The following is a 230,686-nucleotide window of genomic DNA, read 5'->3' as shown; positions in this document are numbered from 1 at the left end:
TTGTACGTGAAAGATTATGGAGAAGGAAAACCCGTAATTCTAATTCATGGCTGGCCATTATCCAATGAAATGTGGGAATACCAAATGGAGGCTTTGATTCAAAACAACTTTAGAGTGATTGCCTATGACCGTCGTGGTTTTGGTAAATCCTCACAGCCTTGGGATGGTTATGATTATGATACTTTGGCTGACGATTTGAAAGCCATTATTGAGTATTTGAATCTGGAAGATGTGGCTCTTGTAGGTTTTTCAATGGGTGGTGGCGAAGTAGTGCGCTATTTTAGCCGTCACGGCGGAAAAGGAGTTACAAAAGCTGTCCTTATTGCATCTATAACCCCATTTCAATTGCAAACCGATTCAAATCCCAATGGTGTACCACAAGAAAAATACGATGCAATGGCAAGCCAGATTAAGGAAGATCGCATTAGTTTTCTAGATAATTTTGGAAAAACATTTTTTGGTGTAAGTTTTATCAGTAAACCTATAAGCTCTGCTTTGCTGCACTACTATCGCATGCTATGTTCTTTTGCTTCGCCACAGGCAACTTTGGCATGTGCCAAATCATTTTCGTCAACAGATTTCCGAAACGAGATGAAAACCGTGACAGTACCAACCCTTATCATTCACGGAGATGAGGACAAAACCGTTCCCATAGAAATAACCTCAGAAATTGCGGCTAAACTTATCCCTGACAACACCTTTCTTATATATGAAGGAGCGCCTCATGGATTGTTTTATATAGAAAAAGACAAACTAAATGCTGATTTGATTCAGTTTTTAAATACGTAAATTTTCTTTGTTATACCTAAAAAAAATCCCATTAGCCGCTAAGGCCAATGGGATAAATTAAATATGCAAGTTAAGCTAAAGCTTATTTTACATCCATTAATTCTACATCAAAAATAAGAGTAGCATTTGGTGGAATTACTCCTCCAGCTCCTCTCGGACCGTATCCTAAATCAGATGGAATTACAAAACGAGCTTTGTCACCTACTTTTAAAAGTGCAATACCTTCGTCCCATCCTTCGATTACTTGACCTTGACCCAATCTAAATTCGATTGGTTTTTTTCTTGGGTATGATGAATCAAAAACTTTTCCGTTTTCAAGTGAACCTTCATAGTGTACCGAAACAGTTTTACCGCTTTCTGCTTTTTTACCTTCACCTCTTTGAATGAATTGGTAACGTAAACCGCTTTCTGTTTTTTCAAATCCAGCTGCTAATTTTTCCATAGCTGCTTCTGCTTCTGCTTTTAAGGCAGCGTCACGCTTGTTTCTAGCCCCTTTAAAAGTGATAAAAGCCTCAATTGCGTTCCAGTTTTTAGCCTCTTCACCTTCTCTTATGATTTCTAAAGATTCTAATACATCACCTTGAGCTACAGCATCAACAATATCTTGTCCTTCAACAACGTGTCCAAATACGGTGTGTTTGTTATCCAACCAATCTGTAGGAACGTGTGTAATGTAAAACTGAGAACCATTTGTACCTGGTCCAGAATTAGCCATTGCCAAAACTCCCGGACGGTTGTGTTTTAAGCTTGGGTGAAATTCATCATCAAATTTGTACCCTGGATCTCCCGTTCCTGTTCCTTGTGGACAACCACCTTGAATCATAAAATCAGGAATTACTCTATGAAATTTCAATCCGTCATAGAACTTAACTCCTTGTGGTTTTACTTTGTTTTCAAGGTTTCCTTCGGCTAAAGCTACAAAGTTACCTACTGTTCCTGGTGTTAAATCGTGTGTGAGTTTTACTAAAATAGCACCTTTTGTAGTGTTGAATTTAGCATATATTCCGTTTTCCATTGTTGTTTAATTTTTATTGAATCGCAAATTTACGAAAATAATTTTAAAAAGGGAATTTGGAGATTCGTTGATTTAGAAATGAAGAAAATGAGATGTTGGCAATAATGGATGAACTATAATTTTACACTAAAAATATCTCAAGTAACTTACATCTTCTCTTACTTTTGGACGATAAGGGATACCTATAATTAGTTTGCTATCCACTGGAACTTTATCTCTCAACCCTTTAATGGAACTATTCCATTCGCTTTTTTTCATAAGCTCTTATTTGTTAATGAAAAGTAACTTGCTTCAAGTGCCTTTTTTGAAAATTTTATAGACTTCCAGCCAATAAAAAACAATGATTGAAAAAATTAGCAACAATAAATTTACTTGAAATTCAAGCAATTGATGCAAATAAATCCAATTGTATTTGATTGTTTTCTCGTTTTCATTACAAATATACCCAATCCCCTTTTGTTTATGAATCCAAGCGTAATAAAAATATTGATTACTGTTTAATGGATTTTCAAATGCTTCTACATGCATCTTTTTTTCTACTACTGCGCTCCCATCTGGCACGTTTAAGTCGAAAACAGTTTTATAATTATCATAAGTTTTAGACAATCCGTAATAATAAACATACTCGTTGCTACTTTTAGAGCCACTTTTGACTACAGTAAATGTTGAATCAATTAATACATACTTTTTAATATAATTCTGCTCCTGGTGGTATATGTCTTTATTTTCAAAGTAGAAACATACATTTCGACCAAGCCAAGCTATTGATGTGAAGAAGGTGAAAACTGAAAATAAAAGTAATATTAATTTGAGACGAGCCATGACTATGATTTCTTTTTGCTTGTTTGTTTATTAGCTACAGTTTGCTTCCATAAAATATAAGAATGTTGTTTTAAGAAAATAGTACCATTTTATACCATTATAATTTATTAAAACGCTGCATTGTTTTACCATCATAGCGAAAAACGCCATCAAAGGTAGCCAACCATATGTTCCCATCTCTTGATGCACTGAGTCCAAAAATCATTGGTAAATTGGGAATTGTGACTCCTTTAAAATATTCACTACGGACATCATTTGAACGCAATTGAGAAAGATCCCACTTGGGTGTCATTCCATTTTTTGCAGAGCCTATCCATATAGCACCGTTTTCATCTTCGACTATGCTAGACACGATAGTTTTAGAAAAATTACTAAAAGCATTGTTCTGGCAACGCCATAAACCGTGGATACCAGCCAGCCATATAGATCCGTTTGTATCTTTCATAAGGAGACGAACGTTATAAAAAGGTGTTTGATCATGAGTCATTACAGTTGCTTTCTCTTGATTGTATTGGTATGTTTTGTCTCCTGTTGCAATCCATAAAACACCTTTATCATCTTTCAAAATGGAATTGACGGTATACTTAAAAGATTGCCTTTTTTCGAATGTTTTTCCAGTTTTGTCTTCATGAATTCCGTTTTCGTCTATGATAAAATTTTGAAAAGAGCTTCCATCAAAAAAACTAAACCCACCCGAAACGCCAAACCAGAACGTACCGTTTTCATCCTCATAAATACTACTCACTTCATTATTAAGAAGTCCTTGCGCAGTTGTAAAATTTTCGAAAAATTTTCCGTCATACCGATACACTCCCGAAGCATCTGCACCAACGGTACCAAACCACAAATTGCCTTTCGTATCTTCGATAATAGAATAGAAGCGTGATGTTGTTAAGGACTTAGTGATGTTAGTAAAAAACGTTCCATCATATTTAAAAACTCCGCGAAACGATGCCATCCACATCATCCCTTTTTTATCCTGAATGATATTTCTAGTAATACCTACAGGTCCGTGTGTAGTAGCACCTTTAAGATCATTTATATTGACTTTTGTTATTTTTCCTTCTAATTGATGTTGTGTACACGAAACATGACAAACAAAAAGCAGGTAGAGAACGATTATTTTTATGGACTTTGTCATGTTGTTTTTTGTTTACTAAAAAATAAAATCACCTCAAATACAAAACTAATTTCAGATTAAGCTAAGCTCCAAATGTACTGTATTGGGTAATCGCTGATACTTTTAACTTATCCATGTTCTCCGTTTGTTTATTATTTTCCACTGACCGTTAATTTTAATCAGAAATATTGATAAACCAACGCCGCATAATCTGCCACAATAATAATTTAGCTCTAAATAAGCTTTCTCATTGTCAGAAGAAAAAATTGGTATTGTCATTTCATAAAATTTATAAGGCTTACCTATTTTACTTGTATTTTTTTCTTTATCAATAGTTGTTAAATTAATTTTTTCGACAACTTCTTTTTCAATTTTAAGTTTTGGAGGATTTATATTTTGTTGAAGTAAATACAATGAATCATTAGAATTAAAAAACAATTCATTCTCTATTTTATAATGTAATAAAGTTTCTAATGAGATGACATTAAAAAATGATGGAAGTGGAGGAGGAATTGGATTGTTATTTTTTCTTTTTTCAGGAATATAAATATCAAGTTTAATTAAATCTTCGCAAAACATTTTGGCCTCTTTTTCATTTTTTAAAACGTTTAAACTGTCTTCTAAAATTACCGTTTTAAGAATTTCACTAACGTCTTTAATTTTTAAAGAATCAAAATTGGTTTCACTATTATTCTTACATGATGTAAAAAACAAAGTAATCAGAAAAATTAACAATACCTTTTTCATTATTTAAACTTATCATTTGTTTACAATTTCCAGCAAAATATGTACTCCCACCTTAAAACACTGATTGTCAATCCAAGCTTAGACTTAAGAAATAAAATTTTACATAACCGAGCAATAGGTTTCTTTTTATTTCTATTTTCAATGAAACAATTTTGAGACTAAATTTTAATTGAAAGCCAATGAGGCGAGCATAAATATTCCTAAAAGAACAAGAAATTTTATAAATCTATTTTTTAAGAAAGGAAAATTTCTTCTCCAAAACTCTGTCATTGGCGGGAACAAAAGCAATCCAACCATTGAGTAAGAAAAAATTACGAGCCAAATTTGATCTCTAACTAAAACCATAAAAGATGCAGTTAGAAATAATAAGGAAAAAATCCATTTAATAATTGTCAAAAAAACCGATTCTTTTGTTTTGCTTACTTCTTCCATTGTATTTTTATGAATTGTTACGATTATGGACTAACGGATAATCATTTAGTAATACTGTAAATTTAAATAAAGGTACATTTTCAGATTTGCCAGTCATACCAAATAAAAAAATATTTTTCCATTTCACCTATTGCCCATATCCGTTGTAATAACCTTTATCTACTGGCTCTACAATTTCATTGTTATAAAGTATTCTGCTATTCTCAGTATTACAAAACAAATAAAAGCAATTACTAATTTGATTATAAATTTAAATCTTGGTTGCTGAGATGTACTAAAATTGATTAAACTCTTGATGCTTTGAATAACTTTATCTTTATTCAACCATAGAATTATTAAAATTAATAATTGGTATAGAATCGCTGCTTTTAGAGCTCCATTATGCACTTGAAAATATATGTCTTGTAAAATCACATTTACAAGTATGGTAGATATGAACAAACAACCAATAATTCTGGTTCTTTTTATCAAAATCAATGTTCCTCCAATTATTTCAAAAAATCCTAAAGTTATTGCATATGCTTTTGAGTAACCATAAAAAGCCCACATCAATTCCATACCAGTCATTTCTGAAACAGTTTTGTCAATTTCAGCAGCTCCATCAAATTGAACTATTTTACCTCCCCCATAAACAAACATTGCAAATACTACAATCCAACTAATTGCATTTTCAAAAATTTCTATTTTATCATTTCTGTCGAATTTCATTCTTTTGTTTTTCTTTTAGATTGTTGCCTGGGTTAGACTGCTTTGAGATGTGGCGGATTAAGGAAGCCTAATTTTTCGGTTAAATACTGACTTTGCAAGTACTAAACCAACTTCAAATTAAACCCAAAACCCGCCATATATCCATACTGATATGATTAAATCAGTTGTATTTTATCTTAAAGCTTTCAACTTTGATTTGAAATACTATTTGCTATTAGTTTTGATCCAATCAATATATTTATTGAAAACAGGATTAAATAAAGGTCTGTCTAAACCTCCCCAGTTAAAAGCATTATGTTTTATATGCAATAAAATTTCAGCATTTGTTGGATTAATAACTTTATATTCAAAGGCAAAATCATACCCTCCTTTATACTCAACGTTACTTTCACAAATAAGAAATTTACCTGCACTTTTACTTAAATTTAACAAACCTATATTATCAGAAATACTGGTAACTTTGTCCGTCAAATTATTTTGAATAACATATTGTTCTAAATCGTTTTGCGTATAATACTTTTCAAATCCTCCAATAGTCTTTAACGTTCCTAAAATATAGTTTTCATATTTTTCCATATTCAAGCCGCTTTTTTTAACAAATAAAAACTGAGAATATTCTTTTAGATTCACACTTTTTTCCACGAGAATTTCTTCTTGGTTTAAAACCGTTTCAGTTGGTAATTTTCCAGTTTTTGCATTTAATTCTTTAACTTTTAAAGTTGGACTGCACGAAAATAGGACAACCGATAAACCAATAATTAATAAACTTTTTTTCATTTTTTCAATTTGCTTAAGTTAATTGTATTTTGTTTATAATTCTTATATTTATAGATCTTCTAAAATATTCAGCTAACTCCTGAATTTGAATATTAAAATTGCTAAAAACCAATTTTTCAAGCAGTTACGATCTATAACTTTCAGATTTTATTATTCTTCAAATATATAAATAATTAGTTACAAAGCAGTAAACACACTTTGCAAAAAAGAATAGTTTTCGTACTTGTATAAACGGAAACTATCTTGAAATACGCACGCCCTAGCCCAGATAGCAGGGGAAATCCTTATGCGCCGGTCCCGAAACCTCGGGATGGCGTATAAGATTGTAACGTATAGCTGGATCAAGCTCCTAAAGAAAAGTTAATTGATTGAATTGGGTATTTGATTATTAGAAAATATCTAAGTGCACTTAAAATATATATCTTGTAAAATTACATTTGCATGTACTTGGCTGAGAACAAACAATCAATAATTCTAGTCCTTTTCATCATTGTTTACCTTGTTTAATTATTTTTTATTTTTCTTCTGTTTCGTTTTCTTCTTCTTCAGCTGGATAAAAGGAAATCCAAACTTCTACTAAATAGTCGTGAAAGCCCCAGCCAATTCCTCTTGTATCGTCAACAACTTTATCAACACGTTCTTCAAATTTCTCCAAAAGATTTTCATTTTCCATTAAGGTTAAACTTTCATAGAAGGTTGTTGCCAAACTCTTGTAAAACGGCTCGTTTATATCACCATAGTTATTTGTAAAACGTACTCCAGTTTCCACATAAAAAAGCATTAGGTCAGCGAGTAAATCAGCTGAAGATCCCATTTTTTTGAAGTCGCTGATTGCTTGTTTTCCGTCTTTGAGTTTGTAGATGTTACCACGTTTTGGATAAAACGCTTCAAAAATTTTGTCACGGTATTTCTCAAAAAGTTCTCTTTCGTTTGGATTTACATAAAAGTCAAAAAACTCCTTAACGGACTTGTTCTTTTTATACAGGTCAGCAATAAGGTCAATGAGTTTGTCCTTGTCGAGTTTTTTTAATTCCTTTTTTACATCTGTTAGTCCCATATTTCTTTATTGTTACAGTTGTCGTCCATTGGCAATAAGGCTTTGTAGGTTGCAGAAGTGGCAGATTAAGGAAGACTGAATTTTAGACTAAAGACTGAATTTTTAACTACAAAACCAACTTCAAATTAAGTCCAAAATACGCCATTTTTGCAAACTACTGTTAACGGCTGGCAAAATTTTCCGTTTGTTTTTTAAGATTATTTTTTACATTTTCATTCCATTCTGTTTTGATGATACTCAATCTTGTTGCATCAATTCTTTCTCCTTTTGCATCAGTACTACAATTCCTCAAAACTCCTTCAACTACACAACCAATACTTTTCATTGCATTTAGACTTCTTTCATTTTTTGAGTTTGCAGCAAACGCAACTCGTTCCATTTCTAATTTGTAAAATGCAAATTCTAACATTAGGTACTTACAATTTTTATTTATGCCACTTCCTTGATATTTTTTTCCGTACCAAGTGTAACCAATTTCAATGGTTTTCATTTCTAAGAATATGCCATAAAATCTTGTGCTTCCCACAAATTTTCCACTTTTTTTGTCAAAAACAATAAATGGATACTCCTTTTCACTTTCTCTATTTTTAATTGCGTTTGCAATATATTTTTTAAGATTTTCTTTTCCGTTTGCTCCACCCGAATTAAATTCCCAAATCTCAGGTTCATTTTCAGAATACTCTAATAAATTATCAAAATCTATATTTTCTAGTGGTTGCAATTTTACATATTCGTTTTCTAAAATGTATTTTTCTTTAAAATCAAATTTCATTTTTCTGTTTTTAGTTCTGTTTTAGATTGCTTGCCGTTAAAATTCTAGTAATACAGCGGGTTTGGGTTTTAAATTAAGATTTATTTTTCGGTTATCACTAAACTGCCAAATACAAAACATTTTTCCATTAAGCCTGATTCCCTAACATATAAAAACTTGTTTGCTCGTGGTTTTTTAAATTTTATTTTCCAACAAGTCCTTAGCCAAACTTGCAATTTTAAGTTTTCGGTTTCTAATTACATAGTTTAAATCAGATGTGTTGTCTATCATTAATTGTCTATTATAATAATTGATGTGTTCCAGAATGCCAAAAACGTTTGCTATGATTGCCCACAACATCAAATTCTCTGTTTTTACTTCCCAATTAGAAAAATAAAGCTGGATAATAAATACTAACGGGATTAAACCTATCATAAAAAGATTGTTTTTTTTTGATTTTCTAAAAAACATTAGATTCTTGTTTTGGTCAAATGCCTTTCCTGTAAGCCTATCAAGTTTTAGTTTCCAGTAAAGTTGCCCTTGAAACAATATGCAAATACACAAAACTAAGCCATATAAAATAAATAGTATATCAAGAAATGAATTAGTAAAGAGCAAATAAATCCCAATTAACGGAAAAGTAATAAATGCGTGCGACCGTTCCAATGGCTGATACCACTTCAACCGTTTTATTAAATCTTTTTTTGTCATTTTTCTGTTTTTAATTATAGTCAGTTTGAACACGTGCAGCTAGTGTATTGGGACTTCAGCAAGTTTGGTAATAAATAAAACCCAATATTCGGGTATGCAAAATCTTTTAAATGCAAAGCCTCTTTTAAATAAAGCTTAAAGCTCAAAATGCGCGCGGCGTAAGTTTGTAGCTGACCTTTTCATTAATTTTGTTTAAATCTATCAAAGCATTGCCAGTACTTATCTTTAAAAATATCGTACTCTATTTCAAAAACATTTGAATAGCTTTGTTGAATTTGGTAAAATACTTTTGATGGTTTACGGAAATCTTTACAAGCAAAATAAATTTCTCTTTCTCCATTTGCAGTTTCTCTACCTATGTTTAAGTAACCGTCAGAATCTTTTAACACTTGCATTATTTCTTCTTCAATAGCTGTTAACTTTTCATAGTCAATATTATTCGGCATTCCATTGTTTTTACTACCATCATATTTTATTTTCAATGCAGAAATCCATGGATGTGAAGCTTTTCTATCCCAATTCAATAATTCAGAATTAACAACAGCAATCAAAACATTACCACTTTCAAGTTTTGCCTCAAGAATTTTGTACTCATCATTTTCTGTGTTATAGCGAACACCTTCATATTTTTCGATAAATTCCTTTTGTCTCCAAGTTAAAAAATCTTTTAGTTTCTCTATCGGGATTAGTTCTTTTTGTGCTTCTTGTTTGCCAACGATTGTTAAGTTATCGATATTGTTTAAAAAGTCAAGTTCTCCCAAATAGTTATCCAAAAAGATATAGGTTCCATTTCCAACTTCAGACCTGTTATTTTCGGTTAAGTCATTGTGAATAATAGTAATATCAATTTCGTCTGGAAAATCAGTAAATTCGTTTGAATAAAAATTAATATTTTCAGAATTAAATTGATAACCTGCCATTTCTATACTTATATTTTTAATATCTGTAGCAGGTTTAAGTGCGGTAAATCTCCAACGTTCAAGATTTGGAGAATGACTTATAAGTTCTTCAATAAATACAATGTTTTTTGTATTTCCATCAGCCGTTAAAATTAATTCTACAGTATCTGAATTATACATTCCACACAAATAGTAAAAACCATCTTTGAGTTCATCTAATTTAGGCGAGATTTTATTTAAAAAACCTTTTTCAATGTTACTATTATTTTTAACTACTTCAAAAAAGATTTTTTCGTTTTTTTCAAACCAAGCCCAGAAGTCTTCGTTTGATTTAATTGGGTCGGTTTTCTTTCCAAAGAGATTTTTAAAGAAGTTCATTTGTTTATATTTTTTTTGTTTAAATGTAGTATTTATTTCCCTTGCCAATAATGTTGTGCAGCTTCTCAACAGAAGTGAAATTCGGAAATGCTTATTTGCTCTTGAAGATGATTTTTTCGCGAGAAATAAATATAAATCTACAAAGAAATTTATAATCTTGCCAACGCCTGTTACGCAACGTTTTTTTAATATTCGTAAGCGTAAAATTCGTCTTTTATGTTTTTTCTTTTTAGTACAACATATTCTTTTCGCAATTCAATTTTATCATAAATAGGCTCTTTAGCTACAGTTCCATCAACATTTATCAATCCAAATTTGTTATTCTTCTTGATTATAAAATATCGCCAATTTTGTGAAGATTTAATTTCATCATAAATGATTGGTATTATTGTTTCATTTTTTGAGTTTATAACACCAAATTTATTTTCCTTTTTTATAATTTGAAATAAAGTTTCACCCATTGAATAATGTCTAAAAGTTTCAATTAATTCAATATTATCGCATAAAAAAATGTTGTTTTTAGAATTCTGTAAGTCTATGATTTGTGGATTATTGTTTTTTGTTGCAAATATTCTATACTTGTCAATGGTGTAAAATTGATACTCTTCTGGAATTATAATTTTTCCGTTATAATTAAAAACGCTATTCAAGTTATTTTCGTTTTCTGTTATATAAAAATCGTCGTTTTCTGTTGAAGAAACTCCCTTATATTGTAGTGGAATTATGATTTTCCCATTAATATCCGACAATCCGAATATTGATTTCTTTGTCCAAAGAATAAATCTTTCATTGTTCCGAGGTAATATAAATTCAAACTCTATAGGAAGAAGTTCTTTATTATCAAGTGAAAAAAGGCCATTTAAGTTATTCTTCCGAATGATCAGTCTATGATTTTTAAACTCAATAAAATCATATATAAATGGAACTATCACATTTTTCAAACTGTCCGTAACTCCGAATTTGTCTTCTCTTCTTTCAATAAATCTATTCTCCTCAATCTTTGTTTTAGAATTCTGAGAATAAATAAATGTTGTTAAAAGAAGCAATAATATAATTGAAATAGTTATCTTCATTGATGTAGTTTTAATATGTTGCAAAACACATACAGTTCCGACAAAATCAGACCTTTTATTCTACAATTAGGTAAAGGTGTCTGACAAACGCCTTACTATAATTATCCTCAAATATATAAATAATTAGTTACAAATCACGAAACTATGTTTATATCAAAAGAATAATTTTCGAACTTGTACAAACGAAAACTATCATAAAATACGCACGCCCTAGCCCAGATAGCAGTGAAAATCCTTATACGCCAGTCCCGAAACCTCGGGATGGCGTATAAGATTGTAACGTATAGCTGGATCAAGCTCCTAAAGAAAAGTTTAATGGTTGAAATAGGTATTTGATTATTAGAAAACCTTAGCATCTTTGTATCTTTGTCGCTTAGAACCTTTTTAAGAAAAATTATGCGCATTGATATTGTTACCGTTTTGCCTGAGTTGTTGAGAAGCCCGTTTGAAGCTTCGATTATGAAACGTGCTATTGACAAAGGATTGGTGGAAGTTCATTTTCATAACCTGCGCGATTACACGACTAACAAACAAAAAAGCGTTGACGATTATCCCTATGGTGGCGGCGCTGGAATGGTAATGACGGTACAACCTATTGATGCTTGCATTACACACTTAAAAAGCGAACGTACCTACGACGAAGTGATTTACATGTCGCCCGATGGAGAAACGCTCAACCAGAAAATGGCCAACACGATGTCCTTATATGAAAACATTATTATTTTGTGTGGGCATTACAAAGGTGTAGACCAGCGTGTGCGCGATCATTTTATAACCAAAGAAATTTCTATAGGCGATTATGTTTTATCGGGTGGTGAACTTGGTGCTTTGGTATTATCGGATGCTTTAATTCGGTTGATTCCTGGTGTTTTGAGTGATGAAACTTCGGCTTTGACTGATAGTTTTCAAGATGGGTTGTTGTCAGGACCTATTTACACACGACCTGCAGACTACAAAGGATGGAAAGTTCCGGAAGTTTTAACGAGTGGTAACTTTGCCAAAATTGACCAATGGCGCGAGGATATGGCCTATGAACATACTAAAAATAGAAGACCAGATTTATTGGAGGATTAAAAATTAGTTTAAAGTTTCAGGTTTAAAGTTGTGATTCAAGAACTTCGAAACTTTAAACAAGAAAAACTTTAAACTTTAAACATTTTTCTTTACTTTTGCGCCCACATTAAGTTAACCTCTGGCGAGATCCGTGAATGTTGACCTAAATTAAACCATAATAAAATACAATCATGGCAGATTTAATGAAATTCGTTCAAGACGAGTTTGTAACAAGAAAAGATTTCCCAGTTTTTGCAGCTGGAGATACTATCACTGTTTTCTACGAAATTAGAGAGGGTGAAAAAACAAGAACTCAGTTCTTTAAAGGAGTTGTAATTCAAAGAAGAGGTTCAGCTAATACTGAAACTTTTACAATTCGTAAAATGTCTGGTGCAATTGGAGTAGAGCGTATTTTCCCAGTGAACTTACCTGCATTACAAAAAATTGAAATCAACAAAAAAGGTGCAGTTCGTAGAGCTAGAATTTTCTACTTCAGAGAACTTACTGGTAAAAAAGCTAAGATCAAAGACAAAAGAAGATAGTCAAATATCTCTTTATAATAAAAGTCCCAACATGTTTGGGACTTTTTTTTTGTTTATAACTTCCTTATAAATTTAGAATTCAGTAGGATTGTAACCTGAAATATAACAATTTGAGAATAACACGTTAGTAATCCTTAAATTCAAGTTTTTCTCTCTCAAATCGTCCCTCAATTACATCTGATTTTCATATATTTGTACGTCTTATTTCAAGAAAATTCCTTGAATAAGCTACATTTAACGTGATTCGATTATAAAAATAAAAAAATGACACAGAAATCAAAAATTTTTTACACGCTTACTGATGAAGCGCCATTACTGGCCACTTATTCATTTTTACCTATTGTACAAGCATTTACAAGAACTTCTGACATTGAAATTGAAACTAGAGACATTTCATTAGCGGGTAGAATCTTATCTAACTTTCCGGAGTTTTTGACTGAGGATCAAAAAACAGCTGATTCCTTACTTGAACTTGGACAACTAGCCACCACTCCAGAAGCTAATATTATAAAATTACCAAACGTATCTGCATCTGTTCCGCAATTGAAAGCAGCTATTGCTGAACTACAATCTCATGGATACCAATTACCAAACTTTCCTGAAGAGCCACAAAACGAAGCTGAGACTGCTATCAAAGCAAAATACTCTAAAATATTAGGATCTGCTGTAAATCCTGTTTTACGTGAAGGAAATTCAGATAGAAGAGCACCAAAAGCGGTTAAAAATTATGCTAAAGCCAATCCACATTCAATGGGAGCTTGGACTGCAGACTCTAAAACATACGTTGCCTCTATGGAAAGTGGCGATTTTTACGGTAGTGAAAAGTCAGTTAGCTTAACTGAAGCTACAGATGTAAAAATTGAATTAGTAGCCAAAGACGGAACAACAACTGTTTTAAAAGCAAGCACTCCGCTAAAAGCTGGAGAAATCATTGATAGCGCCGTATTGAACTTACATGCACTAAAAACATTTGTAGCGAAGACTATTACCGAAGCAAAAGAATTAAACGTTTTACTTTCGGTTCACTTGAAAGCTACGATGATGAAAGTATCGGATCCCATCATTTTTGGCGCTATCGTAGAAGTATATTTTGCATCAGTATTCGAAAAATACGCTACTTTATTCCAAGAGTTAAACATTGACACCCGCAATGGTTTAGGTGATATTTATGCTAAAATAGCTGGAAATCCATTACAAGCCGAAGTTGAAGCCGCATTAAACGCAGCTATCGAAAATGGTCCTGCATTGGCAATGGTAAATTCTGACAAAGGAATTACAAACTTACACGTTCCATCTGACGTAATTGTAGATGCATCTATGCCTGCAATGATTCGTACTTCGGGTCAGATGTACAACAAAGAAGGCAAGCAACAAGATACTGTTGCCATGATACCAGACCGCAGTTATGCAGGTGTGTACACAGCAACTATTGATTTTTGTAAAAAACACGGCGCTTTTGACCCTACTACCATGGGAAGTGTTCCAAACGTAGGTTTGATGGCACAAAAAGCCGAAGAATACGGATCTCACGACAAGACTTTTCAAATTGCAACGGATGGTGTAGTTCGAGTAGTAGACACTAATGGAACTGTTTTAATGGAGCAAACTGTTGAAACAAATGATATTTTTAGAATGTGTCAAGCCAAAGACGCTCCTATTCAAGACTGGGTAAAACTAGCTGTAAACAGAGCTCGTTTGTCTAATACTCCAGCGATATTCTGGTTAGATAACAACAGAGCACACGATAGAGAATTGATCATAAAAGTAAATCATTACTTGAAAGATTTTGATACTACTGGTTTAGATATTCAGATTTTAAACCCTATCGAGGCTACTAACTTTACCTTAGAAAGAATTGTTCAAGGTTTAGATACTATTTCAGTAACAGGAAATGTATTACGTGATTACTTAACTGATTTATTCCCAATTTTAGAAGTAGGAACATCTGCAAAAATGCTTTCTATCGTTCCATTGATGAATGGTGGTGGATTGTTTGAAACTGGCGCAGGCGGATCAGCTCCTAAGCACGTTGAGCAATTTACAGAAGAAGGATACTTGCGTTGGGACTCTCTTGGAGAATTCCTAGCACTTGGAGCTTCTTTAGAACATTTAGGACAAACTTTACACAACAACAAAGCAATTGTTCTTGCTGAAACATTAGATGTAGCTACTGAAAAATTCTTAGCAAATGACAAATCGCCTGCACGTAAAGTAGGTGGAATTGACAACAGAGGGTCACAATTTTACTTGGCTATGTACTGGGCAGAAGCTCTTGCAGCTCAAGATAAAGAACCGTCATTAAAAGCGATTTTTACTCCTATTGCATCTGAGTTGTTAGCTAATGAAGCAAGCATTAATACTGAACTTATTGCAGCTCAAGGCCAACCTCAACATATTAATGGACATTATCAACCTAATCCAGAGTTGACAAGCAAAGCCATGCGTCCTAGTGCAACATTCAATGCCATTTTAGCAAAAATTGCATAAGTAGAATAACAATAGTGTGTCTAGTCCTGAAAAAGTGATACAGGATTAATAAAAAATAAAAGTACAATTTTAGACAGTAGCAAGCTCTGGTTTGCTACTGTTTTTTGTTTTATAGGTTCTCATTTTAATTTTGTTTTGGTGATGCATCTGATTTGGAGTAAGCATGTAATTAGAATAATGAGGTCTGATTTCATTATAGATATCAATAGCTTCTTTTACAATTTTTTGCATGATTTCTGCTTTTTGATTGTATTTGTCAATCCTAAATTCCTGTTTTAAAATACCATTGATCCTTTCTGCCACTGCATTTTCATAAGGGTCAGAGTTTTGTGTCATACTGCATAGAATTTTATTTTTATTAAGTTGCATTTGGTAGTCATTAGCACAATATTGAATCCCTCTGTCTGAATGATGTATCAATGGTAAGTTTTTGTTGTTTCTGTGTTTAAGAGCCATTTTAAAAGCCTTCAAACTGCTTTCTGTGTTCATGTTATCGGCAACATAATATCCCATAATCTTTTTAGAATAAGCATCTGTGACTAAGCTTAAATAGCAAGGATTATCTCTTTTTCCTATATAGGTTATATCAGAGACCCAAACTTGCTCTGGTCTGTTAATTTCTAAATCTAGAATTCGATTTTGATGTTTATTAAATCGATGATGTGAGTTAGTCGTTACATGATAACTTCGTTTAGGATGTATCAATAAATGATTGGCTCTGAGTATATCAAAGAACTTATCTCTTCCAATTTTCATTAATTGAAGTTTATCAAACAAAAGATAATATAGTTTTCGAGTACCTATTCTAGGCATTGTCTTCCTGATATTATTCACCATCAAAATCACTTCTTTGGCTTTGTTTTGTTTGGATGCTATTCTTCTAGTCTTTCGATAATAAACCTGTCTGTCTATCCCGAACAAATAACAGGTAAACGCTACTGTTTTTTGTTCTTTTGCTCTAAAGCGGGCGATTGTTCGGGTGCAGAGTTTTTTCGGATATCTATATGATATTCTTTCTCAGCTAAATCAATCATCATGTCAAACAAGATTGCTTTTTTATCTGCAACGTAAGCTTGTCGTTCTAAAAGAGCCTTTTGTTTTTCTAATAGCTTGACTTGGACTTCAAGTTCCATAATTTTTTGTTCGGGTGACTTTGCCATATTCAAAGGGGGTTGGTTTTCCCAATCAAAGTTACCAAATTTTCGTAACCAGCCCAGAACTGTAGCATGGCTTTGAATGCCATATTGTTTTCTAATTTGGGTAATTGATGAACTACCTTGCTCAACTTCTCTAACGATTTGAAGTTTTAAGGACATGCTGTTATCTCGCTGGGTGCGCTTTACATAATTCGTGTATTCTTCCATAACGATTGTTTTTGTGTATCGCTATTTCAGGACGGGACAGTGATACAAAAAAAGAAGACAACTGTAAAAAGTTGTCTTTTTTTTATCTTAGCAATACCTTAACATGTGTTATATGCAAATTACCAAACTATTTGAGGTAATTTGTACTTTCATTCTGATAAAAACAAAACAATGAACTCAAAAAAATACATTCTGTACTTTATAGTTGTACTAACGTCATTTTGCTCTTTTGCTCAGGAAAAATTCACCCTTAGTGGGACTATAATCGATGCAAGCAGTAACGAGTCTTTAATAGGTGTAAATGTTGTTTTACCAAGTTTAAAAACAGGTGTTACAACTAATGAATATGGATTTTTTTCAATTACAGTTCCTAAGGGAATTTACACCATACAGGTAAGTTACTTGGGTTTTCAAACGCTTGAAGAATCTATTGATCTGAACCAAAATACGATTCGAAATTTCAAACTAGTGGGTAATGAAACCATTTTAAAGGAAGTAATTATCACCGATAATAAAACCAAAATTGACATCAAAAAACCAGAGATGAGCGTGAATAAACTCTCCATTTCTGCAATCAAAAAAATGCCCGTTGTATTGGGAGAAGTTGATGTTTTAAAATCTATTTTACTATTGCCTGGTGTTACCAATGCTGGCGAAGGTGCCTCTGGATTTAATGTTCGAGGTGGTGGAGCTGATCAAAACTTAATTTTATTAGATGAAGCAACGATTTTCAATTCTTCACATGTTTTTGGATTTTTCTCTGTTTTTAATCCTGATGCTATCAAAGATTTAAAATTGTATAAAGGTGGAATTCCAGCGCGATATGGCGGAAGAGCTTCATCAGTTTTGGATATTTATCAAAAAGATGGTAACAGTAAAGAATTTCATGTAAACGGTGGAATTGGGTTAATATCCAGTAGAATTTTGGCCGAAGGACCATTAGTAAAAGACAAAGGATCTTTCTTAATAGGCGGTCGCAGCTCTTATGCACATTTGTTCTTGAAACTTTCTGAAGAGCAAAAAGACAACTCTGCTTATTTTTATGACTTGAATACCAAATTAAGCTATAAATTAAACCCAAATAACAGTTTATATTTATCGGGGTATTTTGGCCGAGATGTTTTCAGTCTTAGCGACAGTTTTACCAATATTTATGGGAATGCTACTTTAAACCTTAGATGGAATCACTTATTTTCAGAAAAATTATTTTCAAACTTATCACTAATCTACAGTGACTATTATTATGGTTTGGATTTGGATTTTGTAGGTTTCAAATGGGATTCTGGTATTAAAAACTACAATGTCAAATACGACTTTAAAAACTACATTTCAAATAAGTTCAAATTAAATTATGGACTGAACGCCATTTACTATGAATTCAATCCCGGCACCATAAAACCTAGCAATGAAAATTCTGGAATTAACTTTGACCAGCTAGATAAAAAATACGCTTTTGAACCAGCGCTTTACTTAAATGCAGATCATGAAATATCTAATAAAATAGCGCTTTCTTACGGACTTCGTTACAGTATGTTTTATAGATTAGGGCAATCTACAGTAAATATTTATGAGAACAACAATCCAGTCCTTTTTGATCCTGAGTTGCAAATTTATGAAAAAGCTACACCCATAAGTTCTCAATTTTATGGTAAAAACAAGGTCATTAAGAACTATAATTATCTTGAGCCACGCTTGTCCATTGCGTACCAAATTAATGACGAACAATCTGTAAAAGCCAGTTACAACAGGATGGTACAGTATTTACAATTAATATCAAACACCTCATCTCCTACTCCGCTAGACGTGTGGACACCGAGTGACAATTTTATCAAACCTCAAATTGCAGATCAAGTTGCGTTGGGCTATTTTAAAAATTTCAAAGATGACATGTATTCTCTTGAGGTAGAAACTTATTACAAAGAGGTTCAAAACCGATTGGACTATATTGACGGAGCCGATTTAATTGCAAATAAAGCTATTGAACAAATTATTTTAAATGGTCAATTACGATCCTACGGTTTGGAAATACTTTTCCGTAAAAACGAAGGTCGATTAAACGGTTGGATTTCGTACACATTGTCAAGATCAGAGCAACAAACACCAGGAAGAACTCCGCTAGAAACAGGAATAAACAATGGTCAGTGGTACAACTCTGTATATGACAAGTTGCATAATATTGCTGTAACCTCATCCTATAATTTAAATGACAAATGGTCTTTTGGCGCTAACTTTGCACTTCAAACAGGGCAACCAGTAACCTACCCAACTGGGCAATACGAGTATTTGGGCATAGTTGTTCCTAGCTATGGATTGCGCAATGAAAATAGATTACCAGCCTACCACCACTTAGATCTAGCAGCTACCTTAACTCCTACAAAAAATAAAAATAGACAATGGAAAGGCGAATGGGTTTTTAGTATCTACAATATATACAACCGTCGTAATGCTGCGTCAATCAATTTTAGACAAAACGCAGACACAGGCAATAATGAAGCCGTAAGAACCTCTATTTTTGGGATGGTTCCAGCAGTGAGTTACAACTTTAAATTTTAGTACTTAAAATATTTTTAAAATTTCAGATGATGAAAAAAATAATCCTTCTCTTAATCCTAATTAGCACTTGCATTACCACTGGTTGTGAAGATGTAATAAATGTTGACTTGAATAATGCTGCGCCAAAACTAGTGATTGAAGCGGCAATAAACTGGAAAAAAGGAACAAGTGGTACAGTACAAACCATTAAACTATCAACAACTACTGGTTTTTATGACACTAAAATTCCAAAAGTTTCAGGAGCTACTGTGACTATAAAAAATAGTGCCAACACAATTTTTGTTTTTACTGAAACAGGAACGCCTGGAGAATATGTTTGCACCAATTTCAATCCAGTTCTTAATGAGACATACACGCTAAATATCATTAACAAAGGCGCCACCTATACAGCCACAGAAACATTAAAACCTGTTGCTTCTATTACCAAAATTGTTCAAAATGACAAAGGTGGCTTTACCGGAAACAATAAAGAAATAAAAACTTTTTACCAAGATCCTTCAGGAATTGCCAATTATTACCTCTACAAATACAGCTATTCTAATCAAGTAAAAGCAGATTATTATGTGGATCAAGATGAGTTTTTCAACGGCAATGAATTTTTTAGTATTTCTCAAAACGACGAACTTAAGAAAGGAGATCTTATTGCGGTAACGCATATCGGAATTTCAAAAGCCTATTACAATTATATGAGTGTTCTAGTAAGTATTGCTGGTAACAATGGAGGTGGGCCATTTCAAGCACCGCCAGCAACTGTAAGAGGAAATATCATCAACTCGACCACACCAGAAAACTATCCGCTTGGGTATTTTTCATTAAGCGAGACGGAGGTAAGAAATTATACAGTTGAATAAGTATATTTGTACTCCAAACCAAAATTAGTAAACATGTCATCACATCATATCGTTCGGGACGATCAAGAACCTGCCTTAATAATTGCTAATGGCGCATCCTGTAATCCTGAACTTTTAGGTCAATTGCTGGAGTGGTCTCCTCTTGTAATTGTACTAGACTCTGCTATGGTGAGGGTTATGGAACTAGACATAAAAGTAGATGTACTTTTGGGTGATTTTGACCGTGGTTTTGATCCTGAAATCTATAAAACTTCTCAATATCCGCTCGAAATTGTTCATACACCTGACCAAAACAAAACAGACCTTGAGAAAGCTTTTGATTATTTAATTAATAGAAAAATACCTGCTGTAAATGTGGTTTGGGCAACAGGAAAAAGAGCCGATCACACGATTACAAACCTAACCAACATTCCAAAATACCGAAACCTACTGAAAATTGTGATTCTGGACGATCACTCTAAAGTATTTTTGTTGCCTAGAAAATTCGAAAAATGGTATACGGCACAAACTCCTATTTCCTTAATCCCAATAGGACAAGTAACAGGAATACACTCTGATAATTTATTTTATCCGCTTCAAAACGATACTTTAACTATAGGATATCGAACTGGTAGTAGTAATCACGTGACTCAAGACGGCTTAGTTACCATACTTCATGAAGAAGGTGATTTGCTACTCATGGAATGTATGGATTAATTCATAGTTTCTTCGTCTAAAATTACGTTTTTAACAATATCGTAATGACTCCATGGAATAAAATGATTGGCTTCGGGAATGGTTTTTACAGTCAATTTCTTAGCGTTTACAAACTTCTTTTTCATGTAATCCACATTGCTGTAAGGTACTAAAACATCCTTAGTGCCATGTACAATGGTCACTTCGCAATCAATTTTATAAAGTTGGTTTTCTAAGGTTACCAAGTCTTTTTTTAACCACCACAATTCATCGTTTGAGGGTCTCAACGCTCCTGGAATTAAATATCGCAACGGAATTGTCTTAATTACCGTGCGCCATTTTTCTGGTTTTTCAGCTTTTGGATCAAGAGATCCCGCTAAAATTACCAGCCTGTGATACCACTCGGGATGATCAACCGCAAGTTGTGCAACAAGCGGACCACCTAATGAATGACCCACCAACGTAACTGGTTTTTTAAAATGTTGAGATTTTATAAATGCGGATATGAATTGTGATTGTGTTGCTAAATTTTGAGCATCGCCAAAATCACTGTACCCAAATCCAGGACGATCAATAGCAATCATTCGGTATTTCTTTAGTAAGTCTGGATCTACTAAATACTCTTTGAAAGCATTCCAACTTCCTGGCGAACCATGAACAAAAAGCAATACCGGATTTAATACTGATCCAGTGGCTACATAATGCAACTTAAAACCACCGCTTTGAAAGGTCGTGTCTTGATACGTCGTTTGAGATTTTGAAAAAAATGAAGTCGCTTCTTTAGGAGTAAACCGCATAGTCATGCAAGCTTGACACAAAAACAAGTAGAGTACTATTCCTAAAATTACTAAATAACGCTTCTTAAAAACGAATCGAGCTGCTATAAAATTCATTTTTTTCATAAAAGTAGCCGTTTTTAAGCTTCAAAAAAAGTCTCAATTAAATTTTATGATTTCTTTTCCAGCTGTTTAATCACATTAACTTTACATTAGCAAACTACTTATGATTATCTTTGCACCCAAAATAAGAACGAACGATTTAAAATGAGTACTGAAAAAACAAATTTACACCCAAGGAATCTGGACAGGACAGGGTATGATTTTAAAGAATTAATTACTACATATCCATCCCTAAGTGAATTTGTTAAAACCAATGAGCACGGAACTGAAACCATCGATTTCAGTGATCCTGAAGCGGTAAAAGCTTTGAATAAAGCGCTTTTGATGCAGCACTTTGACATTCAAAATTGGGATATTCCTAACAATTATTTGTGCCCACCTATTCCTGGTAGAGCTGATTATATTCATTATTTAGCAGATTTATTAGCCTCTAGCAACAACGGAGTCATTCCTGAGGGCGAAACTGTTCAAGGGTTAGATATTGGTGTGGGTGCCAATTGCATCTATCCGCTTATAGGTTGTTCTGTTTACGGCTGGAGTTTTGTAGGAACTGATATTGATACAAAAGCAATTCAAAACTGCAGTACTATCATCGAAAACAACCCAAAACTCATTGATTTAATTAGCTTGCAACAACAAACGGAATCACGTTTTATATTTAAAAATATTATAACGCCTGAGGATAAATTCACCTTTACAATTTGCAATCCTCCTTTTCACGCATCACAAGATGAAGCTACTAAAAGTACCTTAAGAAAAATAAACAATTTACAATCTAATAGCGGTACAAGTAAAACTACAAAGCCTATATTGAACTTTGGAGGTCACAATGCTGAATTATTTTGCGAAGGCGGAGAACTAGGGTTTGTTACACAAATGATTTACGAAAGTGCAAAATATCCGATGCAGTGTCTTTGGTTCACGACTTTAGTGTCCAAAAAAGAAAATCTTTCTAGTTTATACAAAACACTAAACAAAGTAAGCGCTGTCGAAATCAAAACTATTGATATGGCTCAAGGCCAAAAAACAAGCCGCATCTTAGCTTGGACATTCTTGAGTTCAGCACAACAAAAAGCGTGGAAGTTTTAAGTTTTTAAAAACATATTTTCTTGAATTGAGTCGTATCTTTGTATGAAGTAATTCCAAGACATGAATTTTCAAGTAGTATCCGATTACCAGCCCAAAGGTGACCAACCCCAAGCCATTGCAAAATTAGCGCAGGGTATTGTGGATGGAGATCAATTCCAAACGCTTTTAGGAGTTACCGGCTCTGGTAAAACGTTTACTGTGGCCAATGTCATTCAAGAAGTGCAACGCCCTACCCTGGTTTTAGCACACAACAAAACATTAGCGGCTCAGTTGTACTCGGAATTCAAACAATTTTTCCCGAATAACGCCGTAGAATATTTTGTTTCCTACTACGATTATTACCAGCCTGAAGCTTTCATGCCTGTTACCGGCGTTTTCATTGAGAAGGATTTATCCATCAATGAAGAGCTGGAAAAAATGCGAATGTCAACCACTGCTTCGTTGCTTTCTGGACGTAGAGATATTTTGGTTGTCGCATCTGTTTCGTGTTTGTATGGTATTGGTAACCCTATTGAATTTCAAAAAAACCTAATCCCAATAGAGAAAGGACAAGTTATTTCTCGGACCAAATTATTACATCAATTGGTGCAAAGTTTGTATTCTAGAACCGAAGCTGATTTTAATCCCGGAAGTTTCAGGATAAAAGGTGATACCGTTGATGTATACCCTAGTTATGCCGATGAAGCCTATAGAATTCATTTCTTTGGGGATGAAATTGAAGAAATAGAAAGCTTTGACACTAAAAATTCTCAAGTTCTTGAAAAATTTGACAGACTAACCATTTATCCTGCTAATATGTTTGTGACTTCGCCAGATGTATTGCAAAATGCCATTTGGGAAATCCAACAAGACTTGGTAAAACAAGTTGATTATTTTAAAGAAATAGGTAAACATCTTGAAGCTAAAAGACTGGAAGAACGAACCAATTTCGACTTAGAAATGATTCGGGAACTGGGATATTGTTCCGGTATCGAAAATTACTCTCGTTACTTAGATGGGCGTTTGCCGGGTACTAGACCTTTTTGCTTGCTAGACTATTTCCCAAAAGATTACTTGATGGTCGTAGATGAAAGTCACGTAACACTCTCCCAAGTGAGTGCAATGTATGGCGGTGATCGCAGCCGTAAAGAGAACTTGGTTGAATACGGATTTAGACTTCCTGCCGCAATGGACAACCGTCCTTTGAAATTTGAGGAATTCGAAGCCATGCAAAATCAAGTTATTTACGTTTCGGCAACACCTGCTGATTATGAGTTACAAAAAACAGATGGTGTTGTGGTAGAGCAAGTGATTCGCCCCACAGGACTATTGGATCCTATTATTGAAATAAGACCTAGCTTGAACCAAATTGATGATTTAATCGAAGAAATTCAAGTTCGATCCGAAATTGACGAGCGTGTTTTAGTCACTACTTTGACCAAAAGAATGGCCGAAGAACTGGCTAAATATTTAACCAAAGTTCATATCCGTTGTCGTTATATCCATTCTGAAGTGGATACTTTGGAACGAATTGAAATCATGCAAGACCTCAGGAAAGGAATTTTCGATGTTCTAATAGGTGTCAACTTACTTCGTGAAGGATTAGATTTACCTGAAGTTTCTCTTGTAGCAATCTTAGATGCTGACAAAGAAGGCTTTTTAAGAAGCCATCGATCGCTTACGCAAACAATTGGTCGTGCAGCAAGAAACCTAAATGGAAAAGCAATCATGTATGCCGATAAAATTACGGCCAGCATGCAAAAAACCATCGACGAAACTTCATACCGAAGAACCAAACAAATCAATTACAATACGGAACACAATGTAGTTCCTATGGCGTTGAACAAAAAAATAGAAAGCGCCTTTACCAAAAATCCTCTTGTAGATTATGAATTAGGTGCTACTTTAAACACTGCAGCAGAGCCAGAAAATCTTTATCTGTCTAAACCTGAACTGGAAAAACTCATTCGAGAGAAAAGAAAATCAATGGAAAAAGCGGCAAAAGAATTAGATTTTATGCAAGCCGCAAAACTTAGAGATGAGATCAAAGCGTTGCAAGGTCAATTGTCCTAGTTATGTTGCTCCTGAAAAACATTCAATAAAACCGCCCCGTCAATTATAGCGTTGGGTGATTCACTCATTAATTTTAATATACGTTTGGTAGCATTAGGATTCAATCCCATGTCAATAGCTATTTGCTGGATAGACGCTAATTCTTTTTCATGTATCACACCATCACAATACATTAACAAAGCCAATCTATAAAATTGTTGAATTCTCAGAAACTCTGTTTTTATAGTCAATTGAGGAACTTCTTGATGAAATAAATCTTTGAAAACATCTTTTTCTATTCCTAAAGCTTGTGCTACTATTGACAGAAATTCATATTCGCGTTTATGTAATTTTCCATCAACGGTTGAAAAAGCTATCATTTCAAGCAACAAACTGCGTCTTTCCTCAAATTCGTTCATAATCTATATTTTGTGCTAAAATATTATTTTATTTTAAATTATCAAGTAGAAATGCGATCGCAAACCAATTCTAAATTGAAAATTGTATTCTAAATGCTTTTAAAACGTACCTTTGTATAAAATTAGAATATGATGACAAATAACGATATCTTTAAAAAACTTCGCGTGGCACTTATGCTTCGTGACGACCAAATAGTTGAAATATTAGAATTAGTAGATTTTAGAATTACAAAATCGGAGTTGGGTGCTTTTTTTCGTGATGAAAAACATGAAAATTACATGGAATGTGGTGACCAAGTATTGCGTAATTTCTTGAACGGACTAGTGATTCACTTGCGTGGAACTAAGGAAAATCCAAAAAATCCAAATGATGTTTTGGCCAAACACAAAGCACAAATTCCAGTAAAAGAAGGCGCCGGGGAAAGAACAGAATTCAAAGCAAAAGCAAAAGATTCTGAAAGAGCAAGAGGTGACGAAGCTCCATCAAAAACAAAACCTGCCGCTAAAAAGCCTTTCAAGAAAACATTTGCTAAAGGAACACCAAAAGTGCAAGTGGTGGAGAAAGTGAAATATAATTTCGGGAAAAATAAAAAATCATAATTGTGAAAACAGCCTTGATTATTGGCAGCACAGGTCTTATTGGATCTGAATTACTCCAAATACTTTTAGACAATCCTGAATATACAAGCGTTGTAACCTTTGTAAAAAGAGATACGGGAATACAAAACCCCAAATTAACCCAACACGTCATTGACTTTGACAAGCCCGAAAGCTATAAAGAATGGGTTGTGGGCGATGATTTCTTTTGCACTATTGGCACTACCATAAAAAAAGCTGGTAGCCAAAAAGCATTTAAAAAAGTAGACTTTGAATATCCTAAACAATTCGCCCTTTTTGCGCAAGAGAATAAAGTGAAAAATTATTTGTTGATCTCTTCACTGGATGCCAATGCCACGTCTTCAAATTTTTATTTAAAGACAAAAGGCGAAATTCAAGATTTTCTTAAAACTTGTAATTTTGAAAGCGTTTCCATTCTGCAACCTTCCCTACTATTGGGTGATCGAAATGAATTTAGATTTGCAGAAAAAGCTGGTGCTTTTGTGATGAAATTAGTATCATTTGTATTCGTTGGAAAACTAAAAAAATACAAAGCCATACACAGAAATACAGTTGCGAAAGCACTTTATCGCATAGCGCAAAAGAATACGAAAGGTTTTCATATTTACGAATCGGATGTGATTCAAGAAATAGGAAATTAATACCTAACTAAATCCTGAATGAGAGTTCGGGATTTAGTTAGGTATTTTTAATTTTCCTGAAAAATAAAAACAAAATCTTAATTAAAAGAGAAGATATTATTGCTATTAAATAATTCTAAATTCACTTTTAAGAACTACAGCTTAACATACTACAGCCTACTTTATCTCTAGCCCAATCCGGTCTTTTGGCAAACCATTTTTGAAAATTAGGTTGCTCATCATAAGGTTTTTGGAGCATCTCAAATAATTCATTTAGCAAACCGTAATCTCCTTTATCCGCATCATCAATGCACAATTGCGCCATGTAATTTCGCAATACATACTTGGGATTTACTTTATCCATTTGATCTTTTCTTTCCAAATCAGAAATAACCTCTTCATTAATTCGAATACTGTACTTTTCAAACCAATCGTACCATTCACTCAAGATGGTTTCATCTAAATCCTTTTCATTGTAAAAAGCAGCTTTAACAGTATTAAAAGCGGCTATCGAAGTAGCTACTTTGGTAACATCGCTTAGATTCCTAAAGAAAATAGTCATATCGGTTTCTACTAGTTGAAGTAATTCAACCAAACTATGAATCAAGACAACATCCTCTTCTTTTTTGATTTGGAGACCAATCTTATTTTGCATCATTTTCAAATACTCCTTTTCGTAATTGGTACTGAATGCCTCAAGAATAGCTTCCAGCGGCTTGGCATCTTGAATTAAAGGATATAATGCATTTGCTAATTGGTATAAATTCCACAATGCCATTTCAGGTTGATTGCCATAACGGTACCTTTTATGCTGCCTGTCAGTGGTATTAGGAGTCCACCCTGGATTAAAATCTTCTAACCAACCGTAAGGACCATAATCAATTGTAATCCCGTGAATAGACATATTATCCGTATTCATTACACCATGCACAAAACCAACGCGCTGCCAGTTGACAATCATATTGAGCGTGGTTTGAGTAACTTCTTGAAAAAAGGCTAAGTATTTTTCGATTCCTTCTTTTTGAATTTGTGGAAAATGATGTTTAATAGTAAAATCTGTCAGTAATTTTAAATTTTCGTGATCTTCACGCGCGGCAAAAATTTCGAAACTTCCAAAACGAATAAAAGATGGAGCCACTCTTGCTACAATTGCGCCTTTCTCATAAGCAGGATTTCCATTGTACAAAACATCGCGTAGAACGGGATCTCCAGATAACATTAACGAAAGCGAACGAGTTGTGGGAACTCCTAAATAATGCATGGCCTCGGCACATAAGTATTCTCTAATGGAAGAGCGCAAAACCGCAAATCCATCTGCATTTCTAGAATATGGTGTAGGCCCAGCACCTTTCAGTTGCAACGTATACGATTCATTGTTATGTAGAACTTCAGTTAAATTTATGGCACGCCCATCACCCAGTTGTCCAGCCCAATTCCCAAACTGGTGACCTGCATAACACAAGGCATAAGGCTTAGTTTCAGGATAAATGGTAGTACCTGAAAACGTATTTAAAAATGCAGTTGATGCAATATCTTCTTCACTAAGTCCGATAGTATTAGCTACTTCAGCAGAAGCATGAATTAATTCAGGATTACTCGGTTTTAATGGTGTTACATAGGAGAAGCACGCTTGTTCAACTTGCCTTGGAGTATTTTCAAGGTCAAGATCAGCCGGTAATTCAGATGTGAAGTTATTTTTTATATGAAGTTTCATGATATCAAATTTAAAAAAACAAAGGTAATTGATCCGTGCTATACTGTTTTGTACTTTCCAATAATATTATGAATTGTTTACTTTCCACTAATTATTTGGCATAAAAAAACCTGTTTACTAAAGCAAACAGGTTTCTAATATATAACAATTTTCTAATTAAGAAAGTGCCGCTTGTACTTGATCAGCTGCTTCTTGAAATTCAACAGCAGATAAAATTGGCATTCCTGAATTATCAATTAATTCTTTTGCAATAGCTGCATTGGTACCTTGTAAACGAACAATGATTGGCACTTTAATAGCATCACCCATATTTTTGTAAGCGTCAACAACTCCTTGTGCCACACGGTCACAACGAACAATTCCACCAAAAATATTAATCAAAATAGCTTTTACGTTTTGATCTTTTAAGATAATACGGAAAGCAGTTTCAACACGTTTTGCATCAGCAGTTCCACCTACGTCAAGGAAGTTTGCAGGCTCAAAACCAGCATACTTAATTAAATCCATAGTTGCCATTGCAAGACCTGCTCCGTTTACCATACATCCTACAGTTCCGTCAAGATCTACATAGTTCAAGCCAACTTCTTTTGCTTCAACTTCGATTGGGTTTTCCTCACGAACGTCACGCATGTCAGCATATGCTTTTTGTCTGTATAATGCATTGTCATCAATGTTAACTTTTGCATCAACAGCCATAATTTTATCATCAGATGTTTTTAAAACTGGGTTGATTTCAAACATTGAAGCATCAGATCCGATGTATGCATTGTATAAAGAATCGATGAATTTCACCATTTCTTTGAACGCATTTCCTGAAAGTCCTAAGTTAAAAGCAATTCTTCTTGCTTGAAAACCTTGTAAACCTACAGAAGGATCAATTTCTTCAGTAAAGATTAAATGTGGTGTGTGCTCAGCAACTTCTTCAATATCCATTCCACCTTCGGTAGAATACATGATCATGTTACGACCAGTAGCTCTATTTAATAATACAGATACATAAAACTCTGATGTTTCACTTTCTCCAGGATAGTACACATCTTCAGCAACTAATATAGTACTTACTTTTTTTCCTTCAGCTGTTGTTTGAGGTGTAATTAATTGCATCCCTATGATTTGACCTGCAATTTCTTCTACTTGTTGTAAATTTTTGGCAAGTTTTACTCCTCCACCTTTTCCACGTCCACCTGCATGAACTTGTGCTTTAATAACATGCCATCCTGTACCCGTTTCGGCAGTTAATTGTTTCGCAGCTTCAACAGCTTCAGCTGGACTATTTGCTACAATTCCGCGTTGAATGCGTACTCCGTAACTTGCTAGAATTTCTTTTCCTTGATATTCGTGTATGTTCATAATATAGAATTTGACTGGCTTCTGAATTTCTTCCAGAAATAAAGTGCCACAAAAATAGCAAAATTTAATGTAACTGTTATTTTTTTTAAATAAATTATTATCCAATTTTTCAACAGATATCTACGTCCATTTCACATTGGTACGATTCTAAAAAATATCAATTTTTCAAACAATTTTGTTAGAATTTCATTTCAATGTTAAAAACAAACCTATTTAGGCTGTTTCAGACCCAATTTTAAAAATAAATCCTTTTACTTTTTATTAAAAAAAACAAAACAGCTCGTTCAAAATATCAATATTGATTTTTATTCAATACTTTTCTATTACAACTGTAAAAAACACTCTGTTTTAACTCATATACCTTTTATATTATAACGATTGTTTAATTTTACATAAAAAAATTCAAAAATGATAGTTAAAGAACAAGGACTTTATTTACCCGAATTTGAACACGACAATTGTGGAGCGGGATTCATTTGCAATCTAAACGGAATTAAGTCAAATGATATTATACACAAAGCATTAGATATTCTTATAAAACTAGAGCATCGAGGCGCTGTAAGTTCTGATGGTAGAACTGGAGATGGAGCTGGTATCTTATTTGATATCCCGCATGATTTTTTTAAAAAAGTATGTGATTTTGAACTTCCAAATGCTAAAGAATATGCTGTTGGAATGGTTTTTATGCCAAAGAGCAACAATCAAGTTGTTTTTTGTAAAACTGCGTTTGAAAATGCTATTCATGATCAAAATCTAGAAATTTTAGGATGGAGAGACGTTCCCGTTGACGCATCAAATTTAGGCCAAATAGCTGGAGAAAAAGAACCTACTGTAAAGCAAGTCTTTGTAGGTAAAAAAGGTTTGGATTTGACAGAGCACCAATTTAATGCTAAAATGTTTGCCGTCAGAAAAATAGCAGAGCACACAATTCGGAACTCAAGAATTTCCGAAAGTCACATGTTTTATTTCTCAAGTTTTTCTACCACTACAATAATATATAAAGGTTTGCTAATGCCAGAAGATATTAGCAGATATTACACCGATTTACTCGATGATGATTTAGTAACCCGATTGGCATTGGTTCACCAACGATTTTCGACCAATACTTTTCCATCTTGGGAACTCGCTCAACCCTTTCGTTACATGTGTCACAATGGAGAAATCAATACGTTACGTGGTAACATAAGCCGCATGCGTGCCCGTGAGGAGTTAATGAAAAGTGATGTTTTTGGCGAAGACATCAAAAAGCTTTTCCCAATTATTCTGGAAGGAAAATCAGATTCTGCCTCGATGGACATGGTTATTGAATTGTTACTGATGACAGGACGTTCCTTGCCAGAAGCCATGATGATGGTGGTTCCTGAAGCTTGGGAAAAACACCAAACGATGTCAGAAGATAAGAAAGCCTTTTACGAATACAACGCTTGTATTATGGAACCTTGGGATGGTCCAGCCTCTATTCCTTTTACAGATGGTAACGTTATTGGGGCGCTATTGGATAGAAATGGATTGCGTCCCTCTCGATACACTTTAACCAAAAGTGGTTTCGTAATCATGTCTTCTGAAATTGGGGTTTTAGATATTAAACCAGAAGATGTGATTCAACACGGTCGATTAGAACCTGGGAAAATGTTTTTGGTTGACATGAACGAAGGCCGAATTATAGAAGATGACGAAATCAAAAATGCAATTGTCACCAAGCGCCCTTATAAACAATGGCTTGACGAAAATTTACTTTCGCTAGCTCAAATTCCGTACACTGATAATCTCATTCCAATTGAAAATATTGATTTTGAAACCAGACAGCGCTTATTTGGATATACGATTGAAGATTTAAAAACCATCATCAACCCAATGGGTACTGAAGGAGCCGAAGCACTAAGTTCAATGGGGAATGACACTCCGCTTGCTGTATTGTCTGATCAGCCTCAATTGTTGTATAATTATTTCAAACAACTTTTTGCACAAGTAACTAACCCTCCACTCGATGGTATTCGCGAGGAAATCATTACGGATATTAGCTTGGCAATTGGTGGCGATTATAATATTTTTGACATTGTTCCCAAACATTGTAAAAAACTAAAAATCCAAAATCCTGTTATCTCCAACGAAGATTTAGACAAAATAAGAAACATCGATCATGCCGATTTCAAGTCGGTCACTATTTCGATGTTGTACGAAATCAAAAAAGGAGTAAACGGCTTAGAACGCGCACTTGAAAAAGCAGTCCAAGCCACCTACAAAGCAGTTACAGAAGGCTGTAATATTGTGATTTTGTCAGACAGAGGTGTTAGCGAAAAAATGGCACCTATTCCAATGTTATTGGCCTGTTCGTACATTCATCATTCTTCGAATATTTTAAAAGTCCGTTCGAAATTTGGTATTCTTATCGAATCGGCGGAACCACGCGAGCCGCATCATTTTGCGCTATTATTTGGTTATGGAGCAAGTGCCATAAATCCATATATGGTCAACGAAATCATCCACAATCAAGTAAATGCAGGATTTATCACTGGCGTAAAAGCGGATTATGCCATCAAAAATTACAACAAAGCCATTGCAAAAGGAATTCTGAAAATCATGAATAAAATCGGAATTTCTACTTTGCATTCGTACCGAGCGGCACAAATTTTCGAAATCTTAGGATTAAATAAAACCTTCACTTCCAAATATTTCCCATACACGCCATCTCGTATTGAAGGAATTGGATTGATGGAAATTGAAAAAGAAGTCAAAAAAAGATACCAAAAAGCCTTTCCAAATTCCAAAGTCAGTAATTTACTTCCACTCGAAATTGGTGGTGTTTACAGATGGAGAAGATCAGGAGAAAAGCACATGTTTAATCCAACAACAATCTCTAAATTACAACAAGCAGTTCGCTTAAACAGTCCTGAAAGTTATAAAGAATACTCTAAAATGGTCAATGACCAAAGTGAAAATTTGATGACCATAAGAGGTTTATTTGAATTCAATAACTTAGATCCTATTCCTTTAGATGAAATAGAACCTTGGACTGAAATTGTAAAAAAATTCAAAACAGGCGCCATGTCTTATGGATCCATCAGTCAAGAAGCACATGAAAACCTGGCGATTGCCATGAATAGAATTGGTGGAAAAAGCAATTCGGGAGAAGGCGGAGAAGATCCAAAACGTTTTCAAAAAGACTTAAATGGAGACTCAAGAAATAGTGCCATCAAGCAAGTTGCTTCTGGACGTTTTGGGGTTTCGATCAACTATTTGACCAACGCTCGTGAGATACAAATCAAAATGGCACAAGGAGCAAAACCTGGTGAAGGTGGTCAATTACCTGGTGAAAAAGTAGTGCCTTGGATTGCCGAAACTCGAAACTCAACACCGTATGTTGGATTGATTTCGCCACCACCTCACCATGATATTTATTCGATTGAGGATTTATCGCAGTTGATTTTTGACTTAAAAAATGCCAATCGAGAAGCTAGAATTAATGTCAAATTAGTTTCTGAAGTTGGTGTAGGTACAATAGCAGCTGGAGTCGCAAAGGCAAAAGCAGACGTGATTTTAATTTCAGGATACGACGGAGGAACTGGAGCTGCTCCATTGACCTCATTGACTCATACCGGAATTCCTTGGGAACTTGGACTTGCGGAAGCACAACAGACATTGATTTTGAACGATTTGAGAAGCCGTATCGTTTTAGAATGTGATGGCCAATTAAAAACGGGTCGCGATGTGGCTATTGCAGCCTTACTTGGAGCAGAGGAATTTGGTTTTGCAACAGCGCCATTAGTAGCTTCAGGTTGTATCATGATGCGAGCGTGTCACTTGAATACGTGTCCGGTTGGAATTGCAACACAAGATCCTGAATTGAGAAAAAATTTCAAAGGAACGCCAGAGCACATTATCAACTTCATGTATTTTATTGCCGAAGAATTGCGAGAAATCATGGCTCAATTAGGCTTTAGAACCTTGAAAGAAATGGTTGGACAATCACAAAAACTGAATGTAAACAAAGCCATCAAGCATTACAAAGCAAGTGGATTAGATTTGTCTTCCATTTTATACAAGCCTGAAAAAGCAAAAGAAGTTCCCAATCACAATACAACTACTCAAGATCATGCTTTGGAGCACGTTTTGGATTTTGATATTATTAAAGCGGCGATTCCATCAATTTACAGAAAAGAAAAAACAAGAGTCACTTTCGATATCAAAAACACCGATCGTTCTGTAGGAGCCATATTGAGTAACGAAATCTCAAAAATTTATGGCGCACAAGGATTACCTGAAGATACTATTTTAGTTGATTTTACAGGATCCGCTGGACAAAGTTTTGGAGCTTTTGCAACAAATGGTTTATCTTTTAAAATTCACGGCAACTGTAATGATTATCTTGGCAAAGGGCTTTCTGGCGGAAAACTAATTATTAAAGTTCCTCCTACTGCAACTTTTAAACCCGAAGAAAACATCATTATTGGTAACGTGGCGCTATACGGTGCTATTACTGGCGAAGCCTACATCAATGGTATGGCGGGAGAACGTTTTTGTGTTCGAAATTCCGGAGCGACAGCCGTTGTAGAAGGAATTGGAGATCATGGCTGCGAATATATGACTGGAGGAACTGTAGTAGTTTTAGGAAAAACTGGAAGGAATTTTGCAGCCGGTATGAGCGGTGGAATTGCGTATGTTTTCGATCCCAACAAAAAATTTGATGCACGAGTTTGTAACATGGAAATGGTTGGCTTGGAATCTTTAGAAGAGGACGACTTCACTAAACTACGTCGTTTGATTAAAAATCATTCGCTGTATACGAGTAGTCCTTTAGCAAAAAGGATTCTGGAAGATTGGGAAAATCAACAGCAACATTTTGTAAAAGTAATGCCTACAGATTACAAAAAAGCGTTGCAGCGCTTAGCCGAAGAAAAAGAAATTAAAGAACTTATAGCATCATAGTCATGGGAAAAATAGGAGGATTTAAAGAATATTCTAGAACCGACGAAAGTAATGTTGCAGTTCCAGAAAGAGTAACAAATTATAATGAATTTACAATTCCGTTAACCAAAGATAAAATCAAGGAACAAGGTTCCAGATGCATGGATTGCGGCATTCCCTTTTGTCACAGCTCGTGTCCGTTAGGAAATTTAATTCCTGATTTTAACGATATGGTGCATCAGGAGGAATGGGAAAGTGCACTGAAAATATTACAATCTACTAATAATTTTCCTGAGTTTACAGGAAGACTTTGTCCAGCTCCTTGCGAAAAATCATGTGTTCTAGGAATCATTAGCGAGCCAGTTGCTATCGAAAATATTGAAAAAAATATTATTGAAAGAGGCTTTGCCGAAGGTTGGATCAAACCACAACCTCCAGGGGTTAGAACCGGTAAAACAGTCGCCGTAATTGGCTCTGGGCCAGCTGGTCTGGCAGCAGCACAACAATTGAACCGCGCCGGACATACCGTTACCGTCTTTGAAAGAGACAACGCCATTGGTGGATTATTGCGTTATGGAATTCCAAATTTTAAACTAGAAAAGGGAATTATTGATAGACGTATAAAAGTTTTAGAAGCGGAGGGAATTACTTTTAAAACCAATGTCAATGTGGGGGTAAATTATGAAATTTCAGAACTCAATAATTTCGATTCTGTTGTATTATGCGGTGGTGCTACAGAGCGTCGCAGTTTACCAACAAAAGGAATTGAAAGCAAAGGTGTGGTGCAGGCAATGGACTTTTTAACACAGCAAACCAAAGCATTATACGGTGAGTCAATTCCTGATCAAATCAAAGCAACGGATAAAAATGTTATCGTTATTGGTGGTGGAGATACAGGCTCGGACTGCGTAGGAACCTCAAACCGTCATGGTGCCAAATCAGTTACAAATTTTGAAATTTTACCAAAACCTCCGGTAAGCCGAAGCGAGTCCACTCCATGGCCTTTTTGGCCTTTGCAATTAAAAACTTCAAGCTCTCATGAAGAAGGTTGCGATAGAAACTGGCTCATCAATACGAAGGAATTTATAGCCAATGAAGCCGGAGAGTTGGTTGGCTTAAAAACCGTTGAAGTAGCTTGGAAAATTATCCCTGGTCAGCGACCTGAATTAATTGAAAAAGAAGGTTCCGAAAAAATCTGGCCTTGTGACTTAGCTTTGTTAGCACTCGGTTTTACTGGCCCTGAGAAAACATTAAGTGAGCAGTTAGGCATCAAAATTGACACTCGTAACAACTATCAAGCTACTAATTACCAGACCAATATTCCGCATATTTTCACTGCAGGCGACATGCGTCGAGGCCAATCCTTAATTGTTTGGGCAATTTCTGAAGGTCGTGAAGCCGCCAGAGAAGTAGATAAATACTTGATGGGTTATACCAACTTACCTACCAAAGGAAATGGCGATTTACCTAGCCTATAAATAGTTTTTAAACAATCAAAAAATGACTGCCAATTTAATTAATGGCAGTCATTTGATTTTTTAGGAGGTGCCCCTACCTCCACTATCGTTTCGGTAGCGTCGGGCTGTTCGCTTCAAGTCCTCGCCGCTTTCGTAAAAACTACAGCGTCTGTGGGCTATCCGCTACCATCCCTCACCCAAATAAAAAATTCGCATCTAAAACACTTCTTTGTTTAAAATATAACTTTTTGTTACAATTTGTTAGAATTCATATCTTCCCTTGTGGGACTAAATAAAGAGTAATAAATTTGCTCAAAATTAATAAATATGCAATCAAAAGACTTAGTACAATTAGCAGAACAATTTGGTAGTCCATTATACGTATATGATGCCGAAAAAATACAATCTCAATACAACAGATTATCCAAAGCTTTTTCTAAGGTAAAACAGTTGCGCATCAATTATGCTATGAAAGCCTTATCAAACGTGGCGATACTTCAATTGTTACGAGAAATGGGTTCAGGTTTGGATACAGTTTCTATCCAAGAAGTACAATTAGGCTTGCACGCAGGCTACGAACCGGAAAAAATATTTTATACTCCAAACGGTGTTTCGCTTGAAGAGATAGAAGAGGTTGCAGCAATGGGAGTTCAAGTAAACATTGATAATTTATCAATTTTGGAACAATTTGGAACAAAATATCCAAATGTACCAGTTTGCATCCGAATCAATCCTCACGTTATGGCAGGCGGAAACGCCAATATATCTGTAGGTCATATTGATAGTAAATTTGGAATTTCAGTTCACCAATTACCACATTTAGTTCGAATTGTCGAAAACACAAAAATGAACATTGTGGGTATACACATGCACACTGGTTCCGATATTTTAGATATTGAAGTATTTTTATATGCAGCTGAAATATTATTTGATGCAGCTAGAAATTTCAAAAACTTAGAATTCTTAGATTTCGGAAGTGGATTTAAAGTACCTTACAAAAAAGACGATATCGAAACAGACATTGAAGAGTTGGGTAAAAAATTATCGAAACGATTCAACGCCTTCTGTGATGAGTACGGAAAAGAATTAACATTGATTTTCGAACCTGGAAAATTCCTTGTAAGTGAAGCTGGATATTTCTTAGCAAAAGTTAATGTCGTTAAACAAACAACATCAACTGTATTCGCAGGAATCGACAGTGGTTTCAATCATTTAATTCGTCCAATGTTTTACGGTTCACAGCACCATATAGAAAACATCTCAAACCCAAAAGGGAAAGAGCGTTTTTACTCTGTAGTAGGATATATTTGTGAAACAGACACATTTGCAAACAACAGAAGAATTGCCGAAATCAAAGAAGGCGATATACTCTCATTTAGAAATGCTGGAGCCTATTGTTTCTCTATGGCCTCAAACTATAACTCCAGATACAAGCCCGCAGAAGTTTTATGGATGAATGGCGAAGGACATTTAATCAGAGCACATGAAACCTTTGAAGATTTATTGAAAAATCAAATTCCATTACCACAAGCAATAGCAGCGGTTTAAAATAGAAAATCCCATTTACACTATCAATCAGTTGTAAATGGGATTTTTCAATTCAAAAAACTATTATTTATCAAGTAAAGTTTCTAAAACTTCTGACTCAGTGCCATTCGTAAACGGAATTTTCAACATCTGAGACAGCGTAGGTGCAATTTGAGTAATATATTTTTTAGCGTGTAATTCTCCTTTAGGTACATGCCATCCATAAAAAAGAAGCGGTACATGAGTATCATAACTATTTGGAGATCCATGTGTTGTTCCTGTAGCTTGATATTCCATATAGCCCGTTTTATCTAAAATCACTAACTCACCATTCTGTTTAGGATCATAACCTTTAGCTATAAAAATCAAAAAATAATCATCACCTGATGAAGCTAAAATTTCTTCCTCAGTATAAACTCTTTTGATATGCTCTTGTGTCATCAAAAATCCTTTAAAGCTCTCTTTTACTTTTGTCAATTCTAAACCTTTTTGTTTTACCAAGTCCAAATTGAAAAACACATTGAAATTAGAATAGTCCAAAATAAGATCTGCTCCAAAAGTTTCATTTGAAAATTTCTTTAAGGATTCCACAAAACCTTTAGTAGGAACATTTTTTACATTGTATTTATTATCCTTTAAATAATTCGGATTTTCTGCCCCAGCATGATCAGCAGTTAAAAAAACCAAATAATTATCCTTTCCAACTGTCTTATCTAAGTAATTTAAAAATTGATCTAGATTTTGATCAAGGCGTAAATAGGTATCTTGTAATTCTATAGAACGAGGTCCAAAAGTATGACCAACATAATCTGTTGAAGAAAAACTAACCGTTAAAAAATCCGTTATATCATCTTTTCCTAACTCCTCCTTTTCAATAGCTTTCATCGCTATATCGACCAAAATATCATTACCAAAAGGTGTAGTGCGTAAAACATCAGCACCTTTTTCTTTGTAGATTTTAGCTAAATCATAAGGAAAAACAGGACCATTTGCTTTATCCAATTTCCCCTCGTATGGATTATCATCTGCTAAACTTTCATTATACGTAGATATAGGCTTTAATAAATTCCAACCTTTATTTATGTAATTCATATACCTTTTTTCCTGATTGAATTCCGCTATCCAATTTGGCAAATTTGCACCATAAAAAGTACTTGAAATAAAGGAACCTGTTGAACTATACCAAAATGCCCAATTTGCAAAGTGTCCTGCTGGTAAAATAGCACCACGATCTTTAATACTCAATCCGATTACTTTACCTCTAAAATTGGTTGCCATACGCAACTCATCTGTAATAGTAGTACTTAGAAGATTTCTTGGTGACATTGCACCCTCTTTATCTGTACCGTCTCCTAGAGTCCTAACAGATGCATCGTCAGTACAATAGAGATCTTTTCCTGTAGCTTTGTTAAACCAATCATTACCAACAATACCATGAGTTGACGGAGTAGCTCCAGTATAAATACTTGCGTGACCTGGAGCAGTATAAGTTGGCATATAGTTATAATGCATATTATGAAAAGTATATCCATTATTCATCAATCTTTTAAATCCATTGGCAGAAAAATCATCTGAAAAACGGTATAAATACTCCATTTTCATTTGATCGACTACTATTCCCACTACCAATTTGGGGCGTTGCTGCGCTTGTGAGTTTAAAGACAAAATAATTGTCAAAAACAAAATAATTCTCTTCATATTATATATTTATATTTTAGGCAAAAATACAACATAAAGTTCAAACCTACTCTTCACAACATCCTCATGGTACTAAATTAATAAATTATTAACCTAATTATAAAACATCAAATAAATTCAATAATACATAGAGTAAACATATAAGATATAAAATCGTTTAGAAGTGAATTTAGAACGAGATAAAAAATAGATTTCGAAATTTTAAGAATACCAAAAAATTTTAAAGTTCTCAAAATTTAAACGCAAAAAACCCTCCAACTTTTAAAGTTGCAGGGTTTATTAAAGTACTCAGAGCGGGACTTGAACCCGCACGAACATTGCTGTTCACTGGATTTTAAGTCCAGCGTGTCTACCAATTTCACCATCCGAGCTGGTTGTGGTACCTCCAGGGATCGAACCAGGGACACATGGATTTTCAGTCCATTGCTCTACCATCTGAGCTAAGGTACCTTACTTAAATAAGTAAATTAAAAAAAAAGCCCATCTTTTCAGATAGGCTTTTCAAAGAAAGGCGACGACATACTCTCCCACATAACTGCAGTACCATCTGCGCTGGCGGGCTTAACTACTCTGTTCGGGATGGGAAGAGGTGAGCCCCGCCGCAATAACCACCTTAAGGTTGTTAGTCTAAAGTCGAAGGTCTTAAAGTCTAAAGTTACCTTTTGGACTTGTGACTTTCGTCTTTTGACTGCTCTTGCGTCGAGCAAATATCTTAACATACTGAGATAAAGAATATAAAAAGTGTATTAGAAAGTTTCTCCCTCCCGATTACTCGGGAGGAAAAGGGTGTACATAAGCTTACGGGTTATTAGTACTACTCGACTATGACATTACTGCCTTTACATCTATAGCCTATCAACGTGGTCATCTCCCACGACCCTTAAAAGAAATCTCATCTTGTGGTGGGTTTCGCGCTTATATGCTTTCAGCGCTTATCCCTTCCAAACGTAGCTACTCTGCGGTGCCACTGGCGTGACAACAGATACACTAGAGGTTTGTCCAATTCGGTCCTCTCGTACTAGAATCAGATCCACTCAAATTTCTTGCGCCCACAGTAGATAGAGACCGAACTGTCTCACGACGTTCTGAACCCAGCTCGCGTGCCACTTTAATGGGCGAACAGCCCAACCCTTGGGACCTTCTCCAGCCCCAGGATGTGACGAGCCGACATCGAGGTGCCAAACCCCCCCGTCGATATGAGCTCTTGGGGGAGATCAGCCTGTTATCCCCGGCGTACCTTTTATCCTTTGAGCGATGGCCCTTCCATGCGGAACCACCGGATCACTATGCTCTACTTTCGTACCTGATCGACCTGTATGTCTCTCAGTCAAGCTCCCTTATGCCATTGCACTCTACGCACGGTTACCAAGCGTACTGAGGGAACCTTTAGAAGCCTCCGTTACTCTTTTGGAGGCGACCACCCCAGTCAAACTACCCACCAAGCAATGTCCCCCACATTATGGGGTTAGGCCTCAGATAAACAAAGGGTTGTATTTCAACAATGACTCCACAACGCCTAGCGACGCCACTTCACAGTCTCCAACCTATCCTACACATCATTTATCCAAGGTCAATACTAAGCTATAGTAAAGGTGCACAGGGTCTTTTCGTCCCACTGCGGGTAAGCGGCATCTTCACCGCTACTACAATTTCACCGAGCTCATGGCTGAGACAGTGTCCAGATCGTTACACCATTCGTGCAGGTCGGAACTTACCCGACAAGGAATTTCGCTACCTTAGGACCGTTATAGTTACGGCCGCCGTTTACTGGGGCTTCATTTCAATGCTTCTCCGAAGATAACATCTCCACTTAACCTTCCAGCACCGGGCAGGTGTCAGGCCCTATACTTCATCTTACGATTTTGCAGAGCCCTGTGTTTTTGATAAACAGTCGCCTGGACCTCTTCACTGCGGCCCCGATTGCTCGGGGCGACCCTTCTCCCGAAGTTACGGGTCTATTTTGCCTAATTCCTTAGCCATGAATCTCTCGAGCACCTTAGGATTCTCTCCTCGACTACCTGTGTCGGTTTGCGGTACGGGTACTTATTACCTGAAGTTTAGAGGTTTTTCTTGGAAGCCCTTAGGCGCACTATCTCTTCTACCGAAGTATCCGAGTACTATCGTATTTCCCCAAAACCCGTGGATTTGCCTGCGGGTCTTATAGGTAGGTACTTCAACGAACTATTCCGTCAGTTCGCGGCGCTTTCATCACTCCGTCACCCCATCACAGTAATAACTAGTACGGGAATATTAACCCGTTGTCCATCGACTGTCCCTTTCGGGTTCGCCTTAGGTCCCGACTAACCCACAGCTGATTAGCATAGCTGTGGAAACCTTAGTCTTTCGGTGTGCGGGTTTCTCGCCCGCATTATCGTTACTTATGCCTACATTTTCTTTTCTAACCAGTCCAGCATACCTTACGATACACCTTCAACCCTGTTAGAATGCTCCCCTACCACTTGTAATAAATTACAAATCCATAGCTTCGGTAATACGCTTATGCCCGATTATTATCCATGCTCGTCCGCTCGACTAGTGAGCTGTTACGCACTCTTTAAATGAATGGCTGCTTCCAAGCCAACATCCTAGCTGTCTGGGCAGACAAACCTCGTTCTTTCAACTTAGCGTATATTTGGGGACCTTAGCTGATGGTCTGGGTTCTTTCCCTCTCGGACTTGGACCTTAGCACCCAAGCCCTCACTGCACGGAAACATTATATAGCATTCGGAGTTTGTCAGGAATTGGTAGGCGGTGAAGCCCCCGCATCCAATCAGTAGCTCTACCTCTATATAACTTTACGCCGTGCGCTGCACCTAAATGCATTTCGGGGAGTACGAGCTATTTCCGAGTTTGATTGGCCTTTCACCCCTACCCACAGGTCATCCGAAGACTTTTCAACGTCAACCGGTTCGGACCTCCACACTGTGTTACCAGCGCTTCATCCTGCCCATGGGTAGATCACACGGTTTCGCGTCTAACACTACTGACTAAAGCGCCCTATTCAGACTCGCTTTCGCTACGGATCCGTGGCTTAACCACTTATCCTTGCCAGCAACGTTAACTCGTAGGCTCATTATGCAAAAGGCACGCCGTCACCCCACTAAAGGGCTCCGACCGCTTGTAAGCGTATGGTTTCAGGATCTATTTCACTCCGTTATTCACGGTTCTTTTCACCTTTCCCTCACGGTACTGGTTCACTATCGGTCTCTCAGGAGTATTTAGCCTTAGCGGATGGTCCCGCCAAATTCAGACAGGGTTTCACGTGCCCCGCCCTACTCAGGATACCACTATTTATTATACTCGTTACCCATACGGGACTATCACCCTCTATGGTGTCACTTTCCAGTAACTTCCGGTTCCTTGTACATAAAATGTCGTGGTCCTACAACCCCAACATTGCCGTAACAACATTGGTTTGGGCTAATCCGCGTTCGCTCGCCACTACTTACGGAATCACTTTTGTTTTCTTCTCCTCCGCCTACTTAGATGTTTCAGTTCAGCGGGTTTGCCCACCTATCGGTGTACTATGTCTTCAACATAGTGGGTTGCCCCATTCAGGTATCTACGGATCGTACGATGTGTGCTCGTCCCCGTAGCTTTTCGCAGCTTATCACGCCTTTCATCGCCTCTGAGAGCCTAGGCATCCCCCATACGCCCTTAGTTTGCTTATTGTACAGACACGATTAATCGTGTCTCTACGTTTATGATAAATCACAAACGTGTTCTTTCTACTTTTTATTATTTCTTATCTCAATATGTCAATGAACTTTATTTAGGTCGAAAGTTATAAAGTCTAAGGTCATAAAGTCATACTTTTGACTTTCAGACTTTAGTCTTTCGACTAAATTTGTGGAGAATAACGGAGTCGAACCGTTGACCTCCTGCGTGCAAGGCAGGCGCTCTAGCCAGCTGAGCTAATCCCCCAATTTAATTATGAATTGTGAATTATGAATTATGAATTATTTGTAATTCGTAATCTTTCAACCCTAGAATTTCCTTTCAATCTGTTTATATGAACGTGTTGTATTAATACTTACTACTAAGTACTTAATACTTTTTTTGTTGTCTCGGACAGACTCGAACTGTCGACCCCTACATTATCAGTGTAGTACTCTAACCAGCTGAGCTACGAGACACTCTTTATTTTGAGTAAAGAATAAAGATTTAAGATTATAGACTACATCTATACTCCATTTTCTATCTTCTTTCCTCTCTTTTTTTTTAAATTAACAGCAAGAGTAATAAAATGTTGGTATCTGTTTCCAACTTGAACTTTCGTCTTCTTTCCCTAGCGTGTATTACTACTAACACTAAGGCTCTAGAAAGGAGGTGTTCCAGCCGCACCTTCCGGTACGGCTACCTTGTTACGACTTAGCCCTAGTTACCAGTTTTACCCTAGGCAGCTCCTTGCGGTCACCGACTTCAGGCACCCCCAGCTTCCATGGCTTGACGGGCGGTGTGTACAAGGCCCGGGAACGTATTCACCGGATCATGGCTGATATCCGATTACTAGCGATTCCAGCTTCACGGAGTCGAGTTGCAGACTCCGATCCGAACTGTGACCGGTTTTATAGATTCGCTCCTGGTCGCCCAGTGGCTGCTCTCTGTACCGGCCATTGTAGCACGTGTGTAGCCCAAGGCGTAAGGGCCGTGATGATTTGACGTCATCCCCACCTTCCTCACAGTTTGCACTGGCAGTCTTGTTAGAGTTCCCGACTTGACTCGCTGGCAACTAACAACAGGGGTTGCGCTCGTTATAGGACTTAACCTGACACCTCACGGCACGAGCTGACGACAACCATGCAGCACCTTGTAAATTGTCTTGCGAAAAGTCTGTTTCCAAACCGGTCAATCTACATTTAAGCCTTGGTAAGGTTCCTCGCGTATCATCGAATTAAACCACATGCTCCACCGCTTGTGCGGGCCCCCGTCAATTCCTTTGAGTTTCATTCTTGCGAACGTACTCCCCAGGTGGGATACTTATCACTTTCGCTTAGCCACTGAAATTGCTCCCAACAGCTAGTATCCATCGTTTACGGCGTGGACTACCAGGGTATCTAATCCTGTTCGCTACCCACGCTTTCGTCCATCAGCGTCAATCCATTAGTAGTAACCTGCCTTCGCAATTGGTATTCCATGTAATCTCTAAGCATTTCACCGCTACACTACATATTCTAGTTACTTCCTAATAATTCAAGTTTAGCAGTATCAATGGCCGTTCCACCGTTGAGCGATGGGCTTTCACCACTGACTTACTAAACCGCCTACGGACCCTTTAAACCCAATGATTCCGGATAACGCTTGGATCCTCCGTATTACCGCGGCTGCTGGCACGGAGTTAGCCGATCCTTATTCTTACAGTACCGTCAAGCTCCCTCACGAGGGAGTGTTTCTTCCTGTACAAAAGCAGTTTACAATCCATAGGACCGTCATCCTGCACGCGGCATGGCTGGATCAGGCTTGCGCCCATTGTCCAATATTCCTCACTGCTGCCTCCCGTAGGAGTCTGGTCCGTGTCTCAGTACCAGTGTGGGGGATCTCCCTCTCAGGACCCCTACCCATCGTTGCCTTGGTAAGCCGTTACCTTACCAACTAGCTAATGGGACGCATGCTCATCTTTCACCGTTGTGACTTTAATAGTGGTTTCATGCGAAACTGCTATACTATGAGGTATTAATCCAAATTTCTCTGGGCTATCCCTCTGTGAAAGGTAGATTGCATACGCGTTACGCACCCGTGCGCCGGTCTCTAGATCCGAAAACCTATACCCCTCGACTTGCATGTGTTAAGCCTGCCGCTAGCGTTCATCCTGAGCCAGGATCAAACTCTTCATCGTATATTGTTTGTTCGCCGTGGCGAACTATTGTTATTCGACTCTGTTCTAGTGGTTTTTTCAAATCTTCCGATTCTATTACTCTTATTCTTTATGTTCTGTTCTTGCGAACAAAACGGCTGTCAATTCAATATGTCTAGGAACGTATTCTTACTATTTTTTCGCCTTTCGTTTGTTTCTCAAAGCGGGTGCAAAAGTAGTTATTCTTTTTTTAACTGGCAAGAAAATTTTAAAGTTTTTTTGAGATAATTTTTATCTCGTTTACTTCTCTTTTTCTCATCAATCTTTCAAGGAACTTCCAGCGTTTTGCGGGGTGCAAAGATAACTTTCGTTTTTAAATCTCACAAGCTTTTTTTAAAGTTTTTTTAAAGAATAAATCTCTAATCACTTTGTTTTTCTTGCCAATCATTTAAAGAACGTCTGCGTCATTGCGGGTGCAAAACTACAACCTTTATTCGCTTTTACAAGCTTTTTTTGAACCTTTTTTTATTCTTTTCTTAACTTTTAAACTAAAACCCTGATTAAACGACTCTTAAAACCTAAACTTTTTTTTAGCTTATTTGAATTTTGATTGCCAAACAGTGAAATCAAGCTTTTGGAGGGTATTTGATAGTTTTATTACTATATATAGGTAGGTAGACTTTCTATACTATATATAAGGTACAACTCAAATCAACTCTTATTCCATTCTCGCTATTGACTCCTCTCTATTAAAGAGACACATACATTATAAGGAAAAACAACAATTCTTTAATTGTGCTTTTTTAAGGTATACTAAAGTGGAACGGAGATCTATTCTAGAAAAAATCAAATAGCACTAACACTTATTAAAACTCTAATTTAATAGAAAGAAATATAGACGATCATTTTTTTAAATTCTCAGCTCGTTTCACCCAGGAATCGTTTAAAGTATCATAATCTATAACAATTGCTGGTTTTTGGTTTTGAAGTCTTCCAGCTTCAAACGCTCTAAATAATATAGTTTCTATTAAATAGTCTTCGTTTACGGTATATGGAGCATATTTTGTTTTAAGATTGATATCAAATAAACTTGCTGCGGTATTTGACCAAAATGCTTTCCAACCGCTCTTGAGGGTTTTTACAAGCTCATAAGTAGTAGTACCTGTTTGCCTGTGAATAAGCTTTACTAATATTTGGCCTTGCTTGCGGGATAGTTTTTTGAGTTTTGCTTCGAATTCATTGCTCAAATAACCCTCAACGATTTTAAAATATTTTTTCTTTTCTTTATTCGTTTTCAAATTCGCCATGCCTTTGTTAAGATTAGTCAATCGCTCCGATGCTATTTTTGCATAAGGATACACTTTATATACTCTACTTTGTAGCAATAAGAATTGTTTTCTAGCTTCTGGATCTAGTTTCTCTTTTGAAATTAAAATTTCTGGCAGTTGTATGGTGTCATTTATTTCATATTCATCTTCACCAAGTTCATAACCTATTTTTGTAGTGTCTTGAGGTGTTGTCTGTGCATTTGAGAAGTGAACACAAAAAATAATTAATAACGCTATAAGCAATGGTTTCATGTTTCGAATTTTTAAAATCAAAATTATACAATATATGTACAAGTGTGATGCCAAATTTTTAATTTAGCAAAAAAAATATTTTATGAGTACAACAACACTATTAAATACAACTTCCTTAGCCTTTTTAGAAAAATACTTAAACAACGCCTCTCCTACGGGCTACGAAAGCGAAGGTCAGAAAATATGGATGGATTATTTACGCCCATATGTAGATACCTTTATTACGGATACCTATGGAACTGCTGTAGGAGTTATAAACCCTGATGCTCCATATAAAGTAGTTATTGAAGGACATGCCGATGAAATTTCATGGTATGTAAATTACATTACTGAAGATGGATTACTGTATGTGATACGCAACGGCGGATCTGACCATCAAATTGCTCCATCAAAGAGAGTGGATATTCATACTAAAAAAGGTATTGTAAAAGGGGTATTTGGCTTGCCAGCCATACATACAAGAAGCAGAGGAAAAGAAGAGACTGCCAAAGTTGAGAATATTTTTATTGATATAGGTTGTGAAACCAAAGAGCAGGTGGAAGCTATGGGTGTTCATGTAGGCTGTGTAATTACGTATCCAGACGAATTCATGATTTTAAATGAAAACAAATTTGTTTGCAGAGCCATTGACAATCGTATGGGTGGTTTTATGATTGCCGAGGTAGCCAGAATGTTGCACGAAAATAAAATCACACTACCGTTTGGTCTTTATATTACCAATTCGGTGCAAGAGGAAGTGGGCTTGCGTGGCGCAGAAATGATTACCAAAACCATACGACCGAATGTTGCTATTGTAACCGATGTATGTCATGACTCAACCACGCCGATGATTGATAAAAAAATAGAAGGCGACACCAAAATAGGTAAAGGACCAGTGATTACCTATGCTCCAGCTGTACACAATACACTACGCGAAATAATTCTTGATACAGCCATTGAAAATGAAATTCCCTTTCAAAGATTAGCTTCGTCAAGAGTAACAGGCACAGATACTGATGCATTTGCCTACAGTAACGGAGGTGTAGCATCGGCTTTGATCTCTTTACCGCTACGTTACATGCACACTACAGTGGAAATGGTTGATCGCTCGGATGTAGAAAATGTGATACAGCTTATTTATAAAACCTTGCTTCAATTAAAAAACAACGATACGTATTCTTATTTTAGTAAGTAACCGTATATATTTAAAAACAACTCAAAACCTTCCTTGAGTTGTTTTTAAATTTTTCTTCGCTATCTAGATTATTCCCTGGTAGCGAAGAAAAAATTTTCTATTTGGTTTGTCAAAAACTTTAGAGTTCCATTTTATTTTTGAATCTAATGCTTGACAAATGCCGTAAATAAGACTACTCGACCATTTTTATGACAACTATTTGAATCTGTTATAGGATTATATATGCGCTAGAGTTTCCCTAAAAATTTAAGTTTAGCATTCTTGTGTTACACTTTACTCCTATTGAAAAAGAATATATTCTATTTAGCCCTGATAGCAGCGGCATCCTTTTATCCCGATTTTTTCGGGATGAAAGATATAGCGGATAGCAGGAGGAGTTTTACTTACTAAGAAAGAAGTACTGCTCCTTAAAAAAAGCTTTTGAAAACTCAGTGTGAATTGTTTTTTGATATCCTTTCTAAATTGCTAATTTGCGCCCTTAAATGTATATGAAGATGAAGGTATGTATTGCAGAAAAACCTAGTGTGGCAAGAGAAATTGCAACAGTACTGGGTGCCAACACTAAACGAGATGGATATTATGAAGGGAATGGTTATGCGGTTACCTACACTTTTGGACATTTGTGCACGCTTAAAGAGCCTAATGATTACAAACCACACTGGAAAAGTTGGGATTTAAATAACTTACCCATGCTTCCTGAGAAATTTGAAACCAAAGTGGTGGAAAATTCAGGAATCCAAAAACAGTTTAAAATTGTAAAACAATTGTTTGACCAAGCAGAAATGGTTATTAATTGTGGTGATGCCGGCCAAGAAGGAGAACTCATTCAGCGCTGGGTTATGAACCAAGCACACTATAAAGGAGTGGTGATGCGACTTTGGATTTCCTCTTTGACAACCGAAGCTATTAGAGAAGGTTTTCAAAACTTAAAACCCTCCAGTCAATACGACAACTTGTTCTATGCTGGTTTCTCTAGAGCTATTGGTGACTGGTTGCTGGGTATGAATGCCACTCGACTGTACACTGTAAAACATGGTGGATACAAGCAAGTGTTATCTATAGGTAGGGTACAAACCCCTACTCTTGCTATGGTTGTAGAACGGTATAAAGAAATTATGAATTTCAAGCCACAACCTTACTGGGAATTACAAACCATGTACCGTGAAACTCTTTTTAATTATGAAGAAGGTAGGTTTTTAAAGAAAGAAGAAGGTGCAATTCTGGCTCAAAAAGTAAAAGAAAGCCCGTTTGAAATTATTGCTGTTGACAAGAAAAACGGCAATGAGTATGCTCCAAAATTATTTGACCTTACTGGATTACAAGTGTATTGCAACACTAAATTTGGTTTCTCAGCAGATGAAACTTTAAAAATAGCACAGCTGTTATACGAACAAAAAGTAATTACCTACCCTAGAGTAGACACCACTTTTTTACCTAATGATGTGTACCCAAAAGTGCCTGGTATTTTACAAAAATTAACGGCTTACACACAATTGACCGCGCCCTTACTGAATAAAAAAATTAAAAAATCAAGTAAGGTTTTTAATGACAGTAAGGTAACAGATCACCATGCAATCATTCCCACGGGTGTACAAAATAACTTGTCCTACAACAACCAGCAGGTTTACGATATTATAACCAAACGCTTTATTGCTGTTTTTTATGACGATTGTCTTGTGGCCAATACTACGGTGCTGGGTAAAGCTGCCGATGTAGTTTTTAAAACAACCGGTAAAATAATTTTAAAAAAAGGATGGAGAGTTGTTTTTGAAGATCCAAATGCCAAGGAAAAAGAAACCGATCTTTTACCCTTATTCACCATTGGCGAAAGCGGCCCTCATGAACCTTCTTTTTTAGAAAAAGAAACGAAAGCGCCCAACCAGTTTACCGAGGCTACCTTATTAAGAGCCATGGAAACCGCCGGAAAACAAGTTGAAGATGATGACCTGCGCGAACTTATGAAAGAAAATGGTATTGGCAGACCATCAACCCGAGCTAACATTATTGAAACCTTATTCAAGAGGCAATATATTATTCGTAATAAGAAACAGGTATTACCCACTGCAACCGGCATTCAACTGATTGACACCATTCAAAATGATATGGTAAAATCAGCAGAACTCACGGGTTCTTGGGAAAAACAACTTCGGGATATTGAAAAAGGAACGTATTCTGCTGCTTCATTCATTAATAATATGAAACAAATGGTAGGAGTACTTGTTGATGAAGTTCGTCTAGAAACCCGTCGAGCCATACATGCAACACCACTGCATGAGGAAAAGAAAATTGCAAAACCCGTAAAAAAATCACCTGCCGGAATTGCACAACAAAAATGCCCAAAATGCAAACAAGGATCGCTACTAAAAGGAAAAACAGCCTACGGTTGTAGTGCCTATCAATCTGGATGTACTTTTTTATTACCTTATGTTTATGCCGAAAAAAAGATTTCAGAAAATCAATACTTGCGCTTATTGCATAAAGGATCTACCGTAAACTTGAAAGATTTTAAAACACAATCCGGTACAGTAGAAGGATTATTGCGTTTAGACGAAAATTTCCAACTTATACTTGAACAAAAGAAGACTTTGGCGAAAGCCGTTCCCGACGAATTAACTTGCCCAAAATGCAAAAAAGGAACCGTATTAAAAGGAAAACTAGCCTATGGATGCAGCCAGTATAAAGTAGGCTGTACCTTTAACGTTAGTTTTATTAAGGTTCGGGAGCAGTTAAACGGAGTCGCTGCCACAAAAGATCTTGTACACCAAATTCTTAAAAGCAATAGTTAGTTTTCTGGAGCTTAATCCAGCTATCCGCTATATCTTTTTATGATTTAAAAAAATCATAAAAAGGATGCCGCTTCTATCTGGGCTAGGAACAACATGTAAACTATAATTGAAGAATAAATATTTCAACAGAAATCACATCTTTTTTATAAATTTGTAAGGCACAAAATATTCATCCTTAAATACATTCCATGAAAAAATCAGCCCTAATTATCTTGTCCGTAATATGTATTTTTAGTTGTAACAAAAACAAAACTAGCGAAAAAGAAAAAATTAAAGCAGCCCAATGGATCATTGGGAACTGGAAATACAAAACAGCAACCGGAACTCTTACTGAGAACTGGACAAAAGGCAATGATAGTACTTTACTAGGTACCTCATTTTACATACAAGATAAGGATACTATACACCATGAAACAATTGTACTGCAACAAAAGGGTGATAATCTAACTTACACGGCTACAATAAAAGGACAACATAATGATCAACCTGTTGTTTTTACTTTAAATAGCGCAACAGAAAAATCAATGGTTTTTGAAAACCCGAAAAACGATTATCCTAGAACTATTACCTACCAGCAAGTGTCATCCCAATCTATAATTGCCAAAATAAGCGGAATCCAGCAAGGAAAACCTTTGTCTGAACAGTTTGTTTTGAAAAAGTAGTTAGAATCTAATTTCAGTTAAAAGTCTGTAAATTAATTTTTTATATGATACAGCCCTAAGAAATTTGATAATTTTTTACTTTACTATTCATATTTATTCTAAATAATTTTAATTCTTCAAAAAGGGTTTCTATATTTGCAACATATTATTTTTATTTAATCTAAATAAGTAGCTAAAAATAGAAATTCAAATACTATTGACATGAAAAATAAACTTTTTGTTTCGTTGGCCTTTGTAACAACAATGTTAGTAAGCGCACAGCAAAAAAATACCTTATTAGAATCCACTTTTTGGAAAACAAAACCAGATGTGAATATTGTAAAAGCTGAAATTGACAAAGGCAATAGCCCATCAGCATCCACAGCAAATGCTTTTGATGTTACCGTAATGGCAATTAATAATGATGCGCCAGAAGCGACTATAAAATACCTTTTAGAACAACCCGGCAATGAAGTGAGTAAATTGACACATGACAATCGTATTTACTTACATTGGGCAGCAAACAAAGGGAATACGGCAATTGTAGAGCTTTTAATTGCAAAAGGGTCTGACATTAATCTGGAAGATAGTAAAGGCGAAACCCCACTTACTTTTGCCGCAATTGGAGCCCAAAGCAACACGGCACTTTACGAAGCTTTTTTTAAAGCAGGGACAGATCCTAAGAAAAAATATAGAGATGGAGTAAACTTGATGCACATGGCTATTGCTGGTGATAAAAGTTTAGCACTTACAAATTATTTCACTTCAAAAGGAATGTCTTTAAAAGATACTGATGCTGATGGAAACACCGCTTTTGATTATGCTGCAAGATCAGGAAATATAGCCTTGCTAAAATCACTTATTGAAAAAGGAGTAAAATATACCAACAACGCATTACTTTTTGCTGCTCAAGGATCAAGAAGAGAGGTAACTTCAATAGAGACCTATAAATATTTAGTAGAAGATTTAAAACTTAAACCTACTACTGCCAATAAAAACGGAGAAACGGTTTTGCATTTTTTAGCAGGAAAGCCAAACCAAATTGAAGTAATCAATTATTTTCTGGCAAAAGGTGTTCCTGTAAACACTAGTAATAATGAAGGAAATACTCCGCTCATGGTGGCGGCAGCAGCCCGAGACATAGCTGCATTAGAATTATTGTTACCACTTGTTTCAAATATCAATGCTCAAAATGAAAAAGGAGAATCGGCTTTGACGCTTGCTGTGAAATCGGGAACTCCCGAAGCAGTTACAGCACTACTAAACAAAGGTGCAAATCCAAAAGTATTAGACAAAGATCAAAACAATTTAGGGTACTATTTAATTCAATCCTACAGACCAATGAACGGTAAACTAGACAACGCAAACGGTGCCGTTCAAGACCCATTTGATCTGAAAATGAAATTTTTACAAGAAAAAGGTCTTGATATGGTTGCGCCACAAAAAGACGGCAGTACTTTAATCCATTTTGCAGTTGCAAAAAATGATTTGGGTTTGGTAAAAAAATTGTCTTCTTTGCCAATAGACTTAAATTCAAAAAACAAAGACGGATTAACAGCACTTCACAAAGCCGCCATGATTGCAAAGGATGATGTTATGTTAAAATATTTATTAAGTATAGGAGTAAAAAAAGATATTACTACTGAATTTGATGAAACGGCATACTCTTTGGCTAAAGAAAATGAGACGCTTACCACAAACAAAATTGATCTAGAATTTTTAAAATAAAAATATGAAATCCATACTTAAAATATCGTTAACCCTATTATTATTGTGTTTTACAACAAATCAAGCAACTGCTCAAAGTAGTAAATACAAATGCATGTTACAAATGTCAAACTATATGGGCGAAGGAGCGTACATTGTAGTTTCACTAGTGAATGCAAAAGGAGAATACGTAAAAACGCTTTATGTAATGGGCGATGATAAAAAATGGTACAAAACATTAAAGGAATGGCATAAATTTTATGCTAAAAAACCTGAAAATTTAAGTGCTAAAACAGGCGCATCTGTAACAGGAGGCGACCGTAGCATCACGACTATTGAAATTGAAGATGCTAAAATCAATAAAGGATTTAAATTGCGTTTTGAAACCGCTGTAGAAGATCACAAATACCACACCACCGATATTGAAATTCCACTTACTACTGAAGGAATTGCCGCTAAAACTGAAGGTAATAATTACATCAGATATGTGCGTTTAAATAAAATTTAGTACTCCTATAGTACTTCAATTCAAACTAATTGACCCTTGCTTTTTAAATGAATGCAAGGGTCATTTTTAAATAAATCATCTACTTTGATCCACTTTCAATTTTATAGTTAGAACGGATAAGTAATTATTTTAATATTATGACTCTTTCTTTTTGGCGATTATCACATTTAGCTCTAGCTTTATTCTCAGCGTTGTTTTTAATATTAGCATCAGTTACAGGAGTGATTCTTGCTGTTGATGCTATTCAGGAAAAAACTCCACCTTACAAAGTTGCTAATTTTGATACCCTCACGTTAGACAAAACTATTACAGCAGTTAGAAACGTTTACCCAGAAATAACTTCGGTACGTGTAGATCACAATCAATTTGTAATTTTAGAAGGAATAGACGGTCAAGATCAAGATGTCAACGCATACATAGATCCTAAAACTGGGGAAATCCTTGGGGAACCCGAGAAAAAAAACGAATTTATCTTGTGGACTACTGCCCTTCATAGGTCTTTATTTTTAAAAGAAACAGGAAGATTCATAGTTGGTTTTATCTCTTTTTTGTTGGTTTTAATCAGTATTTCTGGATTGGTACTGCTGATCAAAAGACAGAAAAATTTCCGTGGTTTATTTTCAAAAATTGTCAAGGAAAACTTTGCTCAGTACTACCACATTGTTTTAGGAAGATGGTCTTTGATTCCGATTCTAATACTTGCCATTACAGGAACTTTTTTGACACTAGAGAAGTTCAATTTTTTTATGGATTCTGCTGAAACAGAAACTAAAAATACAACTACTATAACTCATACTCCAACAAAAAAAACAGCTCAATCATTTTATAAAAACACCTTACTGAGCGAAATTCAAAAAATTGAATTTCCGTTTTCTGATGATCCTGAGGAAAATTATATTATAACTTTAGGTGACAAAGAAATTGAAGTAAATCAATTAACTGGAGCGGTAGTGCGCGAAACACCTTTCCCATTGCAAACGCTTATTTCAAGCTGGAGTCTCAATTTACATACCGGGAGAACAAGTATTTTATGGGCATTAATACTGGGTTTTGCAAGTATTAACATATTGTTTTTTATCTATTCTGGGTTTGCCATGACACTCAAACGTAGATCAAGCAGATTAAAAAACAAATTCAAAAAAGACGAAAGCAACATCATTATTTTAGTAGGATCAGAGAATGGTAGCACACTCGTTTTTGCAAATGCGATTCAAAAACAACTTATTGCGGCAGGAAATAAAGTCTTTATAACGGAACTCAACTCATATCAAACCTATCCTCAAACAGAACATATCTTAGTTTTTACTGCAACGCATGGCTTAGGTGATGCACCTGCAAATGCTGCTAAGTTTACATCACTAGTAAATCAAAACAGTCAAAACCAAAAGATAAATTTTTCAGTATTGGGTTTTGGATCTCGTGCTTATCCTGACTTTTGTGAATTTGCATCTACAGTTGATCGTATTTTAGAGGAGCAAGACTGGGCTGTACGATTACTCGATTTACAAACTGTTAATGACAAGTCAGTTACTGAATTTATAGAATGGGTACGCTTGTGGAATGCCAAAACAGGAATCCCGCTGGCTACTACCCCATCTTTATACAATGCTGTACCAAAGGGATTAAAAAAACTTATTGTACTTGATAAAACAGAAGTCACTCCTAAAGACCAAACTTTTATTATGAATCTAGGATATGCCAAAAGAAACAAAATAAAATCAGGTGATTTGCTTGCCATTTATCCTGCAAACGACAATCAAGAACGACTGTACTCAATAGGTATACTACAAGACACTATGCAACTTGTAGTGAAATTACATCCGTATGGTTTGGGTTCTCGATATTTGTATCACTTAAAAAAAGGAGATGTTTTTGAGGGTAGAATATTACCTAATCCGTCATTTTATTTTCCTGAGCAAGCTACAAAAATTGCAATGATCTCAAATGGAACAGGAATTGCTCCGTTTTTAGGAATGATTGACCAAAATAAAACAAAAGTTTCTACCTCTATATACTGTGGTTTTAGGAAAAAAACCGAAACCGTACAAGGGTATGAATTTTTCCTAAATGAAATGATAGAAAAAAAGAGGCTAACAGAATTTCATGTAGCGCTATCTCGTGAAGAAAATGCTATGTATGTCATGGATTTAATTCAGCGTGATGCTTCCTTTTTTATAGATTTACTAGTTTCTGGCGGCGTAATCATGATTTGTGGTTCACTAGCCATGCAGCAAGATGTAGAGCGTGTTTTAGAAAATATTTGTCTTGAGCATACCAGAGTTGGAATTGACTTGTACAAAAATAAAAATCAAATTCTGTCTGACTGCTATTAAAAAAAATACCTTACTGTACGCATGTTTTTGCGTGAGTGATGGCAGTGGAGCTCTTTATAGGAAAGCCTTTTTCAGGGTTTTTCTATAAAAGCGGGAACGAACAGCACGACCCACAGTTTCGTCCTTTGGAAAGAAACTGAGGGTCACGCCCTAAAAAATTAATAAGTAATGATCCAATTTCGTATATTTTTATCGCTAGTAACCTTCTTATTGGTCCAAAACCTAGAAGCTCAAGTTTTAAAAAAAAGAACCACATTATTGATGGGTGGTCGCTTTGACATTTCTATAGTGGCTCAAGATACTACAACAGCTGTACAAAGTATTGATGAAGTTGTTGCCGAAATTACACGTATAGAGAATTTGATTTCGGACTGGAAGCCTACTTCTCAAGTTTCGGAAGTGAATCAAAATGCAGGTATTCGCCCCGTAAAAGTTGACAAAGAAGTATTTGAATTGACGCAAAGAGCGCTTGAATTATCAAAGATTACTAAGGGCGCGTTTGACATTAGCTTTGCGGCTATGGATAGGATTTGGAAATTTGACGGGTCGATGACCGAGATGCCCACAGCAGAAGCTATTCAAAAATCAGTAGAAAAGGTGGGTTATGAAAATATCATTTTAGACAGTTTAGAGTCTACCATTTACCTCAAAGTAAAAGGGATGAAAATAGGTTTTGGCGCCTTAGGCGAAGGATACGCAACCGATAAATGCCGTGCTATGATGCTGTCCAAAGGCATTCCTGCTGGAATCATTAATGGCTCTGGCGATATGAGTACGTGGGGAACGCAGCCTAATGGCAAACCTTGGAATATTGGTATTACGAACCCTTTTCGACCTGAAAAAATTATGTCGATCGTTCCATTAAGGCAAGAAGCCGTAACCACTTCTGGGAGTTATGAAAAATATGTCGTTTTTGATGGTAAACGCTATTCTCATATTATAAACCCTTTGACGGGATATCCTGCAACAGGTTTGTGTAGCGTAACAATTATAGGTCCAAATGCTGAAACGGCTAATGGATTAAGTACCTCTATAATGGTACTTGGTCAAAAGGATGGATTGCAGTTGTTAAAAAGATATCCGTACTATTCGGGTATTTTGATATTAGATACCGGAACAACAATTAAGACGAGTAATTTTAAAAAAATGAGAAAGAGTTCATTTTTACAATTGAAGTAATATATGCCTCCCTTTGTATTATTCTAGACAAGAAACTTCATTAACACTCTTTATCCGTATTTAAAATAAATAGCTATTTATATCACAATCTTAAAATCTTTTTTGCTGATTGCCATACCCCCTATTTTCCAGGCGCGTCATTTAAAAGACTAAGCTTGCCGTTTTTCATTTCCTTTTTTACAATTTAATTGGTTTAATTGAGACATAGAAAGTTAAGTTAGACTTTCATTCTTCAAAAAATACTATTTTAATTCACTACAAATCAATGCACTAAATTTTTATTAGTTTTTTATTAGTATTTAATCTAAATAAGCTTTGTAATTCAAAAGATGGGTTTTATATTTGCAAAGTTATTTTTAATTATTCTAAATAAATGCAAATGAAATATATTTTTTTACCCGTAGCTGCTTTTTTTATGAGTCTTTCTAGTTTTTCACAAACTGGATTAAACACTACAGAGACCAAAGAAATTGAAGCTTACATGGAAACAGCAGTAGACACTGTAAAAAATAAAAAAGGACAAATATTAAAAGAAGTTGTGGTTTCAAGCAACAAAGACAAAAAAACAATATCTGCTTTGCGTTCTGGTTTAAAACCAATGGATACTCCACAAAGTTTACAAGTTATAGGATCTGAAATTATTGGTCAACAGCAATCTATTAGGTTGAGCGATGTAATTAAAAATGCCAACGGTATTTATGTGGGTTCAGCAAGAGGTGGTGCACAGGAATCATTCTTCTCAAGAGGTTATGACATGTCAGGTAACAATATGTTTAAAAATGGGTTTAGATACAACGGGGGTTCTATTCCTGAGGTTTCTGGTTTAGAAAAAGTAGAATTTTTAAAAGGTGGATCGGCATTATTATATGGAAATGTGGCTCCAGGAGGTATTTTGAACTTGGTAACAAAAACTCCAAAGTTTACGGCTGGAGGCGAACTATCCATGCAAATGGGAAGTTTTTCGTATTACAAACCATCTATTGATTTTTATGGCCCTTTGAGTAAAACCATTGCTTATCGCGTAAATGCTTCTTACGAAAAATCAGAAAGCTTTAGAGACTTTGTAAAAAACGATAGAATTTACATTAATCCATCTTTATTAATTCATGTTACAGACAAAACTCAAATCACCGTACAAGGGGATTATTTAAGCGCTGATTGGACACCTGATTTTGGGACAGGAATTGTTGGAAAAGAAATATTAGATTTACCAAGAAATCAGTTTTTTGGAGCAAAATGGTCTAATGGAAACACCAAGTCTTCAAGTGCATCGGTTCAATTACACCACGATTTTAATATCAATTGGAATTTGAATTTTAATTCATCATTTCAAAATTATGATCGAAGCCAAAAATCTACAGCGCAACTTTCCAATTTAAACACTTATTCGGTGCCTGGAACGTGGAACAGAGGATTGGTTCAAAATAAAAATTTAGAGAAAATATTTGGTGACCAGTTAAGTATTCAAGGTACTTTTTATTCTGGAAAAGTAAAACATCAAATCTTTACTGGGGTAGATTATGAATTGTCTATTGCTGATAACTACACCTATGTTTTTAACGAAAAAGCGGTTATGGTAAATGGAAAATACGATCCGAGTTTATACGACACAATCAATCTTTTTAGTTTCATTCCTAACTCACAAAGAAACGACATTCCAAATGCAGCCAATACACAAATTGCAATTACAGAAACTAGTCGTTTTGGTGGATTTGCACAAGACTTGATATCGATTACAGATAAAATTAAAGTTTTGGCAGGTATACGTTGGTCTTGGCAAGAAGCTCAAGTAGTAACCACAGATTTTACAAAAAACACAGTTACTGAAGGAGCCAAAAATTTAAATAAAGCGTTTTCTCCAAAAGCAGGCTTAGTATACCAACCTAATAAAACCACAACCGTGTTTAGTAGTTATTCTAATTCTTTCACGCCAAATACAGGAACGACAGTTGATTACAAACCACTTGATCCTTCTATTATTGACCAATATGAAGTAGGAATCAAAAAAGATTTTATGAAAGGTTTGTTTACAACAAACATTACCGCCTATATTATTGAAAATAATAATCTTGCACAAACAGCTCCTTTTGCAGCTGATGGAGTTACCCCAAATGTAAATACGAACTTGAGAGAATTAGTAGGAGGAACGAAAGGAAAAGGGATTGAAATTGACATCAATGCTAACCCAGTTAAAGGTTTAAACGTTTTGGCAGGGTATAGTTTTAATGAAACCAAAATCACTAAAACTTCTGGTACAAGTGGAAGTTTAATTGAAGGTGATTTATTAACCAGAACACCTAAACACACTGCCAACTTTAGTGTTTTTTACAAAATTCCAGAAGGTTTTTTCAAAGGAATAACACTTGGTGGTATCGCTAGCTATGTAGGTGACCGAGTGGGAGGTTGGAACGACCGTTATGTGTGGACTGAAAACAAGCCTTCAACTACGCCAAAAACCTACACTATTACTATAGAAGACCGAGACATCCCATTAAAAGGTTATACAACTGTAGATGCATCTCTTGGCTACGAATGGAATAAAATTTCACTTTTATGTAAACTTTCTAACATAACAAATGAATTGAATTATACGGTGCACGAAAATTACAGTACAAATCCTATTGCTCCAAGGCAAGTAATGGCTATTTTAAAGTATAAATTGTAATTCTGAATCAATATTTAATACTTTAACTGGATAAAAAAACACCTCCAAAGCAATAGCTTTGGAGGTGTTTTTTTATATTTAATTGCTCTAGCTTATCCCATCTCTATACCTATACTGTCTAAAACATTTAGTAAGGAAACGCTATAATCTGGTTCATATTTCTCAGTACCACTTTGGTACCATTCTGCAATAATTCCAAGTTGATAAGAAGTATATCCTGAATCATCTATGGGTAATCCTAATAATCCCGCAATTAAAAAATCTTCTAAAACTTTTTCGGTAACAATTCTACTAGGAATACCGTCTCTTATAAAACCATTCATTCGCTCATAATCTGACCTTCCTGCATTAAATCCTGCTATACAAGCATCGTTTTGCATGTTGCTATTGTATTCTAAAAAAGGATTTAGTCCAATAGCGTATCCTTTATTATAATCTTGCTTATAAGCAATACTAAATATTTTTCTCATGTATTTGTAAATGTGGTATTTATACAATTATCCCCCAAAATTACACACAAAAAACAGCAACTCAATTTAATATCGATTAAAGGATAAAATACTCTTTAAATAGCAGCCAGCATGTCTTTCATCGATGTTTTACAAGTATTTTAATTTAAAAATAATACTTAAAATAAAAAACCCATTTCAATTTGTCATTGAAATGGGTTTGAAATAAATAAAAATTAAAAATTTATTGAAGTCCTGCTAAACTGTGCTCAATGGTTTCGATTTTTGATAGAGCATCCGCTTCTTTTTTTCGCTCGTTTTCAATTACCTCCGGTTTAGCATTGGCAACAAATTTTTCATTTGACAATTTAACTTGAACTGATTTCAAGAAACCTTTAATGTAATTGAGCTCCTCTGTTAATTTTGCAATTTCGGCAGCTACATCGATTTTTCCAGTAATTGGAATAAAATATTCGTTAGAATTAACACGGAAAGAAAGTGCTCCCTCTACTTTATCTGAAACGTATTCTAAATCATTAATATTTCCTAATTTAACAACAACGCTATCAAAATAAGTTGACGCATTTTCATTATTTAGTACTCTAAAGTCAATAGCATCCTTAAAGGGTATGTTTTTATCCTTACGAATTGTTCTAATTCCTGAAATTACTTCTATTGTAGATTCAAAATTTGTAATTAATTGTGAATCAAATGATTTTAATTCTGGCCATGTTGCAACTATTAAAGCTTCTTCAGCCGTTCTCTCTGCAATTAAATGCCAAATTTCCTCAGTCAAGAAAGGCATAAACGGATGCAATAATTTCAGGTTATTTTCAAGCATTTCAATCGCTTTCGCAAAAGTTATACTGTCAATTGGTTGCTGATATGCTGGTTTAATCATTTCTAAAAACCAAGAACAGAAGTCGTCCCAAACCAATTTATAAATAGCCATTAAGGCATCAGAAATTCTATATTTTTCGAAATTATCTTCAATTTCAGCTAGAGTTTGCTGCAATTTAGCTTCGTACCATTCAATTGCTACTTTTGATGATTCGGGTTGCTCAATTGTATCTGAAACTTCCCAACCTTTTATCAATTTGAAGGCATTCCAAATTTTATTAGTAAACGCTTTCCCTTGGTTGCACAACTCTTCATCAAACATAATATCATTTCCAGCAGAAGCACTCAAAAGCAATCCTACACGAACTCCATCAGCACCAAATTTTTCAATCAATTCTAAAGGCTCAGGAGAATTCCCTAAAGATTTAGACATTTTTCGGCGTTGTTTATCTCTTACTAAACCAGTCAGATATACGTTCGTAAAAGGTTTCTGCCCCGTGTATTCATACCCTGCAATGATCATTCTGGCTACCCAGAAAAACAAAATATCTGGACCTGTAACCAAATCATTCGTTGGATAATAATATTTAAAATCTTCGCTTTCAGGATCCATAATTCCTCCAAAAACAGACATTGGCCACAGCCAAGAAGAAAACCAAGTGTCTAAGGCGTCCACATCTTGTTTTAAATCTTTTGTTTCAAGTTCAAGGTTTAAAGTTTTCTCTCTTGCTAACTTTAAGGCATCATCAATATTCTCTGCAACTACAAAATCCTCTTTTCCATCACCGTAAAAATAAGCTGGAATTTGTTGTCCCCACCACAATTGACGGGAGATATTCCAGTCTCTAATATTGTTTAACCAATGTGCATAGGTATTATTGAAACGCGCTGGATGCAATTTAATGTCACCATCCTCAAGCACTGATTTGATTGCTGGTTTAACTAATTCTTCCATTTTTAAAAACCACTGATCAGACAAGCGTGGCTCGATAACAGCTTTGGTTCTTTCTGAAGTTCCTACTTTATTAAGATGCGTTTCTGTTTTTGCTAAAGCACCTATTGTTTGCAATTCTATAGCAATAGGTTCCCGAACCGCAAAACGATCTTGCCCTTGATAGTGCAGTCCAAAACTATTTAAAGTTGCATCCTCGTTAAAAATATCAATAATCTCAAGATTATGCTTTTCTCCAAGAGTTTTGTCATTCATATCGTGAGCAGGAGTCACTTTTAAACAACCTGTTCCAAATTCGATATCAACATACTCATCTTCAATGATTGGAATTACTCTTCCGCAAATTGGGACAATTGCTTTTTTACCTTTCAAATGAGCAAAACGTTCATCGTTAGGGTTGATGCAAATTGCAGTATCTCCAAAAATTGTTTCTGGACGTGTTGTAGCAATGGTTAGAAATTCTTCTGTACCCTCAATTTTATATCTAAGAAAAAAGAGCTTTCCTTGTTGTTCTTCATATATAACTTCTTCGTCAGACAAAGTTGTTTTAGCTTCAGGATCCCAATTTACCATTCGGTATCCTCTATAAATCAAACCTTTGTTGTATAAATCAACAAAAGATTTAATTACCGAAGCTGACATATCAGGGTCCATTGTAAATTTTGTTCGTTCCCAGTCGCAAGAAGCACCAAGTTTTTTTAATTGATCCAAAATTACTCCGCCATATTTATCTGTCCATTCCCACGCATGCGCTAAGAATTCCTCACGAGTTAGATCATTTTTATTGATTCCCTCTGCCTTCAACTTTGCTACAACCTTCGCCTCTGTTGCTATAGATGCGTGATCAGTACCAGGAACCCAGCACGCATTAAAACCTTTTAATCGAGCTCTTCTTATCAATACATCTTGTATGGTATTGTTAAGCATATGCCCCATATGCAAAACTCCGGTTACATTTGGTGGAGGAATTACTATGGTATATGGTGTTCTATGATCTGGCTCTGAGTGAAAATAATTATTCTTCATCCAGTAGTCATACCACTTATTTTCAATAGTTTTAGCGTCGAATTGTGCAGGAATTGTCATTTTATTTAGAGTTTTAAAACCGTTGTAGCATTCCTAAAAATGCAGCTCTTGTTTTTGGTCTGATATTTGTAATTCAATAAGTGAACAAAAGTAAATAATTAAGTAGACTATAAAAAGAGAAATAAAATTTTGTTCTATAATTATAAACAAGGTATATTTACCTAACCGAATCTAACAATTATAATGAAAAAAACGATTACATTACTTACATTAATTTTGTTTTCAAGTATTGGCCTGGCTCAAAACGGACCTAAAATTAATTTTGAAGCTCCTGACAATACCATTGATTATGGAAGAGTGAAAAATACTGAAAGTGGAGTTCGAGATTTTGTTTTTACAAATACAGGTAACGCTCCGCTAATTATTACAAATGTGTTATCTACAAACGGATGTACTTTCCCGTACAAACCTACAGAACCCGTGATGCCTGGTAAAACTGGTAAAATAAGTGTAAAATACAACATGACTCTTGGACCTATAAGAAAAACAATTACAGTGGAATCTAACGCTGTAAATTATGAGGGTGGAAGAATTGCTCTAAAAATAAAAGGAGAAGTCGTTACAGACTAAAATAGTTTCTAGCTGGATGACACATTATAAAATGTTATCCAGTTGAAATTGAAATTTTAGCGGTATACTATTACGTTGTACTTCAATCGTAATCCATTTATTATCCTCATCTTTAAATATAGCTCTAATCTCTTGTAAGGTCATTTCATAAGGATTGAGTCTATTAATCTTAACAATTACATCACCACTTTTCAAACCTGATCTTGCTGCTGCTGATTTTTTTCTTACATGTGATATTTGAAAATTTGGTTTTAACTGAAACTTGTATTTAAAATCATTGGGATAAACTGTTACTCCTCCCCCACCTTCACTATAACCTAAACTTGAAGATACAGCCTCCATTTTTACTGTTTCTTGTACCCATACAAGACCATAATGTTCTACCTCTATGCCGCTTCTATTGTAAGTAAAAGAGCTTTTAAAATTATTATTTTTTTTCAAAAAAAGTTCATTATTTTTATAATCAAAAATTACTTTAAATCTACGCATAATTTCACCTCCAACCGATCCCATTCTACCAGGAACCATTTCAACATTCTTTACAGACACACTATCAGGAAAGGCTGCTAATGGACTATCAAAATGAAAAGTCCCCAACTCAAAACGAGCTATTCTAGCTCTTTTCCCTTCAATATCTCCACTAAAACCTTTTCCAAGAAAATCATCGAAATTTTTAGAGGGAATTTGCAAATCATTTCTATTGTTATTAAACAACCATAACGCATCACTGTTGCCGATATCAATTAACAATTTAACAGGAATGATACCAGTATCAATAATTACATTACTAAATATATAAGGTTTAGATTTTTCTACTATTATAGGCAGAACAGCTGATTTTTTAGATACCTTTAATCGATTCTTTTCATCATGCTTATAAACAATAATTTTCTTATGCTGATAATCAATTTCTACTAAATTATTTCTGAAAAACTGGTAACCAATGATTCCATTTACTGGAATACCCACATGAGAAGAAAAATTAAATTCTGGATCTAATACAATATACAACAAATGATTTCTACTAATCATATGACTAAAGGCAAGTGTATTATTAGTTGATTTTAATCCTTCTACAGATTTTTGACTTCCCAAACCTCTTAGGGTTATTTTCTTTGTATTTAGAAAACGGAACTCTTTTTTTTCTTCCAGACTAAAAAGAATGGTTTCGGCAACACCTGTGTCCAATAAAAAATTAAGCTCAACACCATTTACTTTTATGGGTACAAAAACTAAATTATTAATCAACTGAAAAGGAACAACCGTTTTAGTCGCTTTACCTTGAAACTGAAAACCATCTTGAGAATAAACAGGAAAAATTACACACAGTAAGAAGAAAAGTAGAATTGATTTCATTAAATTTATTTATTATAAAGTTAGTAAATAAATAGTTTAAAAATAAAGATTTAACAATTGATAAACCTTTTTATTGCATTTACTTTCAAAAAAAAATCGCAATTTTGTGCATCTATAATTCAAAAATATGCCAACTATATCTAACAAAGGCAAACAAATGCCTGAATCACCAATACGTAAATTGGTCCCATTCTCTGAAATTGCAAAAAAGAAAGGTCATAAAGTATACCACCTAAACATTGGACAACCAGACATAAAAACTCCTGAAGTTGCAATGCAAGCTGTAAAAAATATTGACTTAACCATCTTAGAATACAGTCATTCTGCTGGAAATGAATCGTATCGTAAAAAATTATCGAATTATTACACCCAACAAGGTATTGATGTATCTACAGAAAATATTATAATTACCACTGGAGGTTCTGAAGCATTACTTTTTGCAATGGGAAGCACCATGGATCAAGGGGATGAAATTATTATTCCAGAACCTTTTTATGCAAACTACAATGGTTTTTCAACTGCTTCAGGTGTTACCGTTGTTCCAGTAATATCGACTATTGAAAATGGGTTTGCACTGCCAGCAGTAGCCGATTTTGAAAAGTTAATTACAGCAAAAACAAAAGCAATCTTGATTTGTAATCCTGGAAATCCAACAGGTTATTTATACTCAAAAGAAGAAATTCTGCAACTGGCAGAACTTGTAAAAAAGCATGATTTGTTTTTAATCTCAGATGAAGTGTACCGTGAGTTTACTTATGATGGTGATGTACATTATTCTGTAATGAGTATTCCTGGACTTGAGGAGCACGCAATTATGATTGATTCTGTATCAAAACGTTACAGCATGTGTGGCGCAAGAATAGGCTGTATCACATCAAAAAATAAAGAAGTGATGGCAGCGGCTATGAAATTTGCACAAGCACGTTTGAGTCCACCTACCATAGAACAAATTGCTAGCGAAGCAGCTTTAGATACACCTCAATCTTATTTTGACGAAGTTATATCAGAATATAGAGAAAGACGTGATACCTTAATTGAAGAGTTAAACAAAATTGATGGTGTTGTTATCAGTAAGCCAAAAGGTGCTTTTTACTGTATCGCACAATTACCAATAGATAACGCTGATGCTTTTGCACAATGGTTACTAGAAAGTTTTGACTTGAATGGTGAAACTGTTATGGTAGCACCAGCTGCTGGCTTTTACTCTTCTCCAGGAATGGGTTTAAACCAAGTACGTATAGCGTATGTCTTAAAGAAAGAAGATTTAATTAAAGCCGTTGCCATTTTAAAAGCTGCAATTCCAGCTTACAACGCGTTATAAAAACAATTTTTATCCATGAAATGAAAGGCAAATCTACTGTAGTTTTGCCTTTCTTTTTTTTAGAAAAAAAACGATAAAAAACAACATGCAAAGCCATAAAGTACTCTTAAATAGTAAGCGCCATTGAAAAACTTTGTTATTTATTATTATCTTTACCGCTTGAATAAATATACCCACTATAATAGTTTCTTTTAATGATAAAAAACGAAGAATTTCAAGACGAAATAGGTGACAATCACGTGAGTTTGTCCGCAAATAATCCAATTAGAAAAGATGCATTTGACATCTCTGATGATGATAAAATTGAAAAAATAAAAAAAGATGTTGAAAACATTCTACTAACCCTAGGAATGGATTTAACGGATGATAGTCTTAAAGGAACCCCAAATAGAGTAGCAAAAATGTTTGTTAAAGAAATTTTTGGTGGATTAAATCCTAATAGAAAACCAAAAGCATCAACGTTTGACAACAATTACAAATATGGAGAAATGTTGGTGGAGAAGAATATTATCGTGTATTCTACTTGTGAACATCATTTATTACCTATAATAGGTAGAGCTCATGTAGCCTATATTTCAAACGGAACTGTTATTGGTTTATCCAAAATGAATCGTATCGTAGAATATTATGCTAAAAGACCTCAAGTTCAAGAGCGTTTAACCATGCAAATTGTTCAAGAATTACAAATAGCGCTTGGGACTGAAGATGTAGCTTGTGTGATAGATGCAAAACACTTATGCGTTAACTCAAGAGGAATAAGCGATATTGAAAGTAGTACCGTAACATCTGAGTTTGGTGGAAAATTCAAAGATACTGTAACAAGAAGAGAGTTTTTAGATTACATTAAATTAGAAACAAAGTTCTAGTCTAAATCTCCTATTATCAAAAAAATTCGAAAAGTTAATCTTTTCAAATAGAAAAAGATAAAAAAACACAATAACACATTCACAACTCAACTCCCCTTTTCATGGGGATTTGTTGAGTAAAATATACAGCCAAAATGCCATTATACAGTAACCAAAAACTCAGAATTTACAATTCATTATCTGGAGAAAAGGAACTTTTTGAACCCATAATTGAGGGAAATGTAGGCATGTACGTTTGTGGACCTACAGTTTATAGCAATGTTCATTTAGGAAACGTAAGAACATTCATGTCATTTGATATGATTTTTAGGTATTTTTTACATCTTGATTATAAAGTGCGCTACGTTCGTAACATTACTGATGTTGGTCATATTGTAGACGATGTAGACGAAGGAGAAGATAAAATTGCAAAAAAAGCGCGTCTGGAACAATTAGAACCTATGGAGGTTGTACAACGCTATACCGTAGATTTTCATGATATTTTAAGTGCTTTCAATTTTTTACCTCCAAGTATTGAACCTACTGCAACAGGTCATATCATTGAACAAATTGAAATTGTAAAAAAAATTATTGCATCAGGAATAGGCTATGAAGCAAATGGATCTGTTTATTTTGATGTTGTTAAGTTTAACGAAACCAATCATTACGGAAAATTAAGCGGTCGAAACATTGAAGACATGCTTGCCAATACACGTGATCTTGATGGACAAAGTGATAAAAGGAATTCTCAAGATTTTGCACTTTGGAAAAAAGCAGAAACGCAACATATCATGCGCTGGCCTTCACCATGGAGCGATGGCTTCCCAGGATGGCATTTAGAGTGTACTGCCATGAGCACTAAGTATTTAGGAAATCATTTTGACATTCACGGCGGAGGGATGGATTTAAAATTTCCGCATCACGAATGTGAAATTGCACAAAATGAAGCTTGCACAGGACAAACTCCTGTAAACTATTGGATGCATGCAAATATGCTAACTCTAAATGGTAAAAAAATGGCCAAATCTACCGGTAATAATATTTTACCACGAGAGATTTTGACTGGTGAAAACACTATCTTAAGTAAGGCATTTTCAGCATCTGTGGCACGTTTTTTTATGCTACAAGCACATTACAGAAGTATTCTTGATTTCTCTGATGATGCAATTGTAGCAGCCGAAAAAGGGTTTAAAAGACTTATGGAAGCGATGAATTCATTATCTGAAATTCCTGTTTCAAATGCAAGTACGCTAGACATTGCTTCCTGGAGACAATCATGCTACGATGCAATGAACGATGATTTTAATACACCTATATTAATTGCTCAACTATTTGAAGGTGTTCGCTTCATAAATCTTTTAAAAGACAATAAAGAAACACTACATCAAGAGGATTTACAGATTTTCACTGCAACAATGCAGGGTTTTGTATTTGATGTTTTAGGATTAGAAGATGAAAAACTTTCGGATACCACTAATAATAAATTAGAAGGCACAGTAAACATGCTTATTGAAATGAGAAAACAAGCAAGAGAGAATAAAAACTTTGCTTTGTCTGATCAAATTCGAGATCAATTAATTGCACTAGGAATTCAATTAAAGGACGGTAAAGAGGGAACTACGTTCAGCATTAACTAGTTTATAAATGACAAGCAGAAAATATGATCAAAAAAGTTTTAATTTTTCCGCTTGTCTTTTTAGTACGATTTTATCAAGTCGCAATTTCTCCATTTACACCTGCAGCATGCCGTTTTGAACCAACTTGTTCACATTATATGATTGAATCTTTGCAAGTACATGGTTTATTTTACGGAACTTTTCTTGGTGTAAAACGTATTTTGAGCTGTCATCCTTGGGGAAAAACGGGATATGATCCAGTACCCAAAAAAACAACAAAGAGTTAATACCTTCTCTTATAATAATCACTATTTTTACTATTCAAAAATAAAAACACACACATGACACACGCATTAAACTTAGTTTGGAACCCATCAGAAGGAATTGATTTAGGTTTTTTCATGATTAGATTTTACAGTTTAATGTTTGTTGTAGCCTTTGGTTTAGGCTGGTATATCATGAAACACATATTCGAAAGAGAAGGAGAATCTATTGAAAAACTAGATTCTTTGTTCATTTGGACTGTCCTTGCTACCTTAGCAGGAGCACGTTTAGGACATGTCTTTTTTTATGATTGGGAATATTATCGCAACCATTTACCTGAAATTTTATTACCATTTCGTTTTAGTCCAAGTTTTGAATTTACAGGTTATCAAGGATTGGCAAGTCATGGTGCTGCTATTTCTATCATCATTGCCATGTATTTTTACAGCAAAAATATTTTAAAAAGACCTCAATTATGGATATTAGATCGGGTTGTAATACCGGTTGCTAGTGGCGCTATTTTTGTACGTTTAGGAAACTTTTTTAACTCCGAAATTATTGGAAACGAAACTACTTCTACTTTTGGCATCAAGTTTTTAAGAGATCATTTTAGCCCACAAGATGCCGTTAATGCAACACAAATCTCAAATCCAAAAGATGCCTATTATGCTATTGCAAATGACCCAAAGTTTGCAACACTACTAGAACAAGTACCCGTTAAACACCCAACTCAGCTGTACGAAGCTTTTGCTTATATTTTTGTATTTACTGCATTATTTTTCTTGTATTGGAAGACCGATAAAAGAAATTACAGTGGTTATATATTCGGGATGTTCTTAGTGCTTTTATTCACAGTTCGATTCATCGTTGAATCTGTTAAGGAAAGCCAAGGAGGTTTTGAAAATGCACTTGGTTTATTTTCAACAGGACAATGGCTTAGTATACCCTTTGTACTAATTGGATTGTATTTTGTTATCAGAGCTAAAAAAAATTAGACAAACATTTTTCTTATACAAAAAGCGTTAATTCAATATAGATTTAACGCTTTTTTTTGGAGTATAAAGAATTCCAAATTCAATGTTTTTAGTATTGAAACCCGCATTACTATTTTGCAAACCTGCATTAGAAGTATGTCTAAAATTAGGTCTTATATCCAGTATAAACTGGCCCACTTTATAATTAAAACCTAAAGCTAAAACATCTGCAAATGCAAAACCTTTTGATAATCGCTCTGTTGCTGTATCAATATACATAGGACCTACACTTCCTAAAACATATATACTTGACTTTTTTGATAAAGAATAGCGCATTAATAGCCCAATATTCAATATGTATTCATTACACGTTTTTAGCTTTGTGTACCGCTCCCTTTTTTCAATATAATTTTCCTCTTCAGGCTTAACAAAGTAAAGATTTAAAAGCTGATGTGCGCCACTATTATACTCAGGTTGCAAAACCAAATCATAGCTAAATCTGTTGGTCGATTTAACAGTTTTCATAAACTGAAACTTAAAATATTGATTTGAATACGTGTAGTTTCTATTTCTAAACTCACTACCAAAACCTACGGAAAAACCAAACTTTATATCGTTCGGAGTTTGTTGCGCATTGCATGTAAAAGACAAAGCATACGCACAAAAAAGGAAACCAGTAATCTTGTTATACATCATATAAAACAATTCATCATTAAATTACAATTTAAACAAAAAAAATAGGTACAACTTACGTCAAACCTATTTTTATTACGTGCATACAAACTTTAATTATTCTGCAGCATGTTCTTTTTCAATTGTGCTTTTATCCTCTTTAGTAAAAGTATCTACTACAACAGGAGTAGCAATAAATAAAGATGAATATGTACCCACAATAATACCTACTAACATAGCAAAGATAAATCCTCTGATTGACTCACCTCCAAAAAGGAACATGGTCAATAATACAATAATCATTGTCAAAGAGGTATTTAAAGTTCTAGATAAAGTTGTGTTAATAGATGCATTTACTATGCTTTCAAAACTTCCTTTTCTTTTTCCTAAAATAAATTCTCTAATTCTATCAAATACAATTACAGTATCGTTCATAGAATATCCAATTACAGTAAGAATAGCAGCTATAAAGTGTTGGTCCATTTCCATGTGGAAAGGCATAAATTTATAACATAAAGAGTAAATTCCTAATACAAAGATAACGTCATGTGCAACGGCTGCAATAGCTCCTAATGAATACTGCCACTTACGGAACGAAATCATAAGGTATAAAAAGATTACTGCAAGAGCACCTAAAACAGCCCAGTAAGAGTTTGTTTTGATGTCCTCAGAAATAGAAGCACCAACTTTTGAAGCTTGTAATACTCCTACTTTTTTACCGTCAAAAGTGTTTGTAAATTTATCATAAGACGTATTTGGAAAATACTTAGCCAAAGCGTTGTATAATTTTTCATTCACCTCTTTGTCTACTGCAATACCATCCTCTTTGATTTTGTATTTAGTGGTAATTTTCAATTGGTCATCATCACCTAAAACTTTTGCTTCTACTGGTGTACCAAATGCTGTAGATAATTCTTCTGAAACTACAGAAGCATCTATTGGTTTTTCAAATTTAACTTGGAAAGTTCTACCTCCCACAAAATCGACACCTTGATCTAAACCATTAACAAAGAAAATAGAAATCAAACTTACAATTACAACAACTGAAGAGAAGATGTAAGTAAACTTTTTGATTTTGATAAAGTCATAGTTAAAGTTTGTAAACCAGTTTTTGGTCAAATTAGTACAGAAAGTTAAATCTGCCTTACCTGCAATATTTCTATCAATAAAGATTCTTGCTATGAAAATTGATGTAAATAATGATGTTGCTATACCAATAAGTAATGTTAATGCAAAACCTTTAATTGGACCTGTTCCAAAAATAAACAAGATTGCTCCAGTTAAAACGTGTGTAACGTTAGCATCAATTATTGAACGCATAGCACCATGCCATCCGTAAGCTGAAACTACTGCATCAGATAATGTTTTACCGTCGCGCAACTCCTCTTTTGCTCTTTCATATATAATAATGTTTGCATCTACCGCTGTTCCTAATGTCAATACAATACCTGCAATACCTGGCAATGTTAATACAAAACCAAAACTTGCCATAATACCAAACAAAAACAACAAGTTTAATAGCAAGGCTAAATTAGCATACCAACCCGCTTTTCCGTAATAAAATACCATCCAGAAACAAACTAGTAAAAAACCAATGATTGATGAAATCAATCCAGCATCAATAGAAGCCTGACCTAATGAAGGACCTACAACAGTTGACTGAATAATATCTGCCGAAGCTGGTAATTTACCCGCATTAAGCACGTTAGCTAAATCTTTAGTTTCAGTTACGTCAAATGCACCTGAGATTTCAGATCTTCCACCTGAAATAGGTCCGCTTGATACACCTGGAGCTGAATACACTACATTATCTAAAACAATGGCAATATTACTTTTTTGTGTAAAGGCTCTTCCAGTCAATTCTTCCCAACCTTTTGCGCCTTGTGAATTCATCTGCATAGAAACAGCAGGCTTACCTAACTGATCAAATGTATCTTTAGCATCAGTAACAACAGCACCTAACATGGCTGGATTATTATCTCTGTTCCCACGTAAAGCATATAATTCTACTACTTCAATTTGCTTTTGCTTATCATCAGTAATATTAAGTGGTTTACCCCAAACAAATTTAGCGTAAGTTAATGCTGCAGGTAATAAGATTTTTATGTCTTGTCTCTTGAAATATGCGTTAATTGTAGCAGTATCTTTAGGAGAAAACAAACCTAAAACTGGTCCGCCTCCTTGACTCACTATTTTATCAAACAAAGGATTTTGTCCTTTTTTTGCAGCTGTAGAATCTTTTGTATCAGTTAATAATGCGCTTAACGAGTCTTTAACAACTGGTTTCACAACATTTGTTTTGATTTCAGTTTTTTTCAATGCTTCATTAGCAGCCATTAAGAAATTACCAACTTCTTCAATTTTGTACGTTTCCCAAAATTCAAGTTGTGCTTTACCTCCTAATAATTTTTTTATTCTATCAACATCCTTAGCACCAGGAAGTTCAACAAGAATTCTTCCTGTTTCTCCTAATTTTTGAATGTTAGGTTGTGTTACTCCAAACTTATCAATACGCTCTCTTAGTACTTTAAAAGCACTTTCAATAGATTCGTCTACTTTTCTTTTGATTACTTTTTGCACTTCAGCGTCAGTCATTTGAAAACTAACACCACCTTCACCTTGTAAAGATCTGTTTGCAAAAATATCTGGAGAAGCTAATTTTACAGAACCTTTTGAATTTGCATCAAAAGCCTCATAAAATTTATCTAAATATGTTTTGTTTCCTTCAAAATTAGCAGAAGCATCAGCTAACGACTTATTAAAAACTGGATTTTTAGAGTTGTTTGATAAACCTCTCAAAACATCTTTAATAGAAATTTGAAGAATTACGTTAATCCCTCCTTCTAAGTCAAGACCTTTATTGATTTGTTTGTTTTTTACTTCATCGTAAGTAAAATCAGTAAATCCAAGGTTTAATATTTTTTCTTTACCAATAGAATCTAAGTATTTCAGTTCTTTATCAGGATTACCTCCTGCAAAAACTTTAGCATCACTCTTGATGTTATTGGCCACAAAAGTGAAAGAAAGTTGGTAAATACTTACCAATGCAAATAGAATTGCGAAAAATTTAATAAGTCCTTTATTCTGCATTATTACTAAAAATTAATTATTTTATATTTTAATTTGAACTTAAGTATTGACAATCAGTTTTTTAAATTTATTCAATTAGAAAAAAAATAGATTTTATACTACAGCATTTTTTTTAAACCGAGCAAATATATAATTAAGGATATGATTAACCAATTTATTTATTGATTAATATCAAGAAAAAGACTGCTATGCAACTAGCAGTCTTTGATTTCTTATATATTTGATATTTCTATAAAATGTCCTTTAAGGCATCGTTCATTTGTCTTACAGCATCAGCGCTTTTGGCAAACAAAGCTTTTTCAGCATCATTTAATTCGATATTTAATATTTCCTCTACACCATTTTTACCAATAATACATGGCACTCCAATACAAATATCATCTTGCCCATATTCTCCTTCAACAAATACTGAACATGCAATCATTTTCTTTTGATCATTCAAAATACTATCTACTAAAAAAGCAACAGATGCTCCTGGGGCATACCAAGCAGATGTGCCTAGTAAACCTGTCAGCGTAGCGCCACCCACCATTGTATCGGCAGCCACTTTTTGCAACTCTTCTTCTGATAAAAATTGAGAAACTGGTATGCCATTATAAGAAGCCAATCTTGTTAATGGAATCATGGTTGTATCTCCGTGTCCACCTATAACCATTGCTGAAATATCATTTGCTGGCTTGTCTAATGCTAGAGACAAATACGTTCTAAAACGAGAACTATCTAAAGCACCTCCCATTCCTATAATTCTATTTTTTGGCAATCCTGTAGATTTCAATGCTAAATAAGTCATTGTATCCATAGGATTTGAAACTACAACTATTATGGTATCCGGAGAATATTTCAATACATTTTCAGCAACCGTTTTCACGATTCCTGCATTTATGCCTATTAACTCCTCGCGTGTCATACCTGGTTTTCTTGGTATTCCAGATGTAATTACCACTACATCACTTCCGGCAGTTTTTGCATAATCATTTGTAACACCAGACACTTTGGTATTGAAACCTGTATTAGTTGCACATTGCATAATATCAAGGGCTTTACCTTCGGCAAAACCTTCTTTTATATCCAGCAAAACTACTTCGCTAGCAATTCCTCTGTAAGAAATCACATCAGCACATGTCGCACCTACATTTCCTGCACCTACAATGGTAACTTTCATATTATTAAGTTTATTCGGTTAATTGTTATTTTGGTTATTTAGTTTTATTTATTCAGTAGTTATGCATCTATGTTAGCATAGACTGCATTTTTCTCTATAAATTCTCTTCTTGGCGGCACCTCATCACCCATTAACATAGAAAAAACTCTATCAGCCTCAGCTAAACTATCGATGGTTACTTGACGTAGTGTTCTAAAATTAGGGTCCATTGTAGTTTCCCACAATTGCTCTGCATTCATCTCCCCAAGACCTTTATAACGTTGAATTCCTGCGCTTCCACCCATTCTTTCATTCGCCTGATCGCGTTGTACATCGTTCCAAGCATATTCCTTTTTATTTCCTTTTTTAACTAAATATAAAGGTGGTGCTGCAATGTATACGTGACCTTCCTCTATTAACTCTTTCATAAAACGGAAGAAAAACGTTAAGATTAGCGTAGAAATGTGACTACCATCGACATCGGCATCACACATAATAATTACTTTGTGGTAACGTAACTTTGATATATTTAATGCTTTACTGTCTTCTTCAGTTCCAATTGTAACACCAAGTGCTGTAAAGATATTTCGGATCTCTTCGTTTTCAAAAACTTTGTGATGCATTGCTTTTTCTACGTTCAAAATTTTACCACGTAATGGCAAAATTGCTTGAAAGGCGCGATCACGTCCTTGTTTGGCAGTTCCACCTGCCGAATCTCCCTCGACAAGATATACCTCACATTTTGCAGGATCTTGCTCAGAACAGTCAGAAAGTTTCCCAGGCAATCCTCCACCACCCATTACGGTTTTACGTTGAACCATTTCACGAGCTTTCTTAGCAGCATGACGTGCTTGCGCTGCAAGAATTACTTTTTGAACAATTACTCTGGCGTCATTTGGATTTTCTTCCAAATAATTTTCGATCATTTCACTTACTGCCTGACTCACTGGAGAAACAACTTCTCTGTTTCCAAGTTTGGTTTTAGTCTGACCCTCAAACTGTGGTTCAGCAACCTTAACAGAAATAATTGCTGTAAGACCTTCACGGAAATCATCACCAGAAATATCAAACTTTAATTTATCTAACATTCCAGATGCATCAGCATATTTTTTCAAAGATCGAGTTAAACCCGTTCTAAAACCTTGCAAGTGCGTTCCTCCTTCATGCGTATTGATATTATTTACGTATGAAAAAATATTTTCGGTATAACTAGTGTTATAAATCAAAGCCACCTCAACTGGAATTTCTCCCTTTTCGTGGTCCATTGATATTACATGCGCAATAATAGGCTCTCTATTACCATCTAAATAACGGATATATTCTTTCAATCCTTCATCTGAATGAAAAACTTCAGAAACAAAATTACCATCTTTATCTTTTTCTCTTTTATCAGTAAAAGTGATTGTAATTCCTTTATTCAAGAAAGACAATTCACGCATACGTGCTGAAAGTGTATCGTAAGAATACTCAATAGTTTGAGTAAAAATAGTTGGATCAGGGTAAAAAGTTACAATAGTACCTCTCTTAGTCGTTTCACCAATTTGTTTTACTGGATATAATGCTTTCCCTTTTTCGTATTCTTGCTCGTATATTTTACCATCACTGCTATGAACAGTGGCTCTTAAATGGTTTGATAATGCATTTACTACAGATACACCCACACCGTGTAAACCTCCAGATACTTTATAAGAATCTTTATCGAATTTTCCTCCTGCACCAATTTTTGTCATTACAACTTCAAGCGCAGATACACCTTCTTTTTTGTGAATACCAACAGGAATTCCACGACCATTATCTTCAACAGAAATCGAACCATCTTCGTTGATATCTACCCTAATGGTATCGCAATGGCCACCCATAGCCTCATCAATAGAGTTATCTACTACTTCATATACCAAGTGGTGCAAACCTCTTACACCTACATCACCTATATACATTGATGGACGCATCCTTACGTGCTCCATTCCTTCTAATGCTTGAATACTATCCGCTGAATAATTGTCCTTCTTGATTTCTTCGCTCATATCTTTATTCTAAAAATGTAATTTTTGTATAACACGCAAATATATAAAAACGCAAATTATATTACCGTTAAAATCAGTTTTAAAGGCTTTAAGTTATTAACATTTGTTTACAAAAACAGATAAAAAAAGAATCGTATCACTGATTCAGTATGAATCACAAAATAAAAAATTAGGAAGCACAAAAAAAGACTTTCAAAAACCACTGTTTACAGGTGGTTTTGAAAATCTTTCAAGATAAAATAATGAATATCGTATTTAAAATTTACGCTTTTCCGGCGTATGCTGATTCTTCGTGAGCAGCATTAGCCCTTCCACTAGGATCTAAATTTTCTTGCCACTTTGGAATCCACTTTCTTACTGTTTGCGCAGCGCTCAATTGAGGGAAATGCTTTTGAAAAATAGAACGATAAAGATAAGCTTCTTTTGTTGTAGGCGAATTATACGGAAAAGTTGTTGAAGCTGTTGCCAATTGTTCATCAGATACTTGAGTTGCACAATAAGCAATTAATTCATCGACCCAACTGTAGCCTACTCCATCTGAAAATTGTTCTTTTTGCCTCCACAAGATTTCATCTGGTAAATAGGGATCATCAGGAGTATCAAATGCTTTTCGTAAAATATATTTTTCTTTACCACCATACGTTTTAGGTAGTTTCTGCTCTGGGTTAATCCTAATGGCAAGATCCAAAAAGGCTTGATCTAAAAACGGTAATCTGGCTTCAAGACCGTTAGCCATTGTTGCTTTATCAGCTCTCAACAAATCGGCAGTAAATATTTTTTGTACTCTCTCTATTGTTTCACGTTGAAAATCTGCCACTGAAGGCGCATTTGCAAAATATAAATATCCTCCAAAAATTTCATCGGCACCTTCGCCAGATAAAACAACTTTAATCCCTTTTTCAACAATGACTTTCGATAAAAAATACATTGGAACACTAGCTCTCACTGAGATTACATCATATGTTTCTATTTGGTAAATTATTTGTTCAAGTACTTCAATACCCTGCTCCACTGTAAAAAAAACCTCATGATGTTGTGTTCCTAAAAAATTAGCCACTTTCCTAGCAGCAACAATATCTGGAGCATTTTCATCTATTCCTATTGCAAAGGAGTGCAAGGGCTCTGATTGATTTTTAAGTAAACGGGAAGCAATTGCTGTTGTTAATGATGAATCTAAACCACCTGATAACAAAACCCCTAATGGAACATCTGCCATTAACCTTTTTTGAGTAGCAATAGTCAGATATTCACGGATTAATTGATAATCTACATCTTGGTATTCATTTACAAAATACTCGTATTCTGGCTTGTAATATTTTACAAAACCTGTTTTTGCGGTATAATAATGTCCTGGCGGAAAAGTTGAAAAGGTTTTGCATTGATCTGCAATAGCTTTCATTTCTGATGCAAAGTACATCCTACCTCTTTCATCTAATCCATAATACAAAGGCTTTACTCCTAGAGGATCTCTTGCTGCCATGTAATCATCACCATCAATGATTACAAAAGCAAAATCTCCGTCTAATTTATGACAAAAATTATATCCAAACTCTTCATAAAGATGCACAATTACTTCCGAATCTGATTGGGTACGAAATACATGGTTACTCAAATATTCTTGCTTTAATTCTAAGTAATTGTATATTTCACCATTATGAACCATGTAAGCTGTAGTTGTGCCTTGAATAGGTTGTTTTCCTGAATGCAAGTCAATTATAGAAAGTCGCTCATGGCTTAAATAATGACCATTAGGCATGGCATACAAATCCCGTTCATCAGGTCCACGATGTGACATTCGACTAGAGAGATCTCTAACCAATTGCTCTTCTTTTCCTTTACCAATGATGGCCAATATTCCACACATACTTATTCTATTTAATTGTTAAACAAACGGGAACTGCAAATATGCATTGCCGACTAATCATACAAAAGACAAAGATCATTTTTAATATATATTTAAAAGTAAAAACATGGTATTAGATTAAATATGAAACTTAAATCCTTGAATTCATCGCTTTTTAAACTGAACTGACAGCTATAAGTACTTTATTTTACTTTTTGTCCTTTTATAAAAGTACTAATTGGTTTCATTTTGACCATCATGTTTTCTTTCACTTTCATTAAATCTTCGTCATAAATTACAAAATCAGCCCATTTACCAACTTCTAAACTTCCTTTTTCTTTTTCTTCAAAATTTGAATAAGCGGCCCAGAGCGTCATTCCTCTCAAGGTTTCAGCACGTGTAAGTGCATTTTCCATTTGAAAACCACCTTTAGGATAATCCTTAACATCTTTACGAGTTACGGCAGCATGAAAAGTAAGCATTGGGTTCACTTCCTCCACAGGAAAATCTGTTCCTAGCGCTACTGTTCCTGCTTTTTGAAGGAGTTTTTTAAAGGCGTACGCATTTTTTATTCTCTGTTTTCCTAGACGTTCTTCGGCCCAATACATATCTGATGTAGCGTGTGTGGGTTGAACAGATGGAATAATACCAAATTTGAAATAATCAAAATCAGCCTCTCGCAACACTTGAGCATGTTCTATTTTCCATCGTCTGTCTTTGGTTCCAGCCAATACCTCTTTGTAAATTTTTAAAATTACTGTATTTGCAGAATCGCCAATAGCGTGTGTATTCAATTGAAAATTTGAATTCGCAATTTGTTTCGCAACCGATTTTAGCCCTACAACCGGCGCTAGTAAGGCTCCATATTGACCTGGCTTATCCGAATACGGTTTGTGCATACACGCGCCGCGCGAACCTAAAGCTCCGTCACCATACATTTTAAAAGATCTTACATTAAGTTGATCTGTTTTGTAAATTCCTTTTTTAAGGTACATATCAATATTTTTTTGATTGGCCGTAACCATAGCATACACATTAAGCTTCATCAATTTTGCTTTTTGTAAACTATCCATCAAGTGAATAATATCTGGATCAAGTCCAGCATCATTTACAGTTGTTAAACCATAATCAAACATTACTTTTTCAGCGTCTAATAAAGCTGCTATTTGAATTTTACGAGTTGGTTTAGGTATAATTTTAAAAATCAATTCCATCGGATTGTCTACTAAAATTCCTGTAGGCTCACCGTTTACAATTTCTATTTGACCACCTTCGGCATTCGTATCTTTTGTAATTCCTGCCAGTGCAAGAGCTTTACTGTTTACAATAATGGCGTGACTGTCAACTCGGTTTAAAACCACTGGGATATCAGGAAATGCAACATCAAGATCAGCCTTTGTTGGATATTTTTTTACGTCCCAATCGTTTTGGTCCCAACCATTACCAACAATAAACGCAGGATTTTTTTCTTTTTGAAAAGCTTTTAAACGACTTATGATGTCTGCCATACTCGTTGTTCCACGCAAATCGACCTCTTGCAAACTCAAACCGTACGTGTAAAAATGACAGTGCGCATCTATTAATCCTGGATAAATGAACTTCCCATCAGCTTTTGTAGAGTTATTAGACTGGTATTTTTTTTCAATATCAGTATCTGTCCCAATTGCAACAATTTTACCTTTATCAATTGCCATAGCGGTAGCTTTCTCAAAGGTGTTGTTTACGGTATAAATGGTAGCATCAGTAATGATGGCATCCACCATAATTTTTTCGTTTTGGTTGCATGAAATTAAAAATAGTGTAAAAAAAAGTAAAGCAAAAGCTCTCATAAGTTATGATTTAGTTATGCTAATATAAAAAACTGTCCTGAAATAGAGCGCATTAATTTAGAATTAAAACCATTTTAAAGTTTAATGTTATTTTTATTCATAAAAAAACGCACTCCTTTCGGGTGCGTTTCTTATCGTAATTAGTAAGCTATTCTACTACACTTTTGCGTAAGCATCATCATGAACACTTGCTACAGCCCTACCCGATGGATCGTTCATGTTCTTGAAAGCTTCATCCCACTCCAAAGCAATTTTTGTACTACAAGCCACACTAGCTTCTTGAGGCACACACAAGGCGGCAGCGTCACTAGGAAAATGGTCGTGAAAGATAGAACGGTAATAATATTCCTCTTTTGACGTAGGTGTTTGCAACGGAAACTTATATTTGGCATTTGCCAATTGTTCGTCAGAAACCTCAATAGCAACAACTTCTTTTAAAGTATCAATCCAGCTGTACCCCACACCATCACTAAATTGCTCTTTTTGTCTCCATGCCACACTTGGAGGCAACATATCTTCGAATGCTTTACGAACCACCCATTTTTCCATAGGATGTTCTTTGTTGATCATTTTATCTTGCGGGTTGATGCGCATGGCCACATCCATGAACTCTTTGTCAAGGAAAGGTACACGACCTTCGATTCCCCAGGCCGCTAAACTTTTATTGGCACGCAAACAATCGTACATGTGCAGCTTACTTAGTTTTCGTACATTCTCTTCGTGAAATTCTCTTGCATTTGGCGCTTTGTGAAAGTACAAGTACCCACCAAAAAGTTCGTCAGCTCCTTCACCAGAAAGTACCATTTTTATACCCATTGACTTAATAACTCTCGCCATCAACCACATAGGTGTTGATGCTCTAATGGTAGTAACATCATAAGTTTCTAAGTTGTAAATGACATCTTTGACCGCATCTAAACCTTCTTGAATCGTGAATTTAATTTCGTGATGAATGGTTCCTATGTGGTCTGCTACAATTTGCGCTGCTGCAAGATCCGGAGAACCTTCTAATCCTACTGAAAATGAGTGCAATTGCGGGTACCAAGCATCGGTAGTATCACCAGACTCAATTCGTTTTTGTGCAAATTTTTTGGCTACAGCCGAAGTTATAGAGGAATCTAACCCGCCAGAAAGTAAAACACCATAAGGGACATCACTCATTAATTGTCTGTGAACGGCTGCTTCTAATGCTACTTTTATATTCTGAATGTTTGTTTCGTTATCTTTTACAGCATCATAATCAGTCCAATCTCTTTTATACCATTGTACAAATTCGCCATCAGTACTCGTCATGTAGTGTCCAGGAGGAAACAATTGAATTTTTGTACAATAACCTTCTAAAGCTTTCAATTCAGAAGCAACATAAAACGTACCGCGCTCATCCCAACCGATGTATAATGGAATAATTCCCATGTGATCCCTTGCAATGAAGTACTCATCTTTCTTGACATCATAAATGGCAAAGCCAAAAATTCCGTTCATTTCATCAATAAAATGAGGTCCTTTTTCTTTGTAAAGTGCCAAAATAACTTCGCAATCACTTTCTGTTTGAAAGTTGTATTTACCTTCAAATTGTTTGCGCAATGCTCTATGATTGTAAATCTCACCATTGGCAGCTAAGATAAGTTGTTTGTCTTCGCTAAATAAAGGTTGTTTTCCCGATGCTGGATCCACAATTGCTAAACGTTCATGTGATAAAATGGCTTTTTCGTTGCTAAAGATTCCGCTCCAGTCTGGTCCACGATGACGAATTATTTTTGACATTTCTAAAACCTTAGGTCTTAAAACTTCTGCTTTTTGTTTCAGGTCGAAGGCACATACTATTCCACACATAATGCTATATTTTATAAATGAATTTATTTATTTTGATAAAGCAAAGATGCAGTTATAGTTTCATATGTAAAACATAAAACCAATATTCAGTTACATATTTAAACTAAAAATAACTAAAAACTATAAAAAACTAATTAAAACCTAAATAAAAAACAGAGTCTACTTGTAAAGTGTAAATAGCATAAAATTTTATTGAATTGATTGAATTACATAGTTTGAACCATTAATATCAAAAGTAAATCCTTCTTGGCTCCCCATTAACTTCGCTCCCAATGGTGATTGCGGAGAAAGTGCAATCACATTGATACCATCAACAGCAATTTTAGGAAGTGCTGCACTTAGATACAAATAAATCCCATTGGCTTTGACCAAACTTCCCACAATAATAGTTTTAGCACTTGTAGTGGAGTCAATTTTATCTAAAATTGATTTTTGACCCAATACTTCTTTCAGTTTATGATTGAGTTTTTCTTGCTCAAGGTGCATCATCGATAAAGCCGTTTCGTGTTTATCGCCTGCGGAACCTTTGGCATCATTTTTTGAATCCTCAGTAAGTGCCGTGATCATGTCTTTAAAAACATCTATTCGGTCTTGAACCAATTGTAAATAATGAGTGTGGATTTTTTGTTTGAAAGTCATAATTTAAAATTTAACCACAAAGTTCACAAAGAAAGCGCAATGTTCAAGAAGTATTATAATTATATTTTCTGTGGTCTCTGTGCATTCTTTATGAACCGTGTGCTTCGGTAAAAAAATTAAAAATCAAACTTATAATTGGCTCCCACTAAAAATTGAAAACCTTGCACTGGGAAATTCAACCATTTTTGATAGTTGTTATTCGTTAGATTGTTTAATTTTATAAAACCTGTTAATTGATCATTGTATTTGTAACCCACATTTGCATTCACATCAAAATATCCTTCTAATATAATCGGAGTAGTTGATGGTAAAAAAGTAGTACTGTTTTGAAGATCTTTGCGTTCTCCTACATAAAATACATTCGCGCCAGCATACCATTTCTCTGTGATATCCACGTCAAGATTTGCTTTAAACTGAATTGCTGGTAAGTTCCAAGCCTCTTGTTGAAAATCATTTGTAAAACTGCTAAAGCTGCCGTTTATTCCAAAAGAAATATCCTTTGAAAAATCAGCTTTAAGTTCTCCGAAAAAACAAAGGGTACGCATATCATCATACACCACTTGAAATGAGTTCCCAAAACCATAGTTCATATTAGTAGCGGTCTCACTATAATCATTGCTTTTAAACAAAGCCTTGTTGCGCTCATTGTTATACGAACCTCTCAAGGTATAACTCACAGTATTGCTCAACTTTCCTTTAAGACCTGCATAGATTTCATATTGATTATCGGTTGGATTAATCAATAAGGTTGGAGACAAAAATGGGTTTTCGGTCACAAAATCTTGATAGGAATTTTGGTTTAAATTACCTTCAGCACCAGCATAAAATATCATCAAATCGCCCACCACTTTGTAGGAGGCAGTAAATTTTGGATAGATATATAAAGAGCTATTGCTGTTTTTGGTATCCAAACTATAATAAAGAGTGGCACCAAGGTTTAAAGTCCAATCTTTCTCTTGCATCACAAAACTTGGCGAGAGACCAAAATTTGTAAAACCATAATCAATGGCTGCTGTATTGCTGTTATTAGTGACAAAATTTCCGCCTACATAATCCACAATAACATCTGTTTTTACAGCATAATCCATTACTTTAAGTTCTAGCGTGGGCTTTACTACAAAACGATTTTCGGCCGATTTATAAAGATCGGTAAATCTATTGAACTTGACAGTTGCCTTTTCCAATATTCCCTCGGCAAGTACTACATTTCCTGAGAAAGACAACGTATTGTAAGATTGTTTAGGATCAATACTGGCAAGCAAACTTGCTTTATCAGAATTGGTTAATGAACTTCCAAAATTCATTGGCAAACCATACCAATTATTTATTTGGTTATTGTAACCCAAATCCAGATTGTACGAAAGTGTTTTTTGATTTGAACCGTACATAATATCGAATGCCGTATCATAAAAACTGTTATCTAAATCTATGGCATTAATTCCGCCTTGCGAGGAGTGATGCCTGAACATTCCTCCCACATAATCAGTAGTATTTAAATCATGATTCACAAACAGTTCTCCTACCAATGTTCCATAATTACCAGCACCAAATGTGGCATAATTTTTAAAAATATGAGGTTGTTTTTCCTTTTCAACCCCTTGTGCTTTTCCCTTTGAAGGAGTAAAAGTTGATGCTACAGGGAATGAAAAAATAGCATACTTAACCGTTTCTTTTTTCGAATTGGCCTCTTCCTCAAGTTCTGGAACTTCTTTGACTTTAAAGGCATCTGAAATTTTAGGAGTAAATGGCTTGACTACGTTTACCGTTTCTGTCCCTATTTGCTCTTTTTTTTGTGACCAAGAAATTGGAATTATACCCATAAACAAAAAGCCTAATAGAAACGGCTTTAAAATTCCTGTTTTGCTATAATTCTGTACGTTTATAATGGATGGATTCAATGTCATTTCTGTTGTGTTTACTTCTTGTTTTTTAAATGCTTTTTTACGCAAGCTTATACTTCCCAAACTCCTTTTGCAAGAAACTGAGACTTCCCTCCTATTTTAATTTCATAATTTTCACCACTTTTTGTTCCATCAAAATAAATTTGAGAAGGCCTTTGTATAAAATGCCCTTGGTGATTGACAAGCTTTATTTTTGGATTGTGATATTGTAATAAAAATGCTTGCAAGCATGTACTGGCACTACCTGTAGCTGCATCTTCAATCAATTGATTGTTTTCAATACACATCATTCTGCTAGATAATTTTTCATTTTCTAAACAAAAAAAGTAAAAAGCTCTATGTGGTGTTTTACAATTTTGGCGCAACCATTGTTCTGCTTTATTTTTATCCAAAACAATCTTGCCCAGCACCTCTTCATTTTTTACGGGTACCATAACAAATGCACTACCAGTAGTCACCTCTTGAATAGGGAAATTTTTATCAAAATCACCTTGTGACAAAGTACTAAATGAGGAAAAATCATCTTTTAAATAAACATCTAAAAAAGTAGGTTGCGCGGCTTGAAGCCAAATAAATCCATCTTTTTCATGAACAGGAATTGCTCCCACAGGAACCTGCATTGTAATCGTTGATGGATTATTATTGAAAATTTTATTCATTAAAACCCATGATGTCCCAATGATGGGATGCCCTGCAAACTGCATTTCATGTTCAGGTGTGAAAATTTTAATTTCGGCAGTATTTGTTTCCGTATTGATGTGAGTGATAAAAGTACTCTCGGCAAAGTTTATTTCCTTTGCAATTTGTTGCATTTTATCTTTGCTCAAATTTTCGGCACCCAAAAAAACAGCAAGTTGATTGCCTGCATACTTCGCATCCGTAAAAACATCTACTATATAAAAATCTAAATTCATTTTTCTATTTTATTAAAAATCAAACAACATTTCCAAACAATTCTGTGAAGCAATTATTTAGTTACGGATGAGTTTGTTTTGGCCTCTTCTATTTTGATTATATCTAATTCTTTTTGAGCATCAGCAACAACATCTGGGAAATCAGTAAAATTCTGAATTACATTCTCTAGAATATAAGTGGCTTGAAAACTATCTTTCAGTCCATAAAAATTCTTAGCCATTAGCACCAATCCTTTAGCACCAAAATATTTATAACTAGAATAACTTTTAGCTAATTTTTGTACCGCTGCATTCGAAGCTTCATAATTAGCCTCTTTGTTTTTAAAATAGGCATCATAATACAAGGCCTCTGCTGCCAGTTCTCCTTTGGCCGTAGCCATTAATTTTGCATAAGCGCTTTTCGCTTTTACTTCGTCTCCGTTAACGATTGCAGCGCGGGCAATGATAATTTGAGCATCACTTTTTACTCCATTATCCGTTTTAGGATTTAGCAGTACTTTTTCGGCATAAACACCAGAATTAGGATAATCTTTTTTGTCGTAATACAATTTCATCAAATTAGACTGAGCAAAAGTTTTGTTTTGAGACGTTTCTGCTTCGTTTTCTAATCTAGTTAGCATTGCAATTGCTTTCTCTGAATCTTTATTTTTAAGATAAATTTGAGCCAAGCGAGATAAAGACTGCTCTGTAAATTCATTTCGAGGCTGAGCCACTACATACTCATAATGCGGAATGGTTTTGTTTTCGGCACCATCTGTAAAATACAGTTGCGCTAAATAATAGTTAGCTGGTAAAGCATGAAGACCGTGTGGAAACTGACTCACATAACTTGCAAATCCATCAATAGCTTGCTTTGTATTGTTTTGCTGAAATTGTTTTTCGGCTGCCTCATAACTGTCATTGTCTAATTCTGCATCAGTAACCGCAACAAAGTCAAGTGTTTTGACCCACGTTGCATATTCATTTACTCGTCCTGTGTCTACATAAATCAATCTTGCTGTTGCTACAGCCTCTAGTGCCTCAGGAGTTCTAGGGAAATCAGCAGCAACTTTTTTAAATTTGACTAATGCTTGATCGTCTTTATCCGTGTTGTAAAAAATTAAACCTTGACGCAAAATTGATCTAGAAGTAAATGTTCCGTTTTTAAACTCGGTATTCAATCTGTCGTAGGTCTTAATTCCTTTGTCATTTTCGTTCTCAGCAACATAGGTATTTGCTAGTTCAAACAAGGCATCATCTCTAAAATCAGATTTTTGATAAGCCTCTAAAAATGAATTCAAATCATTTATTTTTTTGTCATTCTTACCCATAAAGCCATACGAAATAGCTCTTTGAAAATAAGCATAATCAGCATCTACACTTTTTGAGTCTACCACTTTTGAATACGCTTGTAAGGCCTCCGCATATTTTGAAGTTACAAATCGACAATCAGCAAGTCTTAAATAAGAATCTTGAAAACGAACTTTATCCGCAGTAGCGTTATCAATTTGTTTTTGAAAATAATTCCCAGCTTGTTCGTATTCTTTCAACTTAAAGTACGTGTATGCTATATTGTAATTGTGATTTTTAAACTCAGGAACCGTGTTTGCCTGAGCCGCATTTGTAAACTGTTTGAAAGTGAGTAAAGCCTCTTTAAAATCATTTAAAACATATTCTGTTTCTGCTTTCCAAAAAATTGTTCTCGCCGTAAAAACAGGATCTTTTTGTTCGGTTAAAGCCTTGGTAAACATTTTCAAAGCTTCATTAAAATTTGCGTCGGTGTACAATTCTAATCCTCGGTAAAAAAGAACTTTTTGGTACGCTACTTTATTTTCGGGTGACTTATTTTTTTCTAATAATACGAGCGCTTCCTTGTAATTTTTAGAAGAAATATAAGAGTCTATCAATAATTTCTCAATCTCATTTTTATTCGCATTCTCTGGATATTTCTTTAAAAAAGCTTGTAAAACGGCGGGTACACTTTGATAGGAATTGCCTAATTCATAACTCAATTTAGCGTAATTTAAACTTGCATCTTCTTGAATGGCGAGATCAAAATCCATTTCAGAGGCATTCTTGAAAGCGTTTAATGCTTGTTGTTTCTTGTCCGTGTCCAAGTAACTTTCGCCCAAGTGATAGTAGGCATTTTGTGCCACAAAATCTTTCCCTCCTATTATTTTATTAAACTGACTTATTGCATTTTCAAAATCTTTTTGCTTGTAATGCGCATAACCTAATTGGTAAAAATCTGTATTTGTCCACTTTCCTTTTTTACCTTTGTAAGCCTCTAAAAAAGGGATTGCGTTGCTGTATTGTTTTAAATTAAAATGGCTTTCGCCAATAATTTTATTCAGTTCTGATTTTTCTATAGCATTTGAACCAGCCATTGCTTTTTGCCCTAAATCGATAGCTTTTTGAAAATTACCAAGCTTAAAATTCATATCGGCTTGGTAATACGACAATTTCTCTTTGTACTTCTCCTCACCCGAAACTTCATCAAAATACTTAGTTGCTTGCTTGTAATCATCGCCTTCATAAGCCATAAATCCTAAATAGTATTTGGCCTGAGATCCATATTCTTGTGAGTTAATTACTTTGTTAAAATACGTTGTTGCCTCCTTGCGTTTCTTAGCATTGAAATTCCCATACCCTTTTTGAAAATTAAACTTATCTTGATCATTTCTACTCAAACTAGACTCGTCTACTTTATCAAACCATTGCAAAGCTTGAGGATAATTTCCTTGCTTAAAGTGAAATTGCGCTACCTCTATATATGCTTGATTTTGTTTTACACTCGTGGGATAATCTGTAACAAACTTTTCCATCAACTCATCTGCATTAGACTGGTTGGTTCTAATGGCACAGTTTGCAGCATAATAAGTACAATCTGATTTTAGCTCCTCGGTAGTGGCTGATTCTTTTACTTTATCAAAAATCAATTGAGCAGATGTGTATTGAGCATCTTTGAACAACGAAACTGCTTTGTCAAATTCCCTGGAATCATGTGTATATATTGCTGTTTTTTGTGCACTAAGACTAGTGGCGTAGATAAAAAGGCTACCTATAAAACATTGAGAAAGTTTGCGCATTGTACTTTTATTTTAATAATTCAAATGTATTATATTCTGAGTCTATAACGAATTGATTACGGGATTTATTATGATTTTTTTACAATTGCTGTGTGTTCGCATACTGTTCTAGGATTATTATTAAAAAACAGTGGGGTTGATTTTGTTCTTTGATTTTTTTATCGAATTCTAAGCATTAGAATAGAATTTATTTTGAATCGTTGCGTTTACTTATTACTTTTACCCCATAAACAAATGTAAAACATGTCACAATCCGTACTATCCTTAAAAAATGTAACTATTTATCAAGAAAATAAATCAATTTTATCTGATGTAAACTTGGAGGTAAAGCATGGCGAATTTCTTTACATCATAGGTAAAACAGGTTCTGGTAAAAGTAGTTTGATGAAAACACTTTACGCTGATTTGCCTTTGACTGAAGGAGAAGGAACAATTGTTGACTTTGATTTGGCAACCTTAAAAGAAGATGACATTCCGTTTTTGAGACGAAAAATAGGAATTGTATTTCAAGATTTTAAATTACTACCAGATCGCACCGTAAATGACAACATGTTATTTGTGCTTAAAGCTACAGGCTGGAAAGATAACGGTGAAATGGAAGCTAAAATTGAGGAAGTTTTAAATAAAGTAGGGATGGGTGAATTTGGCAAAAAAATGCCACATCAATTATCTGGTGGAGAACAACAGCGAGTGGCTATTGCTCGTGCATTACTTAATGACCCTGAGCTAATCCTTGCCGATGAGCCTACTGGAAATCTTGATCCTCAAACCAGTGCCGAAGTTCTTGAAGTACTAAAAAAGATTAACGCAATAGGAAAAACAATCATTATGGCTACCCATGATTATGCTTTATTGATGAAATTCCCATCCAAAACATTAAAATGTGAGGATTCTAAAATATTCGAAGTGATACAGCAACGCAATTCTTAATGCTTTCTATTCTTGTTCCTATTTACAATTTCAATGCATTTCCTACCGTTCAAGAACTGCATAGACAATGCGTAGAACAAGAAATACCATTCGAAATTATTTGTCAAGATGATGCTTCACAATCTGATTTGAATTGTTTTAATGAAAAAATAAACGACTTATCTAATTGTAGCTTTGTTTCCTTAAAAAATAACATTAGCCACCGAGAAAATAGAAATAATCTAGCAGCACAATCAAAATACGACTGGCTGCTGTTTTTAGATGGCGATTCGATTATAACCAACAAAAACTTTATTCACCACTACATTAAAGAAGTAAACACTTTCGATATCGTATATGGTGGCCGATTACATCCTGTAAAGTGTCCTTCAAATAATCAAAAACTGCGGTGGAAATACGGTCGCTATATGGAAGACCAAAGTGCCCCTGAACGAGAAAAAAAAGGGTATTCGGCTCTGCTTTTTAACAATACCCTCATCAAAAAAAAGTGTTTTGTTACGGTGAAATTTGACACGAACACTACAAAATACGGTCATGACGATACACAACTTTCCTATCGCTTAAGTCTCAAACTTTTTTCTTTAAAGCATCTTGAAAATCCTATAGAACATGGTGATATTGACACAAACTATGATTATTTAAGTAAAACCAAACAATCTCTGGAAAACTTACAGCAATTGTATCAAACAAAAACAATTGATCCTAAGTTTGTCAAATTGCTTTCACTATATGATTTTTTAGTTCGTACTAAACTTCAATACGGTATAGCGCTATTTTTCAAAATATTTTCAAAAGCATTAGAGCAAAATTTAAAAAGCAACAATCCAAAATTATTCTTTTTTAATTGTTTTAGATTGGGCTATTTATGTTCTATTTCAAACCCAAAGTCTTTACGTTAAGGACTTGATTAATTTTTGCCATTCAGGCATTACTTGCTCTATCTGGTAAACATTACTTGTAGCTTGCGCTTTTTTGCCCATTTCTAAACGAAGCGTTTCACTGCTCATCAACAACTGCAATTGTTTTATAAATTCATCTTGATTACCATCTTCAACGAGCAATCCATCAACACCATGATTGATAATTGCTCTTGGACCACAAGGACAATCATAAGCAACACAAGGAACTCCAGCAGCCATTGCCTCCAGTAAAACCATAGGAAAGCACTCGTACCGAGACGTCATAACATAAATAGCTGCTTGTAAATACACCTCTTGAATCGTTTTGGTTGGGTCTAAAAAAACTACCGAATCTTGTATTCCTAACTCTCGTGCTAACAGTTCAAGATCTTGGTAGTTGCCACAATGTAATTCTAATTTCCAGGATGGATACGATGCTACGACTACTTTCCAAATAGGCAACAACCTGTCAAGCCCTTTTTCATAAGTATTTCTAGCTACAGCAATCACCTTTCTCGATGAAAGCGGCGCAACAGAATTTACGGCAAACCATAATGGATTAGGAATTATTGCTTTCTTCCTAACATTCCATTCAAGAGCACTTTCATTGGATAAAAATACAACTTTAGTATACTTTTGAGCAGCATACTTTTTGAAGTGATATTGCAAATTCTGTTTCAAAGAATTGAATACAGCATGCGACGAAGGATGTTCCTGTACATAAATTGAACTGTGAATTTCTAACAAAAGTGGAATTTTGCAGCGAACTAAAAAAGGAAGTAAAAAAGCTTTTAATCCATTATCGCAAACCAGAATACAATTTGGTTTAATGAGAGAAATATATTGATTTAACGCCTTATAATATTGAAAAGCAAACAAAGGAGCAGCACCTTTTAATTGCATGTCATGAAACACAACATCCTCATGAAAAGAGTAAAACAAGGGCATATTCCCATTATTCTGAGTTAAAATATGAACTTCATAACCGCATTGTGTAATAAAATAATTCGTTTTCAAAGATAAGATTCTTGCAACCCCTCCTTCATTATTGATATTTGGAACTATATAAAGTAGTTTCATTTTTTTGAGTTGATGAAAGTATCAAAATCCCTAATATAATCCTCCTCATCAAAAGTGGCTGATGCCAAGACAAGACAAACGGCACCTGATGAAAAATTTTCAAGTTCGCGCCACGTATCATTTTTAATCAATAATCCCTTGTCAGGTTTATTTAAGGTAATGGTTTTTTCTGTAATTCCATCTTTTAAAACTACATCAAAACTTCCTGAAATGGCAATTAAAACTTGCTGTAGCTTTTTATGAGAATGTCCGCCTCTTTTTGAAGAACTAGGAATATCAAACAAGTAATACACCCGCTTAATTTCAAACGGAATCACCGCATTTTCTATGACTGCAATATTCCCAAGCACATTTTCAATCTTGGGTATGTCTATAATTTCTATTTGCATCTTAACTCTTCGTATTTAAATAATCAAGCCATTCATTTCCAATTTTTTCTACTGAAAACCGAAGCGCACTTGGTACACTATTCGCTTTGCAAAATACTCTCAATTCAGCATCCGTATAAAGTAAATCTATAGCTTCAATCAGTTTCTGCTTATTTTGATTTTCAACTAGTAAACCATTGAATCGGTCTGTAATAATTTCACTTGGCCCAGCAAAACAATCATAGGAAATAGCAGGAGTTCCTACTAACAAACTTTCTATAATCACATTTGAAAGTCCTTCATATTCACTGGTAACTACTGTAAAAAGAGCGTTTTTTTGGTAACAAAAAGGATTTTTTTGATAACCCACAAACTCTACTAAATCACCTAAATTTTTCTCAGCAACAAGCCGTTTTAAATCCTCAAGATAGATGCCAGAACCAATGATTTTTAATTTTATTCCATTTTGTGGCAATACCGTTTTGGAATACGCCTCTATCAAAACATCAAATTGTTTTACCTTTTCGTTCATTCGACCCACAGCAATAATATAGGTATCATCCATTGGCATACGAACCTGAGCGAGTTCTTGAATCTTTTCGACTTCAAAAGGATTGTAAATGGTTTGCGCTTTAATTTTGTACTGTTGGAGCAACGCCTTTTCCAGTGCTTTACTTACGGATACAAAATTATGTTTTCCATAAATAAAACGGGCAATCCAAGGTCTTTTCGAAATGTAATTGTGTAAAATCCCGCTATGAATGGTATAAATAACACTCGATTGATAAACATAATGTGCCATCAAAAATTCATTTATCGTATTCACCCGATAGCGAAAATCAAGAACAAAATCAAAATGATGTTTTTTAAAATAACTTCGTAATTCGTATAATCGTTGTAGCTTTTTGAAGGTTGTCGCGGTATTTTTTTTACCTAAATTCAGCACAACTCCTTTGTAATCATAAACGATATCGTCAACAAAAATAATATTGTGAACTTCAATTCCTTTGCTTTCAAAAAAAACAGACAACACGGCATGCACACGTTCTGCACCACCGCCACCCAGTGAATCGCCCACGAGAGCAATTGTTGTTTTTTTCGGAATCATTTTTAATTTACTAATTTAGCTTCAAATATAAACACTTCTTTGTTCAAATGAATTACAATCCACTAGTTTCCGTTATCTGCCTTTGTTACAATCATGAAAAATTTGTTCAAGAAGGACTGGAATCAATTGTAAATCAAACACATAAAAATATTGAAATTATTATTGTAGATGACTGCAGCACAGATAATTCTGTGGCAGAGATTGAAAAATGGCTCGTTAACTACCCCAATGTTATTTTTATTGCCAATCGTGTAAACCAAGGGAATACAAAATCTTTTAATACCGCCTTCAAGCGCTCTACTGGCTCCTATATTATTGATTTTGCAACTGATGATTTACTCCATCCCGATTGTGTAGCCACGCAACTAGAGCAGTTTAAAAACAGCACTTACCCTAATCTTGGAATTGTATATGGTAATGCCGAAATGATCTTTGAAGACAACACGCATTTTAGATATTTTTTTGAGGTAGACCAAAATAAAAAAAGAATTCAAAGCCAGCCGACAGGCGACATTTATTTAGGATTATTGCGTTTAGACAACAATGTTTGTTCCGTTTCGGCAATGGCAAAAAGAGAAGTTTATGAAAAGCTAAATGGCTATAATGAAAACTTACATTATGAAGATTATGATTTCTGGATACGAGCAGCGCGCAGCTACAACTTTGATTACATAGACCAAATTCTGTTACAAAAAAGAGAATTAAAAAATTCCTTGAGTACCTACCGTTTTCGAAGATTGAATTCAAAAACGCGAAAATACAATCGGTCTACTTATACAATTGTAATCCATGCTTTAAAAATGAATATCACTACCGAGGAAAACAAGGCCATTTTAAACATGATTCATCATGAAATGGAAATAGCATTGCGAACAATCGACCCAATTTTACTTCTCAAATATATCGTATTAGAAGCCAAAGTATTAACTTTAATCGCACTAAAAAAAAGATACCGATAATTCTTAGTTGGGTTTTATAAAAAATCTTTAGTCGTAAAAAAACATCTAAATTAAATACTAGTCTTACAAAAAAACGGTGTTCACAACACTTTTTTTGCAATAACTTCACACTCGTTTAGGCAAGAATATAGCCGTAGAACCTTATTTTTGTTATCATGAGATATTTTAAATCGGTTACAATGCCATTTGGAATTCTTTATTTTTTACATCATCTAAATCGAATACAATGGAAACCGATACATTTATTTTCTGTCTTGAGGCTGTAGCCGATGTGGAGGAAAATCTAGATACCGAAGTTGTCAAACATCTAGAAAAACTAGCATCAGATCAAGGATTGACAAGCATTTATAAAACATGTGACACCATAGAAGGACTAGAAGAAAGCTTGAACACACTCCTATACGACGATCATAATTTCACCAATTACGAAATCATTTATCTGGTAATGCCTGGCGAAGCCAATACGATTTGCATCAACGAATATTTTTACAGCCTTGAAGAAATAGCCGAATTATTTGAAGGGAAAATGAGAGGGAAAATTGTTCATTTTGCGAATTCAAAAATTCTTGATTTATCACCAGATGAGGCACAATATTTTATTGATGTTACTGGTGCAAAAGCTGTATCGGGCTATGGCGCATTCCTTCCTAATGTGAGTAGTACTGCCCTAGACCGTTTGTTTTTTGGACTGTTTGAAGAGCAAGATGATATTTTTGAAATTGTTGAAGAACTGCATCAAAAACAATATGCATTGTGCAAATTACTTGATTTTAGAATGTATTATTAATTCGTTCATAGCATTTTAGATATTGAAACGAGTTCAAACAAAAAGTGACTATAATAGCTTCTTAAACTATTTTTATATGTTAAAATGACGGCATAAAGACTAATTTTTTCACAATAAGAGATTCAACATTGCATAAAATCTTTATATTTGAAATACAAAATTCAAAAATCAAAACTCATGAAAAAAATAGTATCCCTAGCTGTAATTGCTTTTTTTACACTTCAAATGAATGCACAAGAAGTTAAAGCAGTAGCCAAAGAAAAATCAAAAAAAGAGGCTTGTTGTTCTAAAAAAGGTGGAAAAGCAGCCATGTCAGCAGCTGAAATTGAAAAATGTATGGCAGCATGCAAAGCCAAAGGAAAAAAATGCGATGCATCAAGTGCCGGTAAAAAATGCTAAAAACCGATATGTATTATACAAAAAACGCCTCTTTCTAGAGGCGTTTTACTTTTATATAAGTAGGTAATTATTTTACTCTCACACTCCACTCAAAGTCCATTTCTGAAACTTGCACTCCTTTTTCATCCGTGCCAATGGATTTCATCCAAAAGGTCTGCCCCTCTCCTGTAGCAATAGTTTCCTGAATTGCTTTCTCGATTAAATGTCCGTCATTACACGTAAAAGTAATGCGACCCGTGGCTTTTTTGGTGAAATTTCCTTTGTTGTTTGCAACTAACATTGATATTTTACGACCACTTTTTTGAATTTGAAACATCACAAGTGCTCCCGTGGTTAATTCTGCTGCCATAGCTTGAACGGCAAAATACATGGAGTTAAACGGATTTTGATTGATCCAACGGTGTTTTACAGATACAACACATTTTTTTTCGTCAATGTTTTTTACGCGAACTCCGCAAATAAAAGCCGATGGTAATTTGAAAAATAAAAATTTATTAAGTTTTGATGCAGTAAGTAACATAGGCTTTCTAGTTTATGAATTTTAATTACAAATGGTAATACATGGGCTGTCAGGGGTATTGCCATTTGATATTTTGCTAAAATACAAAAAAATACTATGCACGCCTATTAAATTTATTTGTTAATTTTATGTTAATGTTTGGTACTATGCGAAACAAGATACTGTTTTTTAAACATATATTTGCATAAGAAATTACTAGGTAGCCTAATTAATCTAAAAATCAAATCAGTTTCAATCATCATCAAAAATCAAAAAAAATGGAATCATCTACAGAAAAAAACATTGCCACATTTACACACTTGAGTACACTGACTCAATATTTTATTCCTTTTGGGAATTACATATTCCCAATTGTATTGTGGAGCACTAAAAAAGGAGAATCGGAATTTGTGAATCACCACGGGAAACAAGCTATTAATTTTCAGTTGAGTTTATTACTCTATTCCTTAGTATTGTTAATGATAGCAATTCCTTGTTTTTTAATCACTGTTTTTAAAAACATCCCGTTGAATAGCTTGCATGAAAATCACAATTTTATCTTGTCTGATTTTAATTTTAGTGACAATGCTGGATTTTTGACCGTAGGAATTGTGAGTCTTTTACTTTTTTTAATTTTAAAAGTTGTTGAGTTCTTTTATATTATTTACGCTTCGATGCAAACATCTAATGGCATAGCATATAAATACCCGCTTACCATTCCGTTTTTAAAATAGACATGAAAGTACTAGAAGTTCTGTATAGCCCTGATTGCAACGGCATCCTTTTATGGTCTCGTTTTTTAGAGAACAGAAAAGATAGAGTGAAAAGCAGGAATAAAAGTTCTTAAAAAAACGGGAGTTGACTGCTCCTAAAAAATCATCATAATAATCAATCAAGCTGGAGTAAAATCCAGAAAATTAATCAAAGAATGAACAGTTTTAATCACACAAAATCAAAAAAATGAAATTATGAACATTGAAAACACAAAAGCACAAATGCGCAAAGGTGTTCTTGAATTTTGCATCCTATCGGTACTAAAAGAGAAAGACGCATACACATCAGAAATATTAGACACTTTAAAAAACGCAAAATTACTAGTTGTTGAGGGCACTATTTACCCTTTATTGACTCGATTAAAAAATGACGGTTTGCTCAATTATCGTTGGGAAGAGTCTACATCAGGACCACCAAGAAAGTATTATGGCTTGACCGAAATAGGACAAACTTTTTTAAAAGAACTTAGTGGCACCTGGACTGAATTATCAGATGCTGTAAACCTTATAACCAACCAAAAATAATAATCATGAACAAGACTGTAAATATAAACCTAGGCGGAATGGTTTTTCATATAGATGAAAATGCATACCAAAAATTAACTCGATACTTTGATGCTATTAAGCGCTCATTATCAAACTCATCTGGACACGATGAAATATTAAAAGACATTGAAATGCGCGTGTCTGAATTATTGAATGAAAAACAAATAAGCGACAAGCATGTTATAGGATTGAAAGAAGTTGATGAAATGATTGCTGTTATGGGACAACCAGAAGACTATATCATTGAAGACGAAAATGCCGAAGCAAAACCATACCAAAACACGAGCAGAAGAACTAAAAAACTGTATCGTGATAAAGAAAAAGGGATGCTAGGTGGTGTAGCACAGGGATTGGGTTACTATTTTGGGGTTGATTCTGTGTGGATCAGAATAGTACTAGTATTGCTGGTTTTTGCTGGTTTTGGAACTGGTATTTTAGCGTATATTATTTTATGGATTGTAACACCAGAGGCCGTAACAACCTCTGAAAAACTTGAAATGACTGGAGAACCTGTTAATATATCAAACATTGAAAAAAAAGTTAGAGAAGAGTTTGAGAACGTTTCTGGAAAGCTAAAAAATGTAGATTATGACAAATACGGTGTCCATATTAAAACTGGAGCAAACAAATTAGGAAGCTCGTTTGGAGATTTTATCATGACCGTTTTTAAAGTTTTTGCAAAATTCTTAGGCATATTATTGATCTTGTCTGGAATCACCGTTTTGTTTTTCTTGTTGATTGGTATTTTTACATTGGGTTCTGGATTGTTTATCGATTTCCCTTGGCAAAATTTTATTGAAGCAGGCAATTTTACTGATTATCCTGTTTGGTCTTTTGGATTACTTATGTTTTTTGCAGTTGGGATTCCGTTCTTTTTCTTAACGTTGCTAGGGTTTAAATTACTAGCACCAAACATGAAATCAATAGGGAATATTGTAAAGTATACCTTGCTTGCTATTTGGATTATTGCAGTTTCTATTGCTATCTCAATTGGAATTAAACAAGCTAGTGCATTTGCAGTAGATGGTAGAGATGTAAAAAAAGAAACCATTAATTTAAAACCTACAGATACATTGTACATCAAATTTAGATACAACGATTATTTTGCCAAGAACGTAGATGACAATAGAAATTTTGAGGTAACTCAAGACTCCATTGGAACTAACATTATTTACTCTAATGATGTGCGTTTTAAAATTGAAAAAACAGATGAAAAACTACCTTACCTTCAAATAGAAAAAGAAGCTAGAGGTATATCATTATCTGAGGCTAAAAAAAGAGCTCAGAAAATTAAATATGCGTATACCATCAATGGGAATCAAATTGTTTTAGATAATTACATGATTACTGAATTAAAAAATAAATACCGTGATCAAAGTGTAGATATCACCCTATTTGTTCCAGTAGGCACTTATATTAAGCCTGATTCATCTGTACAAAACTACGACAGATCTGACGATGAATTCTTTAATTTACACTACAGCTCAGATAATTACGTTTACAAAGTTACATCAGATAAAATAAAATGTTTAAATTGCCCTGCTGATGAAAATGAATATAATGATTCAGAAACTCAAGAGGAAGAGGTATACAATTCTGAATATTCAAGTGAAGTTGATAGTACTTCAATAGAGAGCAATGTAGAAAACTCAAACGAAACTAAAAAAGGCTCTGGAAAAGGGTTATCAATAAACAAAGACGGAATAATTGTAAAAAATAAATAATCATGCTAAAAATTATCACACTCATTACTAAGTTTATTGTAGGTGTACTTATTGCCTTATTTTGCACCTCTTGCCATTTCAATTTTGACGCTGTTGAAGGAAACGGAAATGTAACCACAGAAAACCGAAAAATTACAGAGCGTTTTAAAAGTATCGAAGTAAATAGCGGCATTGATGTTGAAATAGAACAATCAGACAAGGTTGAAGTCATTGTAGAAACGGACGAAAACTTACAAGAATATTTGACTACTGAAGTTGAAAATGGTACCCTTGTAATCACTTTTGACAAAAATTTAATGAATGATGCAGATGTTAAAAAAGTAATCGTAAGAATGCCAGTTATTGATGAACTCGAGGCCACAAGCGGAGCAACAATTGTGAGTAAGAACACCTTAAAAGGAGAAAACATTAGACTTAATACCTCAAGTGCAGCAACCATGGACCTTAGCATAGAAGCTGATGTTGTAAGCTGTGACACTAGTAGTGGTAGTGAAATAAAAGTAAACGGAAAAGCGCTAGAGACTAAAAATTCTGCGTCAAGCGGAAGCGAAATCAACGCTTATGACTTGTTAACAAATGTAGTTAGAGCTGATGTTTCAAGCGGTGCTAGTATTAATGTGCATCCCATTGTGAGTTTAAATGCAGAAGCTTCTAGCGGTGGTGTAATTCATTATGACATACAACCCAAGTCAATCCAAAAAAATACTAGTTCGGGCGGTAGCATTAGCGCAGAATAAAAGACTTTTTCAAACAAAAAAATCATCCCTAACTAGTGGATGATTTTTTTTATATTTGTAAGTAATAAATATCAAGACATGAAAAAAAATTTCCTCTTAGTGCTACTTATAGCCACAGCAAATGTAGCATTTGCTCAAAAATCTGACAAAGTAAAAGGTTCCAAAATTGTTACAATTGTAGAGCGAAAAATTGCAGACTTTGAAACCTTACAAATTGAAAACAATCTAGAAGTACATCTAGAAAGAGGAGAAAAAGCAGGCATAAAAGTTGAAACGGACGATAATTTACAGGACGTAGTGGCACTTGACGAAAACGAAAAAACATTACGCATTTATACCCTAAAAAAAGTAACTGCATATAAAAAATTGATTGTAAGAGTAACCTATACCGAGAATTTAAAAACAATTCAAGCCAAAGACGAGACTACCTTAAATGCCATCCAAGAATTATTATTAGATAGCGTAATCCTAAAAGCAAGCGGCACGTCTAAATTATTTTTAAACATCAATTCTAAATCAGTAGTTTACCAAGCCGATGACAAAGCAAAAGGCGAGCTTAATATCAAATCAGAAAAAACTACTATTGAAATGAGTAAAAATTCTAGTTTAAAAGCGCTGATTACAACCGTTGATTTAAAAACAGATTTGTACCAAAAATCGGATGCAACTATTGAAGGTGATGCCTCGAATGCTATCTTGCGTTTAGACAACAACTCTAGCTTAACAGCCAATAAATTAACCCTGAAAAATACGGAACTAACTATTGAAGGATATGCTAGTTGCATCATAAATTCAAGCACAACATTAAGTATTGATGCAGCCAATAAAACTGAAATCCAGCTCGTAGGAAACCCTAAAATAACCATCAAAAAGTTTGCTGACGAGACTAAATTAATCAAGAAGTTAAAGTAACAGTAACTTTACTAAAAACAAGAAAACAGGCAATTGCCTGTTTTTTTTGTGCTTTTGTTTTTTGTGGATGCCCAATCGGGAAGTTTACCGGTTTACAAGTTGCTTTATCTTAATTCCCCGTGTGGCAAATACTCTGTTCTATTTTCTAAGGAATAGCTTTACTATTCAAAATTATTATCAGTCAATATATTCAGGAAGAATAAATTTAGTCAATTAAAAACGTTGTAGATGGATTAAATAATAAAAGAAAAAATATATTTGCAAACCCATATTCTAAAACCTAACCTATGAAACAAGTTCTAAAAAATGCAATGCATTGTTTTTTACTATTGACTGTTTTGTCCTTATTCACAAATTGTGAAACCGAAGTAAACTACAAAAATTACCAGCCCAATTATTTATCAAGTATTGATGCTACCAATTTACCTGCTGGTAATAAACCCATGACACTTTTTGAAGACAATGAAGACCCAGCAAGTATGTATGACAAAAAAGATCGTTGGTTTCGAGTTAACCAGCCTCTTCAAGTCATACTAAAAGGAAAGGATTTTGTACAAGTTTCCTTGTATTCACCTGTTGCCTTAACAGATGTAAATATATATGCTAAACTCCCAAATTACGAAAACAAATTCGTACTCTTTCACTTTAGTAAAATTCCTGCGTTTCATCGCTCGGTACATCAAATCCCTTTAGTAGTTGGCAAAAATGATTACTTGTTAGAAAATGGTAAAACTGTAACGATTGATAAAATAGAAGGATTTTCATCGGGATCTATTGAATTTTCTGTTACATCAACAGATCCATTATTTGCCAAATTTAAAAAAATAAAATCCAATCATTTAGTGCAATTTCACGATGGTTACCATATCAATGAACCAGGAAAATTTCTTCCAATGAATCCTGTTTTGGCCAAAGAAGCTATCACAATGATCATCAATTACTCCTATGCTTTAAGTCACCCACTGTATTATCAAACCTTTTCCAATTTTGATAAATACAAACAAGAACAAGCAACATTAGCAGGAACAGCAATAAATGGCGCTTTAAATTGGCATGGTAACACTGATGATGTGAATGGCGTTTATGATTATTACACGAAGGAAGAAATAGAAAAAATTTATTTGAATTACTTAGACTCTAGAGCCGTTTACCTAGCAATGGTAGGAGGCGGAAGTGCTTGGGGAGGAGGCGCGCTGGCTTCGCAATGGGAGTCAGACTACATCACTGGACATTGGTTAGGTGAAATGTCTATTTGGTCTCATGAATATTCTCATCATATTGGATTTAGCCATAGTAGTAATTTAGCTAATAGTGGTGAAGGTGGAGGACAACAAGAAATGCTCACTTATTTTTATAAATATTTGATTTACCTAAACGACCTTCCGTTTATAGATCCTGAAATACTAAAAGGATGGACAAAAACAGCTTATCTAAACAAAAAAGACTACAAAAAACCCGTTTTCAAAATCAGCCCTAACAACCCCTTCTTACTTAAATACAAAGGAGAAGGAAAATGGAATTAATACCACTTACTACTATGAAAAAGATTATATATATAGCTATCTTATTTATTTTAGCTTGTTGCACTAAAGATTCTGATATGGTTTATGAGCCTACCAATTATCAATCTTATTACTTGAGTAACGAAACGACTATCAAAGCCAATCAAATTACTGGAGGAAAAGGTACTTTAGAAGCTAACGCTATCACTATTGCAAATAACAAATTATACATCTGCAATGGTGATATTCTTGAAATATTTGATGCCACAACTTTATCTTATCTTTCGAGTGTCAAAAGCTATACAAAAGGATCTACCACAATTCCGTTCACAAAACTATCCTCTATTTCTATTGACAATGACCGTATTTACCTTGGTAGCATTGACTCAAGAATTTTTGTTTTGGACGAAAAAACATTATCAGGCATCAACACGATTGGAAATGGACAATGGTGGCAAACTTTTGTTCACGTATTTGGACTAAAAGCAAAAGATGGTTTTCTTTTTGTCAAAGAAAAAGAAAATTCAATTAAGGTATTCCAAACTGCACAAATTACTGAAACCAGCAATTGGAACTTAGCTCCAATAGCTAAATTAAACACCCTGAAAGGCTACACCGAAATCTATTCGATGGATATCTCCAATGGAAATTTAATAGTAGCTGGACAAAATGCTAACGGGTTTTTGAATTACAATTTAAAAGATATTGAGAAAAACGCAACTAGCTCGTTGACAGTTCCTATTTTACCTAATACTAAAACACTAACCGACAACCTTCCAGTATCTGTAGTATTTAGCGAGGACTGGGCTATAACAACTGAAAAATTAAAAGGCACTAACTATATTCGACTGTATCCCAAAAACATTTTTTTAGATCAAAATTACACCCCAACTATAAACAATTCGGATATAATGGGAGAAAATGCGTTTAACTCAATTACTAATTGTGCATTGCTAAAAGACCGTTTGTTTGTAGTAGATAACACCAATCAAGTAATAAGAGTTTTAAAATTAAACAAAGTAACTATTGCGGAACAAAAATAAAATATATTGATTTTCAGTTACAGCATGACTCTATTAAGTATATTAGCTCTTGGCTAAACATGAGCAGCCAGTTCTAACATATTAGTAATGCCCACAAATCCAAAATCAATTAAACTCAATCTCTACTGATATATGGGCATCGTTGGTATACTTTGATATGTAACTACATTTGAGGTCTTTGAGCTTATTATCGAATGCAACTGTACTAAAACCGCTTTACAAAAAGGAGTTCTATCGAGACCTAACAGGTTTTTAAACCTGTTAAGTCTGTAACACCTTGTACAAGTTAACGATAGACTGAATAGCCAAAATGATACAGATTTTAAGCGGAAGAATTGATTCAAAAAAAAAGTCTCTTTTGAAATAAAAGAGACTTTTTTTGAGTGATAGATAGTTGTTACTCCCTAGCTGCCAAATATCTTTCAGCATCCAATGCAGCCATACAACCAGTTCCCGCTGCCGTAATAGCTTGACGGTATACATGATCAGCAGCGTCACCAGCTACAAAAACACCTGCAACATTTGTAAGTGAAGAACCTGGCGTGTTAACAATATATCCTGTTTCATCAAGAGTAATAAACTCTTTAAAAATATCTGTATTCGGCTTGTGACCAATGGCAACGAAAAATCCTGTTGCCGGAATTTCAAAAGTTTCACCTGTAGTTTTGTTTAACGCTTTTACACCTGTAACTACTTGTTCATCCCCAAGTACTTCTACAGTATCGTGGTTCATCAAAATGGTGATATTTTCTGTTTTGCGTACGCGCTCCTCCATAATTTTTGAAGCTCTAAATTTCTCGCTACGTACTAGCATGGTAACTTTTTTACAAAGTTTAGACAAATAGTGTGCCTCTTCACAAGCTGAATCTCCTGCACCTACTATGACCACCTCTTGGTTTCTATAAAAGAAACCATCACAAACAGCACATGCAGAAACACCACCACCCATTTTTAAGTAATGTTGCTCTGATGGTAAGCCTAAATATTTAGCCGAAGCACCAGTTGAAATGATTACTGTTTCACAGTGTAATTCTTTAGTTTCATTAATCCAAACTTTGTGAATATCTCCAGAGAAATCAACTCTTGTAGCCCAACCGTCACGCACATCGGTTCCAAAACGTTGCGCTTGAGCTTGTAAACCTACCATCATTTCTGGCCCTGTAATTCCTTCTGGATTCCCTGGCCAGTTCTCTACTTCGTTTGTAGTTGTTAACTGTCCGCCTGGTTGCATTCCTTGGTACAATACCGGATTCATATTAGCTCTTGCTGCATAAATTGCTGCAGTATATCCTGCAGGTCCAGAACCTATAATAAGGCATTTAATTTTTTCGATCGTATCTGACATGGTGTGATTATTAAAATTTTTTGGTACAAAAATAAGCTTTTATTACAGTACGTAATAAAGTACTACATCAGTTTTAATTATTTGGTAATAAAAAAATCCTTCTTGAATGAACAAGAAGGATTAAGTCGGGGTGGCAGTGTTTTTTCCGAAAACGGAAATTTGAACCTGCGGCCTTCCCGATTTGCAATCGGGACGCGATAACTGCTACTTATTTTGTAATTAATTCGACAATTTTTGTTTTACTTTTCCATTTTTTAATTTCCTGCTCTCGTGAAATTGCTAAAGATTTTTGGTCAAATAACTCCGAATAAACTATTACCCAATCTTTGGCTCTTGCTGTAAATCCTTTGTGTGTACTTAAATGTCGTCGCAGTCTCTATTCTAAAACCATAGAAGTAACCCCTACATAATACTTGTCTTGTGATCTAGAAAAAAGAATGTAAACGTGAAACATAATTTTTTTTATATAAAAAAAAGCCGAACGATCTCGTTCGGCTTTTGTCGGGGTGGCAGTGTTTATTCCGAAAACGGAAATTCGAACCTGCGGCCTTCCCGATTTGCAATCGGGACGCGATAACTGCTACTTATTTTGTAATTAATTCGACAATTTTTGTTTTACTTTTCCATTTTTTAATTTCCTGCTCTCGTGAAATTGCTAAAGATTTTTGGTCAAATAACTCCGAATAAACTATTGCCCAATCTTTGGCTCTTGCTGTAAATCCTTTGTGTGCACTTAAATGTCGTCGCAGTCTCTCTTCTAAAACCATAGAAGTATGCCCTACATAATACTTGTCTTGTGATCTAGAAAAAAGAATGTAAACGTGAAACATAATTTTTTTTATATAAAAAAGATTAGTAAAAAGCAAAAGTAAGCAAAATGGCGAACATCATTATTATACAGAGGTTTATAAAACAGTAGTACAAAGTTGGAAGTCGGTGTACGATAGGTTTTGGGCTTAAAAAGACAAGGTTAGGTTACTAAATCATTACCAGTTCAGCTTGGTAATGATTGTGATAAATAGCTATAATTCAATCTTTTGCATTCCTTTTCATAGTTCCTTGTAACTCATTGATAGTTAATTTTAAACATTAAACAATTGAGTTATGGAGACAGTGAAAAGATCCACCTTCAAGTTATTGCTTTACTTGAAGAAGAATGAACCAAAAAAGAACGGTAATGTACCAGTTATGGGGCGGATTACCATCGACGGAACGCCTAAAACATTTGGAACTAAACTAGAAATTGATCCCAATAGTTGGGATTTAAAACACGGCCGTGTATTGGGCAAGAGTAGCCTGGCATTAAGCACCAACCAGAAATTGGATAAAATCCGGGTACGCATCAATAAGATTTATGATGAGATGCTCAAAGATGAAGGCTTTGCAACTTCACAAAAAGTAAAACTTTCTTTTTTGGGGGTTGGTGTCATGGAAGACTCTCTGCTAAAAGTCTTCAAGAAAAATAATGAAGATTTCGAAAAAATGGTTTCTAAAGGAGAACGCTCACAAAGCACGTATTACAAGTATAAAATTGTCTTTAATCACCTCAAGGAATTTATCACTTGCCGGTATTATAGAGATGATATGGCATTTAGAGAATTGACGTGTGACTTTATTAGAGAATTTGATTTGTTTTTGCGGGTGGATAAAGGCTGTACGCATAATACTGTTTGGGTTTATACAATGCCCTTATATCGCGTGGCAGAAATTGCAATCAAGAATGGACTTATCAGAAGAAATCCATTTGAAGACTATGAGATTTCTATGAAAGAAAATGATCGAAGCTATTTATTAAAAGAACATGTAGAAACCCTTCTTTTCCATACACCTACAAAAGAAAAATATGAGCTTATTAAAGATCTTTTCATTTTTAGTTGCTTCACTGGATTAGCTTATATTGATATCAAAAAACTAAAGAAGAGCAATATCCAATCTTTCTTTGATGGCCATGAATGGATTATAAGCCGTAGGCAAAAATCTGATGTTGCTTCAAATGTGAGATTAATGGAAATTCCTAAGCGATTAATCGGAAAATATGCAGGTATTACCCGAAACGATTTTATTTTCCCTGTCCCAACCAATAAGATTTGCAATAGTTATATTGATAAATTAATTCAGGAAGTTGAGATTATTACAGAGCAAAAAGTAACTTTTCATACAGCAAGGCATACTTTTGGCACTATGTTTTTAACTGAAGGTGTACCTCTTGAAAGTCTCAGCAAGATGATGGGTCATAAAAATATTTCAACTACACAGATTTATGCCAAGATAACCAGTCAGAAGATTAGTAAAGAAATGGATTTAATATCGCATAAATTTAAGGCAATGGAAGAAGCCTTTATTGAAACCATTTGATATTTAGAATAACGATAATAGTAAGCAGGATTTAACGATCCTGCTTTTTTATGCCCCACACTTTTTATCCCCAAAGCACATTTATTTCCTTTCCCCAACCTCTTCGCATAAAAGAGCTTTGATTGGATATACTGAAAAAAATATCGGAAAATCCAGGGCAAATCCCAAGCAATATTTTCCAATATCCTTTTGGTGGCTTTCATAGCCACAAATAACTTAAAAATGGTTAAAATTCTGCCAGATAAATGCTGGTTTTGTAATCACATAGACCATTTCTTAATGCCTTTTCCATTGGCTTCCACACAGGTTTTTATCCAAGAGCCAGTATGCTGTTTTGTCCCATTTCAAGAGCAAAGGTATTTCCGTGTTCTTAACGCAACATCAAGGTCAAGCCCTGCGGGTTTGTCAAAAAATCTCCACCCATTCGGGTCGTATTTTTTGTCAAAACCTTGTTGTTGCTAAACACGAACCTTTTATGCTCGTGAAACGAAACAAAGCATACTCCGGCTCTTTAGACGAATAAAAAAAATGTCAGAAATGAAAAAATACAGCATTAGAAATGGGAAAAGAGAAACGAAACTTCAGCACCTCCTCTCATTACCGAATAAATTAAAAAAAAAATAATAACTCAAAAAAGTAGAAATCATGAACATCACAGGACGATTGACGAGAGATGCGGAAGTACGCACAACGTCACATCAAAAACAAGTAGTAAACTTTTCAGTAGCAATCAACGACAGCTACCGTAACAAACAGGGCGAACGCATAGAACAGACGACCTATTTCGACTGCTCCTATTGGATAAGCCCAAACGTAGCTTTGCTACTCACAAAAGGCACTTTGGTAGAACTATCGGGAAGAGTAAGTACAAGAGCGTGGACAGGGAATGACGGAGAATTAAGAGCAGGACTGAATTTTCATACCTCACAAATCAAATTACACGGAGGCAGTAGAAAAACTGATACCGTACAAGCTACTGCGCAAACTGAAAGTAACAAAACTACAAAACAAGGTACGGAAGACGACCTCCCATTTTAACAACGAGTATTTAATCATTTTTCAAACTATAAATTTTAAGCATTATGGCACATAATATCAATTTCAACGAGAGAACAGGACGTTATTCATTCTTTAGCGTTCAACAAAAAGCGTGGCACGGTTTAGGGCAAATCGTAGAGCAATACCCAACAAGCGAGGAAGCTATAAAACACGCAGGATTAGATTACGAAGTCGTAAAATCCCCACTATTTACAAAAGGTTCGGGTATTATCGAAACGGCAAACGGCATAGAGATAGGCAGTAGTGAATTGGAAGTACCAAACTATTTCGCCAACATACGCACCGATAACAATACAGTATTGGGCGTGGTGGGGAAAGATTACCACATAGTACAAAATCGTGAAGCCTTTAATTTCTTTGATGCGATTGTGGGCGGTGGCGAGGGTATTTTGTACGAAACCGCAGGAGCGTTAGGCAACGGAGAGCGCATATTTATCACAGCTAAATTGCCCGACTATATCCGTGTTGGAAACGGCGATGACATAACAGAAAAGTACATTTTCTTAACTACTTCGCACGATGGTAGCGGTAGTATCACAGCCGCATTTACACCTGTCAGAATTGTTTGCCAAAATACGCTGAACGCTTCGCTACGCAGTATGACCAATGTAGTTCGTATTAAACATACTTCGGGAGCAAAACAACGTATCGAAAACGCCCATAAAATTATGGGACTGGCGAACACTTTGAGCAACCAATTAGAGAATATTTTTAATGAGTGGGCAAGCGTAAGAGTAACAGACCGAGAAGTAAGAAAGCTAATCCAATTGGCACTTTGCCCGAATAAAGAAACGCTTGAGTTAATTAAAAAAGGTGCAGAAGATGAAATTTCAACCTTATTTAAAAACACCGTTGACGATGCTTTTTCTTATGCGATGATAAGCGACACGCAACAAATGGACACCACAAAAGGCACATTGTTCGGAGCATACAATGCCGTTACAGGCTACTATCAGAATGTACGCAATTACAAAAATGATGAAGCCAAGTTGCAGAGCATTGTATTGGGTGGAACAGCTCAACTCAAATCACAGAAAGCATTTGAATTGTGTACTGCCTTTGCAATGGACGGTGCGGAAATCTTAAACCTTAATTAAATAACCATAGGCTACCGTCTTAATCGGTGGTAGCCTACTATAAAACAACTATGAAAATAACAGATATAAATGGTTGCCAAATCGAAATAACAGATTTAAAGGAAGCTATAAAAATAACAAGGCGATACAAAGAATATAACCACGAGGACAGCAATTTTTCGGAGTTTGACAAAAGACAAAAAACCTATTGGTCAGATATGTACGAAAAACTAAGAGCAATCAAAACGCAGTTAATAACATCTTAAATTTTACAGCAATGAATACTAATTTTTTCAATCAGATAGCACAGTTGGACTTTACAGGAGTATTAAAACTGAACATTTCAAAAGGAGCAGAAAATAACCTAATTGTTTCGGTTATCCTCAACAACGAACAATGCGGAGATAAAGCCAAAAACCTAATTCCTCCACTAACATTTAATGCAACGCCCCAAGAGTTTGACGATGGATTTTTTGAGCAGATAACCGCACCTATCCAAACCGTTTCGGGTTTAATGGTGGATATGGAAAAATTTCTAAAACAATTAGAAGAAGTTAAAAAACAATCGGCTATGGAGAAAGAAAAAGCCGACAAACAGAAGAAAGAACAGGAAGCCAAAGACAAGAAATTTAAAGACGGAATGGCAAAGGCGGACGAACTCGAAAAAGAGGGCAAATTCCGTGAAGCGTGGATGAAAGTACCCGAGATAACAGAGTTTCCCGAAAAAGCGGACGAGATACGTAAACGTAAAAACGCATTGTCTGACAAGTTTGCAACACCGAGCCTTTTTGGAGCAATGGAAGAAAAATCCAAACTACAACAAGAGGAAGAAGTTACACTAGATTATCCTGCTGATGAAACGGACGAAGAAGAACAAGAGTATTAACCCAAAAAATCAGATTTATGTTATTAGCAACGCAATTAGAGCGAGTTTTTATACTCAAAGATAAAGGACAGGAAATTAGACTGACCGACCCAAAACCACATTGGAGCGTGGAAGCCGTAATGAACTTTTACGCTAATATGTACCCTATTTTGACAACGGCAAAAATATCTGCACCGCAAATAAAAGACGATGCAGTTGAGTACAAATTTGAAAGCGTAATGGGTACAAAAGGGTAAACCAAAATTGTAAAAAAATGAATTATGCAACCAAATATCATATCGGGAATTATCAGCATACCCGAACAGAAAAGACAAAAGCAATTGCATCGACAATTGGGCGAGTTCGCACAATGGATGCAAAGACCAAAAGATGCAAGCGAAGTGCAGAAAGACAAGAGGAAAGCCGTACCAATAGCGATGTTGCCAATGGTTTTCTAAAGTCGGTATTCCTGCCTAAACTGAAAACGCAACAATGCGTACAGGCTTGTAAGGAAACAGCAAAAACGGAGAGGTATTTTTATCAATCCCTTTCCAAACTTGCAGAACATTACAGTATTGAACCAATGCAAACAAAAATTTATGGCTATCCCTACAATATATCTTTGGCGATGTGGGATATAGAAACCAAGTTAAAACGCAGCAATTTAAATTGGGATAGTTTGCAATTGGTACAAGATAGTAAGAAAACCTTTTTTGTTAGCGAGGAACGGTACGATACAAGAACAACCCTGTATTTTATTCCTATTGTTCCGCTCTTTAAAATGCTCAACGACAAAAGACGTAAAAAGACCGCTCAATTATTGATTTCCGTATGCAGTTATCTGTATCACATTGCTGATATTCCGTATTACAGACAAGAAAATAGCTACCTATTTTGGATGTATGAAATGATGACCGATTGGGTGGAACAAGACGATGAAACGGACGAAACGGAAAGCTACAAAAGTGAGTTAAGGCAAGCCGAACAAATTGGCGACAAAATAGAAAAGAAACTATTCAACCGTATCAATTTAGAATTATTTGAACAGCGTTTGAACAACTTCAAAAGCCTTGATGAATTTGACCAAGAATGTTGTCAAGTAGCTTGTAAAGTTTTTGAACTTTTTACGGAATATCCAACAATAAGTATTTTTAGAAACGCACCCCTTTCCGAACAAAAACTTTATGATGATGATTACGACAATGAAGTGATTGGAATGGAAAAGTACATTTCATTTGTAGCAGATGCCAAAGGTTGGTTATATGAAAGTCTTTCGGATTGCATTAACAATGAATTTAATGAGTACGGAGCAATGGCAGAGCCCACCATTAGCAAACACTTTGACGGAAGCGAAATAATAGCGAGTAATCTTGATTTTGAGAACCGCTTGTTTCCGATACTGAACGATTTATGCGGTTTATTAGATGAATATAAAATGACAGCAAAATGAACAATTTAAACGACATCACAGAAAATTTCGGAACCTTATATTATCCAAAATCTGCTTTGGTTTACTATGAAACCAAAGGGACAAATTCAGATGTGTATGTAGAGCATTTTGATATGGACAGGAACGGCAACCCTATCAATGCACATCCTTTGACGGTAAAAGAAGCCAATGTATTGGCGAAGTCATTACAGACGGATGAAGAAATTAAAAAAGCTTTTTTAAAACCTAAAGGAATTTTGCCGACCAACATTTTACAAATCAATCCGAGCGAAAAAGGCACGGTACTTTGGTACACGAAAGCACAGCACAGGCAACTGTATTTTGTAGATGGTTTGGGCATTCCAAGTGGAAAAGCGCAAGTACCGCCAATGCTTTGGTTTGCCAATAAAAACAGCCTTTCAGTATTTGCTTTGTCAAGCGATAGAAGACCCACAGAAAAAACGCTTTTGCATTATGCACCATTTTTCAATGTGTATGAAAACGGCAACGTTTGTATGGGAACGGTAAATATTGATATTCAAAATTCGGCTTCCGTGGAAGAATTTATAAAAGCGTGGGAAAGTTATTTTTTTAATAGCTATTTCAGTCACTTATTAGGCGAATACAATACAATCAATGGAAATTGTGTAACCATCTGGAAAGACCTCATTGGTACAGATAAAGCCTTCCCGAAAGAGGTACTGAAACCAAATAACAAAACACTCAAAAATCTATTGTGATGAAAACGAATGTACATTTTACAGATAGTGATTTAATCAATCCGACCAATCCGATTTTAGTAAATTTAATTGGTGCAGGAGGCACAGGTTCAAAGGTTTTAACAGCCTTGATGGAAATGAACCACAGTTTAATTGAGTTGGGACACGCAGGTTTACAAATCCGCCTTTGGGATGATGATGTAATTACGAATGCCAATTTAGGAAGACAGCGTTTCGCAGAATGTGAAATTGGACTGTACAAATCCGTTGCATTGATAAACCGAGCCAACCGATTTTCGGGTACAAATTGGAAAGCTGAAACAGTAAAACTTGAAAAAGACCGTTTAGATAAATTGCCCGAAAATGCAGGAGCAAGTATTTATATTTCTTGTGTGGACAGCGTAAAAGCAAGATTTGAGATTGCAGACATTTTAAAAATTTTAAACAACGGTAAAGCCTATTCAAATCGCCCACGGTATTGGTTAGATTTTGGCAATAGCCAACATACAGGACAAGTTGTACTATCTACAATAGGAACTATCCAACAGCCCAATTCAGAGAGATTCGAAACGGTGGCAAGCCTGCCATTGGTTACTGATGAATTTGGCGAACTTTTAAAACAGTCTGAAGAGCAGGACGACACACCAAGTTGCAGTTTAGCTGAAGCATTGGAAAAACAGGATTTATTTATTAATTCGTCATTGGCACAAATAGGTTGTTCTTTGCTTTGGAACTTGTTCCGTTATGGAATGACACAATACAGAGGATTTTTTCATAATCTGAAAGACTTCCGCACCCACCCGATAAAAGTCGCCTGACCCGAAAAATCGGGTGGCAAAAATGCAATTCCTCGCTACGGTCGGAAACGCATTTTTGCATCTAATAAGGTGCAACCACTTTGGCAAAAATCTTCCATTTCATTCTTCCATTTCCCTATTTTCGCCAAACAAGTTGCGAGAAATTTTCGTGGGATATTCATTATCCCATTTTTGCTTTTAGCAAACTTCTTTTCTTTTCACATCTGCGACCAAAGAAAAGAAGCAAAAGAACGTCGCTTTGTTAATGATAGCTTTTGATTTGTTGTCGATCAAAAAACTTCGAACTGACAAAAAGTCTTGTTTCGATAATTGGGCAACTGTTTGATATATAAAGATGTATCGAAACTAAAATTATGAAGTTATCAAATAAAGATTTACAAAGCTTTATTGAGAAGATCAAACTGCAGCCTGAAAATATGGGTAAATACAGAGATCAAATCAATAATTTAAAACAAAAATTAGAAAAAAAAATTGCAGAGGATGAGAGCCACGGGTTAAAAGTTCAAAAGTATATTATTGCTGGTTCTTGGAAGAAGCATACAATTTTAAAAGCTACTGGAGAAAACCCTATTGATATAGATTTGGTACTCTTTATTGCTGGAGATAAAGAAATTCATAATGATCTACCCAAATTATATGATTACATCGTTTCTTATTTGGAAAGTATATATCCACAGAAGGATATTCAGAGAGATGTTGATGCTAAAGGTAATACAAAATCAATAACAATTTCCTTTAGTGGAACAGGGTTACAAGTTGACATTGTTCCTGTAGTTTCATTAGAAGATTTAGCCGAATATGTTTGGCAACCAAGTCGACGCGGTGGAAAAAAATACATAACTAGTATCAGTAAACAATTAAGCTTTTCACTAGAAAAAAGGCAAAAAAATCCGTCTTACACCTCCATTGTTAGAGCAATAAAATGGTGGAAAAATTATAAAGAATTACAGCCTACAGACAACGAACCAGGTTTATCATCATTTTCAATTGAATTAATTGTTGCTTATTTAGATGAGAACTATGGTATAGAAGAAAGTATTGAAGAGGGTGTAATTCGATTCTTTCAATTCGTAAGTAATCCGTCATTTCCCATAATTGAATTTAAAGATTCAATTAAATCAATTCCTGGCAATTATGACTCACCTATTTACATTGCAGATAATACAAACAAAGAGAACAATATTGTGAAACGTCTCGACAAAAACAAATGGAATGAAATTATTGAAGAAGCTGAAGATGCCTTTGATACCTTAAATATTGCCGAATCAAAAAATAGTAAAGGAGACACTATTCAAGAATGGAAACGTGTTTTCGGACCAACTTTTAATTTAGATTAATGCCTATGTACGGAACAACTACAAAAACCAGCACTTATACAGTTTTAGATATAAGAAAAACCTTTGAAGGCTGTGAAGCTGATATTAGAACAATTGCACGAAGAACTGGAAAATGGACAATGGAATATGTTGATAAACTATTCTATGACATACTTTTATTGGCTGAAAATGAATATTTATATTCAGTTGATGTTGTATTACTAAACAGCGAGACAGAAAGAGTAATTCGAGCTTCAAAATTTATTGTGAATTCTCTTGGAACATCTACAGAAAGTGAAAGAGCAGGTAAGAATAATGATTGGATTGACATTCCAAATACAAGATTATCAGTCATTTTGGCATATACTCAAAAATGGAAAAATTTAAATGCTTCAGAAAAAGAAAATTTTTCAAAAGGTTTTAAATTATCATGGACGGCATCCTCTATTGATAATTCATTCCCCAGTCTTCAAAGTTCAAATGCTCAATTATATGCTAGCAAAGGATATGAATTAAAAAAAACTAATTACAAATAGCTATGAATAATATTTTTGACAATATAGTTGAATTACCTAACAAGGGTATACAAGAAAGAGCAAAGAACTTAGTTGGTTTTGATTCAAAATTCGATAGAATTTTTTCTAACTTAAAATTATTACTTGATCAAGAAGGATTAAGTGAATGGAGTAAAAAGTTTCACAAAATAGAATTACCAATAATTTCTCAACTTCAAGATAAATATCCGCTAATTATACTGTCTGGAGACGCAGGTACCGGAAAAACAATTTCCGCTGAAGCAATTGCAGATAGAATGTTACGAGAACTTAAAAAAGACGGTTTTTTTCTCAAACTTAGTACAAGAGTAAGAGGAGAAGGTTTACATGGTCAAATGGGTAACTTAGTAAATGATGCGTTCAGTGAATTAAAAAATCAAGCGGGAAAAAGAAGAATTGCATTTTTATTGATTGATGAGGCTGATGCCATAGCCTCAACTAGGTCAACTATGCAAATGCATCAAGAAGAAAAGGCTGCTGTTAATACATTAATTCAAAAAATTGACGAATTAAGAGAATTAAATGGTAGAGCTATTTTATTCATGTCAACAAATAGACTTCATTTTCTGGATGAAGCAATTATTCGAAGAGCTGCAATAATATTAGAATTTGAGAGACCTACTTTTGATGAGAGAAAGCAATTGTTTGAAAAATCAATTGGAGAAATTGGATTAAACGATAAAGAATTAGAAACTTTAGCAGATTTAACTGGTGAAAAACATAATAATGGTTTAGCTTTTTCTTTTTCAGACATTAGATTGAGAGTCTTACCTGAAGCAGTATCTAAATGTTTTCCTTCAAAAGCATTGGACTTTGAATCGGTAAAAGAAACAATCATTCAATTAAATCCAAGTCCAAAAATAATATGAAAGATAATCTCATAAAATATTCCATACCTATTTTACTTATTATTATTGGATTATTTGACAATGATTTTTGGCATTCTCCATTTACAAGAGCAGGTATAATTTCTTTAATAACATTGATTTTAGGTTGGTTAATAGATAATTATAAACAACTAATATTAATTATTAATACTCAAATTTTGCACCGCAAAAAAGATTTTCGTTTATCAATTGCGTATCTGTACAGAATTAAAGTTGACAATGAGTATTTACTAGTAAAAAGTAGAACCAGAAATTATTACCAGCCAGTAGGTGGATGTTATAAAACATTACCTAGTAGTAGTGCTATTTTTGAAAAATTAGAAGTAAAACCTGATAGAAAGTTTGAAACAGAAAAAGGAATAGCTAAAAATGATTTGAGAGTTTATGTTAAGGGAAAAAATGTAATCTCTTTTCTTAAATGGTTCGATTCAAAAAAGGATAGGGAAATTTCTCCATGGAGAGAGTTTTGTGAAGAATTAATTTCAGAAGACATTTTACCCTGGAGACAGTTTCGCTTCATAGATTATGAATTTAAAAAAAAGATTCAATCTCCTATTATCAAATTAGATAGCGGGGGTAAAGGGATATTTATTTTTGAAATTTTTGATTTGGTTATTAATAATGAACAATTACCAATTCTAGAAAAACTAAAATTAGAAAAAGAATCAGACAAATTTATCTGGGTAACTGACGATTTGATACAGACACTTGGACATAGTTTAAATAGTAAGGAGTATATGTTTGAAATCGCACCCCATACAAAATATGCTCAAAACTTAAAATGGGAATAATATATGAATATTGATAAAAACAAATCAAACGAACAAATTACAATTAAACTTTTAGACCAAAAAGATTGGAAAATTGTTAAAGAAATAAGTGTTGTTTCAACAAACCAATTTGGTGTTGAAATTATTATTGGTGTTATTATTTATGATCGTCAAATTACGAGTGATTATAAGCTTAACGATGATCCAGAGCCAAATCAGATAAAAAGATTATTAGATTATCCTAAACAAGAACTATTTACAAATGATGAACTTGATGAATTAATCTTAAATGCAGTAAAAAGTAAATTTCCAAAATCATTTATAAGAAGTCACCAAGTTCTATGGGATTGTGATAAAAAAAGATATGATTATTTACTAAAAAGGCCAAGTGAAAAAGCATTTTTAGAAATTAGACCCGACTTTTCTAATATCGATATTTACAGTTTAATCGGTAAAACCTATCCTTTGTTCAATAAGGAAATAAATATTTATCAAGACTTTACCCTGGAAAGTATAAGATCTCTTTTTTTTACAACTAACTGTGATTTCGAAAGAAGAGAAAGTTTAATCGCTGAACTCCATAAAGTGGTATTCAAGTAAAAATTCAACTATAACATCCATATTAATTGTTAAAGCCATTGACTGACTCGTCAATGGCATTTCTAAAATCATTAACATCACTACCAACCAATAAATAACTCGAGAAACCAATATCAAACAAATCTTTACCGACTTTCTGATCATCAATATCACTATGAGCAATCAGTTTAATAGTTGGATATTGTGTTTTCAATTCTTGAAGTTGTGCCAGCACATTTCTGTTGTAAAAATTAAGGTCAATAATACAAACTATGGGGAGTGTTTTTAATGCTGATAATTGAGATAATCCGTCCTCAATGTTTTCTGAGCGGAATAAAACGTCCATTCCTGAAGCACTGAGGTCGTTGCAGGTTATATCCAAAATTGGACTTTTATCATTAATAAAAGCTAGGGTAATTTTTTCTTGTGTTGTACCAGTTTCCATATCATCATACTTTTTGAAGTTGATGTAGTCCTGCACAAAAAATAAGGCGCAGGCCACTACACTTACCGCACATTGAGGTACTGGTATACCCGACAACGAATAAGCGAGCACCTACGCCTATGGCATAGGTGTTCTTTCTTATTGTCCCGTTGTCTAAAAATTACCAGTTTTCAATGTGGGACTTAAAGTAAAAACACTTTAAGATTTTCTATATTTCGTTACAAAGATACTAAACTGCTTTAGATACTCATCATATCTTTAAAACCAGTTGAGGCAAAAAATTCATTAATTAGTGGCTTTATTGGTTACATAATTCTGCTCTAGTGCAGTGAGTATATCCGATTGTTTAAAAATAATTTTACCTCCTATTTGGATAAAGGGAAGTATTCTATCATCTCTATATTGCTGTAATGTACGTTTGCTGATATGCAACATTTCACATACATCGTGACCAGTCAAATATATCTCACCGTTCATCACAGGGCGGTAATGTTTCAATATTTCCTCAATGTAATTTCTTAATAAGAGTATCATTTCGTGATGGTCTATAATCTCTTCGTCTTCATTAGTCATTAAATCCATCGGTGTCGGTATTATATGGCTGCCCAGCTTCGAGTAAAGTCTTTACATCCGAGAGTTTATAATAATTTTTGCGGTTCAATCTGGTGTAAGACAATATGCCCTTATCCTTATAAGTCTGTAAAGTTCGTTTGGTAATATTCATCATCAAACACAGTTCCTGGTTATCTAACCACTTCTCTTTATTAAAAATAGAGACATATTTTTCGGTAGCATCTTTGGTCATTTCCAAAAGATCCTTCAGTTCATTTTTCATTCCATCCAATGCGGATTTCTGTATTGCGATTACTTCCATTTCTGCTCAATTTTTCTGTGAAAGTTAAATTTATAAAAGCTTTTAAAGAGATTGGTGAAGTTGGAACTGGTTGGCATTTAAAGGAAGTATTTGTCGTTACACTATAAATTATGAAAGCGTTTATTTTGTAAATTTGAAAAATAATAAGTCCTGCTGAAGAATACAGCGTAGATAACTACATCACAGAAACCGATGAAGTACAAAATAATAAAACCTTGTAAAGAATTAAATTCCTTTATAGATTTCTATTGGGAACTGAAAGGAAATGAGCTAGAAAAACAGTGGGAACGGGTTTTTCCCGATGGCTGTGCTGGAGTAGTAATGAATTTGGGAAATACTTGTGTGACTGATAACGGATTGGTTTCTATGGACTTCGGCAAAACTTACGTAGTAGGTGCAATGAATTCTTTTAAAGATAGTTTTATTGACAGAGAAACACACCTATTAGGTGTATGCCTGAAACCTGCAACTTTTGCTAATTTCTATAATTATGCTTCACAAAATGAGTTGACTAATAATACAGTTGAATTTGAAAAATCCTATTCATTTAATGTTGATAAAATGATTGAGAATCCCTTTAACCATTTTGACCATTTTTTTTCAGAAAGAATAAAAATTAAAAACAATCAGCTACAATCAGTTATCAATGATATATACTTAACAAACGGACAAATTAGCATTTACGAACTATCAAAAAGAAATTTCACGACTGTAAGGCAACTGGAACGAAGTTTTAAAAAGTATATTGGATTATCACCAAAAGAATATTCAAATATTATCCGCTTTCAGAATGCTTTGAGTGTAATCAGAAAAACAAATCACGACCGGAGTTTATTAGATATTGCATTTGAATGTGGCTACTATGACCATTCGCATCTTAGTAACGAAATCAAACGAATTACTGGACTTTCACCATCGCTATTATAATTTGTCGCATTTTTACAAAGTACATCTAATTGACAAAAAGTAATTTTGTCGAAACATTAAAATTTAAGACAAATGCGAAAAATATCACTTTTCATTGCAATGAGTTTAGACGGTTACATTGCAAAACCAAATGATGATCTAAGCTTTTTGAAACTTGTAGATAAAGAAGGAGAAGATTATGGTTATGCAGAATTTACGTCAAAAATAGACACTATAATTATTGGTAGAAGAACCTACGACTATGTAGTTAATGAAATCGGAGCATCTCATTACGATAACGGTAAGCGAGATGTTTATGTCATTACAAGAACTGAAAGACAAAAAGTAGGAAGAACCACTTTTTATACAGGAAACATAAACGAATTAGTCAAACAATTAAAGTCTGAAAACGGCAAAAACATCTATTGTGATGGTGGAGCTGAAGTAATAAATGAACTACTGAAACACGATTTAATAGATGAGTTTATAATTTCAGTTATCCCAATTTTATTAGGTAATGGAACAAGACTTTTTAAAGATGGAAGACCTGAACAAGTAATTGAATTTATCGAAGTCAAAACATTTGGAACCGGTTTAACGCAACTGCACTATAAGCGAAAAAGTAAACTGTAGTTTACTTTTATAATTAATCAAAAATCGGATAACCCAAAATGTTATCCGATTTTCTTAGAACCGTATTTTAAAAATGATTATCTGCGTTGGTCGATTTGTTCAGTTTTTATCTCCACTTTCGGTTTTTTCTTATCATTTTTTTCACGGGAATAAACCCATAATGACAATAATCCGAAGATAATCAAGGCATAAGCTACCCATTTGCCAACTCGTTCAATGAATTTAATGCCAACCGATTTTTCGTAAGAAGAAAAACTTTCTGCACCCATAGGACTTCGCCTATAAAACTTTCGGCGGTTAATCCAGTAGCGAAGCGCCAAGCCTAAAACCAAAAACAGGATCCCTATAACTAATGATGCAACCATAATAATAGCTATTACATTTCTACATATAAATTTACAAATATATTTATTTCGCTACATCACAAAAATATAAAATGTGAGCGTGGTAGTATAAAAAAATCCTGCCTTGTGGACAGGATTTTATTTATTAATCGCTACTATTGAATTGGAAAGTGAATTTCTTTTCATTTCCAAAACTATCAGAAATCCATACATCAAATGATTGCGACACAGTGGACGTAGAAGTATAATACAATCGAAACTGCTCTGTTGGTAAAGGATATAAATCGTTTGGTAGATACGCAGGTTCATTATAATATCTTAAAGTTCCCTGTCCATCAAACTGAAAGTAACGGATAAAATATTGTGTATTGCTGTAATTACCGCTTCGTTTTATTGTCATCCTTATTTCTACGGTTTGCCCATTCGATACGTCTTTGGGAACAGGCATAACCTGTACTTCAAAAGGAAAATCGTTCCGTATTTCGAGTTCGTCATCTTTGCTACAAGATACCAAAGTAACCGAACTTGTGAGGATTGCCAACAATACATATAGTGGCAGTAATCCTATTTTGAATTGATTGAAAAATGCTGTCATTATTATACGTTTTTAAAAGTTAAATCTTAATGCCACACCTGCGGACGGACGGAATTGTTTCATATCTGTACCCCATAAAACCTTTGTACGTCCTTGCAGGACTAACACAAATCGGTCGGATAGATACGTTTCAAAAGTCAGCCGACCACCAGCTCCGTAAATGAAATTGTCCTCACTCACTATTTTCGCTCCATCATCCAACATTGCTTCGCCACGGTTGATGGCTTCATAACCGATTACGCCAGTTATTCCGGCATTTAGCGTTATGTTTTTTCGGGCATCACCCAAGAGGAATAAACTGTAACCGCCTTCGGCTGTGTAAGTTTCTTGCGGAATATGCAAGTCTTTATAAGAATGGTATTGGTGCGTATATTCCAATGCCCAAAATTGGTAATTGCCGTTTTTGCCATTTATAGTCATTGCTAAATTGATATAATAATCGTTTCCGATTTTATCGCCAGATAATACACCGGCACTTACTTCCAAGCCTTTTTGCTTAGGTAACATTCGTTGTGCTTGTGCAATCGTAATGCCCATTAATACGAACATTACGGTATAGATATACTTTCTCATATTATTACTTTAAAAGGGTTATTAAAATTTCAGGTGCATATCATTAATTAGTCGAGCCTTGATTAAATCTGAATTCTCTACCTGAAGCGTTTGGTGTCTGCCACCGTTTTTCTCAAAGATTTCAATCAGCAAAACCTTGTCATCGGCAATGGTAAACTGGTCTAAAAGGAATACGTTTTGTTCGATTGCTTTCCCGCCAATCTCATTCAATGGCTTATAAGTACGTAATGGTATCATTGGTCTTTCCTGCACTACGGTACGCTTGGCTACTTTTTTATCTACTACTTTGAAATTGATAAAATCAATTCCGAAAGGCACATTGGTACGGTTTCTCAATTCTGTATGGAAATAGTATTTGCCATTGTGTATGTAAATTCCTTTTAGGATAAACTGAATACCGAAACTTTTAGCACCGATATGCTTTACAATTCGCTGGTCTTTTTTGTAAATCGTTTCCAAAAGCAAACCTGACAATGATGGCGAATTGTTACCCAATTCTTCAAAAAGCACATCATTTCCATTTTCCTTATCCACTGCTTTTTGCATTGTCAGCAGATCGTAACTCAACGCTTCCGGATAAGCACTATAATATACATTGAAGCTGTAAAATCGACCGTCATTGGTAATTACCGAAAAATTGGTTTCCGTTTCGAAATCTTTTACCGATGCTTTTACACGAAGTACGTTTTCCGCATCTTCTGCTTTTCCTGCAATCAGGTATTCGCTTCCCAAATCCACATAACGTATGGCGGTTGGGAAAATCAAATGAGTAGTCTTGTCATAAGTTACTTGCATTTGGTACGGTTCTATCTTGCCTAAATTTAGCGGTGCTTTTATACTGTCTTGTGCAAAAGTGTTTACGGCAAAGCCGATGATAAGGGCAAAAGCCCAAAAAGTTTTTATATGATTTTTCATTTTCTTAATTATTTGAGTTCAATATTATTTTTTAGAAACAAGGAAAACTTGATGTCCTGCTTTTAGCGTAACTTTTGGTGTTCGTATTTTTTTGGCGAAATAACCCGAAATACCTTGTACGGCACTTTTACTGAGGTCGGAACCAATCTGTTGTCCTGTTGACGAGTTCATACTGAAGCTTGAACCTGTGGCATTTCCCATATTGGCTACGATGTCGGTAACTGCATTACGTTCTGGCGAATAGGGAACGTACAAACCCTGCTGACCATCGAGGTCGTAGATGGTTATATCTACTGGGATAATATTGCCCTCAAGCTCAATAGATGTAACTTTTAACTGTAACCTGCCACCTTGAAACTTTCCGATTGCCGTTAAAATTGTTCCCTGCGGAATAGTACGGTTTGGCGTTTGTGCAGGTTCTAACAAACGCAGTCGTACACCGCTTTCGCCAATAATGGTCTGTGTTTCCTGTATGCTGGCTTTTACGCTATTTTTTGGTTGAGCGACTTGCTCTACTGTTCCAGCAGTATAGAAACCTCGGTTTTTTTTTTCGCTCCAGTCGGCTAAAAAAGCACTATCCGTAGGTTCTCTGTACAAAGCCGATACAGCTTTCTTTCTTGTAGGTGTGAATGCTACAAAATATTCTTTCTGAGAATTTGAAGAAGAACCTCGGCTAGCACTGTCGGTGCTTACAGGTTTTTCGGTATTTCCTCCCGAAGGCAGATACTTTGAAGCCATCTGATACGATTTTTCCATCAACGTCAATTGGTCATTTACAGTTACACCGACAGGTATATCTTTTTCAGCCAATTTTTCTTTTAGTTCGTCCAATTGCCTGCGTAGTTCTTGTGTTTCGCTGTTATTATCCTGATAAAATGAACCTAATGTGCTTTGTGCATTTCGGTAACTGTTTAGTGTAGAAGTGCCCGATTTTCCAGTCATCATACCATTGTTTTGGTCTTCTTCGGGCAATTCTTCTTTAGTCTGCTGTGTGCTATCGGTATTCCAATAATCCGATAGCGTAGTTAGGGCATTTCGGCTTTCCTGGTCTTTCTGTTCCAGCATATCTTGCTCATAAGCTTTTTGTTTATCATCCTGCATTCCTGCTTCGGTAGCCTGTGGAAAAGCATCGTTTAGTCCGATGTTTTCCATTTCTTTTTTATCTGCCGAGGGTTTAAATATCAGGTATAAACAACCCATAAAAACAATCCCCATTAAACCAAAAATGAGTGGTTTTTTAAATCGTTCAATGGCACTCTTTTTATCCTCCGTAAGGTTGGATACTTTGTTTTGGTCGCCTTCCTCAACCAGAATGCTGACCCTTTTTTCATTTTCTTTCATAAAATTTATTTTTAAAAATTGTTGTCAATGTGTCCTTCAGCTTTTCAGGACTTTCTTTCTTTTTGAGAACAGGATTTTCGATATGCTCAATGACCAAATTGTTATCGGCTTTGCCTGCATCATACCATACTTTTAAAATAACTCCTGCGGTAAGCAGTAGATAGCCTATAAAAAAGTATAAGGTGTATTTATGCTGTTTTCCAACGGGTAATGCCCGCCATCGTTCGTCCAACTTGTTAAAATACCTATCCATATTTGCTCTTAATTTTTTCATGTCTTAAATTATTATTGGCTATCACATTTTAAACCCTCTTTTTTGGGAAGAAATGTGTTGTTTAGGATCTTCAGATACTTGGGCTACGGCTTCCTTTAATGTAGGAACCGAACCTGTTGAAAGATTTGTTAGTTCTGATTTCTTCAATAGTTGTCCGTAGCGGTCTGTCCTTTCAATGTCCATCTTTTGTACATCGAAAATGCCGTTTTTATGTCTTATCCACATATTACATTCAATCCTCGGCTTGTCATCTCCATTCCATTGGAGGTAAGTCGATAATAAAAAAAGTTCATGTCTATTCGGTTTTTTCGTACCGTTGTGAGAGGCTTCCAAGTATTCACTGATGCTGTCTTTTAGTTTGCCAGGATAAGCCGATTGAGTGTGGAAATAACCGTTATAGCCTTTATCCGAAAGGTCTTTTGAGAACGTGTCTAAATCGAGTAATTGTTTCATAATCTTGGGTTTTAGCGTTGAATAACTTCAAGGTCCTTATTCTCTAACACGGCAAATTTTTCAATGTTGAAACCTTGCGGATTATTGTCTGAACGAACAGAGTTTACAAGGAAACAGGACGTTATCAAGCTTCGCCTTGTCACATTGCTGGAACGGATGATGAATTGCTTAGCGTAAGTACGCACTGCATAAGGATGATTATCGAAATTGCAGACTACACTATCCACCTCGATACGTTGCTGTACATTTCCCGATATGATACGGTTGTAGTAGCCTTTTTCCGAAAGGTCTTTGTAATAATCAAAGGCACTTTTATCCGCAAGATTGAATGCCCGTTTCATATTGCTTTCAATAGCATTTTTATCGGGTGCAAGTGTAAAAAAGAGTTCGTGAAAACGTCTGACGTGTTCCCTAGCCTCAACTGGTCGGTTGATAGACGCATCTTGCGACAGCGCCAACATCAATGATTTTCCATTGTCCAGTACATAAATTTTTTGGCGTTGTTCTGTTGCAAAGCTGTAGGATTTCCATACAGCATACCCGACAACGCTAATGCAGAGAACGGCAAATACAATGGCGTACAGCCTTATCTGTTTAAAGCTGTTTTCTATATTTCTGAGTGTTTTAAATTCCATTTCTTAAGTGATTAATGTTGTTTACTTATTGATTAGCCTGCCACCAATATTACCTGCAACAGATCCAGCTCCTGCACCAGCAAGATTTCCTGATTTCATTGCCGTTTGGTTAACATTACGGGTAAAATTTCCTGCACCGCCAGCCTGAATAATCCAGCCTGTTACTGTTGGGATAGTGAAATATCCTACGATTCCGATAATCATAAAGATGATATACACGGTATTTGAGGTATCAGGTATATAGGTTGGGTCATTCAGCATTTCGATGTCCCGTTCCAATATCAGCGATTGTATTCTTGCCAACATCGAACTGAACAAATCGGATACGGGAAGCCAGAGGTAAACACTTATATATCTTGTAAACCATTGCGAGAGCGTAGATTGAAATCCATCCCAAACAGATATAGCAAAAGCAATTGGCCCGAGTATGGACAAAACGATTAAAAAAAATGTTCTTATGGTATCAATAACCAGTGCTGACGCCTGAAAAAGTATTTCTAGTAAATTGCGAAACCATTCTTTTATTGCCTTCTCAATCTTGTAAGATTGCCTATCCATATACATTCCTGCCATTGTTCCTACATCAGATGGCGACCAACCCAATTCATCCAATTTCTTGTCGAATTCCTCATCCGATGCCATATAAGCAGTTTCAGGATTTCTTACCATTGCCTCATATTCCAGCTGGTCTTTCTGCTGTTGCAACTTATTCAGGTCAAGTACCTGGTCTTCGAGAATAGAATGGGTTCCCGTTACTATCGGATTGAGTACCGCATTGATGGTTCCCAACACGATTGTTGGGAAAAACATAATGCAAAGTCCCAAGGCAAACGGACGTAATAACGGAAACATATCGATTGGTTCGGCTCGGCTTAAAGCCTGCCAAACCTTCAATGCCACATAGAACAAAGCGCCTAATCCAGCTACACCTTTGGCAACTCCTGCCATATCCCCAGCAAGTGGCATCATATCATCGTACAGCGAACGCAGTACTTCGTGAAGATTATTCCATTCCATTTTCACCAGTATTTTTGGTTAGAAGTTCCATACAAGTCAAGCACTCTCTTGGCATCGTTTTTCTTTTTCGCTCTCAGGTAGCTTACAGAGATATTCTTGTTGGTGTAATAGCGAACAAGGCTGTGATAGTCTTTTACTTCCTTGTACACACGGTCGATAACATCCATTCGCTCTTTGTCATTTAGCGAAAGACTTGATGAGGTGATGATCTGCTTCAATTCTTTCAGCAGTTCCGTACTTTCATTTAGCAATGCTGAATAACCGTTGCCGATGGCTACCAATTCCTGTGGCGAAAAATTGGGGTCATTCATCATTTTGCCAAAATTTTTTACATACATTTCCGAAACATCGCCTACCAACAAAACAGTCAGTTGCACTTTACGAGCATCTTTTACAAGGTTGTTTATAGCCTGTAGTTTGTCGTAATATTCTTTGCCTTGCTTATATACTTTTTCTACTTCTTTGAAATTCTTAATCACATTACTCACAGTGGAAGAAGTCTGTATGATTTCGTTGGCACTGTTAAGAATACCTGAAGCTAGGTTCGTGGGGTCTGTAACTACCCATTGGGCTTTTGCAGACGGTGCTACTGCAAGTGTTAATACAGTACATACCATAAAAAATATTTTTTTCATTTTCTTGAATTTTAAATTATTAATGAACTATTGATTTGCACTATCACGCCGTTGCATAGCGATGTGTTTTATAGCGAGTTCTACATTGCCGTCCAGTTCGGATGCGAGTTGCATCACTTCCAGTTTTTCGGTTTCTTCGGTGGTGTATGCGAGATATTCCTCCAAACTAACTTCTGTGACATATACCGCAGAATGCGTTCCGCCCAAGCCAATCCATACTTCCTTATAAAGCCGTGATGGGTCGTTATTCATATTGATAGAAAGTACCTGCGCTTTTTCTTTATCAGTCAAACCTAACATTGCCTGTATATCATCGAACTTGTTCATATACTTACGTTGGTCGAGCAGGATTTTACAATCGGAATTATTGATGATACTTTCTTTGACAATGGGCGACTGAATAATATCATCCACCTCCTGCGTTACAACAATCGCTTCTCCGAAGAATTTGCGGACGGTTTTAAACAAATATTTTATGTATTCCGCCATACCTTCTTTGGCAATTGCCTTCCACGCTTCTTCAATTAGAATGAGTTTTCGGATACCTTTCAGCCTTCTCATTTTGTTGATGAAGACCTCCATAATGATGATGGTCACGATTGGAAAGAGGATTTTGTGGTCTTTGATGGCATCAATTTCAAACACAATAAAGCGTTTGGAAAGTAGGTCTAATTGTTTGTCAGAATTCAACAGATAATCATATTCGCCACCTTTATAATAAGGTTCTAAAACATTGAGGAAATTGGCAATATCAAAGTCTTTTTCCCTTACCTGTTTTTCTTCCAAGACCTTACGATAATCGCCTTTTACGTATTCGTAGAAACCATTGAATGATGGAAAAATAGCATCTTGTTTAATGCGATCGATGTAACCGCTTACGGCATTGGACAATGCCACTTCTTCCGAACGAGTTGGTGGTTCATCATCACGTTTCCAAAGGGTAAGTATCAAGGTTTTGACACTTTCTCTTTTTTCAATATCAAACACGCCATCATCGGTGTAGAAAGGATTAAAAGCAATCGGATTATCTTCGGTATAAGTGAAGTAAACACCGTCTTCGCCTTTGGTTTTGCCTTTAATGAGTTCGCATAAACCCTGATAAGAATTACCAGTATCAACCAAAAGTACGTGAGCACCCTGTTCATAATATTGGCGAACCATATGGTTGGTGAAAAACGATTTTCCACTTCCCGAAGGGCCAAGTATAAACTTGTTCCGGTTCGTGATGATACCCCGTTTCATCGGTAAATCCGAGATATCCAAATGGATGGGCTTTCCGGTCAATCGATCAGCCATCTTGATACCAAAGGGTGATGGCGAATTGTGGTAATTGGTTTCTTCTGTGAAAAAACACAAAGCAGGTTCAATGAACGTGTAAAAACTTTCCTCACTCGGAAAATCGCCTGCATTGCCTGGCATTCCTGCCCAATACAGTGTTGCTACATCTGTAGTGTTGTGGCGTGGTTTGCATTCCATTAATGCCAAAGCACTGCCGCAATCATTCTTTAATTGCTTAAGTTCGTTTGCATCATCTGACCAAGCCATAATATTGAAATGCGCTCTTATGGATGACAGTCCAAAACTATGTGCCTCGTTCAAATACTTTTCTATCCACTCTTTGTTGATTTGATTTGCCCGACTGTAACGAGCCAATGAGTGCATATTCCTTGCTGACTTTTCAAACTTTTGCAGGTTGGCTTCGCTGTTATCCAAAAACAAATACTGGTTGTAGATGTGATTGCAGCTTAACAGCAATCCCACAGGTGCAGCGAACGACAAACGGCAGTCGCTTCGGTCGGTAGAAAGTTTTTCGAAACGGGTATCAGCAGATACCGTTCCAGGCAAATCGTCAGTATCAGATAAAGTGTGTAGGCACAATCTTTTGTTACCGATACGGACTTCTTCACCACCCAATGCAATGTCTTGCATCGGTGTTCCAGCTTCCTTTGATAATGTTAGGTATTGTTCCAATAAACCCTGTTTCTCATCCGTACCGATAATTTCGTCTTCTGTAAGGCGTTGCATTTTGATAAATCCGCTATCGTTTACGATACGTTCAAATTGTGCAATGGCTTCCATAAAGCGATGTATCACTTCCTTATCCCTGATTTCCTTCGGTATCAGTGTTCCTTTGCAAAGCGAACTGAAATTACTCTGCATTCGCATACGTTCTTTGCTCGTTTTAGTTAGAAACAGATAACAATAATGGTTCAGAAAAGGACGTTCATTGAAATGGCGTTGGTAGGACTTTGCTAGAAAACTTTGGTCATCTTTTGCCAAATCTGGCGCATAATTTTCTTTGATGTACCAATCCTGTTTATGTACTATCGTAAAATCAGGTAAGGTTTTAATCGCCTTATGCCAAGCGGAATGAATAGCTTCATATTCAGCAGAACCTACCGTAAATAGTTCTGGTAGACGCACTTCAAAGCAGGCAGTAATGTCCGCATCCTTTGACAAAATACAATTGTTTTCTACCGCCAATAAAGGAAACTTGCTTTCCAATGTTGTGGATTTTGCTGTGTTTATCATCGTACATCAGGTTTAGTAGTAAACTTTAAATAGCGATGTACAGCCTTGCGACAAATGATATATCGGGGATGTCTTTTTCTTGCGCCCACTTTCATTAGTCCGTGTTCGCCGTACCTTCTATTCAGTGAAAAGGTCTGCCACACTATCAGCGAAGCACCACCTGTTAAGAGTAATAGGCAGATATAGGAATTAACCCCGATCACATATAGTAACATCACGAGGATTAATGTGCCGAGCAATCCACCTGCGAAAAGTAACAGGTATTGTGCTTTCAATCCTTTAAATTCAACCGTTTTTCCAATACCCTTATTGATGTTATAATTACTCATAAGTCAAAAGATTAAAGGAAGAATGAACGTAGAACAGTGGCCGCAACGATCAAGAAGATACACGCACCGAACCACGAAGCCGCCGTTTTGCTTGTATCAGGATCACCTGAACTAAATTTGTTGTACACTTTAACACCTCCAATAAGACCTACTACAGCGCCAATGGCGTAAATGAGTTGGGTTGCTGGGTCGAAATAAGAGGTTACCATTTGGGTTGCTTCGGTAATTCCAGCAGTACCATTTCCCTGTGCGAAAACACCCATTCCTGATAGCAATGCAATGACTGCCACCAATACTTTTTTACTTTGTTTTTTCATAATTGAAACACATTAAATTGTTGTTCTTTCCCACACCTTGTGGGCTTTCGTGACAAAGGTGTTTCAGAAATTGAGGCGAGATAACAATTTGGCAGTGAGTGGAATTACTTGGCGGTGGGTGGCATTTACTTTAGGATTATAATATCACTAAATTTCAGGAATCACATATTTGTATATCGAAAATCGCAATATGCAATATGAAGAATTAAAAAAATTTGCTTATACTATATTTTATAGTTAATATTGCATATCGCAATATGAAATATTAGAATGGCACAAGCAAAAAATAATCTCAAACCGCAAGACATTGTAATTTTGTTGAAAATAATTGCACTAGGTGAAAAATCTTGGTTTCATCATACTATTGCTCAGGAATTAGGCATGAGTCAATCGGAAGTAAGCCAGTCGTTAAATCGTTCCAAATATGCAGGACTAATTGATGATGCCCGAAAAAAAGTGAATAAAATTGCTTTTAACGAATTTTTAATTCATGGTGTAGCCTATACATTTCCGCAACAACCAGGAGCTTTGGTTAGGGGAATGCTAACAGCTCATTCAGCGGAACCTTTAAATAAAATCATTCAAGCAACGGATAACTATGTTTGGCCATATGCAAAAGGATTAGACCGTGGTCAAGCAATAGAACCTTTATATCCCACTATGGTGGAAGCTTCATTAAAAGACACTGATTTATACGAATTGTTAACTTTAGTGGATGCCATTAGAGTGGGAAGAGTAAGAGAAAAAGAAATGGCAAAACGAGAATTAGAAAAAAGGATACTGAATGCATAATAAAATAATCAATCTGGCATTAGTAGCTCAAGTGGCGAAAGGTTTAAAGCAATTAAATGAAAAGATGGTCTTCATTGGAGGAGCAGTAATTAGCTTATATACAGATGATCCTGCTGCAGAAGAAATTCGTCCCACTTCTGATATAGACATGACCATTAACTTAGCTAATTATTATGAATGGACTCAAATGCAAGAACGATTAGCGGAACTTAATTTCTATCCAGATCCTCAAGGACAATCCATCTGTTCTTATCAGTTTGAAAATATTGCAATAGACATTATGCCTGCTGACGACAGTAGTATTGGCATATCTAATAAATGGTACAAGCCTGGATTCAAATACTTGCAACAAATAGAATTGCCCGAAGGAATTACAATCAACGTATTGCCATCTCCTTATTTTCTAGCTACTAAATTAGAAGCATTCAAAGACCGAGGGCAAAATGACTTTTATGGAAGCCATGACTACGAAGATATCATCTATCTTATTGACAATAGAACAACAATAGTAGAAGAAATCCTAGCGAGTGAAGATGACTTGAAACAATACATCAAGCAAGAACTTACAGCCATTAAAAAACATCCACAAGCTAACGAAATTTTAGCCATGCACATCCATCCGTTAATTAGAGAGGAACGATTTCAGATGTTGATGGAGAAAATAGAAATAATTACACTTTGAAAGTCAATGAAGAATAATACTTTTTTAAGATAGAATAGTTAAAAATAAAGATTTACAAAAATAAAAAGAATGACAAGCACAGCACAAAGAGCAGAATTACTAGCCAAAATTTGGAAAATAGCCAACGAGGTTCGTGGGGCTGTAGATGGATGGGATTTCAAACAATTTGTATTGGGAACACTTTTCTATCGCTACATTAGTGAGAACTTTACGAATTATATAGAGGCTGGTGATGATAGCATTGATTACGCCAGCTTATCGGATGATGTAATTACACCAGAAATAAAAGATGATGCAATTAAAACAAAAGGATATTTTATCTATCCTAGTCAACTTTATGTAAATATTGCTAAAACGGCTAATACTAATCCAAACCTAAATACAGATTTAAAAGCCATTTTTACAGCAATTGAAAGTTCCGCAAATGGGTATCCGTCAGAAGAGGATATAAAAGGTTTATTTGCCGATTTTGATACTACAAGTTCACGACTAGGGAATACAGTTGAAAATAAAAATAGCCGTTTAGCATCGGTTTTAAAAGGAGTTGAAGAACTAAATTTCGGTAAGTTTGAAGACAATCAAATTGATCTTTTTGGAGATGCTTACGAAATTCTTATTGGTAATTATGCTGCCAATGCGGGTAAATCAGGTGGTGAGTTTTTTACACCAGTGCACGTGTCTAAGCTTATTGCGCAATTGGCAATGCACAAACAAGAAAAAGTAAACAAAATTTATGATCCTGCGGCTGGTTCCGGCTCTTTACTGCTGCAAGCAAAAAAGCACTTTGATGCTCATATCATTGAAGAAGGATTTTTTGGACAAGAAATAAATCATACAACGTATAATTTGGCTCGTATGAACATGTTTTTACACAATGTCAACTACGACAAATTTAATATAGCCTTAGGCGATACACTTCACAACCCTCACTTTATTGACGACAAACCTTTTGATGCCATTGTATCAAACCCTCCTTATTCGGTAAAATGGGTTGGAGATGATGACCCAACACTTATAAATGATGACCGCTTTGCTCCAGCTGGAGTGCTGGCTCCTAAATCAAAAGCAGATTTTGCATTTGTACTGCATGCACTGAGTTATCTTTCCAGTAAAGGACGAGCAGCGTTAGTTTGTTTTCCAGGTATTTTTTACCGTGGTGGTGCCGAACAAAAAATTAGAAAGTATTTAGTGGATAATAACTTTGTAGAAACCATCATCTCTGTAGCTCCTAATTTGTTTTATGGAACATCTATAGCGGTAACCATTTTGGTACTTTCAAAACATAAGACCGATACTACAACGCAGTTTATTGATGCCAGTGGTGAAGATTTCTTCAAGAAGGTGACCAATAACAATCTGATGACTGATAGGCATATTGAAAAAATAATGGAGTTATTTGATAGTAAAGTTGATGTAGAACATGTTGCAAAATCTATCGAAAACACTAAAATTGCTGAAAATGATTATAATTTATCGGTAAGTTCCTATGTAGCTCCCAAAGACAATCGAGAGCAAATTAACATTGAGAAATTAAACAACGAAGTTGAACAAACAGTAAAAAAAATTGACAAACTTCGTACATATATTAATGCCATTATAAAAGAAATTGAAGCATGAGTTATCTAGAAAAAATATTGGATGGTGAAGTCGTAAAATGGAAAACTCTAGGACAAGTTGTGGAAATAATTAGAGGTGTTAGAATAACAAAAAATGATTTACTTTCAGATGGACAATATCCAGTTGTTAGCGGTGGTGTAGGTTATATGGGTTACACTAACAGTTATAATAGGGAGTCAAATACAATTACAATTGCACAATATGGGTCTGCAGGTTATGTAAAATGGCAAACTAAAAAATTTTGGGCTAATGATGTGTGTTTTTGCGTAATACCAAATACATCAATTATTTTAAATCGATATTTATATTTTTATCTTATCAATAAACAACAACACATTTATGACATATCAAACCGTACTGCAACACCTTATAGTATTGAGAGAGATAAAATATTAAAACTACAAATTCCAATTCCATGCCCTAGCAATCCCAAAAAATCGCTTGAAATTCAACAAAAAATAGTTGGAATTCTCGATGCCTTTTCAGTGCTTACAGCGGAGCTTACAGCGGAGCTTACAGCACGAAAAATGCAATATAGTTATTATAGAGAGAAGTTGTATTCTTTAGATAAAAATAAAGTACAACATTTACCTTTGGGGGATGAAAATATAGGCAAATTTATTCGTGGAGGTGGTTTACAGAAAAAAGACTTTTCTGAAACAGGGGTTGGTTGTATTCACTACGGACAAATCTATACTTACTATGGAACATACACAGATAAAACCAAGTCTTTTGTTTCAGAAGAATTTGCGAAGAAAGCGAGAATGGCAAAATATGGAGATTTGGTAATAGCAACCACTAGTGAAACCGATGAAGATGTATGTAAAGCAGTTGCGTGGCTTGGAGATGAAGAAATAGCAATAAGCAGTGATGCTTGTTTTTATAGTCATAATTTGAATCCAAAATATGTGGCTTATTTTTTTCAAACAGAACAATTTCAAAAACAAAAAAGGCCTTTGATTACAGGAACAAAAGTCAGACGTGTAAACGCTGATGATTTGGCTAAAATTAAAATGCCTATTCCTTCCAAAGAAGAACAAGAACGCATAGCTACAATTTTAGATAATTTCGACATTCTTACCAACTCATTAAGCGAAGGTTTACCAAAAGAAATAGCGTTAAGAAAAAAACAATATGAGTATTACAGAGATTTGTTATTAACATTTCCTCAAGATAATTTATAATAAAAAAATATGGCACAGTCATTATCTGAAATAGCACAAACTCTTAAAGATGCCAATAAAAAAGTGCAACTAATTTATGCTTTTAATGGCAGTGGAAAAACACGGTTGTCACGTGAATTTAAAGAATTGATAGCACCCAAAAATCAGGAAGCGCAAGAAGAAGATGTAGAAGCAAAAATCAAGATAATGTACTACAATGCATTTACCGAAGATTTATTTTATTGGGATAACGATTTGGATAACGATTCCGATAGGAAGTTGAAAATTCAACCCAATAGTTATACCAATTGGGTACTTGTAGAACAAGGACAAGAGCCTAATATAACAACTCATTTTCAACGGTACACCAGTGATAAATTAACACCTAGTTTTAATGAAGATTTTTCGGAAGTTCGTTTCTCATTTGAACGGGGAAATGAAGAACCCTCTGAGTTCGTTAAGATTTCTAAAGGAGAAGAAAGTTGTTTTATATGGAGTGTTTTTTACAGTTTTTTAGAACAGGCTATTACTGTTTTAAATGTAGCTGAAGAAGCTGACCGTGAAACCGATCGATTTAATGATTTAAAATATATATTTATTGATGACCCGGTAAGTTCGTTAGATGACACACATCTAATCGAATTGGCTGTTAATATTGCTGAATTAATAAAGTCAAGCCAATCAGACTTGGAGTTCATAATTACAACTCACAATCCTTTATTCTATAATGTCCTTTTTAATGAATTTAGTAGAGTAAAAAAAACTAAAGAATGGCGACTTGAAAGATTGATAGATGGTACATTTAACCTAGAAGAGCAAATAAAAGATTCTCCTTTTTCATATCATTTATTTCTTCTATCAGAACTGGAAAAAGCTTTGCAATCAGAAGATATTCAAAAATATCACTTTAATTTTATTCGTAATATATTTGAAAAGACTTCAACTTTTCTAGGATTTAATAATTGGGAGCAGCTACTACCTCAAGATTCTCGGGAAGCTTATCACAAGCGAATAATCAATTTGTCTAGTCACTCTAAACATCATGGTGAGGAAATATCCATTCTTGATGATAATGATAAGCGAATGTTGCGCTTCTTGGTTCGGGAAATAATAATAAAAATATACAATTTTAAATCAAACAATAACCAACTAGTTACTGAAGAAGATGTCACAGTATAAAACCATAGCAGAATCAAACAATTTTATTGTTTTAGACAAATACACCAAGTATTCAGAGGTTAATGAGCCACCTACTGTTTATCAAACGGAAGCCGCTTTGGAGAAAGAATTTATCCAAGACTTAATCAATCAAGGGTATGAAAATCCCAACCTAAACACTATCGAGGCCATGATGGCTAATGTACGAGTACAATTGCAAGCGCTGAACAATATGGAATTTTTAGATAGCGAATGGGCTCGTTTTTTGGAAGAGTATTTAGATAAACCAAGTGATAATCTTGTTGAAAAAACAAAAAAAATTCATGAAAATTACATCTACGATTTTGTTTTTGATGATGGGCATATCCAAAACATTTACTTAATAGATAAAAATAACATTGCGCGTAATAAAGTTCAGGTAATTAAGCAATTTGAGCAAAAAGGTACACATGCTAATCGCTATGATGTTACCATTTTAGTCAACGGTTTACCATTGGTTCAAATAGAATTAAAAAAACGCGGTGTAGCTATTCGGGAGGCATTTAACCAAGTGCATCGTTATACTAAAGAGAGTCTTAACAGCACTAATTCTCTTTTTAAATACTTACAGATTTTTGTAATCTCAAACGGAACAGACAGTCGCTATTTTGCAAACACTGTAGAGCGTAATAAAAACAGCTTTGACTTTACCATGAACTGGGCAAAAGCCGATAATACATTGATTAAAGACCTTAAAGATTTTACGACAACCTTTTTTGAAAAACGCACCTTGTTAAATGTGTTGCTAACGTATTCAGTTTTTGACACAAGTGATACCTTGCTTATTATGCGACCGTATCAAATAGCAGCTACAGAAAGAATGTTATGGAAAATTTCAAGTTCGTATCAAGCTAAAAATTGGTCTAAAGTAGAAAGCGGTGGTTATATTTGGCATACTACAGGTTCAGGGAAAACATTGACCAGTTTTAAAGCAGCTCGTTTAGCTACTGAATTAGAATTCATTGATAAAGTGTTCTTTGTGGTTGATCGAAAAGATTTAGACTTTCAAACCATGAAAGAGTACCAACGATTTTCACCAGATAGTGTAAACGGTTCAGATAGTACAGCTGGTTTAAAAAGAAATATTGAAAAGGAGGACAATAAAATTATAGTCACAACTATTCAAAAGTTGAACAACTTAATGAAAACGGAAAGTGATTTAGCCATATACCAAAAACAAGTGGTATTCATCTTTGATGAAGCACATCGTTCTCAATTTGGTGAAGCGCAAAAGAACTTGAACAAAAAATTTAAAAAGTTTTATCAATTTGGTTTTACAGGAACTCCAATCTTTCCTGAAAATGCTTTGGGTGCAGAAACTACGGCATCTGTATTTGGTCGTGAATTGCATTCGTATGTTATTACAGATGCTATTAGAGACGAAAAAGTACTGAAATTCAAAGTAGATTACAACAACGTACGTCCGCAGTTTAAAGCGATGGAAACAGAAGTGGATGAGAAAAAATTATCTGCTGCGGAAAACACTAAGGCATTGCTTCATCCTGCTCGTATCAAAGAGGTTTCGCAATACATTCTAAATAATTACAGAATAAAAACACATAGAAATCAGGCAGGAAATAGTGGTTTTAATGCCATGTTTGCAGTCAGTAGCGTAATAGCAGCTAAGTGTTATTATGAAGAGTTAATGAAACTTCAAAAAGACAATGAAAAACCTTTAAAAATTGCAACAATATTTTCTTTTGCAGCCAATGAAGAGCAAAGTGCCATTGGTGAAATACCTGACGAAAACTTTGAGCCTTCTGCTATGGATAGCACCGCCAAAGAATTTTTGACCAAAGCGATTAACGACTATAATGCACTATTTAAAACAAGTTTTGGTGTAGAAAGCAAAGAATTTCAGAACTACTATCGTGACCTTGCCAAACGTGTAAAAAGTAAAGAAGTCGACTTAATTATAGTTGTCGGAATGTTTCTTACAGGGTTTGATGCGCCGACATTAAACACATTATTTGTTGATAAGAATTTACGTTATCACGGATTAATGCAAGCCTTTTCCCGTACCAACAGGATTTATGATGCCACAAAAACTTTCGGAAACATTATCACTTTCAGAGATTTAGAAAAGGCTACTGTGGATGCCATAACTTTATTTGGGGATAAAAACACTAAAAACGTAGTACTCGAAAAGAGCTACAAAGAATATTTAGAAGGTTTTACAGATATTGCTTCAGGAGAAGCGCGAAGAGGTTTTATCGATGTTGTAAAAGAGTTAAATGAAAAGTTCCCATCCCCTGATGAAATAGAAACAGAAAAAGACAAAAAAGATTTCTCAAAACTATTCGGAGAGTACTTGCGTGTAGAAAACATATTGCAAAATTACGATGAGTTCAACAATCTTAAAGCACTTCAAACAATAGATATTAAGGATGTTGAAGCTCTGGAAGCGTTCAAAGAATCTAATTTTGTAACAGACGAAGAATTAGCAATCATGCAAGAGATTAGCTTGCTTCCAGAAAGAACAATCCAAGATTACCGTTCTACGTATAATGACATACGTGATTGGTTAAGACGTGAAAAAAACGGCAAAGAATCAGAAGAATCAACTATCGATTGGGATGAAGTAGTTTTTGAAATAGACTTGCTTAAATCTCAAGAAATAAATTTGGATTATATCCTTGAATTGATTTTTGAGCATAAGAAAAAGAACAAAGACAAAGCCACTTTGATAGAAGAAATCCGAAGAGTAATTAGAGCAAGTATTGGAAACAGAGCAAAAGAAAGTTTAGTGGTAGATTTTATTAATGAAACAGACCTTGAGGTTATTCAAGATAAAGCCAATGTTATAGATTCTTTCTTCAAATATGCACAGGAAAAACAGAAAAAAGAGGTTTACGAATTAATTGTAGAGGAAAATTTAAATGAAGCAGCAGCAAAACGATACATTACAGCATCTTTAAAGCGAGAATTTGCCAATGAAAATGGAACAGAACTCAATACCGTATTACCTAAAATGAGTCCTTTAAATCCTCAATATTTGACTAAAAAGCAAAGTGTTTTTCAAAAAATAGCCACTTTCGTAGAAAAATTTAAAGGTGTTGGTGGTCAGTTATAATCAAATTTTTGAAAGAACAGATTGAACGAAACATTTTGACAAGTATGTGTGTTCTAACTGAATTTAATACTGATTGAATGTTTACAGTTATAATTAGGTACTTTTTGATTTTGAAAAGTGGGTAGAGAAAATGATATTGGGTTGCTTACACAAACTCCCCAATGTCAAAATCCTCGAAATCATTTTTCCGCAAAATGGAAGAACCAGTTTCCGTTTCAGAAGAAAAGCTATTGTCCAATAAATCAGTTATTTTACGAGAAGCACCTTCGATAGAATTCTCCAGTAGGTTGAACAATTCGGTTCCATGTATTTTCTGTACAATGGCAACCGCTGTTTCCTTTTGGATTGGCTCCCATTTGTCTTTCTGAAGCAGCTCCCCCACAGAATTTAGTTCTTCAAAAGTAACACCTTGGGCAAAACCGTTACCACCATCGGATAATTTATACATGTTCCATTCTTCTTCCTCTTCTTCAAAATCAGGCCTATTTCTGAAAATTTTGTCCAGCTCTTCCTGCGGAATTTGAATGCCGACGTTTTCATTTTCGTCGTATTCTATGTCAAAAGTATCAGGATTAATTTCCAGTTCTTCAACTTGGCTTTCAGTGGCATTGTTTGGCATCGAAAGGCTTCTCTTAGGTCTAGGTTGTCCCATAATATCGAGCAGTTTAGGGTTGCCTTTTTTCTGTATTGGTTTTCTTTCTGAACTTTTTTTGATTACAATCTTGTCCTGCAGAAGCAGGGCAATCACAATCAGCAGGCATATCACAATTACTATTTCCATAACTTATAAAATGGGTTTGTATTTATCATTAAAACTCTTGGTAATCTGCTCGCCAAATTCCTGAAAATGGTAGTCCAGCAAATTATCTAAATAGCCGTAAATGGTTATTTTGTCTTCACCGATTACTTGTGCAATTCGTGACAATTTTTCGTGAAAATCTGGTCGGATATATACCGTTTTTCCATCTCGGGCATTCGTGTCTGTTCTTTTGAAAAAGAGGCTTTCGTAATCTGTTTCGTTTGTTTTTTTAATTTTGGTCTTTTCCTTCACAGCAGGTTTCTCCAATGGTAGTTTTTCTGGCTGAATGTCTTCCTTTTCGGGTCTTTCAACAATCGGCTCCACAGGTAATTGTAATCCCTCTTTTTTTACACCATCTACCATCAGGCTCATCATCAGTTCCTCGTTAATATCGGGCGTACTTTTTTTCTTATTTTCTTTTTCCATTAGACTATAATTGAATGATTTTTAAAAACTCGTTTATAAATTGATCTAACTGACTGGCTTTCATCAAGCGTTCGTCGGGTGGCATTACCGTAGAGCGGAAAACGGCTTTGCTATTGACTTCACTTTCTTTGCGAAAACGGGTGCTGTTTTTGATTTGGCTCTGCATCAGGCTTAAACCCAATTGTTCGATCAGTTGGTTATAAACCTCGTATAAAGGTGTACTTTCTCTACCATCAACCTGATTCCAAAACAGGTTAATGGTTTCTATGTAAGTTTCGCCTTTTTTCATAATCACATCCTGCAAAAGCTGTGTAAAAATCAGTGTGCTTTCCATTACCACTCGGTCTGCCGTGATAGGTGTAAAAATGTGGTGCATTCCTGCCAGTGCATTCAAAATGCCAGGCGTGTTAACCGTTCCGGGCAGGTCAAAAAAGACCACATCAATAGGTACTGAAGAACTACTTAAAAATTCGTGAGCGGTTTCCAATACGCTATCAGCTTTGGATTGCATAATCGGATAGGCTTTTTTGTTGATGGTGGTAAATTGTTTGTAAGCCAGCTTTTTTAAAGCTTCGTTTTCCATTACCATCGCCAAATCACGTACCTTCATTTTCATCAGGCTGTGCTGGGGGAAATCGGCATCAAATACGGCTACATTATAGCCTAACCGATAGTGCATCGTACTTGCTACCAATGTTGTAAATGTACTTTTTCCCACACCGCCTTTTTGAGATGAAAAGGCGATAAATACTGTTTTGTGTTTTGTATTCATATTTCAACTGTTTTTAAAATTTATATCCTCAATTACTTAGGTGCGCATATAGGTTTGTAGCTCTATACAGAATTATAGAAATAAGCAGGTAATTACGTAGTAGGCTATTTATTCACTTGAATACATTTTTATGGTTGTAGGCAAATAGATTTGTACAACCATAATTACTTATTTATGTACCTGCTTTTTTGCGTACACAATTGCATATTCAAGTATTTCAATAGGTGCTTTTTTACATCTGCACATTTGTATTTATTTACATCGGTAATGAAGTACTTACGTTGTTACCTGCATAGCTAACTACGTCCCTATATGTGTTTATAAGTACAAATAAATGCAGATAAATAGGTATTTACATTATCGTGGTAGTGTTTGGCTTCCAAAGGCAGAGTTTGTCCTAGTATCACATTGCAATACTCTTATCAACAGTTGGTTACTTTGTAAAATGAATTTTACTAACGGATTTATGCAAAGCATCTTGATATAATGGACACGAAGCAGAACGGCATCGAGCCGATTTTCCCTGCTACATTTAATCCGTCCCGCAGGGCGGATTTTTGTGTTCATCAGAACACGGCAAGTTGTGTTTTGAGCATCTCGAAACGATTTCGGATGCTCAAAACAACTTGCCCTGCCAGGGGCTGAAAAACACCTTCCGAAGTCAGGGTTTTGTGTAAATTATAAATGGATTTGTGATGAACGAAAACAACAGAAAACAATTAAAAAAGACCGGACGCCGACCTAAAGAAGACCCGGCGAAGATTAGATATACAATTTCCTTTAATGAAGAAGAGCACAGCCGATTTCTTTCGCTCTTTGACCAATCGGGAATGCTGGTAAAGGCACATTTTATAACGTCCTGCATCTTTGAAAAAACGATAAAGACCATTCAAATTGATAAAGGAACAGTTGATTTCTATATGCGATTGACCTCGTTTCACAGTCAATTTCGCTCGGTCGGTGTAAATTATAACCAAGTTGTAAAGCTATTGTACAAGAATTTTTCAGAGAAAAAAGGATCTGCCTACCTCTATAAATTGGAAAAACAGACGATTGAAATGGTATTGTTATGCCAAAAAATCATTCAACTAATCGAAGAATTTGAAGCTAAACATCTAAAAAAATAGGTCTAAAAATGATAGCAAAAATTGGAAGAAGCAGTAATTTATATGGTGCTTTGGCGTACAATAATATTAAAGTGGAAAAGGAAAACGGACAAATTCTGTTTGCCAATAAGATAATTGAAACACCAAGCGGGCATTATTCTGTAGCACAATTGAGCCAATCTTTTACGCCTTATCTTATTGCAAATCGAAATACCGAAAAGCATACGTTGCATATTTCGCTCAATCCCGACCCGAAAGATAATGTTAGTGATGAAAAATTTAGGGAGTTGGCAGAGCAGTATATGCGTGAAATGGGTTATGGCGAACAGCCTTTTGTCGTGTTCAAGCATACTGATATCGACAGAACTCACATACATATTGTTTCGGTTTGTGTGAATGAAGAAGGCAAAAAAATTTCAGATAAATTTGAGAAAATGCGGTCTATGAATGTGTGCCGAGAACTCGAAAGGCAACACGGATTGGTATCTGCAACAGATAAGGAACACAAGCAGAACGATAAGATTTTTAGCCCTGTGAATTACCAGAAAGGTGATGTAAAAAGTCAGATAGCTTCGGTAGTTCGCCATTTGCCGAACTATTACCAATACCAGACATTGGGCGAATACAACGCATTGCTTTCGTTATTCAATATTACCACTGAAAAAGTTGAGGGCGAATTGCAGGGAAAATCTCAGCAGGGTTTATTATATATTCCGTTAAATGAAGAAGGCGAAAGAGCCGGACATCCATTCAAGGCTTCTATGTTCGGAAAGAACGCAGGACTTCTGGCTCTGGAATTGCAATTTGAGAAAAGTAAAACCAGATTAAAAGACCACCCAACTAAACAGACTTTAAAATCAGCTGTCAATATTGCTCTGCAATCTACATCTGATGAACTGAACTTTAAAAAGCAGTTGGCAGACCAAGGTATTAATGTAGTGATAAGAAGAAATGATACAAAGCGTATTTATGGAATTACTTTTATAGACCATAATTCCAAAATGGTCTGGAATGGTTCCCGTTTAGCAAAAGAACTTTCTGCCAATACCTTTAATGATTATTGGAAAAATAACATCAAACCCGAAATCAAGGAAACTGATGAGCCACCAACTAAATTATCTCAATCAAACAACATAGAGGATTTACCTGCTGAAAAACCTCATCATTTATTCGACTTCCTGAATACTAATGAAAAACACGAAGATGGTTTGATTGAAGCATTAGGCGGATTGTTACCCGAAGCGCAGGGCGAAGATTATGAGGAACTGGATTTTGCCAATAAAATGAAGAAGAAGCGGAAACGTAAAAAGGGTCAATAAAAGCCAAAGACCGCCAATGAGTTCCATATTATTATAACCACCCTTTAGACCTTTTAAATTCACGCCCGAACATTAAAAATTAAAATAATGCAGGGAGAAGATGATTTAAGAGGACTTGCCAAGATTATGGCTTTTATGCGGGCAGTCAGTATTCTTTTGGTACTGATGCACCTTTATTGGTTTTGTTATGGTTTCTTTATAGAACGTGGCTGGACACTGGAACTCATCAACAAAATATTAGGCAATTTTCAACGGACCGCTGGATTGTTTTCGCATACCTTATATACCAAAGTATTTGCTTTGGTATTGCTGGCTTTGAGTTGTTTGGGAACCAAAGGTGTTAAAAATGAAAAAATAACTTGGACTAAAATTTATGTGGCTTGGGGAATTGGCTTTGTCCTGTTTTTTCTGAACACACCTTTACTAAAGTTATCATTAAACACAGCTACATTCCTTTATGTCCTTACCACAAGTTTAGGCTACATCGCTTTGATGGTAGCTGGCGTTTGGATGAGCCGTTTACTTCGCACCAACCTGATGGACGATGTTTTCAATAATGAAAACGAAAGCTTTCAGCAGGAAACCAAATTGATGGAAAATGAATATTCTGTCAATCTTCCCACAAAATTTTATTACAAAAACAAATGGAATAAAGGCTGGATAAACATCGTCAATCCTTTTCGCGCAACCATTGTTTTAGGAACGCCAGGTTCAGGAAAATCCTACGCCATTGTAAACAACTATATCAAGCAACAGATTGAGAAAGGGTTCTCAATGTACATCTACGATTTCAAGTTTGACGACCTTTCTACTATTGCCTACAATCATTTATTAAAGCACAGAGATAAGTATAAAGTACAACCCAAATTCTACATCATTAATTTTGACGACCCGAGAAAGAGCCACCGATGTAATCCACTCAATCCAGATTTTATGACGGACATCTCTGACGCTTACGAAGCAGCATATACTATAATGCTGAACCTCAACCGAAGCTGGATACAAAAGCAGGGCGATTTTTTTGTGGAAAGCCCAATTATTTTGTTAGCAGCAATTATCTGGTATCTCAAAATCTATGATAATGGGAAATACTGCACCTTTCCACACGCCATTGAATTACTGAACAAAAAGTATTCGGATGTATTCACTATCCTTACTTCATATCCTGATCTGGAAAATTATCTTTCGCCGTTTATGGATGCGTGGCAAAGTGGCGCACAAGACCAATTACAGGGGCAGATTGCATCCGCAAAAATCCCTTTATCAAGAATGATTTCGCCACAATTGTATTGGGTAATGACTGGCGATGATTTTTCACTGGACATCAACAATCCCAAAGAACCGAAAATCCTTTGTGTTGGAAACAATCCCGACCGTCAAAATATTTATTCGGCAGCTTTGGGATTGTACAATTCAAGGATTGTCAAACTCATTAATAAAAAAGGACAATTAAAGAGTTCTGTTATTATTGATGAGTTGCCCACTATTTACTTTCGTGGATTAGATAATCTCATTGCAACTGCCCGAAGTAATAAGGTGGCAGTTTGTTTGGGTTTTCAAGATTTTTCGCAATTGATAAGGGATTATGGCGATAAAGAAGCAAAGGTTATCCAAAACACTGTGGGCAATATATTTTCGGGTCAGGTAGTTGGCGAAACTGCAAAGAGCCTTTCGGAAAGGTTCGGGAAAGTATTGCAAAAGCGTCAAAGTATATCAATCAACCGAAATGATACGTCAACTTCCATTTCTACACAATTAGATAGTCTTATTCCAGCTTCCAAAATTTCAACACTAACACAAGGTATGTTTGTGGGTGCTGTTTCGGATAATTTTGAAGAACGCATCGAACAAAAAATATTCCACGCCGAAATTGTAGTGGACAATGAAAAAGTTGCAGCAGAAACTAAAGTATATCAGAGGATACCAGAAATTCTATCCTTTGTTGATGAACAGGGAGAAGATAAAATGAAGCAGGAAATAGAAACGAATTATAAACAAATCAAACAAGATATTGTTCAAGTCATTAAAACGGAATTGGAGCGCATTAAGAATGATCCTGATTTACAGCATTTGATGCAGGAATAAAAAACAATATTCAACATAATATTTATGCTTTAATTTAAATCGTAAATTTGGCTATTCTGCTTAATATGAATAGGTAATAAATATGACGACACTCTTTATTAAAAACATGGTTTGCAACCGCTGTATTATGGTAGTACAAAATGAATTGGATAAATTCGATTTAGAGGTAAAAAATATAAGGTTGGGAGAAGTCATATTGGATAAAGAGCCTACTACTGAGGAAAAAGATAAATTGGAAAAAGCTCTAATTTTGTTAGGTTTTGAGGTAATAGATGATAGAAAAAGCCTCATCATTGAATAGATAAAGAATATAATTATTGACCTTGTGCATCATCAGGACAACGACACCAAAAAAAATCTTTCAGATGTATTAAGCAGCAAACTGCATCATGATTATAATTATCTGTCCAACCTGTTTTCTGATATAGAAGGTACTACGATTGAAAAGTATTTTATTGCCCAAAAAATAGAGAAGGTAAAAGAATTATTGGTATATGATGAACTGTCTTTGAGTGAAATTGCTTTCCGTTTAAATTACTCAAGTGTAGCCTATTTAAGCAACCAATTCAAAAAGGTAACAGGACTAACGCCAAGTCATTTCAAGCAAATACGGGAAGATAAAAGGAAGTCTTTGGATAAGGTCTAAGTAAATCTTACAAATCATTCCCAAAATTCCACAACGAAAAAATGGAAACAATATGGAACTTTGTATCACAATAAAACTCATACAAAATGGTACACAAATTTCAAGTAACAGGTATGACCTGTGGAGGTTGCGAAGCAAAGGTAAAATCGGCTTTATTAAAGGTTGAAAATGTGACAAATGTTGAAGTTTCAAAAGATGAAAACTCAGCTACCCTGACAATGGATAAACACATTTCAACTACACAATTGCAAAAAGCATTAACCGCTGTTGGAAAATATACCATAGAAATGAGCAATAACAAAAGCCCACAACATACCACGACAAATGAACCAGTTGCAAAATCCTGCTGCTCCGCTCATTCTCACGATGATAAAAAAATAATCGAAGTGACTAGCAATATAAAAGGCAAATACTATTGCCCAATGCATTGTGAAGGCGATAAAACCTATGATAAAGCTGGCGATTGCCCTGTTTGTGGAATGCATTTGGTAAAAGAAGCAGAATTGAATGTAAAGAAAACGATGTACACCTGCCCAATGCATCCCGAAGTTATTCAAGATAGTCCGGGTTCATGTCCTATATGCGGAATGGATTTAGTACCCATGGAACCAAGCGATTCCGAAGAAAAAAAAACCTATCTGGATTTGCTTAAAAAAATGAAAATTGCAACCCTCTTTACGGTGCCAATTTTCATTATTGCCATGATGGAAATGGTGCATAACAATCCGTTATTTCAAATAATGGACAGCAACATGTGGAACTGGGTGCAATTTCTGTTTTCAATTCCTGTTATTTTCTATGCTGGTTGGATGTTTTTTGTACGAGCTTGGAAATCCATAATCACTTGGAATCTAAATATGTTTACCCTTATCGGAATAGGAACTGGAGTTGCATTTTTGTTTAGTATTGTAGGAATGCTGTTTCCGAATATCTTTCCCGAAGAATTTAAAACCGAACACGGAACCATTCATCTTTATTTTGAAGCAGCAACAGTAATCATTACACTGGTCTTGTTGGGACAATTGTTAGAAGCAAGAGCACATAGCCAAACCAGTGGAGCTATAAAAGCGTTATTACAATTAGCGCCAACAGAAGCTACTTTGATTGGTGAAGGAGGCGATAAAGTGATTTCCATTCATGATATTAAGAAAGGTGATTTATTACGCGTAAAACCAGGAGATAAAATTCCAGTTGACGGAAAAATAACCGATGGTGAAAGCAGTATTGATGAAGCAATGATTACAGGAGAACCAATTCCCGTTGACAAAAAGAAAGACGATAATGTAATTTCGGGAACAATCAACGGGAACAAATCATTTATAATGATGGCCGAAAAAGTAGGTTCTGAAACATTACTTTCTCAAATTGTACAAATGGTTAACGATGCTTCTCGTTCAAGAGCACCCATTCAAAAATTAGCCGATAGTATTTCTAAATATTTTGTACCCATTGTAGTAATCATTTCAGTAATTACCTTTTTTGTTTGGGCACTATTTGGTCCAGAACCAGCGAAGGTTTATGGATTTATAAATGCCATTGCAGTTTTAATCATAGCTTGTCCTTGTGCTTTAGGTTTAGCCACGCCGATGTCTGTGATGGTGGGTGTGGGCAAAGGAGCACAATCTGGAGTATTAATTAAAAATGCCGAAGCCTTAGAAAATATGAATAAGGTAGATGTTTTAATAACAGATAAAACAGGAACGCTAACAGAGGGAAAACCTTCGGTAGAAAAAATTTACGCATCAACTAATAACGAGGATGATTTAATGCAAAATATAGCTTCCTTAAACCAATACAGTGAACATCCATTGGCACAAGCAGTAGTCAATTATGCCAAAACAAAATCTATTTCATTAATTGAAGTCAAAGATTTTGAAAATGTTACAGGAAAAGGAGTTACAGGAACGGTTACCAATAGAAAAGTAGCATTAGGCAATAAAAAACTAATGGAACAGGTTAAGGCAACTATTTCTGACGATTTAGAAAACAAAATTATTGCAGAACAAAAACTTGGTAAAACGGTTTCTTACATTGCTGTTGATGGTGTTACAGTTGGCTTTGTTTCAATTGCCGATGCGATAAAAACTTCGAGTGCATCAGCGATAAAAGAACTAATGCTCCAAGGTGTAGAAGTAATTATGCTTACTGGCGACAATGTTAATACAGCCAAAGCAGTAGCGGATGAATTAGGTTTATCTTCCTATAAAGCAGGATGCTTACCCGAAGATAAACTCAACGAAATTAAACGTTTACAAGCAGAAGGGAAAATTGTAGCTATGGCTGGTGATGGTATAAATGATGCTCCAGCATTAGCACAAGCCAATATCGGAATAGCTATGGGAACTGGAACCGATGTAGCCATAGAAAGTGCCAAAATAACTTTAGTAAAAGGCGATTTATTAGGTATCGTTAAAGCAAAAAATTTGAGCCATGCTGTTATGAAAAACATCAAGCAAAACTTATTCTTTGCCTTTTTCTACAATGTGCTTGGTGTTCCAATTGCAGCAGGTATTTTATATCCGTTTTTCGGAATTTTATTATCACCAATGATTGCAGCTTTAGCAATGTCTTTAAGTTCTGTATCGGTAATCGTAAATGCATTGCGATTACGCAGTTTTAAACTTTAAGTGAATTATTCAATAAACAAAATGGAAAAGAATAATCAAGACTTACGATTCAAAACAAATATTAACTGTGGTGGATGTGTACATCTGTAAAACCTTATTTGGATAATGCCGATGGTATATGCCATTGGGAAGTAGATACAACTAAAGACAAGGTGCTTACCGTAAAATCACAAGGAATTACACAAGAACAGGTAATTGAAACTGTACAGAAAGCAGGTTTTAAGATAGAACCATTAAGCAAAGATTAATTTCCTTATCCTACTAATACCTGCTTAGTTATTTAGCTTATAACAAACACTTTAGGGAATTAACTAGATATTTATTTTAATAAGCATAAAAAGGACTATGCAGACTAGTGATTTAGACATTTTATCTATAATTCTGTGTTTGCAGTTCACGAATGTGCAAAATATAGCAATTAAAAGAAATAATTTCATAATTTTGTAGTGTTGAAAAATTTGAGTAAACATATCAGCTTTGTCATCTTATTGTGTTTGGGCTTTTTCCTAATGCCAAGCATAAGCTATGCTTGTGCCAAAAAAACAGCCAATACAGAACAAAAAAGTTGCTCAAAAGACCAATCTGCAAAAGCAGAACATAAAAGCAGTTGCAAGGACAAGTCCTGTAAAAAATGTAAAGATGGTCACGACTGCGACGGCAATTGTAAGCACAGTTCTTGCGGATGTAGCACTTCTTCATCTTCGGTAAGTTTACAAATCCCCATCGATTTAAAAATAACACACCCTTTTGGCGAAACTAAAAAGCAAAAATTCGGTTTCAAACAAGCCTATTATTCTTCAGGTTACTCTTCCATTTGGCAACCGCCTAAAATAAGCTAAAACGATGGCTTGTTAGCCATACGTGTGCCTTGTCGAAAGCTAAATCCAGTTTTCGCAAATTCTTCGTATATCTTATTAAATTAAAAAAAATCAAAATGAAATCAATTTCAAAAATATTGATGGTAATCACTGTATTACTATCAGCCGTAAACAGTTTTGCACAAATCAAAAATGCAAAAACAGAAACCGTAAAAATATATGGCAACTGCGAAATGTGCAAAACTACCATTGAAAAAGCAGGAAATGTAAAAAATGTTGCCACAGTAGAATGGAATAAAGATACCAAAATGGCTATTCTCAACTATGATGATAAAAAAACAAGCCAGGATGAAATTCTGAAACGTATTGCTTTAGTAGGGTACGACAGTGAAAAATTTTTAGCACCTGATGATGTTTATGCTAAACTATCCGGATGCTGCCAATACAATAGAGAATTAAAACCAGTTGCAAAAACTAAAGATGCCGGTATGGATATGAAAAACGAACACAGCAACCACGGCGAAATGGCTCAAACAAATACCGCTGCAACCCAAAATGCACCACAACTGAAAGCCGTTTTCGATAATTATTTTTCTGTGAAAGATGCTTTGGTGAAAACCGATGCAGGTACTTCATCTGCAAAAGCTTCTGAACTGGTAAAAGCAATTAAAGCAGTAGAAATGACGAAACTTTCTAATGAAGAACATACCGTTTGGATGAAAGTAATGAAGGATTTAACTGCTAATGCAGAAAAAATTGCTGTAGCAAAAGATGTTACCAAACAAAGAGAAATTTTCGCTTTACTGGCTAATAATATGTACGAATTAGCCAAAGTTTCAAAACAAGAAACACCTGTTTATTATCAGCATTGCCCAATGTACAATAATGGTAAAGGAGCAAATTGGCTAAGCAAAGAAGAAGCAATTAAAAACCCGTATTACGGCTCCAAAATGCTTACTTGCGGAAGCGTACAGGAAACTATTAATAACAAATAAAACGCTATTGTTATGGAAAGTATGGAAAACCAACACGAAATGCAACATAACCATAAGAATGAAAAGCATAATACTAATCACTCTTTAGCAATGTACAAACGCTTTGCTGTAATGGCTGTTGCTATGTTCATAGCTATGTACTTCATTATGTATGCTATGATTGACGGCTTACAGAACCTTATCCTGAACATCAATAATTTGTATATGACATTGCTGATGGTTTCTGCAATGTTGATTATAGAACTATTGATAATGAAAGGAATGTATGAAAACAAAAAAATCAACTGGGCAATCATAACGGTTTCCTTTGCGATTGGCATCTTTTCTTGGTTTGGTATTCGGGAGCAATTATTTGTGGGCGATAAGGAGTTTGTAAAAGGTATGATACCACATCACGCAGCAGCAGTATTGATGTCTGAAAAAGCTAAGCTTACCGACCCCGAATTGATACAGTTACAAAAAAACATACTGGAAACACAGGCACAAGAAATCGAATTTATGAAGCGTAAGCTAAATGAATTTGAAAACAAATAAATAAGATAAATTTCTTCAATAATATCAAAAATAAATAAAATGAAAAATATAATTTTCTCAATCATTACATTAGTAACAGTTGCAGTGGCAACAATTTCCTGCAACCAATCGTCAAATAAAAATAGCGACCAGCAAACTAATGATAGCACCATGGTATCAGAAACTAAAGATTTATCATCAGCGGTACAAAATGATACTGTAGTTGCTGTTACTTCAACAGATATGCCTTCTCAGAAAGCGGAAAAGTCCACTGTAAAGGAGCAAGCACAAAACTTTACAATCACACCGATAATCAAAGATTATTTGGCTTTAAAAAATGCACTTGTCGCAGATAATGACAAAGCAGCTGCTAATGCAGGAAAACAATTGTTTACTACCTTAAAAAATGTGGATATGAACGCTATCCCAGCGAATAAACATAAAGAATATATGGAAATAGCGGAAAATGCCAAAGAAAATGCAGAGCATATTAGTGACAATGCTGGTAAAATAGACCACCAGAGAGAGCATTTAGCATCGTTAAGTAAAGACGTTTCTGACCTTATCACATTATTTGGAACTACCCAAAAATTATATCAGGATTATTGCCCAATGTACAATGATGGAAAAGGTGCGGTTTGGATTAGCGAAGCTAAGACTATCAAAAATCCTTATTATGGCAGCAAGATGCTTACCTGTGGCTCTGTAAAAAAAGAGTTCTAAAAATGAAGAGAGTATTAAAGATAATGTTGACAATAGTGCTGTTTATTTTTATTGCTATTCAATTTTATCAGCCTGCCCTTAATGTAGATAAAGGGCAGGTTTACACAACTGATTTTACCCAAGTATATAAAATGCCTATTGAAGTAAAAGCGATGCTTCAAACCTCTTGCTACGATTGTCATAGCAACAATACTAATTATGTTTGGTACGACTATGTACAACCTGCAAGAACATTGGTAGAAAATCACATCAAAAACGCAAAGCAGGATTTGAATTTTAATGAATGGGGTACTTACTCAAATCGGAAACAGGAAAGATTATTAAACTCAATTAAAGAACAAATCGAAACCAAGCAAATGCCTTTATCATCATATACAATAATGCATGAAAATGCAAAACTAAATGATGAGCAAATCAAAGTATTAACCAATTGGTTAAAAAAGCAGGAATAAGTTTCATTAATAAAAATATTAAAATGAATATACCCAGAAATATTACTATCAGATTGCTACAGGCAGTTTTCATACTGTTGTGTTCGCAATCTCTTTTTGCACAAAAGGTAGTCCGTTATGACCTTTATGTAAAAGACACACTTGTAAACTATGCAGACAAAGAAAAAAGAGCCATTGCTGTAAATGGTCAAATACCAATGCCTACCCTAACATTTACGGAGGGAGATACTGCCGAAATTGTAGTACACAACCAATTAAAAGAAAGTACATCATTGCATTGGCACGGTGTGTTCTTGCCCAATAAGGAAGATGGAGTGCCCTGGCTTACACAAAAACCGATTGAGGCAGGTACAACATATACCTATCGTTTTCCTATTATCCAACACGGAACGCACTGGTATCACTCCCATTCTGGTTTGCAGGAGCAAATTGGGATGTATGGAAGTTTCGTAATGAAGAAAAAGGATGATGATAAATCTTTTAGAAAAGGAATTGATGATCTACCTACCATTCCTATTATTTTAAGTGAATGGACAAACCTTAATCCCGATAACATCAACCGTATGTTGCATAATGCCAATGATTGGGCAGCGATTAAAAAAAATGCGACACAATCTTATGCAGAAGCTATCAAAGAAGGTCATTTCAAAACAAAAATTAAGAACGAATGGAAGCGTATGTTGGCAATGGATGTAAGCGATGTTTATTATGACAAAATTTTAATCAACGGAAATCATTCTACTGATTTAAAAACGGTTGATGGCAAAACGTTAAAAGCAGGCGATAAAGTACGGTTACGAGTATCAAACGGTGGTGCTTCTTCTTATTTTTGGTTGAGGTATGCAGGCGGAAAAATCACCGTAGTAGCCAATGATGGTAATGATGTAGAGCCTGTAGAAGTTGATAGATTAATTATTGCAGTTTCTGAAACTTATGATGTGGTGGTAACCATTCCTGAAGATGGTGTTGCCTATGAATTTTTAGCAACTACCGAAGACAGAACACAGTCAGCAAGCTATTTTGTAGGTAATGGCATCAAACAGCTCATTTCACCACTTCCAAAATTGAAATATTTTGAAGGGATGAAAATGATGAATGATATGATGAAGATGAACGGCGATTTGGACGATATGGGAATGAAAATGAGCTTGAACCAAATGGATATGAATGTGGTAATGTATCCCGAAATCACAGGAGATAGTAAGCAGAAAGAAGACCACAGCCAACACAATATGAATATGGAAAATGATCCCAACCGTTACAATGCAAATGCTTTGGGAGAAATCAAAACGCTGAATTATGCAATGCTACAATCTCCTTCCAATACCTCACTTCCTAAAGATGCGCCAGTAAAAGAATTGAAATTTACTCTTACCGGAAATATGAACCGTTATGTGTGGAGTATGGATAATAAAATACTTTCAGAAGTTGATAAAATACCTGTAAAAAAAGGAGAAATTCTACGAATTACCATTCATAATAACTCAATGATGCGCCACCCAATGCATTTGCATGGTTTTGATTTCAGGGTAATCAACGGCAAAGGCGAAAAATCACCACTTAAAAATGTCTTAGATATAATGCCAATGGAAACGGATACCATTGAGTTTTTAGCAAACGAAGAAGGAGATTGGTTTTTCCACTGTCATATCTTATATCATATGATGTCGGGAATGAACAGGGTTTTTGCAGTAGATGATTATCAAAATCCGAATTTACCCAACAAAAAACAAGCCTATAACAAGTTGCAGAGAGAAAGCAATATGCCGCACTTTATGGCGCAGAATGATTTTGCAACTAATGGTAATGATGGTGATGCAATGCTCCAGAACTCAAGATGGTCTTTAGGTACAGAATGGCGTTTAGGCTATAATGATATGCATGGTTATGAAGTAGAAACTCATTTAGGAAGATACATTGGGAAAATGCAATGGTTTATGCCGTTTATTGGTTTTGATTGGCGATACCGAAAAATGGGAATGGATGAACACGAAACAAATTTATTCGGACAGAAAAACGAAAAGGATACCCGCAGAGCCTTTAGTTTAGGTTTTATGTATACTTTGCCAATGTTGGTAAACTTTCAGGCAGAAGTATATCATGATGGAATTGTTCGTTTGTCATTAATGCGGGAAGATATTCCAATTTCCAAAAGAATAAGAGCAGGATTTATGGTTAATACTGATATGGAATATATGGCAGACCTAAAGTACATCATCAACAAAAACATTGGCATCCGTACACATTACGATAGCGATATGGGTTTTGGAGTGGGGCTCGCACTGAATTATTAGTAAACAGTGTATATAATACGAATTAAGGGTTAAAACCATCAATTAATTTGCGGTTTATTACAAAAAATTAAATATTGCAAAACCATAACTATTAAGACCCAACCCTTAATTCGTATTAATAAGAAATTATATTGTAGATTAAATAGCAAAACCGTTAGTTTGAACACCCATTTTAACATAGCCTCTCGATTTTGGAGTAAATGGTAATAGGAATTGATCATTATGAAAAATGAAGAAAATATTTTACAACAAAGAAATATTAAACCCACAGCAATGCGTTTGTTGGTAATAGAAAAATTGTTGAAACTGCAATATGCCATCAGTCATAAGGAATTAGCAGAACAGTTTGAAAATGCAGATAATGTTACGCTATTCAGAACGCTGAAAACTTTTTTAGAGCACAAACTTATCCATACTATTGACGACGGAACAGGAGTTGTAAAATATGCACTTTGTCAATCGGGTTGCAATTGCAAACCTTCAGAACAGCATACGCATTTTCATTGCTCCCAGTGCCAGCGAACTTTTTGTCTTACCGATACCGAAATTCCAAACATCAATATTCCACTAAATTTTAAATTAGAAGGCATCAATTTGGTACTCAAAGGACGGTGTGACAGATGCAACTAAAATACTATGAAACTTTGCAATCCGATTGCAAAGTTTATTTTTCTATATTTGCACTATAAATGAGATGGATAATCACAATATGGACTTTTTACCTAATGGTACTTTTTTCATTGCCTTGTAGCGATGGAAGTAATCAGTGTGAAGATACCATTCCTAAAATTGAAACCGTTCAATCTCACGACCACAACAAAGATAGCGATGACAATTGCGGTCCTTTTTGTTATTGCAATTGTTGTAGTATAAGTATTACTACTTACCATTTCAAACCTTTTGAAATCAAGCAACCTAAACCCACTCTTATTGTTAAAAAAATTACACTTCGTGATTTTACTTTAATTTCCTTCTACTCAGGAAGTATTTGGCATCCTCCCAAATTTACTGTTTAATTTTTTCAGATTTTCTTAATGCTATTGATGGTTTGTTGCAAGCCTCAGTAATTGTATGCCTTTTATTGGCTTTACGGTACTGTTAGCGTGTTCGTGTTATGTGTTTTCTATGAATGTTTGTTTATAGAAATAATTACAGGCATTATCCACTTCATCCAATAGTTATTTGATTATCTGTTGGCTTCTTATGGCAAGAGGCAATAATTTATTTATCAAAAAATTAAACAGATACACGTGTTAGATAACATTATAAAATTTAGTATTCAGAACAAGCTCGTCATTGGGATAATGACCTTGTTACTCATCATTTGGGGAGTGTGGAGTGCCACAAAACTACCCATTGATGCCGTACCCGATATTACTAATAATCAGGTGCAAATAATTACGGTTTGCCCTACATTGGCAGGGCAAGAAGTAGAACAATTAGTAACCTTCCCTATTGAGCAAAGCATTGCCAATATTCCAGATATAGAAGAAACAAGGAGTATTTCAAGATTTGGCTTATCGGTAATTACAGTAGTATTTAAAGATAAAGTAGACATTTATTTTGCCCGTCAGCTTATCAATGAAAAACTAAAAGAAGCAGAGGAAAATATACCTAAAGGTATTGGCAAGCCAGAACTTGCACCAGTAAGTACCGGATTGGGAGAAGTCTATCAATACATCATCCATCCCCAAAAAGGCAGTGAAAATAAATACAATGCAAAGGATCTTCGCACCATGCAGGATTGGATTGTAGCAAGACAATTGTATGGTACACCCGGGATTGCCGAAATAAACAGTTTTGGTGGTGAGCTAAAACAATATGAAGTATCAGTAAACCCAAATCGTTTAAAAGCAATGGGGGTAAGTGTTACCGATATTTTTACTGCATTAGAAAAAAACAATCAGAATACCGGCGGTGCTTACATCGATAAAAAGCCAAATGCGTACTTCATCCGTGGTATTGGCTTGGTAACTTCGTTAGAAGATGTAAAGAATATCAGCATTAAAGATGACACAGGAAGTATTCCTATTTTTATAAAAGATGTTGCAGAGGTAAGGTTCGGGAGTGCGGTAAGGTATGGAGCTATGACCTACAACGGAAAGATCGATGCTGTTGGTGGAGTGGTAATGATGTTAAAAGGCGAAAACAGCAACGAAGTGGTAAACCGAATCAAAGAGAAATTGCCGGTTATTCAAAAATCATTACCCGAAGATATTATTATTGAACCCTATTTAGACCGTACAGATTTGGTTGACAGAGCTATGAGTACCGTTGAAAAGAACCTGATAGAAGGCGCACTGATTGTCATTTTTGTATTGGTGATTTTCTTAGGAAATTTTAGGGCAGGATTGATTGTAGCATCCGCTATTCCTTTGGCGATGTTGTTTGCATTGGCTTTAATGAATGTGTTTGGCGTAAGTGCCAATTTAATGAGTTTGGGAGCAATAGATTTTGGATTAATTGTAGATGGTGCGGTAATTATTGTAGAAGCAACCTTGCATCATCTGGGGCTTCGTAAATCAGTCCATAAACTCACCCAACAGGAAATGGATAATGAAGTATTTGCATCTGCTTCTAAAATTCGTAGCAGTGCCGCTTTCGGAGAAATTATTATCTTGATTGTTTACATTCCTATACTTACATTGGTAGGTGTTGAAGGTAAAATGTTCCGTCCAATGGCTCAAACTGTGGGCTTTGCGATTTTCGGTGCTTTAATATTGTCCCTAACCTATATTCCGATGATGTGCGCTTTATTTCTTTCAAAAAAAGCGTCACACAAAGAAACATTCTCGGACAGAATGATGAATTGGCTGCAAAGAAAATATCAGCCATTATTAGAAAAAGCCATCAATATTAAATATTGGTTAGTTGGCATTACAGTTGCCGTATTTGGCTTTAGTCTTTTCCTGTTTAGCAGAATGGGCGGCGAGTTTATACCACAATTACAGGAAGGCGATTTTGCTTTTCACTGCATTTTACCACAAGGCAGTTCGCTAAGCCAAAGTATTGAAACCTCTATGCAGGCGTCAAGAATAGTAAAACAATTTGACGAAGTAAAAATGGTAGTAGGAAAGACAGGGGCAGCAGAAGTACCTACCGACCCGATGCCACCGGAAGCTACCGATATGATGATATTGCTGAAGCCTCAAAGTGAATGGAAAAGCGGCAGAACTTATAATGAATTGGCAGATGCCATCAATGAAAAATTAGAAGCAATACCGGGCGTGTTTTTTGAGAAAAACCAACCTATACAAATGCGTTTTAATGAACTAATGACAGGTATCAGGCAAGATGTGGCAGTAAAAATATTTGGAGAAAATTTAGACACCCTTGCGCTAAATGCTGAAAAGGTGAGCAAAGTAATCCAAAGTGTAAATGGTGCTACTGCCCCACAGGTGGAACGTGTGAGTGGCTTACCTCAAATTAATATAGAATATGATCGTTTACGTATTGCCAATTACGGGCTTAATGTAGAAGATGTAAACAATGTGGTAAGCACCGCATTTGCGGGTAAAAGTGCAGGGGTAGTTTTTGAAAACGAAAGAAGATTCGATTTGGTAGTACGGCTGGACAGCACCTATCGCAGCAGTATCGATGATGTAAAGAATCTGATGATAGCCACACCAACCGGAAACCAAATTCCGTTATCGCAATTAGCCACAATTGATTACAAATTAGGCCCGGCACAAATAAGCCGTGAAGCAGGAAAACGCAGAATTGTAATCGGGTTCAATGTTTCGGGACGTGATGTGCAAAGTGTAGTGCAGGAAATCCAGCAAAAATTAAGCAAAGAGATTAAACTACCTTCAGGCTACTATTTTACTTACGGCGGACAGTTCGAAAACCTACAGAAAGCTAGTAGCAGGTTAATGATAGCGGTCCCGGTTTCATTGCTTTTGATTTTTGTATTGCTCTATTTTACTTTCCATTCCTTCAAACAGGCAGGCCTTATATTTACAGCCATCCCAATGAGTGCCATTGGTGGCGTATTGGCACTTTTGCTTCGTGGCATGCCCTTTAGCATCAGTGCGGGTATCGGCTTTATTGCCTTATTTGGTGTTGCCGTTTTAAACGGAATAGTCTTGATAGGCACTTTCAACCAGTTGGAAAAAGAAGGTTGGACAGATGTAATAAAACGTGTAATTGAAGGCACTAAAATTCGCTTACGGCCGGTTTTAATGACGGCAACTGTAGCAAGTTTAGGATTTTTACCAATGGCATTAAGTAGCAGTGCCGGTGCAGAAGTGCAAAAACCTTTAGCAACCGTTGTAATTGGTGGTTTGGTTACGGCAACATTCCTTACATTATTTGTATTGCCATTATTGTATATCATTTTCAATTCGAAAATTGATTTAAAAATAAAACCCCAAATGAAACCCGTCGCTATAATTATTTTCTTGTTCCTGTCATCAATAGGCTTTACATCAAATGCCCAGACAAAAAGAACCTTATCTGTAGATGAAGCCATACAAATAGCTCTTGAAAACAATTCACAGGTAAAAGCCGGAGATTTTGAGATCAAGGCAAGCCAGGCTTTGAAAAAAACCGCGGGGGAATTACCCAAACTTGATGTTAATGCACAGTTAGGTCAATACAATAGCATCCAATTCGACCAGTCTTTTCAGGTGGCACAGACCATCCCTTTCCCAAGCCTGTTCGGATCAAAAAAGCAATTGATCAATGCTGAAATAAAAGGAAAGGAAATACAGAAAAATCTTACTGTGCTGGAGTTGAAAACCCAGGTCAGGACCTATTATTATCAAATACTGTACTTACAGCAAAATCAAAAACAATTGCAGCAATTGGATAGCCTTTATAATGATTTCATCAGGATAGCACAGCTACGTTATCAAACAGGCGATATCAAAAAAGTGGAGATCAGCACTGCCGAAGTCAAACAAGGTGAAATTAATTTATTGCTGAAGCAAAATGAGGTGTATTTAACCAACGCCTACACAAATATGCAAACGCTGATGAACACCAAAGAAGATTTTACAATCACAGAAAGCGGAGCATTCCAACCATTACAAATAAGTAATTTAATGGATAGCTCCGTAGTATCTAGTCATCCTGCCATTCGTTCTTTGTATCAGGATGCGCTTATCGCGGAAAAAAGCAAGAAAGTAGAACGTTCACAAGGCCTGCCCGATTTTACCTTTGGCTATACAAATCAGTCTTTAATTGGTTTTCAGAATGTAAATGGGACAGAGAAATATTTTAATGCAGGCAACCGCTTTAGTGCTATAAATATTGGAATTGCAATTCCGATAACATTCGGCGCTACCAAAGCGAGGATACAATCATTAGATTATAAAAAACAGGCAGCAGAAGCCATTGCACGACAGCAGCAGATATCATTAACCACACAAATGCAAAATGCTTTACTACAGTATCAACAGGATAAGCAGCAGTATAATTATTTTCAGCAGAAGGCATTGCCTAATGCCAAACAAATTGTATCAGCGGCACAGTTAGGCTATAAGACAGGCGACATCAGCTATGTAGAATATCTATTTGCATTGCAAACTGCATCCGACATACAATTGAATTACCTGAAAAGCATTCAGCAGGTAAACCAGTCAGTTATCACCATTTATTCATTCATCAATCAATAAGCAAAAATGAAAATCAGTATAAATAAAATCAAGTCTATTGCAGGGATAGTTGTTTTAACGCTTCTGTTTTCCGCCTGCAACAATAATAAACAAGCCGATGAAAAAACGTCTGAAACCAAAGCAGAAGAACAGCATGAGGAAGGACCTTCTAACATCGCTACGCTTACAGCAGAACAAATAAAAACTGTAGGTATACAATTAGGGGCTGTAGAGCATAAGGAATTGACCGCAACCATCAAAGCAAATGGAAATTTACGAGTTCCTAATAATTACAAAGCCAATGCTACCTCTTTGTATGGTGGGGTAATAAAAACGCTTAAAGTGCAAATTGGCGATTATGTAAGAAAAGGTCAGGTCATCGCCACTATTGCCAATCCGCAATTCATACAATTACAGGAAGAATACTTGAGTACAGCCAGTAAAATGACTTTTGCCGATCAGGAATACCGCAGGCAAAAAGAATTGTTTGAAGGAAATGCAGGTGCAAAGAAGAACCTGCAAAATGCGGAAGCTGAATTGAACAATCTACGGACCCGAAGAGCTTCCTTACAACAGCAGATACAATTAATGGGCATCAATCCCGGGTCGGTATCGAATAATAATCTGAAATCGGCATTAGTAGTAACAAGTCCGTTAAACGGAACAGTCAGTAATGTCTTCGCTACAATAGGAAGCTATGTGGACGTTTCTTCTCCTGTAATTGAAGTCGTTGACAACAGTTCATTGCATTTAGATTTACAGGTTTTTGAAAAAGATTTGCCGCAGGTAAAAGTGGGGCAAATCATTCATTTTACATTAACCAATAATCCCACTACAGAGTATGATGCTATGGTTTTCAGTATTGGTTCATCGTTTGAAAACGAGAGTAAAACCATTGCGGTACACTGCCGTGTAAATGGAAATAAAAATGGCTTAATTGATGGAATGAATATCACTGGTATTGTAAGCCTAAACAAGGTAACTACTCCGGCTGTTCCCAATGATGCTATTGTAAACGCTGATGGCAAATACTATGTTTTTGTACAAACCGACAAAGAAGCAGAAGAACACCACCAAGAAGGCGAAGAAGCACACGAGCATAAAGAGGGAGAAGAAACGGAACATAAAAACGGTATGAATTTTGAAAAAGTAGAAGTACTCAAAGGCGTATCTGATATGGGTTACACAGCGGTAACCTTTGTAAACGAAATTCCTGCCGATGCAAAAATTGTGGTAAAAGGAGCATTTTTTGTAAACGCAAAACTGAGCAATACGGGTGGGCACGAACATTAACCATATGTTTACAACTATTTTTTTTCTATAAATATTATGACACCAATTATTAAAACTATTGTATTTTTTGTATTGGCTGGTCTTTGCGAAATTGGCGGAGGCTACCTTGTTTGGATTTGGCTCAAAGAGGGGAAGCCAATCTGGTATGGCATTTTAGGAGCAATAATTCTTGCTCTCTACGGATACGTGATGACTTTGCAATCTGCTACTTTTGGAAAAGCCTACGTTGTATATGGGGGTATTTTTATTGTGATGGCATTATTATGGGCGTGGAAAGTTGACAATTTTAAACCAGATAAGTTTGATATAATAGGTGCAATAATTATATCTATAGGCATAGCGATAATGCTATTTATGCCAAGGAAATTTTAAATATAAGTGCTATAAAAGTTAACAAAATGATGCCGCACAAAGTTGCCTGCATCATCTCCAGAAACTAATGAAAAGGAAAATAAATGCAGTTCCAATTACAAAAAATGTTCTTATAAAAAAATCATTTTTTGTAAACGCAAAACTGAGTAATACAGGCTTTCACAAACATTAAAAAAATAGAAACTATGATTTGGCTAAAATTTTATTTGCCTTTGTATTTGGTGTTGTATATAGCGGTGGCTTTTGTGCTACCGTCATACCGCACCTATAAGCAAACTAGTATCAATCCGATAACATTTGGCAAAACAGACAATGCCCACGATTACATCGGTTTTGTGATGAAAGTATTGATAGCATTACTTTTTATGACAGTATTTATTTATGCATTGGGTGATAGAGCATATCAATATTTAGTGCCAATTTCTTATTTAATGAAAGAGGTATTTTTGATAATAGGGTTAACTCTAATACACCTTTCACTACTCTGGATTTCGGTAGCCCAATATCAAATGAGTAATAGTTGGCGTATCGGTATAGATGAAAATAATAAAACAGAACTGGTAACCAAAGGCTTGTTTTCTTATAGCAGAAACCCGATTTTTTTAGGAATGATAATCAGCGTTACAGGTATATTTTTCATACTGCCAAATGCTGTTACATTTTTCCTGATGCTATCCACTTACTTCGTTATCCAAATTCAGATAAGATTGGAAGAAGAATTTTTAGAAAAACAACACGGAGAAGAATATTTATCTTACAAAAAGACTACTAAAAGATTACTATAATGGAACACAAACATAAATATGATGCACAAGGCAAACAACTTTGCTGCACACCCCAGGAAGAAAAAATATATACCGATGCCAATGCTGTAAAGCTATTGGAAAAACATCACGATGATGATGGGCACAACCACGAACATACCGACGATGATGGTCACAACCACGGAAGTACTGATAAATCTACCTTTCAAATGTTTTTACCCGCCATCATCAGTTTCGCATTATTAATAATCGCTATTGCTTTAGATAATTGGTTTCCTCAATCTTGGTTCACAGGTTTGGTAAGAATTGTTTGGTATGTGGTTGCGTATGCACCTGTTGGACTACCGGTAATCAAAGAAGCCTTCGAAAGCATCCGAAAAGGTGATGTATTTTCAGAGTTTTTATTGATGAGCATTGCCACCATTGGAGCTTTTGCCATTGGCGAATATCCCGAAGGTGTTGCTGTAATGTTGTTTTATGCCGTTGGCGAAGTATTTCAGACATTGGCAGTAACAAGAGCTAAGGCAAATATTAAATCCTTGCTAGACCAAAGACCTGATGAAGTAACTGTTTTAGAAAATAATCAGGCAAAAACGGTAAAAGCAGAAACTGTAAACATTGGCGATATTATCCAGTTAAAACCCGGAGAAAAATTAGGCTTGGATGGAGAATTATTATCCGAAACTTCTTCATTTAACACCGCTGCACTTACCGGAGAAAGCAAGCCCGACACCAAAAATAAAGGCGAAACCGTATTGGCAGGAATGATTAACTTAAATACTGTTGCCCAGGTAAAAGTTACTACGGCTTATACAGATAGCAAGCTTTCTAAAATTCTAGAATTGGTACAAAATGCCACAGCACAAAAAGCACCAACAGAATTATTCATCCGCAAATTTGCTAAAATCTACACACCGATTGTCGTGTTGTTGGCTGTGCTAATTACAATAGTTCCATATTTTTTTGTGAGCGATTATGTATTTAGTCAATGGTTGTACAGAGCATTGGTATTTTTGGTTATTTCTTGTCCCTGTGCTTTGGTCATCAGTATTCCCTTAGGTTATTTTGGAGGAATTGGTGCCGCTTCAAAAAATGGAATTTTGTTTAAAGGAAGCAACTTTTTAGATGTAATTGCCAGTATTCAAAATGTAGTAATGGACAAAACCGGTACAATGACCGAAGGTGTTTTTAAAGTACAGGAAGTTGTAATAAAATCTGAATTTAATAAAGATGAAATTCTTAAAATAGTCAGTGCTTTAGAAAGTCAAAGCACACATCCTGTTGCTACTGCTATTCAACAATATGTGGGCGAAATTGATAATTCCATAAAATTAGAAAATACAGAAGAAATTGCTGGTCATGGCTTAAAAGCTACTGTAAACGGAAAGGAATTATTGGCAGGAAATTTTAAGTTGATGGATAAGTTTGATATTGATTATGATTTAGATCCATCCACAATTGTTTACACTTTAATTGCCATTGCTTACGATGGAAAATTTGCAGGCTATATTACCATAGCTGACAGTATAAAAGAAGATGCACAACTAACCATTGACAAACTACATGCATTAGGCGTAAAAACTACAATGTTAAGCGGGGATAAAAGCACAGTAGTAAAATTTGTTGCCGATAAATTAAGGATTAAAAATTACTTTGGCGACTTATTGCCCGAAGACAAGGTTAATAAAGTAAAAGAGATAAAAGCTAAAAATGAAACAGTAGCATTTGTTGGAGATGGCGTAAATGACGCACCTGTGGTAGCATTAAGTGATGTAGGTATAGCAATGGGTGGTTTGGGTAGCGATGCCACAATTGAAACAGCTGATGTGGTTATACAAGATGACAATCCCAGTAAAATACCAATGGCAATAAATATAGGCAAGCAGACTAAAAAAATTGTTTGGCAAAATATTGCATTGTCATTCGGTGTAAAAGGAATTGTTTTAGTTCTTGGAGCAGGTGGTTTAGCCACAATGTGGGAAGCCGTTTTTGCTGATGTGGGAGTTGCATTATTGGCAATTTTAAACGCTGTACGCATACAACGGATGAAATTTTAAAGAATAGTATGAACAATAAAACCTAACAAATTTAGGTATTTTTATTAGTAACCAAATTTTAAGACTTCAAAATAAAACGAATGAATAAATTTTATACCGAAATCCTTTTAAAATTGGAAACAACAATCAATCAGCTGGAGATTGAAGCTGATTCTTCGATACAGGGGATAGAAACCATTATACATCTTATCGTTGAATGCTTATCTGAAGTAAAGGAACATATTTTAAAAAGTGGATTTCAAAATATTGACGAAGAAATCCACTTTTTCAAACATAAGAAGCCTATTATTGTTTCAAAACTTATTTACTACAATGCCATATATAAAATTGAGGCGAAAAAGCCTTATGGAGCAAAACCAATCAGAAAATATCTTAACAAAGAACTAAAAAAACTCAAAGGGTTCTTTGACAATAACATTGATTTTTATAAATATTACCGCAGTAATAACTCCTTTCTTGACGAAAGATTTTTTGTTCGTGGCAAACACGATATAAAACTATGGTTGGACACAATTTATTTTGAAACGGACCAAAGCTTCTCTACATCTCACGATTATAAAGTAGCTAAAATCATCGCTAATGATTTGATACAAGTTTACATTGAAAACCAATTGAATACTAAAAACTATAATAAGATTTCTCATGAATCTCCTTTAAACTGGACTGGTAACAAAACAGCATTAACCGAATTGATTTACGCATTATATTCATTAGGCGTATTTGAAAACGGAAATGTTGACATAAAGCTTATCTCCAAAACTTTTGAAAGAACCTTTAATATTGACTTAGGTGATTTCTATCATACGTTCATGGAACTTAAATCCCGGAAGATAAACCGAACAAAGTTCCTTGACAGCCTCCGAGATGCATTGATTAAAAAAATGGATGAACAGGACGAAATATAAGCAACGCAGTTACAATATACCTCGTTGTAAATGAATGCCTTTTGTCCGTACAATACTCTCCGAAACTATTGAAGTTTCTTTCCTTTTTTCAATTTGTTCCGCAGGTTCATTTTTAGGTTCTGGAGCAATAGATAACTGTATTTTTCTATCAATAGAAGCCAATTCTGTTTTCAATTCGCTTAATCTATTTTCCTTTGTCCACGTACCTTTAACTATTTCCTGAAGTATAGGTACATCTTTTTTCAGTTCCGTAACTTTCTTTTGTTCTTGCTCGATATAGCCAGGGATTTTTTCCAATGCATTGAGAAAGTTCATTGTTGCCAATTTTGCATCGCTGGCAATGATTCCATTGTTATAAGTGTATTTGATATTGCCTTCGCCCTGCACCAAAAAGCGATTTACTCTTATGTCCACGCCTTCTTTTTCGGATATTTCGGTTTTAACCAACAACGTAAATCCATATAAAGCACCTATTTCTTCATACTGACCTCCTGTACGGGATTTGTCTGCAATCTGATTGAGTTTTGCACCAATCTGTTTTATATCCGCATTGAGCGATAAACCATCCAATAAAACAGGGTTTGCAATTGTATCGTCCGAATTTTTCTGTATGCGTTGTTGCAGATTATTCCAATCGAGACTCATCCGTTCCAAACGAGATTGGGCACTTTCCAACGTAGAAGTAACATCTTCCAGTTTATATTTAGAACTGACTTTGGAACGGTTGAAAGCTTGCTTTTCGCTTTCCAGTCCTGCAACTTGTTTTTCAATTTTCGCTTTATCCAAAAGGTCGGTATTTCCCGAAAGGATAGCTACATATTCCGAAAAGTTCATTCCCGATTTTTCGTCCATACTTCCTTCATCAATAGTACGTTTGCCAAGGTTATTAGTTTTAAGTTGGTCTATAAAAAGTTGTTTGTTGTACAAAAGATTGAACTTATAGCTATCCAACGATTTTTCTGTAGCATAAATAATTACATCCACTTTATTGTTTGCGAAATACTTGGCAATTTCATTACCCTTTCGTATTGCTCTTCCATCCCTTTGGGTAAGGTCGCTTGGTCGCCAAGGCGTATCTAAATGATGAACGGCAACTGCTTTTTTCTGTGCATTTACACCAGTTCCAAGCATACTTGTAGAACCAAAAATCACACGAATTTTACCCTCATTCATATCCTTGATAAGTCCTTTACGCTGGTTATCGTTTTTGGCTTCCTGTATAAAACGGACTTCGTGTGCCGGAATACCGTGATTTTCCACAAGTTTGCGTTTTATTTCAGAATATACATTCCATTCGCCAGGCTTGTAGGTGCCGAGGTCGGAAAAGATAAACTGTGTACCTTTCTGTGCATTGAATTTGTTGTAATATTTCGCAATGTTTGTCGCACAATGGGATGCTTTATTGTCGGGATGGTCATCATATCTACCGCCAACCATTCGCATATCTAAAGACATTTTTCGGGCATAGTCGGTAGCGATAAGCATTTTTGCTTTTTCTTCTCGTTGCGATAAAGGTGCTCTTCCCAGCAAAGTCGCATTACCCGATTTTGCAAAATCCATCAGATTTTGGATAAATGCTGTCTGGTCGGGTGTTGGTGGAATGTTATACAGTATTTCGTTCTTTTCAGGGCGGTCAATACCAATATCTTTTGCCGTTCTGTAATCTGTAATTTCAGAGTAGAATTGTGCCAATTCTGGCACTTTAATAAAGTATCGGAAACGTTCTTTTGCTACAATATTGTTGGCAACCGAGAATTCATAATCCGTAGTTTTTCTTGCATAAATAGCAGACCACGCATCGAAGCAGTTAATTCCTTGCTTTTCCAACGCTCTTGGTCTCAGGTATTTGAACAAAAGGTACAATTCTGTAAGTGAATTACTGATTGTTGTTCCGGAAAGGAAAGTCGCACCCATATCCGCTTGTATTTTGTCTTGAATGGTTCGAATTGCAAAAAGCATGTTCATTGCTTTTTGGCTTCCATCTACATTTCCCAATCCTGCAACCCTTGTGTGGCGTGTGTTGAACATCAAATTTTTGAATTGATGGCTTTCGTCCACAAACAAATGGTCGATGCCCATCATTTTGAAGTCCACTACATCATCCTTTCTGTTATCAATATCGTGTTGCAGGGTTTTCAGTTTTACCTCAAGATTTTCTTTCCGTTTGATAGCACCCGCAAGCATCCCTCGTGTAACTTCACTGCCTTCTGATTTTAGAGCATCGAGATTTCGCTCTACACTGTCTAATTCAATTTCGAGAATTTCCTTTTGCATTTCGGGCGATTGCGGTATCATGCCAAACTGGTCGTGGGTTAATATCACACAATCCCAATCGTTGTTTTTAATATCCCCGAAAATCCGCAAGCGTTTTTTGGGCGTAAAATCTTCTTTGCCAGGGTAGAGAATTTTTGCGTGTGGATAGGCGGATCTGTAAGCTTCTGCAATTTCGTGAACGTTACTTTTTAGCCCGATAATCATCGGTTTGTGTGCCAAACCTAAACGCTTCATTTCTTGTGAAGCCGTACACATTACCAATGTTTTTCCAGCACCAACTTCGTGGTCGCAAATAGCACCGTTGTTCAGCTTTATCATCCAAACAGTATCTTTCTGGCTCGAATACAAGTCTTCAATACCTAATGATTTTCTATCCAAACCCGGAAATTCCTGATGGCTTCCATCATAATTCGGTCGTACAAAACAGTTGAATGTGTTGTTATACTGGTCAGTCAACCTATTTTTAAATTCATCACTTTGGGCGTAAAGCCAATCAGAAAAGGCAGTGCGGATTTCGTCAATCTTGGTATTCGCCACCTGTACGGCTTCCATATCCCTGACCTTGACTTCTTGGTCACCAACCTTGATTTTTTTGGTAATGTCTGGTGTGGTATTTACGAGTGCGTGTTTGAGCAAAGCAATCCCATCAAAGTTTCTACTCTCTGATTTTACGGCATATTTATCCCATATATGCACATTCTTTTGGTTGCACTTTACCGAAAAATCATCCGAACTTTCGGAATAATGGATATTGACTTCCGTATCAAACAAGTGCGAAGCAAAACGGGCATAAATCCCTGTGGGTATCCAGCGTTCGCCGAGATTGAAATCCAGTTCTTCAAACTCAATGCGTCTTGGTTTGGCTTCTTCCAAAACCGTAAGACTTACTTTGGCTTCTGCATCATTGGGACTACTTTCAAGATAGGCTTTGACCTCTTCAGATTTCTCTACTATATTTCCAGCAATCCATCGTTCGGCTATATCATATTCCTTTTGTAAAGGATTATAGAAAATACGCCCGTGTAGAGCTTCTTTCAAAGCATCGGCAGGCATACTGCTGATTTCGGACATATAATACAAATCCACCTTGCCGTATTTGTTCAGTGATGATGCTAAAGCCTCATCGGGATTGTCTGTTGCTAAAATGGTAGTAGAAAAAGTAACGGGACGACTGAATATATCCGCCTTATGCACCACACCACCAACTACACGTTCCAGATAAGGAATTTCTTTCCCTGCACTGTCTGTTTTAATCAATTTGATATTTTCGGCACTGTTCAGATTGCCATATCTTTTTACAAAAACATCATACAAATTATTCAGCGTTTCCCTTTCTACTATATGTTCGTTTTGCTTTTCGGCTTCCTTTTGATACAAATCGAGATAGCTATCTCTTACTGAAATGTAGGCTTCGGCTCTTACTTTCTGCAATGATGGTAATTGCAAGGGATGGAACATTGCCGTTGCTCCATTTTTATCAACATCTTGCAAATGACCAACCCAACCATTATCTATAACAAGACAATCACTTCGATGAAATGATTGTAATCCTTTGCTGTATAGAGCAGGTTCGGGAATGGTACTGACAACGGTTTGCTTTTGAGCCTGACCATTTCCGTTTAAGCCCGAAAACAGGTCGCCGATAACTTCCTCTTTTTTGCTGACAGTTGAAGTATTTCCATTGGTATTTCCATTTGAAATTGGAGGGATATAAGGTGGTTGTATCGCCGAACTGAACAAGTCTGCTTGGCGAACAATATTGGCTCTTCGCTTCTTGGAAGTTTGCCTTTGAGTTTGAGTACCTTTTTTTGGTGGAGCAATAACCGCTACTGGTTCGTCCACATTTTCAAACAAGTCGAAAATGCTTAATTGTTTTAATTCATTTGGATTTTCCTGAATGGTTACAGGTGTTGGTTTAATCGTTATAGGCTCTACAATGGGAGCTGTAACAGTTGTTGTAATTGGAATTTGTATGTTCGGCTCGCCTTTGTATAAACTCAAATTCAGATGATTTTCAAAATCTTCTGAAAGCATTTTTTTAAGGTCTTTGGTAATGCCGGTAACGCCTTCTTTATGCGTATAAATTAAGGCTGGTTTTCCATAAGGGTCGGTGTCTAATTTTCTATCTGTATGAACAATTCTTGTGCTATCCTGAAAAAAAGCATTGTTTGGTGTATTATATTCTGTTGTATTACTTTGGCAAAACAGTTCTTCCACTTCGGTCAAACTTTGTTTTGCCGTATTTTTTTGCAGGATAATCAGGTCGCTTCCAACGTCTGTACCTGCATATTCAGTAAACAGATTATTTGGCAATCTAACAACCGAAACCAGATTACTATTCTGCATCAACCCCCTGCGTATCGGTTCGTTTTTTGGGCTATTTAGAATACCCTGCGAGGTAACAAATGCCAACAAGCCACCATCACGTAGCATATCCGTTCCTTTTAAAAAAAAATAATTGTGGATGCTTCGGGATGCCTGTATTTTTGCTTCGTCCTTACTTCGGGAATACGAAAGATCAAATATGGAAGTATCGCCAAAAGGGATATTACTTGCAATTACATCATAAGTGTTTTGTTCCTTTTCGGGTATTTCCTCAAAACCACTTACACGGATATTGCTTTGTGGATAAAGCTGTTTTAAAATCTTTCCTGTAAGCAAATCCTTTTCATAAGCAGTTACATTGGGTTGCTGGTTTTCGGAAAAGGATTGTATGAAAGAGCCGATACCTGCGGAAGGTTCAAGGAATTTTTGAATGTTCAAACCGCTATCACTCAATGTTGAAGAAATTGCATCTATAACCTGTGGCGGTGTATAAAAAGCCGTCAGCACCGAACTTTTCATACTGTCCACATACCTGCGGTATTGCTTTTCGTCTTCGGAATTTTCTTTTAATAGTTGGTGGAGCTCCTGTGTAAGTGGAAATAAATCATGTTCAGTTTTTCGCCAATTATTGATGTCTATTTCATTTTCTATGGGGTTCAATACGAATTTAAGACCGCCAAATCCGCTGTATTGCATCATTAGCAGTCTTTCGCCTACGGTGGCTTGTTGTTTCTCCTTTTCCAGTTTAAAAGCAATTCGCAGGGCATCAATGTTTTGTTGGAGATGTTGCTTTTTACTGAAGCCCATTTTCCGCTATCCATATTGCGATGGTTCCGGTTATTTCGGTGTAGAGCTGGTCATACTCATAACCATAAGCGAAGTCATCAGTTAGTTCATAGTTGGAGAAAATAGGTTCACAAACACGGAACATTTTTAAAGCAAATGGTCGCAATTCTTCATCTGCCATTATGGTGTCGAACTCATTACAAACCACCTGAAATACGGTATCGAACTTGGAAAAATGTAAACCATCGAAAAGAATATAATTGGCTATTTCGTTACATTTTTCAATATCATTTCCCGATTGAAAAGCACCTTCATAGGCATTGGTAGCCCAAGAGGAACGCTGGTTTATGAATTTTTGGTCGTTTGCTTTTTCGGGGAAACTGGTGTTTAATAATTCTTGTAATCGTAATCTGAAATACGAAAGGTCTTTTTGTGTATCCATACTTTAATTTTGTTTAGAATTTTGCTTGATGTCTAAAATTAAAGAAGGAAGTAAAAGCCATTAAAAAAGTGGTAGGGTTTGGCTTTAGAAGGTAGGATTTGTCGTAATGGACAATAAAAAAACCTCTGAATATTCAGATGTTCGTTCTATGGTTTTTTTAAGATTTGAAGCATCCTGCCGACTTCAATATCCATTCTCGAAAAGGCAAACCATTTTTTGCCCAGGTCTTTTAGTGATGCTCCAATATGGTAAAGCTCCGTATCGTCAATAATTAAAAAGCGGTCGTGGGCATCGGAGAAAATCTCAATTTCAATGGGAGGATATTGGCTGTTGTACCGTTGTAAATCCAGACGTAACTGATTGCTGATGCTTTTGGTATAGATTGTTGCGGTTACATTATTATTCCGTTTGCCCAATAAGATCAATATCGTGTCATCCACATAATTATCAAGCAGGATAATAGAACTTTTGGCACTTCGGATAATATCCGATACAAAAGTATAAGCATCGAAAATTTGACCATCATAGAAAACACCTCTTTCACTTTGCAGTTTGTCGCTTTCCAAAGCCTTAAAAATATCTTCAAATTTTTGGTCAGCTTCTAATTGTTTTAGTTCAATCTTATCCAAACGATGAAAAAGCGAAGCATTGCTGATGAGCATCCTACGCATTTCTACAAAGGCTTCCATAATTTCTACACTGACTTTAACGGCAATATCCGAACGGAGTATGGCAGAAGCCATTGCAATACCTTGTTCAGTAAAAACATAAGGCAAATAACGCCTTCCGCCGTAGCTCAAACTTGAGGTTCCAATTTGGAACCTCAAGTTTTCAACTTCCTCTTCGGTCAGTTGAAAGCAAAAAGAAGCAGGAAATCTTTCAATATTTCTTTTTACGGCTTTGTTAAGGTTCTTTGTTTCCACTTGGTATAAGGAAGCGAGGTCGCTATCCCGCATTACTTGTTTTCCACGTAGGGAATAAATCAGGTTTTTGATTTCCATTGTGCTAATGCTAGGCTTATTTTCCATTACGTTTATAGCTTTTGTTTTTTTCAAATTCAAAAGAGGTTTTGTAATCCTCATTCAACACTATATAAGCATCGAATTTTTTTCCAGCTTTGCTTTTCATCCCTTTAAGCAGAGCCGTTTTGCCTTTATTGACGAGGCTTTCAATATCAGCAATGCTGATTTGTAGGCCACAAACATTGCGGAACTGTACCCAGTTACAAACTTCATCAGGGCATTTAACAATCTTATCTCTAATAATCAGTTGCTGGGTTTTACATTTTGGGCAAATAAGTTGAGGCAGGTTTTCGTGGGCAATGGTAGTTTGCAACAATTCATTCGTAATAGATTTTGCATACGTTTCCATTTCCTTTTGAAATGCTTCGGCATCAGCTTCGTTGTTTTCAATTTTCTGCAAAGCAAGTTCCCATTCGGCAGTCATAGCCACATCCGCAATTTTTTGGTCTTTGACTAACTCATAAACCTGCAATCCTTTTTCAGTCGGGATTAAAGATTTCTTTTCCCGTTGGATATAATTTCGGGTAAACAATGTTTCAATTATTGATGCCCGTGTTGCAGGTGTGCCAATGCCTATATTTTGCAGAGCTTTACGTTCTTCTTCATTTTCTATCCCCTTTCCGGCAGTTTCCATAGCTGATAAAAGCCCAGCTTCAGTATATAATGCAGGCGGTTTAGTTTGTTTTTCCAAAACCGAGGCTTCTTTTATTTTAAGTTCATCGCCCTTTTTCAGTTCGGGTAAATCCTGCAAAGGTTCGGTGTCATCATCTGCGAAACTTCCTTTTATCGAGCGCCAACCTGGTTCGGTTATCTTACAACCTTTTGCAGTAAAATCATAATGTATAGCTCGTAAAGCAACGTCGGTAATCTCTTTCGTACAAGCTTGAGAAATCGCTTCCAACAGTCGAAAAGCAATCATATCGTAAACTGCATTTTCTTTTGCATTTAATGCCGATGGAATTTTTTCGGTAATCAATAATGCGTGATGGTCGGTTACACGCAAATCGTTCACGATGCGTTTATTGAAACGTCCCCATTTTATTTTAGACAAGGCTTGTTTGCAGTTTTCACGGTCCTGTAATGCTCTTACAAGATTGGGGATTTCAGCCCACATATCTTCGGGAATATATTTGCTTCCGGTACGAGGATAAGTGATGAATTTCTTTTCGTAAAGGCTTTGGGCAATGTTCAGCGTTTCTTCGGCAGAAAGGTTTAGCTTTTTATTGGCTTCTTTTTGCAAACCTGTCAAGTCAAAAAGCAAAGGCGGTTGTTCCGTTACGCTTTTGATTTCTATGGACGTGACCGTTACCATATTATTGTTTCTTTCGATGGTTCGCAATGTATCGTCTGCCAGCTTTTTATCTTCCCATTTGGTTGTGGAAACACTTTTAAAACCAATCATTTCTTTGTGATGCAACAATTGTATCTGATAATATTTCTTTATTGAGAATTTCTTGTTGTCGAGATAACGTTTGCAAATCAAGGCAAGTGTTGGTGTTTGCACTCTTCCGAGCGAATAAATCCCATTTCCTGCAACAATGCTCAATGCCTGCGTAGCATTAATTCCTACAAGCCAATCGGCACGGCTTCTGCCTTGTGCAGATTGATACAATCCGTCAAATTCTTTTCCGTTTTTGAGGTTATCAAAACCTTGTTTAATGGCTTTTTCAGTTAATGAACTTATCCATAATCTTTGAAAAGGTTTGTTGCATTTGAGGTATTCGTAAATGTACCGAAAGATGAGTTCGCCTTCACGACCTGCATCAGTAGCTACAATAATACTATCGCACCGATTAAATACTTGCTCAATTATTTTCAATTGCTTTAATGCACCTGTATCAGCTACATAACTTTTGTCCTTTTTTACTTTACGAACGGTTAATAAAAATGGGTTAGGAAGTATCGGAAGCGAAGCTTTCTGAAAACCTGATATTCCGTAATCTTCGGGCATTCCTAATCCAATTAGGTGTCCAAACGCCCACGTAACACAATAGCCGTTGCCTGTCAGATAGCCATCCTTTTTTTCGGAAGCACCCAACAAGCCGGCTATTTCTCTTGCTACGCTTGGTTTTTCTGCAATTATTGCTTTCATAATTTACTACATTTTTCTGCCTTTAGATTTAGCAGGTGCTTGAGGTTTTTCCTGTTGCTCTTGCTGTTTTTTATCTTTTGGCGTTTGTTGTTTCGGTTGCAAAGGCTCTTTGATATTCTTTGTTGCTTCATTGGTTTTACCATCCGAATTAACCGCAGTTTGCGTTTTATGAGCTTCGGTAGGTTTCGCTTGTTCTTTGAGTTTATCGGGATTTTGAAAAGAAAAATTGGTTTTGTTGGTTTCCTTATTCAGCGTGATATAACCTTGATACGGCTTACCTTGCTTATCTGTCAAGCCATTGATGTAAATAGTCTGACCCGCTTTGAACTTATCATATTGCTCATTATCCAATTCCTTACCTCTAAAAGTTCTCGGAACTTCCTGCAAATTATTTTGCTGATTATTTTGTCCGTTGCTTTGCGTTTGCTGATTAATATTGCCTCTATCGAACAGAAATTCAACATAGCGTTTGTCTGCATTGAATTGAACCGTAGCTTCAAACTCAGTTCCCTTCTTAGAAATCATTCCCTCTAAATGAAGTGGTTTGCCGTCCATTAAAGTTTGTTTTTGCTCATCATTCAGTTTTATGCCTTTTATTTCATCGGGTATTTTTATGTATTCTATTTTCAGTGCAATCAATTCATTGGTTAACCTATCCACACTAATAATTGACGGAATGGTTTCGCCTGTTTTGGGGTTTTTCAAATCAACCACACGTCCCATATTTCCTGCATCCAGTAAGTTTTTCTTGTCTTCATCAGTAAACTTGTGTCCAAAGAACTCAAAGTTTAAGTTCGGTTCTTTACGGATACCGTGAATGGCGACCACTACCTTACCTTCGTCATTGTGTTGCAAGGAAAGACGGGCATCCATTCGGGTAACGGCAGTGCCGAGATTTAGGCTTACGGGTACCAATTCATTGGTTTTAAAACCTTTCAATAAAGGTTCAAGTAGGTTCATTTTTTCAAGGCGTTCTTTGCCTAATCCAAGGTTGTTCATTGTTTCCCAATCAATTTGTTCCGGCTTGTAACGGTATTCGTTATTTTCCGGTGCTTTTTGTGTTGTTTCCATATTATTTTGATTTTCTTGTTTATGTTCAGGCTCAACTTTTACTTCGTCTTTTTTCATTTGTTTTTCGCCTTTTGGAGTAGGATGATCTACCTGTTTTTGAAATTCTTTTGCTTTCTCTAAAGCTTTATCGGCTGGTACTTTGAAGAATGTAAATTTGGTAGGATCTTTTAGCTGTCTGTAAAAATTTGAGAAGAAATTAGAAATCAAATCACCCTGTTTGTCCACCCGCATAAATTCGCTTTGGTTCTTTTTTGTGGGATCAACGGTTTCCATTTTCCCGTTTTTGTCGATGCTTTTTACAGCTTGGATTTTCATTTTTTCTTTATCCAGCACCAACAATATGTCCGATAATTGTTCGGGCTCTTCTTGCTTATTTGTAGTTTCTTCGCTCATAATCTGAAAATTTTAAGATTTCAATGCCGAAAATAAAAGAAGCGTTTACTGCATTGCACTAAGTGGCATTCAAAGGCAGTATTTGTCGCTTAATGGCATCTATTTAGGTGTCGGAGGATTAAAACTCTCTCTTATAAATTGATGAACATCAGATAACTTATAATACAATTTTCCGCTTATCGTATAATAAGGTAGTTTCCCGTTGGAGCGGTAACGTTGCAATGAACGATTGCTGATTTTCAGCATTTGAAGTAAATCCTGATTGTCGAGTAATTCCTCACCATCAATATTATTTCGTTTCTTTTGAAAGTCCTCGATATTGTTGCCAAGCATATCAAGTCTGTCCATCAGGCGTTCCATCCACGCCAAAAATTCCATTCTGTCAATATTCATCGGATTATACTTTTAAGGGTTCGTACCTATTTTTTATCGGTCTTTAGTTTCCTGCCTTTTTCGATATAGCTTTTGCCTTTTGCTATAAGTTCCTGTACATACTCATCACTGCTTTGTACAGCATTGGCATTGAGCATATCTTTGATAGCACCAATAGTGTAGAAGTATTGTCCATAGATTTTTGAATAAGCAATCTCACCTTTGGTACGCATACGCCATAAGGTTTTCTCGCTTATGTGTAGGTATTGGCATACCTCGTGGTTGTTGAGCCACAGGTCTTCATAATTGGTCACTTCCAATCTTTTCAGATAGTCAGCGATAGCAGTGATACGATTGTTTAGCTGATCCCACGCTTCTTCTTCAATGGTTATTATTTTCATTGCATAACTTTTAAAGTTTACTATGCAAAGTTGAAAAGAGTGGCAGAATTTGTCTGCCAAGCCTTGCCAATTGGTTTGGCGGTTTTTTGAAAATTTTTATAATTAGGGAAAGCCTTATCAGTAAAGGTTTTTAGGGGATTTTGATAGTTTAATAATAGTGTTTTGCAAATCTTTACCAATTGGCTGATATGGGCAAAAAAAAACAGTACACGATGATGTACTGCTTTGAAATGATAGCTCAATTAAACTAAAGGTCTTTATCCATATATTCTTCAAGAGAAAACTTAAGCTGGTCTAAAAATGAAGTTCTGGAACCACTTCGGGTTTTCATTCTATGGAAAGCGTGGTGCAGGTCGCCGAGAGGAATACGGAAAAGCATTTGAAACATCAGGCTAATTTTTCGGATACCGATTTTTCCGTGAGAAATTACACCCGAAGCATAAAGGGCATATATCAATTCGATTATAGCATTTTTGCTGTCGGTCCAAAATATATCTTTGGAACTTTCCGGCTTTTGCAATATCACATCGGGATTTTCATCGGGATTAATTTTTGTTAGCAGATAGGTGTAGAGCAATTCATTGGAGATAATCCTTGCAGTTTTATAATCGAAGAAAGTCGAGAATTCCGGGTCTATTTCAAATACGATGCTGTTAAGCCCATCGTGGTAGTTAATGTTTCCACGTTTGAAGTAAGTATCATCACGGTCTGTCCGTCCTGAGCGGTAGTATCTGTAAAAATCCGAATTGCAGAGGTGTTCAGTGTATTCTCGCTTTAGATTTGCCAACTGTCCAGAAAAATAACAGTAATACATTTTACCGTTATTGACAGGGCAAGTGGTTTCAATGCGATATATCTTATTATAATAGATCAGCTTACCGAGTATTTGGGGTTTAATAGAACGAAAGAAATGGATTTCTTCCTCATCGTTTTTAAATCCTTCCTCAGCAAGGTATTTCTTAACTGAACCTAAAAGATCTTGAAGATACAGGGTCATTTCGTAAGCCTCATCAATCAACCTTTTGCTTTGTGATAAAATCTTCTCTTCTTTATTGTGTATCTCTAAAAGGATGTTGTCTAAAGAATATTTCATAGCTAATAAATTTTGTGATGCTTGCCAAATTTTAAATTTGGTTTACGCCTAATTAATTCACAAAATTTCAAACATTTAATGATAATAATTCCACAGTTTCACCCCACTGGGGAGAAATTTTTTCTAACGATGAAGACAAAAAAACCATCAAAATTCCTAAAAATTATAATAGTTAGGTCGTGAAAAGGAGTTTTAAATCACATAGATTTATTATATTTGCTACTGATTTACAAGGAAATTGAGTAAAAATGAATGCAATGAGCACCATTACTAAATCGTTACCTGCAACGATTTCCAACAGTGTAAACCCCTCTATTTAAGCTACTTTTTGCTACATTAATCTTTTTTCGGAAAAAAAAGCCGAACGATCTCGTTCGGCTTTTGTCGGGGTGGCAGTGTTTATTCCGAAAACGGAAATTCGAACTTGCGGCCTTCCCGATTTGCAATCGGGACGCGATAACTGCTACTTATTTTGAAATTAGTTCGACAATTTTAGTTTTACTTTTCCATTTTTTAATTTCCTGCTCTCGTGAAATTGCTAAAGATTTTTGGTCAAATAACTCCGAATAAACTATTGCCCAATCTTTGGCTCTTGCTGTAAATCCTTTGTGTGTACTTAAATGTCGTCGCAGTCTCTCTTCTAAAACCATAGAAGTATACCCTACATAATACTTGTCTTGTGATCTAGAAAAAAGAATGTAAACGTGAAACATAATTTTTTTTATATAAAAAAAGCCGAACGATCTCGTTCGGCTTTTGTCGGGGTGGCAGGATTCGAACCTGCGGCCTCCTGCTCCCAAAGCAGGCGCGATAACCGAGCTACGCTACACCCCGAAATCGGGTGCAAAGATACAACTCTTTTTATCTTACACAAGTATTTTTGCAAAATATGAAAAATGTTATTTTGTTAAAAAAAAGAAGATGAATTCTAGAAAAACTTTTTCTGGATGGGAAAACCAAAGCCCAGATGGTAGCGAAAAGCGTTGCGCTAGGTGCATCTTGCTTTTTTTGTCCTAAAAGAGCGACTAAAAGAAGCTCCTTTTAGGACAGTAAAAAAGCAGAGGCAACAGCAAGACCTTGTAGCGAACAGCTGGAATAGCTTTTAAATGAAAAAATTAAACTAAAATTTTAAACACAAGTAAAATCATTCAAATTGTGGTTTCACGATTGTTAACAAAATAGATTTTCAAAAACCATAAATAATCGTATTTTTACGGTTCAAAATTTAGAAAAACAAATGGGCAAAATCATCGCGATTGCTAATCAAAAAGGAGGAGTTGGCAAAACTACAACATCAGTTAATCTTGCAGCTGCATTAGGTGTATTAGAAAAAAAGGTTCTACTTATTGATGCTGATCCTCAAGCTAATGCATCATCAGGACTTGGAATTGATGTTGAATCAGTAGAAATAGGGACGTATCAAATATTAGAGCACAGCCATACTCCGCAAGAAGCAGTTATTAAATGCTCTGCTCCCAATGTTGACGTTATTCCATCTCACATTGACCTTGTTGCTATAGAAATAGAACTAGTTGATAAAGAAAACAGAGAATACATGCTTAAAAAAGCATTGGCCAATGTAAAAGATGAATACGATTTCATTATCATTGACTGTGCACCATCATTAGGATTATTAACTCTTAATGCTTTAACGGCATCAGACTCTGTAGTTATTCCTATTCAATGCGAATATTTTGCACTAGAAGGATTGGGTAAATTACTAAATACCATAAAAAGTATTCAAAAAATACACAATCCAGATTTAGATATTGAGGGACTTTTGTTGACCATGTTTGATTCTCGTTTGCGTTTATCTAATCAAGTTGTTGAGGAAGTTCAAAAACATTTTAACGATATGGTTTTTGAAACTATCATTCAAAGAAATGTAAAATTGAGTGAAGCGCCTAGTTTTGGCGAAAGCATAATTAATTATGATGCAACAAGTAAAGGTGCTGTAAACTACCTTCACCTTGCACAAGAAATCATAAAGAAAAATAGTAAATAATTTTATGGCACAAGCAATTAAAAAACAAGCCTTAGGAAGAGGATTATCCGCGTTATTGAAAGATCCAGAAAACGATATCAAATCTGTTGATGATAAAAATGCCGATAAGGTTGTTGGGAATATTATTGAGCTTGAAATTGCTGCAATCGAAATAAATCCGTTTCAACCCCGAAGTAATTTTAATGAGGAATCATTAAGAGAACTGGCTACTTCTATAAAAGAACTAGGTGTTATACAGCCTATTACCGTACGTAAACTAGATTTTAATAAGTTCCAACTTATATCTGGAGAGCGTCGTCTTAGAGCTTCTACACTTGTAGGACTTACTACAGTTCCTGCTTACATTCGTATTGCAAATGACAATGAATCACTTGTTATGGCACTGGTTGAGAACATTCAACGTCATGACTTAGACCCTATAGAAATTGCCTTGTCTTATCAAAGATTGATAGATGAAATCCAACTTACACAAGAACAAATGAGTGATCGTGTAGGAAAGAAAAGATCTACTATTGCTAATTATTTACGCTTATTAAAACTTGATCCTATTATTCAAACAGGAATTAGAGATGGATTCATAAGCATGGGTCATGGTAGAGCCATCATCAATATTGAAAACCAAGATATTCAAGCTGATATTTATCAAAAAATTGTTAGCCAAAATTTATCGGTGCGCGATACCGAGGCATTAGTAAAAAATTATCAAGAGAGCCTAAAACCAAAACCTGAAGGAAAACCAAAAGCAAATTCTTTTGAGGTTGAGGATGCACACAAAAACACCTTTACCAATTATTTTGGTACCAAAGTAGACGTGAAAGTTACAGGCGGCGGAAAAGGTAAAATAACCATTCCTTTTCACTCTGAAGAAGATTTTAAAAGAATCATTAAACTAATAAACGACTAGTGTTTAAATCATTTTTCATTTCAATTTCCTTATTGCTATTGAGTTGCAGCTCTGTTTTGGCTCAAGCCAAAGAATCTACAGATTTGATAGTTAAGGATACCTTGAAAGTGTCTAACATTGATCCGCTTACACCTGCTAAAGCTGCTTTTTTCTCGGCAGTATTACCTGGTTTAGGTCAAGCTTACAATAAAAAATACTGGAAAATTCCCTTAGTTTACGGAGCTATAGGTACAAGTATATACTTTTATGCGGATAATAATAAAAAGTACAGACAATACAGAACGGCTTATAAAAGACGCCTAGAAGGTGTTGTAACCGAAGATTTAGCCTTTCTTGACAACAACAGATTGATTGCTGGGCAAAAATTTTACCAACGCAATAGAGATTTATCTGCACTTGTAACACTTGCTTTTTATGCTTTAAACATCATTGATGCTAATGTTGATGCAGCACTACTTCAATTTAACGTTGATGAAAACTTATCTCTACGCCCCGCTATTTATCAAAATGATGTAACGTTCAAGACAAATGCAGGACTAACTATTAATTATACTTTTTGAAAGAGTGAATTGATTTAATTTTTCATCAATAAAAAAATAAGTCCGCTTGAATTATAAATAATTAGTGATTCGATTTTACGAAGTTATTGCAGCAAGCAAAAAATAAAATTGTCAAAGTTCATTTGGCTTTAAATTATAAAATATTACAATGAAAATTGCATTACTAGGATACGGAAAAATGGGCCAAGTGATTGAAAAAATTGCTTTGGAACGAGGTCATGAAATCGTATTAAGAAAAGATGAAAAAAGTACTTTTGAAGGACTTTCTAGGGCTGATGTAGGCATTGATTTTAGTGTACCGTCAGCTGCTGTTGAAAATATTTCGACTTGTTTTCACGCCAATGTTCCCGTAATTTCAGGAACAACAGGATGGCTTGAACATTACAAAACTATTGAAGCACTTTGCCTTGAAACAAAAGGTGCCTTGATTTCCAGTTCCAATTTCAGTTTAGGAGTAAACATCTTTTTTGAGTTGAACGAATACCTTGCAAAAATGATGTCAAAATTTGACAGTTACCAAGTAAGCATGGAAGAAATTCACCATACCCAAAAGCTAGATGCACCAAGTGGCACAGCAATTTCTTTAGCCAAAGGAATTATAGAGAATAGCTCATACACTAAATGGACTTTAGACAATCCTAATAAAGGTGAAATACACATTGATGCTAAAAGAATAGGAACCGTTCCTGGAACGCACACCGTACAATATAATTCGACAGTTGACAGTATCGAAATAAAACACACGGCACACAATAGAGATGGATTTGCACTTGGAGCAGTTATCGCGGCTGAGTGGATAGTAGGAAAGCAAGGAGTTTTCTCTATGAAAGATGTATTAGATTTAAAATAAAATAAACATTATTCTCTTTGTGAAATTGCATCACAATAATTAAACAAAAACAAAAGACTATGACTGTATATCAATGGTTTGTATTTTTCTTACTGGTACAAATAATTCACTTTTTAGGAACTTGGAAATTATATGAAAGTGCGGGACGAAAAAAATGGGAAGCAGCTATTCCTGTTTATAACGCAATCGTATTAATGAAAATAATAGGTAGACCTACATGGTGGACCGTTTTACTATTTATTCCGATAATTAACTTAATCTTATTCCCAGTAATATGGATTGAAACCCTGAGAAGTTTTGGTAAAAGATCTTCTTTAGATACTTTTCTAGGAATTGTTACTTTAGGTTTATACATCTACTATATTAATTATACACAAAAATTAAATTACATAGCTGACAGAAGTGTATCCCCTCAAAACAAAACAGCCGATACCATAAGCTCTATATTATTTGCAGTGGTGGTAGCAACTCTTGTTCATACTTATGTTATTCAGCCCTTTACAATACCTACATCATCATTAGAAAAATCATTATTAGTAGGAGACTTTTTGTTTGTAAGTAAAATGAATTATGGTGCAAGAGTACCTATGACAACTGTGGCGTTACCTATGGTTCACGACTCTATACCTTTGACTCAAAGAAAATCATATTCTTCATGGCCTTTATTGCCTTACTTAAGATTACCTGGAATTCAAAATATAAAGCGAACTGATATAGTTGTCTTTAACTGGCCTGTTGACACGGTTTACAAATTTTTTGACACCTCAAAAAGAAGAGCATACAAACCAATTGATAAAAAATCAAATTACGTAAAAAGATGCGTAGGAGTGCCAGGCGACAACCTTTCTATTGTTAATGGAGATGTGTATATTGACGGTAAGATCCTTCAATTACCAGAAAGAGCAAAGCCTCAATTTTCATATAAAATTGCGCTTGATGGAAAAACACCTATTGATCTTGAATATCTTTTTAAAGAATTAGATATTACTGATAGAGCTTTTTTTACAAATGACACCAAAAGAGACACTATTTTCCTTAGTGCCTTAACAGAAGAAGGTGCTCAGGTTTTTAAAAATACTCCCGGTGTAACAGCAGTAGTGAAACAAATTGCCAAAGGCGTTGATCAAGCAAATTTTGGCAAAGGGGTTTTTCCTCACCTAAAAAAATGGAATAGCGATAATTACGGACCTATTTACATCCCAGAGCAAGGAAAAACTGTTGCTTTAACTATTGAAAACCTACCTTTCTACAAAACGATTATAGACGATTACGAGAACAATAAGTTGCAAGTAAACGGCACCGAAATTCGTATCAATGGTAAAATTGCTAAAGAATACACTTTTAAGCAAAATTACTACTGGATGATGGGTGATAACCGCAACAACTCTGAAGATAGTAGATACTGGGGATTTGTTCCAGAAAATCATATTGTAGGTAAACCAATATTTATATGGTTAAGTATCGATCCTAACGGTAAAGGAATCAACAAAATTCGTTGGAATAGAGTTTTCACAACCGTGAGTGGTGAAGGACAACCTCAATCATATTTTCAATTATTCCTAATTGGACTAGTTGTATTTTTCATAGGAGATTATTTTTGGAAAAAAAGAAAAACAAACAAAGTTTAAATAAAAAAACTAGCGTTTAGCAGCACTAAAAACTCTAAACGCTAGTACATTACAACATCATGAATATTATCATACACCCCACCTATTTCCCTTCTATAAGTCATTTTGTAGCCATTGCAAAAGCTGATTCAGTACTTTATGAGGTCGAAGATAATTTTCAAAAGCAAACTAACCGAAATAGAACTTACATTTACAGTCCAAACGGAATTCAACTTTTGAATATCCCTATAAAACATAGTAAAACAACCCATCAAAAAACAAAAGATATCCGAATAGAAAATGATTTTGATTGGCAAAAACAGCATTTCAAATCCTTAGAGGCAGCATATAGAAGCTCTCCTTTTTTTGAGTTTTTTGAAGACGATTTACAACCTATTTTCGAAAAGAAACATGATTTTTTGATGGATCTAAACTTTGAAGTTTTAGAATTGCTATCTAAGTGTATGCGAATGAAAATGGATTATTCTAAAACCGAATCGTATGTCCTAGAGACAGATCCAGCTATTATTACAGATTATAGATCATTAGCAAACGGAAAAAAGGACATCTCAAAATTTGAAACGTATCCTCAAGTTTTTGATGACAAATATGGATTTCTAAATAATTTAAGTATACTAGATTTACTTTTCAATGAAGGTAAGTTTACTGTGGATTATTTGAGAAATCAGACCCTTTAATCTATTAGAACAAACATCCAAAGAAAATAATTCATTTATAACCAAACAAAAACTATTCATAGGACAAACGTGCCATGATTGGGAAATGATCTGAATTTATAAAATTAGAAAAGTTTTCGAATTTTTTCACCTTCATTCTTTCATCAACAAAAATATAGTCAATCCTTGCAGGATAATATCTGAATTTATAAGTCTCTCCAAAACCCTTACCAGCTTCTTCAAAACTGTCTTTCATTTTTCCTTTTATACTTCTATACACATACGAAAATGCACTATTATTCATGTCACCACATATAATGACTGGATAGGTACACTTTAATTTATGCTCTCGAAATTGCTCAGCTTGTTGCTGTTGTTGTTTAAATGCCTTACTGATTCGAATAAAAAGTTTTTGAGATTTATTCTGATTAATTGCATCTATATTTTCATCGATTTCATTTACGTCTGGGGAAATTTTGATAGATTGTAAGTGCATGTTATATACCCTAATAATATCTTTTCCCTTCTTTATATCTGCGTAAATGACATTATTACTGGACTTAGGAAAGATAATATTACCGTGATCAATTATAGGAAATTTTGAAAAAATAGCTTGACCCGTTTTAATTTGGTTTCCTTCGGTAAAAATATAGCGGTGTGGATATACTTTTAAATCTATTCCAGCAGTTGATGAGAACTCTTGAATACACAATATATCAGGATTTTTTTCATTTATAAAATTCAAAATATCACCAGGTACATCATCACGTTCTATCCATTTAAAAACGTTTAAGAGTCTAACATTGTAGCTCATGATGGTGAAATCTTGTTCTACTTTAGGCAATTCAACACTTGAAAATTTATAAAACTTATTTATAAATGTAATCCCTATTAATAATACAATTCCAGAAACAATCAATTGTTTTTTAAATTGTAAGGCCCAATAGAAAAAAAACAAGGTGTTGAAAACAAAGAACAAAGGCATGAATAATGTAAGAACTGACAATAACGGGAAAGATTTCGGGGCCAAGAAAGGTAAAATATAAGCAATAAAAGTCACCACTGTTAGGACTATATTGAGTAGAAACATACCTTTATTAAACCAAGAAAGATTTCTCATACTTACACTTTTAAATACTAGTTACAATATACAATTTAATTCAGATTATTTTCCTACTTTAAAAAGGAATTCTTTTTCGTTTTGAGATAAACTATCATATCCAGATTGACTTATTTTATCCAATATTTGATCTATTTGCTGCTGATTATTATCTTTTACAACAATTTTAGAAACTGTTTTTGGTGCTGGTTTTTGATGCGATTTATACACTTTTTTAAAAGGTGTAGCATTGTTTTTTTGGAATCGATTTTGGAAAAAATCTATAAAACCCGAAATTATTTTACTTAGATCAGTCCCATTTTCAAGTAGTTTAATGAATAAAAAACCAAATAAAGCTCCTGCAAGATGAGAAATATGCCCACCCATATTACCGGAACGCAATTGCATTAAATCAATAAATACAATAACAGCTGTAACGTGCCAAAGCTTTACGGTTCCAAATATCAACATTCGGAGCTCCATCAATGGATTGTATGTTGCAACTGCAACCAAAATAGCCATTATAGCCGCAGAGGCCCCAACAATAGGCACATCTATTGCTAAAATATAAAAAACTAAAACATACACTATTCCAGCAAAAATAGCTCCCAAAACATACAAGCCAAACAATTGCTTGCCTGTAAAATAAGTCATGAATAATCTTCCTGCAAAATTAAGAACTAATAAATTAAAAAGAATATGCATGATTCCAGTATGAAAAAAAGCATAGCTCAAAATAGTCCAAGGCTGGCTTATAAAAACAGTAGGGTTTGATGATAAGCTTACATATTGAAGGTAGTCAATAGTAATACCCATTAATGATAAAATAGAAAAAACTAAAAAAGGAATCACAAATAAAGCGATATTCCAAAAAATAAGACGAATAACAATTCCTCCCATTTTGTATTGCAATTTCAAATCATCAATAACATTCATATACCAATTCTTTTATACCTATTAAAAATGTACTCGATCTGTTTTGTATTAATTCCAGCGGTTTTTATTAAATTGATTTTTTTTCCAATACCACATCATTATAAAACCAAATAATGCTCCACCCACATGCGCAAAATGCGCTATTCCGCCACCGCCAAAAATAGATTTACCTGAAATTCCCAAGTATAAATCTACAAGAACCAGTCCGGGAACAAAATATTTAGCTTTAATAGGTACGGGAATAAACATAAGCGCCAGTTCAGCATTAGGAAACATAAACGCAAAAGCGACTATAATTCCGTAAATTGCTCCTGATGCTCCCACAGCAGTCCCGGCATAAGCACTTGTGAAGTTAGAAAAATCAGAGGCGTTTATAAATTGCTGCCAACGAGTATCTATTTTACCTTCATTTAAAAGCTGTAAAATATCTTGCTTATTAAAGCCATTTGCTGTCAAGGTAGTAATAGCGTCATTAAAATAATAATAATTAACACCCGTATGCAACAAAGCCGCCCCTAAACCACAAGAAATATAAAAAAACAAAAACTTTTTTCCGCCCCATATTTGCTCTAAAGCTGATCCAAAAGAATACAAAGCAAACATATTGAAAAAAATATGCATGACACCTCCGTGCATAAACATATGAGATAGCGGTTGCCAATATTGGAAATTTGGATTCTCCGGAAAAAATAAAGCCAAGACTTTATAAACTACATCTCCTAAAAGGTATGTCCCTATAAAAAATAGAATGTTAACAATAATTAATTGTTTAACAACTTCGGTTACGTTTCTCATACTGCAAATTTTTTATCTAAATCTTCCACACGCATAGTGATGAAAGTGGGTTTATGAAATGGCGACACATTAGGATCCTTACACGCAAAAAGTCCATTAACTAAATTTTCCTGCTCTTTCTCTGTAAGATGCGTTCCTGTTTTTACGGCTAAACTTTTAGCCATTGACTTGGCGATAGTATCGTTTTGACTAAAACTGCTCTCAGGAATTCCATCTTGAAGATCACTTATTAATTGCTCTAAAACTATAGAAACTTCACTCTCGGTGATGTTTACGGGTATTCCAGAAATTACAATATGATCTGTATTGTTATCTTCAAAAACAAAACCGGTGTTTTTTAACGCTTGTTGCAACTCAGTGATGATTTCCATTTCGCTTGACGAATAAAACAAATTTAAAGGAAATAATAGTTGCTGACTTGATGCTTGCTGTACCGTCATATTTACCAAAAACTGCTCATACAAAACGCGTTGGTGTGCACGCTGCTGATCAACAATTACCATTCCTGATTTGATAGACGATACAATGTATTTTTTATGAATTTGATAGGTTTTATGGACCGCATGCTCCACTTCTTCATCGTTAAAAAGTGACGATGTGACTTCCTCGTTTTCAAAAGTTACTTGCTCTACATCAAAAACATCCTGTTTTAAACCGACATACAAACTGTCCCATTTTGAGGTGCTTTCTGGTTTTTTATAACTAGAAAATTGTTTGCTAGGAGTTTCGTTAGAAAACGGATTAAAAGTCCCGTCAACTTGAATTGATGGAACTTCGCCAGATAAATCTTTGTAATGATAAGGCGTATCCAGATTCGAGTCTCTATCAAAATCCAAAACTGGAGCTACATTAAATTGTCCTAAACTGTGTTTTATAGAAGCCCGAAGGATAGCGTATAAAGCATGCTCATCATCAAATTTAATTTCAGTTTTAGTAGGATGAATGTTAATATCTATAGTGTTTGGCGGTACTGAAAGATATAAAAAATAACTCGGTTGAGCTCCGTCTTTTAAGATTCCGTCATAGGCAGCCATAACTGCATGATGTAAGTATCCGCTTTTTATAAAACGATCATTAACAAAGAAAAACTGTTCGCCCCTACTCTTTTTTGCAAATTCGGGCTTACTTACAAATCCTTGAATAGTAACAATATCTGTTTCCTCTTGAACGGGAACCAATTTTTCATTTGTTTTTCCCGAAAATATAGACACAATACGTTGTCTTAACGTAGCTGGAGGCAAATTAAACATTTCGCTTCCGTTGTGGTAAAATGTAAATTGAATGTTAGGGTGAGCCAATGCTACTCGTTGAAATTCATCAACAATATGTCGGTATTCAACTGTATCTGATTTCAAAAAATTTCTCCTAGCCGGAATATTAAAAAACAAGTTTTTGATGGCAAATGAAGTTCCTTGTGGCAAAACAGCAAGCTCTTGTGCTACAAATTTACTTCCTTCAATAATAATGTGGTGTCCTAACTCATCTTGTTCTTGACGTGTTTTCATTTCAACATGAGCAATAGCAGCAATAGATGCTAATGCTTCACCTCTAAAACCTTTGGTAAATAAGGAAAATAAATCTTCGGCTTGACGTATTTTTGAAGTAGCATGACGTTCAAAACACAGGCGCGCATCAGTTACATTCATTCCTAAACCATTATCAATCACTTGTACAAGTGCTTTACCAGCATCTTTAATGATTAACTTGATATCTGTGGCCCTTGCATCAACTGCATTTTCCAAAAGTTCTTTTACTACTGATGCAGGACGTTGAACAACCTCTCCCGCTGCAATTTGATTTGCAACATGATCAGGCAGCAATTGTATAATACTCGACATTAAAAAAAATTAGATTTAAAAAATGGTTTTTGGTTCAAACCAAGATGTACAAATTTAGTGATTTTACAAAGGTAATACAGCAAAAACACTCATAAATTAAACTAAAAAAACCTATACAATTATTAAAGTATAGGCTTTTTTTTGAAAACATTATTGCTTCTTTATTCTGTTAACCCTAGTGGTACATTTTCTATTTGTAAAGTACCTGATGACAACAATTGTTGGTGATTAAAAGTACTATTTAATGATGCTTGCTGACGAATGTATGCCATTTTGATAGCAGCAATAGCAGCTTCTGTGCCTTTGTTTCCGTGAATACCACCGCTTCTATCTATAGATTGTTGCATGGTATTATCTGTTAGCACACAAAATATCACAGGAATATCCGTTTGAATATTTAAGTCTTTAATTCCTTGAGTAACCCCTTCACATACAAAATCAAAATGCTTGGTTTGCCCTTGAATGACACATCCAATTGCAATTACTGCATCAACATTTTGTGTTTGTAACATCTTCTTTGAACCATAAATGAGCTCAAAACTTCCTGGAACATTCCATCTAATGATATTAGTCTCTGGAACCTCATTTTCAAGTAAAGCAGTATAAGCTCCATTGAATAATCCCTCAGTTATGTTCTCATTCCATTCTGCGACAACAATTCCAAAACGAAAATTTTTCGCATCTGGAATGGCGCTTTTGTCGTATTCAGATAAATTTTTATTTTCGGTTGCCATTATATTTAAATTTCTGTTACAGTCGAAAGGTACGGTTTTAAACAACCATACACTCTGAGTTTGCGTTTTATTTTTATTGCGCTAATCCTATTAATACATCTACTGATGCAGCCTCTGGAGATGCATCATAATTGTCTTTAATATCTGTAAAATATTTCAACGCATCTGCTTTATTACCTAATGCAAGAGCTACTTTACCAGCTTTTAATAAAAAACGAGGTGTTGTAAAATCATTTTTATTAGTTCCAGCAGCGTTGATATAATTCTCTAAAGCTTCTTTCGGTTGATTTTTTTGAGCATAAGCATCACCAATAGCACCTTTCGCAAGAGCGCTTAACATAATATCATCTGATTTGAATTTTGATAAATAATCAATTGCTTCAGTGTATTTTCTAGTATTTAAATAAGCAATACCCGCATAGTAATTAGCTAGATTTCCAGCGTCAGTACCAGAATATTCGTCAGCAATTTTTAGGAAACCAAATTTCCCTTCAGATCCGTTTAAAGACAATTTATACAACGAGTCACTTGAAACTCCATCAGTCGCTTTTTGAAAATTTTGTTGCGCCACAAACATTTCATTGGCAGCTTCTTCTTGCGCAGGAGCAGCAATAAAACGTTGGTATGCTAAATAACTAAGGGTTGCAAGAGCAGCCGCAGCAACTAATCCTATAATAACTTTTTGATTTTTAGCAACAAAGTCTTCAGTTCTTGATGCGGTTTCATCTAATTTGGAAAATACTTCGGCAGTGGTACTGTCTTTTTCATCAATAACTACTGCTTCTACCGCTTCTTCTTTTACTTCTTTTTCTTTTGGTGCTTTATATCCTCTTTTATTATAAGTTGCCATTTAAATTTAATTTAGTGAATCGCAAAAATAAAATTTTTATTCAAACCCACATAAAAAAAAGGATTTAATATTAAAAAAAAATAAAGTTGTAATAAGACGCTTCACTTTTGATAAAATATTTCAAAATTGAAAAACTACAAAAGCGGGTTATATGGATATTTTTCAATAATTTGCACCCTTATAAAAAACTCCTTTCCAAAAACCTTGATCGCCTTTGTAGCAAGACTTTCTCATGTATTTAAAAAAAATTTCGCTCTTCAATTATAAAAATTTTTCAGAGGCCAGCTTTGATTTTGACCATAAAATAAATTGTTTTGTAGGTAAAAACGGCATTGGCAAAACCAATGTTCTGGATGCAATTTATCATTTGTCTTATGGCAAAAGTTATTTTAACCCACTAGCGGTTCAAAATATCAAACACGGTAAGGAATTTTTTGTCATTGATGCTGAATTTGAAAAAAATGAAAGAGTGGAGCAAATAGTTTGTAGCCTAAAAAAAGGGCAAAAAAAAATCCTTAAACGCAACGGTAAGAATTACGATAAATTTTCAGACCACATCGGTTTTATACCACTTGTTATCATTTCGCCCGCAGATAGAGATTTGATTGTTGAAGGTAGTGAAACTAGAAGAAAGTTTATGGACAGTGTGATATCTCAACTGGATGCGCACTACCTTCAGGAATTAATACATTATAATAAGGTAATAAGCCAACGCAATGCTTTGCTTAAATATTTTGCTCTCAATCATGTCTACGATGCAGATACCCTTTCTATCTATAATGAACAATTAACTGGATTAGGGAATTCGATTTTTGAAAAACGAAAAGATTTTGTAGCTCAATTTCTACCTATTTTTATTGCTCATCACAAAGCAATTACTGGATCAGAGGAAACAGTACAGTTGCTCTATGAAAGTCACTTATCTCAAAAAGGTTTTTTATCCTTGCTAGAAGAAAGCATTACAAAAGACCGAGCACTACAATATACGAGTGTGGGCATCCATAAAGACGATTTAGTTTTTCAAATTGACGAGCATCCCATTAAAAAATTTGGGTCACAAGGACAGCAAAAATCATTTTTGATTGCACTAAAACTGGCTCAATTTGAATTTTTAAAAAAACAAAGTGGCGTGAAACCCATTTTACTTTTTGATGATATTTTTGACAAACTTGATGAAAGTAGGGTTAGTAAAATTATCGAAATGGTAAATAGTGCTACTTTTGGACAATTATTCATAACAGACACACATTCAGACCGTACGGAGACTATTGTAAAATCTACGCATCAGTCTTATAAAATTTTTAATCTATAAACTTAATACGAACCAAAATCAAACCAAATGATTCCTATCAAAAATAGAAAAATAGTCCACATATTTCTTTTTATTTCTATCATTGCTTTGCAAATTGTAGCATTTAATTTTTGGTATTCTGAAACAAAAATTCAAAATAATATTTACAACTCAATTGATGCTCTTGCAAAGCCCAATGAAGCTTTGACCTTGTCTAATGAAGCTATAAAAAGTTATTTTGAAGCTAATAATGCCTTCAATGAATATTTAAATACCAATTCAACGGAACGGTATATAAAATATCAAGAAGCCATAAAAAAGATGATTAATGATCTTGAAAAGCTAAGCAACTTGACTCAAAAAAATGTTGCTTTCAAAACCATCATTAAATCAAAATTAGGATTAGAAAGTGATATGGGCAAACTGAGTAATGAGTTTGACGCCATCATGAATTCAAATCTTAATAAAACATCTCCAAATGATTTAAACTTCAAATTAAAATCATACAATTATGAAAAAGTTCTAAGTTCTATCAGTTACGATACTACAAAAACAGCCGTTGTAACAAAAAAGAAAGGTTTTTTTGGCAGACTTGGAAATGCTATTGCTGGTAAAAATGATGTTGACAAAGAAGAAGTAAAATCTGTGATAAAAATGGTTTTTAACAACCAAGAAAAAGCAGGTTCCTTTGAAGAGCAATTGAAAAATATATTTCAGGTTACTGAGAATTATTATAAAAACGAAGTTTCAAAGTTGCAAAAAGTTCATTTTGCACTCAAAGAAAAAGACAACGAACTCATTAAAATTAACAAAAGCATATTAACAAAAAGTCAAGAAATTGTCTTAATTTACTCTAGTTCAGCTCAAGAGTTGAATAAAATAGAATACTTGCAGAACATAAAGGAATACAATTCTAAACTAGTAGAAAAGAAACAATTTATCTTTTACTTGTTAATTGCCATGAGCATTATCACTTTTCTATTGCTGTTATACACCATCTACTCTTTCATACTTGAAAAGAATTTAAACAACTTAAGACAAAATGCCGAAATTAATCTAGACAAAAAGAATCAATTAATTGGAATGATCAGTCATGAAATGAGAGCGCCATTGAATATTATTTCAAACTTTTCTAGAAAAATTAAAAACTCAAATACAAACCCTTCATTAAACTCACCAATTGACTCCTTGTATTTTACTGCTAACTCCTTGCAAATAACAGTAAGTCAAATTTTGGATTTTTTTAAAAATGAAAACAATACATTACTACTTTACAATACCAAGATGAACTTAAAAACAGAGGTCAGTGCTATTTTAGAATCTTTAAAAGCGCTGGCTGAATTGAAGCAACTTGAAATTAAATATACTATCCCTAAAGAGCTAGACGAAAGTGTTTGGGCAGATAATGTTAAAATTCACCAGTTGTTTTACAACATTATAGGTAATGCTATAAAATTTACTAAAAAAGGTTCAATTACAGTAGTTACAGCCCTCCAAAAAACAGGCGAAAATTATAGATTTGATGTAAAAATTACCGACACAGGAGCTGGAATTCCCGCTGAAGAAGTAGATAAAATTTTTGATAAGTTTTACCAAAGCAAAGCCCATCAAGAGCAAATAAGTTTTGGAGCAGGTCTTGGACTCACATTATGCAAAAATATCATTTCACTTTTTAAAGGAGAAATATCAGTAAAAAGCGAACTCAATGTAGGAACTGAAATTTCATTTTTCCTGATGCTAGAACCCTCAAATGAAGAACAAGAAACCAGCAAAACAAAGTTATTAAACCAATTTAAAGACAAAAACCTTGAGGTGGTTGTAGTTGATGACGACCCAATGACATTGCTACTTTTGAAAAAATTAATTGAAAAAATACACTTTAAAGCTACTACTTTTCAAGATGTAGAGTCGGCAAAAACGTATTTAAAAACTAACGAAGCTAACTTAATACTTACCGATTTACAAATAAGTGAATATTCAGGATTTGATTTTGTTGAAGACATCAAGAAAATACCGAACAAAAATGCTGACGTGCCCATACTGGTAATCACTGGCGACTCTTATATGAATACGGCAAACTTAAAAGAATTATTGGTAGATGACATATTGATAAAACCTATTAATAAAGAAGAACTATATTTTAAAATTAATACATTATTAAACAAGCACTAGCGTCTGGAGAAGAGTTTACAGAATCTAGTAAACTCTGATTATTTAAAAATAGCACTAATCTACTTTTAAATTACATTGAAAATCTAGAAAATACTGCAGAAATTAAGTATTTTTGAACAACATAAAACATTCCTAATGAAACCATTTAAATACATAGTTATTCTAGCATGCGCTGTATTTTTCACCTCATGTAACGCCCAAGAAACTACAAAAACTATAGATGCGAAGACTTTTAGTGACAAAATTGCCCAAACACCAAGCGCTCAAATTATAGATGTACGTACACCTCAAGAATTTTCGTCCTATCATTTAGATAATGCCATCAACATTGACTGGCTTGGTAACAGTTTTGAAAAAGAAGTAGCCAAATTAGACCCCAAAAAACCAGTTTTTATTTACTGCAAATCTGGAGGGCGAAGTCAAAGCGCACATGAAAAACTCAACCAATTAGGATTTACTACCGTTTATGAAATGAAAGGCGGCATCTTGAAATGGGAAGCTGCAGGATTAGCAAAATCAAGTGACAAAGTGATAGGCATGACAATGGAAGAATACACTAAAATCACTACCAGTGATAAAAAAGTTCTCATAAATTTCTATGCTGAATGGTGTGCTCCTTGTAAAAAAATGGCCCCTTACATAAAAACAATGCAAACAGAACTTGCCAATGACATTACCATCATAAGGATTGATGCTGATAAAAATAAAACGCTCATGAGCGAACTAAAAATTAGTGAACTTCCAACCTTACTTTTCTACGAAGGCGCAAAAGTAAAATGGCAAAAATCAGGATACATAACAGAAGTTGATCTAAAAAAACAAATACAATAAAGTATATGCTCACAAAAGAATCACTTCAATTTCTGGTTGATTTAAAAACCAACAACAATAGAGATTGGTTTTTAGACCAAAAAAAAAGATACGAAGCTTTTAAGGCAGATTATAAAAGATTTGTTAGTGACTTGCTAGACACCTTAAAACCATTAGACCCAAGTCTAGAACTACTTGAAGTTAAAAACTGTACTTTTAGAATCAATAGAGACATTCGGTTTTCAAAAGATAAAACACCCTATAAATCCCATTTAGGCATCTGGATTTCATCTGGTGCAAAAGGTCATAATAGGTCTGGATATTACATTCATTTAGAAAAAGGAAGCAGTTTTATAGCTGGCGGATTGTATTGTCCAGAAGCTGAAGACGTAAAAAAAATACGTAAAGAAATTGCATTTTTTCATGAAGATTTAGAAGCCATACTAGCCGAGAAAAAATTCAAAAAAGAATTTGGTGATCTTGATAGAAACGAAAAAGATCTTTTAAAAAATCCCCCACGTGGTTACGATAAAGACCATCCAGCAATTGATTTATTAAAACTTAAAAGTTTTGAATCATCACATAAAATTGATTATGATGATGCCTCAAAAGAAGATTTTACAGCAACAATTTGTCAAAAATTAATTCTTTTGAAACCGCTGAATGATTTTATCAATCGTGCCCTAACGACCGAGTAACGTGAAACAACGAAAAATTCTTTTTTTAGGAGAAACCTACCGTGCAGATGCCATCACTTGGATTAAAGGGTTGGAGGAATTTGGCGGCTTCAAAATTATAACCTGGGAGTTACAAAAACCAAGTAATAATTTAAAAAATAGAATTTTACGACTCTTAGAATACACCACAGCATTACAGCAGATTAAAAAAATTATTCGTCTTGAAAAACCAGATATGATTATTGCTGAAAGAACTACAAGTTATGGATTTCTTGCAGTTTTATGCGGAATTAAACCCGTAGCAATTGCACAACAAGGTTACACTGATTTATGGCCAAAAAATTCCATATTGTACCCTCTAAAAAAAAGAATACAACAATATGCTTTTAAACATGCTACATTAATTCATGCTTGGGGTTCTGTAATGTCAAATTCCATGCAAAAAGCAAATGTTGACATGAGTAAAGTTTTGGTTTTACCAAAGGGTATTGACTTCCAAAAATTTAATTGTCCACAAAAAACCTTTTCGGGCAAAATAAATGCTATTGTCACCCGTTCCTTATCTCCTGAATATCAACATGAAGTGATATTAAAAGCCTTTGGAATTCTTGAAAGTAACAAAATAGATTTTCAACTAACAATTGTAGGTGACGGCAAAGAACTTTTGAAATTAAAAAAACTAGCGCAAGATTTAAATATTTCTCAAAAAGTACATTTTACGGGAAGAATTTTAAACACCGAATTACCTAAATATCTTGAAAAAGCAAATCTATACATCAGCATGCCAGTAACTGAAGGAGTTTCAGCATCACTTTTTGAAGCAATGGCCACGCGCTGTTATCCCATTGTAAGTGATATTCCTGGGAATAAAAGCTATATTAAACATAAAGAAAATGGACAGCTTGTACCCGTGGGCAATTACAACAAACTTGCACAAGAGATTTTATGGGCTATAAAAAACCCTAATAATATTGAAAACGCTACCAAAATTAATTACATTTTTTGCTCTCAAAAAGCAAATTACAAAATAAACATGAAGGAGATTGCCAATAAATACCATACTCTAATAAACGCCAAGAAATAACTCATTATGTGTGGAATTAATGGAATCTTTCATTTACAAAATCAAAAAAAGGTAGATGAACGTCTCTTACTTAGAATGAGAGACTCACTAGAACATAGAGGACCTGATGACAAAGGAGTTTTTATTGATAAAAATATCGGATTAGGACATAGAAGATTATCTATTATAGATTTAACAATCGCAGGTCACCAACCCTATATTTCCGCAGACGGAAGATACATAATGGTATATAACGGTGAAATTTATAATTACAAATCCTTTTATAACGAATTAAAAAATAATGGGCTTACTATAAAAAATACATCTGACACAGAGGTATTAATGAAACTATTTCAGTTACATGGCTTGAAAATGCTGAATAAACTCAATGGAATATTTGCCTTTGCTATTTGGGATAAACTAGAAAAAAAATTGACACTTGCACGAGACAGGATGGGTGTCAAACCGCTATACTATTCGTTACATAATGAATCATTATATTTTGCATCAGAACAAAAAGCATTGTTTACTGCTGGTGTACCTCTTAAAATCGCTACTGACGGACTAGAGGAATATATTTTCAATCGTTTTGTAGCTGGTGAAAATACCTTATATCAGAATGTGAACAAAGTTTTACCAGGTCACTCTTTAACTATACATCAAAACGGTAAGAAAGAAATTGTAAAATGGTGGCACTTGAAGACCGAAATTCAAAATCAAGACCAAATTAAAAAACCTATAGAATGGTTTCAAGAAACATTTAACGATTCTGTAAATTTAAGAATGGTGAGTGATGTACCCGTAGGTGTATTATTAAGTGGAGGTTTAGACTCATCATCAATTTTAGCTTCTTTACACGATCAAAAATATCAAAAAATACAAACCTTTAATATGGGTTTTGAAGAAGCAGAGCATAACGAGTCTCATCTAGCCAAAAGATTAGCCTCAAAGTTTGATTATGAATTTCACACGATGCAATTAAAAGATGAAAATCTATATGAAAACCTTATTAAAGCTACATACTACCAAGATGAGCCCATTGTACATTTGAGTGAACCTCATATTTTAGCGCTGTCTAAAATGGCTAAACCAAAGGTGAAAGTACTTTTATCTGGTGAAGGAGCAGATGAATTAATGGGAGGTTATGTACGCTATAAAACTTTAAAATATCCATCTTTATTAAATGCAATATCAATGATTAGCAATTTTGAGCTTTTTAATAACAAACCAAGGCTGGAAAAACTGGGACGTTATTCTCAAATTAATACAAATTCAGATTTAGTTATTTTTAATGGATCAAATATATATCCAAATGACATTGCAAAAAATTTCGGCATAAAAAATCCTCCAATAAATGAATACCGAATGAAAATATTTGAGGAAGCAAAATCAATTTACCCTAATAATCTCCGAAGACAGGCACTCTATTTTGACCAGCATACTTATTTGTGCTCTCTATTGGATCGAAATGACCGCTGTACAATGGGAGAATCAATAGAATGTAGAGAACCTTTTTTAGATCCAAGACTTATCATTGGAATAGGTTCATTAGAGGATAAATGGTTGTTTTCAGGAAAAAAATGGAAATTCATTTTAAAAAAATCAATGGAAAAAAAGTTGCCACAAGAAATTCTAAACTTTAAAAAAGTAGGTTTAAGTGCACCTTGGGGTAAATACATGGCAAGCAGTGATGCTTTTAAGGAAGAAATAGAACTTTTTGCTAAAAGTGACCTCTTTCAAATGCCTTATTTTAATCACATCAATATTCAAAAATTGATCTCTAATTTACAAAAAGGAGATATGAGAATGACACCATATGTAATGCCGCTTTTTATGATGCATATCTGGATGAGAACATACACATCTAAATTTTAATACTTACTTTTGACATTCGTTACAATATTTGAAAAAAGCATACCATCATGAACATACTACCCCACTTTTCACTAAAAAAACACAACACTTTTGGCATTGATGCTTTCGCAAAAAAATTTATAGCCGTACATACCGTCGCAGAATTAGAAATAGTATTAAACCAGAATCAAAATACTGAACTATTTATTTTAGGTGGGGGCAGCAACATGCTACTAACACAAGACATTGACGCTCTTGTAATTCATGTAGATTTAAAAGGCAAAAAAATCATCAATGAAAATGATGACTTTGTGTGGGTTGAGAGTCAAGCAGGTGAAAATTGGCATGAATTTGTACTATGGACTATCAACCAAGATTTTGGAGGATTAGAAAACATGTCCCTTATTCCGGGTAATGTAGGTACAACTCCTGTTCAGAATATTGGGGCTTATGGTGCCGAGATAAAAGATACTTTTGCTTATTGCGAAGCAATGAACATTGAAAACCAAGAAATTAAAACGTTCACTAAGGATGAATGCAACTTTGGTTATCGAGAAAGTATTTTTAAACATGAGGTGAAAAATCAATTCGTAATTACATCCGTAGTTTTTAAACTCACCAAGAAAAACCATAAAATAAACATCTCATACGGAGATATTTCAGGTGAATTAGACAAAAAAAATATCACAAATCCTACTCTTGTAGACGTTAGTAATGCTGTTATTACAATCCGAAAAAGTAAACTACCCGACCCTAAAGAATTGGGCAACAGTGGTAGTTTTTTTAAAAACCCAATAGTTTTAAAATCTGATTTTGAAAAAATACACCAACGCTTTCCTGAAATGAAATTCTATGAAATTTCAGATACTGAGGTTAAAGTTCCCGCGGGTTGGCTGATTGAGCAAGCAGGTTTTAAAGGCAAACGTTTTGGTGATGCGGGTGTACATAAAAACCAGGCTTTAGTTCTTGTAAATTATGGCAATGCTACAGGAAAAGAGATATTAAATGTAGCGCATGAAATTCAAGATACCGTGTTTAAACTTTTTGGAATTCGTATTGAAGCAGAAGTTAACATTATATGATGCACGAATTCCTTTATTAGTATCAACTATAAAATAAAATCAATCCATGTACATTCCTGATATTTACAGAAACGAAAATGCAGCAGAAATAAAAAAATTTCTTTACGAAAACAGTTTTGGTATACTCATCAATCAGTCTAATAGTAAACTGTGTGCTACTCATATTCCATTAGAGCTAGAAACTAACAGTGAAGGAAAAGAAATTTTGTGCGGTCATATTTCAAAAGAGAATCCACAATGGAAAGGATTCTTAGAAAATGACGAAGTTTTAGCAGTATTTTCTGGACCTCACAGTTACATATCTTCTTCGTGGTACGATCATGAAAATGTGCCAACTTGGAATTATATTGCAGTTCAAATACATGGGAAAATCAAAATAATTGATCACGAAGCAGCTGTAGAATCCTTAAAAAGGTTAGTAGATAAATACGAAAAAGGTTCAGAAAACCCAATTCGTATTGAAGATTTATCAGCAAAAACAATGCGCCAAGCAAAGGGAATTGTAGCCTTTGAGATTGAAATTACAGAAATTAATGCTACTAAGAAAATGTCTCAAAATAGAGACCAAAAAAATTATCAAAACATTATTGAAGCGTTAGAAAAAGTAAATACTCCACAAGCCATTGCAACTGCAACTGAAATGAAAAAATGTCCTATTTAATTTCTCTGGAAAATTACAATTAGTATTTAACATTTAGAGATTCTATTCATACCTTTGCAACCTTATTTATACACGCCTTGTAACGAATATTAATACTCATAAAACACAAATGCTTATATTACTATTTTACTTTTTTATTTTTATTGTAGCCGTTCAAATACTCTATTATTTAGGGGTCTTCAGGGTTTTTGCTTTCGCCAAAGATCAAAAGAGTACTCCAAAAAAAATTCCAGTATCTGTAATAGTTTGTGCTAAAAATGAAGAAGAAAACGTAGCAAAATTTATACCCTTATTAGCAGCACAAGAATACCCTGACTTTGAAATAGTTCTAATTGATGATGCATCAAGTGATAAAACACTAGATATTTTTGAAGAATTTGAAAAGCAATATTCAAACATTCGACTTGTAAAAGTGGAAAATAACGAGGCTTTTTGGGGAAATAAAAAATACGCATTAACTTTAGGAATCAAAGCTGCATCAAAAGACTATTTATTATTTACAGATGCCGATTGTTACCCTACCTCAACAAACTGGATAGCTACCATGACAGCACAATTTACCATGCAAAAAACTATCGTTTTGGGCTATGGAAAATACGAACGAATTTCAAATTCCTTTCTGAATAAAATAATTCGATACGAAACTCTTTTAACAGCAGTTCAATATTTTTCATGGGCAAAGTTAGGCAAGCCGTACATGGGAGTTGGTAGAAATTTAGCGTATAAAAAAGACGAATTCTTTAAAGTAAACGGATTTATTGAGCACATGCGCATTCGCTCAGGAGATGATGATTTATTTGTAAATCAAGCTGCAACAGCAAAAAACACTACAATAGCATTTGAGCCAGATAGTTTTACACTTTCTAAACCTAAAACTTCCTTTAATGATTGGGTATCACAAAAAAGAAGGCATGTTGCAACTGCTAACCATTATACTTTTTTTGATCAATTTCAATTAGGTGTTTTTTATAGTTCACAATTATTATTCATAGTATTACCAGCTGTTTTGCTTGCGTTTCAATTTGAATGGATTATTGTCACCAGCTTAGTAGCCTTTCGTTATCTCGTGGCATGGATTATGATAGGTTCATCTGCAAGGAAACTTGAGGAGCATGATTTGAAATTTTGGTTTCCAATTGTTGAAATTGTCTTAATCTTAATCCAAATCAATATCTTTATCATTAATCTATTCTCAAAACCAGCACAGTGGAAATAAACAATCAAATAGAAAAAGCAAAACAAGGTGATCAAGTTGCCTTTACTTTTCTATTGAATCACTACTGGAATGAGGTATATGGGTTCATGCTAAAAAGAACCGAAAATGAAACTACAGCCGAGGACATTACCATTGAAACATTTTCTAAAGCATTTGACAAATTAACCACTTACAATACTGAATTTCAATTCAATACTTGGTTAATAGCTATTGCAAAAAATGTGCATATTGATTTATTAAGAAAGAAAAAACTAAGTCTTTTTGTTGAAATTACAGAAGACGAAAATCATCAAGCATACAATATTGCTGACACTACTCCGTCTGCTGAGGATGTATTGATCACTGAACAAAACTTATCCCGTTTATTACAATGCATTAAAGAATTAAAACCTCATTACCAAGAGGTGATTCAGCTGCGTTATTTTCAAGAAATGAGCTATCAAGAAATAGCTTTAAAAATGAATGAACCGCTAAGTAATGTAAAAATTAAACTTTTACGTGCCAAGAAGTTACTAGCCGAAATAATTCAGAAAAAATAATTCCTTTATCTGTTTTGAATGGGCACAAAAAAAAGTCTGAAAAAAAACAGACTTTCTTTTACATTTATAAATTTCAGTTTAACGTACAATCCTTTCGGGAAAATCAGTGATGATTCCACTCACTTTTAAATCTTGTAGCGTCTTGATATCAGCAAGCTCGTTTGCTGTCCAAGGAAGAATCTTGAAATTATTAGTTTTCATGATCGCAACATTTTCTGGCGTCAAGGTTTTAAAATAAGGGTTTATTGCTTGCGCATTTAATTCTTTCCCTAACTGAATCACAGTTTCAATAGGATCTTTGTAAGTCAGTAATCCTATAGCTACGTCTTTACTCAAACTTCTCATTTTTCTTAATTCATTTACTTTAAAACTAGATACAAAAAAATCTTTATTGCTCCAGCCACGCTTTTTAAAGTTTTCCATAATGGCGTACGTATCTGCCGCCGTATTTTCTCCCTTCAATTCAATGTTGAGCACTGCTTTTCTATTCATAGTTGTAATGACTTCCTCAAGAGTTGGAATTTGATGTTTACCTGCAACAAGTACTTTTCGCAGTTCGTCAAAAGTGTAACTCTCAATCTTTCCTTTAGCATTTGTCAATCGGTCTAAATCATCATCGTGAAAAACTACAATTTCACCCGTTTTTATTTTAAACACATCTATCTCAAGCATATCAGCTTTGAGATCAATTCCTTTTTTTATGGAGGCTATTGTATTTTCGGTTTCATGTCCCATTGCGCCTCTGTGGCCACAAACAATAAATTTATTTGAACTACAATTGAAAAAAAGTAGCGACAATGCAGTCGCAATAGTTATCGTTTTTGCTTTCATAAATACCTTATATATTTTTCATAAAATTATATTTAAACTCGTCAAATACCATTACCTAATCATTACGAATAAACTAAATTAAAGCTACTTTTTATGATGCAATGTTTCATAAAGTTTACCTAAAAATAGAAATAAGCACTAAAAAAGGGCGAAAATCAAAACTTTGGTTACAAAAAATTATTTTTCTAATAGTATTAATGTAACACCTTTTTTTCTATTTCTAGATTCCTTTGCCAGCATGAAACTAAAAACTAAACTCATGAAAAATATTAAAATGTTCTTATTTACGATGGTGTGGATTATCGTAATAAGCGCTACAAGTCATGCACAAACCACACAAGCTTCTATTTCTGGAACCATTTCAGGTACAAATAATGAAACTATAAAAGAAGCAAATGTTACCCTAAAAAATGAATCTACTGGATTTAAAACTACTACACTTACTAACTTTAAAGGGATTTATACTTTTAAAGAATTGCCTCTAGGTGGCCCTTACACAATTACTGTAAAAACATCTGGATATGGAGAACAACAACGATCTGGATACACACTTAATCAAGGTGATTTAATTACAATTAACATCGAAATGCAAACCGATATGCAAACCCTAGAGGTGGTAGAAGTGGTAGGCCGAGGGTTAAAAAACAAAACAGGAAATCTAGGTGCGGCAACTGCAATTACAGCCAAACTCATTAATTCTTTACCCGTAAACGGAAGAAATTTTACCAACTTAATGGATTTGTCTCCATTAACACGTGGCGGAAACATCTCGGGACAATTAGCATCGTCTACTAATTACACATTAGATGGTATGAATGCAAAAAACCCAACTTCGGCAGGAGCTACCACCAGCAGAAGTGGCGCACCCTACTCCATCTCTATTGAGGCTGTAAGAGAATTTAAAGTAGTCACAAATCAATATGATGTAGGTTATGGTCGTAGTGGTGGTGGAACTGTAAGTGCTGTTACTAAGTCTGGAACAAATGATTTTTCTGGAAGTATGTTTGCTTACAATAGAGCAGATTGGCTTTCTAGTGCTTATGACATTAGAGGAAACAGACGTCAAAATGATTTTACAACGACTCAATATGGTTTTACTTTGGGCGGACCCATTATCAAAGATAAATTACACTTTTTTGTAGCATGGGATCATCAACAAGATTCAAGACCATTGATTATTGCTGATGTACAATCACCAGAGGATGAGCTTAGGTTTAATGTAACCAAAGCAACGCTGGATAACTTTGTAACCATTGCCAGAAATAAATACGGCGTTTCAAGTTCACCTCAATATGGATCATTTGATAAAAAAAGAAATTCGGATGCAGCATTTGCTCGTCTTGACTGGCAATTAAACAGTAAAAACCTGCTTACCATTCGAAATAACTTTACGTTTGAAGACAATAAACTGGGGTTGCAAGACAATACAGCAATTAATTTATATGAGTCTTTTGGTGATGACTATAATATTGATAACAGTATTTTAGCTTCATTGAGAACAACTGTAAATCCTAAAATCACAAACGAATTAAAAGTGCAACATCTTTACACTTTTCAAGACAGTAACCCTGGTGATCAATTGCCTGCTTACAACATTCCTAGAGCTATTGTAGAAAATGTAGCCTCCACAATTAATGGTGCTGTGAGAACTACCAATATTCAAATAGGAGGACACCGATTTGCACAAGAAAAATTCACCAATAATGTTTTTCAAATTGTAGATAATCTATACTACAATACCGATAAAATAAAATACACTTTTGGATTTGACATCATGCAAACAAATTCAAAATCAGTTTATGGTAGTGAAGTAAACGGTCGTTTTCATTTTAATAGCGTTGCAAATTTTGATAATGGTACGCCTTATCGTTACTTTAGAGAAGTACCATTAGTGGCTGATCCTACTGTTAATTCGAATATATTAAATGCTGGAATATATGGACAATTACAAACAAAAGTAGCACTGGGTGTTGACCTAACTTTAGGATTACGTTTTGATTATGCAAAGTATCCAACTGCAACTTTCAACCAATTGGTTTTTGATGAATTAGGCATTAGAACCGATAACAAATTACAATCGGCTATTTTACAGCCAAGGGTGCAATTGACATGGGATGTAAATGAAAACCACAAAGATTACATACGTGCAGGAGCAGGGATTTTTGCATCAGATTTAAATAACTATGCCATCATTAACAATCTATATTTTGACGGAAAAAAAACTGCAACTGTAGATGTTAGAGCACCCAATGTTCCTGTACCTAACTTCACTGGTTACCGAAACAACTTTTCTAGCATTCCTACGCTAGATGCTTTTCAATTACCAACTATAAATTATACTGGTACCGATGCTAAAGTACCTGTGGTTTATAAAGCTAATGTATCTTACACACATTTTTTTACAGATCATTTAAAAATGGGAATTGCTGGTTATGCAACTCTAGGACGAAATAATTATGTGTATGTAGATAGAAATATGGTTAGCAATCCGTTTTTTAATTTGGCAAACGAAGGAAATCGCGGCGTATTTGTTCCAGCAAGTTCAATACCTGCAAATGGAGCTGCAGACTGGATGCAAGGTAGAATAAGTAATAAATTAGGGAGAGTTTTAGAACTTAACAGTGAAGGAAAAGTAAATCAATTTGCGCTAGTTGTTGATGCTACTTACAAATATTTTAAGGATGGAGAAATTACGGCTAGTTACACCCTAAATGACACCAAAGACAACACTTCTTTCAACGGAAATGTGGCTAACACAGCTACACTTGTATTACCTGTAGAGGATGATCCTAGAAATTTAAGTAAAATGACGTATTCTGATAATCATTTTCGACATAAGGTGGTGTTTTATGGATCATTACCAACTTTTTACGGGTTTAGTGTAGGAATTCGCTATTCAGGAATTGGTGGTACACGATATAGTTTATTATCTGGAGGAAATACAAATGGAGATTTTGTAACAGCTTCAAATGATTTAGCGTACATTTTTGACATCAACAGCCCAACCGTTCCACAAAATATCAAAACTGGTTTACAAACTATTTTAAATAATCCTGCAGCAAGTTCAAGCTTAAAAAATTATATCAACTCTTATTCTGGTAAAATTGCAGAGCGTAACGGTGGTATAAATGAGTTTTATGGTCTTGTTGACATTAGAATTAATAAAAAAATCAGTATTCCAAAAAAGCAATTCATAGAATTTACTGTTGATATTTTTAATGTTGCGAATTTACTAAACAAAGAAAGGGGAGTTAATAAATCATTGAATAGCCAGTCTCTCTATGCACTAGGAACACCTGCATCTGGCGGTAATGCTGCAGTTCCAGGATTTGATAGTACTAGACAACAGTTTAACTACCGTGTAAACAATGCTGGTTTACCTGCTTTATCTGGTAATCCATTTCAAATTCAGATAGGTTTTAAATATGCATTCTAAGTAATTCTTTTTTACAAAAATACAAGCGCATCCTGATACAGTGATGCGCTTTTTTTTGCGCAGTATTTTAATAAAATTAATTTAGTTAAATAATAAAATACAATTCAATCAATTTTTAAAAATTTTAAAAATTAACTACAATAATAACACAATAGGTTCGTTATTAATAAAAAATAACCTTGCTTATGATGTAAATGTACTTAACCATAAAAACCACATATTATGTCTAAATTAAGCATTTACGAGACCGGCTGGATTGAACTTGTTTTTCAAAACAGAAATAAAGAGTATGGTGCGTACAAACTTCGTCAAGAGAGTACAAAAACTTCACTTACAGCACTTTTCATGGGAGTAACATTATTAGTGGGTGCCATAAGCATTCCTACACTAGTCTCCATTTTTAATCCTGAGACAACCTTTACTCCTATTGAGCCCGATTTTACAGATAAAATTATCCAAATAACCGATGTCTATCCAAATAAAACACAACCTAAAAAAGCATTACCTCCCTTAAAAACAAAAAGTATTGCTAATCCAGTAAAAAGTAAAGCATTAATTAATCCTATTATTGTATCTACTGAAAACGCAGAGCAAAATATTGCAAAAAATACCGATCAACCAGTTGTAAATACAACGCCATCAGATGGTACGGGAACTGTAGCTGTTAATGCTAGTCCTAACACAACAGTCCAAAACGCAGTGGAGACACCTGACACTGGAACCACCATCATTAACAGTGTAGCGCTAGATAAACTTCCAGAATTTCCAGGAGGTATCAACAAGTTTTACACGTATGTAGGTAATAATTTTGAAAAACAAGAAACTGAACTCAATGGAACAGTAAAAATCTTTGTTTCTTTTGTAATAGAAAGAGATGGTAGCATGACTGACATACAAGTAAGAAGAGATCCTGGTCACGGATTAGGAAAAGAAGCAGTTAGAGTTTTGAAATCTCTACGAACCAAGTGGACTCCAGGCATGATTAGCGGCAAAGCAGTACGTACCGCCTACACCTTACCTATTACGGTTCAAATGAACTAAAACACCAACATAAAAAAAGGCAGAACTTCATGTTCTGCCTTTTTCAGTTTCAAAAATTATTTTTTCTTTTTAACAGGTGCTTTTTTGCTGCAACTGGCTTTTGCTTCACATAAGGCTTATACAAACCATCCTTTTCAGCTCTTAATTTAGCATTCTCAGCTCTTTCTTGTGGGTCAGGATGAGAACTCATCATTTTTTCTAAAAATGAGGCTTGAGTTCCTTCGCTCATTTTAGCTAAGATACCAAAGGCTGAAGAAACCGCATTAACATTATAACCATTGTTTTTCATAAAATTATATGAAAATTCATCAGCCTCAGACTCTTGTTTTCTGCTGTGTTTACTATCAATCATTTGGCTACCCACTTTAGCTAACTGACTGTCAGTTATAGCTGCAACTTTATCAGATTGAGATGCTATTAAACCTAAAGCGGCTTCTTTTTTATAAGCAGCCTTAATAGCATCCCTTGAATCAGTATTAACCACGTGACCTATTTCATGCCCTATTACGGCAAGTAACTCATTATCATCCATAATATCCATTAAACCAGAATAGACGCGAACACTCCCATCAGCAGTTGCAAACGCATTTACTTCGTTTAATTTATACACTTTGTAATTTAGCGCAACTCCCTCTGTAGTCTTATGTTTTCCAAAAAGCTTATTTAAACGAAGAGTATACGGATCTTTAGCTCCTGTAATAACATGTTCAGCATCCATTTTATCTACCGCTGCTTTTGATAATGCAGCTGCATCAGCATCACTAAAAGTGAAGCCTGCTACCCCTTTTTGAACAGCTCCAAGAGCTTTTTCACCAAAATTTATTTGCGCGTTAGCGGTTGAAACCCCTAGTAAAACGAACAAAGCTCCTAAAATTATTGATTTATTTTTCATGATTTCTAATTTTAATCAAAGATACTAATTTATGTTAAAAAAAATAAAACACATCAACATAGTTTTTTTTTATACGTTGAGATACCTCATCATCTCTTACAAAGACAATACCAAAGAATTATTTTATAATTTCAAACCCAAACAATATCCTCTAAAAAATATGTTAAGTAAAATTTTATGCTTTGTATAAGTCTAATTCACGATTTGGTTTTACCCTTTTATAATTCAACTTTAGTTATCTTTGCATTCAGAAAATTGAGATATGGAAAACGTTGTAGAAAACAATTTACTAGAAAAAAACCAAACCAAGGCAGAACACGTCACTGGAAAACCAAAATGGTTAAAAGTGAAACTACCCATTGGTCAAAAATATACTGAACTTAGAGGATTAGTTGACAAATACAACTTAAATACTATTTGTACATCTGGAAGTTGTCCTAATATGGGAGAATGCTGGGGTGAGGGAACTGCTACCTTTATGATTTTGGGAAATATTTGTACGCGCTCTTGCGGATTTTGTGGTGTAAAAACAGGTAGACCAGAAACGGTAGATTGGGAAGAACCAGAAAAAGTAGCGAGATCTATAAAGATCATGAATATCAAACACGCAGTAATAACAAGTGTTGATCGAGATGATTTGAAAGATGGTGGATCAATCATTTGGATTGAAACAGTAAAAGCCATTCGAAGAATGAATCCAAACACAACACTTGAGACATTAATTCCTGATTTTCAAGGAAACGAAACCCACCTAGACAGAATAGTTGCCGCAAATCCTGAGGTAGTTTCGCATAATGTAGAAACAGTGAGACGCTTGACAAGAGAGGTGCGTATACAAGCAAAATATGATCGTACACTAGAAGTATTGCGTTATTTAAAAGCAAAAGGCATTAACAGAACAAAATCTGGTATCATGTTAGGTTTAGGTGAACTTGAAGAAGAAGTTTATCAAACGTTAAGAGACCTGAGAGACGCTAATGTAGATGTAGTAACAATAGGACAATACCTTCAGCCAAGTAAAAAACATTTACCCGTTAAAGAATTTATAACTCCAGAACAGTTTGCAAAATATGAGGAATATGGTTTATCATTAGGTTTTCGTCATGTAGAAAGCGGACCACTTGTTAGATCTTCATATAAAGCTCAAAAACATATATTGTAGTCAATTGTTATAAAGTCAGAAAGTCGAAAGGCTAGATATCTTGACTTTCTGACTTTGATACTTTAAGACTTTAAAACTTATGATAAGAATTGCGATAAACGGTTTTGGAAGAATTGGTAGAAATCTTTTCCGTTTACTTTTAAATCACCCAACAATTCAAGTTGTTGCCATAAATGATATTGCCGATAAAAAAACAATGGCACATTTAGTAAAATATGATAGCATACACGGTGTGTTACCGCATTCCGTGAGCTATGATGAAACAGGAATACTAGTTGGCGAATCTCATTTTCTTTTTTTTCACGAAAAAAATTTAAAAAACCTAGACTGGAAAAGTTGTTCCATTGATTATGTTATTGAATCAACAGGAAAATACAAGACTTTTGAGGAATTACACACACATATTCTGGCTGGTGCCAAAAAAGTAATTTTATCTGCACCTTCAGAAACTGATGCAATAAAAACCGTTGTATTGGGCGTTAATGAAGAAATTCTTGACGGCACAGAAACAATAATTTCGAATGCAAGTTGTACTACAAATAATGCTGCCCCAATGATCAAAGTGATTAATGATCTTTGCGGCATAGAACAAGCGTACATTACCACCATTCACTCTTACACAACAGATCAAAGTTTACACGATCAACCTCATAAAGATTTAAGAAGAGCTCGCGGCGCAAGTCAATCTATAGTTCCTACAACAACGGGAGCAGCAAAAGCGTTAACAAAAATATTCCCAGAATTTGAAGGTAAAATAGGCGGATGTGGCATAAGAGTTCCTGTTCCGGATGGTTCTTTAACTGATATTACCTTTAATGTGAAAAAAGCCGTCAGTATCAATCAAATAAACGAAGCCTTTAAACACGCCTCTAAAAACACTCTAAAAGGAATATTAGATTATACAGAAGACCCAATTGTATCTGTAGATGTAATAGGGAATAAAAATTCATGTATATTTGATGCACAACTTACTTCTGTAATTGATAAAATGGTAAAAGTAGTAGGTTGGTATGATAATGAAATAGGATATTCATCAAGGCTTATTGATTTGATTCTTTTAACATCAAAATAGTAATTTTTCAAAAAAAACATGGCAAATGAAATGTTTTTTCTTTTCTGTATTGTTTTTTACTGGTATACTTGCCTCCTACTCCACAGTGAAGGCAGATAGCCTGACCTATTATTACACGCTCAGCAATCAAAATATTAAGGACGATAATTATAGAAATGCTTTGTTTTTTACACAAAAAGCAATACAATTTGCAAAAAAAAACAACCAGAACGTAGAGCAATCACTTCATGAATTCAATTTAGGTAAAATTCTTTATGATTTAAAAAAATATGATGATGCGCTAGTTAGTTTTTTAAAAAGTGCCACACTCAACAATACTTCTACTTCGAATAAAACGAAAGCTGAAAGTTACTACCATATTGGTCTTTGCTACATGGCCAAAGAGAATTATAAAGAAGCATCCCTCTATTTTAACAATGCCGAAAATTTATTCAAGGTTTTAAAAACCACAAATAAAATTCTTGAAGTAAAACTCCAAAAAGGCCTTATTAATCGGTTCAATGGAAAAACTCAAGAGGCTATGACTATTTTTAAATCTATTATTTACATGCCAGAAGTCTCTGTTTTAGAGGATTTAAAAGCAAAGACTTTATATCAAATAGGCACTATAGAATCACAGTACAACAGAAATAATTTGGCAATTGCCTACCTAAAAAAGGCTCTTAACACTAATAATAAAATCAATAATATTGAATTAAAGACATCTATAGTACTAGCATTAAGTACCGTTTATGACAAAACATTAGATAAAAATTTAGCATACCAATATTTAAAACAATATTTAAAACTAAAAGAAGAGTTAACTTTTCTCAATAATAAAAGACTTGGAGTTGATGATTACGCTAAATTTAAAGAAGCGGAACGTCTTAAAGAACAAAATCAATTCAAAATTCAAAAAGAAGAAGAACTAAAATCAAAAAAAATATCAAAAATCATTAGTATACTTGCTATTGCTTTAATTACAATCTTATCTTTATTAAGCCTTTCTCTTTACAAAAACAATAAAATTAGAACCAAATCAAATCAGCTCTTAAAGGATAAAAACAAAGAACTTGAGATTGCTAAAAATAAAGTTGAAAAAGCATCTCAAGCCAGATCTGAGTTCCTTTCTACGGTAAGTCATGAACTGAGGACTCCGCTCAATGCAATCAACGGGATCACCCATTTACTTCTTGAAGAAGACCCTAAAAAAAACCAAATAGATTACCTTTCCTCTTTAAAATTTTCTGGTGATTACTTGACTAAGTTTATCAATGAAATTTTAGAAATTAACAAAATAGAATCTAACAAAACAGAAATAGAAGAAATCCCCTTTAATTTAAAACAACTTCTTATCAACATCAAGCAATCTCTCAAGGAGTTAGCCATTGTAAACAACAATGATTTCAAATTAGATGTTGATTATTCCATCCCTGATTTTCTCATTGGTGACCCAACTAAACTCTCTCAAATCATTTTGAACCTGATTAATAATGCGCTAAAATTTACGAAAAATGGAGTAGTAAATGTGGTAGCAAAACTCAATAATCTAGAGGATAATTATGCGACATTGGATTTTGAAATCATTGATACTGGAATAGGCATACCAGCAGAAAAACTAGAAAGTGTTTTTGATAGTTTTTCACAAGGCTCTATTGAAGTTAATAGAAAATATGGAGGTACTGGACTTGGGCTAACAATTGTAAAAAAATTAATAACCATTCTAGGAGGTGAAATACACCTTAAAAGCACTGTAAATAAAGGATCTACATTCTCATTTCAATTGAAATTTGAAATAGGAAAAAAACCCATAGATATCGTTTCTACAAGCAAGCAAAATTATGAATCCAAACTTATCAATAAGAAAATATTACTAGTAGAGGACAATAAAATCAACCAAATGATCACCACAAAAATGCTTTTTAATAAAAAAGTAATTTGCGAAGTGATTGACAATGGCGAAGAAGCTATTGAGCTTTTAAAAATTTCAAAATTTGACTTGATTTTAATGGATGTTCATTTACCCGGAATAAATGGAACAATAGCTACAGAAACCATTAGAAAATTTGACACTATAACTCCTATTATAGCTCTTACTGCTATATCTCTTGATGAAAATAGAGAAATGCTTTTATCTTTTGGTATGAACGATGTAATTACTAAACCGTTCATACCCGAAGTTTTTTATTCCATAATTGCTGATCACCTAAAGTAATTAATAATTCAAAATTAGTTCTTTTATTAAACTACGAACTTGTGGTTCGGCCTCTTTTGCTGCTTCTAGAACTTCATCATGAGAAATTGTTCCTATACTTTCAGCATCACCCATATCTGTAATAACAGAAATCCCAAAAGTTTCTAAATCCATATGTCTAGCCACAATAACCTCTGGAACAGTAGACATTCCAACACAATCAGCGCCTAAAATTTTTACCATTTTATATTCTGCTAGAGTTTCAAATGTAGGTCCTTGCAAACCAAGGTAAATACCTTCATGTGTTACAATATTCAATTCTTCAGCAATTTGAGTTGCTTTTGCAATCATTTTTCGAGAATAAGGCTCACTCATATTAACAAAACGAGGACCAAAACGTTCATCATTTTTCCCTCTCAAAGGATGCTCTGGAGTCATATTAATGTGATCCGTAATCATCACAATAGATCCTACTTTATAACTCGGGTTTACTCCTCCTGATGCATTAGATACAATAAGCTTATCAACACCCAAGAACTTCAATACACGTACCGGAAAAGTAACTTCGGTCATGGAATAGCCTTCGTAATAATGAAAACGACCTTGCATGGCGACCACTTTTTTACTTCCAATAGTCCCAAAAACAAGAGCCCCTTTATGACCTTGAACAGTTGAAACAGGAAAATTAGGAATTTCATTGTACGGCAAGGTAAAATGAACCTGCATATCACTAGTAAAACTTCCTAATCCTGAACCTAGAATAACACCGTATTCTGGAGTAAAATTAACTCTCTCTTGTATGAAACTAACTGTTTCTTGTACTTGTTCCCACATAATCTAAAATTGTTTTATTAAAATTCTCACCACCTGATATAAATGAACATGCTATACCCAAGTAAAACAGCTGTTCCCCTGAGAAATGTTCCTTCAAACGCACATAATCCTTTTCGGTGGTAATAATTTTGTTGTTTTGCGCTATTTTTTTTATTTCAACTACTTCTTTATCTGTAAAATCATGATGGTCAGGGTATGCTAAGCAAACATCACCCTCTTCTTTAATAGCATCAAAAAATGAATCAGGCTTTGCAATACCAGCAATCAAGACCTTCTTCTTACCCTGCATTGTTTCCCTTTTTATCTTACCTGACTCACCCATAATATAAGAGTCATAGGCTATGCTAGAAAAAAATAATTTTTGCTCACTTGTAATTTTAAGCTTAGCACCTATTTTTTCTTGTTCTTTTACGCTCAAATTTTCAGGACATTTTGTCACCACAATTATAGATGCTCTTTTCGCACCAGCTTTTAGTTCTCTTAAATTCCCTGTGGGCAACATACAATCATCCGTATATAAATCATCGTAGGCTGTTAGTAAAATATAAAACCCCGCTTTTACCTTTCGGTGTTGGTAAGCATCATCTAATAAAATAATATCAGGCTCTTGAGATGATTGCATTAACTGCTCAATTCCGTTTTTTCTATCGGCATCTACAGCCACTTGAATTGTTGGGAATTTACTAAAAAATTGAAACGGTTCATCACCCAAAATTTTTGCACTGGTTCCGGCTTGCGCCAAAATGTATCCTGAGGACTGTCTTTTATATCCTCTACTCAATGTAGCTACCTTATAATTATTATTAAGTAAACGGATTAAATATTCTATTTGAGGAGATTTTCCAGTACCTCCAACACTTAAATTCCCAACAGCAATAACTGGTACATCAAAAAAAGCAGCCTTAAGTACTCCAATATCATATAAAAAGTTACGAATACTAGTGACCAAGCCATACAAAACAGCAAACGGAAAAAGTATTTTTCTCAGTAATTTCATTTTACGAAAGTAGAATAAATTATCTTTGAATTAAAAATCTAGTACAGATTTCAGCAATTATAAAATATTTTTAAAATTTAAATAAACCGAAATCTACTTCTATCCGTATCAAGAACATGAAAATCAAAGAAATAATTTACGTACTCGAAGAAATGGCTCCCACTGCCTATGCCGAAGAATTTGATAATATAGGATTACTTGTAGGCGATCAAGAGACCGAAGCTACCGGAATTTTAGTTTGTCATGATGCTCTAGAGGCTATTATAGATGAAGCTATTGCAAAAAAATGCAATCTTGTCGTGTGTTTTCATCCGATTTTATTTTCTGGATTAAAAAAGATAACCGGAAAAAATTATGTAGAGCGTGCTGTTATTAAAGCCATAAAAAATGATATCGCTATATACGCCGTTCATACTGCCCTGGATAATCATCAAGAAGGTGTCAATAAAATATTTAGTGATGCTCTTGGGTTGATCAATACAAAAATCCTGATTCCTAAAGAGCAATTTATTCGAAAACTAGTGACTTACGCCCCGCTTGACAATGCCGAAATCGTTCGGTCTGCTTTATTTGCAGCAGGCGCTGGCAACATAGGCAATTATGAAAACTGTAGTTTTAGCTCTACTGGAACGGGAACTTTCAGAGGCAATCAAAACAGTAATCCCGTTGTAGGAGACCGTCATGAACTTGTTCAAAGCACCGAAGTCAAAATAGAAGTGACTTATGAGAAACATTTGGAACGCAAAATTCTTACTGCTCTATTTAACAGCCACATTTATGAAGAAGTTGCTCATGAAATATACACCCTGCAAAACAAACATCAAAACATTGGCTTAGGAATGATAGGCGAACTTCAAGAACCCATGCAAGAAACTGAATTTCTTACCTTTGTAAAAAAGCAAATGGACTGTGGTGGTATCAGACACTCTAGTTTTACGGGTAATAAAATAAAAAAAGTAGCCGTACTTGGTGGAGCTGGAAGTTTTGCTATTTCAAATGCAATTCAAGCTGGAGCAGATGCTTATTTAACAGCTGATTTAAAATACCATCAGTTTTATGAAGCCGAAAACAAGCTCCTTTTAGCAGATATTGGACATTTTGAAAGCGAACGCTATACAAAAAATTATATTGTAGAGTATCTTCGAAAAAAAATCCTTAATTTTGCAATTATTTTATCAGAAGAAAATTCAAATCCAGTTAAGTACTTATAGAATATGGCGAATACAAAAGAATTAAGTGTTGAGGACAAGTTAAGAGCAATTTACGATTTACAACTTATTGACTCTAGAATTGACGAAATCAGAAACGTAAGAGGAGAACTGCCTTTAGAGGTAGAAGATCTTGAGGATGAAGTGGCTGGTTTAAGCACACGTTCAGAAAAATTAAAGGGAGAACTTGAAGTTATAGAAGACCTTATCAAAGCTAAAAAAATAGCTATTGATGAACACAAAGAGTCTATCAAAAAATATACAAAACAACAGGAAACGGTTCGTAATAACCGAGAATTCAACTCTTTGACAAAAGAAGTAGAGTTTCAAGAGCTTGAAATTCAATTGGCTGAAAAGCAAATCAAAGAAATGAAAGCTTCTATCGAGCACAAAAAAGAAGTAATTGCAGGTTCAAAAGAAAAATTAGAATCAAAATCAAACCACTTAAAACATAAAAAATCAGAATTAGATGCTATTCTTGCTGAAACAGCAAAAGAGGAAGCATTCTTATCTGAAAAATCTATCGAATTCCAAAACTTAATCGAGGAGCGTTTGTTAAATGCTTACAAAAGAATAAGAGGAAGCGTTCGTAATGGATTAGCTGTAGTTTCAATCGAAAGAGGTGCATCAGCAGGTTCTTTCTTTACTATTCCACCACAAACGCAAGTTGAAATTGCTTCTAGAAAAAAAATCATTACTGATGAGCACTCTGGAAGAATACTAGTAGACAGCGTTCTTGCAGAAGAAGAAAAAGAGAAAATGGAACAATTGTTCTCAAAAATATAATACCTTTAAAGTCCCGATAACATCGGGACTTTTTTTTATGATCAAGCAGATATTCTATACTATTTTTACCAAGTCAGTGGGTACCTACATCAACCTACTCAGCTACCTTGCCCCAACAAAAGCAGTACAACTCGCCTACAACTTGTTCAGTAAACCTCGTGATGGAAAGTTACAAGTTGATCAATTACCCACCGTACTGCAACAAGCACAAACCCAGACACTCTCATTTCAAGATCAAAAAATACAAACCTATACTTGGCCTGGCAACAGTCATGTTATTTTATTAGTACACGGTTGGGAGAGCAACGCCTCTCGCTGGGAAAAGCTCTTGCCTTACCTCACTAAAACCGGCAGCACCATCGTAGCACTTGACGGTCCTGCGCACGGACTCTCTAGCGGAACGACCTTCAATATTCCGCATTACGCCGAATTTTTACACCAAGTGGTACAGCATTTTAAACCACAAACTTTAATCGGACACTCGCTAGGTGGCAAAACCTGCTTGTACTACCAGTCCGTTTACCAAAGCGACGACTTAAAAAAAATGGTAATTCTGGGCGCTCCAAGCGATTTCAAGATAATTTTAGACAATTACATCACACTTTTAAGCCTCAATTCTAGAATTTTAACCGGCCTAAAAAAATATTATCGTGATGTTTTTCAACTCAATACAGATGAATTTGCCGGACAACATTTTGCAAAAAATATTTTAACTCAAGGCTTTCTAGCCCATGATGAACAAGACCAAGTAGTGCTTATTCACGAAGGAAAAAAAATAGCAACCTCTTGGAAAAACGCTACTTTTATCACCACAACTGGCCTCGGCCACAGCATGCACGACCACAATTTATACGAAAAAATTAGTCAGTTCATTCAAAATTAGGGCGTGCCGCCGCGGCGACCAGGCTATTCGCTGCAATCTTTTTGGGCAAAAAAGCCCTAAAAAAGGATTTCCGCTGCTATCCTTCACGCAAATCCGTCATAAAGTTGATAAGTTCGTTTTACAAGCAATCTCAAAATCAATAGCTATTATAATTTGCAAATTGATTACTTTTGCAGCATGGAAGATCAATTAAAACGCCTCAACAAATTCATTGGCGAAACAGGTTTTTGCAGCCGTCGCGAAGCTGATAAAATCATCGAAGAAGGACGAGTAACAATCAATGGTGTTGTACCCGAATTAGGGACCAAAGTAGCACCTCATGACGAAGTACGTATTGACGGCAAATTAATTCGTGAAAAAACAGAAAAATCAGTATATCTTGCCTTTTACAAACCAGTAGGTATAGAGTGTACCACAAACCTTGATGTACACAACAATATTGTAGATTATATAAATTATCCAAAGCGCATCTTCCCAATTGGGCGTTTAGACAAAGCCAGTGAAGGTTTAATTTTCATGACAAATGATGGCGATATTGTCAATAAAATATTGCGTGCGCGCAACAATCACGAAAAAGAATATACCGTTACTGTTAACAAACCCATCACTGATCGTTTCATTGAAAGAATGGGAAATGGTGTACCTATTTTAGACACTGTCACTAGAAAATGTAAGGTAGAACAAATTAGTAAATTTACATTTAAGATCATCCTAACACAAGGTTTAAACCGTCAAATCCGAAGAATGACTGAATATCTTGGTTATGACGTTACCGCCTTAAAACGCATTCGAATTATCAATATTTCACTGGATGTTCCTGTGGGCCGCTACCGTGATTTGACTGATGCCGAAATAAAAGAACTCAACGCACTTATTGAGCCATCCAGCAAAACAGAAGAAGCTAGTTTACCAAAAGTAGAAACGCCAAGAAAAAGAACTGAGTTTATAAAAAGAGATGACCCTAGATTTAAAAAACGTGGGGATTATTAACCCAACCTTTTTTCACATCATATTGAACTAAAAAAGGCTTATTGAAATGATTCAATAAGCCTTTCTTTATTTTACAACTTGAATTATATTTTCTTGTTGAAAATTCTTAATTCATTTTCGAAAATGTAATAAATTGATTGCGTTCCTGGATCAATTTCGTAAATCGGACGTATGTTTTCAAAAATGATTTTATCTAATTCTTTACCATCTTCTTTTTTTACTTTTACTAATACCTTTTTACTTGTTGCTTCATCTTTAGCAAAAATATAAGAATAATCACGATTTTGTTTCATCGCTTGATAACGTTGTCCAAATCTTTTTGACACATCACCTAAAAAAGCAGCTCCAGCAGCTTGATTAGCAGATTTTTTCAACAGTGCTTCATCTTTTTCTTTTACAACAGATGTTGTTTCTTTTCCTGTTGCTGGGTCAATAGTAGTCATGGTCCACTCACTTCCCATTACAGCATTTCCAAAAGAAGCAACACCTAATCCAATTGATCCTGCAGTTGCAAGCGCTGATCCCCAAGCCCTACCACCGTCTCCAGGTTGTGTGTAAATGTTTTGGTATAAAACTTTACCATCTTTACTAACCCCCATAACTTCTGTAGGTCCAGAAAGTGCAACTCCCCAAGAAAATAACTCAATAGAGTTTAACTCTTTTTCTTTCTTCACATTTACTTTGGCAAAAGCATCTGGTTTGTCTGATCCTTTAGAATCAAATTTGAAAAGTTTTTCGTCATTGTATACTAAAAACTGATTGTTTTCCTCATCAAAAACATTCAATAATGGACGGCTTTCGTTAAATTTTAAATTTCCTCTCCATAATTTTTTTCCGCTTTTGTAATCCACTAAATTACCATAAGTTGCTGTTAAGTATAATACTTTATCATCAACTTTTCCTAAATAATTAATTGCATCTTCTTTATTATCAGAGATTTCTATAAAGCTTTTCCATTTTTTTTGTCCGTCTTTATCGATAAGCATCATCTCGTTTTCAGCAACATATAAATAATCTCCGTCAATTGGGATTACTTTTTTCAATCCCTCACCACGAGCATCTTTTTTCCAAACTTTAGACCCATCATTTAAGTTGAAAAAGTTGAAACCGCTGTTGTGAGCTACTAAAATTTTAGTCCCCCAATCTTCCAGATAAACAATGTATTTTGTTTTAATCGCATCTTCCCAAATTGGTTTACCTGTTTGAGCATCCAATACATTTAAATATTGCTTTGCTGACAACAATCCTTTACTATTGATTACTACTAAGTTTGTATTGTTTTGAGTTGGAAAAACTTTAGTATATTCAAGATCTCCAACCCATTTTAAATTACCATTTGTTCTATCAATAGCAGATAATTTCCCATAATAAAGGGAGTAAATCATGTTGCTACTAACTTGTGCTTCATTAGATGTATTTGCTTTAAATGTAAACATAGAAGAAAGCATACTTTTTGCTTCTCCTTGTTCTGTTTTCCATTTCACATCTCCAGTATTTAAATCGATCAAAGACGCTATAACTTTACCGTTCTCAACCCCTTTTACTAAATACTCATTATCTTTATATAAAAATTGGCTATTAAAAACCGTGTATTTATAGTTTGCTGAATTATAAACAACTTTACCATCTTCAGTATTAATCAATATTGTTTTAAAATTAACCAAAGCCTCAACATAAACAGTTCCATCGATTGGTTTTAAAATACGTTTACTCGCAAATAAATTATCAGTATCAACGTTACTTAATGTTTCTAGCGCAGAAACGTTTCCAACAACTTTATCCGCATCAAAGCTCCAAACTTCAGCTTTAGTTTCAGGACTTATACCTCTAACCACATTACCTTCCTTAACCACTATAATTCCTGTGATTGCATTTTGGGTTAAATCTTCAATTTTTGAATTCATTTTAATAACTTGATCAGCCACTCGCTGGGCAAAACCAGAGAAGCTGACTAAAGTTAAAAAGAGCACCATTGTAATTTTTTTCATAGTTTTTTTGGGTTAAGGGTTATATTAAATTTAACCAAATAGTGAAGCAAATATCTCATATTGACACGTTAAAAGCAAGGTTATTAATAAAAAAAATCTTCATAAAAACAGCAGTAATTTTTATGAAGATTTTTTAATGCTTTATTCACTATTTACTCTTTATTCAAAAACTCATAATACAAAGCTTTCGACAAAAAAGAGCTTTCTTGATTTTTTAGAATTTCCTTTTCCCTAATCATTTCATTGTATTGACCATCTAATTTGTTTTCTTGAATAAATTTTCTACGCATTTCATCATTAAAATTTAAGCCTGATAAAAATACAGGTTCAACACCTTTATTAACTTCAATATTATAATAAGTAATTATAGCGCCCCAATTAACAAAACTGGTTAATAAAACTATCCCATAAAAACCCCACATCATTTGATTGAAAAGAAAAGCATTTGTTTTTTGCTTTGCAATTTTCAGGTACGAAACAATCAATCCTATTATTGCTAAAATCAAGAAAGCAAACACACCTAATCTCTTGTAGGTCAATCCATAAAATGAAATGTACTCAGTGTTTTTGATTATGGTACAAAGTATTAAAATTCCATTTAAAACAATCCAAATCTTGGCTAGTTTTTTAAGGTAAATCGCTTTTTCATCAAAGTTAAAGCCAGCTTTGAAGTAAAACAAGATTACACCAACTGCCATGATAATTGATAAAATTACAGCATTTACTCGTTCATGTGTGTCCGAACTTAAATTTGATTTTTTAACCACTTCAAAAAACTGCTCATAGTTATAAGTTACAATGAAAACCAATAGCAATGCATTCAAAAGAAAGAACGTAATCTCTCCACTTCTTCTCTCGAAATCAATATCCAAAAACGAAAATGAGTTTTTATTTTGAATCTTGTCGACGTCATCAAAATCATTATCTAATAAACTATTCTTTTCGTAGCAAATCTCTGGTATCCAATAATTCCAAAAAGTGAATGAAATAAAAAATCCCAAAGCAGAAATTACAATTGCTTGCCAAACATCTATGTCTAAATAATACCCGGTAAACAGAGACAAAAAATGATCACTTGCAAATGAGTAAACTACTAAAAACAATCCAAGAAATAGAAGTGGAATAACAAAGTAAGCAATCAGCTTTTTTATAAGACCATTATTGATTCTACGCTTAGGAAGGTATTGACTGAACATGAATATACGGCCTAAAGAAGTAATTCCATTGAACAAAACCAAAGGAAAAGCTTGTAACAATTTCAGTTTAGGTTCTTGAGTTTTGAATTGTAAAAAGATAATTGATAAAGACACGGCACAAAACGACGAAAAATCGCCATACCAAGCAAACGCAAAACAAGACAAAACCGATGCAACCGCTAACAGCAAATGCATCCTACTGGTAAACTTCTCTTGGAAAAAATAGCATATTAATCCGATTTGTACAATCCCAAATATAGCCCAATTAAGCCCCAAATCTTCGTTGTAAAAAAGCAGTGTAAAAACCAAGGTGCTTGCTAAAATAAAATGTAGTTTTTTCATAATTATAAAATTAAAAGTACTTTGCATTTCAAAGTATAAAGTTAAAAAAAAGGTTTATTTAGATTTGAATAATTTTTCAAGACTATTTAAGTGGGAAACAAAAGCAGCTCTCCCCATATTGGTCACTCGATACGAGGTTTTTGGTTTTTTACCCACAAATTCTTTCTTGATTTCGATATAGCCTGATTTCTCTAAAGAAGAAGAGTGACTTGCTAAGTTTCCATCAGTAGTATTTAATAATGCCTTCATCTCTGTAAAATCAATCCAATCGTTTACCATCAATACAGACATTAATCCTAATCGGATTCGACTTTCGAAATCTTTATTTAATTTATCGATAATACCCATGATTATCTGTATTTTTTAAACATAATTGTTCCGTAAACTATATGTAGAATTCCAAAACCAAGGCTCCAAAAAATCAATCCATATCCTAGAAAAAATAAAGATACACACCCAAGAAATAATTGAAAATATCCTAAATATTGAATATCTGAATACGTATACTTACCCGCATTTACCAATGCTAATCCGTAAAAAAGTAAAGTAGCTGGTGCTAAAAAAGCGAAAAGACCATGATATATTAAAGCTAGACAAAAGACGCCTCCGACTGCTAAAGGAATTGTTAATTGCAAAAGCATCACTTTTGTGGTAGAAGTCCAGATTGGTAGATTATTTTTTCTACTCTTTTTAAAAGTGAATAGAAATCCAGAAAGAAGAGCAAGAACTAAAATTACAATCCCCGCTGCAATTAGTTTGTAAATCAAATCAGCATTGTACACCTTTTCCAGTCCATCAAAATAAGACATCCCATTTGACTCAAACAAAAAAGCTGCATAACCCGCACCAAGTAGCGCAAAGATTCCTGCAAAAATACCTGACAATCCGCTAAGGGAAATAAACCTTGAAGAACGTTCCATCATGGAACGAATGTGAACTAAATCTTCTTGAATATTTTGACTCATAATAAAAGTACTTTGAGTTACAAAGTTATTATTTTTAATGTATAATCCAAGAAAAGGAAGAAGAAAAAATATTTTTTTTAAAATAATGTTTCTTAAAACCATCTTTTCTTTTTGAACAAAAATACTCCAAAGCATGAAAGCACAATAGATACTGCAATTACAATCCAGATGCCATAGCGATTGTTCTCTAAATTGTTGGGAACATTCATACCGTATAAACTGGCAATCAAGGTGGGAATCATCAAAATAATCGAAATTGAAGTCATTTGCTTCATAATCGTATTCATATTATTTGATATCACAGAGGCGTATGCATCCATTGTACCCGTTAAGATGTCACTATATATATTGGTGGTTTCTTGGGCTTGGCGCAATTCTATTTCCACATCTTCTAGTAATTCTAAATCAAAATGCTCTTTTTGGGATTTAATATTTTTGATGCGATGCAGTAAAATATCATTGCCTTTCAAGGAAGTCATAAAGAAAACCAAACATTTTTCTATTTGGAGTAAAGCCTGTAATTCTTCGTTTTTGATTGATTTTTCTAGATTATCCTCGGCTAATTTTATCTTTAGATTGACTTGTTTCAAGTATTTTAAAAACCAAACACTCGAGGATAACAATAGCTTGAGCACCAAATCAAAGTTGTCCTTAATATCGATTTTTTTACGTTGGGTGTAAATCACAAAGTCAGAAAGCATTTCTGTTTTATGAAAACTAATGGTGATACAAACTTCACCTTTAAAAACAACACCAACAGGAATCGTGTGAAAAGGTAATTTTACATCATTACTTTTCGCGGGAATTCGCATGATAATCAGCGTCCAACCATTTTCAATTTCTATCCTTGGTCTTTCATCAATATCTTCAATGTCATTATAAAATGCTTCGGGAATTTGTAATTCTTTAATTAAGTATTTTTTTTCTGCTTCGGTAGGGCATTCAATATTGATCCAGCAGTTTGGAGTCCAATTAGTAGTGGCACTTAATCCGTTATTGTTTTTGTAAAAAGCTCTCATTTCAAAATTCTATAGGTTTATGTATAGCCTCTTGAAAATAGTTCAAGTGCTACATTAGTTTAACATTTCCGAATAATAATCGTCCATTACCATTTATTTTTTAGTGTTGCAAAAGTATTCTTTAAATTTAGATTATAGCGTTTTGCTAGTTTTATTTTGAGGTCATTTTAAGACAAAAAAAAGCCCCAAAAATAAATTTGAGGCTTTCTATCTAGAAATATTTATTTATTTCTCTTCATTTCCCTTGCCAAGAGTGTATTTTTTAACAGCATTGCAATGGTCATTGGTCCCACTCCACCAGGAACTGGGGTAATAAAAGATGCTTTTTTGCTTACCTGATCAAAATCGACATCACCGGTGATTACGTATCCTTTCTCGTGGTTTTCGTCAGGAACGCGAGTAATACCCACATCAATAACAACTGCTCCATCCTTCACCATATCCGCTTTTAAATAATTGGGAACACCCAAGGCTGTGATAATAATATCAGCCTGAATGGTAATTTCTTCTATATTTTTGGTGTAACTATGCGTAAGTGTCACTGTTGAATTACCGGGAAAACCTTTGCGTCCCATCAAAATACTCATTGGTCTGCCTACAATATGACTACGCCCAATAACTACTGTATGTTTTCCTTTTGTTTCAACCCCGTAGCGATCTAGCAATTCTAGAATACCAAATGGAGTGGCAGGAATAAAAGTAGTCATGTCCAGCGCCATTTTCCCAAAGTTCTCCGGATGAAAACCATCTACATCTTTACTTGGATCTACTGCCATTAAAACTTTTTGCTCGTCAATTTGTTTAGGAAGTGGCAATTGCACAATGAACCCGTCAATTTGCTCGTCTTCGTTTAATTCTTTGATCTTTTTAAGCAATTCAATTTCTGTGGTGGTGTTGGGCATTTTAATCAAAGTAGACTCAAATCCTACACGCTCGCAGGCTTTTACCTTGCTACCCACATAAGTTAAACTTGCGCCATCATTCCCTACGATTAGGGCTGCCAAGTGAGGAACTTTCTCACCATTGGCTTTCATTTTTTGTACTTCAACAGCAATTTCGCTTTTGATGTCTTCTGCTGTTTTTTTTCCGTCTAGTAGTTGCATTGTTGTTTTGTTTAATATAGTAAAGACAAAAGTCTTAAAATCATTGCGACTTTAAGACTCTCTTTTTAAATTCTTTATTTCATTCCTGGCATTCCCGGCATTCCGCCTTTCATTCCGCCCATCATTTTCATTAGGTTTTTTCCGCCTGGACCTTGCATCATTTTCATCATTTTGCTCATTTGGTCGAACTGTTTCATCAGCTGATTTACTTGCTCAATTTTGGTTCCTGAACCTTTTGCAATTCTTGCCTTTCTTTTTACATCAATCACAGCTGGTTTACTTCTTTCAATTGGAGTCATCGAGTAAATAATAGCTTCAATGTGTTTGAAAGCATCGTCTTCAATTTCAACATCTTTCATCGCTTTTGAAGCACCTGGTATCATTCCTACCAAGTCTTTCATGTTACCCATTTTCTTTACTTGCTGAATTTGAGAAAGGAAATCATCAAAACCAAATTCATTTTTAGCAATTTTCTTTTGGATTTTTCTTGCCTCTTCTTCATCAAATTGCTCCTGAGCTCTCTCTACAAGGGAAACAACGTCACCCATTCCTAAGATTCGCTCCGCCATACGTACAGGATAGAAAACATCAATAGCTTCCATTTTCTCTCCAGTACCTACAAACTTAATAGGCTTATTTACAACTGTTTTAATAGACAAAGCAGCTCCACCACGAGTATCTCCATCTAATTTTGTTAAGATAACACCATCAAAATTCAATCTGTCGTTGAAGGCTTTTGCTGTATTTACCGCATCTTGACCTGTCATAGCATCTACAACAAACAAGGTTTCTTGTGGTTGAATCGCTTTATGAACGCGTTCAATCTCGTTCATCATTTCTTCATCCACAGCCAAACGACCAGCGGTATCCACAATGACAACATTAAACCCATTTGCTTTAGCATGTTTGATTGCGTTTTGAGCAATTTCAACTGGATTTTTATTTTCTGGTTCTGAATATACCTCAACACCAATAGAATCTCCAACAACATATAATTGCTGGATCGCTGCAGGACGGTAAATATCACAGGCAACTAAAAGAGGTTTTTTGTTTTTCTTAGTCAAAAGATAATTGGCTAATTTTCCAGAGAAAGTAGTTTTTCCAGAACCCTGTAATCCAGACATTAAAATAACAGATGGATTACCCGATAAATTAATTCCGGCTACATCGCCACCCATTAATTCAGTCAATTCATCTTTGACTAACTTAACTAATAATTGCCCTGGCTGAAGCGTTGTTAATACATCCTGACCAATTGCTTTTTCTTTAACTTTGGTAGTAAAATCTTTGGCAATTTTAAAGTTAACATCGGCGTCAAGTAAAGCACGTCGAACTTCTTTTAAAGTATCTGCTACGTTTACTTCGGTTATTTTTCCGTGACCTTTTAATATATGGAAGGCTTTATCTAGTTTTTCGCTTAAATTATCGAACATAATTCTTTTTCTCTTTAATTAAGGTGTAAAATTAATGATTTGGTATTGAAGTTGAAAAGGTATTAGTAATAAAAAAAGGAATGTTTTTAAAATTATCTGAATAAAACAAAAAGAGGCTGAAATAAACAGCCTCTTTAATTCAAAAAAAAAATAAAAAAATCAACTAAAATGAATTCAAGGTAAACAGTTTTACCTCTAGAAAGAGGTTGAACTGTTGTTTTGATAAACGAATTTAAAAGTAAAAAATCGAGATATAGAAGTGCCATCAGGAGATGTGGGTGCATCTTTATAATAACTTAAAATTTCGAATTTAGCATATTTACCATCATGTGTTTTTACTACGTATACTTTACCTGCTTTGGCAGAAATAATATGCGATGTAGCATTATAATCATACCATGAATTAATACCCGAGGTAGGAAAGGAATAGGTTTTATCACCATCTTGAACAAATGTATTTGCAGCTGGAATAGCTGTAATACTGCTTAATGACCCCGTTACAATACTTACAGCTGCAACACCTTTTCTAGATGGCTCTTCGTTAAGACCAATCAATGAGCCTCCGTTAACAATTATTTTTGTCCCTCTAAAAGCAATATCCCAAACATCATTTGTAACAACTGCATTTTGAGAAAAACTAAATTTGGTGAACGGCCCTCCTTCTGGTTGTCCTTGACCACCTGTTTGTGGAGCTGGTAAATTTGAAACTGTTTTTGTCTCAAGTACTACTACTTTTTGTGGAGCATCATCCTTATCACATGAAATAAAGGTTGCAAAGATTGCCACAACTGCGATCGTAAAAAAAGAGGTTGAAAATTTGTTTTTCATAATAAAAATATTAAAAGTGTTAAAAATTAAATTGTAATCTTGTAAAAAATAAACGTCCCGAAAGTGTGCTAATTTCTTGTGGATTTGTAAAATCAAAAAGATTGTTGACACCTGCTTGTAGCGTAAACTTTTGTAGCATTTTTTTTGAAGCGGAAATATTGATCGTTGTAAAAGCATTTACAAAATCATCGTATTTATCTAAAAGTTGATTGTTATTAGAATCCCATAAACCATACTTACTTTTATAAAAAACATGTAAATTGAAATCGGTTTTTAACTTTGGCACAGCATAATAAAACTTTAAATTTGCCGTGTTTTTCGAACGATTGAATAACCCAAAATAATCAGCTTTTTTAATTTGGAAAGATTCTAATGTTACGGGATCTCGGGCGTAAACTGTGCCTTTTTCAACAGCTTTGATAACAGACTCGTCTTTAGCAATTAAGTATTGGTAACCAAAAGAAACATTAAATTGCTTAGAATACGTATAAGTAGAATTGAATTCTAGACCATAAGTAAAAATTTGGTCAACATTAAAGTAACTGAATACGTTTTGTCCATTGTTTTTTTGTGCGGCAACTCTTGTATCGATGAGATTTGATATCGAATTGTAAAAAAAATTGGTCTCCACTTTTAGTTTTTCCTTTTGATAAAAGCTCCCCAAATTTAGATTTACGGAACTTTCTGGCTCTAATGGATTTTCAAAACTAATTCCAGGTATTCTGTTCAGCAGCTGTCCCTGCTTTTCTAAAACATTCAGTTGTGATTCTGCTACATTATATCCCAGCACAGTATATCCTACTGAGGAATTTGTAAAATCAAAATACAATTGTCGAAAATCAGGCGCTTTAAAACCATAACCTACAGATGTTTTGAAAGATAAACTAGGATTGACTTTGTAATTCATAGCAAATTTAGGGCTCCATTGAGAGGCAAACTGGCTATTATTGTCATACCGAATTCCGAACAAAAAATTGACTTTCTCCGAGGGATTAAAATCCAATTGTGAAAAAACATATTGAGATTGAACGGCCACTTTTGTAGCAAAATAAGTTCTATCTAAGGATTCATGATTGAAACCCGCACCTGCTATTATTTTATTTTTTTTCCAATTAAACAAGGCTCTAATTTCTGGACGATACAACAATTGATTGTAATAATTTTGTTCAAAAAGTATATTTTCAGGACTATTCAAGAAAGAATTATTTTTGTAATTTGTGGCATACAATTCGTAGTCTACTTGTACATTATTCCCCCATTTTTGTTCTAATTTTGAATGTAAATCCCATTCTAAAATTGTTGCATTACCAGCATAATTAATAGCATTTATGATCGTTTTATATTCTTGCAATTGATTGTAAAAACGTGTCCCAAAGGTAAATTTGACATTTTTTGAAAAATCCCAAAATACTCTGGGTTGTATGGTGGTGTTTTGATAAGGCTCTACTGTTTTTAATTCCGTTTTTGGGTCTAAATCATAGCCATTTGAGGAAAAATAATTGGTAAAAAGTGTTGCCGAAATTTTTTCTTTTTTCCAATTCAAATTCAGATTTACATCATTAGTATTCCAACTAGCGTATCTAAAGGATCCATTTCCCGAAGCATTATTATGTGTTGGCTTTTTAGTAATAATGTTAATTACACCCGCTAAAGCTTCAGAGCCATATAAAGACGAAGAAGCTCCTTTTACAATTTCTATTCGATCAATATTTCCCACACTTATTCGGGACAAATCAAATGTTCCTGCGCTCCTTCCTACAAGAGGAACCCCATCCATTAAAATTAAAATATATGCTGCATCAAGACCTTGCATTTGTAATCCTTCGACTCCTCCAAAATCTGATGTCAAATGAAGTCCAGTTTGTTGTGCTAAAATTTCATCTAATCGTGTTACGCCAGCCTTTTCTATAGTAGCCGCAGATATAATATGTGTAGGAAGTGGCAAAGTAGCAATCAATCTTTTTGTTCGTGTTGCTGTTACAACAACTTCCTCTAAATGTTCCTGTTTTAAAGAATCAATTGACTGTTGACCTTGAGAGTAACACGCTAATGAAAGTAAAGGAAAGCCTATTTTTAATATTCTATTTAGAAGCATTCTTAATAATTTTCAGCAAATGTAGATATTATTTTTATTTATTCTAAATAAATATAGTATTTTTGTCGAAATTATTTATTCCTTAAAAATTATTTATATGAGATCAAAAGTTTTCATTACCTCCATTGCATTAACTACAAGCTTATTAAGCAACAGTCAAACAGATGCTAGACAAAATGACATCGCAGCCATCAAGTCTATGTGCGGTTGCTATGAAGTTCAATTCAACTTTGCTGAAACTTTTAGTTATCCCAAAGATTCATTAACCTATAAACCTTCTGAAACAAAACATGAAAAAGCTTTAGAATGGGTTCAGCTTATTGAAGACTCATCTAATAAAATAAGCATGCAACATTTATTAATAGTAGGTCCAAATGAAAATGACATTGTAAAACACTGGAGACAAGACTGGTTATTTGAAAACACAGATTTTCTTAACTTTCAAAAAGATTTAACTTGGAAACACAGCGCAGCACCTGTAAAAAATGTAAAAGGACAATGGACACAAAAAGTATATCAGGTAGACGACAGTCCTAGGTACGAAGGCTCATCCAGTTGGGTTCATGTTGATGGAAGTCACTATTGGAAAAATACCACAGACGCACCTTTACCTAGAAGAGAGCATACAAAAAGAGATGACTACAATGTATTAAAAAGAAGAAACATACATGAAATAACAGCAACGGGCTGGGTTCATGAACAAGATAACGACAAATTGATTCGGAATTTAAATCAAAAAGACATCTTATTGGCTCAAGAAAAAGGTTTTGATGTCTATACTAAAGTCCCGGATGCTAACTGTAAAGTGGCCCAAAACTGGTGGAAGAAAAACGAGGACATCTGGCTCAAAATTAGAAATAAATGGAATAGCGTTTATGCTTCAAAAAAAGACATCAATTTGCACAAAAAAGTAGAAAAAAAGTCTCTTTTTTCTCTTCTATTTGATCTAAAACCTACTGCAAGTCAAGCAGAAATTGATGCTATCATAGATTCCTTTGTAATTAAATCTTAAAAAAAAATATAATGCATCGTGTACATTACATTTAGGTTTGCAAAAACTATTTAAAAAATTAGCTTTCGCCCAAAAAAAATTCCGAATCTTAACTGATTCGGAATTTTTTTGATCTAAAGTTTTAAATTTACATTCTATCAGGAACATTAATTCCCAGTAACTTAAATGATGCCGCAATAACCTCGGCTACTTTTTTAGACAGTTGTACTCTGAATTTTTTCTTTTCTAAATCCTCTTCCCCTAAAATAGGCACTGCTTGGTAAAACGAATTGTACTCACGAACTAAATCATAAGTAAAATTTGCCAAAAGCGCCGGACTGTGATGCTGGGCTGCATTTTGAATTACTTCAGGAAAAAGCTCCAATTGTTTGACCAATTCTTTCTCTTTTTCATGTAAAATATCTATTTGTGCATTATTTGAGTAATCAAAATTTGCTTTGCGAATTATAGATTGAATACGTGCATAGGTATATTGTATGAACGGACCTGTGTTTCCAGCAAAATCAACAGACTCTTCTGGATTGAAAAGGATTCGTTTCTTAGGATCTACTTTCAAAATATAATATTTCAATGCTCCCAAACCGATGGTGCTGTATAAATTCGCTTTTTCTTCAGGTGAATACGCTTCTAATTTTCCTAAATCCTCTGCTATTTTTTGAGCCGTAGCGGTCATTTCTTGCATTAAATCATCGGCATCTACAACAGTTCCTTCACGAGATTTCATCTTTCCTGATGGTAAATCTACCATTCCGTATGACAAGTGGTATAAGTTTTTTGCCCAATCAAAACCTAATTTTTTCAGAATCAAGAACAACACTTTAAAATGGTAATCTTGCTCATTCCCTACAGTATATACCATTCCGCCAACATCTTGCATGTCTTTCACACGTTGAATTGCCGTACCAATATCCTGAGTCATATACACAGCCGTACCATCTGAACGCAACACAATTTTACGATCAAGACCTTCATCTGTTAAGTCAATCCAAACAGAACCGTCTGGATCTTTCTCGAAAATTCCTTTTTCTAACCCAATTTGGACTACATCTTTCCCTAGTAAATACGTATCACTTTCGTAATAATACTTGTCAAAATCAACTCCTAGATTCTTGTATGTAATGGCAAAACCATCGTAAACCCATTGGTTCATTTTAGCCCACAATGCTTTTACCTCAGCATCTCCAGCTTCCCATTTTTGGAGCATTTCTTGGGCTTCAAGAATAATCGGAGCTTGTTTTTTA

194 protein-coding genes, 5 tRNA genes, 3 rRNA genes and 2 pseudogenes (2 of these 204 only partly in view) are annotated in these 230,686 nt (G+C 34.8%); 108 read left to right on the top strand and 96 right to left on the bottom strand.

Translation table 11 applies throughout. The features are described 5' to 3' along the window. Positions 1–789, top strand: the 3' portion of a protein-coding gene (locus tag LQ189_RS03900; protein ID WP_230154413.1) for an alpha/beta fold hydrolase. Its footprint begins 90 nt before the window's first position; the window shows 789 of its 879 coding nt (coding positions 91–879); its start codon lies off the left edge, out of view; it ends in the stop codon at positions 787–789. A gap of 82 nt (positions 790–871) precedes the next feature. On the opposite strand, the gene LQ189_RS03895 is transcribed toward LQ189_RS03900, so the two are convergent. The 11 genes from LQ189_RS03895 to LQ189_RS03845 all read right to left on the bottom strand — a co-directional run bounded on the left by LQ189_RS03895 (position 872) and on the right by LQ189_RS03845 (position 11,279). Next, positions 872–1,804: a peptidylprolyl isomerase gene (locus tag LQ189_RS03895; protein ID WP_230154412.1), complete on the bottom strand. Its 933-nt coding sequence runs from the start codon at positions 1,802–1,804 to the stop codon at positions 872–874. 291 nt (positions 1,805–2,095) lie between these two features. Then, positions 2,096–2,626, bottom strand: a complete 531-nt coding sequence (locus LQ189_RS03890) for a hypothetical protein (RefSeq protein WP_230154411.1) — start codon at positions 2,624–2,626, stop codon at positions 2,096–2,098. 97 nt (positions 2,627–2,723) lie between these two features. Then, a complete protein-coding gene (locus LQ189_RS03885) occupies positions 2,724–3,767 on the bottom strand; it encodes a two-component regulator propeller domain-containing protein (protein ID WP_230154410.1) in 1,044 nt (347 codons plus the stop codon). A 102-nt stretch (positions 3,768–3,869) separates the two neighbouring features. Further along, positions 3,870–4,493 (bottom strand): hypothetical protein, encoded by a 624-nt coding sequence (locus LQ189_RS03880; protein WP_230154409.1) that lies wholly within the window; start codon positions 4,491–4,493, stop codon positions 3,870–3,872. Positions 4,494–5,093: 600 nt separating this feature from the next. Further along, positions 5,094–5,633, bottom strand: coding sequence for a hypothetical protein (locus tag LQ189_RS03875; protein ID WP_221916580.1), 540 nt, complete (start codon positions 5,631–5,633; stop codon positions 5,094–5,096). A 204-nt stretch (positions 5,634–5,837) separates the two neighbouring features. Then, the gene (locus LQ189_RS03870) at positions 5,838–6,410 is read right to left on the bottom strand and encodes a hypothetical protein (protein ID WP_221916579.1); all 573 of its coding nucleotides are present in this window, start codon (positions 6,408–6,410) and stop codon (positions 5,838–5,840) included. 514 nt (positions 6,411–6,924) lie between these two features. After that, positions 6,925–7,467 carry a DUF6155 family protein gene (locus LQ189_RS03865; RefSeq protein WP_221916578.1) on the bottom strand — a complete coding sequence of 181 codons (543 nt, stop codon included), beginning with the start codon at positions 7,465–7,467 and terminating at the stop codon, positions 6,925–6,927. 160 nt (positions 7,468–7,627) lie between these two features. Next, complete coding sequence (locus LQ189_RS03860; RefSeq protein ID WP_230154408.1) at positions 7,628–8,239, bottom strand: GNAT family N-acetyltransferase; 612 nt, start codon at positions 8,237–8,239, stop codon at positions 7,628–7,630. 174 nt (positions 8,240–8,413) lie between these two features. Continuing rightward, entirely contained in the window at positions 8,414–8,929 is a 516-nt protein-coding gene (locus LQ189_RS03855) for a hypothetical protein (protein ID WP_230154407.1), read from the bottom strand. Between the two features lie 182 nt (positions 8,930–9,111). Further along, positions 9,112–10,206 (bottom strand): DUF695 domain-containing protein, encoded by a 1,095-nt coding sequence (locus tag LQ189_RS03850; RefSeq protein WP_230154406.1) that lies wholly within the window; start codon positions 10,204–10,206, stop codon positions 9,112–9,114. Positions 10,207–10,391: 185 nt separating this feature from the next. Then, positions 10,392–11,279, bottom strand: coding sequence for a WG repeat-containing protein (locus LQ189_RS03845; protein ID WP_230154405.1), 888 nt, complete (start codon positions 11,277–11,279; stop codon positions 10,392–10,394). Between the two features lie 396 nt (positions 11,280–11,675). On the opposite strand from LQ189_RS03845, the gene trmD reads away from it, so the two are divergent. The 3 genes from trmD (at position 11,676) to LQ189_RS03830 (ending at position 15,361) form a co-directional block, all read left to right on the top strand. Further along, positions 11,676–12,353 (top strand): tRNA (guanosine(37)-N1)-methyltransferase TrmD, encoded by a 678-nt coding sequence (gene trmD, locus LQ189_RS03840; protein ID WP_086453888.1) that lies wholly within the window; start codon positions 11,676–11,678, stop codon positions 12,351–12,353. 170 nt (positions 12,354–12,523) lie between these two features. Next, positions 12,524–12,874, top strand: a complete 351-nt coding sequence (rplS, locus tag LQ189_RS03835; RefSeq protein ID WP_086453886.1) for a 50S ribosomal protein L19 — start codon at positions 12,524–12,526, stop codon at positions 12,872–12,874. 264 nt (positions 12,875–13,138) lie between these two features. After that, on the top strand, positions 13,139–15,361 hold the full coding sequence (locus LQ189_RS03830; RefSeq protein WP_230154404.1) for an NADP-dependent isocitrate dehydrogenase: 2,223 nt from the start codon (positions 13,139–13,141) through the stop codon (positions 15,359–15,361). A gap of 69 nt (positions 15,362–15,430) precedes the next feature. Here LQ189_RS03830 and LQ189_RS03825 read toward each other — a convergent pair whose 3' ends face one another. Together LQ189_RS03825 and LQ189_RS03820 are read right to left on the bottom strand one after the other, a co-directional pair. Further along, positions 15,431–16,282, bottom strand: a complete 852-nt coding sequence (locus tag LQ189_RS03825; RefSeq protein ID WP_221917391.1) for an IS3 family transposase — start codon at positions 16,280–16,282, stop codon at positions 15,431–15,433. 14 nt (positions 16,283–16,296) lie between these two features. Beyond that, positions 16,297–16,725, bottom strand: coding sequence for a hypothetical protein (locus LQ189_RS03820; protein WP_230154403.1), 429 nt, complete (start codon positions 16,723–16,725; stop codon positions 16,297–16,299). 171 nt (positions 16,726–16,896) lie between these two features. Here LQ189_RS03820 and LQ189_RS03815 point away from each other — a divergent pair, with 171 nt between their 5' ends. Genes LQ189_RS03815 through LQ189_RS03805 form a run of 3 tightly spaced genes read left to right on the top strand, consistent with a single transcriptional unit; the run spans position 16,897 to position 20,825 of the window. Continuing rightward, the gene (locus LQ189_RS03815) at positions 16,897–19,278 is read left to right on the top strand and encodes a TonB-dependent receptor (protein ID WP_230154402.1); all 2,382 of its coding nucleotides are present in this window, start codon (positions 16,897–16,899) and stop codon (positions 19,276–19,278) included. A 29-nt stretch (positions 19,279–19,307) separates the two neighbouring features. Beyond that, on the top strand, positions 19,308–20,129 hold the full coding sequence (locus LQ189_RS03810; protein WP_230154401.1) for a DUF4249 domain-containing protein: 822 nt from the start codon (positions 19,308–19,310) through the stop codon (positions 20,127–20,129). 33 nt (positions 20,130–20,162) lie between these two features. Next, positions 20,163–20,825, top strand: coding sequence for a thiamine diphosphokinase (locus LQ189_RS03805; RefSeq protein ID WP_230154400.1), 663 nt, complete (start codon positions 20,163–20,165; stop codon positions 20,823–20,825). Here LQ189_RS03805 and LQ189_RS03800 read toward each other — a convergent pair. Beyond that, positions 20,822–21,706, bottom strand: a complete 885-nt coding sequence (locus tag LQ189_RS03800; RefSeq protein ID WP_230154399.1) for an alpha/beta fold hydrolase — start codon at positions 21,704–21,706, stop codon at positions 20,822–20,824. The genes LQ189_RS03805 and LQ189_RS03800 overlap by 4 nt on opposite strands. Before the next feature lie 141 nt (positions 21,707–21,847). Between LQ189_RS03800 and rlmF the strand changes: the two genes are divergently transcribed. Then, complete coding sequence (gene rlmF / locus LQ189_RS03795; RefSeq protein WP_230154398.1) at positions 21,848–22,792, top strand: 23S rRNA (adenine(1618)-N(6))-methyltransferase RlmF; 945 nt, start codon at positions 21,848–21,850, stop codon at positions 22,790–22,792. A gap of 60 nt (positions 22,793–22,852) precedes the next feature. Further along, complete coding sequence (gene uvrB / locus LQ189_RS03790; RefSeq protein ID WP_230154397.1) at positions 22,853–24,844, top strand: excinuclease ABC subunit UvrB; 1,992 nt, start codon at positions 22,853–22,855, stop codon at positions 24,842–24,844. Here uvrB and LQ189_RS03785 read toward each other — a convergent pair. Then, the gene (locus tag LQ189_RS03785) at positions 24,841–25,242 is read right to left on the bottom strand and encodes an excinuclease ABC subunit B (protein ID WP_086453878.1); all 402 of its coding nucleotides are present in this window, start codon (positions 25,240–25,242) and stop codon (positions 24,841–24,843) included. The two genes, uvrB and LQ189_RS03785, sit on opposite strands and share 4 nt — an antisense overlap. A gap of 132 nt (positions 25,243–25,374) precedes the next feature. Here LQ189_RS03785 and LQ189_RS03780 point away from each other — a divergent pair, with 132 nt between their 5' ends. Together LQ189_RS03780 and LQ189_RS03775 are read left to right on the top strand one after the other, a co-directional pair. Then, complete coding sequence (locus tag LQ189_RS03780; RefSeq protein WP_086453877.1) at positions 25,375–25,842, top strand: DUF1456 family protein; 468 nt, start codon at positions 25,375–25,377, stop codon at positions 25,840–25,842. 2 nt (positions 25,843–25,844) lie between these two features. After that, on the top strand, positions 25,845–26,501 hold the full coding sequence (locus tag LQ189_RS03775) for an NAD(P)H-binding protein (protein WP_230154396.1): 657 nt from the start codon (positions 25,845–25,847) through the stop codon (positions 26,499–26,501). A gap of 127 nt (positions 26,502–26,628) precedes the next feature. Here the strand turns inward: LQ189_RS03775 and LQ189_RS03770 are convergent, their stop codons facing one another. Together LQ189_RS03770 and sucC are read right to left on the bottom strand one after the other, a co-directional pair. Next, positions 26,629–28,197: a YdiU family protein gene (locus LQ189_RS03770; RefSeq protein ID WP_230158618.1), complete on the bottom strand. Its 1,569-nt coding sequence runs from the start codon at positions 28,195–28,197 to the stop codon at positions 26,629–26,631. A gap of 153 nt (positions 28,198–28,350) precedes the next feature. Beyond that, positions 28,351–29,544, bottom strand: coding sequence for an ADP-forming succinate--CoA ligase subunit beta (gene sucC / locus LQ189_RS03765; RefSeq protein WP_230154395.1), 1,194 nt, complete (start codon positions 29,542–29,544; stop codon positions 28,351–28,353). A 408-nt stretch (positions 29,545–29,952) separates the two neighbouring features. On the opposite strand from sucC, the gene gltB reads away from it, so the two are divergent. From gltB to lysA, 3 genes are all read left to right on the top strand, one after another. Further along, complete coding sequence (gene gltB / locus LQ189_RS03760) at positions 29,953–34,470, top strand: glutamate synthase large subunit (protein ID WP_230154394.1); 4,518 nt, start codon at positions 29,953–29,955, stop codon at positions 34,468–34,470. A gap of 2 nt (positions 34,471–34,472) precedes the next feature. After that, on the top strand, positions 34,473–35,927 hold the full coding sequence (locus tag LQ189_RS03755) for a glutamate synthase subunit beta (protein ID WP_230154393.1): 1,455 nt from the start codon (positions 34,473–34,475) through the stop codon (positions 35,925–35,927). A gap of 306 nt (positions 35,928–36,233) precedes the next feature. Next, positions 36,234–37,454 (top strand): diaminopimelate decarboxylase, encoded by a 1,221-nt coding sequence (lysA, locus tag LQ189_RS03750; protein WP_144894018.1) that lies wholly within the window; start codon positions 36,234–36,236, stop codon positions 37,452–37,454. A 63-nt stretch (positions 37,455–37,517) separates the two neighbouring features. On the opposite strand, the gene pafA is transcribed toward lysA, so the two are convergent. The 9 genes from pafA to LQ189_RS03705 all read right to left on the bottom strand — a co-directional run bounded on the left by pafA (position 37,518) and on the right by LQ189_RS03705 (position 46,505). Next, positions 37,518–39,131, bottom strand: a complete 1,614-nt coding sequence (gene pafA / locus LQ189_RS03745) for an alkaline phosphatase PafA (protein ID WP_230154392.1) — start codon at positions 39,129–39,131, stop codon at positions 37,518–37,520. Between the two features lie 285 nt (positions 39,132–39,416). After that, positions 39,417–39,502 (bottom strand) — tRNA-Leu (locus tag LQ189_RS03740). A gap of 6 nt (positions 39,503–39,508) precedes the next feature. Next, positions 39,509–39,581: transfer RNA gene (locus tag LQ189_RS03735), tRNA-Phe, on the bottom strand. A gap of 56 nt (positions 39,582–39,637) precedes the next feature. After that, a 5S ribosomal RNA gene (gene rrf / locus LQ189_RS03730) occupies positions 39,638–39,747 on the bottom strand. Between the two features lie 172 nt (positions 39,748–39,919). Beyond that, a 23S ribosomal RNA gene (locus tag LQ189_RS03725) occupies positions 39,920–42,803 on the bottom strand. Positions 42,804–42,981: 178 nt separating this feature from the next. Further along, a tRNA-Ala gene (locus LQ189_RS03720) sits at positions 42,982–43,055 on the bottom strand. Between the two features lie 138 nt (positions 43,056–43,193). After that, positions 43,194–43,267 (bottom strand) — tRNA-Ile (locus LQ189_RS03715). Positions 43,268–43,453: 186 nt separating this feature from the next. Beyond that, a 16S ribosomal RNA gene (locus LQ189_RS03710) occupies positions 43,454–44,967 on the bottom strand. Together the 16S, 23S and 5S rRNA genes with 4 tRNA genes alongside form the textbook arrangement of a ribosomal RNA operon. A gap of 860 nt (positions 44,968–45,827) precedes the next feature. Beyond that, on the bottom strand, positions 45,828–46,505 hold the full coding sequence (locus LQ189_RS03705) for a DUF4294 domain-containing protein (protein ID WP_158727731.1): 678 nt from the start codon (positions 46,503–46,505) through the stop codon (positions 45,828–45,830). Positions 46,506–46,587: 82 nt separating this feature from the next. On the opposite strand from LQ189_RS03705, the gene LQ189_RS03700 reads away from it, so the two are divergent. From LQ189_RS03700 to LQ189_RS03665, 8 genes are all read left to right on the top strand, one after another. Next, on the top strand, positions 46,588–47,679 hold the full coding sequence (locus LQ189_RS03700; protein ID WP_230154391.1) for a M42 family metallopeptidase: 1,092 nt from the start codon (positions 46,588–46,590) through the stop codon (positions 47,677–47,679). A gap of 494 nt (positions 47,680–48,173) precedes the next feature. Continuing rightward, a complete protein-coding gene (locus LQ189_RS03695; protein WP_230158617.1) occupies positions 48,174–50,465 on the top strand; it encodes a DNA topoisomerase 3 in 2,292 nt (763 codons plus the stop codon). A 188-nt stretch (positions 50,466–50,653) separates the two neighbouring features. Continuing rightward, on the top strand, positions 50,654–51,127 hold the full coding sequence (locus LQ189_RS03690) for a DUF6265 family protein (protein WP_230154390.1): 474 nt from the start codon (positions 50,654–50,656) through the stop codon (positions 51,125–51,127). 201 nt (positions 51,128–51,328) lie between these two features. Beyond that, positions 51,329–52,834, top strand: coding sequence for an ankyrin repeat domain-containing protein (locus tag LQ189_RS03685; RefSeq protein ID WP_230154389.1), 1,506 nt, complete (start codon positions 51,329–51,331; stop codon positions 52,832–52,834). Positions 52,835–52,838: 4 nt separating this feature from the next. Beyond that, positions 52,839–53,321 carry a DUF2271 domain-containing protein gene (locus LQ189_RS03680; protein ID WP_086454382.1) on the top strand — a complete coding sequence of 161 codons (483 nt, stop codon included), beginning with the start codon at positions 52,839–52,841 and terminating at the stop codon, positions 53,319–53,321. A 137-nt stretch (positions 53,322–53,458) separates the two neighbouring features. Continuing rightward, positions 53,459–55,654 carry a PepSY domain-containing protein gene (locus LQ189_RS03675; RefSeq protein ID WP_230154388.1) on the top strand — a complete coding sequence of 732 codons (2,196 nt, stop codon included), beginning with the start codon at positions 53,459–53,461 and terminating at the stop codon, positions 55,652–55,654. Between the two features lie 168 nt (positions 55,655–55,822). Then, the gene (locus tag LQ189_RS03670) at positions 55,823–56,833 is read left to right on the top strand and encodes an FAD:protein FMN transferase (RefSeq protein ID WP_230154387.1); all 1,011 of its coding nucleotides are present in this window, start codon (positions 55,823–55,825) and stop codon (positions 56,831–56,833) included. A gap of 379 nt (positions 56,834–57,212) precedes the next feature. Beyond that, positions 57,213–59,498, top strand: a complete 2,286-nt coding sequence (locus LQ189_RS03665; RefSeq protein WP_230154385.1) for a TonB-dependent siderophore receptor — start codon at positions 57,213–57,215, stop codon at positions 59,496–59,498. Between the two features lie 92 nt (positions 59,499–59,590). Here the strand turns inward: LQ189_RS03665 and LQ189_RS03660 are convergent, their stop codons facing one another. Then, positions 59,591–59,968, bottom strand: coding sequence for a hypothetical protein (locus LQ189_RS03660; protein ID WP_086455429.1), 378 nt, complete (start codon positions 59,966–59,968; stop codon positions 59,591–59,593). A 223-nt stretch (positions 59,969–60,191) separates the two neighbouring features. Further along, entirely contained in the window at positions 60,192–62,825 is a 2,634-nt protein-coding gene (locus tag LQ189_RS03655; protein WP_230154383.1) for a valine--tRNA ligase, read from the bottom strand. A gap of 183 nt (positions 62,826–63,008) precedes the next feature. Between LQ189_RS03655 and LQ189_RS03650 the strand changes: the two genes are divergently transcribed. Continuing rightward, positions 63,009–63,395 (top strand): DUF1573 domain-containing protein, encoded by a 387-nt coding sequence (locus LQ189_RS03650; RefSeq protein WP_230154380.1) that lies wholly within the window; start codon positions 63,009–63,011, stop codon positions 63,393–63,395. Between the two features lie 24 nt (positions 63,396–63,419). Here the strand turns inward: LQ189_RS03650 and LQ189_RS03645 are convergent, their stop codons facing one another. Continuing rightward, positions 63,420–64,751, bottom strand: coding sequence for an aspartyl protease family protein (locus LQ189_RS03645; RefSeq protein ID WP_230154379.1), 1,332 nt, complete (start codon positions 64,749–64,751; stop codon positions 63,420–63,422). Between the two features lie 127 nt (positions 64,752–64,878). On the opposite strand from LQ189_RS03645, the gene LQ189_RS03640 reads away from it, so the two are divergent. From LQ189_RS03640 to lgt, 5 genes are all read left to right on the top strand, one after another. Beyond that, positions 64,879–66,072 (top strand): pyridoxal phosphate-dependent aminotransferase, encoded by a 1,194-nt coding sequence (locus tag LQ189_RS03640; RefSeq protein WP_230154378.1) that lies wholly within the window; start codon positions 64,879–64,881, stop codon positions 66,070–66,072. 194 nt (positions 66,073–66,266) lie between these two features. Beyond that, complete coding sequence (gene folE / locus LQ189_RS03635) at positions 66,267–66,938, top strand: GTP cyclohydrolase I FolE (RefSeq protein ID WP_086454614.1); 672 nt, start codon at positions 66,267–66,269, stop codon at positions 66,936–66,938. 134 nt (positions 66,939–67,072) lie between these two features. Next, complete coding sequence (gene cysS, locus LQ189_RS03630; RefSeq protein WP_230154377.1) at positions 67,073–68,554, top strand: cysteine--tRNA ligase; 1,482 nt, start codon at positions 67,073–67,075, stop codon at positions 68,552–68,554. A gap of 23 nt (positions 68,555–68,577) precedes the next feature. Next, positions 68,578–68,820, top strand: coding sequence for a membrane protein insertion efficiency factor YidD (gene yidD / locus LQ189_RS03625; protein WP_221916548.1), 243 nt, complete (start codon positions 68,578–68,580; stop codon positions 68,818–68,820). A 54-nt stretch (positions 68,821–68,874) separates the two neighbouring features. Then, a complete protein-coding gene (gene lgt / locus LQ189_RS03620) occupies positions 68,875–69,792 on the top strand; it encodes a prolipoprotein diacylglyceryl transferase (RefSeq protein WP_230154376.1) in 918 nt (305 codons plus the stop codon). A 27-nt stretch (positions 69,793–69,819) separates the two neighbouring features. Here lgt and LQ189_RS03615 read toward each other — a convergent pair whose 3' ends face one another. The 11 genes from LQ189_RS03615 to LQ189_RS03565 form a co-directional block, all read right to left on the bottom strand. After that, positions 69,820–70,467, bottom strand: coding sequence for an acyloxyacyl hydrolase (locus tag LQ189_RS03615; protein WP_230154375.1), 648 nt, complete (start codon positions 70,465–70,467; stop codon positions 69,820–69,822). A 93-nt stretch (positions 70,468–70,560) separates the two neighbouring features. Continuing rightward, positions 70,561–73,533 carry a protein translocase subunit SecDF gene (gene secDF / locus LQ189_RS03610; RefSeq protein WP_230154374.1) on the bottom strand — a complete coding sequence of 991 codons (2,973 nt, stop codon included), beginning with the start codon at positions 73,531–73,533 and terminating at the stop codon, positions 70,561–70,563. Between the two features lie 229 nt (positions 73,534–73,762). Further along, positions 73,763–74,695 carry a malate dehydrogenase gene (mdh, locus tag LQ189_RS03605; protein ID WP_230154373.1) on the bottom strand — a complete coding sequence of 311 codons (933 nt, stop codon included), beginning with the start codon at positions 74,693–74,695 and terminating at the stop codon, positions 73,763–73,765. A 59-nt stretch (positions 74,696–74,754) separates the two neighbouring features. After that, positions 74,755–76,698: a DNA topoisomerase (ATP-hydrolyzing) subunit B gene (gene gyrB, locus LQ189_RS03600; RefSeq protein WP_086453707.1), complete on the bottom strand. Its 1,944-nt coding sequence runs from the start codon at positions 76,696–76,698 to the stop codon at positions 74,755–74,757. A gap of 262 nt (positions 76,699–76,960) precedes the next feature. Next, positions 76,961–78,562 carry an asparagine synthase B gene (asnB, locus tag LQ189_RS03595; protein ID WP_086453708.1) on the bottom strand — a complete coding sequence of 534 codons (1,602 nt, stop codon included), beginning with the start codon at positions 78,560–78,562 and terminating at the stop codon, positions 76,961–76,963. Positions 78,563–78,744: 182 nt separating this feature from the next. Continuing rightward, complete coding sequence (locus LQ189_RS03590; RefSeq protein WP_230154372.1) at positions 78,745–80,370, bottom strand: amidohydrolase; 1,626 nt, start codon at positions 80,368–80,370, stop codon at positions 78,745–78,747. Between the two features lie 156 nt (positions 80,371–80,526). Next, positions 80,527–82,203, bottom strand: a complete 1,677-nt coding sequence (gene asnB / locus LQ189_RS03585) for an asparagine synthase B (protein WP_230154371.1) — start codon at positions 82,201–82,203, stop codon at positions 80,527–80,529. A 189-nt stretch (positions 82,204–82,392) separates the two neighbouring features. Continuing rightward, positions 82,393–82,842 (bottom strand): hypothetical protein, encoded by a 450-nt coding sequence (locus tag LQ189_RS03580; protein ID WP_230154370.1) that lies wholly within the window; start codon positions 82,840–82,842, stop codon positions 82,393–82,395. A 116-nt stretch (positions 82,843–82,958) separates the two neighbouring features. After that, positions 82,959–84,746, bottom strand: coding sequence for a TonB-dependent receptor (locus LQ189_RS03575; protein ID WP_230154369.1), 1,788 nt, complete (start codon positions 84,744–84,746; stop codon positions 82,959–82,961). 47 nt (positions 84,747–84,793) lie between these two features. Further along, a complete protein-coding gene (locus LQ189_RS03570; protein WP_230154368.1) occupies positions 84,794–85,657 on the bottom strand; it encodes a PhzF family phenazine biosynthesis protein in 864 nt (287 codons plus the stop codon). Positions 85,658–85,710: 53 nt separating this feature from the next. After that, positions 85,711–88,725, bottom strand: a complete 3,015-nt coding sequence (locus LQ189_RS03565) for a tetratricopeptide repeat protein (protein ID WP_230154367.1) — start codon at positions 88,723–88,725, stop codon at positions 85,711–85,713. 243 nt (positions 88,726–88,968) lie between these two features. On the opposite strand from LQ189_RS03565, the gene LQ189_RS03560 reads away from it, so the two are divergent. Further along, the gene (locus LQ189_RS03560; RefSeq protein ID WP_086453714.1) at positions 88,969–89,655 is read left to right on the top strand and encodes a cell division ATP-binding protein FtsE; all 687 of its coding nucleotides are present in this window, start codon (positions 88,969–88,971) and stop codon (positions 89,653–89,655) included. Next, positions 89,655–90,554: a glycosyltransferase gene (locus tag LQ189_RS03555; protein WP_230154366.1), complete on the top strand. Its 900-nt coding sequence runs from the start codon at positions 89,655–89,657 to the stop codon at positions 90,552–90,554. Before LQ189_RS03560 ends, LQ189_RS03555 begins: the two co-directional genes overlap by 1 nt. Here LQ189_RS03555 and LQ189_RS03550 read toward each other — a convergent pair. The 3 genes from LQ189_RS03550 to LQ189_RS03540 are packed head-to-tail and all read right to left on the bottom strand — an operon-like array spanning position 90,546 to position 93,110. Then, a complete protein-coding gene (locus tag LQ189_RS03550) occupies positions 90,546–91,634 on the bottom strand; it encodes a glycosyltransferase family 4 protein (protein WP_230154365.1) in 1,089 nt (362 codons plus the stop codon). The genes LQ189_RS03555 and LQ189_RS03550 overlap by 9 nt on opposite strands. After that, a complete protein-coding gene (locus LQ189_RS03545; protein WP_230154364.1) occupies positions 91,631–92,023 on the bottom strand; it encodes an FdtA/QdtA family cupin domain-containing protein in 393 nt (130 codons plus the stop codon). The genes LQ189_RS03550 and LQ189_RS03545 overlap by 4 nt, the downstream gene beginning before the upstream one ends. A 1-nt stretch (position 92,024) precedes the next feature. Beyond that, a complete protein-coding gene (locus tag LQ189_RS03540) occupies positions 92,025–93,110 on the bottom strand; it encodes a glycosyltransferase (RefSeq protein ID WP_230154363.1) in 1,086 nt (361 codons plus the stop codon). A 47-nt stretch (positions 93,111–93,157) separates the two neighbouring features. Here LQ189_RS03540 and LQ189_RS03535 point away from each other — a divergent pair, with 47 nt between their 5' ends. From LQ189_RS03535 to LQ189_RS03525, 3 genes are all read left to right on the top strand, one after another. Further along, positions 93,158–94,069: a glycosyltransferase gene (locus LQ189_RS03535; RefSeq protein ID WP_230154362.1), complete on the top strand. Its 912-nt coding sequence runs from the start codon at positions 93,158–93,160 to the stop codon at positions 94,067–94,069. Between the two features lie 226 nt (positions 94,070–94,295). Next, on the top strand, positions 94,296–94,856 hold the full coding sequence (locus LQ189_RS03530; protein ID WP_182649240.1) for a DUF6642 family protein: 561 nt from the start codon (positions 94,296–94,298) through the stop codon (positions 94,854–94,856). 177 nt (positions 94,857–95,033) lie between these two features. Beyond that, positions 95,034–95,255, top strand: a complete 222-nt coding sequence (locus LQ189_RS03525; RefSeq protein WP_230154361.1) for a hypothetical protein — start codon at positions 95,034–95,036, stop codon at positions 95,253–95,255. Between the two features lie 67 nt (positions 95,256–95,322). Here the strand turns inward: LQ189_RS03525 and LQ189_RS03520 are convergent, their stop codons facing one another. After that, entirely contained in the window at positions 95,323–95,775 is a 453-nt protein-coding gene (locus LQ189_RS03520) for a DUF4442 domain-containing protein (protein ID WP_230154360.1), read from the bottom strand. Between the two features lie 257 nt (positions 95,776–96,032). On the opposite strand from LQ189_RS03520, the gene LQ189_RS03515 reads away from it, so the two are divergent. The 7 genes from LQ189_RS03515 (at position 96,033) to LQ189_RS03485 (ending at position 102,991) form a co-directional block, all read left to right on the top strand. Continuing rightward, positions 96,033–96,488 (top strand): DUF4870 domain-containing protein, encoded by a 456-nt coding sequence (locus tag LQ189_RS03515; protein WP_230154359.1) that lies wholly within the window; start codon positions 96,033–96,035, stop codon positions 96,486–96,488. A 234-nt stretch (positions 96,489–96,722) separates the two neighbouring features. After that, a complete protein-coding gene (locus LQ189_RS03510; RefSeq protein ID WP_086454625.1) occupies positions 96,723–97,052 on the top strand; it encodes a PadR family transcriptional regulator in 330 nt (109 codons plus the stop codon). Between the two features lie 5 nt (positions 97,053–97,057). After that, complete coding sequence (locus LQ189_RS03505; protein WP_230154358.1) at positions 97,058–98,797, top strand: PspC domain-containing protein; 1,740 nt, start codon at positions 97,058–97,060, stop codon at positions 98,795–98,797. Positions 98,798–98,799: 2 nt separating this feature from the next. Continuing rightward, complete coding sequence (locus LQ189_RS03500) at positions 98,800–99,534, top strand: head GIN domain-containing protein (protein WP_230154357.1); 735 nt, start codon at positions 98,800–98,802, stop codon at positions 99,532–99,534. A gap of 78 nt (positions 99,535–99,612) precedes the next feature. Then, complete coding sequence (locus tag LQ189_RS03495) at positions 99,613–100,446, top strand: GIN domain-containing protein (protein WP_230154356.1); 834 nt, start codon at positions 99,613–99,615, stop codon at positions 100,444–100,446. Between the two features lie 287 nt (positions 100,447–100,733). After that, positions 100,734–101,969, top strand: coding sequence for a hypothetical protein (locus LQ189_RS03490; protein WP_230154355.1), 1,236 nt, complete (start codon positions 100,734–100,736; stop codon positions 101,967–101,969). Between the two features lie 14 nt (positions 101,970–101,983). Beyond that, positions 101,984–102,991: a hypothetical protein gene (locus LQ189_RS03485; RefSeq protein WP_230154354.1), complete on the top strand. Its 1,008-nt coding sequence runs from the start codon at positions 101,984–101,986 to the stop codon at positions 102,989–102,991. A 397-nt stretch (positions 102,992–103,388) separates the two neighbouring features. On the opposite strand, the gene trxB is transcribed toward LQ189_RS03485, so the two are convergent. The 3 genes from trxB to LQ189_RS03470 all read right to left on the bottom strand — a co-directional run bounded on the left by trxB (position 103,389) and on the right by LQ189_RS03470 (position 105,166). Next, on the bottom strand, positions 103,389–104,336 hold the full coding sequence (gene trxB, locus LQ189_RS03480; RefSeq protein ID WP_086454620.1) for a thioredoxin-disulfide reductase: 948 nt from the start codon (positions 104,334–104,336) through the stop codon (positions 103,389–103,391). Positions 104,337–104,544: 208 nt separating this feature from the next. Then, positions 104,545–104,709 (bottom strand): GIY-YIG nuclease family protein, encoded by a 165-nt coding sequence (locus tag LQ189_RS03475; RefSeq protein ID WP_255667913.1) that lies wholly within the window; start codon positions 104,707–104,709, stop codon positions 104,545–104,547. Between the two features lie 211 nt (positions 104,710–104,920). Further along, entirely contained in the window at positions 104,921–105,166 is a 246-nt protein-coding gene (locus LQ189_RS03470; RefSeq protein WP_230154353.1) for a GIY-YIG nuclease family protein, read from the bottom strand. Between the two features lie 274 nt (positions 105,167–105,440). Between LQ189_RS03470 and LQ189_RS03465 the strand changes: the two genes are divergently transcribed. The 14 genes from LQ189_RS03465 to LQ189_RS03400 all read left to right on the top strand — a co-directional run bounded on the left by LQ189_RS03465 (position 105,441) and on the right by LQ189_RS03400 (position 116,784). Beyond that, complete coding sequence (locus LQ189_RS03465) at positions 105,441–106,691, top strand: site-specific integrase (RefSeq protein ID WP_230154352.1); 1,251 nt, start codon at positions 105,441–105,443, stop codon at positions 106,689–106,691. Between the two features lie 645 nt (positions 106,692–107,336). Continuing rightward, positions 107,337–107,729, top strand: a complete 393-nt coding sequence (locus LQ189_RS03460) for a single-stranded DNA-binding protein (RefSeq protein WP_230154351.1) — start codon at positions 107,337–107,339, stop codon at positions 107,727–107,729. 44 nt (positions 107,730–107,773) lie between these two features. Beyond that, on the top strand, positions 107,774–108,847 hold the full coding sequence (locus LQ189_RS03455; RefSeq protein ID WP_230154350.1) for a DUF932 domain-containing protein: 1,074 nt from the start codon (positions 107,774–107,776) through the stop codon (positions 108,845–108,847). A 50-nt stretch (positions 108,848–108,897) separates the two neighbouring features. Next, positions 108,898–109,092, top strand: coding sequence for a hypothetical protein (locus tag LQ189_RS03450; protein ID WP_230154349.1), 195 nt, complete (start codon positions 108,898–108,900; stop codon positions 109,090–109,092). Between the two features lie 11 nt (positions 109,093–109,103). Continuing rightward, the gene (locus LQ189_RS03445; protein WP_230154348.1) at positions 109,104–109,712 is read left to right on the top strand and encodes a PRTRC system protein E; all 609 of its coding nucleotides are present in this window, start codon (positions 109,104–109,106) and stop codon (positions 109,710–109,712) included. A gap of 17 nt (positions 109,713–109,729) precedes the next feature. Beyond that, positions 109,730–109,948 carry a PRTRC system protein C gene (locus LQ189_RS03440; RefSeq protein ID WP_230154347.1) on the top strand — a complete coding sequence of 73 codons (219 nt, stop codon included), beginning with the start codon at positions 109,730–109,732 and terminating at the stop codon, positions 109,946–109,948. Positions 109,949–109,965: 17 nt separating this feature from the next. After that, positions 109,966–111,141, top strand: a complete 1,176-nt coding sequence (locus LQ189_RS03435; RefSeq protein ID WP_230154344.1) for a hypothetical protein — start codon at positions 109,966–109,968, stop codon at positions 111,139–111,141. Continuing rightward, a complete protein-coding gene (locus LQ189_RS03430; protein ID WP_230154343.1) occupies positions 111,138–111,860 on the top strand; it encodes a PRTRC system protein B in 723 nt (240 codons plus the stop codon). Before LQ189_RS03435 ends, LQ189_RS03430 begins: the two co-directional genes overlap by 4 nt. Beyond that, positions 111,860–112,657 carry a PRTRC system ThiF family protein gene (locus LQ189_RS03425; RefSeq protein ID WP_230154341.1) on the top strand — a complete coding sequence of 266 codons (798 nt, stop codon included), beginning with the start codon at positions 111,860–111,862 and terminating at the stop codon, positions 112,655–112,657. The genes LQ189_RS03430 and LQ189_RS03425 overlap by 1 nt, the downstream gene beginning before the upstream one ends. Positions 112,658–113,010: 353 nt before the next feature. Next, positions 113,011–113,994, top strand: a complete 984-nt coding sequence (locus LQ189_RS03420; protein WP_230154339.1) for a CBASS oligonucleotide cyclase — start codon at positions 113,011–113,013, stop codon at positions 113,992–113,994. 5 nt (positions 113,995–113,999) lie between these two features. After that, positions 114,000–114,509 carry a hypothetical protein gene (locus LQ189_RS03415; RefSeq protein ID WP_230154338.1) on the top strand — a complete coding sequence of 170 codons (510 nt, stop codon included), beginning with the start codon at positions 114,000–114,002 and terminating at the stop codon, positions 114,507–114,509. A 2-nt stretch (positions 114,510–114,511) separates the two neighbouring features. Then, a complete protein-coding gene (locus tag LQ189_RS03410) occupies positions 114,512–115,396 on the top strand; it encodes an ATP-binding protein (protein WP_230154336.1) in 885 nt (294 codons plus the stop codon). Continuing rightward, a complete protein-coding gene (locus tag LQ189_RS03405; protein WP_230154335.1) occupies positions 115,393–116,205 on the top strand; it encodes a hypothetical protein in 813 nt (270 codons plus the stop codon). The genes LQ189_RS03410 and LQ189_RS03405 overlap by 4 nt, the downstream gene beginning before the upstream one ends. A 3-nt stretch (positions 116,206–116,208) precedes the next feature. Further along, a complete protein-coding gene (locus LQ189_RS03400) occupies positions 116,209–116,784 on the top strand; it encodes a hypothetical protein (protein WP_230154334.1) in 576 nt (191 codons plus the stop codon). Positions 116,785–116,806: 22 nt separating this feature from the next. Here LQ189_RS03400 and LQ189_RS03395 read toward each other — a convergent pair whose 3' ends face one another. The 3 genes from LQ189_RS03395 to LQ189_RS03385 form a co-directional block, all read right to left on the bottom strand. Beyond that, positions 116,807–117,208 (bottom strand): DNA-binding response regulator, encoded by a 402-nt coding sequence (locus LQ189_RS03395; protein ID WP_230154332.1) that lies wholly within the window; start codon positions 117,206–117,208, stop codon positions 116,807–116,809. 285 nt (positions 117,209–117,493) lie between these two features. After that, on the bottom strand, positions 117,494–117,790 hold the full coding sequence (locus tag LQ189_RS03390; RefSeq protein ID WP_230154327.1) for a helix-turn-helix domain-containing protein: 297 nt from the start codon (positions 117,788–117,790) through the stop codon (positions 117,494–117,496). Further along, entirely contained in the window at positions 117,774–118,082 is a 309-nt protein-coding gene (locus tag LQ189_RS03385; protein ID WP_230154325.1) for a helix-turn-helix domain-containing protein, read from the bottom strand. Before LQ189_RS03385 ends, LQ189_RS03390 begins: the two co-directional genes overlap by 17 nt. Before the next feature lie 192 nt (positions 118,083–118,274). On the opposite strand from LQ189_RS03385, the gene LQ189_RS03380 reads away from it, so the two are divergent. Both LQ189_RS03380 and LQ189_RS03375 read left to right on the top strand, forming a co-directional pair. Next, complete coding sequence (locus LQ189_RS03380; protein ID WP_230154324.1) at positions 118,275–119,009, top strand: helix-turn-helix domain-containing protein; 735 nt, start codon at positions 118,275–118,277, stop codon at positions 119,007–119,009. Positions 119,010–119,081: 72 nt separating this feature from the next. Next, positions 119,082–119,621, top strand: coding sequence for a dihydrofolate reductase family protein (locus tag LQ189_RS03375; RefSeq protein ID WP_230154322.1), 540 nt, complete (start codon positions 119,082–119,084; stop codon positions 119,619–119,621). A gap of 77 nt (positions 119,622–119,698) precedes the next feature. Here LQ189_RS03375 and LQ189_RS03370 read toward each other — a convergent pair whose 3' ends face one another. From LQ189_RS03370 to LQ189_RS03310, 13 genes are all read right to left on the bottom strand, one after another. Next, positions 119,699–119,986 carry a molybdenum ABC transporter permease gene (locus LQ189_RS03370; protein ID WP_230154321.1) on the bottom strand — a complete coding sequence of 96 codons (288 nt, stop codon included), beginning with the start codon at positions 119,984–119,986 and terminating at the stop codon, positions 119,699–119,701. Positions 119,987–120,110: 124 nt separating this feature from the next. Continuing rightward, positions 120,111–120,560, bottom strand: coding sequence for a DUF3872 domain-containing protein (locus LQ189_RS03365; protein WP_230154320.1), 450 nt, complete (start codon positions 120,558–120,560; stop codon positions 120,111–120,113). Between the two features lie 12 nt (positions 120,561–120,572). Continuing rightward, positions 120,573–121,133 (bottom strand): conjugal transfer protein TraO, encoded by a 561-nt coding sequence (locus LQ189_RS03360; protein ID WP_074590717.1) that lies wholly within the window; start codon positions 121,131–121,133, stop codon positions 120,573–120,575. Positions 121,134–121,154: 21 nt separating this feature from the next. Next, positions 121,155–122,048: a conjugative transposon protein TraN gene (gene traN, locus LQ189_RS03355; RefSeq protein WP_074590715.1), complete on the bottom strand. Its 894-nt coding sequence runs from the start codon at positions 122,046–122,048 to the stop codon at positions 121,155–121,157. Positions 122,049–122,072: 24 nt separating this feature from the next. Beyond that, entirely contained in the window at positions 122,073–123,389 is a 1,317-nt protein-coding gene (gene traM / locus LQ189_RS03350) for a conjugative transposon protein TraM (protein WP_077225402.1), read from the bottom strand. Continuing rightward, a complete protein-coding gene (locus LQ189_RS03345) occupies positions 123,376–123,663 on the bottom strand; it encodes a nitrogen regulatory IIA protein (protein ID WP_074590710.1) in 288 nt (95 codons plus the stop codon). Before LQ189_RS03345 ends, traM begins: the two co-directional genes overlap by 14 nt. Before the next feature lie 21 nt (positions 123,664–123,684). Further along, a complete protein-coding gene (locus LQ189_RS03340) occupies positions 123,685–124,116 on the bottom strand; it encodes a hypothetical protein (RefSeq protein ID WP_230154318.1) in 432 nt (143 codons plus the stop codon). Positions 124,117–124,127: 11 nt separating this feature from the next. Next, positions 124,128–124,751 (bottom strand): conjugative transposon protein TraK, encoded by a 624-nt coding sequence (gene traK, locus LQ189_RS03335; RefSeq protein ID WP_230154317.1) that lies wholly within the window; start codon positions 124,749–124,751, stop codon positions 124,128–124,130. Positions 124,752–124,772: 21 nt separating this feature from the next. Further along, a complete protein-coding gene (gene traJ / locus LQ189_RS03330; protein ID WP_230154314.1) occupies positions 124,773–125,768 on the bottom strand; it encodes a conjugative transposon protein TraJ in 996 nt (331 codons plus the stop codon). Between the two features lie 2 nt (positions 125,769–125,770). Then, positions 125,771–126,403: a DUF4141 domain-containing protein gene (locus LQ189_RS03325; protein ID WP_230154312.1), complete on the bottom strand. Its 633-nt coding sequence runs from the start codon at positions 126,401–126,403 to the stop codon at positions 125,771–125,773. Between the two features lie 27 nt (positions 126,404–126,430). Continuing rightward, positions 126,431–128,935, bottom strand: a complete 2,505-nt coding sequence (locus tag LQ189_RS03320) for a TraG family conjugative transposon ATPase (protein WP_230154310.1) — start codon at positions 128,933–128,935, stop codon at positions 126,431–126,433. Continuing rightward, positions 128,932–129,264, bottom strand: a complete 333-nt coding sequence (locus LQ189_RS03315) for a DUF4133 domain-containing protein (RefSeq protein WP_230154304.1) — start codon at positions 129,262–129,264, stop codon at positions 128,932–128,934. Before LQ189_RS03315 ends, LQ189_RS03320 begins: the two co-directional genes overlap by 4 nt. Before the next feature lie 11 nt (positions 129,265–129,275). Further along, positions 129,276–129,581 carry a DUF4134 domain-containing protein gene (locus tag LQ189_RS03310; RefSeq protein WP_230154302.1) on the bottom strand — a complete coding sequence of 102 codons (306 nt, stop codon included), beginning with the start codon at positions 129,579–129,581 and terminating at the stop codon, positions 129,276–129,278. A 270-nt stretch (positions 129,582–129,851) separates the two neighbouring features. Here LQ189_RS03310 and LQ189_RS03305 point away from each other — a divergent pair, with 270 nt between their 5' ends. The 6 genes from LQ189_RS03305 (at position 129,852) to LQ189_RS03280 (ending at position 138,105) form a co-directional block, all read left to right on the top strand. Continuing rightward, positions 129,852–130,373, top strand: coding sequence for a hypothetical protein (locus tag LQ189_RS03305; protein ID WP_066336786.1), 522 nt, complete (start codon positions 129,852–129,854; stop codon positions 130,371–130,373). Beyond that, the gene (locus tag LQ189_RS03300; RefSeq protein ID WP_230154300.1) at positions 130,366–131,055 is read left to right on the top strand and encodes a hypothetical protein; all 690 of its coding nucleotides are present in this window, start codon (positions 130,366–130,368) and stop codon (positions 131,053–131,055) included. The genes LQ189_RS03305 and LQ189_RS03300 overlap by 8 nt, the downstream gene beginning before the upstream one ends. Before the next feature lie 69 nt (positions 131,056–131,124). Next, positions 131,125–132,672, top strand: a complete 1,548-nt coding sequence (locus LQ189_RS03295) for a type I restriction-modification system subunit M (protein WP_230154299.1) — start codon at positions 131,125–131,127, stop codon at positions 132,670–132,672. After that, the gene (locus LQ189_RS03290; protein WP_230154297.1) at positions 132,669–133,856 is read left to right on the top strand and encodes a restriction endonuclease subunit S; all 1,188 of its coding nucleotides are present in this window, start codon (positions 132,669–132,671) and stop codon (positions 133,854–133,856) included. Before LQ189_RS03295 ends, LQ189_RS03290 begins: the two co-directional genes overlap by 4 nt. 9 nt (positions 133,857–133,865) lie before the next feature. After that, a complete protein-coding gene (locus LQ189_RS03285; protein ID WP_230154295.1) occupies positions 133,866–135,014 on the top strand; it encodes an AAA family ATPase in 1,149 nt (382 codons plus the stop codon). Beyond that, positions 135,001–138,105: a type I restriction endonuclease subunit R gene (locus LQ189_RS03280; protein WP_230154294.1), complete on the top strand. Its 3,105-nt coding sequence runs from the start codon at positions 135,001–135,003 to the stop codon at positions 138,103–138,105. The genes LQ189_RS03285 and LQ189_RS03280 overlap by 14 nt, the downstream gene beginning before the upstream one ends. Before the next feature lie 145 nt (positions 138,106–138,250). Here the strand turns inward: LQ189_RS03280 and LQ189_RS03275 are convergent, their stop codons facing one another. Genes LQ189_RS03275 through LQ189_RS03265 form a run of 3 tightly spaced genes read right to left on the bottom strand, consistent with a single transcriptional unit; the run spans position 138,251 to position 140,102 of the window. Next, on the bottom strand, positions 138,251–138,886 hold the full coding sequence (locus LQ189_RS03275) for a conjugal transfer protein TraD (protein ID WP_230154292.1): 636 nt from the start codon (positions 138,884–138,886) through the stop codon (positions 138,251–138,253). 3 nt (positions 138,887–138,889) lie between these two features. After that, positions 138,890–139,330 (bottom strand): DUF3408 domain-containing protein, encoded by a 441-nt coding sequence (locus LQ189_RS03270; RefSeq protein WP_230154290.1) that lies wholly within the window; start codon positions 139,328–139,330, stop codon positions 138,890–138,892. Between the two features lie 4 nt (positions 139,331–139,334). Further along, entirely contained in the window at positions 139,335–140,102 is a 768-nt protein-coding gene (locus LQ189_RS03265; protein ID WP_230154288.1) for a ParA family protein, read from the bottom strand. 695 nt (positions 140,103–140,797) lie between these two features. Between LQ189_RS03265 and mobA the strand changes: the two genes are divergently transcribed. The 20 genes and pseudogenes from mobA (at position 140,798) to LQ189_RS03165 (ending at position 164,668) form a co-directional block, all read left to right on the top strand. After that, a complete protein-coding gene (mobA, locus tag LQ189_RS03260) occupies positions 140,798–141,229 on the top strand; it encodes a conjugal transfer protein MobA (RefSeq protein WP_230154287.1) in 432 nt (143 codons plus the stop codon). Positions 141,230–141,237: 8 nt separating this feature from the next. After that, the gene (gene mobB / locus LQ189_RS03255; RefSeq protein WP_230154285.1) at positions 141,238–142,527 is read left to right on the top strand and encodes a conjugal transfer protein MobB; all 1,290 of its coding nucleotides are present in this window, start codon (positions 141,238–141,240) and stop codon (positions 142,525–142,527) included. Between the two features lie 87 nt (positions 142,528–142,614). Next, positions 142,615–144,612, top strand: a complete 1,998-nt coding sequence (gene mobC, locus LQ189_RS03250) for a conjugal transfer protein MobC (protein WP_230154284.1) — start codon at positions 142,615–142,617, stop codon at positions 144,610–144,612. An 82-nt stretch (positions 144,613–144,694) separates the two neighbouring features. Beyond that, positions 144,695–145,258 (top strand): annotated as a pseudogene (locus LQ189_RS03245) (helix-turn-helix domain-containing protein). Positions 145,259–145,344: 86 nt separating this feature from the next. Then, a complete protein-coding gene (locus LQ189_RS03240) occupies positions 145,345–147,885 on the top strand; it encodes a heavy metal translocating P-type ATPase (RefSeq protein WP_230154283.1) in 2,541 nt (846 codons plus the stop codon). A gap of 21 nt (positions 147,886–147,906) precedes the next feature. Then, positions 147,907–148,133, top strand: a pseudogene (locus LQ189_RS03235) (heavy-metal-associated domain-containing protein). A 261-nt stretch (positions 148,134–148,394) separates the two neighbouring features. After that, positions 148,395–148,724, top strand: a complete 330-nt coding sequence (locus tag LQ189_RS03230; RefSeq protein WP_229941494.1) for a hypothetical protein — start codon at positions 148,395–148,397, stop codon at positions 148,722–148,724. Between the two features lie 95 nt (positions 148,725–148,819). Further along, positions 148,820–149,698: a DUF3347 domain-containing protein gene (locus tag LQ189_RS03225; RefSeq protein WP_162073196.1), complete on the top strand. Its 879-nt coding sequence runs from the start codon at positions 148,820–148,822 to the stop codon at positions 149,696–149,698. Positions 149,699–149,710: 12 nt separating this feature from the next. Then, positions 149,711–150,232 carry a DUF305 domain-containing protein gene (locus LQ189_RS03220; RefSeq protein WP_162073195.1) on the top strand — a complete coding sequence of 174 codons (522 nt, stop codon included), beginning with the start codon at positions 149,711–149,713 and terminating at the stop codon, positions 150,230–150,232. 39 nt (positions 150,233–150,271) lie between these two features. Next, entirely contained in the window at positions 150,272–150,934 is a 663-nt protein-coding gene (locus tag LQ189_RS03215; RefSeq protein ID WP_230154281.1) for a DUF3347 domain-containing protein, read from the top strand. 2 nt (positions 150,935–150,936) lie between these two features. After that, the gene (locus tag LQ189_RS03210; protein ID WP_230154279.1) at positions 150,937–151,386 is read left to right on the top strand and encodes a heme-binding domain-containing protein; all 450 of its coding nucleotides are present in this window, start codon (positions 150,937–150,939) and stop codon (positions 151,384–151,386) included. Positions 151,387–151,409: 23 nt separating this feature from the next. Beyond that, complete coding sequence (locus LQ189_RS03205; RefSeq protein ID WP_074590864.1) at positions 151,410–153,680, top strand: multicopper oxidase family protein; 2,271 nt, start codon at positions 151,410–151,412, stop codon at positions 153,678–153,680. Positions 153,681–153,902: 222 nt separating this feature from the next. Beyond that, positions 153,903–154,310 (top strand): Fur family transcriptional regulator, encoded by a 408-nt coding sequence (locus LQ189_RS03200; RefSeq protein ID WP_230154277.1) that lies wholly within the window; start codon positions 153,903–153,905, stop codon positions 154,308–154,310. Between the two features lie 59 nt (positions 154,311–154,369). After that, complete coding sequence (locus tag LQ189_RS03195) at positions 154,370–154,696, top strand: DUF6660 family protein (protein WP_230154275.1); 327 nt, start codon at positions 154,370–154,372, stop codon at positions 154,694–154,696. Between the two features lie 234 nt (positions 154,697–154,930). Beyond that, on the top strand, positions 154,931–159,298 hold the full coding sequence (locus LQ189_RS03190) for a CusA/CzcA family heavy metal efflux RND transporter (protein ID WP_230154274.1): 4,368 nt from the start codon (positions 154,931–154,933) through the stop codon (positions 159,296–159,298). A 6-nt stretch (positions 159,299–159,304) separates the two neighbouring features. Next, a complete protein-coding gene (locus tag LQ189_RS03185) occupies positions 159,305–160,570 on the top strand; it encodes an efflux RND transporter periplasmic adaptor subunit (RefSeq protein WP_230154272.1) in 1,266 nt (421 codons plus the stop codon). Positions 160,571–160,606: 36 nt separating this feature from the next. Beyond that, the gene (locus LQ189_RS03180; protein ID WP_230154270.1) at positions 160,607–160,942 is read left to right on the top strand and encodes a YnfA family protein; all 336 of its coding nucleotides are present in this window, start codon (positions 160,607–160,609) and stop codon (positions 160,940–160,942) included. Between the two features lie 185 nt (positions 160,943–161,127). Continuing rightward, on the top strand, positions 161,128–161,727 hold the full coding sequence (locus LQ189_RS03175; protein ID WP_230154269.1) for an isoprenylcysteine carboxylmethyltransferase family protein: 600 nt from the start codon (positions 161,128–161,130) through the stop codon (positions 161,725–161,727). Then, a complete protein-coding gene (locus tag LQ189_RS03170) occupies positions 161,727–163,763 on the top strand; it encodes a heavy metal translocating P-type ATPase (RefSeq protein WP_230154267.1) in 2,037 nt (678 codons plus the stop codon). The genes LQ189_RS03175 and LQ189_RS03170 overlap by 1 nt, the downstream gene beginning before the upstream one ends. Before the next feature lie 80 nt (positions 163,764–163,843). Beyond that, positions 163,844–164,668, top strand: a complete 825-nt coding sequence (locus tag LQ189_RS03165) for an RteC domain-containing protein (RefSeq protein WP_230154266.1) — start codon at positions 163,844–163,846, stop codon at positions 164,666–164,668. Positions 164,669–164,677: 9 nt separating this feature from the next. Here LQ189_RS03165 and LQ189_RS03160 read toward each other — a convergent pair whose 3' ends face one another. From LQ189_RS03160 to LQ189_RS03115, 10 genes are all read right to left on the bottom strand, one after another. Next, complete coding sequence (locus LQ189_RS03160; protein WP_230154264.1) at positions 164,678–170,074, bottom strand: N-6 DNA methylase; 5,397 nt, start codon at positions 170,072–170,074, stop codon at positions 164,678–164,680. Further along, positions 170,061–170,495 carry a DUF1896 domain-containing protein gene (locus LQ189_RS03155; RefSeq protein ID WP_230154263.1) on the bottom strand — a complete coding sequence of 145 codons (435 nt, stop codon included), beginning with the start codon at positions 170,493–170,495 and terminating at the stop codon, positions 170,061–170,063. The genes LQ189_RS03160 and LQ189_RS03155 overlap by 14 nt, the downstream gene beginning before the upstream one ends. 146 nt (positions 170,496–170,641) lie before the next feature. Continuing rightward, positions 170,642–171,523: an ORF6N domain-containing protein gene (locus LQ189_RS03150; protein WP_092908428.1), complete on the bottom strand. Its 882-nt coding sequence runs from the start codon at positions 171,521–171,523 to the stop codon at positions 170,642–170,644. Further along, complete coding sequence (locus tag LQ189_RS03145; RefSeq protein WP_230154261.1) at positions 171,513–173,609, bottom strand: type IA DNA topoisomerase; 2,097 nt, start codon at positions 173,607–173,609, stop codon at positions 171,513–171,515. Before LQ189_RS03145 ends, LQ189_RS03150 begins: the two co-directional genes overlap by 11 nt. A 6-nt stretch (positions 173,610–173,615) precedes the next feature. Beyond that, complete coding sequence (locus LQ189_RS03140; RefSeq protein ID WP_230154259.1) at positions 173,616–175,073, bottom strand: DUF3945 domain-containing protein; 1,458 nt, start codon at positions 175,071–175,073, stop codon at positions 173,616–173,618. Positions 175,074–175,172: 99 nt separating this feature from the next. Further along, positions 175,173–175,466, bottom strand: a complete 294-nt coding sequence (locus LQ189_RS03135; RefSeq protein ID WP_092908341.1) for a helix-turn-helix domain-containing protein — start codon at positions 175,464–175,466, stop codon at positions 175,173–175,175. A gap of 26 nt (positions 175,467–175,492) precedes the next feature. Then, positions 175,493–175,846: a helix-turn-helix domain-containing protein gene (locus LQ189_RS03130; protein ID WP_092908342.1), complete on the bottom strand. Its 354-nt coding sequence runs from the start codon at positions 175,844–175,846 to the stop codon at positions 175,493–175,495. A 247-nt stretch (positions 175,847–176,093) separates the two neighbouring features. Continuing rightward, positions 176,094–176,939, bottom strand: coding sequence for an RteC domain-containing protein (locus LQ189_RS03125; RefSeq protein WP_230154257.1), 846 nt, complete (start codon positions 176,937–176,939; stop codon positions 176,094–176,096). A gap of 467 nt (positions 176,940–177,406) precedes the next feature. Then, the gene (locus tag LQ189_RS03120; protein ID WP_230154255.1) at positions 177,407–177,652 is read right to left on the bottom strand and encodes a GIY-YIG nuclease family protein; all 246 of its coding nucleotides are present in this window, start codon (positions 177,650–177,652) and stop codon (positions 177,407–177,409) included. A gap of 46 nt (positions 177,653–177,698) precedes the next feature. After that, positions 177,699–177,773: transfer RNA gene (locus LQ189_RS03115), tRNA-Pro, on the bottom strand. Positions 177,774–178,176: 403 nt separating this feature from the next. Here LQ189_RS03115 and LQ189_RS03110 point away from each other — a divergent pair. From LQ189_RS03110 to LQ189_RS03085, 6 genes are all read left to right on the top strand, one after another. Beyond that, positions 178,177–178,944 (top strand): ParA family protein, encoded by a 768-nt coding sequence (locus LQ189_RS03110; RefSeq protein ID WP_086454275.1) that lies wholly within the window; start codon positions 178,177–178,179, stop codon positions 178,942–178,944. A gap of 4 nt (positions 178,945–178,948) precedes the next feature. Next, on the top strand, positions 178,949–179,848 hold the full coding sequence (locus tag LQ189_RS03105; RefSeq protein ID WP_086454274.1) for a ParB/RepB/Spo0J family partition protein: 900 nt from the start codon (positions 178,949–178,951) through the stop codon (positions 179,846–179,848). Continuing rightward, positions 179,848–180,408, top strand: coding sequence for a DUF5683 domain-containing protein (locus LQ189_RS03100; protein ID WP_230154254.1), 561 nt, complete (start codon positions 179,848–179,850; stop codon positions 180,406–180,408). The genes LQ189_RS03105 and LQ189_RS03100 overlap by 1 nt, the downstream gene beginning before the upstream one ends. Before the next feature lie 148 nt (positions 180,409–180,556). Continuing rightward, positions 180,557–181,258, top strand: a complete 702-nt coding sequence (dapB, locus tag LQ189_RS03095) for a 4-hydroxy-tetrahydrodipicolinate reductase (protein ID WP_230154252.1) — start codon at positions 180,557–180,559, stop codon at positions 181,256–181,258. A gap of 59 nt (positions 181,259–181,317) precedes the next feature. After that, on the top strand, positions 181,318–182,886 hold the full coding sequence (gene lepB, locus LQ189_RS03090) for a signal peptidase I (protein ID WP_230154250.1): 1,569 nt from the start codon (positions 181,318–181,320) through the stop codon (positions 182,884–182,886). Positions 182,887–182,945: 59 nt separating this feature from the next. After that, positions 182,946–183,563 (top strand): WbqC family protein, encoded by a 618-nt coding sequence (locus LQ189_RS03085; protein WP_086454271.1) that lies wholly within the window; start codon positions 182,946–182,948, stop codon positions 183,561–183,563. A 52-nt stretch (positions 183,564–183,615) separates the two neighbouring features. On the opposite strand, the gene LQ189_RS03080 is transcribed toward LQ189_RS03085, so the two are convergent. From LQ189_RS03080 to LQ189_RS03055, 6 genes are all read right to left on the bottom strand, one after another. Further along, complete coding sequence (locus LQ189_RS03080; protein ID WP_230154248.1) at positions 183,616–184,662, bottom strand: endonuclease/exonuclease/phosphatase family protein; 1,047 nt, start codon at positions 184,660–184,662, stop codon at positions 183,616–183,618. Between the two features lie 45 nt (positions 184,663–184,707). After that, positions 184,708–185,577: a rhomboid family intramembrane serine protease gene (locus LQ189_RS03075; protein ID WP_230154247.1), complete on the bottom strand. Its 870-nt coding sequence runs from the start codon at positions 185,575–185,577 to the stop codon at positions 184,708–184,710. A gap of 48 nt (positions 185,578–185,625) precedes the next feature. Beyond that, positions 185,626–186,372 carry a rhomboid family intramembrane serine protease gene (locus LQ189_RS03070; protein WP_086454268.1) on the bottom strand — a complete coding sequence of 249 codons (747 nt, stop codon included), beginning with the start codon at positions 186,370–186,372 and terminating at the stop codon, positions 185,626–185,628. Continuing rightward, positions 186,369–188,210: a DNA mismatch repair endonuclease MutL gene (gene mutL, locus LQ189_RS03065; RefSeq protein WP_230154245.1), complete on the bottom strand. Its 1,842-nt coding sequence runs from the start codon at positions 188,208–188,210 to the stop codon at positions 186,369–186,371. Before mutL ends, LQ189_RS03070 begins: the two co-directional genes overlap by 4 nt. Positions 188,211–188,371: 161 nt before the next feature. Next, positions 188,372–188,944 carry a 6,7-dimethyl-8-ribityllumazine synthase gene (gene ribH, locus LQ189_RS03060; RefSeq protein WP_230154240.1) on the bottom strand — a complete coding sequence of 191 codons (573 nt, stop codon included), beginning with the start codon at positions 188,942–188,944 and terminating at the stop codon, positions 188,372–188,374. Positions 188,945–189,017: 73 nt separating this feature from the next. After that, complete coding sequence (locus tag LQ189_RS03055) at positions 189,018–189,794, bottom strand: tol-pal system YbgF family protein (protein ID WP_230154238.1); 777 nt, start codon at positions 189,792–189,794, stop codon at positions 189,018–189,020. A 232-nt stretch (positions 189,795–190,026) separates the two neighbouring features. On the opposite strand from LQ189_RS03055, the gene LQ189_RS03050 reads away from it, so the two are divergent. From LQ189_RS03050 to LQ189_RS03005, 10 genes are all read left to right on the top strand, one after another. Further along, positions 190,027–191,106: a DNA replication/repair protein RecF gene (locus LQ189_RS03050; RefSeq protein ID WP_230154236.1), complete on the top strand. Its 1,080-nt coding sequence runs from the start codon at positions 190,027–190,029 to the stop codon at positions 191,104–191,106. A gap of 27 nt (positions 191,107–191,133) precedes the next feature. Then, positions 191,134–193,257: a hybrid sensor histidine kinase/response regulator gene (locus LQ189_RS03045; RefSeq protein WP_230154234.1), complete on the top strand. Its 2,124-nt coding sequence runs from the start codon at positions 191,134–191,136 to the stop codon at positions 193,255–193,257. Between the two features lie 135 nt (positions 193,258–193,392). Continuing rightward, entirely contained in the window at positions 193,393–194,088 is a 696-nt protein-coding gene (locus LQ189_RS03040; RefSeq protein WP_230154233.1) for a thioredoxin domain-containing protein, read from the top strand. A gap of 5 nt (positions 194,089–194,093) precedes the next feature. Beyond that, positions 194,094–194,765 (top strand): DUF2461 domain-containing protein, encoded by a 672-nt coding sequence (locus tag LQ189_RS03035; protein ID WP_230154231.1) that lies wholly within the window; start codon positions 194,094–194,096, stop codon positions 194,763–194,765. Between the two features lies 1 nt (position 194,766). Beyond that, positions 194,767–195,828 carry a glycosyltransferase family 4 protein gene (locus tag LQ189_RS03030; protein WP_230154228.1) on the top strand — a complete coding sequence of 354 codons (1,062 nt, stop codon included), beginning with the start codon at positions 194,767–194,769 and terminating at the stop codon, positions 195,826–195,828. 6 nt (positions 195,829–195,834) lie between these two features. After that, a complete protein-coding gene (gene asnB / locus LQ189_RS03025) occupies positions 195,835–197,682 on the top strand; it encodes an asparagine synthase (glutamine-hydrolyzing) (protein WP_230154227.1) in 1,848 nt (615 codons plus the stop codon). A gap of 47 nt (positions 197,683–197,729) precedes the next feature. Then, the gene (gene murB, locus LQ189_RS03020; protein ID WP_230154219.1) at positions 197,730–198,743 is read left to right on the top strand and encodes a UDP-N-acetylmuramate dehydrogenase; all 1,014 of its coding nucleotides are present in this window, start codon (positions 197,730–197,732) and stop codon (positions 198,741–198,743) included. A 46-nt stretch (positions 198,744–198,789) separates the two neighbouring features. Beyond that, on the top strand, positions 198,790–199,404 hold the full coding sequence (locus LQ189_RS03015; protein WP_230154217.1) for an FMN-binding negative transcriptional regulator: 615 nt from the start codon (positions 198,790–198,792) through the stop codon (positions 199,402–199,404). Positions 199,405–199,513: 109 nt separating this feature from the next. Next, a complete protein-coding gene (locus LQ189_RS03010) occupies positions 199,514–200,620 on the top strand; it encodes a glycosyltransferase (protein ID WP_230154215.1) in 1,107 nt (368 codons plus the stop codon). Beyond that, entirely contained in the window at positions 200,611–201,159 is a 549-nt protein-coding gene (locus LQ189_RS03005; protein ID WP_086454323.1) for an RNA polymerase sigma factor, read from the top strand. The genes LQ189_RS03010 and LQ189_RS03005 overlap by 10 nt, the downstream gene beginning before the upstream one ends. A gap of 78 nt (positions 201,160–201,237) precedes the next feature. Here LQ189_RS03005 and LQ189_RS03000 read toward each other — a convergent pair whose 3' ends face one another. Then, positions 201,238–201,990: a glycerophosphodiester phosphodiesterase family protein gene (locus LQ189_RS03000; RefSeq protein ID WP_230154214.1), complete on the bottom strand. Its 753-nt coding sequence runs from the start codon at positions 201,988–201,990 to the stop codon at positions 201,238–201,240. Between the two features lie 259 nt (positions 201,991–202,249). Here LQ189_RS03000 and LQ189_RS02995 point away from each other — a divergent pair, with 259 nt between their 5' ends. Beyond that, entirely contained in the window at positions 202,250–205,426 is a 3,177-nt protein-coding gene (locus LQ189_RS02995; RefSeq protein WP_230154212.1) for a TonB-dependent receptor, read from the top strand. A gap of 222 nt (positions 205,427–205,648) precedes the next feature. Then, a complete protein-coding gene (locus LQ189_RS02990) occupies positions 205,649–206,467 on the top strand; it encodes an energy transducer TonB (protein WP_230154211.1) in 819 nt (272 codons plus the stop codon). A 49-nt stretch (positions 206,468–206,516) separates the two neighbouring features. Here the strand turns inward: LQ189_RS02990 and LQ189_RS02985 are convergent, their stop codons facing one another. Further along, positions 206,517–207,359: a M48 family metalloprotease gene (locus LQ189_RS02985; protein ID WP_230154206.1), complete on the bottom strand. Its 843-nt coding sequence runs from the start codon at positions 207,357–207,359 to the stop codon at positions 206,517–206,519. Positions 207,360–207,621: 262 nt separating this feature from the next. On the opposite strand from LQ189_RS02985, the gene lipA reads away from it, so the two are divergent. The 3 genes from lipA to LQ189_RS02970 all read left to right on the top strand — a co-directional run bounded on the left by lipA (position 207,622) and on the right by LQ189_RS02970 (position 211,787). Beyond that, positions 207,622–208,521, top strand: coding sequence for a lipoyl synthase (lipA, locus tag LQ189_RS02980; RefSeq protein WP_230154204.1), 900 nt, complete (start codon positions 207,622–207,624; stop codon positions 208,519–208,521). Between the two features lie 79 nt (positions 208,522–208,600). Further along, the gene (gene gap / locus LQ189_RS02975; protein ID WP_086453430.1) at positions 208,601–209,593 is read left to right on the top strand and encodes a type I glyceraldehyde-3-phosphate dehydrogenase; all 993 of its coding nucleotides are present in this window, start codon (positions 208,601–208,603) and stop codon (positions 209,591–209,593) included. A 25-nt stretch (positions 209,594–209,618) separates the two neighbouring features. Then, positions 209,619–211,787 carry an ATP-binding protein gene (locus tag LQ189_RS02970; RefSeq protein WP_230154203.1) on the top strand — a complete coding sequence of 723 codons (2,169 nt, stop codon included), beginning with the start codon at positions 209,619–209,621 and terminating at the stop codon, positions 211,785–211,787. On the opposite strand, the gene LQ189_RS02965 is transcribed toward LQ189_RS02970, so the two are convergent. Both LQ189_RS02965 and lpxK read right to left on the bottom strand, forming a co-directional pair. Further along, a complete protein-coding gene (locus LQ189_RS02965) occupies positions 211,788–212,600 on the bottom strand; it encodes a purine-nucleoside phosphorylase (protein WP_230154201.1) in 813 nt (270 codons plus the stop codon). Next, on the bottom strand, positions 212,572–213,597 hold the full coding sequence (gene lpxK, locus LQ189_RS02960) for a tetraacyldisaccharide 4'-kinase (RefSeq protein WP_230154199.1): 1,026 nt from the start codon (positions 213,595–213,597) through the stop codon (positions 212,572–212,574). Before lpxK ends, LQ189_RS02965 begins: the two co-directional genes overlap by 29 nt. Before the next feature lie 116 nt (positions 213,598–213,713). Here lpxK and LQ189_RS02955 point away from each other — a divergent pair, with 116 nt between their 5' ends. The 4 genes from LQ189_RS02955 to rluF all read left to right on the top strand — a co-directional run bounded on the left by LQ189_RS02955 (position 213,714) and on the right by rluF (position 217,464). Next, positions 213,714–214,808: a Nif3-like dinuclear metal center hexameric protein gene (locus LQ189_RS02955; RefSeq protein ID WP_230154198.1), complete on the top strand. Its 1,095-nt coding sequence runs from the start codon at positions 213,714–213,716 to the stop codon at positions 214,806–214,808. Positions 214,809–214,811: 3 nt separating this feature from the next. Further along, positions 214,812–215,591, top strand: a complete 780-nt coding sequence (locus LQ189_RS02950; RefSeq protein ID WP_086453425.1) for a zinc ribbon domain-containing protein — start codon at positions 214,812–214,814, stop codon at positions 215,589–215,591. Between the two features lie 37 nt (positions 215,592–215,628). Next, positions 215,629–216,474, top strand: a complete 846-nt coding sequence (locus LQ189_RS02945) for an alpha/beta fold hydrolase (protein ID WP_230154192.1) — start codon at positions 215,629–215,631, stop codon at positions 216,472–216,474. Positions 216,475–216,651: 177 nt separating this feature from the next. Continuing rightward, positions 216,652–217,464: a 23S rRNA pseudouridine(2604) synthase RluF gene (gene rluF / locus LQ189_RS02940; protein WP_086453424.1), complete on the top strand. Its 813-nt coding sequence runs from the start codon at positions 216,652–216,654 to the stop codon at positions 217,462–217,464. An 83-nt stretch (positions 217,465–217,547) separates the two neighbouring features. Here rluF and LQ189_RS02935 read toward each other — a convergent pair whose 3' ends face one another. The 9 genes from LQ189_RS02935 to LQ189_RS02895 form a co-directional block, all read right to left on the bottom strand. Continuing rightward, complete coding sequence (locus LQ189_RS02935) at positions 217,548–219,452, bottom strand: PQQ-binding-like beta-propeller repeat protein (protein ID WP_230154190.1); 1,905 nt, start codon at positions 219,450–219,452, stop codon at positions 217,548–217,550. Between the two features lie 152 nt (positions 219,453–219,604). Beyond that, entirely contained in the window at positions 219,605–220,990 is a 1,386-nt protein-coding gene (locus LQ189_RS02930; RefSeq protein WP_230154189.1) for a DUF4173 domain-containing protein, read from the bottom strand. Positions 220,991–221,044: 54 nt separating this feature from the next. Continuing rightward, a complete protein-coding gene (locus tag LQ189_RS02925; protein ID WP_086453423.1) occupies positions 221,045–221,338 on the bottom strand; it encodes a transcriptional regulator in 294 nt (97 codons plus the stop codon). Between the two features lie 2 nt (positions 221,339–221,340). After that, positions 221,341–221,955 (bottom strand): hypothetical protein, encoded by a 615-nt coding sequence (locus tag LQ189_RS02920; protein WP_230154187.1) that lies wholly within the window; start codon positions 221,953–221,955, stop codon positions 221,341–221,343. 92 nt (positions 221,956–222,047) lie between these two features. Next, entirely contained in the window at positions 222,048–222,974 is a 927-nt protein-coding gene (locus LQ189_RS02915; protein WP_230154185.1) for a magnesium transporter CorA family protein, read from the bottom strand. Between the two features lie 221 nt (positions 222,975–223,195). Then, on the bottom strand, positions 223,196–224,077 hold the full coding sequence (locus tag LQ189_RS02910) for a bifunctional 5,10-methylenetetrahydrofolate dehydrogenase/5,10-methenyltetrahydrofolate cyclohydrolase (protein ID WP_144893186.1): 882 nt from the start codon (positions 224,075–224,077) through the stop codon (positions 223,196–223,198). 74 nt (positions 224,078–224,151) lie between these two features. Then, positions 224,152–225,510, bottom strand: a complete 1,359-nt coding sequence (gene ffh / locus LQ189_RS02905) for a signal recognition particle protein (RefSeq protein WP_158727661.1) — start codon at positions 225,508–225,510, stop codon at positions 224,152–224,154. 195 nt (positions 225,511–225,705) lie between these two features. Beyond that, positions 225,706–226,338 carry an HmuY family protein gene (locus tag LQ189_RS02900; RefSeq protein ID WP_230154184.1) on the bottom strand — a complete coding sequence of 211 codons (633 nt, stop codon included), beginning with the start codon at positions 226,336–226,338 and terminating at the stop codon, positions 225,706–225,708. 19 nt (positions 226,339–226,357) lie between these two features. Then, positions 226,358–228,433, bottom strand: coding sequence for a TonB-dependent siderophore receptor (locus LQ189_RS02895; RefSeq protein ID WP_230154182.1), 2,076 nt, complete (start codon positions 228,431–228,433; stop codon positions 226,358–226,360). Positions 228,434–228,530: 97 nt separating this feature from the next. On the opposite strand from LQ189_RS02895, the gene LQ189_RS02890 reads away from it, so the two are divergent. Then, complete coding sequence (locus LQ189_RS02890) at positions 228,531–229,445, top strand: DUF6607 family protein (protein WP_230154180.1); 915 nt, start codon at positions 228,531–228,533, stop codon at positions 229,443–229,445. 127 nt (positions 229,446–229,572) lie between these two features. On the opposite strand, the gene argS is transcribed toward LQ189_RS02890, so the two are convergent. Next, on the bottom strand, positions 229,573–230,686 hold the 3' portion of the coding sequence (gene argS / locus LQ189_RS02885) for an arginine--tRNA ligase (protein ID WP_230154179.1). It continues 665 nt past the right edge of the window; only the last 1,114 of its 1,779 coding nucleotides appear in the window; its start codon lies off the right edge, out of view; the stop codon is at positions 229,573–229,575.

Origin of the sequence: Flavobacterium sp. CECT 9288, from assembly GCF_918731615.1 — a bacterium.
Lineage (GTDB): Bacteria > Bacteroidota > Bacteroidia > Flavobacteriales > Flavobacteriaceae > Flavobacterium.
Note: the sequence above shows the minus strand (reverse complement) of the source record. Positions and strands in the feature narration are given on the sequence as shown.

Coding starts and splice junctions, on each gene's coding strand:
- LQ189_RS03895 (WP_230154412.1), bottom strand. CDS start 1,804: ATGGAAAACGGAATATATGCTAAATTCAACACTACAAAAGGTGCTATT.
- LQ189_RS03890 (WP_230154411.1), bottom strand. CDS start 2,626: ATGGCTCGTCTCAAATTAATATTACTTTTATTTTCAGTTTTCACCTTC.
- LQ189_RS03885 (WP_230154410.1), bottom strand. CDS start 3,767: ATGACAAAGTCCATAAAAATAATCGTTCTCTACCTGCTTTTTGTTTGT.
- LQ189_RS03880 (WP_230154409.1), bottom strand. CDS start 4,493: ATGAAAAAGGTATTGTTAATTTTTCTGATTACTTTGTTTTTTACATCA.
- LQ189_RS03875 (WP_221916580.1), bottom strand. CDS start 5,633: ATGAAATTCGACAGAAATGATAAAATAGAAATTTTTGAAAATGCAATT.
- LQ189_RS03870 (WP_221916579.1), bottom strand. CDS start 6,410: ATGAAAAAAAGTTTATTAATTATTGGTTTATCGGTTGTCCTATTTTCG.
- LQ189_RS03865 (WP_221916578.1), bottom strand. CDS start 7,467: ATGGGACTAACAGATGTAAAAAAGGAATTAAAAAAACTCGACAAGGAC.
- LQ189_RS03860 (WP_230154408.1), bottom strand. CDS start 8,239: ATGAAATTTGATTTTAAAGAAAAATACATTTTAGAAAACGAATATGTA.
- LQ189_RS03855 (WP_230154407.1), bottom strand. CDS start 8,929: ATGACAAAAAAAGATTTAATAAAACGGTTGAAGTGGTATCAGCCATTG.
- LQ189_RS03850 (WP_230154406.1), bottom strand. CDS start 10,206: ATGAACTTCTTTAAAAATCTCTTTGGAAAGAAAACCGACCCAATTAAA.
- LQ189_RS03845 (WP_230154405.1), bottom strand. CDS start 11,279: ATGAAGATAACTATTTCAATTATATTATTGCTTCTTTTAACAACATTT.
- trmD (WP_086453888.1), top strand. CDS start 11,676: ATGCGCATTGATATTGTTACCGTTTTGCCTGAGTTGTTGAGAAGCCCG.
- rplS (WP_086453886.1), top strand. CDS start 12,524: ATGGCAGATTTAATGAAATTCGTTCAAGACGAGTTTGTAACAAGAAAA.
- LQ189_RS03830 (WP_230154404.1), top strand. CDS start 13,139: ATGACACAGAAATCAAAAATTTTTTACACGCTTACTGATGAAGCGCCA.
- LQ189_RS03820 (WP_230154403.1), bottom strand. CDS start 16,725: ATGGAAGAATACACGAATTATGTAAAGCGCACCCAGCGAGATAACAGC.
- LQ189_RS03815 (WP_230154402.1), top strand. CDS start 16,897: ATGAACTCAAAAAAATACATTCTGTACTTTATAGTTGTACTAACGTCA.
- LQ189_RS03810 (WP_230154401.1), top strand. CDS start 19,308: ATGAAAAAAATAATCCTTCTCTTAATCCTAATTAGCACTTGCATTACC.
- LQ189_RS03805 (WP_230154400.1), top strand. CDS start 20,163: ATGTCATCACATCATATCGTTCGGGACGATCAAGAACCTGCCTTAATA.
- LQ189_RS03800 (WP_230154399.1), bottom strand. CDS start 21,706: ATGAAAAAAATGAATTTTATAGCAGCTCGATTCGTTTTTAAGAAGCGT.
- rlmF (WP_230154398.1), top strand. CDS start 21,848: ATGAGTACTGAAAAAACAAATTTACACCCAAGGAATCTGGACAGGACA.
- uvrB (WP_230154397.1), top strand. CDS start 22,853: ATGAATTTTCAAGTAGTATCCGATTACCAGCCCAAAGGTGACCAACCC.
- LQ189_RS03785 (WP_086453878.1), bottom strand. CDS start 25,242: ATGAACGAATTTGAGGAAAGACGCAGTTTGTTGCTTGAAATGATAGCT.
- LQ189_RS03780 (WP_086453877.1), top strand. CDS start 25,375: ATGACAAATAACGATATCTTTAAAAAACTTCGCGTGGCACTTATGCTT.
- sucC (WP_230154395.1), bottom strand. CDS start 29,544: ATGAACATACACGAATATCAAGGAAAAGAAATTCTAGCAAGTTACGGA.
- gltB (WP_230154394.1), top strand. CDS start 29,953: ATGATAGTTAAAGAACAAGGACTTTATTTACCCGAATTTGAACACGAC.
- LQ189_RS03755 (WP_230154393.1), top strand. CDS start 34,473: ATGGGAAAAATAGGAGGATTTAAAGAATATTCTAGAACCGACGAAAGT.
- lysA (WP_144894018.1), top strand. CDS start 36,234: ATGCAATCAAAAGACTTAGTACAATTAGCAGAACAATTTGGTAGTCCA.
- pafA (WP_230154392.1), bottom strand. CDS start 39,131: ATGAAGAGAATTATTTTGTTTTTGACAATTATTTTGTCTTTAAACTCA.
- LQ189_RS03705 (WP_158727731.1), bottom strand. CDS start 46,505: ATGAAACCATTGCTTATAGCGTTATTAATTATTTTTTGTGTTCACTTC.
- LQ189_RS03700 (WP_230154391.1), top strand. CDS start 46,588: ATGAGTACAACAACACTATTAAATACAACTTCCTTAGCCTTTTTAGAA.
- LQ189_RS03695 (WP_230158617.1), top strand. CDS start 48,174: ATGAAGGTATGTATTGCAGAAAAACCTAGTGTGGCAAGAGAAATTGCA.
- LQ189_RS03690 (WP_230154390.1), top strand. CDS start 50,654: ATGAAAAAATCAGCCCTAATTATCTTGTCCGTAATATGTATTTTTAGT.
- LQ189_RS03685 (WP_230154389.1), top strand. CDS start 51,329: ATGAAAAATAAACTTTTTGTTTCGTTGGCCTTTGTAACAACAATGTTA.
- LQ189_RS03680 (WP_086454382.1), top strand. CDS start 52,839: ATGAAATCCATACTTAAAATATCGTTAACCCTATTATTATTGTGTTTT.
- LQ189_RS03675 (WP_230154388.1), top strand. CDS start 53,459: ATGACTCTTTCTTTTTGGCGATTATCACATTTAGCTCTAGCTTTATTC.
- LQ189_RS03670 (WP_230154387.1), top strand. CDS start 55,823: ATGATCCAATTTCGTATATTTTTATCGCTAGTAACCTTCTTATTGGTC.
- LQ189_RS03665 (WP_230154385.1), top strand. CDS start 57,213: ATGAAATATATTTTTTTACCCGTAGCTGCTTTTTTTATGAGTCTTTCT.
- LQ189_RS03660 (WP_086455429.1), bottom strand. CDS start 59,968: ATGAGAAAAATATTTAGTATTGCTTATAAGCAAGATTATAATAAAGGA.
- LQ189_RS03655 (WP_230154383.1), bottom strand. CDS start 62,825: ATGACAATTCCTGCACAATTCGACGCTAAAACTATTGAAAATAAGTGG.
- LQ189_RS03650 (WP_230154380.1), top strand. CDS start 63,009: ATGAAAAAAACGATTACATTACTTACATTAATTTTGTTTTCAAGTATT.
- LQ189_RS03645 (WP_230154379.1), bottom strand. CDS start 64,751: ATGAAATCAATTCTACTTTTCTTCTTACTGTGTGTAATTTTTCCTGTT.
- LQ189_RS03640 (WP_230154378.1), top strand. CDS start 64,879: ATGCCAACTATATCTAACAAAGGCAAACAAATGCCTGAATCACCAATA.
- folE (WP_086454614.1), top strand. CDS start 66,267: ATGATAAAAAACGAAGAATTTCAAGACGAAATAGGTGACAATCACGTG.
- cysS (WP_230154377.1), top strand. CDS start 67,073: ATGCCATTATACAGTAACCAAAAACTCAGAATTTACAATTCATTATCT.
- yidD (WP_221916548.1), top strand. CDS start 68,578: ATGATCAAAAAAGTTTTAATTTTTCCGCTTGTCTTTTTAGTACGATTT.
- lgt (WP_230154376.1), top strand. CDS start 68,875: ATGACACACGCATTAAACTTAGTTTGGAACCCATCAGAAGGAATTGAT.
- LQ189_RS03615 (WP_230154375.1), bottom strand. CDS start 70,467: ATGATGTATAACAAGATTACTGGTTTCCTTTTTTGTGCGTATGCTTTG.
- secDF (WP_230154374.1), bottom strand. CDS start 73,533: ATGCAGAATAAAGGACTTATTAAATTTTTCGCAATTCTATTTGCATTG.
- mdh (WP_230154373.1), bottom strand. CDS start 74,695: ATGAAAGTTACCATTGTAGGTGCAGGAAATGTAGGTGCGACATGTGCT.
- gyrB (WP_086453707.1), bottom strand. CDS start 76,698: ATGAGCGAAGAAATCAAGAAGGACAATTATTCAGCGGATAGTATTCAA.
- asnB (WP_086453708.1), bottom strand. CDS start 78,562: ATGTGTGGAATATTGGCCATCATTGGTAAAGGAAAAGAAGAGCAATTG.
- LQ189_RS03590 (WP_230154372.1), bottom strand. CDS start 80,370: ATGAGAGCTTTTGCTTTACTTTTTTTTACACTATTTTTAATTTCATGC.
- asnB (WP_230154371.1), bottom strand. CDS start 82,203: ATGTGTGGAATAGTATGTGCCTTCGACCTGAAACAAAAAGCAGAAGTT.
- LQ189_RS03580 (WP_230154370.1), bottom strand. CDS start 82,842: ATGACTTTCAAACAAAAAATCCACACTCATTATTTACAATTGGTTCAA.
- LQ189_RS03575 (WP_230154369.1), bottom strand. CDS start 84,746: ATGACATTGAATCCATCCATTATAAACGTACAGAATTATAGCAAAACA.
- LQ189_RS03570 (WP_230154368.1), bottom strand. CDS start 85,657: ATGAATTTAGATTTTTATATAGTAGATGTTTTTACGGATGCGAAGTAT.
- LQ189_RS03565 (WP_230154367.1), bottom strand. CDS start 88,725: ATGCGCAAACTTTCTCAATGTTTTATAGGTAGCCTTTTTATCTACGCC.
- LQ189_RS03560 (WP_086453714.1), top strand. CDS start 88,969: ATGTCACAATCCGTACTATCCTTAAAAAATGTAACTATTTATCAAGAA.
- LQ189_RS03555 (WP_230154366.1), top strand. CDS start 89,655: ATGCTTTCTATTCTTGTTCCTATTTACAATTTCAATGCATTTCCTACC.
- LQ189_RS03550 (WP_230154365.1), bottom strand. CDS start 91,634: ATGAAACTACTTTATATAGTTCCAAATATCAATAATGAAGGAGGGGTT.
- LQ189_RS03545 (WP_230154364.1), bottom strand. CDS start 92,023: ATGCAAATAGAAATTATAGACATACCCAAGATTGAAAATGTGCTTGGG.
- LQ189_RS03540 (WP_230154363.1), bottom strand. CDS start 93,110: ATGATTCCGAAAAAAACAACAATTGCTCTCGTGGGCGATTCACTGGGT.
- LQ189_RS03535 (WP_230154362.1), top strand. CDS start 93,158: ATGAATTACAATCCACTAGTTTCCGTTATCTGCCTTTGTTACAATCAT.
- LQ189_RS03530 (WP_182649240.1), top strand. CDS start 94,296: ATGGAAACCGATACATTTATTTTCTGTCTTGAGGCTGTAGCCGATGTG.
- LQ189_RS03525 (WP_230154361.1), top strand. CDS start 95,034: ATGAAAAAAATAGTATCCCTAGCTGTAATTGCTTTTTTTACACTTCAA.
- LQ189_RS03520 (WP_230154360.1), bottom strand. CDS start 95,775: ATGTTACTTACTGCATCAAAACTTAATAAATTTTTATTTTTCAAATTA.
- LQ189_RS03515 (WP_230154359.1), top strand. CDS start 96,033: ATGGAATCATCTACAGAAAAAAACATTGCCACATTTACACACTTGAGT.
- LQ189_RS03510 (WP_086454625.1), top strand. CDS start 96,723: ATGAACATTGAAAACACAAAAGCACAAATGCGCAAAGGTGTTCTTGAA.
- LQ189_RS03505 (WP_230154358.1), top strand. CDS start 97,058: ATGAACAAGACTGTAAATATAAACCTAGGCGGAATGGTTTTTCATATA.
- LQ189_RS03500 (WP_230154357.1), top strand. CDS start 98,800: ATGCTAAAAATTATCACACTCATTACTAAGTTTATTGTAGGTGTACTT.
- LQ189_RS03495 (WP_230154356.1), top strand. CDS start 99,613: ATGAAAAAAAATTTCCTCTTAGTGCTACTTATAGCCACAGCAAATGTA.
- LQ189_RS03490 (WP_230154355.1), top strand. CDS start 100,734: ATGAAACAAGTTCTAAAAAATGCAATGCATTGTTTTTTACTATTGACT.
- LQ189_RS03485 (WP_230154354.1), top strand. CDS start 101,984: ATGAAAAAGATTATATATATAGCTATCTTATTTATTTTAGCTTGTTGC.
- trxB (WP_086454620.1), bottom strand. CDS start 104,336: ATGTCAGATACGATCGAAAAAATTAAATGCCTTATTATAGGTTCTGGA.
- LQ189_RS03470 (WP_230154353.1), bottom strand. CDS start 105,166: ATGTTTCACGTTTACATTCTTTTTTCTAGATCACAAGACAAGTATTAT.
- LQ189_RS03465 (WP_230154352.1), top strand. CDS start 105,441: ATGGAGACAGTGAAAAGATCCACCTTCAAGTTATTGCTTTACTTGAAG.
- LQ189_RS03460 (WP_230154351.1), top strand. CDS start 107,337: ATGAACATCACAGGACGATTGACGAGAGATGCGGAAGTACGCACAACG.
- LQ189_RS03455 (WP_230154350.1), top strand. CDS start 107,774: ATGGCACATAATATCAATTTCAACGAGAGAACAGGACGTTATTCATTC.
- LQ189_RS03450 (WP_230154349.1), top strand. CDS start 108,898: ATGAAAATAACAGATATAAATGGTTGCCAAATCGAAATAACAGATTTA.
- LQ189_RS03445 (WP_230154348.1), top strand. CDS start 109,104: ATGAATACTAATTTTTTCAATCAGATAGCACAGTTGGACTTTACAGGA.
- LQ189_RS03440 (WP_230154347.1), top strand. CDS start 109,730: ATGTTATTAGCAACGCAATTAGAGCGAGTTTTTATACTCAAAGATAAA.
- LQ189_RS03435 (WP_230154344.1), top strand. CDS start 109,966: ATGAATTATGCAACCAAATATCATATCGGGAATTATCAGCATACCCGA.
- LQ189_RS03430 (WP_230154343.1), top strand. CDS start 111,138: ATGAACAATTTAAACGACATCACAGAAAATTTCGGAACCTTATATTAT.
- LQ189_RS03425 (WP_230154341.1), top strand. CDS start 111,860: ATGAAAACGAATGTACATTTTACAGATAGTGATTTAATCAATCCGACC.
- LQ189_RS03420 (WP_230154339.1), top strand. CDS start 113,011: ATGAAGTTATCAAATAAAGATTTACAAAGCTTTATTGAGAAGATCAAA.
- LQ189_RS03415 (WP_230154338.1), top strand. CDS start 114,000: ATGTACGGAACAACTACAAAAACCAGCACTTATACAGTTTTAGATATA.
- LQ189_RS03410 (WP_230154336.1), top strand. CDS start 114,512: ATGAATAATATTTTTGACAATATAGTTGAATTACCTAACAAGGGTATA.
- LQ189_RS03405 (WP_230154335.1), top strand. CDS start 115,393: ATGAAAGATAATCTCATAAAATATTCCATACCTATTTTACTTATTATT.
- LQ189_RS03400 (WP_230154334.1), top strand. CDS start 116,209: ATGAATATTGATAAAAACAAATCAAACGAACAAATTACAATTAAACTT.
- LQ189_RS03395 (WP_230154332.1), bottom strand. CDS start 117,208: ATGGAAACTGGTACAACACAAGAAAAAATTACCCTAGCTTTTATTAAT.
- LQ189_RS03390 (WP_230154327.1), bottom strand. CDS start 117,790: ATGGATTTAATGACTAATGAAGACGAAGAGATTATAGACCATCACGAA.
- LQ189_RS03385 (WP_230154325.1), bottom strand. CDS start 118,082: ATGGAAGTAATCGCAATACAGAAATCCGCATTGGATGGAATGAAAAAT.
- LQ189_RS03380 (WP_230154324.1), top strand. CDS start 118,275: ATGAAGTACAAAATAATAAAACCTTGTAAAGAATTAAATTCCTTTATA.
- LQ189_RS03375 (WP_230154322.1), top strand. CDS start 119,082: ATGCGAAAAATATCACTTTTCATTGCAATGAGTTTAGACGGTTACATT.
- LQ189_RS03370 (WP_230154321.1), bottom strand. CDS start 119,986: ATGGTTGCATCATTAGTTATAGGGATCCTGTTTTTGGTTTTAGGCTTG.
- LQ189_RS03365 (WP_230154320.1), bottom strand. CDS start 120,560: ATGACAGCATTTTTCAATCAATTCAAAATAGGATTACTGCCACTATAT.
- LQ189_RS03360 (WP_074590717.1), bottom strand. CDS start 121,133: ATGAGAAAGTATATCTATACCGTAATGTTCGTATTAATGGGCATTACG.
- traN (WP_074590715.1), bottom strand. CDS start 122,048: ATGAAAAATCATATAAAAACTTTTTGGGCTTTTGCCCTTATCATCGGC.
- traM (WP_077225402.1), bottom strand. CDS start 123,389: ATGAAAGAAAATGAAAAAAGGGTCAGCATTCTGGTTGAGGAAGGCGAC.
- LQ189_RS03345 (WP_074590710.1), bottom strand. CDS start 123,663: ATGAAAAAATTAAGAGCAAATATGGATAGGTATTTTAACAAGTTGGAC.
- LQ189_RS03340 (WP_230154318.1), bottom strand. CDS start 124,116: ATGAAACAATTACTCGATTTAGACACGTTCTCAAAAGACCTTTCGGAT.
- traK (WP_230154317.1), bottom strand. CDS start 124,751: ATGGAATTTAAAACACTCAGAAATATAGAAAACAGCTTTAAACAGATA.
- traJ (WP_230154314.1), bottom strand. CDS start 125,768: ATGGAATGGAATAATCTTCACGAAGTACTGCGTTCGCTGTACGATGAT.
- LQ189_RS03325 (WP_230154312.1), bottom strand. CDS start 126,403: ATGAAAAAAATATTTTTTATGGTATGTACTGTATTAACACTTGCAGTA.
- LQ189_RS03320 (WP_230154310.1), bottom strand. CDS start 128,935: ATGATAAACACAGCAAAATCCACAACATTGGAAAGCAAGTTTCCTTTA.
- LQ189_RS03315 (WP_230154304.1), bottom strand. CDS start 129,264: ATGAGTAATTATAACATCAATAAGGGTATTGGAAAAACGGTTGAATTT.
- LQ189_RS03310 (WP_230154302.1), bottom strand. CDS start 129,581: ATGAAAAAACAAAGTAAAAAAGTATTGGTGGCAGTCATTGCATTGCTA.
- LQ189_RS03305 (WP_066336786.1), top strand. CDS start 129,852: ATGGCACAAGCAAAAAATAATCTCAAACCGCAAGACATTGTAATTTTG.
- LQ189_RS03300 (WP_230154300.1), top strand. CDS start 130,366: ATGCATAATAAAATAATCAATCTGGCATTAGTAGCTCAAGTGGCGAAA.
- LQ189_RS03295 (WP_230154299.1), top strand. CDS start 131,125: ATGACAAGCACAGCACAAAGAGCAGAATTACTAGCCAAAATTTGGAAA.
- LQ189_RS03290 (WP_230154297.1), top strand. CDS start 132,669: ATGAGTTATCTAGAAAAAATATTGGATGGTGAAGTCGTAAAATGGAAA.
- LQ189_RS03285 (WP_230154295.1), top strand. CDS start 133,866: ATGGCACAGTCATTATCTGAAATAGCACAAACTCTTAAAGATGCCAAT.
- LQ189_RS03280 (WP_230154294.1), top strand. CDS start 135,001: ATGTCACAGTATAAAACCATAGCAGAATCAAACAATTTTATTGTTTTA.
- LQ189_RS03275 (WP_230154292.1), bottom strand. CDS start 138,886: ATGGAAATAGTAATTGTGATATGCCTGCTGATTGTGATTGCCCTGCTT.
- LQ189_RS03270 (WP_230154290.1), bottom strand. CDS start 139,330: ATGGAAAAAGAAAATAAGAAAAAAAGTACGCCCGATATTAACGAGGAA.
- LQ189_RS03265 (WP_230154288.1), bottom strand. CDS start 140,102: ATGAATACAAAACACAAAACAGTATTTATCGCCTTTTCATCTCAAAAA.
- mobA (WP_230154287.1), top strand. CDS start 140,798: ATGAACGAAAACAACAGAAAACAATTAAAAAAGACCGGACGCCGACCT.
- mobB (WP_230154285.1), top strand. CDS start 141,238: ATGATAGCAAAAATTGGAAGAAGCAGTAATTTATATGGTGCTTTGGCG.
- mobC (WP_230154284.1), top strand. CDS start 142,615: ATGCAGGGAGAAGATGATTTAAGAGGACTTGCCAAGATTATGGCTTTT.
- LQ189_RS03240 (WP_230154283.1), top strand. CDS start 145,345: ATGGTACACAAATTTCAAGTAACAGGTATGACCTGTGGAGGTTGCGAA.
- LQ189_RS03230 (WP_229941494.1), top strand. CDS start 148,395: ATGCCAAGCATAAGCTATGCTTGTGCCAAAAAAACAGCCAATACAGAA.
- LQ189_RS03225 (WP_162073196.1), top strand. CDS start 148,820: ATGAAATCAATTTCAAAAATATTGATGGTAATCACTGTATTACTATCA.
- LQ189_RS03220 (WP_162073195.1), top strand. CDS start 149,711: ATGGAAAGTATGGAAAACCAACACGAAATGCAACATAACCATAAGAAT.
- LQ189_RS03215 (WP_230154281.1), top strand. CDS start 150,272: ATGAAAAATATAATTTTCTCAATCATTACATTAGTAACAGTTGCAGTG.
- LQ189_RS03210 (WP_230154279.1), top strand. CDS start 150,937: ATGAAGAGAGTATTAAAGATAATGTTGACAATAGTGCTGTTTATTTTT.
- LQ189_RS03205 (WP_074590864.1), top strand. CDS start 151,410: ATGAATATACCCAGAAATATTACTATCAGATTGCTACAGGCAGTTTTC.
- LQ189_RS03200 (WP_230154277.1), top strand. CDS start 153,903: ATGAAAAATGAAGAAAATATTTTACAACAAAGAAATATTAAACCCACA.
- LQ189_RS03195 (WP_230154275.1), top strand. CDS start 154,370: ATGAGATGGATAATCACAATATGGACTTTTTACCTAATGGTACTTTTT.
- LQ189_RS03185 (WP_230154272.1), top strand. CDS start 159,305: ATGAAAATCAGTATAAATAAAATCAAGTCTATTGCAGGGATAGTTGTT.
- LQ189_RS03180 (WP_230154270.1), top strand. CDS start 160,607: ATGACACCAATTATTAAAACTATTGTATTTTTTGTATTGGCTGGTCTT.
- LQ189_RS03175 (WP_230154269.1), top strand. CDS start 161,128: ATGATTTGGCTAAAATTTTATTTGCCTTTGTATTTGGTGTTGTATATA.
- LQ189_RS03170 (WP_230154267.1), top strand. CDS start 161,727: ATGGAACACAAACATAAATATGATGCACAAGGCAAACAACTTTGCTGC.
- LQ189_RS03165 (WP_230154266.1), top strand. CDS start 163,844: ATGAATAAATTTTATACCGAAATCCTTTTAAAATTGGAAACAACAATC.
- LQ189_RS03160 (WP_230154264.1), bottom strand. CDS start 170,074: ATGGGCTTCAGTAAAAAGCAACATCTCCAACAAAACATTGATGCCCTG.
- LQ189_RS03155 (WP_230154263.1), bottom strand. CDS start 170,495: ATGGATACACAAAAAGACCTTTCGTATTTCAGATTACGATTACAAGAA.
- LQ189_RS03150 (WP_092908428.1), bottom strand. CDS start 171,523: ATGGAAAATAAGCCTAGCATTAGCACAATGGAAATCAAAAACCTGATT.
- LQ189_RS03145 (WP_230154261.1), bottom strand. CDS start 173,609: ATGAAAGCAATAATTGCAGAAAAACCAAGCGTAGCAAGAGAAATAGCC.
- LQ189_RS03140 (WP_230154259.1), bottom strand. CDS start 175,073: ATGAGCGAAGAAACTACAAATAAGCAAGAAGAGCCCGAACAATTATCG.
- LQ189_RS03135 (WP_092908341.1), bottom strand. CDS start 175,466: ATGAATATTGACAGAATGGAATTTTTGGCGTGGATGGAACGCCTGATG.
- LQ189_RS03130 (WP_092908342.1), bottom strand. CDS start 175,846: ATGAAAATAATAACCATTGAAGAAGAAGCGTGGGATCAGCTAAACAAT.
- LQ189_RS03125 (WP_230154257.1), bottom strand. CDS start 176,939: ATGAAATATTCTTTAGACAACATCCTTTTAGAGATACACAATAAAGAA.
- LQ189_RS03120 (WP_230154255.1), bottom strand. CDS start 177,652: ATGTTTCACGTTTACATTCTTTTTTCTAGATCACAAGACAAGTATTAT.
- LQ189_RS03110 (WP_086454275.1), top strand. CDS start 178,177: ATGGGCAAAATCATCGCGATTGCTAATCAAAAAGGAGGAGTTGGCAAA.
- LQ189_RS03105 (WP_086454274.1), top strand. CDS start 178,949: ATGGCACAAGCAATTAAAAAACAAGCCTTAGGAAGAGGATTATCCGCG.
- dapB (WP_230154252.1), top strand. CDS start 180,557: ATGAAAATTGCATTACTAGGATACGGAAAAATGGGCCAAGTGATTGAA.
- lepB (WP_230154250.1), top strand. CDS start 181,318: ATGACTGTATATCAATGGTTTGTATTTTTCTTACTGGTACAAATAATT.
- LQ189_RS03085 (WP_086454271.1), top strand. CDS start 182,946: ATGAATATTATCATACACCCCACCTATTTCCCTTCTATAAGTCATTTT.
- LQ189_RS03080 (WP_230154248.1), bottom strand. CDS start 184,662: ATGAGAAATCTTTCTTGGTTTAATAAAGGTATGTTTCTACTCAATATA.
- LQ189_RS03075 (WP_230154247.1), bottom strand. CDS start 185,577: ATGAATGTTATTGATGATTTGAAATTGCAATACAAAATGGGAGGAATT.
- LQ189_RS03070 (WP_086454268.1), bottom strand. CDS start 186,372: ATGAGAAACGTAACCGAAGTTGTTAAACAATTAATTATTGTTAACATT.
- mutL (WP_230154245.1), bottom strand. CDS start 188,210: ATGTCGAGTATTATACAATTGCTGCCTGATCATGTTGCAAATCAAATT.
- ribH (WP_230154240.1), bottom strand. CDS start 188,944: ATGGCAACCGAAAATAAAAATTTATCTGAATACGACAAAAGCGCCATT.
- LQ189_RS03055 (WP_230154238.1), bottom strand. CDS start 189,794: ATGGCAACTTATAATAAAAGAGGATATAAAGCACCAAAAGAAAAAGAA.
- LQ189_RS03050 (WP_230154236.1), top strand. CDS start 190,027: ATGTATTTAAAAAAAATTTCGCTCTTCAATTATAAAAATTTTTCAGAG.
- LQ189_RS03045 (WP_230154234.1), top strand. CDS start 191,134: ATGATTCCTATCAAAAATAGAAAAATAGTCCACATATTTCTTTTTATT.
- LQ189_RS03040 (WP_230154233.1), top strand. CDS start 193,393: ATGAAACCATTTAAATACATAGTTATTCTAGCATGCGCTGTATTTTTC.
- LQ189_RS03035 (WP_230154231.1), top strand. CDS start 194,094: ATGCTCACAAAAGAATCACTTCAATTTCTGGTTGATTTAAAAACCAAC.
- asnB (WP_230154227.1), top strand. CDS start 195,835: ATGTGTGGAATTAATGGAATCTTTCATTTACAAAATCAAAAAAAGGTA.
- murB (WP_230154219.1), top strand. CDS start 197,730: ATGAACATACTACCCCACTTTTCACTAAAAAAACACAACACTTTTGGC.
- LQ189_RS03015 (WP_230154217.1), top strand. CDS start 198,790: ATGTACATTCCTGATATTTACAGAAACGAAAATGCAGCAGAAATAAAA.
- LQ189_RS03010 (WP_230154215.1), top strand. CDS start 199,514: ATGCTTATATTACTATTTTACTTTTTTATTTTTATTGTAGCCGTTCAA.
- LQ189_RS03000 (WP_230154214.1), bottom strand. CDS start 201,990: ATGAAAGCAAAAACGATAACTATTGCGACTGCATTGTCGCTACTTTTT.
- LQ189_RS02995 (WP_230154212.1), top strand. CDS start 202,250: ATGAAAAATATTAAAATGTTCTTATTTACGATGGTGTGGATTATCGTA.
- LQ189_RS02990 (WP_230154211.1), top strand. CDS start 205,649: ATGTCTAAATTAAGCATTTACGAGACCGGCTGGATTGAACTTGTTTTT.
- LQ189_RS02985 (WP_230154206.1), bottom strand. CDS start 207,359: ATGAAAAATAAATCAATAATTTTAGGAGCTTTGTTCGTTTTACTAGGG.
- lipA (WP_230154204.1), top strand. CDS start 207,622: ATGGAAAACGTTGTAGAAAACAATTTACTAGAAAAAAACCAAACCAAG.
- gap (WP_086453430.1), top strand. CDS start 208,601: ATGATAAGAATTGCGATAAACGGTTTTGGAAGAATTGGTAGAAATCTT.
- LQ189_RS02970 (WP_230154203.1), top strand. CDS start 209,619: ATGAAATGTTTTTTCTTTTCTGTATTGTTTTTTACTGGTATACTTGCC.
- LQ189_RS02965 (WP_230154201.1), bottom strand. CDS start 212,600: ATGTGGGAACAAGTACAAGAAACAGTTAGTTTCATACAAGAGAGAGTT.
- lpxK (WP_230154199.1), bottom strand. CDS start 213,597: ATGAAATTACTGAGAAAAATACTTTTTCCGTTTGCTGTTTTGTATGGC.
- LQ189_RS02955 (WP_230154198.1), top strand. CDS start 213,714: ATGAAAATCAAAGAAATAATTTACGTACTCGAAGAAATGGCTCCCACT.
- LQ189_RS02950 (WP_086453425.1), top strand. CDS start 214,812: ATGGCGAATACAAAAGAATTAAGTGTTGAGGACAAGTTAAGAGCAATT.
- LQ189_RS02945 (WP_230154192.1), top strand. CDS start 215,629: ATGATCAAGCAGATATTCTATACTATTTTTACCAAGTCAGTGGGTACC.
- rluF (WP_086453424.1), top strand. CDS start 216,652: ATGGAAGATCAATTAAAACGCCTCAACAAATTCATTGGCGAAACAGGT.
- LQ189_RS02935 (WP_230154190.1), bottom strand. CDS start 219,452: ATGAAAAAAATTACAATGGTGCTCTTTTTAACTTTAGTCAGCTTCTCT.
- LQ189_RS02930 (WP_230154189.1), bottom strand. CDS start 220,990: ATGAAAAAACTACATTTTATTTTAGCAAGCACCTTGGTTTTTACACTG.
- LQ189_RS02925 (WP_086453423.1), bottom strand. CDS start 221,338: ATGGGTATTATCGATAAATTAAATAAAGATTTCGAAAGTCGAATCCGA.
- LQ189_RS02920 (WP_230154187.1), bottom strand. CDS start 221,955: ATGAGTCAAAATATTCAAGAAGATTTAGTTCACATTCGTTCCATGATG.
- LQ189_RS02915 (WP_230154185.1), bottom strand. CDS start 222,974: ATGAGAGCTTTTTACAAAAACAATAACGGATTAAGTGCCACTACTAAT.
- LQ189_RS02910 (WP_144893186.1), bottom strand. CDS start 224,077: ATGCAACTACTAGACGGAAAAAAAACAGCAGAAGACATCAAAAGCGAA.
- ffh (WP_158727661.1), bottom strand. CDS start 225,510: ATGTTCGATAATTTAAGCGAAAAACTAGATAAAGCCTTCCATATATTA.
- LQ189_RS02900 (WP_230154184.1), bottom strand. CDS start 226,338: ATGAAAAACAAATTTTCAACCTCTTTTTTTACGATCGCAGTTGTGGCA.
- LQ189_RS02895 (WP_230154182.1), bottom strand. CDS start 228,433: ATGCTTCTAAATAGAATATTAAAAATAGGCTTTCCTTTACTTTCATTA.
- LQ189_RS02890 (WP_230154180.1), top strand. CDS start 228,531: ATGAGATCAAAAGTTTTCATTACCTCCATTGCATTAACTACAAGCTTA.